This window comes from Streptomyces paradoxus (assembly GCF_014202475.1).
GTDB classification, from domain to species: domain Bacteria; phylum Actinomycetota; class Actinomycetes; order Streptomycetales; family Streptomycetaceae; genus Streptomyces; species Streptomyces paradoxus.
Window position 1 is genome coordinate 228,677 of sequence record NZ_JACHGV010000006.1, and the last position, 227,730, is coordinate 456,406.

Sequence of the window (227,730 nt, forward strand, 5' to 3'; positions counted from 1 at the left end):
CCAACCAGCGCTGGACCCTCACGCCGGCCCTCACCCCGCTCACCCGGGTCGGTACCTACACCGCCGGCCTGATGTCCAACGGCCCCTCCTTCACCAATCAGAGCATCCGCATGGTCGCCCACACCACCGTCGCAGGGTCCAAGCTCCGCGTCCGACTGAGCAACCGCTACGGCACCGCACCCCTGACCATCGACGCCGTCGACCTCGCCCAGGAAGGCAGCACCCCCGGCACCGCCGTCCCCCGCACCCACCACACCGTCACCTTCAACGGCAGCGCCTCCGTCACCATCCCCGCCGGGCAGGACGTCGCCAGCGATCCGATCCCGATGGACGTGGCCGCGAACACAGACCAGCTCGTGAGCCTCCATCTGCCGCGAACGCCCGCGGGCACCACCTGGCACGCAGAGGCACAGCAGGATGCTTGGGTCTCCACCGTCGGCAACCACGTCACCGACGACGGCCTCGGCAACTACCCGACCAGGAAATGGTCCTGGTTCTTCCTCGCAGGCCTGGACGTCATCTCCTCGACCGCCACCGGAACACTGGTGTGCGTCGGGGACTCCATCACCGACGGCGTCGGTTCCACTTGGGGCGCCAACCGCCGATGGCCCGACTACCTCGCCCAGCGCATGAACTCCGCTCCCGGCGGCCCCACCCTCGGCGTCGTGGACGCCGGCATCGGCTCCAACCGCGTACTGACAGACGTCAACGGCAACAACCCCAGCCTCCAGACCCGATTCGACCAGGACGTTCTCGGCCAGCCCAACGTCAAGAGCGTGATCCTGCTGGAGGGCGTCAACGACATCGGCGGCAACCTCGGTTCCAACGGATCGACCCCTCTGACCGCCGCGGACCTCCAGAACGGCATGCAGAAGGTGATCGACAAAGCCCACGCCGTCGGTGTGAAGATCATCGGCGGGACGATCCTGCCCTACGAGGGCGCCGGTTACTACACGCCTGACGGCGAGAAGGTCCGCCAAGCCGTCAACCAATGGATCCGCACCAGCGGCGCCTTCGACGGCGTCATCGACTTCGACAAGGCAATGCAGGACCCCGGCAACCCTCGGGCCCTCAACGACGCCTACGACAGCGGCGACAACCTGCACCCCAACGACGCCGGCTATCAGGCGATGGCCGACGCCGTGAACCTCGCCCTGCTCACCCCGTAGCACCGTGTCAGCCTTCCCTTCCCCTGGAGAGCCGCATGTCCCGTACCGCTGCACGTAGTTGGACCAGCCGCGTCATCGCCCAGGTGCTCGCCGCCGGACTCGCCGTCGCCGGCCTGGCGTCCCTCGACCGGCCGGAGACTTCGTCGCCCCTGACCGCCGAACCGGCTGCCGTGAGTACTCATCAGAACGATGTCACTCCGCCACCGATGGGCTGGGCGTCGTGGAACGGCTTCCTCAGCAGCATCGACCACAACGTGATCAAGCAGCAGGCCGATGCCCTGGCCTTCTCCGGGATGGCCGCCGCCGGATACAAATACGTCAACCTCGACGACGGCTGGTGGCAGGGCCAGCGTGACGCGAACGGCAACATCGTCGTAGACGAGAACCTGTGGCCGGGCGGCATGAAGGCGATCGCCGACTACATCCACGGCAAGGGCCTCAAGGCCGGCATCTACACCGACGCGGGCAAGAACGGCTGCGGCTACTACTACCCCACCACCCGGCCCGCCGCGCCCAACACCGGTATGGAGGGCCACTACCAGCAGGACCTGGAGACCTTCCAGCGCTGGGGCTTCGACTACGTGAAGATCGACTGGTGCGGCGGCAAGGAGGAAGGCCTGGACCAGGAGACCACGTACAAGCAGATCGCCGCCGCCAACGAGGCCGCCTCAGCGGTGACCGGCCGCAAGCTGGTGCTGTCGTTCTGCGAGTGGGGCACCGGACGGCCCTGGAACTGGGCCACGGGCTACGGCGACCTGTGGCGCACCAGCCACGACCTCCTCCAGCCCAAGGAGTCTCCGAGCCTGACGAAGATGTACCACAACTTCGACGAGGCTCTGCAGCCCGCGGCCCAGCACACCGGGTACTACAACGACCCCGACATGCTGACGGTCGGCGTCAACGGAATGACCGCCGCACGCAACCGGCTGCACATGAGCCTGTGGTCGATCGCCGGTGCCCCGCTGCTGGCCGGCAACAACCTGGCCACCATGAGCACGGAGACCCGTGACATCCTCACCAACCCCGAAGTCCTCGCCGTCAACCAGGACCAGCGCGGTCTGCAGGGCGTCAAGGTCGCCGAGGACACCCGGGACCTTCAGGTGTACGGCAAGGTGCTCGCCGGCACCGGCAAGCGCGCGGTGATGCTGTTCAACCGCACCGGCTCCGCCGCGAACATCACCGTCCGCTGGGCCGACCTCGGTCTGACGCCGGCGTCCGCTTCCGTGCGCAACGCCTGGACCCGCACCGACGCCGGTTCCTTCGGCACCGGCTACACCACGTCAGTCCCCGCGAACGACGCGGTCCTGCTGACCGTCTCCGGCACCGAGGCCTCCGGCTCGACCTACGAGGACACCACCACCGCCACCACCCCGACGTTCAGCAATGTCACCGCCTCCACAGCGGGCACCAAGCTCGTCGACATCACCTACGCCAACCGCGGCAGCACCGCCCGTAAGGCCACCATCCAGGTCAACGGCCAGTACAAGTACGTCGTGGCCTTCCCGCCGACCGGCTCGGCCACCACCTACCGGACGGTCTCCGTGCTCGCGCATCTGGCCAAGGGCGCGAACACCGTGAAGTTCGCCGCGATCTCCGGCAGCACCGCACCCGACATCGACGCCCTCCGCGTCCAGGGCATCCCCGGCGCCGACGGCCTGGCCCTCGTCGGCTCCGCGTCCGACCGCTGCCTGGACATCGAGAAGAACACCTACGTCAACTCCACCCAGGCACAACTCTGGGAGTGCTCCGGCGGACGCAACCAGACCTTCACCCACACCTCGCGCGGTGAACTCGTCGTCTACGGCAGCAAGTGCCTCGACGCCGACGCCAACGGCACCAAGGTCGTCATCGGGGACTGCACAGGAGGCACCAGCCAGAAGTGGACGGTCAACTCCGGCGGCACCATCACCAACAACCTCTCGGGCCTGTGCCTGGACGCCTCTGGCGCGGCTACCGCCAACGGCACCCGGCTGATCCTGTGGACCTGCAACGGCCAGAGCAACCAGAAATGGACCCCCACTTGACGGGACCAGTCGAAGTGACAGATGTACCCGGGACGACCGGGACGGAGGCTGAAGGCCCGATCAGAAAGGCAGGGCACTCCATGCCGGACGAGGTGTCCCCTCACCCCAGTCGCCGCACCGTGGTGGCCGGTGGGCTGACCGTCGGAGTCGCCGTCGCGGCCGGTACGTACCTGTCCGCGGCGGGTGCGGAGACCGCCTCAGCCGCCGACGCGACGAGATCACTCTCCCTCATCGTCAACGGCGAGCGCCTGAAGCTCGCCGTCGACCCGCGCAGCAGCCTCCTCGACACTCTGCGCGACGAAGTCGGCGTCACCGGCCCCAAGAAGGGGTGCAACCAGGGGGCGTGCGGAGCGTGCACCGTGCTGCTCGACGGACGGCGCGTCCTGTCGTGCCTCACCTTCGCGGTCCTGCACGACGGGCAGGAGGTCACCACCGTCGAAGGCCTCGCCGACGGCGACCGCCTGCATCCGGTGCAGCAGGCCTTCATGGACCACGACGCGTTCCAGTGCGGCTTCTGCACCTCCGGGCAGATCATGTCGGCTGTCGCGCTGCTCGAAGAGCAGCCGGGGATCACCGAGGACCGCATCCCCGAAGCCATGAGCGGCAACCTGTGCCGGTGCGCGGCCTACTGCAACATCAGGGACGCGATCGCGTCGGCCTCGGACACGATGGCGAAGGGGCGGTAGTCGTGGAGCCGTTCCAGTACGTCCACGCACGCAGCGTCGGCGAGGCGGTCGGTCTCCTGGCTCGTCACCCCGGGGCAGAGGTGATCGCTGGCGCCACCGATCTGACGACCCTGATGCGCGACGGCATCCGGCGGCCGAGCCACCTCATCGACGTCAACGGGCTCGCTCTCGACGAGATCTCCGCCCTGCCGGACGGTGGGCTGCGCATCGGCGCGCTGTGCCGCAATGCCACTGACGACCAGCGGATCGTGCGGGGCTTCCCCGCCCTCGTCGAGGCGCTGCGCTCGGGCGCGTCCCCGCAGATCCGCAACCGCGCCACGTTCGGCGGCAATCTCCTGCAGCGGGTGCGCTGCCCCTACTACCGGCAGCCCGAGTTCGCCTGCAACCGCCGCGATCCGGGCTCCGGCTGCGCGGCACTGGACGGTGACAGCAGCAGGCACGCCATCCTGGGCACCAGCGGCTCCTGCATCGCCGTCCATCCTTCCGACTGCGCCGTCGCGCTCCAGGCACTCGACGCCGAGGTCGTCGTCCGGGGACCCCGTGGGGAGCGCCGTATCCCGATCGACGCCTTCCACCGGCTGCCTGGCCGCACACCCGAGCGTGAAGTCATGCTGCGCGACGACGAGATCATCCTCGCCGTCGAGCTGCCGGGCCGTGCCTCCTCGGCGCACTCTCACTACGTCAAGTTCCGCGAGCGCGCCTCGTATGCCTTCGCGCTGGCGTCCGCCGCCGTCGCCGTGGAGGTGCGCGGCGGCACGGTCCGCTCGGCCCGGATCGCGCTGGGTGGCGTCGCACCCAAACCCTGGCGCGCGAGGGCGGCGGAGCACGCCCTGCTCGGCCGTCCCTTCGGCAAGGACGCCATCGACGCGGCCGCCCGCGCGGCGACCAAAGGCGCGGCCCCGCGCCCCGACAACACGTACAAGGTGAGCCTGGCCCAAGCGGTCGTGCAGCGGGCCCTCACCGAACTCGGAGGTGCGCGATGACGTCCAGGACCGAGGTTCCCGAATCCGGGATCGGCGCGCCGGTCAACCGCGTCGAGGCGCGTGACAAGGTCACGGGATCGGCCCGTTACACCGCGGACGTGCGCTTGCGGGACATGGCGCACGCCACCGTCGTCACGAGCACGATCTCCGCGGGCAGGGTGCGCCGTATCGACACCACCCGGGCCCTGGCCGCACCCGGCGTGCTCACCGTCATCACCCACCGCGACCGGATGCCGTGGCGGAGCACCCCCGCCGACACCGGCTACCTGGAGAATCGCTTCCCGCTCGCCGACGACAAGATCACCTACTACGGGCAGCACCTCGCGATCGTCGTCGCCAAGAACCTGGAGCAGTCCCTGCACGCGGCGTCGCTCGTGGACATCGACTACGAGGTGGACGCGTCCGTGCCCACACTCGACGAGGCAATGCCCGACGCCTACACCGCGAACGGACGCCTCATCCGCCCGCCATGGCCGCAGCACCTGGTGCTCCCGCCCGGCGCCGACCCGCAGGCGGCGCTGGCCGGCGCGGACGTGCGTACCGACTCCACCTATCGGGTGCCGCACTTCAGCCACGTGCCGCTGGAGCCGGGCGCCGTGGTCGCCGAATGGTCGGGCGGCACGCTCACGCTGCACGACTGCAGCCAGGACGTGCACGGCCACCGGGAGGTCGTGGCCGCCGTGTTCGGGCTGCCGCCGGAACGCGTCCGGGTGCTGTCCCCGCTGGTCGGCGGGGCATTCGGCAACAAGACCGACGTGTGGGGGCACTCCCTGCTCGCCGCGCACGCGGCCAGGGTGGTCCGACGCCCCGTCAAACTCGTGCTCAGCCGCAAGCAGGTGTTCACCTCGACGGGCCACCAGCCGCCGATCGTTCAGCGCATCCGGCTCGGTGCCGGCAGGGAGGGGAGGCTCGCCGTGATACTCCACGACACGGTGAACGCGACCGAGATGCGCGGTGACCGGCCCGAGCCCGCCATCATCTCCACCGCCTCCTCCTACGCCGCGCCGGTCCTGGCCGTGGACGCGAAGATCGCGAAGGTGAACATCGGCCCGTCCATCAGCCTCCGCTCCCCCGGTGACGCCCCCGGCTCCTTCGCCCTGGAGAGCGCCATGGACGAGCTGTCCTACCGCCTCGGCATGGATCCACTGGAGCTGCGCCGCCGCAACCACCTGAACACGGACCCGCTGACGGGCAAACCGTGGAGCGCCAAGCACCTCCTCCAGGCCTGCGAGTTGGGAGCCGAGCGCTTCGGATGGGCCCGGCGCACGGCCGAGCCCCGCTCGATGCGCGAGGGCGGCGAACTGGTCGGCTACGGCATGGCCACCGCCGTACGCGGGGAAATCCCCGACCGGGCCCGGGCCGAGGTCGAGATCCGCGCCGACGGGACGGCACAGGTGCGCACCGCCACCCAGGAGATCGGCACCGGGGCCCTCACGCTGGTCGCCCAGATCACGGCGGCGGGCACGGGGGTTCCCCTGGGCAGGGTGTCCGTCCGCGCAGGCGACACCAACCTGCCCAGGACCGCGGGCAACGCCGGCTCGCGCACCACGGGCTACACCGGCTCCGCCGTCCACCTCGCGGCGGAGAAGGCCCGCCGGGCCGCCGTGCGGATGGCCGTCACCGACCCGGACTCGCCCCTGTACGGGCTGGCGGACGGCGAGGTCGAGGCGGCCGACGGGCGGCTGTTCCACCGGGACGACACCAAGCGCGGGGAGACGTATCGTGCCCTGCTTGCCCGCCACGACGGCAAGCCGGTGGTGGCCGAGGCGAGTTACACCCCCCGGACCTCCCACGCCGTGGCCACGTTCGGCGCGCACTTCACCGAGGTGCGGATCGACCCGGACCTGCCGAGGGTCCGTGTCACCCGGCACGTGGCGGTCTTCGACGTCGGCAGGATCACCAACCACAAGGCGGCCAGGAACCAGGCCCAGGGCGGCATCGTGTTCGGTATGGGCTGGGCGCTGATGGAGAAGCTGACGCCCGATCCGGTCTCCGGCCGGTACGTCGACGCCGCGCTGACCGACTACCACATCCCGGTGAACGCCGATGTCCCCGACATCGAGGTGCTGTTCATCGACGAGCCCGACACCATCGCGCATCCGCACGGCAGCAAGGGCATGGGCGAGGTGGTCTCGGTCGGCGTCGCCGCGTCCATCGCCAACGCCGTCCATCACGCCACCGGCAGGCGGATCACCGACCTGCCCATCACCCCCGACAAGCTGGTGGGATGACGTCATGCGCGACATTCTTCCGCAGCTGGCGGGGTGGTGGGCCGAGTCCCGGCCGTTCGCCCTGGCCACCCTCGTCGACGCGGCCGGCAGCACACCCTTCCCCGTGGGCACGGCGATGGCCGTCGACGGCGCGGGCGCGGCGCTCGGCGCGATCAGCGGCGGCTGCGTCGACGCCGACGTCGCCGCGACGGCGCAGGAGGTGCTGCGCGACGGCCGCCCCGTGCTGCGCCGCTATGGCCCCGCCGGACCCGCCAGTGGACCGTTCGACGTCGGTCTGACCTGCGGAGGCACGGTCACGGTTTGGATCGAGCCGGTGCCGCCGGACAGCGCTTGGTGGCTGCCCGTCCTGGCCACGGCGGTCGAGGCCGGGCGCCCCGCCGCGCACGCCATACGGCTGCGCGGCGCCGGCTCCCGGCACCTGGTCGTGCTGCCCGACGGCGGCCGGGAGGGCAGCCTCGGCGCGGGCGAGGTGGACCGCGATGCCGAGGCGGCGGCGCGGAGCCTGCTGCCCGAGGGCGGCACCGCGGTTCTCGTCTCCGGTCCGCAACCGGACGTCTTCGTCGCCGCACATGCCTCCCCGCCGCGGCTGGCGATCGTCACGTGGACGCCGGTGGCCGGGCCCCTGGCCCGGATCGGCGGCGAACTCGGCTACCGGCCGATCGTCCTGGAGCACCGCCCGGTCTTCGCGGCGCAGGCACGGGACGCCGGTGTGGAGGTGCTTCCCGGACTGCCGCAGACGGGGCTGCATACCCTGCGCGGCGAAGGCGCGCTCGACGGCCGCTCCGCCGTCGTGGTGCTCACGCACGATGCGCGGGTCGACGTTCCGGCGCTGCTGGAAGCCACCGAGGCGGGCGTCGGGTACCTGGGCGCGATCGGCTCGGCGGCGACGGTCCGTGACCGGGACGCACGACTGCGCGACGCCGGACTCGGCGAGGCGGGGCGCGCCGCGATCCACTCGCCGATCGGCCTGCCCCTCGGTGGCCGCACCCCGGCCGAGGTGGCCACGGCGATCGCGGCCCAACTCGTCGCCGTACGGGTCAGCCAACCGCATCCAGGTCCGCGTCGCGCAGTTGGGAGCGGCTGCTGATGCCCAGCTTCGGGAACACCTTGTACAGGTGGTAGCCGACGGTCCGCGGGCTCAAGGAGAGCCGCGCGCCGATCTCCCGGTTGCTCAGCCCCTCCGCTGCCAGCCGGGCAACCTGCAGCTCCTGGACCGTCAGCCGAGCCGACGGATCGCCGCCGCGGCGCCGTGGCGCACCACCCGCCGCACGCAGCTGGGCGCGGGCGCGCTCCGCCTCGCCCCGCGCCCCGAGACCCTCCAGCGTGTCCAGCGCCGAGCGCAGCTGTGCTCTGGCCTCGCCCTCGTGCCGGTTCCGCCGCAGCCACTCCCCGTACAGCAACGCGGTGTGCCCCCGGGCAAGCGGAGCGTCCGCCGCGCCCGCGGCCGACAGGGCCGCCTGGAAGTGCTTGTCCGCGGCGTCGTCCTCCGCGAGCAGGGCGCGGATGCCGTGCCGGGCCAGCTCGGGCCAGACCAGAGTGGTCTGGCCCGCCCACTCCTCGAACGCCCGCGCCGACTGCTCGGCGGCTTCCCTGCGGTTCGCGCGCACGTGCGCCTCCACCACGTCGAGGGCGGCCTGCCGGGCCACCCGGCTGTGGGCGAACGGTGAGCCTGGCTCGCCGAGCGCCGCCAGCCGTTCACAGGCCTCCGCGTAGTCGCCGGCGGCGAGGGACAGCCGCCCCAGCGCCCACTGCGCGGTGCCCGCCGCCGACCTGTTGGCCTGCGGCACCGCGAGAGCTTGGGCGCGCTCGGCGTACCCGCGGCAATCCTCCGCCTCGCCGCGCCCGGCGGACAGCAGGGCCAGCACGGCGAGCAGATCCGCCTCCAGGACGGGCTGCCCGACGTCCCGGGCCATCCGCAAACCTTCCTGCGCGTGCGCCTCGCACTCGGGCCACAGCCCGGTCCGGTACTCCAGGTCCGCAAGCCACGACAGGAGCAGGCCGCGGACCGCCAGCATGCCGGACGTGGCGAAATGGTCGCAGGCTTCCACGATGAAGGACCGGGCGATCCGGGGGGAGGCCCCGAGGTGGCCCAGCGCGGCAGGCCACGTGTGGAGGTGCGCATCGTTGCGGCTGAGGCCCTCTGGCGCGGCCTGGAGGATCTGCCAGGGGGTCAACCTGTCCCGGGGACGGCCGACGACCGCGTCCGCCAGCCAGCTCCCGTACCGGGCATACCCGGGATCCTCAACGCCGGCGGCCTCGATGAGCCGCGCGGCCCGCAGGGCCTCGTCCGTCCGGTCGGCGCGCAGCGCCCCGTCCACCGCCATGAAGGCGAGAGTCACCGCCTTATCGGGGGACCGGCCGGCCAGCGTGGCGGCGCTGTCCAACAGCCGGGCCACCGCCGCCTGTTGATCGCCGCCCCAGAGCTCCATCATGCCCCGCAGCCGGTCGAGCTCCAGCTGAGTCCCGTCGTCCGCAGGCCGGGACAGTGCCTCCCTCAGCAGCGGGTGGGCGAGCTGCGGGCTGCCCGACTTCCAGGCGGCGTGGGCCGCGGCGGCGAGCCGCCTGGTGTGCATTTGCTCCGTGGGGCTCAGCAGCGCGGCCCGGTGCAGTACGGCCGCGGCCGCGGCGAGTCCGCCCCTGCGGCGCACCGTCTCCGCGCCGGCTTCCAGTGCTTCGGCGAGCCGCTCGTCGGGGCCGGTGGCCGCGAGCGCGCGGTGCCATACGGCCCGTTCGCGCTGCCCGCCCTCCGGGTGTTGTGTCGCCAGCTCGTCGGCGAGCGCGCGATGCGCGAGCGCACGTCGGCGAGCGGAGGCGTCGGCGTACACCGCGGCCCGTACGAGCGGATGCCGAAAGCGCAGCCGGGCACCCGGCACCTCCTCCAGGTACCCGGCGGCCTCCACGACGTCCAGTGCCTGCGCGTCGACCGCCAGCCGTCGGGCCGCGGCGAGCACGGTGCCGGTGTGGCCGCTGTCTTCCGCCGCCGCCACCAGCAGGAGGGTGCGGGCGGATTCCGGCAGTTCCCGGGTGCGTTGGGCGAAGACCTCGCGAAGGCGCAGGCTGAGCGGGGCGGTGCCGGTGAGCACGACCTTCTCCGCGACCTCCGCCGGACTGCCGAGCCGGACCAGTTCCTCCAGCGCCAGCGGGTTTCCTCCCACAGCGGCGACGACGGCACGCCTGGCCGGACCCGGCGTCCCCCACCCGTGCTCGTCGAGGAGGGCGGACGCGGCGTCCGGGGCGAGCCCGCGGAGCGTGAGCTGTGGCAGGTCCCCGGTGGCCTCCCCGACTTCACGGACAGCGGCGAGGAAGGCGATGGAACGGCCCTCGATGCGGCGGGCGGCGAAGAGCAGCACACCGGCGGTGGCCGGATCGAGCCAGTGCAGATCGTCCGCGACGAGCAGCAGGGGGGTGCGTGCAGCGGCCCGGTCCAGCAGGGACAACACGGCTGTGCGGACCAGCAGATCCGCAGCGGGTGCGGTGGACAGGCCCAACGCGCTGTGCAGCGCGGCGGCTTGATCGTCCGGCAGCTCCGGCAACCGGTCGAGCAGCGGCGTCAGCAACCGCTGCAGTCCACCGAAGGCCAGGGCGACTTCGGCCTGGACGCCCGAGCAGGTCAGTACACGCGTGCCGCTGCCGGCCGCGGCAACGGCACGCCGCAGCAGCGCCGTCTTCCCGACCCCGGCATCCCCCTCCACGATCAGCGCTCCGCCCCGGCCCGCACCGGCCTCGGCGACAAGCCGACTCAGTGCCTGGAGTTCCCTTTGCCGCCCGTAGAGCATGTGGGGAGGCTACCTCCGGCGGGCCGCGCTCTTGTCAATGGCGGATGAGTGAGGGACCTCTCAATCAGGTCGAATAGTGGCGCGAAAACCCCGGAGGAGCTACTGTCGAGAGGTAGAACGACCGGTCTTTCTGTGAAGGTGGCCTCTGGCTGCCTGGGCGGGTCTGCCTCCAGCCCGAGGACTCTCGCGGGGTCCCCGGTGCACGTCGAACAGGGATGACGAACTTCCATGAAACCAATCCGCTCCAGGGTCGAGGTGGGCCCCGTCAGTGAGCTCCTCGCCAGCCTGACGCCGCGCGCCCAGCCGGCTATCGCGAACCGGTACGCGATGCCGTGGTGACCGGTCTCGCGTGAGTCCCCGCTGGGGTCAGCTTCCCGATCGGATCCGTCGGAGCGCGTCCAGCAGGTCTTGTGAAAGGGGTGCGGATCCTGTTGCGGTGAGCCGCCCCCCAGGCAGCGGACCGGATGGGCCGCGTCCGAGAACCCGACGGCCCGCTCATGAACGACGATCCGCGAAAGCCGCGTTCGCGCGCGTGCTCGCCGATTGCCTCGAAGACGAGGTCGATCGCCTCGGCGGGCGGGTGCCCGGCGGCCGGCCGTTCGCCTGTCTCCCAGTGATGGCGGAGTACCGCCCCATGCTGCGGCGGGCGGTCGACCGGGGTGAGGTTCGTGCGGACACCCCGGCCATCAGGTTCACGATGCACATGATGAGCGGCGCCTTCGCCGCCCACACGCTGATCGACGCACAGCCGCCGACGCATTACTTCCTCCTTGCGTACATCGACGCCGTGGCCCTCCCCGCCCTCGGCGCGCCCACGGCCTGACAAACCCCGCATTCAGCACCTGACGTGACCGCTCACGTCGTCGGGCCGATCAACCTTGCCTCCCCGCCGGGCTGATCACCCCTGCCCTGAACACCCCACGACCTGACTGGGAGTACGCCCTCGTGGCCACGTTCCTCTACAGACTCGGCCGACTCGCCTTCAGGCGACGGCACTTCGTCGCCCTCATATGGGTGGCACTGCTGGCGCTCGCGGGCTTCGGCGCGGCCAGCGCCCCCTCGGCGGGCAACACGTCCTTCACCGTCCCCGGCACCGAGGCCCAGAAGGCCTTCGACCTGCTGGAACAGCGCTTCCCCGGGATGAGCGCCGACGGCGGCACCGCCCGGGTCGTCTTCAAGGCACCCGCCGGCGAGAAGATGACGGACGCCGCCAACAAGAACACCGTGCAGAAGACCGTCGACGCGCTGGCCGACGGCCCCGAGGTCGCCTCCGTCGCCGACCCCTACCAGGCCGACGCCGTCAGCAAGGACGGCACGATCGCCTACGCGTCGGTCAAGTACAAGGTCCCCGGCATGGAACTGGAGGACGGCACCCGGCAAGTCCTGGAGGAGACCGCGCAGGACGCGCGGGACGCCGGGCTGACCGTGGAGGTCGGCGGTGACGCACTCCTGGCGCAGCCCGAGACCGGCACGGGCGAGATCATCGGTATCGCGGTCGCCGCGGTGGTCCTGGTCATCACCTTCGGTTCACTGATCGCGGCCGGACTGCCGCTGCTGACGGCGGTCATCGGCGTCGGCATCGGAGTCTCGGCGATCACGGCCCTCGCCAGCACGCTCGAACTGGGCTCGACCACCTCGACGCTGGCCACGATGATCGGCCTGGCGGTCGGGATCGACTACGCACTGTTCGTCGTCTCCCGCTACCGGGCCGAACTGGCCGCGGGCCGCGAGCGTGAGGAGGCGGCCGGCCGGGCCGTCGGCACCGCGGGCTCGGCGGTGGTGTTCGCCGGCCTCACGGTCGTGATCGCGCTGGTGGGCCTGTCCGTGGTCAACATGCCGATGCTGACGAAGATGGGCGTCGCGGCCGCGGGCACGGTCGCGATCGCGGTACTCATCGCACTGACGATGATCCCCGCGCTGCTCGGTTACGCGGGCCGGAGGGTCAAGCCGGCGGGCGAGAAGAGCAAGTTCCTGGGCGGCGCCCGGGCCGCGCGGAAGGCCGCTTCGGCCAAGGCCAACATGGGCACGCGCTGGGCGAGGTTCGTCGTACGCCGTCCGATCGCCGTCCTGCTCCTCGGCGTCGTCGGCCTCGGGGCCGTCGCCGTCCCCGCCGTCTCCATGGAACTGGGCATCGGGGACGACAGCTCGCTGCCGACCTCGACGACGCAGCGCCGGGCGTACGACCTGCTGTCCGAGGGCTTCGGCCCCGGCTTCAACGGCCCCTTGGTGGTCGTCGTCGACGCGAGGGCGAGCGACGACCCGGATGCCGCGTTCACCGAGGTCACCGACCAGATCAAGGGCCTCAAGAACGTCGCGACCGTGATGCCGGCCGCCCCCAACAAGGAGGGCGACACAGCGACGATCACCGTGATCCCGGACTCCGAGCCGTCGTCGGTGACCACCGAGGAGCTGGTGCACGGCATCCGGGACGCGGGCGCGGGGATCAAGGCCGACACGGACGCGGACGTGCTGGTCACCGGCACCACAGCCATGAACATCGACGTCGCGCAGAGGCTGAACGACGCGCTGATCCCGTACCTGGCCCTGGTCGTGGGCCTGGCGTTCCTGCTGCTGATCGTGGTCTTCCGCTCCATCCTCGTCCCGCTGAAGGCGGCCCTCGGCTTCCTGCTGAGCGTGATGGCAGCTCTCGGCGCCGTGGTCGCGGTCTTCCAGTGGGGCTGGATGGCCGACCTCGTGGGCGTCGAGGAGACCCGCCCCATCGTGGCGATCATGCCGATCTTCATGATCGGTGTGGTCTTCGGCCTCGCGATGGACTACGAGGTGTTCCTCGTGACCCGGATGCGAGAGGCGTACATCCACGGCGAGAAGGCGAGCCAGGCCGTGGTGACCGGCTTCAACCACAGCGCGCGGGTCGTGACGGCCGCCGCGGTGATCATGATCGCGGTCTTCGGCGGCTTCATCGGCTCCAGCGAGGCGATGGTCAAGATGATCGGCTTCGGCCTGGCGGTCGCGGTCTTCTTCGACGCGTTCATCGTGCGGATGGCGATCGTCCCGGCCGTCCTGGCTCTGCTCGGCAGAAAGGCGTGGCGGCTGCCGAAGTGGCTGGACCGGGTGCTGCCGAACGTGGATGTCGAGGGGGAAGGGCTGCGGACGCAGGGCGACTCGGCCCGTTCGTCGGGCTCGTCCGGCTCGGGCGATTCGACGGGTGCGGATCCGGATGAGGAGCGGGAACTGGTGAAGTTCTGAGCGTCAGACCTCGGCGGCCCCCGGTCTGATGGTGTGCGGTGAGCACCTCATCAGACCCGGGTCCCCGCCGAGGTCGGCATCGGCAAGAGCGACGGGGGCTTCGGCATCATCGGCAAGATCTCCGCGGACATCCTGAACGTGGACGCCGCCACCGCCAAGGACCTGATCGAGAAGGCCCACCAGGTGTGTCCGCAGTCCAAGGCCACTCGCGGCAACATCACGGTCGAGCTCGCGGTCTGATCCGAACGGATCCGATCTCCACGCACCGGCCCTCTCGCGCGCCCGACTTCAGCGGGGCGGACGCCGCGCCGTGGCCCCACCAGGCGGTGTCGCGGGCCGCGAAGGCGGCGTTGACCTGCTTGGTCATGGCGGCGTGCGGGTGTCGACGGTGATGCCGTCAGATCACGGCTTCATAACGGGCCGGGACGGCACGCGCGCTGACCGCTCATCGCCTTCGACAAGCCCTCCCGTCTGTCGCCCCCCAGGATGACTATCATGCGCGACCGCACCTCCGTAGCCGCCGCTCCGGCAGCCGCCAGCGACGCTCACCTGACCGCCTTCATACGCAACGGCCCCCCGGACGCCGCCGACGCCGCGCTTGACGAGCTCTACCGGCGGCACCGCACTTCGGTCATCGCCTATGCCCGCACCTGCACACGAGACACGCACACGGCGGAAGACCTGACCTCGGAGGCGTTCGCCCGCGCGCTGCGCGCCGTGCGCGGAGGTGCCGGCCCCGAGGGGGCCTGGCGGCCGTATCTGCTGACCACGGTCCGCCGCACGGCCGCGTCGTGGGCCGCCACAGCCAACCGGATCGAGTTGTCCCCCGACTTCGGGACCTGGCTCTCCGAGGCGCCGAGCGGTGAGGAACAGGCGCTGCTGCGGGAGGACGCCGGTCTGGTGCAGCGCGCGTTCCGCAGTCTTCCCGAGCGCTGGCAGACCGTGCTGTGGCACTCGGCTGTGGAAGAAGAACCAGCGAAGCGGATCGCGCCACTGCTCGGTATCAGTCCGAGCGGCGTCGCGTCCCTCACCGCCCGGGCGCGTGAGGGTCTGCGTGAGGCGTACCTGACCGAGTACGCGGCGGACCCGACGATGCCCGACGAGTGCCGGCACTTCACGGGCGTGTTGGCCGCCTCGGTCCGCCGCGGCGGGCGGCACGGCGGGCACTCAGGTCTCGAGCGCCATCTTTCGGGATGCCGCCGGTGCCGCCGTGCGAACCACCAACTGTGGGAGCTGAACAACTCGCTCGAGGCCGTACTCCCGGCGGGTGTTCTGCTGTGGGTGGGTGCCTCGTACGGCACGAAGGCCGTGGGAGCGGCCGTGGTCGCAGGCTCCGCCGCCCCGGGGTCCGCGGCCGGGACGACCACGGCCACCCCAGGGGCCGGCACGACCGTCAAGGCCGCCGGCGTCGGCGCCGCCCTCCTCGCCGTAGCGATCGGCGGCTACGCGGCTCTGCCCGACGGCAACGACCCGCCGTCGCCGCGGCCCACCCTGGCGGCCACGCGACCCTCGCCCCCCTCGCCCCCCGCCCGGAGCGATCGGCACGACCCGAAGCCCCCCGCCCCCGCCCGGAGCGAACAGCGCGAGCCCTCAGCCCGTACACCGTCCGCACGCGCATCCAAGAAATCGACCCCTCCCGCTTGGCAGCCGGCCGCCGACGACCGCGTCCAGCTGCCGATCGTGTCCACCGGCCGCTGCATGGACATTTCCACGGCCGAGGGCGCCGAGCCGTACGAGGCCGAGTGCGACGGCAGCCGTACGCAGCAGTGGGAGCTGCTCATCGACCGTGCCGCGCAGGAGGCCCGTATCCGGAACTACGCGACCGGCATGTGTCTCACCCACAGCGGCACGTCGACGGACGGCGCCCCGGTCCGCCAGGAGCGCGCCTGCAACTCCACCGCGGTCACGGCCCTGTGGACCTACTTCTTCCAGGCTTCCGGCACGGTCAACTTCGCTCAGAAGGGGAACACCAGGTACTTCCTGGGCATCGATGAGTGGAACAAGGCCGACGGGCCTCACTCGCCTGTCATCGGCACGACGGCGAACTACTACAACACCGACTCCCTCCGGTTCCGCTACACAGGAGACGTCTTCAGCGGCTGACGAGGGCCACTCCTCGTGGGACGGCTGAGGTTTCAGGGCACCTCCCTCCCGCGAGAGGCGCCCAGAACCGGTTCAGGAAGCCGGAGTCAGCGTGCGTGGCGGGCCATGGCCGCCCGCTTGCGGCGGGACTTCAGCAGGAACGCGGCGCCGACCGTGAACAGCGCGGCGCCGCCCGCCGCCATGGGCAGGTAGTTGGTGGTGTCGGTGCCGGTCTCGGCGAGATCGGCACCATTCTGGCCACCGGCACCGCCGGTGCTTTCCGCGCTGTCCTCGTTCTGGGAAGCGACCGGCTCACTGCTGCCGGTCTGCGGCGCCGCGCCGTTGCCGGACTCGCCCTCGGCCTTCGCGGGGCTCGGCACGCCATTGAGGCTGACTGCCACCGTCGCCGCACCGTCACCGGACTGCTCCACCTTGATCTCAACCTTGTGTGCCTTGTCGGTGAAGACCGTGCCGGCCTTGAGAGCGTCGGCGTCACCAGGCGTGGTGTCGATCAGGTCGGCGTCCTTGCCGAAGTCGCCGTTCTTCACGCGGTAGGCGTGCACGCCCGTGAGGCGATCGTCGAGCGTGCCGGACGCGCCGCGCACCTCCACGATCAGGCTGTCCTGCCCGGCCGGGACGATCAGCGCGCGCACGCCGTCACCCGGTCCATACAGAGAACGCATCGTGTACGTACTGGACTTGGTGACCTTCACCGCTTCCGTCTCCGACAGCCACTTGGCGTGAATCAGCTCGGGCGCGGTCAGGCCCACCGCCACGCCGCCTCCCCCCATGGGGGTCTTGAAGCTGTTGTCCTCCGTGTCCCGGCAGCTCGCCAGGTCCGAGTCCTCGCAGCGAATCCGCATCTGGTGGCCGTAGCCGAGGTTGTGACCGAACTCGTGGGACAGCACTGTCTGGTCGGCTGTGCCGTCGCCGGTCGGAATCCAGGTCAGGCCGCCGCCCACAGAGCCGAGTCCCCCGAAGCCACAGCCCGCCTTCTCGCCGGGGAAGGCCATCGAGAGGTGATCAAAGTCGTCCCCCCACGTCAAGCCCTGTTCCTCCAGCGCCTTCTGCGTCAGCCAATAGATCTTGCGCGTGTCACAGCCGGCGGCCGGAATGTCGAGATTGATCGGGCCGATCACTCCGCCCTCACCCCCCGCGGCCGGCTTGAACGTGGTGGCTTCCCGGGTCACCTCGTTGTAGTACGAGGTCAGGGACCTGGTCTTGCCGAAGTAGCTGTTCTGCAGGTTGCTCCTGGCCTTCGTGGGGTCAGCGAAGGAGCTGTCGCTGAAGTTGATCATCGCAATCTGGATCCGCCGGGCGGGGCCGTCCACGGCAGCGGCGGTGGAAGGTGCCGTCGCGGCCAGTGCGACGGACGTGCAGGCGGCGGACATGAGCAGGGCGCCGCGAGGCACACGCATGGGAGGGGTCCTTCCGGTGGTTGAGCGGCTCGCGAAGTGCGAGCGAACTCCGAGCTTGCACGGGGCTCCTGAGCGACGCTCATCGCACGAGCGCCCCGAAGGATCTGTCACCCGTTGAGGAGCGCAGCCGCCTTCTACCGTCCTGGCGCGTTATCCACTCGTTATACGGGGGTGCGAGCAGCGGAAGTTACATGGGTCCGGCCCCGGATCGCTGGATCCCGGGCCAGGGCTCTTCCGGTGGACCAGGGCCTAAAGATCATTGGGGACCGGCCGCCTCGCAGCTGGGGCGTGATGTGGACGCCGGTCCACGGCGAGGCTGCCCGTCCCGCGCGGCGGACCGCCCGGCGCAACGGTCAAGCGGCGTGGGACAGCACCACGGGGTCGGCGGGTGCCGCGGAGCGGGCCGCGGTCGTGCGCACGGGACGGGTGGTGCGGACGGTGGCCGGGACCTGCGAGCGACTCCGCGCGAAGACAACGAGGCGCAGCACCGCGAACCGCGCGACACCGGCGAGCGCGGAGGCGGACAGGTAGACGACCTGCTCGAGCACCACACCGGGTGCCGCCACCAGTTGCTGCAGGACGAGCATCGCCACGGAGGTCACCGCGTACGCGGCCGCCGCGGACCCGGCCGACAGCGCATGCTGGCGCCTGGTCGCGCGCCCGCCCGCGCCGAAGGTGAAGCGGGCATGCAACTCGGTGGCGAAGAGCGTGGAAGCCGCGGTGATCAGAGCGTTGGCCAGGCCCCAGTAGATCCACGAGGCGAGGGCCGCCACGGCGAAGCTGGAGGCGAGCCCCACTCCGCCGCCGAAGAGTACGAAGCGGGCGAAGGAGGTGAAGGTGCCAGGTGCCGCCTGCTGCTGGCTCTGCGCTGTTTCCATGATCCGACTCGACCCCCTTGATCGCTCGTTCTTGTGTGCCGTGACCGTTTGACGGCATTCACCAAGGCCGTCCGACAGACGGCCCCTGATTCGATAGCTGACGGTGCGTCAACTCGTCACGTGGCGAGTCGCACGCGGATGCCCAGCGTCGTGTCCCCTCCCCGGCGCAGCCGGCTGTTGAGGATCATGAGGCGGCCGAGGATGCCGTACTTGCGGGCGATGAGGGTGCGGTAGCGGGCGCTGGTCGCCGCGTCGGTGATCTCGGCGGTGGCCGGGACCGGGTCGCCGGTCGGGTTGCCGCGCAGGTCGCAAGGGCCGACGAGGATGTCGCCGCGTGCCTGGATCCGCTTGACCTTCCAGGAATCGGCCTGGGTCTGCACGCCCAGCGTGTCTCCGTCGCGTACCACCCATACCGGTGTGGCGACCGGGGTGCCGTTCTTGCGGTAGCTGGTGATCAGCATGTACTTGCCGGCGCTGAGTCGCTCAAGCAGCGTGTCGTCCATGATGCGTTCGTGCTCCTTGCTCGTGCGTTCGAGGTCGTTGGCCACGTGGGCGGCGTAATGCGATGTCCGTTGGCGCATGGGGATGCCTTCTTCCGATGAGGGTGCGGGACGGCGCCGCGTGTGAGGTTGCGGGGTGGGATTGCGTACGGCCGCCTGGGGCTGGGGTGGTTCAGCTCAGGGGGACGTCGAGGACGGCCTTGCGGTGGCTGAACGTCTCGATGGAGTAGCGGCCGTGGTAGTTGCCCATGCCGCTTTCGCCGACGCCGCCGAAGGGAAGCGTCGGCACGGCGAGGTGGTGCATCGGCAGGCCGAAGTTGAGGCCGCCCGAGGAGGTCTCGGCGGCGAGGCGGCGCTTGGTGGTGTCGCTCTCGGTGAAGGCGTACAGGGCGAGGGGCTTGTCGCGGTCGTTGATGAACGCGATGGCCTCGTCGAGGTCCGCCACGGTGAGGATCGGGAGGACGGGGCCGAAGATCTCCTCCTGCATCACGGGCTCGTCGGGCCGGACGTCGGCCAGCACGGTCGGGGCGATGTACGTGTCCGCGCGGTCGGTCTGCCCGCCGGTGACGGTGCGGCCGGAGCCCAGCAGCGCGGTCAGCCGGTCGAAGTGCCGCTCGTTGATGATGCGTCCGTAGGCGTCGGAGGTCTGCGGGTCCGCACCGAACAGCCCCTTGATCGCGACGACCAGGGCGGCCTACAGTTCGGCCGCGGTATCGGGGTCGGTCAGGACGTAGTCGGGGGCGACGCAGGTCTGTCCGGCGTTGGCGAACTTCGTCTGCGCCAGGCGTTGCGCGACCGTGGCGATGTCGGCGTCCCGGTCCACGAACACCGGGGACTTGCCGCCGAGTTCGAGGACGACGGGGGTGAGGTTCTTCACGGCGGCGGTCATCACGATGCGGCCGACGGTGCCGTTGCCGGTGTAGAAGATGTGGTCGAAGTGCTGCTCCAGCAGCACAGTGGTCTCCGGCGCGCCGCCCTCGACGACCGCGGTCGCGTCGGTGTCGAGATACGCGGGCAGTAGTTCGGCCAGCAGTGCCGAGGTGTGGGCGGCGTAGTCGGCGGGCTTGATGACGACCGCGTTCCCGGCGGCGAGCGCGCCCGCGACGGGCACGAGCAGCAGATTGACCGGGTAGTTCCACGCCGCGATGACAAGGGCGACACCCAGGGGGTCGAGCACGGTACGGGCGGTGCTGCCGGGGACGCCGGGCACCGTCACGGGGGCGGGCTGCGGGGCGGTCCACTCCTCCAGGTGCTCCAGGTAGTCGTCGATCTCGGCGATCGTGGTTTCGATCTCCATGGCGTCGGCCTCGGCACGGTTCTTGCGCAGGTCGGCGTAGAGGGCGTCGGCTATCGCCGCGCGGTTGTCGGTGAGCAGGTCGCGCAGGCGGGTCAGCTGCCGTCGGCGCCAGGCCAGGGGCTTGGTTCGGCCGGTACGGAAGGCAGAGCGCAGTCGGTCCACCAGCGCGGTGGCTTCGGCGGAGGTGAAGGTGTCGTCGAGGGTGAAGGCTGCCTTGGTGTCAGTCACAGTCGTGTCCTGTTCGGTTTGGAGAGAAGGCCGGCCGGTCGGCATTTCGAGGGAAGGAAAGTCGCGGCCGTGGAGGTGGTGCGGTCAGACCGTGGCGGCCGTGCGTGCGGGCGTCGTTTCGCCGTCGCCCGACGCTGCGGGCGTGCCGGTGGCGGGCGAGGGGGACCTGCGGCGGACCGCCAGGCCGACCATGGCCACGCCGATGACCAGCACGAACGCCATGCCGGCGAGGGCGAAGCTCAGGGTGTACTGGCTCTCGGCGGGCAGCGCGGGAACCCCGGGGGGCAGGTTGTCGAGCGTCTGGGAGGCAAGCAGCGAGGTGATGACCGCGCTGCCGATCGCACTGCCGGCGGAGCGGGAGATGGAGTTGATGCCGTTGGCGATACCGGTCTGGTGGTGGGGGACGCCCGCCACGATCAGAGCGGGCATCGCGGCATAGCCGAAGCTGATGGCAACGCCGACGACCATGCCGGCCAGGATCACCGACGCGGTGGTGTCGTGAGCGAAGGTCAGCCAGGCGAAACCGACGACGCCGAAGACGGCGCCGGCGGCAAGCGTGAGACGCGCGCCGATGCGGCGGACCAGCATGCCTCCGAACTGCGCGGCGACGAGCGAGACGAGGGCGGAGGGCAGCAGGTAGACGACGGAGGCGCGCAGGACGGAGGCGCCGAAGCCGTAGCCGGCGATCTCAGAGGGCGTCTGCACGAGATAGGAGACGCCGATGAACTGGGAGAACATGGCGAAACCGACGAGAAGTCCGGCGATGTTGGTGAAGAGCACCGGGCGGTGGACGAACATCTTCATGTCCACGAGGGGGTCGCGGACCCTGCGTTCGACGAGGACCCAGATGACGGTCGTGACGGCCGCGGCGGCGAAGAGGGCGAGCGTGCGGGTCGAGGTCCAGCCCCAGGTGTGGCCCTGCGAGATGGGCAGCAGGAACAGGACGAGCAGCAGGGCGAGACCGGCGGCGCCGAGCCAGTCGGTGCGCCCGCCCGTCCGGGTGCGGGGCGCGGGTACGGCTATCGCAACGGCGATGAGCGCGGCGGTGGCGAGTGCGGCGGCCAGCCAGAAGACCTGGTGGTAGTCGGGGTGCGCGCCCTGGGTGAGGAGTCCGGCGCTCACCAGGGCGAGGCCGCTGCCGAACCCGAGCGTTCCGCTCACCAGAGCCATGGCGCCGGGCAGCCGTGCGGGCTCGACCTCTGAGCGCAGCACGGACAGCGCGAGCGGGAAGATCGCGGTGGCGGCGCCCTGCATCACGCGGGCCACGATGAGCCACAGCATGGAACTCGTGGTCGCGGCGAGCACGGATCCGGCGACCATCAGCACGAGCACACCGAGCAGGGTCGGCTTCGTGCCGTGCTGGTCGCCGAAGCGGCCCAGGAGCGGCGTGAAGACCGCGGCCGACAGCAGCGTGGCGGTGGTGACCCAGCTGACCTGCGCGGTGGAGGCGCCGAGGTCGTTCTGGATGATGCCGAGGATCGGGATGACCAGGGTCTGCATCATCGACACGACCATGGCGGCGAGGCCCAGCACCAGCACGAGGCTGAGGCTGCCGGTGCGGCGCTCCGGCGCGGTGGGGAGGGAGGACTTCACGGTCTTCTTTCCGGTGGAAGGTTGCCAAAGGGCGGACACATCGATGGGCGAGAACCAAAACCATCGAGGTACTCCATACTTGAAGACATCAAACAATATGAAGCTGGGGCATGTCAAAGGTTGAGAGATTCAAGCTTTTTGGGGTACCCTTCAGGCATGCCGCCCACCCCGTCCAAGGCCCAGCTCATGGAGCTGCTCGCCCACTCGGTCAGTACGCACTACGCCGACTTCACGACCGCCGCCGCCGACACGGGCCTTACCTCCAGTCAGGCAAAGACCCTCACGGTGCTGCGCCGCGCGCCCGCCTCGATGCGCTCGCTCGCGCACACCCTCGCCTGTGACGCGTCGAACATGACCGGAATCATCGACCGGCTCGAAAAGCGCGACCTGGTCCGCCGTGAGGTGAGCGCCACCGACCGCCGCGTGAAGAACGTCGCCCTCACCGAGGCGGGGCAGAAGCTGATCGACGCCATCCGCGAGCGGATGGAGCAGACGCAGACCGGCCTGGACCAACTGTCCGACGAGGAGCGCGCCGAACTCTTCCGCCTCCTGACGGTGGTCTTCCCGGCCCAGTAGCCCACCCCGCCTGACAAGGTCCGGGCTGGGCCGACTGCGGCAGAGCCTTGAGCGCGTTGATCGTCCTGTGAGCCCAGCGCCTTGAGGCCGGCAGGCAGGGAGGGCCTCGGTCAGGACCTCCGGAAGCCGAACCCCCGCCGCCGACCGCCAGGACCGGAGCCGGCCCGTCCTGGCGGGTGTGGCCGTACAGCAGGTTCACCCAGGGCGCCCGCCTCGTGGAAGCCGCCCTTGAGCGTGACCAGCTCCTTGATGCCGTCCGCACGTACGCCGACACGGCGAGTACGCGGGCTGGGCCTCTTCCGGGCGGACATTGAGGTGGATGCCGCCGACCCGCACACGCGCAGTCGACCTCTGCGAGGTCGCGGTCAAGAACGCGACGCGGTCGGCCTGTCACTGCTGGTCAGTGGTGATGAGTGAGGGACGCCTCAATCGGGTCGACGAGTGGTGCGAGGACCTCAGGAAAGCTATTGTCGGCGAGGTAGAACGACCGGTCTTTCTCTGAGAGTGGTTCTCTGGGCTGTCCGGGCGGGTCCGCCACCAGCCGGAGGACTCTCACGGTCCCTGGTCGGCAGACCGGCCACGGCCACGTCGTCCGAGAGGCGAAGTGCCCTGGAGGTGCGGCGTCTTGCACAGCAGATATCCGCTGAGGCCTTTGCGGCATCGCCCCCCAAGTCCTTCCGCCCCCAGCAGAACCGACCGCTCAGCCGCCGACGGGACCACAGCACGTTGCCCGTTCACGCCGACGCGATGGACCAACCGCACTCCCCGACAAGGGCATCGATATGACCACCAGCACCGCGGACCACACAGCCCGGCACTGCCCTCTTTGCAGGCGGCCCTTGCAGGAGCCGAACGACTACACCTTGTTCCTGCGGCAGTGGGTGCGCGCACCGGCCCGCATGGGGGCCATCGCCCCCAGCTCGCGGCACCTGGCCGCGGCGGTCTGCGCTCCGGTGCCCGAACGCGGCGAGCCCGTCGTGGTGGAACTGGGTGCCGGCACCGGACCCTTCACCGCCGAGATCCAGCGCCGGCTGGGCGGCCGCGGCCGCCACCTGGCTGTCGAGATCGATCCGCTCCTTGCCCAGCGCCTGCGCCACCGGCACCCGGGAGCGGAGGTCATCCAGCGCGACGCCGTACACCTGCGCCGCCTGCTGGATGAGCGCGGCATCGAGAAGGCCGACGTGGTGGTCAGCGGCCTGCCCTGGGCCCTCTTTCCCTCCGTCACCCAGCACCAGCTCATGGACGCGACAGCCGCGGTGCTCGCCCCGGCGGGTGCCTTCACCGCGTTCACCTACCTCCACGCCGTTCCCCTCTCCCCCGCCCGTCGATTCCGCGAACTGATGGCCAACCGCTTCGAAGAGGTCGTCCCCAGCCGCACCATATGGCGCAACACACCCCCGGCCTTCGTCCTCCACGCCCGCAGACCCCGCCCATGAGCCCGCGACCCCGGAACCCCGGTCACGGAGTCGACGCACGACGTCGGCGTACCGCCCGCCGGCGTCCTCGGGCCGGTCTCGCCGACCACGCTCCTTGGGCGGCTTTCGGCGCGCACGACAATCCTGCCGTCGGTTACGCGAACGACGGCAGGTCGCGTCATGCGGTGTCGGGGTTGACCAGGACGATCTTGCCGATGTGGTGGGCGTCCAGGATCCGGTGCGCTTCCGCGGCCTCGGTCATGGGCAGGGTCCGGTCGAGCAGTATCGGATCGAGCCCACAAGGCCGCCGTACATGCTGCGAATTGCGCGACGAAGGCGTTGGACACCTTCCGGGAGCGCGGGTAGGGGACGGGATCGCCGTCTGGATGTGCGCCAGTCCCTTCACAGGGCACATCCAGGGTGCGTAAGCCTGGGAAAGCGCGGGACCGGGACTGCAGGCATCGGCAGCATGAGGCGGGGAATCAGCCGCCTGCGTACGGAGGGGTACGGGAGCAGGTGCCGGTGCGAGGTCTCTGCTACGTCATGTCAGCTTCTTGAGCATCTCGGCCGCAGCCGGTCCAGCCGAGGCAGGGTTCTGGCCGGTGACCAGGTTGCGGTCGACGACCACGTTCGGGGCCCACGGCTCGCCCTCCTGGTAGTCGGCGCCGATCTCGACCAGGCGGTCCTGGAGCAGCCACTTGGCGCCCGTCGCAAGGCCGCCCTGGGTCTCCTCGGCGTTGCTGAAGCCGGTGAGCCGGTAGCCGGCGAAGGCGTTGCCGCCATCGGCCTTGGTGGCAGCCAGCAGGGCGGCCGGGGCGTGGCAGACCACGCCGAGCGGTCTGCCCGAGGCGAGGACGTCGATGAGGAGCTTGCCGGAGACGGCGTCGACGGCCAGGTCCTCCATCGGGCCGTGGCCACCGGGGTAGAAGACGGCGGCGTAGTCGTCGAGGTCGACGTCCTCCAGCTTGACGGGGTGCTGGATCTCGCTGATCGAGGCGAGGGCGTCCGCCACCTTCCTCGCGCCCTCCTCGCCGCCGTTGAACTGCGGCGCCAGACTTCCTTGGTCCAAGGGCGGCACGACTCCGCCCGGTGTGGCGACGACGATCTCGTGGCCGGCGGCCCTGAACGCCTGGTACGGGGTGACGGCCTCCTCGGCCCAGAAGCCGGTCGGGTGCTTGCTGCCGTCCGCCAGCGTCCAGTGGCCGGCGCCGGTCATCACGAAAAGGATCTTCGACATTGAGGAGTCTCCTGGAGGTGGGTTGGTCGGGAGGCGCCCTGCGGATGCCGGCCGCCCCACGGGTCTGTGCTTGTTACTCGGTCTCGGCCAAGGCACCGAGAATCAAGTCGCTGACGGCCTTGGTGGACACCGGGTTCTGGCCCGTGATCAGGCGGCCGTCGCGCACGGCGTGCGGCGTCATCGGGACGGTGGAGCGCACATACTTGGCTCCCTTCGCGCGCAGTTCGTCCTCCAGGAGGAACGGCACCCTGCTCTTCACACCGGCCAGTCTTTCCTCGATCGTCGCGAAGCCTGTGACGGTGCGGTTCTGTACGAGCGGGTTCCCGTCGGCGTCACGGAGGTTGATGAGGGCGCAGGCGCCGTGGCAGACCGAGGAGACGATGCCGCCTGCGGCGTAGACGGCGTCGCCTGTTCGCTGCACGTCAGCGCTGTCGGGAAAGTCCCACATGGTTCCGTGACCACCCGTGAAGAAGATCGTGGAGTAGTCGTCCGGATCCGCCTCGGCGACAGGACGGGTGGATTTCAGATCGTCCATGAAGGCCGGGTCGTCGAGATACGTGCGAACTGTTCTGTCGACGAACAACCGGCCGAGGCTTCGAGGGTCGAGAGGCACCTCGCCGCCCGCCGGGCTTACCACCTCCACGGTGTGGCCGGCCGTCACCGCCTTGTCGTAGAAATGGACGAGCTCACCCAGCCACAGGCCGGTCCGGTGCTCGCTCACCCCGTAGGTGCCCTGATTGGTCACCACCGCCAGAATCTTTTTCCGTCTCACCTTTCCCACGTCTCCTTGCCGGTTTAATGCACATTCCGGGCCGGGCCTGGCAGAAGGGCGCTGACGCAACCCGCTCCTGCACGCCCAGGCTGCGATCACGGTTACTGCCCTGCCCACCCGGGACCGGCGCCTCAGGCAGCGGCCGGCGCTCGTCCGGATCTGAGCGCAGTGGAATGTGCCCAGACGATGACGATCGCGAGCAGGAAATCCAGGAGGGCGGAGGCGAGGAAGACTCCCGCTGGGCTGGGAATGCCGTACTGGGAGAAGGAGACCAGCCGACCGATGCCCCCGAGGAAGATCGGGACTGCCAGGAAGTAGACGAGCACTCCCTGCCGACGGATCGTTGCCGCCGCCCAGAAGAACAGGGGAGCCCAGCCGATGTAGACGCCTGCCATGAAGCGGTGCAGGTTGTCCGCGTCCGCCGGGCCTCCCTGCGCCAATTGCTGCAGGCCGTCTCCGAGCGTGATGGCGGTGGCCAGCACCAGGCAGACACGGACGATGGTGTTGGCTGCTGCGACACGAGTGCCGACCGCCACCACGCCTCCTTACATGTCCGGGAATGGACTCAGGGCTCGGGCTCAGGCCTGCTCGGTGGGGCGTACGAGCAGTTCGGCGACAGCCACGTGCCGGGGACGGGTGACGATGTAGCCGACGGTGTCGGCGACGTCCTGGCTCTGCAGCCGCTCGACGTCGCCGAGACCGGCGTTGAGCAGTTGCTGGACGGCTTCCGAGTTGTGGGTGCGCAGTTCGGTGTCGACGCTGCCCGGCTCAATGACGGACACGCGGACGTGCTGCTTTGCCAGTTCCTGGCGCAGCGCCTCGCTGAAGCCGGTAACGCCGAACTTGGTGGCGGTGTACACGGCCATCATGGCGTAGGCATTGCGGCCGTTCAGCGAGCTGATGTTGACGATGTCGGCGACCTGGCGCGGCCCGTCGGCGGCGGCCTTGACCAGGTGAGGAACGGCCGCGTGGGTGGCGTGCAGCAGGCCCATGAGGTTGATGTCGACCATGCGCTGCCAGTCGTTCAGGTCGGCGCCGGGGGTGGGTCCGAGCAACATGAGGCCGGCGTTGTTGACCAGGGTGTCCAGGCGGCCAAGGCCTTCGACGGTCCGCTCGACCGCTGCCGCGGCGGCCTGGGCGTCGGTGATGTCGGCGGGCACGACCAGGGCCTGTCCGCCGGCGCTTGAGATCTCCGCGGCCAGGTCGGTGAGCCGGTCCTCACGCCGGCCGACCAGGGCCACGGACGCGCCCTCGCGGGCAAGCTCGAGGGCGGTGGCGTGGCCGATGCCGCTGGACGCGCCGGTGACCAGGGCGACGGTTCCTTCAAGACGACGAGTCATGGTTCAAGCCTTTCGATGCGCGGCCACGTTGCTAGGGCCGTACGGGATAGGGGGTGGCGGCCCTGGTAGACCGTCTGGGGGTGGGGGGCCACTCAGGGCCGGGCCACGGGCAGAATGGGGAAGTGAGTACTACTGGGCAGAAGACAACCAACCCCAAGCGTCAGGACAGCACGGTCGAAGGAGACCTGCCTCCTCGCGAACGCCTGGTCCGGGCCGCGTCGCGGCTGTTCTATTACGAGGGAGTACGCGCGATCGGCGTGGAGCGGCTGATCGCCGAGGCCGGGGTGACCAAGGCGACCTTCTACCGGCACTTCGCCTCCAAGGACGACCTGGTCGTGGCATACCTGCTGACCAAGGACGCCTACTACAAGCAGGTGGCCGAACCGCTGGCCGCCGGGCACCCGCCCGCCGAAGCGATCGACCTCATCTTCGAGGCGATCGCCGAGCACGCCCGTGAGCGCGGCTTTCGCGGATCGCCGTTCCTGAACGCGTCCGCCGAGTACCCGGACGCCGACCACCCGGTCCGCGACCTGGTGACGACCCACCGGAACTGGATCCGCACCCTCTTCCAGGACCTGCTCACCCGGCTCGGCCACGCCGACCCTGAGTCGGCCGCCGGTGCGCTGCTGATGCTGTACGACGGCGCGATGGCCGCCGGCTACCTGGACGACTCCACGGCCGCCTACGAGACCCTGCTGAACGCCGTCCGGCTGATCCGGTCGGGAAGCTGATCCCGTCGGAGCCGCATGAGGCAGCGGCTCTGTGCGGTGCCCCGGCTGGGCCGGGGCGCGGATTGCTTTCACGGAACCTTTTGATCTCTCTTCGACGTGCACCGGCGACCTACTGGGAGATCTCCGCCTGGAGGCAGCCCAGCCGGGAAGGTCGGTATAGACCCTTCCTCACGAGGGAGGAAGACCGGTCGTTCTACCAATCGACGATAACCCCCTCGCCGTCCGCGCGCCAACCGACCGACGCGCTTGTGGGATCGCTCACGGGTCGCCGCTGCCCCCGCAGGGCCTTTCCGGCTCGGCGGCCGAGCCCGCCGGCTCCTTGACCTTCTGGCGCTACCTTCGACCCGTCACAGCAACCGAACCTGTCGCGGCAACGCAGCGAAGACCGTGCCGCGCAGTGACGAAGCCCGATCCATTCGGGTTTATGTAGATTTTCTACACGCATTCTCAGCCACATGGCCAGGTGAAAGCGCCATGCGTTCCGGACCGATCGCGCCCGTGTCGACTTACGCATTTCGGCAGGCAGTGGATGTTTCCGGCCGGAACAGCGGCAAGAACCCTGCCCGGATCCACTCGGAGCGCGCCCGTTCTCTGCCTGCGTCTCCTGCTCTCTGCCCAGTACTCCCGCGCGGCCGGTACGCAACACCCGCCTAGCGACCCACGTCAACCGGCCCCGTCACCATGGCAGTTGGCAGTTGGTGCTGTTGCGCACGGCCGACGCACCGGTGGCGGCCAGGTCCGCGACGACTTCAGGAGTGATTGACGTTCCCAGTCCGGGCACTTGTCTCAGTGAAGTCCGGTCTGTGCCTGGACATGGACCTGGCCACCTCGAAGGTCCAGCTCTGGTCCTGCTGGGGCGGCGACAACCAGAAGTGGAAGACCAGCTAGAGGTTTTCCCCGCTGGACACACCCCGCAGGCCGGTCGCGGAGGCCAAGGACTGACCGGCCTGCCCGGGGCGCCCATGCGGCCATCCCCGCCTATCGGCTCCGCATACCCCTACCGTGCGGCACCCGGCCGCAGCGTGCACGATGCCGAGCGCACTGCCTTCCTGGAGTCTCACCTGGCAGCCTGCACGCGGGCCGGCCGCCGCGGCGGCCCGCTCGCTGGCTTGGCCTGGTCACAGTTCTCGGAATCCGCCGAGACCCTGGCCACGAGCGACGGGGAGGGGCCGTTGCGGCCGCCTGCTGATCGTGGTTTGCGGTCGCGTGGGGACCGGACGGACGCCTTAGCAGGAACCAATTTCTGTTATGGCACCCCCGGCCCAAGGTCTCCCCTTGTACCAGGACAAAAATTGAGCGCCGGAAAGGGATGTGGACAGGCGTGGCAGCAACTGGGGAACACGATCACGCAGTGGTCGAGGCGGCACGACGAGGCGACCTGTGGGCGCAGGACGAGCTGGTCAGCACGTATCTGCCGCTGGTGTACAACATCGTAGGCCGGGCGCTGAACGGGCATGCCGACGTCGACGACGTCGTACAGGAGACCATGCTCCGCGCGCTCGGCGGCCTCAGCTCGCTGCATAACCCGGCCAGCTTCCGGTCCTGGCTGGTGGCCATCACGATGAACCAGATCCGCACCCACCGGTACAAGCAGCTGATCGCACCGGCCGGTTCGGATCTGGAGGACGCCTACGACGTGGCCGACCCCGGCGCGGATTTCGTGGACCTGACGATCGTCCGTCTCGGTCTGGAAGGCCAGCGGCGTGAGGTGGCCGAGGCCACCCGTTGGCTGGAGACCGACGACCGTACGCTGCTGTCGCTGTGGTGGCTCGAGGCCGTGGGCGAGCTGAGCCGGGCCGAGGTGGCCGCCGCGCTGGAGCTGTCGGCGCAGCACACTGCCGTGCGCGTACAGCGGATGAAGGCGCAGTTGGAGGCCGCCCGTCTGGTCGTACGCGCGCTCTCCGCGTCCCCGCTGTGCACACGCCTCGACCAAGTGATCGGAAACTGGGACGGCCGCCCGTCGCCGCTTTGGCGCAAGCGCATCGCTCGGCACGCACGGGACTGCGCGAACTGCTCGGGCCACCAAGCCGGACTGGTGCCCGCAGAGGGGCTGTTGGTGGGACTCGGCCTCGTGCCCGTGGCTGCCGCGCTGACCGGTCTCGCAGGGCTGACCGCCCTCGGCGGTGCCGAAACACCCGCCGAGGCCGTGACCTTCGACGCATCCGGACACCAAAGCAGGGGTGATCTCGCGGCTACGGGAGACCACGCCCACGCAGGCTCCTCCCGCCCCAACATGGGCACGACGTCCGAACCGGGCGCCCCCACCACCGTACTTGCGCCGGTCCACGGCGTTCGCACGGATGGCCGGCGCAGCCGCCGCGCCCGCAGGCGAATACAGCGGCGTCGTATCACCGGCGTGGCCGCCGCGGCAGCCGTCCTGATCACCGGGGGCACGATCGCGAGCCTGACCGCGACGTCGGACGGGGAGGGGACCACGGTGCGGTCCGCGGCCGACTCACAGTCCGCGATCCCCACAGAGCCCAAGCCCTCTCCCCCGACCGCCTCGGCAATCCCGTCACCTTCGCCCAGCAAGTCCCGCTCGCCCAGGCCCACTCCCACCCGGACCAAGCCCACGCCGGCACCGTCGAAACCGAAGGCGGCGTCTCCCGAACCCAAGCCGACCCCCACTCCTCCTCCCGCCGCGGATCCCGTGAACACTCCGGCCGAGCAGGTCTTGGCGATCACCAACGCCGAGCGGGCCAAAGCCGGTTGCAGCCCCCTGAAGCTCGACGACCGCCTCGCACGCGCCGCCCAACTCCACAGCGAGGACATGTCGGCCAACGGCTACTTCGACCACACCAGCCTGGACGGCCGCAGTTTCGCGGACAGGGCCACCGCCCAGGGGCATCCGTCGCCCGGAGCAGAGAACATCGCCCAAGGGCAAAGCTCTCCCGAAGCCGTCATGAATGCGTGGATGAACTCGCCGGGCCACCGGGCCAACCTCCTCAACTGCTCCCTGACCACCATGGGCGTCGGCCTGGCCGACGACGATTGGACCTGGACCCAGGTGTTCGGCTTCTAGCTTGATCTTCAACCTGAGATCGAACGAGGCCCAGGCTCCCTTGGTCGCTCGCCCAGCCGGACCCCCGGCGTGAACGCTGCAACAGATCGCCGTGCAGGGCTGCTCCACGCTGGCGTGCGAGGCCGATGTGGATCTGCGCGCGGGTGCGTTCGGTGGCGGCCATGACCAGGACGTGCCGAGTGGGCCGACGGAGGACGGCACCGGACGGCCGACCGGTCCTAGTTCAGCGCCTTTCGCAGGGCGGTCAGGATGGCTTCGTCGCTGGCGCCCAGAGCGCGGGCGGCCGAAGTGAAGCCCCTTGCCAGCGTGGCGAGTTGGTCCGGATCGGGGTGTGTTGCATCGGACGGCGGCGCCGCGACCCGGGAGCCGGCGCCACGGCGGGTGCGGATCAGCTCAGCGGCCTCCAGCTCGCGGTATGCGCGGGCCACGGTCCCCGGCGCCAGGCCCAGGTCGGTGGCGAGCTGACGCACGGTCGGCAGGCGTTCACCCTCGGCCAGTTGGCTGGTGAGGATCAGGGCGGCGAGCTGGGTGCGGATCTGTTCGTACGGCGGCACCTGGCTGGTGGTGTCGATGCGGACGGCGAGCGCGGTCACCGTCGGGCCGCCCGGGGTGCCACCACGGTGAACAGGGACCAGGCCAGGGTGAGCAGGGCCAGCAGGCCAAGGGGGCAGATCGCCAAGGAGGCGACGGAGCCCATCATGCCCCCGCAGTCACTGTCCGCCAGATGGGTGGCGATCATCAGAGCGACGAGCAACAGCAGGCCCGAGACCAGCACCCCCCAGGCTGCGACGATCGCCCGCGAGCGGTCGCGGCGCTGCTGTTCGCCGCCCGGACGCCGGGCGATACGCCGCAGGGCCCAGGCGCAGGCGACTGTGCCGATGACGAGCGAGCCGAGGATCTGGCGGCTGGCCAGGATGCCGGGCCAGAGGATGACAGGTGGTTCGGTCCCGTCACAGCCGCCGTCAGACGCCATCGCCCCGATCACCCGGTCCGCGGCGCCTTGAGTGGCCATGGCATCCCCGATGCCCACCAGCGCGACGAGGAATACCGCCTGGAGGAGAAGGAGAAGGGTGATACGGGGCGGTACATGGTCCCGCACTCGGCGCGGGGTGAGACTGGCGGTGCGTACCGCCTCCCGGGGACGCGGAGTGAGGGCGTCGCCGAGCAGGACGCCGCCCACCGTGCACAGGCCGAAGGCGGTGACGAAGCTGACCAGGGGCACGCCGAAGTCGAAGCTGCTGTGGCCGGAATTGGTGATGTCCATGGTGGCCCACAGCGGTGCTGCGGCGACGCCCACGGCCGGACCGGCCCAGCGGGCGTAGTGATCAGCACGGGCACGGAGGCGGGACTCGGGCCGGTCGGTGTCGAGCATACGGAACCCCAATGAGTGGTGATGGCCGCATGGCTTGCGCCCAGCGGAAGCGGACGCTGCTTGCCGCAAGCCACGTTTGTATCGAGTGGTGAGTACAAGATGCCGTGGATGGAATCTTGTGTCAAACACTCGATACAAGGATCGGTTGGCGACGGCTCTCCACCCGATTGAACCGGCCGGTGCGGGCTGCCTCGGGGGTGTCGAGACGCCGCCTCTTTTCGGCGGTGTACAGGTCGTCGTACCTTCTTGGGCACGGATCTGAGAGCCGCTGACCAGGGGATCCATGAGCAGCGCCCGGAGCGTGCCGGGTGACAGCCGAGGTGCATCCGGAAGGCTGGGGAGGCACGCGCCGATGGAAGCAAGGTGCTGAAGCCTCACAAGGCGCGGAATGTTCTGAGGAATCAACCGCAGAGCGGCTGCCGACGCGGCAAGCAAGGGGCCGTCCACATCCTGCCAAAGGCGGCCGGTCAAGGGGGCAGCGGTCATGCGCGTCTCCCAGGGCCGGCGGACGATTCTTGATGCAGACGAAGAATTCACAGCGGCCAGTCCCCGGGCCTGTGGGCCGCCGCTCCGGGGCGGCGGCCCACGCAGGCGGGTCCTACCTCTGCTTGATCCTCAGGAACGTCACGGAGTTCGCCGGGAAGGTGTACGTGAACGTCGGGGCCACGCCCCGGAACGTGGACGTCACCGGCGTCACCGGCGTGTCCGTCTCGGTGTTCACGGCGTCCTCGTCGGCGGCCAGCGTGGTCACGCGGGCCGCGGAGGCGACCTTGGCACCACCGAGGTCGACGGTCGTACGGGCCTCCGCCGACTGTGCGTTGACGACCTTGACGATCAGGTCACCGGTCTTCGCGTCCTTGGTGACGACCTGGCGGAACGGCTCGGCCGGCTTGTCGTCCTTGAAGCCGCCCCACTCCTTGCCGTCGAGGAAGAGGGTGACCTGGCGGCCGCGGACCTTGATGTCGATGTCGTAGGCGCGGCCGGTCTCGATCGACCCGGGCTTCGTCATCAGGGTGCCCTTGCCGCCGTCCACGGCCTGCTCGATCGCGGACTGGGTGTTGTTCCAGCCGCCCAGGTTCCACCAGTAGTAGTTGCCGGTGTCCTTGACGCCGAAGGCTACGAGGAAGCCCTCCTTGCCGGACTTCTTGGTGGCCTTCACATGCAGGTCGTAGTCCTTCCAGGCCGGGTCGCCCGCCGTGACCATGGTGTTCTCGGCGGCGGTGTCGGTCTGGACGTACTGGCCGTCCTGGATGCTCCAGCTGCCGCGGCCGCTGCTCTGCCACTTGGAGGCGTCACCGGAGAAGTCGTCGGTCAGCAGGGCCGACCCGTCCGCCGAGGTGACCTTCACGTCGTCGTACGCGGCGCTGGTGGCCCACGTCGACAGGCCGACGGCGCCGGTGATGGGGCCGCTGACGTTCGGGGTCGTGGTGGCCTTCGACGGGACGACGCGGTCGCCGACGTTGGTCATGAACAGCTTCTGGACCTCGTAGTTGGCCGAGTTCCAGGAGGCCCGGTTGTTGAACCAGATCATGTCCGGGCGCCACTGCACGTAGTCCTCGTTGGCGAGCAGCGGGGCGTACGAGGCGAGCTTGACGACGTCCGCGTTGCGCTCCAGGCCGGTCATGAAGGCGGCTTCGGAGAGGCCGTTCTTCCAGGCGTTGCCCTGGGAGGCGTACTCGCCCAGGAAGACCTTGGGGCCGTTCCGGTCGTAGGAGTCGTAGCGGTCGTTGTTCTGCAGGAACCAGTTCGGGCTGTTGTAGTAGTGCTCGTCGACCATGTCGACCTTGCCCTCGCGGTTGAGCTGCCAGGCGGTGTCGAAGGTCGTGCCGGCGTCGTCCGGGCCCGAGTTGGAGATGACGGTGATGTCCGGGTACTTCGCCTTGATGGCCGTCCGGAACCGCTCGAAGCGGGCGAAGAACTCCTTCGGGAGGTTCTCCTCGTTGCCGACCCCGATGTGGGTCAGGTGGAAGGGCTTGGGGTGGCCCATCTGCGCGCGCACCTTGCCCCACGTGGAGGTCGCCGGCCCGTTGGCGAACTCGATGAGGTCGAGGGTGTCCTGGATGTGCCGCTTGAGCAGCGCCTCGTCGTCGGTGGCCCTGTTCTGGCCGCAGCCGGTCACCAGGGCCGGGACGACGGGCAGCGGCATGGCGCCGATGTCCTCGGAGAAGCGGAAGTACTCGTAGTAGCCGAGACCGTAGCTCTGGTTGTAGCCCCAGAAGTTGGCGTTGGTGGCGCGCTGCTCTACGGGTCCGATGGTGTCCTTCCACTGGTAGCTGCGCTTGCGCTGCCAGTTCGAGGCCTCGCTGTAGTCCTCCATGGAGCCGGTGTTGACCAGGCAGCCGCCGGGGAAGCGCACGAAGCCGGGCTTCAGGGCGGCGATCTTCTCGGCGAGGTCCTTGCGCAAGCCGTTCGGCTGGTTCTTGTACGTCTCGCGCGGGAACAGCGACACCTCGTCCAGCGCGGCGGCGTTCGACGAGGCGACGGCGAGCCGGCCGCGGTTGCTCGTACGGGTCGCCGTGAACGTGGCCTTGTACTTGGCCCAGCCGCCCTTCACGGCGACCTGCCGGGCGGTGGCGAGTGTGCCCGCGGTGTCCTTCAGCGAGACCGTGAGCGTGGTGCCGCTCGCGGCGCGGGCCCAGACGGAGAAGTCGTACCGCTTGCCCTTGTCGACCCGGATGCCGGTGTTGTAGCCGGCGTTCGTGACGGACGAGCCGGCGCCCAGGGACAGGTAGTTGCGGTTGCGCTCGTTGAGGCGGCCCGAGTCGTTCACGACCTCGGCCGTGCCGCCCGCCGTCCACGAGGTCAGGGGCGTGTAGGAGCCGTTGTCGGCGGTGGAGTACTCAAAGGATCGGTTCTGCACGAGCTCGGCGTACAGACCGCCGTCGGCGGCCCGGTTGATGTCCTCGAAGAAGACGCCGTACATCGTGTCGTCGATCGCGGCACCCTTGGCGGACGGGTCGACGGTGATCGCGTAGTCGGTGACGTCCTCGGCGTGCGCGGGCGCCGGTACGAGGGCTGCTGCCGTCAGGAGGGCGATGGCCGTGAGACCGACTCTCCATCGGGTACGGGCGGCGGTGCGTGGCATGGATACTCCGCGGCTCTCTGGTAGAGGAGTGTTCGAAATATCAGACATTGATCAGCACTTCGAACGGCAAGATAGGGAGGGGGCGGATGCGCGTCAATGGGTCGTGCAGTAACGCGTGGGACGGAGAGCGGTACCGGATGGGCGAGTTCTGGCCAGTGCCGGACGTGCTGACGTATCTGGCCGGGCGCTGGCGCGTCACGCGGTCGGTGCGGGATCTCGCGAGCGGCGCGGAGGGCGAGTTCACCGGCACCACCGAGTTCCGCGCGGCGGAGAGCGGCGGACTGCTGCACCACGAGTCCGGCACCTTCGTCTGGCAGGGCGTCGCCCGGCCCGCGGAGCGGACACTGCGGTTCCTGCCGGGCCCGGGCGGCACGGCCGACGTGCGGTTCGCCGACGGACGGCCGTTCCACGGCCTGGACCTGACGTCCGGCCGCCACACCGCCGACCATCCCTGCTCGGCGGACCTCTACCGCGGGGAGTTCACCGTCCTCGACGCGGACCACTGGCGGACCGTGTGGCACGTCCGCGGTCCAGCCAAGGACCTGGTACTGAGCACCGGCTACGCGCGCGAGGGCTGAGCGGACGCCCCGTCGAAGCGCAGGTTCCAGCGCCCCGCCCGGCCCGTCACGGAGGTCGTCGACAGCGGGCGGACGTCGATGTTCCAGTACGTCGAGGGCGGTGCCTTCAGGGCGTACACGAGAGCCGCCCGGATCACGGACGGCTCGGCCACCGCCACGACCCGGCAGCCGTCCTCGACGGGGCGGGTGTCGAGCCAGCCGCCGACCCGGGTGATGAAGTCGACCAGCGACTCACCGCCGTGCGGTGTGGCGCGCGGGTCGGCCAGCCAGGCGTCCACGGCATCCGGCTCCCGGGCCATCGCCTCGCCCAGGGTCAGCCCGCGCCACCGGCCCATGCCGCAGTCGCGCAGGCCGAGCTGCACCAGCGGCGCGTACCCGAGCCCCTCCCCCGTCGCCCGGCTGCGCGGAGTCGGCGAGCAGTAGCGCAGTTCGGCCGCGGCGAGCGGCAGCAGTTCCTGCGCGACGCGCTCCACCTCGGCCCAGCCGGCCTGGTCCAGCGGCCGCTCGTCCTCGAAACGCTCGGCGAGCACCGGGGTGCTGCGCGCGGCGGCGACAAAGGTGACCCGAAGTGGCATGCGGCGATCGTGGGCGCAGCAAGTGCGCAGGTCAAGAGGTGTTACCTACGAGTTACCGAGGGTGCACCGGCCCTCACGGGGCGAAGACCAGCGCCATCCAGTCCTCGGGGCGCTCCAGAGCCGCGAACCCGTGCCGCGCGTACACCCCGTGGGCGTCGTGGGTGGCGAGCAGCACCCGCCGCACCCCGTACGACCGCAGCTCGTCCCGTACGGCGGCCACGAGGGCGCCGCCGATGCCCTTGCCGCGCACCGACGGGTCGACGTACACGTCACACAGCCACCCGAAGGTCGCCCGGTCGGTGATCACCCGGGCGTAGGCGATCTGGTCTCCCGACACCGTGTCGTACACGCCGAAGTTGAGCGACCCCTCGATCGCCCGGTCCTGCTTCTCCCGGGGCCGCCCCAGCGCCCAGTACGCGTCGGTGGACAGCCAGTGGTGCACGCGCTCGCGGTCGACGCGGGCGGGGTCGGTGGAGATCTCGCAGCCCTCGGGCAGGCTCGGCATATCGGTCATGGCCGCGATGCTCGCAGGCGGCCCTCAGGCGCGTCGAGCGGTTATCCCAGCACCTCGTCACAGGCCGTGCGCAGCCGTCGTACGCCCTCGGCGATCTCCCCGGTCCCGGCGACCGCCGCGAAGCTCAGGCGGAGGTGCGCGGCCGGTGGTTCGGCGCTGAAGTACGGGCGGCCGGGTGTGAGGGCGACGCCGGCCCGCAGGGCCGCAGAGGTCAGGGCCGGTTCGTCCGTGCCGTCGGGCAGGCGGGGCCAGAGGTGGTAGCCGCCGGACGGGATGTGGGGCAGGGCCAGCTCCGGCAGGTGCAGGGCGAGTGCGCCGGTCATCGCGTCCCGGCGGGCCTTCAGCTCCGCGGAGACGGCCCGCAGATGACGCGGCCAGGCGGGCGAGCCGACGAGTTCCAGTGCGGCCTCCTGGAGCGGGCGCGGCACGAAGAACGTGTCGACGACCTGGATGGCCCGCAGCCGCTCCAGGACCGGCCCGCGCGCGGCCAGGGCGCTCACCCGGAAGCTGGGCGAGGTCGCCTTGGTGAGCGAGGAGACGTGGACGACGACACCGTCGGGGTCGTCGGCGGCCAGCGGGCGCGGCAGCGGCCCCGCGTCCTCGTGCACCAGGCGCCGGACGAAGTCGTCCTCGACGACGAACGCGCCCGCCTCCCGGGCGATGCGCAGCACCTCGGCGCGCCGCTCTGGCGCGAGGACCGCGCCGGTGGGGTTCTGGAAGAGCGGCTGGCAGACGAAGGCCGGGGCGCCGGTGGCGCGGAACGCGTCCGCGAGCAGCTCCGGCCGCACCCCGTCGGCGTCCACCGGGACGGGGACCGGGCGCAGGCCCGCCGCCCGGGCGATGGCGAGCATGCCGGGGTAGGTCGGCGACTCGACCAGGACGGGGGCGCCGGGCGGGGCGAGGGCGCGCAGGGCGGTGGTGAGCGCGGACTGCCCGCCCGCGGTGATCAGCACCTCGGCGGCCGTGACCGCGCCGCCGATGCTCCGCGCGAACCACTCGCGCAGTTCCGGCAGCCCCTCCATGGGCGGGCGTCCCCAGGCACCAGGACGGCGACCGGCCCGCGAGAGGGCGGCGGCCATCGCCCGCTCGGGCTGTAGCGACGGGTGCAGATAGCCGCCGTTGAACTCGATCACGCCGGGCGGCGGTGCGGCCAGCGACACCAGCACCCCGGAGGCGTCGACCGAGCGCGGCACGAGATCGGCGGCACCGTCGGCGCTGAGCGCGACTTCCTGCCAGGAGGTGTCGCCGGCGGGGGCCGGTGCCGTACGGGCCCGCGCGCGGAACGCGCCCGCTCCGGGCCGGGTCACCACCAGTCCCTCGGCGGCGAGCTGCGCCAGGGCCCGGGACACCGTCACCGGGCTCACCCGGAACCGCTCGACGAGCGCCCGGCTCGACGGCAGCTTTCCACCTGGTGAGTAGCGGTCGAGTTCCCGCCTCAGCTGTTCAGCCAGTTCTCCCACGCTGCTACGCTCTTGCATGAGAGCACAGAGTAGCGCTACTGCGGCATCCCCGATAGCAGTCGCCGCCCGGGGCCCGGAGCGCCCCGGCTTCGGCACCCTCCAGGCCGCGCTCGGCGTCGTCGCCTTCTCCCTCACGTTCCCGGCCACCGCCTGGGGGCTGGAGGGCTTCGGCCCCTGGTCGCTGGTCGCCGTGCGGAGCGTCCTGGCCGCGGTGATCGCGGGCACCGCGCTCCTGGTGCTGCGCGTGCCGCTGCCGGCCCGCCGGCACTGGTCGGGTCTCGCGGTCGTCGGGGCCGGTGTCGTCCTCGGGTTCCCTCTGCTGACCACGCTCGCGCTGGAGACCTCCACCACCGCGCATGCCGCCGTCGTGGTCGGGCTGCTGCCGCTGACGACCGCTCTCTTCTCCGCGCTGCGCGTGGGCACCCGCCCCTCACGCACCTTCTGGATCGCCGCCCTCGCGGGCGCGGCGGCGGTGCTGGCCTTCACCGTGCAGCAGAGCGGCGGTGCCCTGACCACCGCCGACCTCTACCTCTTCGCCGCGCTGCTGGTCTGCGCGGCCGGCTACACCGAGGGCGGCCGGCTGGCCCGGGTCATGCCGGGCTGGCAGGTGATCGGCTGGGCGCTGGTGCTGTGCCTGCCGCTGACCGTGCCCGTCGCCGCGCTCGCCCTGGCGCAGGAACCCGTGCGGCTGACCGCGCACAGCGTCACCGGACTGCTGTGGGTCGCGGCGGGCTCCCAGTTCGTCGGGCTGGTCGTCTGGTACCGCGGCATGGCGGCCATCGGCATCCCCAAGGCCAGCCAGTTGCAGCTCGCCCAGCCGCTGCTCACACTGGTGTGGTCGGTGCTGCTGCTGGGCGAGCACCTCACGGTCGCCGCCCCGCTGACGGCCGCGGCGGTGCTGGTCTGCATCGCCGTCACACAGCGATCACGCGGCTGAGCGGGACGGCGCACGGCCCCTGCCGGCAGGCGCCCCCCGCCGTAGACTCGGAGGCCACGGACCGCTGCTCCGCACACCGTGAGGAGGCCCCAGATGCGCGCAACCGTGGGCGACCAGCTTGTCCAGCACGGCAGGGTGGTCGGTCAGCACGACAAGGTCGGCGAGATCGTCGAGGTGCTCGGCCAGGAGGGCAGTCCCCCGTACCGCGTCCGGTTCGAGGACGGGCACGAGGGCGTGTGCTCACCGGGGCCCGACACGGAGATCCGGCACCGGGAGACCACCACCGGGCCATGACTCAGCGCGGGGGCGGCGCCGGCTGCCCGTAGTGGTCGGCGACGACCCGCGCCATGGCCCCGATCCGGTCGGCCGCCACGTCCCTGGCGGCGAAGTAGGCGTGTCCGCGCACCTGCGGGTACTCCGCGGCCAGCGTCAGGTGCCGGGAGAGTTCGGCCGTCTCCTGCCATGCCGCGGGCTGCGCCGGATCACCGGCCTTGTACAGCGCCTCCCCCACATAGAGCTGCGTCGGGCTGCCGCTCGCGACCTCCGCCCACCAGGGCACGAGCTTCGCGTAGTCGGCGGCGGCGAAGCCGATGTTCCAGTACAGCTGCGGGACGATGTAGTCGATCCAGCCCTCGCGCACCCACTTCCGGGTGTCCGCGTGCAGATCGTCGTACGTCTCCACGCCCGCCCGCGTGTCCGAGCCGAGCGGGTCGGTCGCGGCGTTGCGCCACACGCCGAAGGGGCTGATGCCGAAGCTCGCGCCCGGCCGGACCTCCTTGACGCGGTCCGCCGTCTCCCGCACCAGCCGGTCGATGTTGTCCCGCCGCCAGGCGGCCCGGTCTGGGCAGCCGCCGCCGTGCTCCTCGTAGGCCGCGTCGTCGTCGAAGCTCTGCCCCGCCACGGGGTACGGGTAGAAGTAGTCGTCGAAGTGGACGCCGTCCACGGGGTACTTCGCCACGGCGTCGAGCATCGCGTCCTCGACGAAGGCGCGGACCTCGGGCAGCCCCGGGTTGTAGAAGAGCTTCCCGCCGTACGTCACCACCCAGTCGGGGTTCTCACGGGCGGGGTGGGACGCGACGAGCCGGGCCGGGTCGGCGTGCGCGGCGACCCGGTAGGGGTTGAACCAGGCGTGCAGCCGGAGGCCCCGGGCGTGCGCCTCCTGGACCGCCGTGCCCAGCGGGTCCCAGCCGGGGTCCTTGCCCTGGGTGCCGGTGAGGTACTGGGACCACGGCTCGTACGGCGAGGGCCACAGGGCGTCCGCCGTGGGCCGGACCTGGAAGAACACGGTGTTGAGCCGGTTGCCGACCGCCGTGTCGAGGTGGGTGAGCAGCTCGTCGCGCTGCTGCGACGCGGTCAGCCCGGGCTTCGACGGCCAGTCGCGGTTGGCCATGGACGCGATCCAGACGCCCCGCATCGCGGGATCCGGCGCCCCGCCCCGGCTTCCGGTCGCGGCCGACGCCCGAGGCATCAACGTGAAGGCCGACAGCGCCGCCACCGCGAACGCCCTGCGTGACACTCGTCCCATCCGCATGCCCCAAAAAGCCGCGGATCCGCCCGGCCGCGGATCGCTCCGCGCCCAGCATGCCCGAAGCGGACCCGACCCCGGCGATCGATCATCGATACTTGGCGGTAACGTGCACGATCGGAGCAGACACCGGGACCCGGCGAGTCTGCCCGGACGTGGATCAGCAGCGAAAGGGACGATGTGACGGACATCCCAGCGGGAGACATTGCACGCGTCGGAGTCGTGGGCTGCGGTCAGATGGGCGCGGGGATCGCCGAGGTGTGCGCCCGGGCCGGCCTGGACGTCAAGGTCGCCGAGACCACCGGCGAAGCCCTGGAGATCGGCCGTACCCGGCTGTTCACCTCCCTGGCCAAGGCGGCCGAGCGCGGCAAGATCACCGAGGAGGAGCAGGAGGCCACGCTGGCCCGCCTGAGCTTCACCACGGACCTCGGCGAGTTCGCCGACCGTGACCTCGTGATCGAGGCCGTCGTCGAGAACGAGCAGGTCAAGACCGAGATCTTCCAGGTGCTCGACCAGGTCGTGACCCGGCCCGACGCGATCCTGGCGTCCAACACCTCCTCGATCCCGCTGGTGAAGCTGGCGGTGGCGACGTCGCGGCCCGACCAGGTCATCGGCATCCACTTCTTCAACCCGGCCCCGGTGCAGAAGCTCGTCGAGCTGATCCCCGCGCTGACCACGTCCGAGGCCACCATCGGCCGCGCCCAGCTGTTCACGGAGAAGCTGCTGGGCAAGCACGCGATCCGTGCCCAGGACCGCTCCGGCTTCGTGGTCAACGCGCTGCTGATCCCGTACCTGCTCTCCGCGATCCGGATGTTCGAGACGGGCATCGCCAGCCGCGAGGACATCGACAACGGCATGGAGATGGGCTGCGCCCACCCGATGGGCCCGCTGAAGCTGTCGGACCTGATCGGCCTGGACACGGTCGCCTCGGTCGCGCAGTCCATGTACGAGGAGTACAAGGAGCCCCTGTACGCCGCTCCCCCGCTGCTCCAGCGCATGGTCGACGCGGGCCGGCTGGGCCGCAAGTCCGGCTCGGGCTTCTACACGTACGCCTGACCGGCACTCTGCACCCCTTTCCCCCGAGGCTGATTACGGACGGTCAGATTTCGGCCAAACCGTGGGCCCGGCACCGTACTTGGTGCCGGGCCCACGGCATTCACACACCGTGTGCGCGCCGGGCTCGCATATGCCCTCCGCACACTCTCCCCAGGCGCCCACCAGGCGAGTTGACTCCTCATGCGCATGCAAGGGATGTGAAACGACTACGGAAAGGAGCGGAATCGTGACCGCCGATCCCGAGCATCCCGTCGTTCATGGAGAACTCGCAGAGTTACGACGCCGCCTCGATGTGGCCTACGCCCGCGTCGAGGGCGGACTGGCTCTGCTCAGCCACCGCACCGAGGAGACCGCCAAGGAGATCGAGGAGCTCAACACCCGGATCCACACGCTCGAACACGCGCGCTGGCCGCTGCCCGCGGTCGCCGCCCTCACCGCCGTGGGTGCCCTCGTCATGGCGATCTGGCAGGCGCTGGGCCGCTGACTCAGGGCAGCGTGTCCTGACCGAGCCTGAGATGGTGCAGCAGAAGTAACGCGGCCGCCATGTTGGCGGCCGGGACCTCGCCGCGGGCGACCATGTCGGGGACGAGCTTGAGGGGCACCCACTCCCGGCGGTCCGACTCGAAGTCGTCCACGGGGTGCCCGACGTAGTCGCCCTCGTCGGCCCAGTACACGTGGTGCCGGGCGTCGGTGAGCCCGTTGGACGGCTCCACGCTCATGAGGTGGCGCAGGGGTCCCGGCCGCCAGCCGGTCTCCTCCTCCAGTTCCCTGGCGGCCGCGAGGGCGATGTCCTCGCCGTCCTCGACGACCCCCGCCGCGAGTTCCCACCCCCAGCTGTCGGTGATGAAACGGTGCCGCCAGAGCAGCAGCACCTCGTTGGCCTCGTTGACGACCGTGGCCACCGCAACGGGCCGCAGCCGTATGAGGAAGTGGTCCAGGTGCCTGCCGTCCGGCAGTTCGACATCCGCGAGATTGACGCTGAACCAGCGGTTTGAGTACACAGTTTGCTCGTTGTGTTTCGTCCACTGCACGGTTCTGCCACCTTCCGTCGAGTAAGTGGCAATATCGCAGCAGGGACGGAGGGACAGCAGGCGCACGGGAAGCGCCTCGGAGCGACCCCGGGCACCACCGCCCGGATCTACAACGGTACGCGCAGGGCCCCGTCGATGAGTTCGGCGGCCTCGGCCGTGCCCGCGCAGCGACTGCGCACCAAGTGCTCCCGTACCGCGCGCAGCCGGTCGCGCAGCCGCTGGGACTCCATGCCCCGGGCCTGCTCGGCCATCTGCACGGCGATCACCACCGCCTTGTCGGCGTTGCCCTGCCGCAGCTCGATGGTGCTGAGCATGGCCAGCCGGTGCACCCTGCCGCGGTCGTGCGCCGGGTTGTCGACGGCGGCCGCGGCATGCTCCCCGGCGGCCGCGATCTCCCCGAGGCTCAGCAGCGCCTCCGCCACCTGGACGTTGACGAGGCCGGGCTGGACATAACCGGTCTCGTCGGGCTCGTAGCCGCGCCGGATGCGCTCGGCGGCCTGCTCGGCCCGCCGGATGCAGGACAGGGCGCTGCCGCCGTCGCCGAGATGCGCGTACGCCTTGGCCTGCATCGCGTAGAGGTCGGAGGCGAGCGCCGGGGTGATGTGCTTGCCGGCCGCCCGCAGCGCCGCCTCCGCGAAGGCGACGGACTGCCGGTACTCCCGCATGAACAGCGACTGGTTGACGAGCAGGGCGATCACATACGCTCCGAGACCCCGGTCCCCGCTGGCCTTGGCGAGCCGCAGGGCCTGGTGGAAGTAGCGCTGGGCGAGGCCGTGCGCGTCGGAGTCGTACGCGCAGATGCCGGCGACCGCCACCAACCCGCCCGTCGCCCGGTGCAGTTGACGTCCCGTCTCGTCGGTGTAGCTGCCGCGCAGCAGCGGCGCGGCCTCGGCGTTGAGGAAGCCGACGATCCGGGCCCGGGTCGCGATGCCCCCGGCCTTGCGGTACAGCTGCTCGTAGTGCGTGCGGGCGGCCCGCAGCATCTCCAGGTCGCCCGGGGTGACACGGTGTCTGCCGCCGCGGGAGACGTCCACGTCCTCGGGCGGGTTCTCCCACTCCCACACCGGCATCACGGCGGGCGTGCCGGTGAGCGCGGGCGCGCCCAGGATGTGCGGGCGCTGCTGCTGGTCGGAGCGCCACAGCGCGGTGGCCCGTTCGACGAACCCGGACAGGGAGCCGGTGTGCGGTGCGGACGGCTCGCCGGGCACGCCGAGGCCGATGTCGTCGAGGGTGACCTGCCGTTGCAGCCGGCCCGCGAGCACCTCGCAGATCAGGTCGGGCACCTGGCCCCGGGGCCGCTGCCCCTTCAACCACCGGGCGACGGCGGTGTGTTCGTACCTCAGGGACAGGCCACGCGCCCGTCCCGCCTGATTGACGTGTGCGGCCAGCCCCGCGTGCGAGATCCCCGCCTCGTCCAGGATCGCGTCGAGCAGAGTGTTGGGCTGCATGTGGGCCCCCCGGGTGGCTCGGTGCCGCCAGGTTAGTGGTTCCGCCTTCACACGGGGTGTGAACGGAGTGCCCGAATCCGCAGGGTGTGCGCGCTGTCGCTGAGAGTCGCCGGCCGGTTTGACTGAACTGCCTCGAAAGAGGCCGGCCGGGCCGCCGGCTCCCCCTCGTACAGTGCGGCGGCCCGCACCCGCCGTCCGCCCGGCCGCCTGCCCGACACTCCGTGGCGGGGCGGACGGCATCGCCGGCCGCCCCGAGGGGCGCGGGGGACTGCGCGACGAGCCACGACGATCCCGCAGCCGCCGCCGACGCGCAGTCCCGCGGGCGCTAACTCCGCAGCTCGGCTCCGACACGCTCGCCCGCGAGGGCGACCGCCGCGTCCCGGGCCGCAGAGGCCTCGTCCACGGTCAGGGTCCGGTCGGCCGCCCGGAACCGCAGCGCATAGGCGAGGGACTTCCGTCCGTCGCCCAGCTGCTCCGCGTTCTCGTAGACGTCGAACAGCCGGATCGACTCCAGCAGTTCGCCGGCTCCCGCACGCAGGGCCTCCTCGACCTCCGCCGCCGGGACGACGGCGTCGACGACCAGGGCGACGTCCTGCGTGGCGACGGGGAACGTGGAGATCCGCGGCGCCGCGGCCGTGGCGTCACCGGCGGCCTCCACCGCGTCCAGGTCGATCTCCATCGCGCAGCTGCGCGCGGGCAGCCCGAGGGCCTTCACGACCCGCGGGTGCAGCTCGCCCGCGTGCCCCACGACCCGCTCGGCACCGTCCACGGTGACCACGAGCTCGGCACACCGCCCGGGGTGCCACGGCCCGTACTGCCCCTTGCGGATGACGAGTTCGGCACCGGCCTCGCGGGCGACGGACCGGGCGGCCTCGACCGCGTCGGCCCAGTCGGCCGGACGGCCCTTGCCCCACCAGCCGGCCTGCTCGCGCGCACCGGCGAGAACGACGGCCACGTGCCGCGGCTGGTCGGGCAGCGCCGCGTCCAGCTCGGCGAGCTCCTCGTCGGTCGGGCGGCGGTCGACGGGCAGCACGGCCGCGGTCCGCCGCTCCTCGCGCGGCCGGAAGACCAGACCGGTTTCGAACAGCGCGAGGTCGTGCGAGCCCCGGCCGTCGTTGCGGCGCAGGGCGGCGAGCAGGCCCGGCAGCAGCGACGTGCGCAGCGCGGGCTCCTCGTCGCTCAGCGGGTTGCTGAGCTTCACGACGCGGCGGGCCGGGTCGTCCGCTTCCAGGCCGAGCTGGTCGAAGACCTGCTCACTGATGAACGGGTAGTTCAGCGCCTCGACGTACCCGGCACCGGCCAGCGCACGGCCCACGCGGCGGTGCAGCCGCTGCCGGCCGGTCAGGCCGAGGCCCGCCGGCGGCTTGGGCAGCGTGGAGGGCAGGTTCTCGTAGCCCTCCAGCCGGATGACCTCTTCGGCCAGGTCGTTCGGGTCGGTGAGGTCGGGCCGCCAGGACGGCACGGTGACGATCAGCTCGTCCTGCCCGTACACGTCGCAGCCGACCTCCTGGAGGCGGCGCACGACGGTCTCGCGGCCGTAGACGACGCCCGCGACCTTGTCCGGGTGGTCGGCCGGGAGGGTGATCGTGTGCGGCGCGGAGGGGGCCAGGATCTCGGTGACGCCGGCCTCGGCGGTGCCTCCGGCGAGCAGGACCAGCAGGTCGACCGTGCGCTGAGCGGCAGCGGCGGCGGCCTGCGGGTCGATGCCGCGCTCGAAGCGCCGGGACGCCTCCGAGGACAGCTTGTGGCGGCGGGCCGTGCGCGCGATCGACACCGCGTCGAAGTGCGCGGCCTCGATGACGACGTCCGCCGTCGTGTTCTCGGCGTTGTCGTGGTCGGCGATCTCCGTGTTGGCGCCGCCCATGACGCCGGCGAGCCCGATGGGGCCCCGGTCGTCGGTGATCACCAGGTCCTCGGCGTCCAGCGTGCGCTTGACACCGTCGAGGGTGGTGAGCTTCTCGCCCGCCTCGGCCCGGCGCACGCCGATCGTGCCCTGGACCAGGCCGCGGTCGTAGGCGTGCAGCGGCTGGCCGAGCTCCATCATCACGTAGTTCGTGACGTCGACGGCGAGGGAGACCGGGCGCATGCCGACCTTCTGCAGCCGGCGCTGGAGCCAGATCGGGGAGCGGGCCTCGGCGCTCAGGCCGGTCACCGTACGGGCGGTGAAGCGGTCGCAGCCGGCGGGGTCCGAGATCCGCACCGGGTAGCCGTAGGCGTTCGGGCCGGGCACGTCGATCAGGGCGGGGTCGCGCAGCGGCAGGCCGTAGGCGATGGCGGTCTCGCGGGCCACGCCGCGGATGGACAGGCAGTCGCCGCGGTTGGCGGTGACGGCGATGTCCAGGACCTCGTCGACGAGCTCCAGGAGCTCGATGGCGTCCTTGCCGACCTCGGTCTCCGGCGGCAGGACGATGATGCCCTTGGTGCCGTCGTCGCCCATGCCCAGCTCGTCGCCGGAGCAGATCATGCCGTGCGAGTTCCTGCCGTACGTCTTGCGCGCGGAGATCGTGAAACCGCCGGGCAGCGAGGCGCCGGGCAGGACCACGACGACCTTGTCGCCGACCGCGAAGTTACGGGCGCCGCAGACGATCTCCTGGGGCTCGCCGGTGCCGTTGGCCTGGCCGACGTCGACGGTGCAGAAGCGGATCGGCTTCTTGAAGCCCTCCAGCTCCTCGATGGTCAGCACCTGGCCGACGACCAGCGGCCCCTTGAGGTCGGCACCGAGCTGCTCGACGGTCTCGACCTCCAGACCGGCGGAAATGAGCTTGGCCTGGACGTCGCGGCCGGTCTCGGTGGCCGGCAGGTCGACGTACTCCCGCAGCCAAGAAAGCGGGACCCGCATCAGATCTCCATCCCGAACGGCCGGGTGAACCGGACGTCACCCTCGACCATGTCTCGCATGTCCTCGACGTTGTGGCGGAACATCAGCATCCGCTCGATGCCGAACCCGAAGGCGAAGCCGCTGTACTTCTCCGGGTCGACGCCGCAGGCGGTCAGCACCTTGGGGTTGACCATGCCGCAGCCGCCGAGCTCGATCCAGCCCTCGCTGGAGCAGGTGCGGCAAGGCCGGTCGGGGTTGCCGACGGACTCGCCGCGGCACACGTAGCACACCATGTCCATCTCGGCGGACGGCTCGGTGAAGGGGAAGAAGTTGGGCCGCAGCCGGGTCTTCATGCCCTCGCCGAACAGCGCCGTGACCATGTGGTCGAGGGTGCCCTTGAGGTCGGCCATGGTGAGGCCCTCGTCGACGGCGAGCAGCTCGACCTGGCGGAAGACGGGGGTGTGCGTGGCGTCCAGCTCGTCGGTGCGGTAGACGACACCGGGGCAGATCACGTAGACCGGCAGGTCGCGCTGCAGCAGCGAACGGATCTGCACGGGCGAGGTGTGGGTGCGCAGCACGACGCCGGAGTCGGAACCGCCGTCGGCGTTCTGCACGAAGAAGGTGTCCTGCTCGCCGCGGGCCGGGTGGTCCGGGCCGATGTTGAGGGCGTCGAAGTTGAACCACTCGGCCTCGACCTCGGGCCCCTCGGCGACCTCGTAGCCCATGGCCACGAACACGTCCTCGATGCGCTCCGACAGCGTGGTCAGCGGGTGCCGGGCACCGGCGGCGACGCGGTCGTAGGGCAGCGTGACGTCCACCGCCTCCTCGACGAGGACGCGCGCGTCCCGCTCGGCCTCCAGTTCCACCTGGCGGGCGGCGAGGGCCTTGTTCACGGCGCCGCGGGCCTGGCCGACACGCTTGCCAGCCTCGGCCTTGGCGTGCGGGGGCAGGGCGCCGATCTCGCGGTTGGCGAGGGCCAGCGGGGAGGCGGGGCCGGTCTGGGCGACCTTGGCCTCGTGGAGTGCGTCGAGGGAGTCCGCGGCGGCGAAGGCGGCGAGCGCCTCGTCCCGCATGCGCTCGATCTCTTCCGGTTTCAACGTCTCGACCTCGACAGGGTCGTACGACTTATTCGGTGCCGACATCTCTTCCCGTGCTTCCGATTGGCTGGCTGGAGGTCCCCGTCTCCGACTCGGACGGCCGCCTGAAGGGACACAAAGGTGCCAATGGCCGAGTCTAACGGGGTGGAGGTACGCGAATGCGCCCGCGGTGCTCAGGCGAGATAGGCCGGAGCGCTCACGGGCAACGTAAATCGGAACTCGGCGCCTGCGCCGGGGGCGCGGCCGACCGTGATGGTGCCGCCGTGGGCCTCGACGATGCCCTTGACGATGTAGAGCCCGAGGCCCGTCCCGCCGCGCTTGCTGCCCCGCCAGAAGCGGGTGAAGACGCGGTTCATGGACTCCTCCGGGATGCCGGGCCCCTCGTCGCTCACCGTGACCGACGTACCAGTGTCCTCGTCCTCGCGGGGGGACGCCGTGGCCGTGACGTCGATCGTGACAGTTCCCTCGCCGTGCCGCACGGCATTTTCGAGCAGGTTGCTGAGCACCTGGTCGATCTTGTCGGGGTCGGCCCACAGGTCGGGCAGCGGCTGCTGGACGCGCAGCAGGAACCGGTCGGCGGGCTGCCCGGCGGCGACGTAGGCCTGGATGTGCCGGCCGACGGCGGCGCCGATGTCGACGGGCTGGCGGCGCACCTCCAGGCGGCCGGAGTCGATCCGGGAGATGTCGAGCAGCTCGGCGATGAGCCGGGTGACCCGGTCGGCGTCGGCGTCGACGGTCTCCAGCATGAGCCGCTTCTGGTCGTCGGTGAAGCGTTCCCACTTGGCCAGCAGTGTGGCGGTGAAGCCCTTGACGGAGGTCAGCGGGGAGCGCAGTTCGTGGGCGACGGTGGCGATCAGCTCGGCGTGGCTGCGCTCGGTGCGGCGGCGGGCCTCGGTGTCGCGCAGGGTGACGACCAGGCGCCGGAGGGGCCCGGTGGGCCGGGTGCGTACGTAGCGCGCGGAGACCAGCACCTCACGGCCGCCGGGCAGGAGCAGATTGCGCTCGGGCTGTCCGACGCGGATGGCGAGGCCGCCGTACGGGTCGGTCAGCTGCCACCAGCGCCGGCCTTCCAGGTCCTCTAAGGGCAGGGCCTTCTCCAGCCGCTGCCCGAGGGCGTCCCGGGCGCGGACGGCGGTGATGCGCTCGGCGGCCGCGTTGAAGCAGATGACGTGGCCCTGCTCGTCGGCGACGACGAGCCCGTCGGGCAGGTGGTCGGGGTCGATGCCGAGGCCGGCGGGATCACCGGGTGGCCGGGACGCGGCGGGCGGGCTCCCGGCGTCCTGGGCTCCCGGTGCGCTGCTCGTGCCGACGCTCATCCCCGTACCCCACCTCCAAGGCTCCGCAGAGGGGTCCTGAGCTGGTCACCCTACTAGTTCCCGGTGACGGAGCGGCACCCTCCGGAGGCGCGCTGTGCACGCGCCGACGCATAGAGACATACGGCGGCGGCGGTGGCGAGGTTCAGGCTCTCGGCCTTCCCGTGGATCGGGACGCGGACGACGGCGTCGGTGAGGGCACGGGTCTCCTCCGGCAGGCCCCAGGCCTCGTTGCCGAAGACCCAGGCGGTGGGCCCGCCCATGGTGCCCTTGTCGAGCTCGTCGTCGAGGTCGCGGTCGCCCGCTCCGTCGGCGGCGAGGATCCGGACACCGGCCTCCCGCAGCCCCTCCACGGCCTGCTCCACGGGGACGCCGACGGCGACGGGCAGGTGGAACAGGGAGCCGACGGAGGCGCGGACGGCCTTGGGGTTGTACACGTCGACGGAGGCGTCGGTCAGGACGACCGCCTCGGCCCCGGCGGCGTCGGCGCAGCGCAGCACGGTCCCGGCGTTGCCCGGGTCGCGGACGTTGGCGAGGAGGGCGACGAGCCGGGGGCGGGCCGCGAGGACCTCCTCGAAGGGCGTGTCCAGGAACCGGCAGACGCCCACGAGGCCCTGCGGGGTGACGGTGGTGGAGATGTCGGCGATGACCTGCTCGGCCGCGAGGTGCACCCGGGCTCCGGCGTCCCGGGCGGCCCCGACGATGTCGGCGTGGCGCTCGGCGGCCTCCAGCGTCGTGAACAGCTCCACGAGCGTGGCCCCGGCCTCGGTGCGGTGCCCCGCGGCCTCCCGCACGGCCTGCGGCCCCTCCGCCAGGAACAGCCGGTCCTTCCCCCTGAAGTTCCGCTTCGCCAGCCGCCGCGCGGCCAGGACGCGGGGGGAGCGGGGGGAGACGAGCTCGGGGGTGGCAGGCGGCATCCTGTTCGCTTTCTCGGTAACTGCACAGCAGGACCCGCAGACCGACCGGCCTGCGGGTCCTTCAGTTCGCGTCGGCCTGGGCCGGCGTCACGCAGCCTTCGGCGCGTTCACGTCGCTCGGCAGCGCCTTCTGGGCGACCTCGACGAGGGCGGCGAACGCACCGGCGTCGTTGACGGCCAGCTCGGCCAGGATCTTGCGGTCGACCTCGACGTTCGCGGCCTTCAGACCCTGGATGAAGCGGTTGTAGGTCATGCCGTTGGCGCGGGCAGCGGCGTTGATGCGCTGGATCCACAGCTGACGGAAGTCGCCCTTGCGCTTTTTGCGGTCGTTGTAGTTGTAGACCAGCGAGTGGGTGACCTGCTCCTTGGCCTTGCGGTACAGGCGCGAGCGCTGACCGCGGTAGCCGGAGGCCTGCTCGAGGATCGCCCGGCGCTTCTTGTGGGCGTTGACTGCCCGCTTGACGCGTGCCACTTGTTAACTCCTTGTAGCGGGGTCGTGGGGGTGCTCACACGACCCGAAATCGATTGGGTCCCGGTCTGACGTACGTCCGGCGCTCACGCGCCCGGACGTCACTTGCCGAGAAGCTTCTTGATCTTCGCGGCGTCGCCCGGGGCCATCTCGGCGTTGCCGGTGAGGCGACGCGTCACGCGGGACGACTTGTGCTCGAGCAGGTGGCGCTTGCCGGCGCGCTCGCGCAGCACCTTGCCGGAGCCGGTGATCTTGAAGCGCTTGCTGGCACCGCTGTGCGACTTGTTCTTCGGCATAGCGCCGTTCTCTCCTCGTCGGTGGCGCTCCGGTGCCCGGTCGCGAAACCGGGCACGGTGGAGCGTCGTCTTGTATCGGTTACTTCCTGGGACTGGCGTCCCGGGGAGTCACGCCTCGGCGGGCTCCTCAGCCGGCGCCTCGGTCTCCGCGGCGTTCTGCGACTTGCCGGGGTTGGCCTTCGCTTCCGCCTTGCGGGCTTCCTGCGCCTGGCGAGCCTCGGCCATCGCCTCGGTCTTCTTCTTGTGCGGACCGAGAACCATGATCATGTTCCGGCCGTCCTGCTTCGGGTTCGACTCGACGAAACCGAGGTCCTGGACGTCCTCCGCGAGACGCTGCAGCAGTCGGTAGCCCAGCTCGGGACGGGACTGCTCGCGACCACGGAACATGATCGTGATCTTGACCTTGTCGCCCTGCTTGAGGAACCGGACGACGTGACCCTTCTTGGTGTCATAGTCGTGCGGGTCGATCTTCGGCCGGAGCTTCATCTCCTTGATGACCGTGTGCGCCTGGTTCTTGCGCGCCTCACGGGCCTTCATGGCCGACTCGTACTTGAACTTCCCGTAGTCCATGAGCTTGCACACGGGCGGACGGGCGTTCGCCGCGACCTCGACCAGGTCCAGGTCGTACTCCTGCGCAAGCTCCAGTGCCTTGGCCAGGGGGACGATGCCCACCTGCTCGCCACTGGGACCGACAAGTCGCACCTCGGGAACGCGAATCCGGTCGTTGATGCGGGGCTCGGCGCTGATGGATCCTCCTCGGTAGCACCACGCGACGGTCTGGCGGACGGCCGCGTAACGTCTTGTATCGATAGACCTAACCGCGCCGGTGCAACAAAAATGCCCCGGACGATCCCAGGCGGGGCTCCTCGAACTACCGGAGCACCGCCGCGGGGGGCCGCGGGGCGCGCTTTCGGACGGATCGCCGACACTGGGGACGGGACCGCCTGACCGGTGACCCGCCGCCCGGAGGGCGATCGGGTGGGAGTTCGAAAGCCTCCACTTGTGGGCCGGGCTCGCGGGCTGTGGGGCACACGTGTCCGACCGGTCGTTACACGAGGTTACCAGTAACGGCAGGCGACGGCCAATCGGGACGGACCGGGGTCACGTGGGGGGCGTCCGCTCGCTGCGCCTATCGTGTGGGGCATGAGTGAGACCCCTCCTGAGTCCCCCGACTTCGACGCCATGGCCCGCGACATCGCCGAGGTCCCGGCGGTCGAGGTGATCGTGACGGTCGCCGTCAACCTGATGAGCGCCGCGGCCGTGAAGCTCGGTCTGACCGAGGAGGGCGAGAAGCACAAGGACCTGGACGAGGCCCGCAAGCTGGTCCACGCCCTGGCCGGTCTGCTGGACGCCACGGCGACCGAGATCAGCTCCTTCCACGCGGCGCCCCTGCGCGACGGCCTGAAGTCGCTCCAGCTGGCGTTCCGCGAGGCCTCGCTCGTCCCGGACGAGCCGGGCCAGGGACCGGGCGAGAAGTACACGGGCCCGGTCTACGGCTAGCTCGTCCCCGTTCCCCGCACGTACAAGGGCTCGCCCGGCGGCGTCGCCCCGGCCGGCAGGACTGCCAGGTCGAGGCCGCGCACCAGGCGGGCCCTCAGCGTCTCGTCGGCGGCGAGGCGGCGCGCGACCGCGTGGACGCCGGCCTCGTGCGGCACGGCCGGCTCGAAGACCAGGGCGAGGGTGCCGTCGGCCCTGCCGGGGCCGAGGTAGGCCCGCACCACGGCGGACACACCGGCGACCACGGAGCGCACCGCGTCCACGACGGCCGGGTCGGCGAGCGGGTCCGTGGTGGTGCGGCCCTCGGCGAGCGACAGCAGCGTGGGGCCGGTCAGCTCGAACGGCACCGGTCCGGCCATGTCGAGCACGATCGTGTCCGCCTTCTCGTGCGCGGCGGCCTGCAGCGCCTGGTGCAGCGGCACGGCGACGGGGCGGGCCGCCGGGTCCCAGCGGGCGAGGGAGTCCGTGGAGGTGAAGGCGGGCAGCGCGGTGCGGTCGCCGGCCTTCAGGGTGGGGACGGCCATGTCGCTGGTCTTCTCGCGGCGCAGTCCCCGCTCGTCCTCCTCGACCTCACCGAGCACGGCCACGACGGGGACGAGCAGCCGGGCGCCCTGGAGAGCGGCGAGGACCGGGCCGACGGCGCCGCGGTCCGCGGACCAGGCGGTGAGGGCCGCGCTCAGCCGGGGGTCGGCGGAGCCGTCGTCGTCGGAGAAGCCGGAGTCCGGGATGTTCTTGTTCGCCACGCGTCGACCCTATCGGCCGGGCGGTGGGCTCCCGGCAGTGGCTCAGAAGTCCTCACGGCCGGTACGGCGGCCCCGCCACAGGACGACCGCCGCGACCAGCAGGACGCCGCCGGCACCGCCCGCGAGGGGGGCGGCCCAGTCGGCGGTGCCGTCGCCGGAGGCGTCGGCGTCCGGTCCGCTGCCGAAGTACTTCGCGCCGTAGGACGCCGACTGCAGGCCCTCCGGCTTGAGGCGGCCGGCGGCCTCGATGGCGGCGGCCGGGTCGACGAAGCCGAAGCCGCGGGAGTCGTCGCGGCCCCCGGCCGGGGCGTTGCGGGCGGTGTCCTCCAGCAGCGTCTTGATCTGGGCCGGGGCGAGACCGGGGTGGGCGGCCTTGACCAGGGCGGCGGCGCCGGAGACGAAGGCGGCGGCGGCGCTGGTGCCCCAGCCCTCGTAGTACTTGTGGTCGGGGTCGGCGATGACGACGTCGACGCCGGGGGCGCTGACCGTGGCGTACCAGCGGCGGGTGGAGAAGGAGGCACGGGTGCCGGCGCGGTCGACGGCCGTGGCGGCGATGACGCCCGGGTAGGCGGCCGGGTAGGAGATGTGGTCGCCCTTCTCGCCGCCGTTGCCTGCGGAGGCGACGACGACCACGCCCTTCTTCAGGGCGTACTGGATGGCCTGGTCCTCGCCGGGTTCGGGGTGCGCGGAGGCGGAGTCGTCGCCGAGGGAGAGGTTGATGACGTCGGCGCCGTGGTCGGCGGCCCAGCGGATGCCCTCGGCGAGGGCGTTGCCGCGGGTGCTGCGGGCCTTGGCGCGGGAGGGGTCGCCGTCCTCCAGGATCACGCGGACCGGGAGGATCTTCGCCTCGGGGGCGATGCCGAGGACGCCGTCGGCGTCGCCGGGGCCGTGTCCGTGGCCGGCGATGATGCCGGCCATGGCGGTGCCGTGCCGGGCCCAGGCGCGGTCGCCGGGTTCGGCCCCGAAGCGGATCAGGTCCTTGCCGGGCAGGACGTTGCCGGCCAGGTCGGGGTGGTCCTCCTCGACGCCGGTGTCCAGGACGGCGACGGTGACGCCGCGGCCCTTGGTGGTCTGCCAGGCCTCCTCGGTGTGCATGGCCTCAAGGGCCCACTGCTGGGCGCGGATGCCGTCGGCGTGCGCGGTGGCGGCGGGGAGGAGGACGAGACCGGCGGTGAGCAGGACGCCGAGGGCGGCAACCCTCTTGGACGGCCTGCGCGGGCGTTTCCCGGCCGGGGGGTGCACGACGGTCACGAGGGCTGCTCCGAGGCCGAGCGGACGTTTCTGCGGAAGTCGCGTTCGACGCGGTCGGCGAGGCCCTTCGCCTCATTGCCGAGGCCGGCCTGTGCGGCGGCGGTGGTGGCGTCCGCCTCCACGGCGTCCCTGGCGGGCTGCGGGTCGTCGACGGTACGGCCGTCGGCCCAGCCGGAGACGGCGTAGACGACGACCGGGGCCTCGGTGAGCACCGAGACGGTCCAGGAGGCGCGCTGGCGGGCGCCGAAGCCGGCCGCGAGCGTGCCCTTCGCGGCGTACGGCAGGGGCATCAGATCGCTGCGGCGGTCCAGGCGTTCCTTGCGGAAACGGTTCGCGAGGGCGGTCATGCCTGGGGCGTCGGCGGTGGTGAAGAGCAGGCCGACGGTGGTCACGTAGCTCTCGGTGGCGTCGGTGTAGGTGGCGCGCAGGAGGCGGTCGCAGCCGACGGGGGCGAGGGCCTTGCGCAGCAGCGGGTCGAACGCGTTCTTGCAGCCGCTGTCGGGGGCGACGGCGATGCGGGTCCAGGTGCGGTCGGCTCCGCCGGGTCCGGCGCCCCGGCCCTGCACGGTGGGCGGGAAGAGCTGGTCGACCGGGACGCTGTGCCAGAGGCTTCCGGCCGCGGCGAAGGTGCTGGGCGCGCCGTCCTCCCCGGAGCCGCCGACGAGCCAGCTGCCGGTGACCGCACCCGAGATGAGTCCCAGTCCGAGCACGAGGCAGACGGCGGCAGCGGCGGCCTGCGGCGCCCCGCGCCGGCCGAGCGGCCGGGGCCGGGCGTCACCGTCGTAGCCCTCGGGTTCACCGAACGACACCAGGGGGCGCGTGGCGCTCCAGGAGAGGGCCGGGTCGGGAGCGACCGGAGCGGAGGGGGCCTGCGGTTCGTGTGCGGGGCGCGGCGGGGTGGCGGGGCGGGCGAAGGGGGAGGCGGCCTCGTCCTTCGCCGGGTCGGCGGGGACCGGGCGAAGGCGGGCGGTCGTCTCGGACGTGTTCTCGCCGGGGGCGCCGGTACGGCGGGGCGTGGGGAGCCGGAACGGCCGTCCGGCCGTCTCCGACGGCGCTCCGGCCTGGGCGCCGGAACCGCCGGGGGCGGAGAGGCGGAAGGGCCGCGCGGGCGTCTCCTGCGGAGCCCCCGCCGTGGTGTCCGGGCGCCCCGTCCGCCCGGAGGAGCCCGGCGTGGGGAGGTGACGCGGCCGCGGAGGGGCGTCCGGTCCCGGGGAGGTGGCCGGCTTGTCCGGGCCGGGGCGGGTATCACGGCCGAGGCCGGGCGGCGTGTCCGAGCCGGGCCGGACCTCGCGCCCTGCGCGGGACGGCCCGTTGGAGCCGACGCGGGTATCGCGGCCGACGCCGGGCGGCGTGTCCGGGCCGGGGCGGGTCTCAGGGCCGGCACCGGACGGCCCGTTCGAGCCGGGGCTCGTCTCACGGCCGATGCCGGAGAGCCGGTCCGAGGCGGCGCGCGTCTCGCGGCCCACGCTGGGCGGCGCGTCGGGGAAGCGAGTGGACGCGCGGGGCGGCATGTTCGAGCCGGGGCGGGTCTCAGGGCCGACACCGGGCAGCCTCTTCGAGCTGAGGCGGGTCTCGCGGCCGACGCCGGTCGACGTGTCCGACCCGGGGCCGGTCTCACGGCCGGCACCGGACGGCCCGTTCGAGCCGGGGCTCGTCTCACCGCCGATGCCGGACAGCCGGTCCGAGCCGGCGCGCGGCTCGCGGCCGACGCTCGGCGGGGTGTCCGGGAAGCGGGTGGAGGCGCGGGGCGGGGGCGGGGCGGTGGGCTCGGTGCGTCCGGCGGAACCGGCGTTCCCGGCTCCGAGTACGGGGAAGCGGGGGCGGCCGTCCGGCCTGTCAGAGGAGTTCGGGGCGGCTGCCGGTCCCGTCGCGGGGCCGGACGCCCCGCCCGGGGTGTCCCGCTCGTCCGTCGCCGGGGCGCTCGGCGGGTGCGACGGACGCGGTGGCGTGGTGGGGCGCGGGGGGAAGGAGGCGCGCGGCGCTTCCGTGCTCATGCACCCCCCGTTTCCTCATGGCCGGGCCGCTCGTCTGACGCGGGCCGTCGCCGTCCTGCCCGAGGCCCGGTACGGAATCGTCCCGGGCACACATACCCGTACGGACGGAGCGTCATCCCGGCGCGGGTCCCCGGCCGGCGGCGTCCGTCGTACGTTCGCGTCACTCTACGACTTGTTCCTGGGCGAACGGGAACCAGTCCACGAGGCCGGGGCATCTGCCCGGAACGTCCCCCTACCCTGCGGTAATCCAGTCTGGCAGGCTGCGTTCATGACTGCGCGCGCCGCCGACCGGGCCCGTTACGACCGGGCCACCGCCCATCTCGACGCCCCTCTCGCGATCGTGGACCTGGAGGCTTTCGACGCCAACGCCGCCGACCTGGTCCGACGTGCCGGGGGCAAGCCGATCCGGGTCGCCAGCAAGTCCGTGCGCTGCCGGGCGCTGCTGGAGCGCGTCCTGGCCCGGGACGGCTTCGCGGGGATCATGTCGTTCACCCTGGCCGAGTCGCTGTGGCTGGCCCGCTCGGGGTTCGAGGACGTGCTGCTCGCCTATCCGTCCGCCGACCGTGCGGCGTACGCCGAACTGGCCGGTGATCCCAAGCTCGCCGCCGCCGTGACCGTCATGGTCGACGACGTCGCCCAGCTGGACCTGATCGACGCCTCCCGGGGCGGCGGGCGTGAAGTGGTGCGCGTGTGCCTGGAGTTGGACACGTCCCTGAAGCTGTTCGGCGGGCGGGTGCGGGTCGGAGCCCGGCGTTCGCCGCTGCACTCCCCCGCCCAGGTCGCCGACGTGGCCCGGGCGGTGGCCCGGCGTCCCGGCTTCGAGGTCGTGGGGATCATGGCCTACGAGGGGCATGTCGCCGGTGTCGGGGACTCGCTGGCGGGTCGTCCGCTGCGGTCCCGCGCGATCCGGCTGATGCAGGCCGCCGCCAAGCGTGAACTCGCCGAGCGGCGTGCGGCGGTGGTGCGCGCGGTGCGGGCGGTCGTGCCGGGTCTGGAGTTCGTCAACGGCGGCGGCACCGGCTCGGTGCAGCACACGGCGGCCGAGGACGCGGTCACCGAGATCGCCGCCGGTTCGGGGCTGTACGTGCCGCGCCTGTTCGACAACTACACCTCGTTCAGCGGCCGTCCGTCGGCCCTGTTCGCCCAGCCCGTGGTGCGGCGGCCGGGGGTCGGGGTCGTGACGGTCCTCGGCGGTGGCTATCCCGCCTCCGGTGCGGCGGGGCCCGACCGGTCGCCCGTGCCGTATCTGCCCGAGGGGCTGCGCTACGACCCGCAGGAGGGCGCCGGTGAGGTGCAGACGCCGCTGCTGGGCTCGCCCGCGGACGATCTGCTGATCGGTGACAAGGTGTGGTTCCGGCACGCGAAGGCCGGTGAGCTGTGCGAGCGGTTCGACCGGCTGCACCTGGTCGAGGGCGACGCGGTGACGGCGACCGTGCCCACCTACCGCGGCGAGGGCCACACGTTCCTGTAGCGACCGGCGCGCGTCAGTCCGCCGGGCCGATGCTGCTGCCGACGCCGCCGCCGGTGTCCGCGTCGCCGACCGGTCGGATGCCCTTGGTGATGCGGTCCATGTCGGCGAGCGGCGGTCCGTCCTCGCCGGCGTCGAAGACGTACCGGACGAGGACCGGTGACTCGGTGCCGACGCTGGAGGGGAAGGCGAGCGACTGCACGTAGCCGCCGGGGCCCTTGGCGGTCTTGACGCGCCAGCGCACGAGGTACCCGGCGCGGCCCGCCACCGCGACCGGCCCGGACCTGACGACCTGGTGCGACTCCAGGCCGCCGTAGAGCTCACGGCCCAGCCGGTCGCGGTCGTAGGCCTCGTCGGCGGCCTCGGAGATGTCGGCCTTGGCGAGGGCCTCGGGGGACTTCTCGTCGTTCTCGGTCACCGTGCGGGAGAAGACCATGCCGTGGCGGCACAGGCCGACGCCGGCGGGGCAGTCGTAGGTGCCGTCGGTCGTCATGACGACGTCGTCCTGGGCGACGTGCTGCGGGCGGACCCAGCCGTCGCGCAGCGGGAACGTGATGCCGTTGAGCTGGTCCTCGACGACCGCGGGGTCGTCGGCGGACGGTTGCGACGTGGACGCCTCGGGGGTCGGCTCCGAGGATCCGGGCGTGTACTCGGGCGCGGAGGTCGGGGCCGTGCCGGCCTGCGTGCCGTCGCCGTCGTCCCCGCCGAGGGCGACGGCTCCGGTGACGATCGCCGCGACCAGGACGGCGCCGGCGGCGGTCAGGGCGACCGCCCTCGTCCGGCCGGTGCCGCCGCCCGGTGGCGGGGCGGCGGGGGCCTCGGGCGCGCGGCGGTGGTCGGTCCAGGCCGTGCCGTCCCACCAGCGCTGCAGGTGCGGGGCGTGCGGGTCGGGATACCAGCCGGGCGGCGGCGTCATGCTCATCCCGGCACTGTAGGGCGCGCCCCGCACCGTCCGGGCACTCGCCTACAGGGGTGTGACGTACGCCCCGGCGATCCCGCCGTCGACCAGGAAGTCGGTGGCGTTGACGAAGGAGGAGTCGTCGCTGGCCAGGAAGGCCACGGCGGCGGCGATCTCCTCGGCCTCGGCGAACCGGCCCAGCGGGATGTGCACCAGGCGGCGCGCGGCCCGCTCCGGGTCCTTGGCGAACAGCTCCTGGAGGAGCGGGGTGTTGACCGGGCCCGGGCAGAGGGCGTTCACGCGGATGCCCTCGCGGGCGAATTGCACGCCGAGTTCACGGGACATGGCGAGGACGCCGCCCTTGGAGGCCGTGTACGAGATCTGCGAGGTCGCCGCGCCCATCCGGGCGACGAAGGACGCCGTGTTGATGATCGAGCCCCGGCCCTGGCGCTGCATGTAGGGGATGGCGGCCTTGCAGCACAGGTAGACGGAGGTGAGGTTGACCTCCTGGACGCGCTTCCAGGCCTCCAGGCCGGTCTCCAGGATGGAGTCGTCGTCGGGCGGGGAGATGCCGGCGTTGTTGAAGGCGATGTCGACGCTGCCGTAGGTGTCGTAGGCGGTCTTGAAGAGGGCCTCGACCTGCTCGGGGTCGGTCACGTCGACCTTCACGAAGGTGCCGCCGACCTCCTCGGCCGCGGCCTTGCCGCGGGCGTCGTCCACGTCTCCGCAGACGACGTGGGCCCCTTCGGAGGCGAGGCGGCGGGCGGCGGCGAGGCCGATGCCGCTGCCGGCTCCGGTGACGACGGCGGTACGGCCGACCAGGCGGCGGCAGATGTTTTCCTGGGCAGTCACTGTGCGGGGCCCTCCGTGCTGATGAAGACGTTCTTGGTTTCGGTGAAGGCGGCCAGGGCGTCGGGGCCGAGCTCGCGCCCGACACCGGACTGCTTGTAGCCGCCGAACGGCGTCCAGTAGCGGACGCTGGCGTGGGAGTTGACGGACAGGTTGCCGGCGCGGACGGCCTGGGAGACGCGCAGGGCGCGGCCGACGTCCCGGGTCCAGATGGAGCCGGACAGGCCGTAGGGGGTGTCGTTGGCCAGCCGGATCGCGTCCTGCTCGTCGGTGAACGGCAGGAGGACGGCGACGGGGCCGAAGATCTCCTCGCAGGCCGCGGCCGAGTCGGGGCTCTCCCCGGTGAGGACGGTCGGCGGGAACCAGAAGCCGGGGCCTTCGGGTGCGCTGCCGCGCAGGGCCGGGGCGCCGTCGGGCACGAAACCGCGGACGCGGTCGAGCTGCTGCCGGGAGATCAGCGGGCCCATCTGGGTCTTCTCGTCGGCCGGGTCGCCCACCACCACGGCGGCCAGCGCCTCGGCGAGCAGCTCGCGGACCTCGTCGTAGACGCTCTCCTGGACCAGGACGCGGGTGCGGGCACAGCAGTCCTGGCCTGAGTTGTCCAGGAAGGAGAAGGGGTCGACGGCCGTCTTCAGGTCGGCGTCGGCGAAGACGATGTTGGGGCTCTTGCCGCCCAGTTCGAGAGTGACGGGTTTGACCTGTTCGGCGCCGAGGGCCGCGACGCGCGTCCCGGTCCGGGTCGAGCCGGTGAAGACGATCTTGGCGACTCCGGGGTGCCGGACCAGTGCGTCGCCCGTGATGTCGCCGCGCCCCGGCAGCACCTGGAAGAGGTGCTCGGGGAGCCCGGCCTCCAGGGCGAGTTCGGCGAGGCGCAGCGCGGTGAGCGGGGTGGTCTCGGCGGGCTTGAGGATGACGGCGTTGCCGGCCGCGAGGGCGGGGGCGGTGCCCCAGGCGGCGATCGGCATGGGGAAGTTCCAGGGCGCGATCACGCCGACGACGCCGAGCGGTTCGAGGATCGTGACGTTCAGGCCGCCGGGCACCGGGATCTGCCGGCCGGTGAGCCGCTCCACTCCCCCGGCCGCGTAGTCCAGCAGGTCGCGGACGTTGCCGGCCTCCCAGCGGGCGTTGCCGATGAGGTGCCCGGCCTCGCGGACCTCCAGGCGGGCCAGTTCCTCCAGGTGCGTCTCGACGGTGGCCGCGAAGCGGCGCAGCAGCCGGGCGCGGTCGCCGGGTGGCAGGGCGGCCCAGATCCGCTGCGCCCTGGCGGCGTGGGTGACGGCCGCGTCGACGTCGGCCGGGCTCGCCCCGGCGATGGCGGCGACGACCTCCTCGGTCGCGGGGTTCAGTACTTCCAGAAGGTGCTCGGAGGACAAGAGGGGCCTCACAGACGTTCGAAGGAGCGGCGCAGCTCCCAGTCGGTCACCGCGGCGTCGTAGGCGTCCAGTTCGACGCGCGCCATGTTGCGGTAGTGCGCGACGACCTCGTCGCCGAAGGCGGCCCGGGCGACGGGGCTGTTCTCCCAGAGCTCGGCGGCCTCGCGCAGGGTGGTGGGGACGTGGTCCAGGTCGGCGGCGTAGGCGTTGCCGGGGCAGGGTTCGGGCAGCTCCAGCTTCTGTTCGATGCCGTGCAGTCCGGCCGCGACCAGTCCGGCGACGGCGAGGTAGGGGTTGACGTCGCCGCCGGGCAGGCGGTTCTCGAAGCGCAGGGAGCGGCCGTGGCCCACGACGCGCAGCGCGCAGGTGCGGTTGTCCTGGCCCCAGGCGACGGCGGTCGGGGCGAAGGAGCCGGGCTGGAAGCGCTTGTAGGAGTTGATGTTGGGGGCGTAGAGGAGGGAGAAGTCGCGCAGGGCCGCCAGCTGTCCGGCGAGGAAGTGGCGCATGACCTCGGACATGCCGCCTTCGAGGTCGCCGGCCATGGCGTTGTTGCCGTCCGCGTCCGCGAGCGAGAGGTGGATGTGGCAGGAGTTGCCCTCGCGCTCGTTGTACTTGGCCATGAAGGTGATCGACATGCCCTCCTGGGCGGCGATCTCCTTGGCGCCGGTCTTGTAGACGGAGTGCTGGTCGCAGGTGACGAGGGCCTCGTCGTAGCGGAAGGCGATCTCGTGCTGGCCGGGGTTGCACTCGCCCTTGGCGGACTCGACGGTGAGGCCGGCGCCGGCCATCTCGTTGCGGATGCGGCGCAGCAGGGGCTCGATACGGCCGGTGCCGAGGACCGAGTAGTCGATGTTGTACTGGTTGGCGGGGGTCAGGCCCTTGTAGCCGGCGTCCCAGGCCTGTTCGTAGGTGTCCTTGAAGACGATGAACTCCAGCTCGGTGCCGACCTGGGCGGTGTAGCCGAGTTCGGCGAGGCGCTCCAGCTGGCGGCGCAGGATCTGGCGGGGGGCGGCGACGACCGGCGAGCCGTCGTCCCAGGCGAGGTCGGCGTGGAGCATGGCCGTGCCGGCGTTCCAGGGGACGCGGCGCAGGGTGGTGAGGTCGGGGTGCATGGCGAAGTCGCCGTAGCCGCGGTCCCAGGAGGACATCGCGTAGCCGTCGACGGTGTTCATCTCGGTGTCGACGGCGAGCAGGTAGTTGCAGCCCTCGGTGCCGTGCCGGAGGACCTCGTCGAGGAAGAAGCGTGCGGCGAACCGCTTGCCCTGGAGTCGCCCTTGCATGTCGGGGAAGGCCAGGACGACAGTGTCGATCTCACCGCCGGCGACGAGGGTGTGCAGCTCCTCGACGCTCAGCGGGGGTGTGCGGTCTGCCACGGGAAGGCCTCCTAGGCTCCTTGGATCCGCTGCCTTGGATCCGCCGGGAGCCATAAGGTATTGCCGAGAACCATTGCTTGGGAAGGGGGTACGGCCACATGCCGGAGGAAGCGGACGGCGGCGAGGTGCGGCGCGACGGGCTGACGCCGGTGCTGCGGCCGGTGCGCGCGGGCAACGGCTTCGAGGAGGCGCTGGAGCAGATCCTGCAAGTCGTACGGCTGGGGCTGGTGCCGGGGGGCGAGCGGCTGCCGGCCGAACGGGAGCTGGCGGAGCGGCTGGGCATCAGCCGGGTGACGCTGCGCGAGGTGCTGAAGGTGCTCCAGGACCAGGGTCTGGTCGAGTCGCGGCGCGGCCGGTACGGCGGCACGTTCGTGCTGCCGCGCGCCGACGCCGTCGGGGAGGACGAGCTGCGGCGCCGGGTCGCCGAGGTCGACATAGAGGACGTGCTGCGGTTCCGGGAGGTGCTGGAGGTGGGCGCGGCCGGGCTGTGCGCGGCGCACGGGCTGGAGGAGAAGCAGGCGGACCGGCTCCGTGAGGCCCTGGCGCGCACGCACGACGCGCCGCTCTCCGAGTACCGCCGCCTGGACACGCTGCTGCACCTCACGCTCGCCGAGCTGTCCGGCTCCCCGACGCTCACCGCCCAGTACGCGGCCGTCCGCGCGACGGTCAACGACCTGCTCGACTGCATCCCGCTCCTGGTGCGCAACCTGGAGCACTCCCAGCGGCAGCACACCGCCCTGGTGGAGGCGGTGATCGAGGGCGAGGCCGACCAGGCGCGGGAGATCATGCGCGAGCACTGCGGGGGCACGGCGGCGCTGCTGCGGGGCTTCCTCGGCTGAGGGCGGCGCCGTCTCGGCGCGGTGAGGATTTACGGGCGATTAACGCAGGGGTATTGCCTTCCCGGGTCGGCACCGCAAAGGTATGGCTCCATTCCATTGAGTCGGAGCCCACTCGATCCCGTGACCGCCGCCGCCCCGTCGGGAGTCTGCCCATGCCCCAGGAACCCACTCTCACCCCCGCCGCCCCGGAGGGCGACGACTATCTGGAACGCAGAGCACTGCGGCGCGGCAGCGCCGGCTGGGTGCTGCTGACCGGCCTCGGCGTCGCCTACGTCGTCTCCGGCGACTACTCGGGCTGGAACTTCGGCCTGGCCGAAGGCGGCTTCGGAGGCCTGGCGATCGCCATGGTCCTCATGGGCGCCATGTACGCCTGCATGGTCTTCGCCCTCGCAGAGCTCTCCTCGATCCTGCCCACCGCGGGCGGCGGCTACGGCTTCGCCCGGCGGGCGCTCGGCCCGTGGGGCGGCTTCCTGACCGGCACGGCGATCCTGATCGAGTACGTCCTCGCGCCCGCCGCGATCGTCATCTTCATCGGCGACTACGTCGAGTCCCTCGGCCTGTTCGGCCTGGAGTCCGGCTGGCCGATGTACCTGGTCTGCTTCGCGATCTTCCTCGGCATCCACCTGTGGGGCGTCGGGGAGGCGCTGCGCTTCAGCTTCGTCGTCACCGGCATCGCCGTGGTCGCCCTGATCGTGTTCGCGTTGGCGGCGCTGCCCGACTTCTCCTTCGCGTCGCTGGACGACATCCCGGTCGACTCCTCCGCCGCGGGGTCGAACTCCTGGCTGCCGTTCGGCCTGCTCGGCATCTGGGCGGCGTTCCCGTTCGGCATGTGGTTCTTCCTCGGTGTCGAGGGCGTTCCGCTGGCGGCCGAGGAGACCAAGGACCCCGCCCGTACGCTGCCGAAGGCCATCCGCTGGTCCATGGGCATCCTGGTGGTGCTGGCGGTGGTCACCTTCTTCGCGGCGGCCGGGGCACGCGGTTCCGACGCGATCCAGGAGACGGGCAACCCGCTGGTCGAGGCGCTCCAGCCGAACGGCGAGGCCACGACGCTGAGCCGGATCGTGAACTACGCGGGCCTGGCCGGCCTGGTGGCGTCGTTCTTCTCCCTGATCTACGCGGGCTCGCGCCAGCTGTTCGCCCTGTCCCGGGCGGGCTACCTGCCCCGGTTCCTGTCGCTCACCAGCCGCCGCAAGGCGCCCTACCTGGGCCTGCTGGTGCCCGGCACGATCGGCTTCCTGCTGGCGGCGGTCTCCGGCAACGGCGCCCGGATGCTGAACATCGCGGTCTTCGGGGCGACCATCTCCTACGCGCTGATGTCCCTGTCGCACATCGTGCTGCGGCGCCGCGAGCCGGAGCTGCCGCGGCCGTACCGGACGCCCGGCGGGGTCCTGACCTCCTCGGTCGCCCTGGTGCTGGCCTGTGCGGCACTGGTGGCCACCTTCCTCGTGGACGTGACGGCGGCCCTGATCGCGCTCGTGGTCTACGCCGTGGCCGTCGGGTACTTCGGCCTGTACAGCCGCAAGCGGCTGGTGGCGAAGGCGCCGGAGGAGGAGTTCGCGGCACTGGCGGCGGCCGAGGCAGAGTTGGCACGGGACTAGGTGTTCGAGTGGTGAGGGAGTTGTCGTGGCCAGGCCGTTGATCGGGGTCAGCACCTATCTGGAGTCCGGGGCGCGCTGGGGCGTGTGGGAGCTGGAGGCCGCGCTGCTGCCGGTCGGCTACCCGCGGCTCGTGCAGCGAGCGGGCGGCCTGGCCGCGATGCTGCCGCCGGACGACCCGGAGCGGGCCGCCGACGCCGTGTCCCGGCTGGACGGGCTGGTCATCGCGGGCGGACCGGACGTGGAGCCGGTCCGCTACGGCGCGGAGCGCGAGGAGCGGACGGGGCCGCCGGCGCCGGAGCGGGACGCGTGGGAGCTGGCGCTGATCGACGCGGCGCTGGCGGCGGGCGTGCCGCTGCTGGGGATCTGCCGGGGCATGCAGCTGCTGAACGTCGCGCTCGGAGGCACGCTCGTGCAGCACATCGACGGGCACGCCGAGGTCGTGGGCGTCTTCGGGGGGCATGCCGTCAAGCCGGTGCCGGGGAGTCTGTACGCCGGCATCGTGCCGGAGGAGACGTTCGTCCCGACGTACCACCACCAGGCCGTCGACCGCCTGGGCGAGGGCCTGGTCCCCTCGGCGTACGCGGCGGACGGCACGGTGGAGGCGGTGGAGCTTCCCTCGTCCGACTGGGTGCTGGGCGTGCAGTGGCATCCGGAGATGGGGGACGACGTACGGGTGATGAGGGCGCTGGTGAAGGCGGCAACAGGGAGCTGAACCCAGGGGACTCCGCCCCCTGGACCCGGCCTATGCCCACCCGCCGCCCGAATCAGTCGGTCAAGAAGCCGGGCTCGACAACCTCAGCCCCTCGTCAGCGACAGCAGGTCCCGCGCCGGTCCCGTCGGCCGGTGCCCCGTCGGCCACACCGCCCTCAGGTCCCGCGCCAGGGCGACCCCGTCCACCGGCACCGGCACCAGCCGCCGCATCGCCAGCTCCTCCCCCACCGCCAGTTCACTGAGCACCGCCGGCCCCGCCCCGCTCACCGCCGCCGCCTTCACCGCCGTCGTGGACGACAGCTCGATCAGCGGCCGGGCCAGCCCGCCGAGCGCCGCGTCCAGCACCTGCCGCGTCCCCGACCCCTTCTCGCGGAGTATCAACGGCGTCGACGCCAGTTCCTCCGCGGCCAGCGACCGGCGCCGCCGGGCCCAGGCGTGCCCCGGCGCGGTCACCACTATCAGCCGGTCGTGGGCGATGACCGCCGAGTCGAGACCGGCCGGCACCGACAGCCCCTCCACGAACCCCAGATCCGCCTCGTCCGACAGCAGCCGCTCCGCCACCACCGTCGAGTTCCCGGCATGCAGCGACACCGCCGTGTCGGGCCGCTGCGCCCGCAGCGCGAGCAGCCAGCCCGGCAGCAGGTACTCGGCGATGGTCATGCTCGCGGCCACCCGCAGCCGGGAGTCGCGGCGCACGCGCAGCGCCTGCGCGCCCACGTCGAACGCCTCCGCCGCCTCCACGATCCGCCGCGCCCAGTCCGTCACCAGGGCCCCGGCGTCCGTGAGCCGGGACCCGCGCGGCGACCGGTCGACCAGCGCCACGCCGAGCTGCCGCTCCATCGACCGGATCCGGCTGCTGGCCGCGGGCTGGGTGATGCCGAGTTCCCGCGCCGCACCGCCGAGGCTGCCGAGCCGCGCCACCGCCAGCAACAGCTCCAGGGCGCCCAGATCCGGCACCCGGTGCGCCAGGGAGCCGGCGACGGCCGGCCCGGCCTGCTCATCCGCGTTGCTCATAAACCCAGCTTATGCCGCCATAGGGGCATGGTCCCTGGTGGTGGTCCGGTCCCGGGCCCACCGTGGAGTCATGGTCACCGCAGCCCAGCCCGTCGCGCACCCGCTCTCCGTCCGTCACCTCGGACCCAACTGGTACGCCACCGTGATGGGCACCGCCGTCGTCGCCACCGCCGGGGCCTCCCTCCCGCCGCACATCCCGGGGCTGCGCGGCGTACTCGTGGGCGTGTGGGCCCTCTCGCTCGTGCTGCTCCTGGTCCTGCTGGCGGGGCGGGCCGTGCACTGGAGCCGGCACCGGGACCAGGCCCGCGCCCATCTCCTCGACCCGGCGACGGCACCCTTCTACGGCTGCCTCGCCATGGCCCTGCTGGCCGTGGGCGGCGGTGCCCTCACCGTCGGCCGGGACGTGATCGGCCTGCGGGCGGCCGTGGCGCTCGACGCCGTGCTGTTCACCGCCGGTACGGCGACCGGTCTGGCCGCGGCCGTCGCCGTGCCGTATCTGATGGCCGTACGGCATCGGGTGGAGCCGGGGCAGGCCACGCCCGTGTGGCTGCTGCCGCTCGTCGCGCCCATGGTGTCCGCCGCCGTCGGGCCGCTGCTGGTGCCGCATCTGCCGCCCGGTCAGGCCCGGGAGACGCTGCTGCTCGTCTGTTTCGCGCTGTTCGGGCTGAGCCTGCTCGCGACCCTGGTCATGCTGCCGCTGGTCTTCGCCCGGTCGCTCACCGGCGGGCCGCTGCCTCTCGCCCTCACCCCGACGCTGTTCCTGGTGCTGGGCCCCCTCGGGCAGTCCACCACGGCCGTGGGCGTCTTCGCGGACGTCGCGCCCGGGGTCGTACCGGAGCCGTACAGCGAGGGTTTCGGTGCCCTCGCGGTGCTGTACGGCGTGCCCGTGATGGGGTTCGCGCTGCTGTGGTTCTGCCTGGCCGCCGCCCATGCGCTGCGCGCCCGGCGGCACGGGATGCGGTTCTCGATGACCTGGTGGTCGTTCACCTTCCCGGTCGGCACCTGTGTCACGGGCGCCGAGGCGCTGGCCCGGCACACCGGGCTCGTGGCCTACGCGGGCCCGGCCGTCGTGCTGTACGCGGTGCTGGTCGCGGCGTGGGTCACCGCCGTGGTGGGCACCGTGCGCGGGCTGCTCAGGGGCGAGCTGCTCGCAGGGCCCGGCCCAGCACCAGCGGTGCCTCGGCCAGTGACGGCCCGTACCACGTCAGGTGCCGTCCGCTGACGAGCGCGCAGGGCAGGCCGGGGAAGGCCTCCGGGCCGTCGTCCCCGGTGAAGCGGTAGGGCTCGTCCGGCAGGACCACCACGTCCGGGGCGCAGGCGCGCAGTTCCTCCAGCGGGACGCGGGGGTAGCGGTCGGGGTGCGTCGCGTACGCGTGGTCGACGCCGAGGCGGGCGAGGACGTCACCGGCGAAGGTGTCGCGGCCCAGGACCATCCAGGGGCGGCGCCAGATCGGAACGACCGCCGTGCGCCACGTCCCGGGCTCCGGCAGGGACGACCAGGTCTCCTCCGCCTCGTCCAGCCAGCGCGGGCGGGCCGCCACCCCGCAGGCGGCCAGCACCCGGGCCAGTTCCCGGAAGGCATGCGGCACGTCACGGATCTCCGTCACCAGGACCTCGACGCCCGCCGAGCGCAGGGCCGCGAGGTCGGGGGCGCGGTTCTCCTCCTCGTTGGCGATCACCAGATCGGGCGCGAGGGCGAGGATCCGGTCGGTCTTCGGGTTCTTGGTACCGCCCACGCGTACGACGTCCAGGCCGGGGGGATGCGTGCACCAGTCGGTGGCGCCGGCCAGGGTTGTGGGCGCGGACCGGACCACGGCCTCGGTCAGCGAGGGGACCAGCGAGACCACCCTCACCGGCGTGGCCGGTCCCGGACGGCCTCGATGTGCTCCGCCACGGCGACGACGATCACGCGGGTGTCCGACTCGGCCGCCCGCCAGCGATGCCGTACGCCGCCGGTCAGGTACAGCGTGTCGCCCCGGCCGAGGCGGTAGGCGCGGCCCTCCGCCTCGATCTCCACCGCGCCGTCGGCGACGTACATCAACTGGTCGTTGCGGTACTGGAATTCACGGCCGGCGTCATGGTCGCCGGTGAACTCGGAGGCGTGCATCTGATGGTGGCCGCGGACCAGGGAGCGGGACCGGGGCTGGGGCAGCGGCTCACTGCCGTCGCCGCGGACGACGTCCACGCTGCACGCCGGGTCGGCCGCGGCGAGGAGCTCCACCGCCGTGGTGCGCAGGGCGTCGGCGACCTTCTCCAGGGAGCTGGTGCTGGGCCGCGCCCGGTCGTTCTCGATCTGGCTCAGGAACGGGACCGACAGGCCGCTGCGCGCGGACACGACGGCGAGGGTGAGCTCCAGCGCGCGGCGCCGCCGGCGCACGGCCGCGCCCACCCGGAGGTGTTGCTCTTTGTGGTCGCCCATCGCTCCGGCTCCCTCCTTCGCCCGTCGGTCCGCTCCCCGTGCGGCGGTGTCCCGGCGCACTGCTTCTGTTGAGTTGTCTGCACCCTACGCATGTTCGGCAAACCGTTTCAGGCGCCCGTCACATCGCCGTCATACGGGACGGTGCACGACCTCACACTTCACGCCAGGCGATCCACCGCCGAAGGGGGCGGGGCAGGCCTTCCGGCTGCCGGAGGAACAGGCGGGGAGAGGGGGTTCTGGGGGTGGCGTAGCGCTCTGTGGTTGTCCGGATCCCGCTCGTGGGATCGGGGGGGGGCGGGGCAGGACGCGGCGTGTCGCGCGTCCCACCCCGGAACCCTACTGCGGAGTCATGCGCTGCACCATGTCCGGGTGCTGCTCGAGCCACTCGGCCACGGCCTCTTCCTCATGGCCCTGGCCGCGGTCCTTGATCTCGCTCTCCAGGCTGCCGAGCTCGTCCTCGCTCATCCTGAAGTTCTTGATCCACTTCGTGAGCTGCGGGTACTGCTCGGGGAACTTCTCGTTGGAGATGGTGCGGATCGTGTTGCCCTCGCCGAAGGCCTTCTTGGGGTCCTTCAGCTTGGTCAGCCCGTAGTCGCTGTACGCCCAGTGCGGCGACCAGAGCGTGACGGCGATCGGCTCCTTCTTGGCGTAGGCGCGCTTCAGCTCGGCCAGCATCGCCGGGGTGGAGCCGTCGACGACCTCGTACTCCTCGTCGAGGCCGTAGGCGGGCAGGACCTTGTTCTTCGCCAGGTCCATCTCACCGGTGCCCGGCTCGATGCCGATGATCTTGCCCTTGAAGGTCCCGGCCTTGCCCTGGAGGTCCGCCAGGGAGTCGACGCCCTTCACGTAGGACGGCACGGCGATCTCCAGGGAGGTCGGTTCGTACCAGGTGCCGAGGTCCTTGAGGCGGTCCTTGTTCTTGTCCCAGTAGTTCTTCTGGGCGTAGGGCAGCCAGGCGTCGAAGTTGAGGTCGAGATCGCCCGAGGCCAGACCCGTGTAGACCGGGCCGACGTCCATCTGCTTGAGGTTCAGCTTGTAGCCGCGCCGCTCCAGGACGTTCTTCCACAGGTAGGTGACGGCGATGTCCTCGTCCCAGGGGAACCAGGCCACGTCCAGGGGCCGCTGGGCCTCGGCGGGCGTGCCGCCCCCGGCGTTCTTCACCGGGGCCATCTTGTCGGCGAAGCCGGGGTTCTGCTTCAGCCAGGCACGGACGGCCTCCTGCTGGTTGCCCTTGCCCGCCTTGTTGATCTCCGCTTCGAGGCTGGTGAGCTCCTTCTCGCTCATCCTGAACTTCTTCAGCCACTCGGCGACCGTCGGGTCGTCCTGCGCGAAGCCCTTGCGGGACAGGGTGTGCACACCGTCGCCCTCGCCCCAGGCGCCCTTCGGGTCCTTGAGCTTCCTCAGGTCGTAGTCGTTGTACGCCCAGTGCGGCGACCAGAGGGTGACCACGATCGGCTTCTTCTGGGCGTAGGCGCGCTTCAGCTCGGCCAGCATCGCGGGCGTGGAGCTGTCGACGACCTCGTACTCCTTGTCCAGGCCGTACTCCTTGAGGACCTTGCTCTTCAGCAGGGCCATCTCGCCGGCGCCGGCCTCGATGCCGGTGATCTTGCCACCGAACCGCGACGCCTTGCCCTTGAGGTCCGCCAGGGAGTCGACGCCCTTCATGTAGGAGGGCACGGAGAGCTCCAGGGACGTCTTGTCGTACCAGGCGCCGAGGTCGTCGAGCTGCTTGCCGTGCTTCTTCCAGTACTGGGCATGGGTCGTGGGCAGCCAGGCGTCCGTCTGGAAGTCGACGTCGCCCTGGGCGAGGGAGGTGTACAGCGGGCCCGCGTCGAACTGCTTGGCCTCGACCTCGTAGCCGCGCTGCTCCAGGACCTCCTTCCACAGGAAGGTGGAGGCGACGCCCTCGTCCCACGGGATGTAGCCGATGCTGATCTTCTTGCCCTGGCCGACGTCCTTGCCGTTCGCCGCGGCCTCGGTGCCGGAGCTGCCGCCGAGGACGCCCATGCCGCCCGCGGTGAGCGCGAGGACGACCACGCCGATCACGGCGACGGCCGGACGGGGCCGGTAGGACCAGATCTTCAGCCCCTGGGCGGCGCGCAGCTTGGCGGCGGCGCGGCGGCCGAGCGGGGAGACCTGGGTGCCGAGGGCGCTGGTCATGCGGTCGAGGTAGATCGCGAGGATCACGATGGCCACACCGGCCTCGGAGCCGAGACCCACGTTGAGCTGGCCGATGGCCTCGTTGACGTCGCCGCCGAGGCCGCCGGTGCCGACCATGCCGGCGATCGCGGCCATGGACAGGCCCAGCATGATGACCTGGTTGACGCCGGCCATGACGGTGGGCAGGGCGAGCGGAAGCTGGACACGCAGCAGCGTGTTGCGGGGCGAGGTGCCGAACGCCTCGGCCGCCTCGACCAGTTCCTTGTCGACCTGCCGGATGCCCAGCTCGGTCATGCGCACGCCCGGGGCGAGGGCGAAGATCAGGGTGGCGACGATGCCGGCCGGGGCGCCGGTGCCGAAGAACAGGATCGCCGGGATGAGGTAGATCATCGCGGGCAGCGTCTGCATGAAGTCCAGCACGGGCCGGACCAGACCGCTGACGCGGTCGGAGCGGGCCGCCCAGATGCCCACAGGCAGGGCGATCACCAGCGCGATGACGGTCGCCACGAGGACGAGCGCCAGGGTGATCATCGCGTTCTCCCACAGTTCGAGGGAGTCGATGAAGGCGAATCCGGCGAACGTGAGGACACCGGCGAGGGTGCCGCGCAGCCAGAAGGCGATCACGGCGAAGATGCCGGCGAGGAGCAGCGGTTCGGGGGCCTGGAGGACGGCGTTGATGCCGTCGTAGAGGCCGAGGAAGACGGTCTTGCAGAAGTCGAACAGCCACGCCATGTGGGTGGTGAGCCAGTCGACCGCGTCGTTGACCCAGCTTCCGAGTTCGATCCTAGGCACGGGCGGTCACCTTCTCTCCGCCCTTGTCCCGCGGGGAGTCGCAGGTCTGCGGGGTGGCGTCCCGCTCGTCGCCGAGGAAGCCGACCAGGCGCTGCCGGGGGACGACGCCGAGCTGCTTGTTGTCCTCGTCGACGACCGCGACCGGGTGGGAGAGCCGGGCGCTGATGGCGCACAGCTCCGTGAAGGGGGTGCCGGGCGTGGCGGTCTCGCAGTGGCAGCCGGGGTCGTCGGCGGTGACCGAGGTGTCCATGAGCTCGCCCGCGGTCAGGACGCGGGAGCGGTCGACGTCCTGGGTGAAGGAGGCGACGTAGTCGTTCTCCGGCCGCAGCAGGATGTCCTGGGCGGTGCCGTTCTGGACGATGCGGCCGTCGCGCATGACGGCGATGCGGTCGCCCAGGCGCATGGCCTCGTTCAGGTCGTGGGTGATGAACACGATCGTCTTCTTGAGCTTCTGCTGGAGTTCCAGCAGCTGGTCCTGCATGTCGCGGCGGATCAGCGGGTCCAGGGCGCTGAAGGACTCGTCCATGAGCAGCAGATCGGCGTCGGTGGCGAGCGCGCGGGCGAGGCCGACGCGCTGCTGCATGCCGCCGGACAACTCGTCGGGCCAGGACTTCTCCCAGCCGGCCAGGCCGCACAGGGCGAGCGCCTCGTCGGCGCGGCGTGCGCGCTCGGCGCGGGGCACGCCCTGCACTTCCAGGCCGTAGGCGGCGTTCTCGCGCACGCTGCGGTGCGGGAAGAGCGCGAAGTGCTGGAACACCATGCTGATCTTCTTGGAGCGGACCTCGCGCAGTTCACGGTCGCCGAGCGTGGTCAGGTCCTGGCCGTCGAAGCGCACGTGCCCGGCGGTGGGTTCGAGCAGGCCGTTCAGCATGCGCAGCAGGGTGGACTTGCCGGAGCCGGAGAGGCCCATGACGACGAAGATCTGGCCGGGCTCCACGGTGAAGGACGCGTCGATCACGGCGGCGGTCGCGCCCTCGGCCCGCAGCTCGTCCCGGTCGGCTCCGCCGCGGAGCCGCTCGACCGCCCGGTCCGGTCTCCTGCCGAACACCTTGTACAGGCTCTCTGCCTCAAGCCTCGCTGACACGTGTTCCTCTATTTCGTTGGCAACAGAACAGAGCGAGGACAGGGCGCAAACAGTTGAAATGCGCAATCAGCCTCGCTCCGGGGCGGCGCCTCCCCGAGATCCCGGATCCCAAACGCGCAAGTGGGGCGCGTCACATTCGAGGCAGGTGTCTGTCGGTGGCGTACGGCATGATGCGTGGCGTGACCGGACGACTGATGCTCCTCGACACCGCTTCCCTGTACTTCCGCGCCTATTTCGGCGTCCCGGACTCGGTCAGGGCCCCGGACGGCACGCCGGTGAACGCCGTGCGCGGACTGCTCGACTTCATCGACCGCCTGGTCCGGGACCACCGGCCCGACCAGCTCGTGGCCTGCATGGACGCCGACTGGCGGCCGCAGTGGCGGGTGGAGCTGATCCCGTCCTACAAGGCGCACCGCGTCGCGGAGGAGCACGCGGTGGGCCCGGACGAGGAGGAGGTGCCCGACACGCTGTCGCCGCAGGTGCCGGTCATCGAGGCGGTGCTGGACGCGGTGGGCATCGCGCGGGTGGGCGTCGCCGGGTACGAGGCGGACGACGTGATCGGCACGTTCACCGCGCGGGCTGAGGGCCCGGTCGACATCGTCACGGGCGACCGCGACCTGTACCAGCTGGTGGACGACGCGCGCGGGGTGCGCGTGCTGTACCCGCTGAAAGGCGTGGGCACCCTGCAGCACACCGATGAGGCGGTGCTGCGTGAGAAGTATGGGGTCGGCGGCAGCGGGTACGCGGATCTGGCCCTGCTGCGTGGTGACCCCAGCGACGGCCTGCCGGGCGTGCCGGGTGTCGGAGAGAAGACGGCGGCCAAGCTGCTGGCCGAGTTCGGGGACCTGGCCGGGATCCTGGCAGCGGTCGAGGACCGGCGGTCGAAGCTGACACCGACGCAGCGCAGGCGGCTGGACGAGGCGCGTCCGTACCTCGCGGTCGCGCCGAAGGTGGTCCGGGTCGCGGACGACGTGCCCCTGCCGGACGTCTCCACGGCACTGCCGCGGGCGCCGCGCGACCCGGCGGCGCTGGAGGCACTGGCGGCCCGCTGGGGGCTGGGCGGGTCACTGGAGCGCCTGCTGACGACTCTGTCGAGCTGACCTTTTTCGTAAGAGAACGACGTGAGCTTGCCCCACAAGAGGTGTGACGGGGGGACGAGGTGCTAACTTAGGTAACCCTAACTATGCGAGACCGGGAGGTCCTCATGGCTGAGCGACCGGGACGACAGCCGCGCAGAGCGCATTCCGCTCAGGTCGTCCGCACCGAACGGCTGACCCCGCACATGCAGCGCGTGGTGCTCGGCGGCGAGGGCCTCGCCGATTTCGCGGCGGAAACGTGCACCGACCACTACGTGAAGCTGCTGTTCCCGCCCGCGGGCGTCACCTATCCGGAGCCCTTCGACCTGCAGCGCCTCCGGGAGGAGCTGCCGCGCGACCAGTGGCCGGTGACCCGGACCTACACGGTGCGCCAGTGGGACGCCGAGCACCGCGAGCTGACGCTGGACTTCGTCATCCACGGCGACGAGGGGCTGGCCGGTCCGTGGGCCGCGCGCGTCAGGCCGGGCGAGACCGTGCACTTCATGGGGCCGGGTGGGGCCTACGCGCCCGACCCGGGCGCCGACTGGCATCTGCTCGCCGGTGACGAGAGCGCGCTGCCCGCGATCGCCTGCGCCCTGGAGGCGCTGCCGCGCGGGGCCAGGGCGTATGCCTTCGTGGAGATCTCCGGCCCCGAGGAGGAGCAGAAGATCGACTCGGACGTGGAGGTCGTCTGGCTGCACCGTGGCGCCCGCCCGCTCGGTGAGGCGCTGGTCGAGGCCGTGACGAACCTGGAGTTCCCCGAGGGCCGCGTGCACGCCTTCGTCCACGGCGAGGCGCACTTCGTCAAGCAGCTGCGCCATCTGCTCCGCGTCGAGCGTCACGTCCCGCGCGAGTCCCTCTCGGTCTCCGGCTACTGGCGCCGGGGCCACAACGAGGACGGCTGGCAGGAATCCAAGCGCGAGTGGAACGCCCGGATCGAGGCGGAGCAGGAGAGCGTGCCGGCGGCCTGAGAACGCTTCTCATCACGAGGCAAGAGGTGTGCGGGCACCGACCCGCGCGTGCAGGTGCATGTCGTGCCATCCGTCCGGCTGCAGGGCCGCACTGCGCTTGGTGCCCTCCAGGGCGAAGCCCGTTCTGGCGGCGACGCGGCACGAGGCCTCGTTGCGCACGGCGTGCAGGAGTTCCAGCCGGTGGAAGCCGGCCTCGTCGAGGGCCCAGTGGGTGAGTGCGGTCGTGGCCCGGGCGGCGACACCCCGGCCCCGGGCCGCCGGGACGGTCCAGTACGCCACTTCCGCCGTCCCGTCGTAGAGCCGTAGCTCACGCAGGGCCACCCGGCCCAGCAGCGCGTCGGAGTCCGCGTCGGTCACGGCCCAGTGCGCCTCCCGCTCGCCGTCCCAGGCCCGGTGCCACTCGCGGATCCAGTCACCGGCCTCCTCCACGGAGGCGGCGGCACGGGCGTGCCACTGGTGCATCACGGGGTCCTGGAAGACCTCGTACACAGCGGAGGCGTCCCCGGCCCGCCAGGGGCGCAGCACGAGTCCGCCGTCGGCCAGAAGGGCGGGTTGGGGGCGGCTTGCGAGCGTCCCGGCGGTCAGGACCGGGCTGATGAGGAACGGCATGCCCGCATCCTGGCAAGGTCCGGCCGGGCGCTCCCACCGGTTTTCCGCCCCCGTACACCGGCCTCGTACGCTGGGCCGCGATGAGACGCAAGAGCCGCACTCCGCCCTCTCCCCTGCCGCAGCGCCACGGCGTTGACCCGGTGCGGGTGAGGCTGCCCGCAGCGGGGACCTGGGGGACGGTGCGCGAGCACCTCGTGGAGCGGCTCTCCGGGGCGGGCGCCGGGGTCGTCGACGGCATGTTCGACGCGGGCCGGATCGTCGGGGCGGACGGACGGCCCGTCGCCGGGGACGCCCCTTACGTACCCGGGCTGTTCGTGTGGTTCCACCGGGACCTGCCCGACGAGGTGCCGGTGCCCTTCCCGCTGGAGGTGGTGCACCGGGACGAGCACATCGTCGTCGCCGACAAACCGCACTTCCTCGCCACCACCCCCCGCGGCAGCCATGTCGCCGAGACCGCGCTGGCCCGGCTGCGCCGCGAGCTGGACCTCCCGGCGCTCACCGCCGCGCACCGCCTGGACCGGCTCACCGCGGGGCTGGTGCTGTTCACCGTGCGCCCCGAGGAGCGCGGCGCGTACCAGACGCTGTTCCGCGACCGCCTGGTCCGCAAGGAGTACGAGGCCGTCGCCCCGTACGATCCCGCCCTCCGCCTGCCCCGGACCGTGCGCAGCCGGATCGTGAAGGAGCGGGGGGTGCTCACCGCCCGGGAGGTCCCGGGCGAGGCCAACGCCGTGAGCCGTGTCGAGCTGATCGAACACCGCGACCGGCCCGGGGAGCCCGGCGGACTCGCCCGGTACCGCCTCACGCCCGCCACCGGCCAGACCCATCAGCTGCGCGTCCACATGGCCGCGCTGGGCCTGCCGATCCTCGGTGACCCGCTCTACCCGGAGGTGACCGCCCCCGTGCCGGCCGGTGACTTCCGCCGCCCGCTCCAACTGCTGGCGCGGTCGCTGGAGTTCACCGATCCGGTCACGGGCGAGGAGCACCGGTTCCGCAGCGGCCGGGTGCTCGCGGCCCGGGCGTCGTACGAGCGGTGGGCCGCCGGGACGTACGACGGCCCGTCAGACGCTCAGTAGCCGCGCCACCAGCTCAGGAACCGCTGCCAGACGCCCTTGCGGCGGGGCGGTTCCGCGACGGCGGGCGGCGGCGGAACCGGCACCGGCTGGGGCTGCACCGGGACCGGCTGCGGCTGCGCGGCGGCGGGCTGGGGCTGCGCGGCGGCCGGTGCGGCCTGCGGCTGCTGCGCGGTGCCGATCTGCCAGTCCGAGCGCTGCGCGGCGACCGGCTTGTGGTTCGGCACCTCCTGCACGTCCTGCGGCGGCTTGGGCGCGAACTGCACCGGCAGTTCCACCAGGTGCCGGGAGGCGATGGACTCCGTCCAGCGCAACTCCTCCTCGTCGCAGTCGAGTTCGACATCGGGCAGCCGCATCAGCAGTGCGTCGACGCCCACGTCGGCGATGGAGCGGCCGATGTCCTGCCCGGGGCACTCGTGCGGTCCGCCGCCGAAGGCGAGGTGAGAGCGGTTCCCCTGCATGCTGGCCTTCAGGTCCGGCCGCACCCGGGGGTCGACGTTGGCCGGGAGCGGCGCGAAGAGCAGCCCGTCGCCGCGGCGGATGCGCTGCCCGCCCAGCTCGGTCTCCTGCTTGGCGAAGTAGGCGAAGACCGTGCTGAACGGCGGCTCGTTCCACAGGGACTGCTCCACCGCCTCCGGCACCGTCATCTGGCCGCCGTTGAGCTGGGCCCGGAAGCGCGGGTCGATCAGCACCGTGAGCAGCACGTTGGACAGCAGGTTGGTGGTGGCCTCGTAGGCGGCGAAGAGCACCAGGCGCAGGTGCTCCCTGACCTCGTCGTCGCTGAGCCGGGCCGGGTGGGTGATCAGGTAGCTGGCGAGGTCCTCCTCCGGCCGGGCGCGGCGGGTGGCGGTGAGCCGGCTCAGGGCGTCCATGACGTAGGAGTGGCTGGCGAGGGAGGTCTCGGTGCCCTTGAGGGCGTCGCGGGCGGCCTCGACGAGCCGGTCGCTGTACTCCTCGGGCATGCCGAGGATCTCGCACATCACCGCCATCGGCAGGTGCTCGGTGAACTGGCCGACGAGGTCCGCCTCGCCCGCCTCGCAGAACCGGTTGACGATCGCCTGCGTACTGCGGTTGATGTAGCGGCGCAGGCTGCGGAAGTCGATGGTGGAGATGGCGCCCATGACCGCGCCGCGCAGCCGCTTGTGCTCGTCGCCCTCGGCGTGCGAGGCGATGGGCTGCCAGGCGATGTGGGGCATCAGCGGATGGTCGGGCTTGACGAGGCCCTCCCTGAGCGGGTTCCAGATACGGCTGTCCCGGCAGAACTGCGAGGGCGAGCGCACCATGTGCAGGTTCTCGGCGTGGCCGAGGACGATCCACATCGGCACGTCGTCGTGGAGCAGCACGGGCGCCACGGGACCGTGCTGGTCCCGCAGTTGCTCGTACAGCGCTCCCAGGTCCTCCGCCTCGTGCAGCCGGTGCAGCCCGCCGGGCCCGAGGCCGTGCGCGGGGCAGCCGGGGGGCGGGCCGGGCCGGAGTTCGTCCGTACCGGTCGGGGCGTGGGATTCAGGCGTCACAGTGATCGCTCCGAAACTGAGGTGGTTCCAGGGTCTGGGGGGAAAGTGGGGGCCGGGTGGTGCGGGTCAGGTGAGCGAGCCCGTCATGGCGAGCGAGTGCAGGAAGCGCATGAGGGTCATCAGGACGTCGCGGCTGGAGGCCCGCCGCCGCGCGTCGCACTCGATGATCGGGATGTCCGGCGTGAGGTCGAGGGCCGTGCGCAGCTCCTCGAGGTCGTAACGAGGGGCGTCGGGGAAGGAGTTGATGGCGACCACGAAGGGCACACCGCGCTCCTCCAGGCGCCCCATGACGTCGAAGCTGACCTCCAGCCGCCGGGTGTCGACCAGCACGACCGCGCCGAGCGCGCCCTCGAACAGGCCGTTCCACAGGAACCAGAAGCGCTGCTGGCCGGGCGTGCCGAAGAGGTACAGCACCAGTTGGTCGGTGATGCTGATCCGGCCGAAGTCCATGGCGACGGTGGTGGCCGTCTTGGACGCGGAGCCGAAGTTGTCGTCGACACCGATGCCGGCCTGCGTCATGGTCTCCTCGGTGGTCAGCGGTGTGATCTCGCTGACCGATCCGACCATGGTGGTCTTGCCGACGCCGAAGCCGCCCACGATCACGATCTTGGCCGCGGCCTGTGCCGTGTGGGGCAGCTGGTCCTCGGTCCGGGGGCCCGGGATGGTGTCAGAGCCGTTGAAGTCCATTCATCACCGCTTCGAGGAGGGAACGGTCGGAGCGCGCCTTGCGGACGATCGGGGCGCGTGCCTGCACCAGTTCCGCCGTCAGTAACTCGGTGAGCAGTACGCCCATCGCGCTGAACGGCAGGTGGAGGTAGGCCGACAGCTCGGCCACGGACAGGGGGGCGGCGCAGAGTCGGAGCAGCGCCGCCTGCTCGGGAGAGGCTGACGGCGGCGGATCCGTGGCACGCGCCACGATTAACGTCACGAGGTCGAGCTCGGCCCGTTCACCGTCCGGGCCGGCCACCACGTACATGCGCTCGGGATTCCCGGGCTTGTCCTCGCCGGCCTGGGGCGTGGGCGGTTCCGGGACGGCATCGCGCCTCTGGCGTTGCGGAGGCGTCATACGATCTGCCCGTTCCGCCGGGGCGGACTGGTGAGATGGCCGCCGATCCGGACGACCAGATCGCGCATCATCGCGCTCATCCGGCCGGGTTCGCACCGCACGTCGGACAGGACCGCGAGGAAGGCGTTGGCGCCCGCGTTCATCAGGTAGAAGTAGCCGCGGTCGATCTCGATCATGACGAGCTTCATCTCGCCGTCGCCGACGGTGAGTTCCTGGCAGATGCTGCCCGCGAGGGACTGCAGGCCGGCGCAGGCCGCGGCGACCCGGTCGGCCGCGTCGGGCTCGCCGCCGTAGCGGGCGATGCGCAGGCCGTCGGCGGAGAGCACCACGATCATCTCGATGCCCGGCACGCCGTCGGCGAGCTGCTTGAGCATCCAGTCGAAGTTGCCTCGCTGCTGGATCACTTGAGGTCCCCCTCGTCGTCGGCCTCAGTGGGAGCCGGGTCGTTGATCAGGTGCAGGTACTTGGTCGGGTTGCGGATGAAGTCGGTCGGGTGGGTGCCGGGCTCGATGCCCTGCTTGAGTCCCTCCCAGAAGGCCTCCAGGCCCTTGCCGGGGGCGTCGGGCGCCGACATGTCGCGCAGGGGCTTGGTCTCGGGCTCCTGCGCCGCCGCCCAGGGGTTGTACTCGCCGCGCTCGGCGGCCTCCCGGTCGGCCTTCTCGTTGGCGGCCTGCTGGGCGAGTCGCTCGGCGAGCGGCGTCTTCACCCGGCTGCGGCGCTGCGGCAGGCCGTTCGCCGTCCACTCGGTGACCTCGGGGACGTCGTCGTCCTCCAGGGAGACCGTGGCGGGGATCTTCGGGCTGGTGGGACGGCGCCTCTTGGGCGCGCGCTTCGGGCCCTCGGGGATGCCGACCGTCATGGGGATGCCGGTGGCGCCGATGCCGTGGGCGAGTCCGACACCGGGCTCGTGGGTGATCATCTCGCTCGGCACGATGAGGATGGCCCGGACGCCGCCGTACGCGGAGGCGCGCAGCGAGACCTGCATGTTGTACGCCGTGCACAGGCGGCCCACGACGGCGAGGCCGAGGCGCGGGTGCTCTCCGATGTCCTGGAGGTCGACGCCCGCCTTGGCGGCCTCCAGCATGCCCTCGATCCGGGCGCGTGCCTCCTCGTTGAGGTTGACACCGCCGTCCTCGATCTCGATGCAGACGCCGGTCTGCACCTCGGTGGCGGTGACGTGCACCTTGGTCTGGGGCGGCGAGTAGCGCGTGGCGTTGTCGAGGAGTTCGGCGGCGGCGTGGATGACGGGCTCGACGTAGATGCCCTTGACGCTGATCTTGGCGATGGAGGACAGCTGGATGCGCCGGTACTCCAGGATGCGGGACATGGCGCCGCGCAGGGTGCTGTAGAGGGACACCGGCTCGGGCCACTGCCGTCCTGGCCGGCCGCCGCCGAGGACGGAGACGGAGTCGGCGAGGCGGCCGATCAGGGCGTTGCCGTGGTCGATGCGCAGCAGGTCGTCGAAGACCTCCGGGTTGCGGCCGTGGTCCTCCTCCATCTCCCGGAGCTCCTCGGCCTGCTGGTGGATGATCGCCTGGACGCGGCGGGCGACACTGACGAAGGAGCGCGCGGCGGCATCACGCATGGTCACTTCGCGGTCGACGATCTTGAGGACCGTCAGCAGTGTCTCGGCCTGCGGAGCGGGGAGGTCGCGGAACGCGGGGTTGGCGAGGCCCAGCTTGCGGGTCACCTCCCTGGGGGATGCTCCGGTGCGCAGCAGATCGAGTGCGGCGGGCACGATCTCCCGGGAGAAGTGGACCAGTTCGTTCTCGTGGGCGGCGATCCGCTGTTCCAGGTGCGCGGTGTGCCGGGCGTGCTCCGCGCGCTGGTTGCGCAGCGCACGGCCGCGGCGCACCGCCTCGGCCGCCGTCGCGAGCACCAGCGCGGTGGCGATGCCGCCGCACCAGCCGACGGCGCCCCGGGCGGGCTCCGTCACCAGGGCGACGGCGGCTCCGGTCGCCGCGGCCATGACTATGGCCGGCAGCAACAGCACGCGCGCGTAGGGCAGTTCACGGCGACCGGGAGGGGATTGAACACTCACCATGTGGGCCTTCTGACAGGAGTCGACTGAGGTTCGAGAGGGCTTGCAGGGGGGTAGGTCATGAAGCTGTCGGGATCTTCCGCACAATGGGGAACAAGCGCACGAATTCATCTCAAGCCGGTGCGCTGCGGGCGAGCTTAGTCCGACCGGATCATCGCCGTGTCATATTCAGCAACTGCCGGAAACCGGGCGCGGAGGGATAGTATGCTCGGCCATTTGCACGCTGCGACACCGTTCGAATACGTTGCGTCACAGGGAACGGGCATACGAAAGCCCGCCACCGTGACGGGTGAACGGGCTTCGGTACAGCGCCGCTTCAGGGGCGCGGGGCTGTGTCAGTGTGCGGCTCCGCCGCGTGGGCGCGAGCAACCACACACAACGGTCACCCGCGCATCAAACGATCACCCCACCGACGAGTAGGCGACAACACCCCGCAGCAACAGATCCACGGCCTTACGGGCGTTCTTCACAACAGAGGACCCCTGCGGAGCCGCCGCCGCGATCTGCCCCAGCACATCGATGACCTGCTTGCACCACCGCACGAAGTCCCCCGCCGGCATCTCCGCCTCGCGCAGCACCTCGTCGAGCCCCTTCCCGGAAGCCCACTCGTACGCGGCCCAGGCGAAGCCGAGGTCGGGCTCCCGCTGCCCGACCCCCTCGGTCTGGGTGATCCGGAACTCCTCCTCCAGCGCGTCCAGCCGCCCCCAGATCCGCACCATCTCGCCCAGCGCGGCCTTGGCCTTGCCGGACGGCACCTTCGGGGCCATCGCGTCATCGGCGACACGCGACTCGTACACCAACGCCGAGACGCACGCGGCCAGTTCCGCGGGGCCGAGGCCCTCCCAGACACCCTCGCGCAGACACTCGCTGGCGAGCAGGTCCAGCTCGCCGTAGAGCCGCGCGAGCCGCTTGCCGTGCTCGGTGACCTCGTCGGCCCGCAGATAGTCCAGCTCGGTCAGCAGCGCCACGATGCGGTCGAACGTCCGGGCGATCGTGTTCGTACGGCCCTCGATCCGCCGCTCCAGCTGCGAGGTGTCGCGCAGCAGCCGGTGGTACCGCTCGGCCCAACGGGCGTGGTCCTCACGGTCGTTGCAGCCATGGCACGGGTGTGCGCGCAGCGCGGTCCGGAGCCGGGCGATCTCACGGTCGTCGGCCGCCTGGGAGCGCTGCTTGCGGTGCCGCTCGGCGGGGATGTGCCCGGCCTTGGTGCGCAGCGCCGACGCGAGGTCCCGACGGGACTGCGGGGAGCGGGGATTGAAGGACTTGGGGATCCGCATCCGCTCCAGCGGCTCGACGGGCACCGGGAAGTCCATGGACGCCAGCCGCTTCACCTGCCGCTCCGCGGTCAGCACCAGCGGGCGCGGCCCGTCGTGGTGCTCGAAGCCGCGGTGGCCGTTCGAACGGCCCGCCGGCAGGCCCGGGTCCAGCACCAGCGCCAGGCCCGCGTACTTGCCGGTGGGCACGTGGATGACGTCACCGGGCTTCAGCTTCTCCAGCGCGACGGCGGCCTCCGCGCGGCGCTGGGCCACGCCCTGCCGGGCGATCTCGTTCTCCCGGTCCTTCAGCTCGCGGCGCAGCCGCGCGTACTCCGTGAAGTCGCCGAGGTGGCAGGTCATGGAGGCCTTGTAGCCCTCCAGTCCCTCCTCGTTGCGCTGCACCTGCCGGGAGATACCGACGACCGACTTGTCCGCCTGGAACTGCGCGAACGACGTCTCCAGCAGCTCGCGCGAGCGGTGCCGCCCGAACTGCTCGACCAGGTTGACCGCCATGTTGTACGACGGCTTGAAGCTGGAGCGCAGCGGGTACGTGCGCGTGCCGGCCAGGCCCGCGAGGTGCTCGGGGCTCATGCCGCGCTGCCAGAGCACCACGGCGTGGCCCTCGACGTCGATGCCGCGCCGCCCGGCCCGGCCCGTCAGCTGGGTGAACTCGCCCGGGGTGATGTCCGCGTGCTGCTCGCCGTTCCACTTGACGAGCTTCTCCAGCACCACCGAGCGGGCGGGCATGTTGATGCCGAGGGCGAGGGTCTCGGTCGCGAACACGGCCTTGACCAGGCCGCGCACGAACAGCTCCTCGACGACCTCCTTGAAGGTCGGCAGCATGCCCGCGTGGTGAGCGGCGATGCCGCGCTCCAGGCCCTCCAGCCACTCGTAGTAGCCGAGGACGTGCAGGTCCTCCGTCGGGATGGACGCCGTGCGCTCCTCGACCAGGGCTCGGACACGCTCGCGCGCCTCGTCGTCGTTGAGCCTGAGCCCCGCGTACAGGCACTGCTGGACGGCGGCCTCGCAGGCGGCGCGGCTGAAGATGAAGGTGATGGCGGGCAGCAGCCCCTCGGCGTCGAGCCGCTCGATGACCTCGGGCCGGCTCGGCGTCCAGATCCGGGAGCGCTGGCGGCGCTCGCGCTCACGGTCGGCCTCGCGCATGGACCGGCCGCGCCGGCGGTCCTGGTACGACGGCCGGCTCGCCTCCATGCGCGCCATGCGCGTCAGGTCGGGATTGACGGCCTTCCTGTGGCCCTCGCCCTCCTCGAAGAGGTCGTACATCCGCCGCCCGGCCAGCACGTGCTGGAACAGCGGCACGGGCCGGTGCTCGGAGACGATCACCTCGGTGTCGCCGCGGACCGTGTCGAGCCAGTCGCCGAACTCCTCGGCGTTCGACACGGTCGCCGACAGGGAGACCAGGGTGACGGACTCGGGGAGGTGGATGATCACCTCTTCCCAGACGGCACCGCGGAACCGGTCGGAGAGGTAGTGCACCTCGTCCATGACCACGTAACCGAGGCCCAGGAGGGTCTGGGAACCGGCGTACAGCATGTTCCGCAGCACCTCGGTGGTCATCACGACCACCGGCGCTTCGGAGTTGACGCTGTTGTCGCCGGTCAGCAGGCCCACCTTGTCCGTGCCGTAGCGGCGGCACAGGTCGGCGTACTTCTGGTTCGACAGCGCCTTGATGGGTGTCGTGTAGAAGCACTTCTTGCCCTGCCGGAGGGCGAGGTGGACGGCGAACTCGCCGACGATCGTCTTGCCGGAGCCGGTGGGCGCGGCGACGAGCACGCCCTTCCCTTCCTCGAGCGCCTGGCAGGCCTCGATCTGGAAGGGGTCGAGACCGAAGTCGTACATCTCGCGGAAGCCCGCGAGCGCGGTGGCCTGCTCGGCTGCCCGCAGGCGGGCTGCCGCGTACCGCTCGGCCGGGGAGAGGTCCTCTGTCATCGTGCTTTCGAGCGTACCGGGCCGCACTGACAACAGGACGATCATTATCCGGATCCGTTCCTGTGAAACCCCGGATCCGCGCAGCTCAGGGGCCGACGACCCGCACGCCCCCGCGCACGCAGCGCGCGCTCAGCGGCAGCGGGCCGAGCGGCTCGCCGTCGGCGTAGCCGGTGACGCCCTCGGCAGCGATCTCGACCCGGGCCGCCCGCAGCACGGTCACCTTCGGATGGCCGACGTGCGTGCCCCGGTACACCCTCGGGAACACCCGCAGCAGCGTCGCCCGGCTGCAGTCCCCGACGACGGTGATGTCGAACAGCCCGTCGGTCAGGTCGGCGCCGGGGCAGATCCGCATGCCGCCGCCGTAGGAGGAGCCGTTGCCGACGGCCACGAGGGTCGCCTCGACCTCCCGGACCTCGCCGTCGTCGAGCCGTATCCGGTACGGGACGGGCCGGAACCCGGCGAGTTCGGCGATCATCGCCAGGTCGTACCTGAGGCGGCCGGTGGGCCATCGCATGCGGTTGCCGCGGTCGTTGACACGGGAATCGAAGCCCGAGGCGAGAACCGTGCCGAACCAGCGGTCGCCCACCTGCCCGAGGTCGATGTCGCGGATCCGGCCGCACTTGAGGGCGTCGGCGATCATGCGGCCGGCGGCCGCGGGCTCCCGCACGGGCAGGCCGAGGGCGCGGGCGAAGTCGTTGCCGGTGCCGACGGCGACCAGGCCGAGCGGGGTGCGGGTGCCCGCGACCGCCCGCAGCGCGAGGCCCGCCATCCCGTCGCCCCCGACGGCGATCAGCGCGCCCGTGCCGCTCTCGACGGCCGCACGCGCGCGTACGAGGGCGTCCGCGGCGTCCTGACCGAGGACCGTCCGGACCGAGAAGCCGGCCGCCCGCAACGCGGAAGCGGCCGGCTGCGCCGCGTGGGCGCCCCGGCCGCGTCCCGCGGTGGGGTTGACGAAGAGGGTGATCTCGCTGGTCACGCGACCGACCCTACGAGCTGGCCGCCGATCTTCAGGTCACGTCGTCATAACCGTTGACCCGGTCCGTGCGCTCCGAGCTCGCCTGCTCGGGCAGCGCCGCGCGGCTGGTCGTCACGGGCTCGATCTCGCCGATGTCGTCGGGGGTGAGATCCAGCTCGGAGGCCTCGTCGTCGGCGGGGCCGAGGGCCTCGCGGCGGGCCTTGCGGCGGTCGTTGACCAGGGAGAAGGCGACGGCCGCGAAGTACAGGATCCAGATGGGCGCCGCGAGCGCCAGCATCGTCAGCGGGTCCGTGCTGGGCGTGGCGATGGCCGCGAAGACCGTGATGCCCATGATCATGCCGCGCCACCAGCCGAGCATGCGCTTGCCGGTGAGCACCCCGGTGAGGTTGAGCATGACCAGCAGCAGCGGAAGCTCGAAGGAGAGGCCGAAGACGAGCACCATCCGCATGACCAGGTCGAGCAGGTCGTCCAGCGGAAGGAGGTTGGACGTGCCGCCCGGGGTGAACTCGAGGAGCACCTTCGCCGTGGTGGGCAGGACCGTGTACGCGAAATAGGCGCCGACGATGAACAGCGGGGCGCCGGTGCCGACGAAGGCGTAGGCGTACTTCTTCTCGTGCCGGTGCAGGCCCGGTGCGACGAAGGCCCACAGCTGGTACAGCCAGGCCGGCGAGGCCAGGACGACACCGGCCATCAGGGACACCTTCAGCGCCAGCGTGAAGGGGGTGAGCAGGCCGTTGATGGTGATTTGCGCACAGGGCTTGGTGCCGGCCTGCGACTGGGCGAGTTCCGCGAAGGTCTTGTCACAGCCGACCGAGTCGAGGATCGGCTTGGTGATCAAGTTGATGATGTCGTTGTAGAAGAAGGCTGCGACGACCGTGACGGCGACGATCGCCAGCATCGCCTTGGCGAGCCGGTTGCGGAGCTCGCGGAGGTGCTCCGCGAGGGGCATGCGCCCCTCGGGGTCCCTCTCCTGCTTGCGGGCAGACTTCAGCAACCCACGTTCCCATCTCGTGCGGCGGGCCGGAGGTCACCGGCCCTGCGTCAGCGCTTGGTCGTGTCCGTGGGCTCGTTGACCGGACGCGAGCTGGTCACGTCACCGGGCGCCGCCTGGATGGTGCGCTGCGAGGGCTCGTCGTTGTTGGGCGGGCCCGCCGGGGTCGTGGAGGACTTGTTCTCGTCCTTCATCGCCTTGGCCTCGCTCTTGAGGATGCGGGCCGACTTGCCGAGCGACCGAGCCATGTCCGGAAGCTTCTTCGCGCCGAACAGCAGGATGATGACGACGAGGATGAGAATGATCTCGGGGGCTCCGAGCCTTCCGAACATAAGTCTTTACCTTCTCACCGAGGCGGCTGTGTGGGGTGCTGTCCGACCGGTCGGACACTTGTCCGAACGATCGTGCTGGCAGCGATCGTAACGCTCAGGGGTGAACGTCAGGCAATCCCTCTGCATCCCCCGTGCGTACTCCCGTCGCGACCAGTGCCTCGTTAACCGGGCCGCGACCAGCAGCGTACCTGTACGAACCGCCGAGGTGACAGGGCGAAGTGTCCCAAAAGCAACTCATGGCCGACGCCTGCACGGCTCACAGAGCGTCCACGGACCGGGCCGCGGTCTCCGCCGCCCGCTCCAGGTCCTCGGCGGCCCGGTTGATACGGCGCGCCGAGTCCGTGACCTGCCTGCCCAGGCGCTGTGCCTCCACGAACACCCGCACGGCGAGCACCCCGAGCACGACGAGACCCACGAATCCCACGGCAACCGCGAACATCGGCCAGAACATGACGCCGAGCCTAGACCGTCGCGGGCGGGCGAGCGCCCTGCCCCCTAGACGGTGGAGTGCAGCCTGAGCGTCCGCACACCGCCGCCGGTGAGCAGCTCCACGATCCGCTCCCCCGCGGGCTTGCGGACGGACGCGCCGCACTCCGGGCAGGTGAAGGAGTAGAAGGTGGTGCGGCTCGTGGCGCCGATGGCCAGGCGCAGGGCGCCCGCGGCGAGTTCGAAGCACCCTCGGCAGTCGGGGCAGCCCGCCTTGAAGACGACCGGGGTCACGCTTCTCATCCCGGCGAACGCGGACTCCACCGTCATGCCCCGCACACCGGACGTCGCCGACTCGCTCAAGCCCTCGCTCCTCTTTCTGGGGTGGTTCGCCTCCGGGGCGCCACGGCCGGTGTCGCGCTCCGGCCGTGCCCGGCCGTGGACCCCGGTGGGCGCCTGTGGCTCACCCGGGTCCGTCGCCGGGCCCGTCCGGAACCGCGTGCACCGCCTGCGGACCGCGGGCGCCGGCCTCCGCGACGCGAGCCGTCCGCTCCGCCTCGATCCCGTCGTACGCCGCCAGCGCCTCCCGGGCCGCCTGCCGGGCGCTGTCGGCGAGCTCCGGCGGCGAGACGATCCGGCCGTCCCGGCCGAGCCGCAGGGCCAGGCGCCGGAGCGACGCCGGGTCAGGGGTCCGCAGGGTGATACGCAGCCCGCCGTCCGGCAGCTCATCCGCACTGTCGTGCGGGTAGTACTCCGCGACCCAGCGGCCGCCGGGCCCGACCTCGACCACGACCTCCGGGTCCTCGGCCGCGGGCTGCACCAGGGCCTCGGAGAGGTCCCGCAGCTCGATCTCGGGCGGCGCCGACGGCTCGTCCAGGATCTTGATCTCGGCCACTCGGTCGAGCCGGAAGGTGCGGCGCGCCTCCGAGCGGCGGCACCAGGCCTCGACGTAGGTGTGCCCGACGCTGACCAGGCGGATGGGGTCGATCTCCCGTTCGGTGACCTCGTCGCGCGCGGGCGAGTAGTAGCGGATCCACAGCCTGCGCCGCTCGGCGATCGCCCGGTCGACGTCCGCGAAGACACCGCCCTCGGACTCGAAGGTCACGGACAGGCGCGAACTGGCGCCCGCCGCCTCACCGGCCGCGGTCTCCACCTTCGCCGTCGCCCGCAGCAGCGCCTGCCGGTCGCTCTCGCGCAGCCCGGGGAGCGTGGAGACCGCCCGGGCGGCGACGAGCAGGGCGGTGGCCTCGTCGGCGGCGAGCCTGAGCGGCTCGGCGGCCTCCGCCGCGAGGGCGGCCGGGTTGTGCCACCAGATGCGCTCGCCGTCGGTGTCGATGTCGAGCAGGTCGCCGCCGCGGAAGCTGGTGCCGCACATGGGCAGCACGTCCAGGTCGGAGACCAGTTCGTCCTCGCTGATGCCGAAGGCGCGCGCGACGTCCTCGACCCGGGCTCCGGGGCGCTCCCTCAGATACGTCACCAGCGAGAGCATCCGCCGGGTCTGGTCGATGGCGTTCACGGGCCTGACCGGTTTGCCTGCCACTGTCTTTCCGCTCCCCCTCAGCCCTTGGCCACGGCCCGCAGCCGGTCCACCACGTCGGCCCGCAGCTCGGCGGGCTCCAGGACGACCACGTCCGGCCCGAACTCCACCAGCCAGGCGTCCAGCCCGTGGCCGTACGGAATCTCCAACTCGTCCCAGCCCTCGCCGAGTTCCCGCACGGAGGTGGCCTTCGCCCGAAGGGGGTACCCCGCGCCCGCGCGCAGCCGGATCCGTGCCGAGCGGTCGGCGATCTCCCCGGCCCAGCCGGCGACGGTCTCCCGGACGGTGACGACGTCCGGCACGGGTGCGGTGTACCGGCCGCCGCGCGAGCGGACCTTGCCGGTGATGCGGGACAGCCGGAAGACCCGCTCGGCGCCCCGGTCGCGGTCCCAGCCCGCCAGGTACCAGTGGCCCCGCCAGCACTCCAGCGCCCACGGCTCCACGTGCCGCTGCTCGGGACGGGCGGCGGTGGCCTTGCGGTAGTCGAAGGCGACGGGCCGGCGGTCCCGGCAGGCCAGCATCAGCGGCTCGAAGGCGGCCTCGTGCACGGGGATGCGCGGTTCCAGCGCGCCGTGCGACCCGTACGGGTCGACGTCCTCGGGGAGGCCGGCCGCGCGCAGCTTCTGCAGGGCACCGCTGGCCGCTCCGGCGAGCCGGGCCTGCTGCCACACCTTGGCGGCGAGCCCGAGGGCGGCGGCCTCCTCGGCGTCCAGGGTGATGGCCGGGAGGCGGTTGCTGTCGCGGCGGGCCAGGTAGCCGATCTCGCCGTCGAGGCTCTCGACGGTCTCGATGACCAGCCCGAGCTCGCGCAGGTCGTCCTTGTCGCGCTCGAACATGCGGTTGAAGGAATCATCGGAGCCGGTCGCGCCGTTGCCCGGCCCGAAGGCCTCGACGTAGGCCTCGATGGAGTCGCGCAGCTCACGCTTGCTGAGCGGCCGCCGGGTCCCGAGCAGACACAGCGCCAGATTCATCAGCCGCTCCGCCTTGGCAATGGCCATCGACGCGCTTCGCCTCCCTATGGTGCTTACGAGCGATGACCGTACCGCCACACGGTGGCACGGCAAAAGCCGAGGGCCCATGCCCGAACAGGCATGGGCCCCGCATGATCGAGTCTGTTCGGAGCTTGCTCAGACCCCGAGCAGGTCGACCACGAAGATCAGCGTCTCGCCCGGCTTGATCAGAGGGGTGGGGCTCTGGTTGCCGTAGGCGAGGTGGGCGGGGATGGTCAGCTGGCGGCGGCCGCCGACCTTCATGCCCTGCACGCCCTGGTCCCAGCCCTTGATGACCCGGCCGCCGCCCAGCGGGAAGCGGAAGGGCGTGCCGCGGTTCCAGCTGGCGTCGAACTCCTCGCCCGTGCTGAAGGAGACACCCACGTAGTGCACGGTGACGGTCTGGCCGGCCTGCGCGACCGGGCCGTCGCCCTCCCAGATGTCCTTGATCTCGAGGTCCGCCGGGGGCTCGCCGCCCGGGAAGTCGATCTCGGGCTTGTCGATGCTCACTTCATCTCTCCTTGTTACGTGACCTGCGTCGGGGACAGTCTCACAGACCGGCCGGGTCAGACCGTGCCGAGGATGTCCACCGTGAAGACCAGTGTGTTCTTGGCCAGCTCGCTCTGAGGGTTCGCGCCGTAGCCCAGCGAGGGCGGGATCACCAGCAGCACCCGGTCGCCCACGTGCTTGCCGACGAGGCCCTTGTCCCAGCCTGCCACCACGGAGCCGTTGCCGATCTGGAAGGCGGTGGCGCCGCCGTGGTCCCAGGAGGAGTCGAACTTCTTGCCGTCCTCCCACTTGACCCCGGTGTACTGGGCGATGAGCCCCTGGCCGGCCTCGACCTTCTTGCCGTCGCCCTTGATCAGCACCTGCTCCTTGAGGTCCTTGGGAGCCTTCTCACCCTTGGGGATGGTGATGACCGCGGCCTTCTGCGACGGGGACTTCACCTCGGGCATGCCCGGCTCGGAGGGCGCCTGCTCGCCCTTGGCCTCGGCCTTGGTGTCGACGCTCGCGGCACCGACCGGGTCGACCACCCAGATCAGCACGTCCTTGGCGGAGATACCGGAGGAGGTGTTCAGGCTCTGGCCGATCAGATCGCCCGCGGTGCCCTGCACCAGGATCCGGCTGCCGGGCTTCTTGCCCTTCACCGCGTCGAGGACCTTCTCGGGGAGCTGCTGGCTCGGCTTGCCGATCTGCTCGATGGACTGCCGACGGGGAGCCTTGTCACCCGTCGCCGGCGCGGCCCAGGTGCCGCCGAGCTCCTGGCCCCCGCCCCACTTCTCGACGGTCCAGTCCAGGCGGACGAAGTCCGAGCCCTTGATCGGGGTCCCGCTGCCCGCCGAGACCGTCTTGACCACGGTCTCGTCGGACGGCTTGCCGTCCTTGGGCACGGAGATCTCGGGCTTCGCCCCGACCTTCCCCTTGATCTCGGCGACGCCTCCCGCCGTGTCGCCGTTGTTCCCGTCGTCCGATCCGCACGCGGCGGTGAACAACAGGGCGGGAACGGCCAGCAACGCGGCCACGCGTCGTTTCGTGTTGTAGTTCATCAGTCCAACTGGGATCGGTGGTGTGGGGGCAATGCCCGCCACTCTACGGCGTACACGCTCCGCACCCCTCTCACCGCGCGACACGGCCCCGCCCGGGCCGCTCGGGAACGGCCGGATACGGGCGGGAAAAGGCCGATGCCCGGAGGTGTGAAAACCTCCGGGCATCGGCTTCATGGAGTGGGCGGAACCGGCTCACATTCCGGCGATCAGCTTCTCCACCCGGTCGTCCACGGAACGGAACGGGTCCTTGCACAGCACGGTCCGCTGGGCCTGGTCGTTGAGCTTGAGGTGAACCCAGTCGACCGTGAAGTCACGGCGCTGTTCCTGGGCCCGCCGGATGAAGTCGCCGCGCAGCCGGGCCCGAGTGGTCTGCGGGGGAACGGACTTGCCCTCGAAGATCTTCAAGTCGTTGCAGATGCGGGCCGCCTGGCCCTTCTTCTCGAGCAGGTAGTACAGGCCACGACGGCGGTGGATGTCGTGGTAGGCGAGGTCTATCTGCGCGACCCGCGGATGCGACATGGTCATGTTGTGCTTGGCGCGGTACCGCTCGATGAGCTTGTACTTCATGACCCAGTCGATCTCGGTGCCGATGCGGTCGAGGTCCTCGGACTCGATCGCGTCCAGTGTGCGGCCCCACAGCTCCAGGACCTGCTCGACGGTGCCGGTGCGGATGCCCCGGCGCTCGCAGAAGTCCAGGGCCTTCTCGTAGTACTCGCGCTGTACCTCCAGGGCGGAGGCCTCGCGTCCGCTCGCCAGGCGCACCTTGCGCCGGCCGGTGATGTCGTGGCTGACCTCGCGGATCGCCCGGATCGGGTTCTCCAGGGTGAGGTCCCGCATCACCGTGCCCGCCTCGATCATGCGCAGCACCAGGTCGGTGGCGCCGACCTTGAGCAGCATGGTCGTCTCGGACATGTTGGAGTCGCCCACGATGACGTGCAGGCGGCGGTAGCGCTCGGCGTCCGCGTGCGGCTCGTCACGCGTGTTGATGATGGGCCGGGAGCGGGTCGTCGCCGAGGAGACGCCCTCCCAGATGTGCTCGGCCCGCTGGCTGACGCAGTACACGGCGCCGCGCGGCGTCTGCAGCACCTTGCCGGCACCGCACAGCAGCTGCCGTGTGACCAGGAACGGAATGAGAATGTCCGCGAGCCGGGAGAACTCCCCGTGCCGGGCGACCAGATAGTTCTCGTGGCAGCCGTAGGAGTTGCCCGCCGAGTCGGTGTTGTTCTTGAAGAGGTAGACGTCGCCCGCGATTCCCTCCTCGTGCAGGCGTCGTTCGGCGTCCACCAGGAGTCCTTCGAGAATGCGCTCGCCCGCTTTGTCGTGGGTGACCAGTTCGGTCACGTTGTCGCATTCCGGTGTCGCGTATTCCGGATGCGATCCCACGTCGAGATAGAGGCGGGCGCCGTTTCGCAGAAAGACATTGCTGCTGCGGCCCCATGACACGACACGGCGGAAGAGGTACCGCGCCACCTCGTCAGGAGACAGGCGGCGCTGTCCCCTGAACGTGCACGTGACGCCGTACTCGTTCTCCAGCCCGAAAATGCGGCGGTCCATGAGGGAACATTACGCCCGATCCCCTGAACTGAAACGGGGTTCGACGGCACGGTTTGGATCATTTTCCGAACCGGCCGCAACGACCGCTCCCTGGCCGGGAGCTGCGACTACCCGTCCTGTGGCGGTCAAAACCAGCAGGGACACGCCACCGGCGACAGCCGGCACGGCGAAGCCCCACAGGGCCCCGCCCGTCTCGACAACGGGCCCGGCGACGCCCGTTCCGACCGAGTGGCCCACGGTGAACGTCGTCACCAGCCACGAGAACGCCTCGGTGACCGTGCCGCGCGGGGCGTGCCGGTCGACCAGGACGAACGCGCAGGCGATGGCGGGCGCGAGGAAGACTCCGGCCAGCGCGGTGAGCGCCACCATGGGCGCGGCGTCCGGCATCAGCATCAGCGGGAGGTAACACACCACCAGAAGGGCCACCAGCACCCGCAGTCGCCGCGCGGGCTCACCGGCCCACTGCCGGGCGCCGTAGACGGTGCCGCCGACCAGGGCCCCGAAGCCCAGGGCCGCCATCAGCCAGCCGTACACGGCGTCTCCGCCGTGGTCGTCCGCGTAGGGCACCGAGGCGACCGTGATGGATCCGAGCGCCATCCCGATGAACAGGAACGCCGCCAGCAGCGCGAGCAGTCCGGGCGAGCGCAGCGCGCCGAGCCAGTGCGCCTCGCGCGGCGCCGACCGCCAGGCACGCGAGGGCTCCGACACCACGACGGACAGCGCCCCCAGCACCCCGACCACGTTCAGCACGAGCAGCGCGGCCTGGGCCGACCACAGGGACACGCACAGTGTCACGAGCAGCGGCCCGACGGTGAACATCACCTCCTGGGCCACGGCGTCCATGGCGTACGCCGTGTGCACCTGGTCCTCCCTGCGCAACACGGACGGCCACAGCGCGCGCAGTCCGCCCTCCAGGGGCGGCGTGAAGAGCCCGGCACCGGCCACGGCGGCGTAGGCGAGCGGCAGCGACCCGATGCCCGAGAAGGCGAAGACGGCCATTGCCAGCCCGGACAGCACGGCCGCCGGCAGCTGCACACGCGGCTGCCCGCGCAGGTCGACGATCCTGCCCAGCACGGGCTGCCCCACGGCGTTGGCGACGCCGTAGACGGCCGCCAGCGCCCCCGCGAGGCTGTACGTCCCGCCCTCCGCCCGGACGAACAGCACGATCGCGATCGCGGCCGTGGCGTTGGGCAGCCGGCCGACCAGTGTGCCGACGAGCAGCCGGGCGGCGTGTCGCGCCCGAAGGATCTCCAGGTATCCCGTGGCCATGTCCCCGCCCTAGGTTTTACGTATAACGTCGGCTTCCATACGTACCATGTCCGCTGTTCACGAGTCCAGACGAAGGAGCAGCCCGACGGTGGCACGAGGCAGCACACGCCCCACGAGCCGGGACGTCGCCCAGGCCGCCGGCGTCTCCCAGGCGGCGGTCTCCCTGGTCCTGGGCGACAAGTGGCGCGGCCGCGTCGCGGAGGCGACGGCGGAGCGAGTCCGCGAGGCCGCCCGCGACCTGGGTTACCGCCCGAACCTGGCCGCCCGCAATCTGCGCCTGGGCCGCACCCGCACGGTCCTCCTGGTCGTCCCGGCCCTCACCACCGAGTTCTTCGCCGGCGTCTACACGGGCGCGGCCCGCGTCGCCGCCGAGCACGGCTTCGGCGTGGTCCTCTACCCCTCCCCCGAGGGCATCGGCCCCGCCCGCGACCCCTTCGCCTCCGCGCAGGCCGCACTGGACGGCGTGATCGCCTCCTCCATGGCCGCGGACGCCCTGACCGCGATCCGCGGCGAGGCGCTGCCGCTGGTCATGCTGGACAGCGACCCGGACGGCAGCCTGGGGGCCGCGACGGTGAACCTGGACATCGCCGACGGCGTCCGCCAGGCCGCGGAGCACCTGCTGTCCCTGGGTCACCGCTCCTTCCTCCACCTGGCCGCGGACGTCCCCTCCTGGACCTTCGAGATCCGCGCCCGGGAACTGGCCGCACGGCTGGACGAGGTGCCGGGCACATCACTGCGCACAGCCCGCTCCCCGATCTCCATCGTGGGAGCGGTGACGGCCGCCGAAGCCGCCCTCTCGGCTCCCGGCGCTCGCCCCACCGCCGTGATCTGCGACGACGACCAGCTCGCGGCCGGCACGTACAAGGCGGCCCGCCGCCTGGGGCTGCGCATCCCGGACGACCTGTCGGTCACCGGCGTCGACGACCTGGCCCTGGCCACGGCCATGGACCCGGAACTGACGACGGTCCACCTCAACGCCGAGCTCTTCGGCGAACGCGGCATGCGAGCCCTGCTGGCCGTCCTGGAGGACCGTACCCCCGAGGAGGGGGACATCCCCGTGCAACTGGTGCTACGAGGCTCCACAGCGCCCCCTCACCAGCCGTAGCGGGCATTGCCGCTGAGGCCGGGTGGGCCCGCAACCCTGCGGGCCGGGGCGCCCTGGGGGCACCTCCCAGGGCCTTAAGGCACTGGGGGGAGGCACGCATGCCCGCAGCCAGGCAGAGCGCACCCGCTCCCGCGTACGGCGAGCAGGTGCCGTGTCGGGGGTGTCCGCCCGCAGCGGTTGGCGCGTCGACGCCAGTCAGTCGGTAAGTGGCTCCATCGCGCCGTTCCGAGGACGGACACCCCCCGACACGGCACCGACCCACCACCCGGCGGAAGGCGCAAGCACCCGCACCCCCGCACACGGAGACGCGCCCCGGCCACAACACCGCCGGCCGGGGCGCGCCACACCACGTCAGAACTACTCGGCGTCCTCCGACGCCCCCTCCTCGTCACCGCCGGCGGCATCCGCACCGAGCAGCCGCGACAGCTGCCGCCCGCTGATCCGCTTGAACTTGCGCTTCTGCGGGCGCGTGCGGTCCAGCACCGCGACCTCCAGCCGCTCCGCGGGGATCTCCCGCTCGCTGCCGTTGGTGTCGCGGGACAGCGCCTGCACCGCCAGCTTCAGGGCCTCCGCGAGCGTCATGCCCTCCTGGTGGCGCTGGTCCAGGTAGCTGCTGATCTGCTCGGCGTTGCCGCCCACCGCGACCGAGCCGTGCTCGTCCACGATGGAGCCGTCGTGCGGCAGCCGGTAGATCTGGTCGCCCTCGGGCGTCTCCCCGACCTCGGCGACGACCAGCTCCACCTCGTACGGCTTCTCGGCGGCGCTGGAGAAGATCGTGCCCAGTGTCTGGGCGTAGACGTTCGCCAGGCCCCGGGCCGTCACGTCGTCGCGGTCGTAGGTGTAACCCCGCAGGTCGGCGTAGCGCACACCGCCGATCCGCAGGTTCTCGTACTCGTTGTACTTGCCGGCGGCCGCGAAGCCGATCCGGTCGTAGATCTCGCTGAACTTGTGCAGCGCACGGGACGGGTTCTCGCCGACGAACACGATGCCGTCGGCGAACTGCAGCACGACCAGGCTGCGACCACGGGCGATGCCCTTGCGGGCGTACTCCGCCCGGTCGGCCATGGCCTGCTGGGGTGAGACATAGAACGGCGTCGACACCGGTTATCCATCCCTCTCTTGAAGATTCCGTCGGTTCACTGGACCACCCTCACGAAGACGATCGCCGCTACAGCAGCGCGGCCCGCGGCCCGTCGGGCTGCTCCAGCCGCCGCTCGAGGATCGAGCGCGCGATCTCGGACGCCTCGTTCTCGGTGAGCCGGCGGAAGCCGTCGTCGGTGATCACGGTGATGATGGGATAGATCCGGCGGGCGACATCGGGACCGCCGGTCGCCGAGTCGTCGTCTGCCGCGTCGTAGAGCGCCTGGACCACCAGCGTCGTGGCCTCGGCCTCGCTGAGGTCTTCCCGGAAGAGCTTCTTCATGGCACCGCGGGCGAAGATCGACCCGGAGCCGGTGGCCGCGTAGTTGTGCTCCTCGGAGCGGCCGCCGGTGACGTCGTAGGAGAAGATGCGGCCCTTGTCGCGGTCCACGTCGTACCCGGCGAACAGCGGCACCACGGCCAGGCCCTGCATGGCCATGCCGAGGTTGGAGCGGATCATCGTCGACAGCCGGTTCGCCTTGCCCTCCAGGGACAGCTGCGCGCCCTCGACCTTCTCGAAGTGCTCCAGCTCCAGCTGGAACAGCTTCACCATCTCCACGGCCAGGCCCGCCGTGCCGGCGATGCCCACCGCCGAGTACTCGTCGGCCGGGAAGACCTTCTCGATGTCCCGCTGGGCGATGACGTTGCCCATGGTGGCCCGCCGGTCACCGGCGAGGACCACGCCGCCGGGGAACGTCACGGCGACGATCGTGGTCCCGTGCGGTGCCTCGATCACGCCCTGGGTGGGCGGCAGTTGCCGATTGCCGGGCAGGATCTCCGGCTGATGCTCGGACAGGAAGTCCATGAAGGAGGAAGACCCTGGCGTCAGGAAGGCAGCTGGTAGACGCCCGGTGCTACGAGTGTTGGGTTCCACGCGATTCCTTCCACGTAAGCGACAGCCCGCCCTGTGACGTCGGGCCGATCCTTGGAACAACCCCGGTCCGGTTGCCACCGGGGGCTCGGTATGCCTCGGACCCTACCCGTCCTTCGGCGGTGATCCACATGCCCTGCGGGACCAACTCCGCCGGAGCGGCGCCGCACTTGCCCGCCGCCCGCACCGGGCCGGCCGCCGGGCTCCGGAGGCCATGACGCCCGGAGCGCCGCACACGAGGGCATCACGTCATGCACTGCCCCCGCGCGCAGCGCTCCGCGCTCGGCTTGTCCGTCACCCACGCACCCCGTTCACCTTCGGAGTGAAGGCTCAGGCGCCTTACTGGCCACCCTTTTGAACGAAGGACCGCACAAAGTCCTCTGCATTCTCCTCAAGTACGTCGTCGATCTCGTCCAGAACCGAGTCCACGTCGTCGCTCAGCTTCTCCTGACGCTCCTTGAGGTCCTCCGAAGCCTGCGTCTCCGCCGCCTGCTCCTCGACCTCCTCGGTGGACCGGGTGGCCTTCTGCTGTCCGCCGCCGGTGTCCTTGGTCGCCATATCCCTCACCCCGCTCGGTTCGCCCGACACAGTTGCTCGGTCAAGATCAGACCCTACTCGCCGGGTCTGACAATGGCCCCGCAGTTGCTCCAACGTACGGGGACCACCTCGATGATTCCCGGACCAGGGACTTTCCACCCTGTCCGGCCGGTTACGGACGAGTACCCACTCACCGCGTTCACCCGCCCGACAGGACCCTGACCAGGTCTTCCGCGGTGCGGCAGCGGTCCAGGAGCTCCTTGACGTGATTACGCGTTCCGCGAAGCGGTTCCAGGGTTGGGACCCGCTGCAGCGAATCCCGGCCCGGCAGATCGAAGATCACCGAGTCCCAGGAGGCCGCCGCGACGTCGTCCGCGTACTGCTCCAGGCAGCGGCCGCGGAAGTACGCCCGGGTGTCCTCCGGCGGCACCGTACGGGCCCGCTCCACGTCCGCGTCGGTCAGCAGCCGCTTCATGCGGCCGCGGGCCACCAGACGGTTGTACAGGCCCTTCTCGGGCCGTACGTCGGCGTACTGGAGGTCGACCAGGTGCAGTCGTGCCGCGTCCCAGTCGAGGTTGTCCCGGCGCCGGTAGCCCTCCATGAGCTCCCGCTTGGCGACCCAGTCCAGCTCTCCGGCCAGGCTCATCGGGTCGTGCTCCAGACGGGTGAGGGTGTCCTCCCAGCGGGACAGGACGTCCTTGGTCTGGTCGTCGGCGTCGGCCCCGAACCGCTCCTCCACGTATTTGCGCGCCAGCTCGTAGTACTCCATCTGCAGCTGGACCGCCGTGAGCGTACGACCGCTGCGGAGCGTGACCAGGCGCTTCAGGGACGGGTCGTGCGAGACCTGGTGGAGCGTACGGACGGGCTGGTCGACGGCCAGATCGACAGCGATGAAACCGTCCTCGATCATCGACAGCACCAGCGAGGTCGTGCCCAGCTTGAGGTAGGTCGAGATCTCCGACAGGTTCGCGTCGCCGATGATCACGTGCAGGCGCCGGTACTTCTCGGCGTCCGCGTGCGGCTCGTCGCGGGTGTTGATGATCGGGCGCTTGAGCGTCGTCTCGAGGCCTACCTCGACCTCGAAGTAGTCGGCCCGCTGGCTGAGCTGGAAGCCGTGCTCGTGCCCGTCCTGGCCGATGCCGACGCGGCCCGCTCCGGCGAAGACCTGACGGGAGACGAAGAACGGCGTCAGATGGCGCACGATGTCCGAGAAGGGGGTCTCCCGCTTCATCAGGTAGTTCTCGTGCGTGCCGTAGGACGCGCCCTTGTTGTCGGTGTTGTTCTTGTACAGGTGGATCGGCTGGGCACCGGGCAGCTGGGCGGCCCGTTCCGCGGCCTCGGCCATGATCCGCTCGCCGGCCTTGTCCCAGAGGACGGCGTCCCGGGGATTGGTCACCTCGGGGGAGCTGTACTCGGGGTGTGCGTGGTCGACGTAGAGCCGTGCACCGTTGGTGAGGATCACGTTGGCCAGGCCGATGTCCTCGTCGGTGAGCTGGCTGGAGTCGGCGGCCTCGCGGGCGAGGTCGAAGCCTCGCGCGTCCCGCAGCGGGTTCTCCTCCTCGAAGTCCCATCGGGCCCGGCGGGCCCGGTGCATCGCCGCCGCGTAGGCGTTCACGATCTGGGACGAGGTGAGCATGGCATTGGCGTTGGGGTGGCCGGGGACGGAGATCCCGTACTCCGTCTCGATGCCCATTACTCGCCGTACGGTCATGCGGCCCTCCTTGCCCGGCGGCACCCTCGGTCGTGGGCGCCACTCAGATACCGCTGGCGCTCGGTTGCGTGTGCGGTGCCCGTCCCCGCACTGCGCGACTCGGCGGTACGCAAGAGCCTAGAACGCCTTTGCGCTGGTGGGGAGATCATTTGCGTCATTGCGTTGCTCCAGCCGTGGCCTGAAAAACAGTCGGCTGCGGGTACCCGCCGAGGGCACCCGCAGCCGCCCTGCCTTTTACAGGTACTGACCGGTGTTCGCCACCGTGTCGATGGAGCGTCCGGTGTCCGCGCCCTGCTTTCCGGTGATGAGGGTGCGGATGTACACGATCCGCTCGCCCTTCTTTCCGGAGATCCGGGCCCAGTCGTCCGGGTTGGTGGTGTTCGGCAGGTCCTCGTTCTCCTTGAACTCGTCCACGCAGGCCTGGAGGAGGTGGGAGACGCGGAGGCCCTTCTGGTTCTTCTCGAGGAAGTCCTTGATCGCCATCTTCTTGGCGCGGCCGACGATGTTCTCGATCATGGCGCCGGAGTTGAAGTCCTTGAAGTAGAGGACTTCCTTGTCACCGTTGGCGTAGGTGACCTCCAGGAAGCGGTTCTCCTCGGACTCGGTGTACATGTGTTCCACCGCCGTCTGGATCATGCTCTGGACGGTGGTCGCCTTGCTGCCGCCGTGCTCGCCGAGGTCGTCGGAGTGCAGCGGGAGGCGCTCGGTGAGGTACTTGCCGAAGATGTCCTTCGCCGCCTCGGCGTCGGGACGCTCGATCTTGATCTTCACGTCCAGACGGCCGGGCCGCAGGATGGCGGGGTCGATCATGTCCTCACGGTTGGAGGCACCGATCACGACCACGTTCTGCAGGCCCTCCACACCGTCGATCTCGGCGAGCAGCTGCGGGACGATGGTGTTCTCCACGTCCGAGCTGACACCGGAGCCGCGGGTGCGGAAGAGGGACTCCATCTCGTCGAAGAAGACGATGACGGGGGTGCCCTCGCTGGCCTTCTCCCGGGCGCGCTGGAAGACCAGGCGGATCTGCCGCTCGGTCTCGCCGACGTACTTGTTCAGGAGCTCGGGGCCCTTGATGTTGAGGAAGAAGCTCTTGCCGGCGGCCTGGCCGGTGACCTCGGCGACCTTCTTGGCCAGCGAGTTGGCGACGGCCTTGGCGATGAGCGTCTTGCCGCATCCGGGAGGCCCGTAGAGCAGGACGCCCTTGGGCGGGCGCAGCTCGTGCTCCTTGAACAGGTCCGGGTAGAGGTACGGCAGCTCGACCGCGTCGCGGATGGCCTCGATCTGGCCGCCGAGACCGCCGATCTGCTCGTAGCCGATGTCGGGGACCTCTTCGAGGACGAGTTCCTCGACCTCGCTCTTGGGGACGACCTCGTAGACGTAGCCGGAGCGGGGCTCCAGGAGCAGGGCGTCGCCGGGGCGGATGGTGACGTCCAGCAGCGGCTCGGCGAGCCGCACCACCCGCTCCTCGTCGGTGTGCCCGAGCACGAGGGCCCGCTCGCCGTCCTCGAGGATCTCCTTGAGGGTGACGATGTCACCGACACGCTCGAACTCCATGGCCTCGACCACGTTGAGCGCTTCGTTGAGCATCAGTTCCTGGCCGCGCCGGAGCTCTTCGAGTTCGACGCTGGGGCTGACGTTCACCCTGAGCTTGCGGCCGCCGGTGAAGATGTCGGCGGTGCCGTCCTCGTTGGCCGTCAGGAAGACGCCGAAGCCGGCCGGCGGCTGCGCGAGCCGGTCGACCTCCTCCTTGAGGGCCACGATCTGGTCGCGGGCCTCACGGAGCGTGTTGGCGAGTCGCTCGTTCTGCGCGGACACGCCGGCCAGATTGGTCTGCAGCTCGACGATCCGCTCTTCGAGAATCCTCGTGTGTCGCGGAGAGTCGGCGAGCTTGCGTCGCAGGACGGCGATCTCCTGCTCAAGGTAGGCAATCTGCCCGGCCGGGTCGTCGGACCCGCGTCCCGGGCGGATGCCGCGGTTCATGTCGTCGTCGTGGGCTGCCACGGTCCTCACCTCCTCCAAGGGGAGCTGGACGCTTCCAGACCCTACCTGGGCGGGTGTCGATTGAAACCCCTAGATCACAAAGACGGTCGGGGTGTGTCCGATCTTCACCCTTGCGCTCTCCCTCACGCCAGGGGAATACCCAGCGAACATGATTGGAACCCAGCCGGGGGTAGGGTCGAACTGTTCAACACCCGCCGGAGCTGGCCGGATTCCCGACGCGGCTCGGCGGAGAAACGGCAGGAGAGATGAGCGTGCAGCAGGCGGCCGGGGCGGACAGCGCGGAGCTGGAGGTCTGGATCGACCAGGACCTGTGTACCGGCGACGGCATCTGCGCCCAGTACGCGCCGGAGGTGTTCGAGCTGGACATCGACGGTCTGGCCTATGTGAAGAGCGCCGACGACGAGTTGCTCCAGGACAAGGGCGCGACAACGCCCGTTCCGCTGCCGCTTCTCACGGACGTGATCGACTCCGCGAAGGAGTGTCCGGGCGAATGCATCCACGTACGTCGGGTTTCGGACAGGGCAGAGGTTTACGGTCCGGACGCGGAGTGACCACTTCTCTACGTTCCGTTACTACTGTCTGATATCTCACACGCACCGTCGCAGGGGCCTCACACGCTGCGGGCGCCGGCCGGGGCCGAGCGGACGAACGAGCCGTTCTGCCAACGCCATTTCGCGTCGCTCTTCACGTCGGGGCAGCAACGCGGCACGTCGGCCGACGAGTAGCCGAGGAGCGTGGCCGTGACGGCGCCGTCGGAGACGGCGAAGTCGGTGACGGTGGTGCCGTCCTTGGGGTCCAGCAGGGTGGCGACCACGCGCGGCTTGCCGCCGTCGGCGCCGCGCGTGAGGACGTACACGCCGTCGGGCGGGGTGCCCATCGGGGAGTCGCAGTGGACGACGGCCACCGTCTCGGGCCGGCCGTCGCCGTCGAGGTCTCCGGAAGCCCTCTTCTTCACCACGGCCTTCACCGGGCCGCACTCGATCGGGAACGTCACCGCGGCCGGGTCGGGCGGAGTCGTGTGCGCCGGAGCGCTCTTGGTCTGAGGGGCGGCCGGCTGGGCCGCCGTCGCCGCGCCGGGCTGCAGGACCGAGGAGAAGGCCACGACGCCCGCGACGGCCGTCGCGGTGGCGAGCCAGTGGATGGGGCGGGTGTGGGTGTGGGCGAGCTCCGGGACGGCGGAAGACTGCACTAGGAGGGTCTCCTGAGGCTGTGCCGGTGGGGTGGCTGCATGGTGCCACACGTCACAGCGCGAGGGAACGGCGGGGTGTGCACATCTCCTGCCGGGGAAGTCAGAAGGGTTACGGTTCCTGCCGCTGTGTCAGCGGGCCGGTGGGGGTGGGCCTGCGCTGCGGCGGCTCCTGGCCGCTGCGGCCTTCGCGGCAGGTCAACGGCGTTCCGGTGGGGTAACTCGGGGCGGCAACGCAGTGGCGCCGTGGCGGAGTTCCGGTACGGGTCCGGGAACTCCGGCACGGCGCCGGTGCGTTGGATGCGGTGACGGGCTGTCTCAGCGGCCGGAGCCGCCGTCGGCGTTGGGGCCCGCGTAGTCCTCGCCGTAGGCGCCCTTGGCAGGGCGGCGGCGGCGCATGGGCGGTTCGACGCCGTCGGCGAGGCGGCGGGCGGTGAGCAGGAAGCCGGTGTGGCCGATCATCCGGTGGTCCGGGCGTACGGCCAGGCCCTCGATGTGCCAGTTGCGGATCATCGACTCCCAGGCGCTCGGCTCGTTGAAGCAGCCGATCTCGCGGATGGACTCCACGGTCCGGGCGAGCTGGGTGGTGGTGGCCACGTAGCAGCACAGGATGCCGCCGGGGACGAGCGCCTTGGAGACCGCCTCCAGGCACTCCCAGGGGGCGAGCATGTCGAGGATGACGCGGTCGACGTCGGCGTCGGACAGGTTGTCCTGGAGGTCGCCGACGGTGAGCTGCCAGGCGGGGTGCGGGCCGCCGAAGTAGCGCTCCACGTTCGCCTGGGCGATCTCGGCGAAGTCCGCCCGGCGCTCGTAGCTGTGCAGCATGCCCTGGTCGCCGATCGCCCGCAGCAGGAAGCTGCTGAGCGAGCCGGAGCCGACGCCCGCCTCCACGACGCGCGCGCCGGGGAAGATGTCGGCGAAGGCCAGGATCTGCCCCGCGTCCTTGGGGTAGACCACGGCGGCGCCGCGGGGCATGGACAGGACGTAGTCGGGGAGCAGGGGGCGCAGCGCGAGGTAGGCGACGTTCCCCGTGGTACGGACAACGCTTCCCTCGGGAGCACCGATCAGTTCGTCGTGGGGGAAGGAACCCTTGTGGGTGTGGAAGTTCTTCCCGGCCTCGAGCGTGAACGTGTAGTGGCGGCCCTTGGGGTCGGTCAGCTGAACCTGGTCCCCGACCTTGAAGGGCCCGCGCCTGCGGGCGGCACCGGTCGGTTCGGACATGTGACCAGCCTACCGGCCCCGGAGAGGCCCACCGACCACTCGGGCGGCAGACCCTAGGACGGCCTCGCCATGGCCTTGACGAAGGCGCGCTCGACGTCGGCCGCCGACAGGACGCCGTAGATCTCGCCGGTCTCCTCCACCACCAGGTACTCGGTGGCCGGGGTGGCGCGCAGGGCGTCCAGGAGTTCCTCGCCCGACAGTTCCGCGGAGACGCGCATGCCGTCGGTGAGGTCCTGGGCGAGGCCGCTGACGGCGACCCAGGGGCGGCGGTGCTCGGGCACGCCGACGATGGCGGCCTCGCGGACGAGGGAGAGGGGCTGGCCGTCGGCGTCGACGACGACCAGGGCGCGGGCTCCGGCCGCGTTGGCGCGGCGCAGGGCCTCAGAGAGCGGTGTGTCGGTCTCGACGGGGACCGCGCGGCGGGTGAGGGCCCGGGCGCGCAGCTCGGGGAGGTGCTCGCGCAGGCGCGCCATGCGCAGGCTGTTGCCCGCGCCGGTCCAGATGATCGCGGCGAGGATCGCGGCGAGCAGGGCGTCCAGGACGGTGTCCATGCCGACGTTGTCGGCGGCGTCGGTGCCGAGAGCGCCGGACTGGGTCAGCAGGGGCAGTCCGATGAGCACGGAGACGGCCAGGGCGCGGCCGACCCAGGCGGCGGCGATGGTGCCCTTCATCGGCTTGCCGGTGATCTTCCAGACGATGGCACGGAGCATGCGGCCGCCGTCGAGGGGCAGGCCCGGCAGGAGGTTGAACGCGGCCACGATGAGGTTGGAGATCATCAGGCCTGCGAGCAGGACGCCGGGGACGGTGCCGGGTTCCACGGTCTGCGCGGCGCCGTAGAAGAGGCCGGCGAGGACGAGGGAGAGCAGGGGCCCGACGAAGGCCAGGATGAATTCCCGGCCGGGGGTCTCGGCCTCCTTCTCGATCTCGGAGACGCCGCCGAAGAACTGGAGCTGGATGCGGCGGACGGGGAGTTTGAAGCGGAGGGCGGCCACCGTGTGGGCCAGTTCGTGGACGAGCACGGAGGCGTAGAAGGCGACCGCGAAGAAGAGGGAGACCAGGTAGCGGGCGGCACCGAGCTCGGGCAGCACGCGCTCCAGCTGGCCGCCGAACACCCAGGTGATCAGCGCGGCGACGAGGAACCAGCTCGGTGCGACGTACACGGGCACGCCGAAGGGCCGCCCCATGAGCAGCCCGCCCCGAGGCTCCGGCCGCTGGGGGGCTGGGCCCTTGCCGTCGGCGGAGTGGGCGAGGGGCCGGTCGCCGGGGGCGGGAGCGGAAGGGCCGGGGCGGTGGTTCGGGTGGCCGGCCGGGGCGGTGGGGGCGGGCTGCTGCCCGCGGTTCGCGTCACCGGGGCCCAGGGTGGGGGGCTGCTGTCGGCGGTGCGCATCGCCGGAGCCCGGGGCTTGGTCCGGGGCGGGGCCCTTGCGCAGCCGGTCCGCCTCGGGCCGACCGGCTGTGGGTGCCGCGTGCGGGTCGCCCGCGTAGGCACGCTCGGGGTGCGTGTCGGCCTCCGGCGAGCCGTCACCGTCGCCCTCGGCGGGGGCCGACGCCGCAGTCGCTGCGACTGCGCCGCCGGCTGCGGCGGGCAGACCGTCGGCACGGGCGGGGTCGGGGTGGGTGCCGCCTTCCGGCGAACCGTCACCCTCGCCCCCGGCCCGGGCGGGTACGGCATTCGGAGTCCGCGGGTCCGGTGAAGCGCCGGCGGCGGAGGGCCGGGGCGGCGCCGAGGCGTCCGGTGGGGTTGCCGGTGTGTCGGACGCCGGAACGTCGGCGGGCGCTACGTGGCCGGTCGGCTCCGGGCCCGGCGTGGGCTGCTCAGGAGCGGACCCGTGCTCGTCCGTGGGCGTGGGCTGTTCGTCGGCGGGGGCCGGGCCGGTGGCCCGGGGCGCAAGCCCCTCGTGGCGCTCGGCCGACTCGTCGTTGCCGGACCGCGGCTGCCCGCGCCCGCCGCTCTCGTCCACCGGTGTCCCCTCGTCGAAGCGTCTCCCGCGCCTGCCGGACGGGAGGGTCTCGAGTCGATGGTATGCGGCCGTCGGGGTGCGTTCGGCCCCGGCACCCCTGTGTTTCCCGTACGTCGGCCTCCCCTCCCGGCTTCTCCCACGAACGCGGCTGGGTCACTGTCAGTGGCGGGCCGTATGGTCTGGGGCATGGAGACGAGCAGCGAGGGCGCGGCGGAGCCCGCGCAGACGGCAGTGGACACGGCGGCAGAGGCACGGACGGTGGCGGAGGCGGCGGCCGAGACCGCCGCCGTCAGCGACCTCGTGACCGGCTCTGCCGCCATACCGCCCGCCTCGCTGTCCCCCTCACGTGCCAGTGACTTCATGCAGTGCCCGCTGCTCTACCGCTTCCGGGTCATCGACCGGCTGCCGGAGAAGCCGAGTGAGGCGGCGACCAGGGGCACGCTGGTGCACGCGGTCCTGGAGCGGCTCTTCGACGCCCCCGCCGCCGAGCGCACGCCGCCCCGGGCCAAGTCGCTGATCCCGGGCCAGTGGGACCGCCTGCGCGAGACGCGGCCGGAGGTCGTGGAGCTGTTCGCCGACGATCCGCAGGGCGAGCGCCTGGCGCGCTGGCTGGGCGAGGCGGAGCAGCTCGTCGAGCGCTGGTTCACCCTGGAGGACCCCAGCCGTCTGGAGCCGGCCGAGCGGGAGCTGTTCGTCGAGGCGGAGCTGGAGTCCGGGCTGCGGCTGCGCGGCATCATCGACCGGGTCGATGTGGCCCCCACGGGCGAGGTCCGGATCGTCGACTACAAGACGGGGAAGGCGCCCAGGCCGGAGTACTCCGAGGGTGCCCTGTTCCAGATGAAGTTCTACGCCCTGGTGGTGTGGCGGCTGAAGAACGTGGTCCCCCGGCGGCTCCAGCTGGTCTACCTCGGCAGCGGCCAGGTGCTGACGTACGACCCGGTCCTCGCCGACCTGGAGCGGGTCGAGCGCAAGCTACTGGCGCTGTGGGAGGCGATCCGGCTGGCGACCGAGACGGGCGACTGGCGGCCGCGCCCCACGAAGCTGTGCGGCTGGTGCGACCACCAGGCGCACTGCCCGGAGTTCGGCGGCACTCCCCCGCCGTACCCGCTGCCGGTGGGCGCGGCGGAGACGTCGGCGCAGCCCGTCGAGGGCGGCTGAGTCCGGCGGGCCCGTGCAGGGCAGAATGGGGCCGGACTAGCGAAGGAGACTCACGTGGCCATCCGCGTCCTACTGGTCGACGACCAGCCGCTGCTGCGTACCGGCTTCCGGATGATTCTGGAGGCGGAGCAGGACATCGCGGTCGTCGGGGAGGCCGGTGACGGACTGCAGGCACTCGACCAGGTGCGTGCGCTACAGCCCGATGTGGTTCTGATGGACATCCGCATGCCGCGGATGGACGGTGTGGAGGCGACCCGGCAGATCACCGGGCCCGGGCGGGACGGCCCGGCGAAGGTGCTGGTGCTGACCACCTTCGACCTCGACGAGTACGTGGTGGAGGCGCTGCGCGCCGGTGCCAGCGGGTTCCTGCTCAAGGACGCGCCGGCCAACGAGCTGGTGCAGGCCATCCGGGTCGTCGCCGCGGGCGAGGCCATGCTCGCGCCGAGCATCACCCGCCGCCTGCTCGACAAGTACGCCACGCACCTGCCGTCGGGGGACGAGCCGGTGCCGGACGTGCTGCACACGCTCACCGACCGGGAGGTCGAGGTGCTGAAGCTGGTGGCGCGCGGGCTGTCCAACGCGGAGATCGCCGCCGACCTCTTCGTCAGCGAGACCACGGTCAAGACGCACGTCGGGCATGTGCTGACCAAGCTGGGCCTGCGCGACCGCGTGCAGGCCGCGGTGTACGCGTACGAGAGCGGGCTGGTGCGCCCCGGCGCGCAGTAGCGGCAAGGAGCAGGTACGCGAGAAGGGCGCCCCCCGAGAGTGGGGGGCGCCCTTCTCGCGTTTTAGTGCGTCAGGCGTCCTTGCTGAGCTCCCAGAAGCGGAAGACCGTCGACGCGTCGAGGCAGTACTCCAGGCCGTAGACGCCGTCGCGGACGACCGCGTACTGCTTGGCCTGCCAGACCGGCAGGACCGGGAGTTCGTCGGCGACGATGTCCTGCAGTTCGCCGTACTCCTTGTCGGTGGCGGCCCGGTTGGTCAGGCCGGCGGTGCGCGGGATGAGCGAGCCGGTGATCGTGCCGTTGTCGTAGTTGTTGTTCAGCACGTTGCCCTTGCCGAAGAAGGGGGCCGTGAAGTTGTCGGCGTCCGGGTAGTCGGGCACCCAGCCCTTCACGTACACCCCGTACTTGCCGGCGGCGATGTCCTTCTCGTACTGGCCGAACGGGACGGACTTGACGCTCGCGTCGAACAGGCCGCTGGCGTTGAGCTGGCCGGCGATGGCGTTCAGCTCCTGGTCGGTGGCGGGACCGTAGCGGGAGGGGGTCGACCAGAGGGTCAGCTTCACCTTGCCGGTGATGCCGTCCTCGCGCAGCGCGGCCTGGGCCTTGGACCGGGAGGGGCGGGCGCCGTAGGTGTCGAAGAAGGCCGTGTTGTGGCCCGCGATACCGGCCGGGATGATCGAGTAGAGCGGGGTCGCGGTGCCCTGGTAGACGTCCTTGATGAGGGCTTCGCGGTCGAGCAGGTGGGCGATGGCCTTGCGGACGCCGAGCTTTCCGGCGACCGGGTCGTCCATGTTGAACACCAGGTGCTGGACCTCGGCGCTGCTGCCCTCGACGACCTCGGTGCCGGTGCCGTCGTCGGCCTTCTCCATGTCGGCGACGTCGCCCGCGGTGAGGCCGCGGTAGGCGATGTCGACCTCCTCGTTCTGGATGGCCTGCTTCAGGGCGGTCTGGTCGCCGTCGAAGAACTTCAGCGTCACGCCGGTGTTCTTCACCTTGGCGGTGCCCTCGTAGTTCTCGTTGACCGAGAAGACGGCCTGGCCGTCGTCGAACGAGTCGAGCTTGTACGGGCCGGAGCCGACGGCCTGGCCGTCCTTGCGGAGCTCGCCCGCGTCGTACTCGTTGTGGTCGACGATGGAGCCGGCGCCGGAGGCGATCTTGCTCGGGAAGGTGGCGTCGGCCGTGTTGAGGCGGAAGACGACCGTCTTCTCGTCCGGCGTCTCGACCTTGTCGAGCATGGGGAACATGATCGCGGGCCCGTCGGGGTCGTTGATCTTCAGCATGCGGTCGAAGGAGAACTTGACGTCCTCGGAGGTGAGCTCGTCACCGTTGCTGAACTTGAGTCCGTCCTTCAGCGTGCACTTGTAGACCGTGGTCTGCGTGTCGGTGAACGCGCAGCTCTCGGCCGCCTCGGGCTGCGGTTCCGTGGCGCCCTTGGGGAAGCTGAGCAGGGACTGGAAGACGTTGTTGAACAACAGCCAGGAGCCGGGGTCGTAGCCGGAGGCCGGGTCGGTGGCCAGGACGTCGTCGGACATCCCCACCACCACGTTGGAGCCGTCCCCCGCGGAGTCTCCGCTCTCCGTGCCACAGCCGGTCAGCAGTCCGGAGGCGAGGCCCGCCACGATGGGCAGGACCGGCCACTGGTTGCGTATCTTCACGTGTGTGCCTTGTCGTCGGTTCTCGAGAAGTCCCGGAGCATCGTCCTGGCTCCGGGGCACGGCTCCCCGGGGGCCGCGGTCACAGGCCCCCGGGGATCCAGCGGGTCCGTCAGTCGCTCACACCCCGCCCGAGCTCCCACAGCTGAAGCGTCGAGGCGGAGTTGAGCGCGTAGGCGGTACCCGTGATGTCGTCGCGCGCGGCAACGTACTGCTTGCCCTGCCACAGCGGCAGCACCGGCACGTCACCGGCGACGATGTCCTGAATGTTCGTCAGGCTGGAGGAGGCGGACAGCCGGTCCGCCTCACGGCGGGATTCCGGGATCAGGGTCTTGCGGATCTGGCTGTTGTCGTACGGCGAGCCGAGGGTGTTGTCGGCGTCGAGGAACGGCGCGAGGAAGTTGTCGGCGTCCGGGAAGTCCGGGAACCAGCCCATGCCGTAGACGTCGTACTCGCCCTTCTTCTCGGCCGGGCGGAACGTGTCCCAGGGGGTGCCCTTGATGCCGACGTCGAACAGGCCGCTGGAGTTCAGCTGGTCGCGCAGGACCTCGAACTCCTTCTTGGTGGCCGGGCCGTAGTGGTCGGTGGTGTAGTGCAGCGTGAGCTTCACCGGGGTGGTGATGTTCGCCTGGTTGAGCAGCGAACGGGCCTTGGTGACGTTCGGCTCGCCGTACTTGTTGAAGAACGAGTTGGAGTGGCCGGTGACGCTGGCCGGGACCAGCGAGTACAGCGGCTCGGCCTGGGAGCCGTAGACCTTGGAGACCAGCGCGCTGCGGTTGACGACCTGGGCCATCGCCTGGCGCACGGCCTTGGACTTCACCGTCGGGGCGTCGGTGTTGAAGCCCAGGTAGCGGATCTCCAGGCCGGGCATCTCGACGAGGTCGACGTCGGTGTCCGCGTCGCCGGAGAGTTCGCGGATCTGATCGGGCGACATCGTGCGGGTCATCAGGTCGATGTCGCCCTTGTCCAGGGCCTTGCCCATGGCGTCGGCGTCCTTGTAGGAGACCATGTCGACCTTGTCGTTGTTCACCTTGAGGGTCCCCTTGTAGTCGGGGTTCTTGGTGAACTCGGCCTTGACCAGCTCGCCGTCCTCGACGTCGGCCTTGAGGGTGTACGGGCCGGAGCCCTCCAGGTCGAAGCCGTCGCGCAGCTTGTTCTTCGGGTAGTCGTCGGGGTCGACGATGCCGGCGACCGGGGTCGACAGCTTGTACGGGAACGTCGCGTCGGCGGTCTTGAGGTGGAAGATGACCTCGCGGTCGCCCTGCGTCTCGACGGTGTCGATGGTGGACAGCAGTGCGAACACACCGCTGTCGGCCTTGAGCGAGCGGGCGCGGTCGATGGAGTACTTCACGTCGTCCGCCGTGACAGCGTTGCCGCCTGCGAACGTCAGGCCGTCGCGCAGGGTGCAGGCGTAGCGCTCGTTGCCGGTGTCGGTGAAGCCGCAGCGCTCGGCGGCCTCCGGTACCGGCTCGCCCTCGCCGCGCGGCTGGATCATCAGGGTCTGCACGGTCTGGCGCAGGATGTTCCAGGTGCCGACGTCGTAGGCGTACGCCGGGTCGAGGGGCGCGGGGGCGTCCTTCGAGGCGGTGAACCGGTCCGTGGTGCCGACGACGATCGCGCCGCTGTCGCCGCTCCCGCTGTCGGACCCGCCGCAGGCGGCGAGCACCGGCGCGAGCAGGCCGATCACGGCCGGCAGCACCAAAGTCTTGCGGTTCATGCTCGAGTTTCTCCAGAGCTGTCGACTCCGTGTACCCGGCATGCAGGGGTGGCGCAGCGGATCACGGAGGTGGGGCGATGTTCTCGCATCGAGATTAGTCCGGACCGGCAGGAGGGTTCGCAGCCACCGGAGTTGAGCACCCATCACGCTGCGGAACCGGGCGCGGACAGACCGAAAACCCGACAGTGGAAGCTTTGGTGCAGCGTTCCACCAATCGGGACACAAGGGCGCGCCGACGGCCCCCTGGAGGGGGTGCGCAGCACACGGCGGATCTGCTGTCGACCCCGGACCGCGTGGGGAACGTCACACGCGTAAACGGGTTCGGAGCACGGGAATTCGATCGCCCGGAGGGGTTCGAATTCACCTTCGGAATTCCCGCCCTAACGCCGCTGCACGCTGGGTGAACGCCTAGCGCATTTCCGTCATCAGCCCGTGCAGAAATGTCAGGTCGACCTCTTCGAGGGAGGTGACGACCGTGCGGCGCAGGGCCGGGGCGATGGGGGCCACGGAGGGCACGGCCACGACCTGGCAGCCGGCGGCCTCGGCGGCGGCGACCCCGGTCGCGGTGTCCTCGATGACGGCGCACCGGGCCGGGTCCGCGCCGAGTCCGGCGGCGGCGGCGAGGTACGGGTCGGGGTGGGGCTTGGTGCGCGGCACCTCGTCACCGGCCACCGTCAGGCTGAAATGGTGGGCGCCCAGCGAGGTCAGCACCCGGTCGATGATGCGCCGGTGCGAGGCGGAGACCAGGGCTGTGGGGATCTCGTACTCGTAGAGCTCGGCGAGCAGCCGGCCGGCGCCCGGCATCAGGGGCAGGGCGCGGCCGATGCGGTCCTCGAAGCCGTCGTTCAGGAGCACGGTGAGTTCGTCGAGGGGGATGTCGGCGCCGGTGGCCTCGATGAGGAACCCCGCGCTGCGGGTCATGGGGCCGCCGACCACGACATGCCGCCAGGACTCGTCGAGGGTGTGGCCGAGGGAGGCGAACACCTCGACCTCGACGTCCCACCAGAAGCCCTCCGTGTCCACCAGGGTGCCGTCCATGTCGAGGAGGACCGCCTGGAGAGCGGAGCCTTCGGCCGTGCGGGTTCCGAGCGCGGGGACCGTACTGGTCATCCACGTACCTCCTTGAGGGACGTTCAGGCCGGTTCCCCACGAGGGGAACCGGCCTGCGGTGGACCGACAAGTCTACGTCGTGCGCGGACGAATCGCTTCTTTTGGCCCCGTGTGCCTCTTACGGCCCGTGCGCCCGGGAGGGGCTCAGCGGGCGTTGAAGTACTTCGCCTCCGGGTGGTGGATCACGATGGCGTCCGTGGACTGCTCGGGGTGCAGCTGGAACTCCTCGGACAGCTGGACGCCGATGCGCTCCGGCTGGAGCAGGTCGGCGATCTTGGCGCGGTCCTCCAGGTCGGGGCAGGCGCCGTAGCCGAGGGAGAAGCGGGCGCCCCGGTACTTCAGCTCGAACATGCCCTGCATCTCGTCCGGGTCCTCGCCGGCGAAGCCGAGCTCGGAGCGCACGCGCGCGTGCCAGTACTCGGCGAGCGCCTCGGCCAGCTGCACGGACAGCCCGTGCAGTTCGAGGTAGTCGCGGTAGGCGTTGGCCTCGAAGAGGCGCGCGGTCTCCTCGCCGATGCGCGAGCCGACGGTGACGACCTGGAGGCCGACGACGTCGGTCTCGCCGGACTCCTCCGGGCGGAAGAAGTCGGCCAGGCACAGCCGGCGGCCCCGGCGCTGGCGCGGGAACGTGAAGCGGGTGCGCTCGTTGCCCTGCTCGTCGAGGATGATCAGGTCGTCGTCCTTGGAGACGCACGGGAAGTAGCCGTAGACCACGGCCGCCTCCAGCAGGTTCTCCGTCTGGAGGCGGTCCAGCAGGCCGCGCAGCCGGGGCCGGCCCTCGCTCTCGACGAGCTCCTCGTACGACGGGCCCTCACCGGTGCGGGCCTGCTTCAGGCCCCACTGGCCCTTGAACAGGGCGCCCTCGTCGAGCCAGCTCGCGTACTCCTTGAGCTGGATGCCCTTGATCACGCGGGTGCCGCGGAAGGGCGGGGTGGGCACGGGGTTGTCGGTGGCGACGTCGGAGCGGACGTGCCCCTCCTCGGGGCGCTCCTCCACGGCGGCCGGGGCGGTGGCCCGCACCCGGCGCTGCTTGAGCTCGGGCAGCTTGGCGCCGGGCACGCCCCGCTTGACGCCGATGAGGGCGTCCATCAGGCGCAGCCCCTCGAAGGCGTCGCGGGCGTAGCGGACCTCGCCCTCGTAGATCTCGTGCAGGTCCTGCTCGACGTAGGCGCGGGTGAGGGCGGCGCCGCCGAGGATGACCGGGTAGCCGGAGGCCAGGCCGCGCTGGTTCAGCTCCTCCAGGTTCTCCTTCATGATCACAGTGGACTTGACCAGGAGACCGGACATGCCGATGACGTCGGCCCGGTGCTCCTCGGCGGCTTCCAGGATCGCGGAGACCGGCTGCTTGATGCCGAGGTTGACGACGTTGTAGCCGTTGTTGGACAGGATGATGTCGACGAGGTTCTTGCCGATGTCGTGCACGTCGCCGCGGACGGTGGCGAGCACGATGGTGCCCTTGCCGGCCTCGTCGGTCTTCTCCATGTGCGGTTCGAGGTGGGCGACGGCCGTCTTCATGACCTCGGCGGACTGCAGGACGAACGGCAGCTGCATCTGGCCGGAGCCGAACAGCTCGCCGACGACCTTCATGCCGTCCAGCAGGGTCTCGTTGACGATGTCGAGCGCGGGCCGCTCCTGGAGGGCCTCGTCGAGGTCCGCTTCGAGGCCGTTGCGCTCGCCGTCGATGATGCGGCGCTTGAGGCGCTCGTCGAGCGGCAGGGCGGCCAGTTCCTCGGCCTTGCCGGCCTTGAGGGACTTGGCGGTGGCGCCCTCGAACAGCTGCATGAGCTTCTGCAGCGGGTCGTAGCCCTCGGCGCGGCGGTCGTGGATGAGGTCCAGGGCCGTCTGGACCTCCTCCTCGCTGAAGCGGGCGATCGGCAGGATCTTCGAGGCGTGCACGATCGCCGAGTCCAGGCCCGCCTTGACGCACTCGTCGAGGAAGACGGAGTTGAGCAGGATGCGGGCGGCCGGGTTGAGACCGAAGGAGATGTTGGACAGGCCGAGCGTGGTCTGCACCTTCGGGTGGCGCCGCTTGAGCTCTCGGATGCCCTCGATGGTGGCGATGCCGTCCTTGCGGGACTCCTCCTGGCCGGTGCAGATGGTGAAGGTCAGGCAGTCGACGAGGATGTCCTCCTCGTGGATGCCCCAGTTGCCGGTCAGGTCGTCGATGAGCCGTTCGGCGATCTCGACCTTCTTCTCGGCGGTGCGGGCCTGGCCCTCCTCGTCGATGGTGAGCGCGATGAGGGCGGCGCCGTGCTCCTGGGCGAGGGCGGTGACCTTGGCGAAGCGGGATTCGGGGCCGTCGCCGTCCTCGTAGTTCACCGAGTTGATCACCGCGCGGCCGCCGAGCTTCTCCAGGCCGGCCCGGATGACGTCGACCTCGGTGGAGTCCAGCACGATGGGCAGGGTGGAGGCGGTGGCGAAGCGGCCGGCCAGCTCCTCCATGTCGGCGACGCCGTCGCGGCCGACGTAGTCCACGCACAGGTCGAGCATGTGCGCGCCCTCGCGGATCTGGTCGCGGGCCATCTCCACGCAGTCGTCCCAGCGGCCGTCCAGCATGGCATCGCGGAACTTCTTCGAGCCGTTGGCGTTGGTGCGCTCGCCGATGGCCAGGTAGGAGGTGTCCTGCCGGAACGGCACCGACTGGTAGAGGGAGGCCGCGCCCGGCTCGGGCTGCGGGGCGCGCTCGGTGGGGGCGGTGTCCCGGACGCGCTCGACCAGCTGCCGCAGGTGCTCGGGGGTGGTGCCGCAGCAGCCGCCCACGAGGGAGAGGCCGTAGTCGCGGACGAAGGTGCCCTGCGCCTCGGCCAGCTCGGGCGCGGTCAGCGGGTAGTGGGCGCCGTCCTTGGTCAGCACGGGCAGGCCCGCGTTGGGCATGCAGGACAGCGGGATGCGGGAGTGCCGGGACAGGAAGCGCAGGTGCTCGCTCATCTCGGCCGGGCCCGTGGCGCAGTTCAGGCCGATCATGTCGATGCCGAGGGGCTCCAGCGCGGTCAGGGCCGCGCCGATCTCGGAGCCGAGCAGCATGGTCCCGGTCGTCTCGACGGTCACCGAGACGATCAGCGGTACGGAGTGGCCGGTGGCCTCCATGGCCCGGCGGGCGGCGATCACGGAGGCCTTGGTCTGGAGCAGGTCCTGCGTGGTCTCCACGAGCAGCGCGTCGGCGCCGCCGGCGAGCAGGCCCTCGGCGTTCTGCTGGTAGGCGTCCCGGATGGCGCCGAAGGTGGTGTGGCCGAGGGTGGGCAGCTTGGTGCCGGGTCCCATCGAGCCGAGCACCCAGCGCTGCTGCCCGGTGCTGCGGGTGAACTCGTCGGCCACCTCGCGGGCGATCCGGGCACCGGCCTCGGACAGCTCGGTGACGCGCTCGGGGATGTCGTACTCGCCGAGGGCGGTGAGGTTGGCGCCGAAGGTGTTGGTCTCCACGCAGTCCACACCGACGTCGAAGTACGCGGCGTGCACCGAACGGACGATGTCCGGGCGCGTCAGGTTGAGGATCTCGTTGCAGCCTTCGAGATTCTCGAAGTCCTCGAGCGTGGGGTCCTGCGCCTGGAGCATGGTGCCCATGGCTCCGTCGGCCACGACCACGCGGGTGGCCAGGGCTTCTCGGAGCGCGGACGCACGGGTCCGGCTGTCAGCGGAAGGGGTCGGCGGCAACGAGGCCATGAAAAGGGCTCCCTCGGATGCGACGGCTGTCGGCTTTGCGGCTTCCCGGACAGCCGGAAGGCATCCGGGATGGGCGCACCGCGCCAGCGTAACCGGGAGTGGGCTTGGATGGGCAGCACGTCCACGGGGCGGACTCCGGTGGTCCCGGATCGGCCGCCCGGGCGACGGATCGGCCACCGCTGGCTGAAAAATGGCGACCTGCCATTAGCGAGAGGTCGACATCGACCGGTAGTGTTCGACATTGCCGAACGAGGGCTGTTGTGCCGCTTGTCGGCGGTCGAAGGGGACGGAGGCAGTACGGCGATGGCACGGAACATCCAGTCGCTCGAACGGGCGGCCGCGATGCTGCGGCTGCTCGCGGGCGGCGAGCGGCGGCTCGGCCTGTCGGACATCGCCTCGTCGCTGGGCCTGGCCAAGGGCACCGCCCACGGCATCCTGCGCACCCTCCAGCAGGAGGGTTTCGTGGAGCAGGACGACGCCTCCGGGCGCTACCAGCTGGGCGCCGAGCTGCTCCGCCTGGGCACCACCTACCTCGACGTGCACGAACTGCGGGCACGCGCCCTGGTCTGGGCCGACGACCTGGCCCGCTCCAGCGGCGAGAGCGTCTATCTCGGCGTCCTGCACCAGCAGGGCGTACTGATCGTGCACCACGTCTTCCGGCCCGACGACAGCCGGCAGGTCCTGGAGATCGGGGCCATGCAGCCGCTGCACTCCACCGCCCTGGGCAAGGTGCTGTCGGCCTACGACCCGGTGGCGCACAGCGAGGCCCTGGAGGCCGACCGCAAGGCGTTCACCGACCGGACGGTGTGCGAGCCGGAGGACTTCGAGCACCTCCTGGACGTGACCCGCGCGCGCGGGTACGCGGCCGACGTGGAGGAGACCTGGGAGGGCGTCGCCTCCCTCGCCGCACCCATCCACGACCGGCGGCGCATGCCGGTCGGGGCGGTCGGCATCACCGGCGCCGTGGAGCGGCTGTGCCGGTCCGACGACGAGGGAGCCCTGCGCCCCGAGCTGATCGCGGCGGTCCGCGACTGCGCCCGCGCCGTGTCGCGGGATCTGGGCGCCGGGCGGTTCTGACGCACACGCCGGCATCCGCCGAGGACCGGGACGCCGTACGGCGTCCCGGTCCTCGGCATGTCCGCGCTCACCTGCGGAGAAGATCACCGGGACCGCGGCGATCAGTAACGATCAGATTTTCGAGTCCACAGCCCTTGACGTGCTCGTAACGCCGAAGCAAGACTCCCGTCCATCGGTCGACATTGTCGAACAGCTACCGGCAATACGCGCTAGAGTGTGACAACGCCAGGCCGGTATCGAACTTCCCTGGACGTATGACAAAGGAGTCGCGGGTGTCCAGCTCCGACATCTTCATCGGCGAGACCATCGGTACCGCCATACTCATCCTCCTCGGCGGCGGCGTCTGTGCCGCCGTCACGCTGAAGGCCTCCAAGGCACGCAACGCCGGCTGGCTCGCCATCACCTTCGGGTGGGGCTTCGCGGTGCTCACGGCGGTCTACACCTCGGCACCGCTGTCCGGTGCCCATCTGAATCCGGCCGTGACGCTGGCCATCGCCATCAAGGACGGCGACTGGAAGAACGTCCCGGTCTACTGGGCCGGACAGGTTCTCGGCGCCATGATCGGTGCCGCCCTGGTCTGGATCGCTTACTACGGTCAGTTCTCCGCTCACCTCACCGACCGCGAGATAGTCGGCGGTCCGGGTGCGCAGGACACCACGGCCAAGGCCGTCGAGGCCCAGGAGAAGGGCGCCGGCCCCGTGCTGGGCGTCTTCTCCACCGGCCCCGAGGTCCGGGTCGCCTGGCAGAACATCGCGACGGAGGTCATCGGCACCGTCGTGCTGGTGCTCGCCGTGCTCACCCAGGGCCTGAACGACAAGGGCAACGGCCTGGGCACCCTGGGCGCCCTGGTCACCGCGCTCGTCGTGGTCTCCATCGGCCTCTCCCTCGGCGGCCCGACGGGGTACGCGATCAACCCGGCCCGTGACCTCGGACCGCGCATCGTGCACGCCCTGCTGCCGCTGCCCAACAAGGGCGGCTCCGACTGGGGCTACGCCTGGGTCCCCGTGGTGGGTCCGCTGATCGGCGGCGCCATCGCGGCAGGCATCTACAACGTCGCATTCGCCTAGGAGCGATTCCCCGCTCCGGCGGGAAACTTCCAGCACGCGCCGTACGTAAAGCCCCATAAACCCGGAATTACCAGGAGCACACAGTGACCGACGCGCACACCGCCGGCCCCTTCATCGCCGCCATCGACCAGGGCACCACCTCCAGCCGGTGCATCGTGTTCGACCGGGACGGCCGGATCGTCTCCGTCGACCAGAAGGAGCACGAGCAGATCTTCCCGAAGCCGGGCTGGGTCGAGCACAACGCCACCGAGATCTGGACCAACGTCCAGGAGGTCGTCGCCGGGGCCATCGCGAAGGCCGGCATCACCCGTGACGACATCAAGGCCATCGGCATCACCAACCAGCGCGAGACGACCGTGCTGTGGGACAAGAACACCGGTGAGCCCGTCCACAACGCCATCGTCTGGCAGGACACCCGCACCGACGCCCTCTGCCGCGAGCTCGGCCGCAACGTCGGCCAGGACCGCTTCCGCCGCGAGACCGGTCTGCCGCTGGCCTCCTACTTCGCCGGCCCGAAGGCCCGCTGGCTGCTCGACAACGTCGACGGCCTGAAGGAGCGCGCCGAGGCGGGCGACATCCTCTTCGGCACCATGGACACCTGGGTCATCTGGAACCTGACCGGTGGTACCGACGGCGGCAAGCACGTCACCGACGTCACCAACGCCTCGCGCACGATGCTCATGAACCTGCACACCATGCAGTGGGACGAGAAGATCTGCGAGTCCATCGGCGTCCCGCAGCAGATCCTGCCCGAGATCCGCTCCTCCGCCGAGGTCTACGGCGAGATCACCGGCGGCAAGCTGGGCGACCTGCTCGGCGGCATCCCGGTCGCCTCCGCGCTCGGCGACCAGCAGGCCGCCCTGTTCGGCCAGACCTGTTTCGCCGAGGGCGAGACCAAGTCGACCTACGGCACCGGCACCTTCATGGTGATGAACACCGGTGACAAGATCATCAACTCCTACAGCGGCCTGCTGACCACCGTCGGCTACAAGATCGGCGACCAGGACACGGTCTACGCCCTGGAGGGCTCGATCGCCGTCACCGGTTCGCTGGTGCAGTGGATGCGCGACCAGATGGGCCTGATCTCCACCGCCGCGGAGATCGAGACCCTCGCCCTGTCGGTCGAGGACAACGGCGGCGCCTACTTCGTGCCGGCCTTCTCCGGCCTGTTCGCCCCGTACTGGCGCTCCGACGCCCGCGGTGTGATCGCCGGCCTGACCCGGTACGTCACCAAGGCGCACCTCGCGCGCGCCGTCCTGGAGGCCACCGCCTGGCAGACGCGGGAGATCGCCGACGCCATGACGAAGGACTCCGGCGTGGAGCTCACCGCCCTCAAGGTCGACGGCGGCATGACCTCCAACAACCTGCTGATGCAGACCCTCGCCGACTTCGTGGACGCCCCCGTGGTGCGCCCGATGGTCGCCGAGACCACCTGCCTCGGCGCCGCCTACGCCGCCGGTCTCGCCGTCGGCTTCTGGAACAGCACCGACGACCTGCGCGCCAACTGGCGCCGGGCCGCCGAGTGGACCCCCCGCATGGACGCGGAAACCCGCGCCCATGAGTACAAGAACTGGCTCAAGGCCGTCGAGCGGACCATGGGCTGGCTCGAGGACGAGGAGTAAGAAACAGCATGACCACCAAGTCCACCCTGCAGTCCGTGCCTGCCCTGGGGACGCACCCGGCCTCCGGCTCGAACCCGAGCCGAGCCGAGACCAGGGAGCAGCTTTCCAAGGCGTCGTACGACCTTCTCGTGATCGGCGGCGGCATCCTGGGCATCTCCACCGCCTGGCACGCCGCGCAGTCCGGCCTCAGGGTGGCTCTGGTGGACGCCGGCGACTTCGCCGGCGCCACGTCCTCCGCCTCCTCCAAGCTGCTCCACGGCGGTCTGCGCTACCTGCAGACCGGCGCGGTGAAGCTGGTGGCGGAGAACCACTTCGAGCGCCGTGCGGTGTCCCGTCAGGTGGCTCCCCACCTGGCGAACCCGCTCACGTTCTACCTCCCCGTGTACAAGGGCGGGCCGCACGGCGCGGCGAAGCTGGGCGCGGGCGTCTTCGCCTACTCCGCGCTCTCCGCGTTCGGTGACGGCGTCGGACACCTGCTCTCGCCGGCCAAGGCCGCGCAGGACGTGCCCGAGCTGCGCACCGAGAACCTCAAGGCCGTGGCCGTCTACGGCGACGACCAGATGAACGACGCCCGCATGGCGCTGATGACGGTCCGCGGAGCCGTCGAGGCGGGTGCGGTCGTCCTCAACCACGCCGAGGTGACGGGCCTGCGCTTCACCCAGGGCCGTGTCACCGGCGCCGAGCTGCGGGACCGCCTGTCCGGCGACGAGTTCGGCGTCAGCGCCCGGCTCGTGCTGAACGCGACCGGCCCGTGGGTCGACCACCTGCGCAAGATGGAGGACCCGAACGCGGCGCCGTCCATCCGCCTGTCGAAGGGCGCGCACCTGGTCCTCAAGCGCACCTCCCCCTGGAAGGCCGCGCTCGCCACCCCGATCGACAAGTACCGCATCACCTTCGCCCTCCCGTGGGAGGACATGCTGCTGCTCGGCACCACCGACGAGGAGTTCGAGGGCGACCCGGCGGACGTCTCGGTCACCGAGAAGGACATAGCCCAGATCCTCGACGAAGCCGCCTTCTCGGTCCGCGACCAGCAGCTGGACCGCGACCTCATCACCTACGCCTTCGCGGGCCTGCGGGTGCTGCCCGGCGGCCCCGGCGACACCTCCAAGGCCAAGCGCGAGACGGTCGTCACCGAGGGCAAGGGCGGCATGCTGTCCGTCGCGGGCGGCAAGTGGACCACCTTCCGCCACATCGGCCGGACGATCATGCAGAAGCTGGAGTCGCTGCCGGGCCACCCGCTGGGCGACGACTTCGAGCCGATCAGCGCGCTGCCGAAGAAGCTGCCGCTGCCCGGCATCGCCAACCCGCGGGCGGTCGCCCACCGGCTGCTCACCGACCGGCCGGCGCCCGGCCCGCGCATGGCGGCCGACACCGCCAAGCACCTGGCGACGCACTACGGCTCGCTGGCCTTCGACATAGCCCGGCTGGCCAACGAGAGCCCCGAGCTCGCCGAGCGCGTCCACCCCGACGCCCCGGAGATCTGGGCGCAGGTCGTCTGGGCCCGGGACCACGAGTGGGCCGAGACGCAGGACGACGTGCTGCGCCGCCGCACGACGCTGACGATCCGCGGCCTCGCCACGGACGACGTCCGCGCCAAGGTGCAGGACCTGCTCGACAAGAAGTAGACCCGGGTACGGGGACCGGGGGGGACCCCATCCCGGAAGGGGCGGCTCCACGCCGACGGAGCCGCCCCTTCCGCGTTCCCGCACCCGCATAATGACCTGATACGTCGGAGGTCTTGAGCGCACTGGGAGGCCAGGCATGGCAGTCACCGACGAGGCGATCGAGAAGATCAAGGGAATGATCGTCTCCGGCGCGCTGCGCCCGGGCGACCGGCTGCCCAAGGAGAGCGAACTCGCCGCCGGCCTCGGGCTGTCGCGCAACTCCCTGCGGGAGGCCGTGCGCGCGCTGTCGCTGATCAGGATCCTGGACGTACGGCAGGGCGACGGCACGTACGTCACCAGCCTCGACCCGCAACTCCTGCTGGAGGCGCTGAGCTTCGTCGTCGACTTCCACCGCGACGACACGGTCCTGGAGTTCCTCGCCGTGCGCCGCATCCTGGAGCCGGCCGCGACCGCGATGGCGGCCGTGCGGATCAGCGAGCAGCAACTGGACGCGCTGACGGCCCAGCTGGACAGGCTGGGCGAGTCCCCGTCCGTGGAGGATCTGGTCGCCTGCGACCTGGAGTTCCACCGGGGCATCGTGCACAGCTCCGGCAACTCCGTGCTGTGCTCGCTGCTCGACGGCCTTTCGGGTCCCACCACCCGGGCCCGCGTCTGGCGCGGCCTCACCCAGGAGGACGCCGTGGCCCGCACCCTGCGCGAGCACCGGGCGATCCTCGCCGCGCTGCGCGACCGGGACGCCGAGGCGGCGCGCTCGTGGGCGACCGTCCATATCGCGAGTGTGGAGCAGTGGCTGCGCTCCTCGCTGTGACCAGGCCCGCACGGACCGCCCGGACGGTTCCGGGGTGTTCGGGGGCGGATCGCGGGGCAGTGATGGGGTCACTCCCCCCCGCGAGGGGGCTGCGGGCGCCCCCGCGGCACGCCGTAAGGTTGGGTGGTCAAGCGAGGGCACGTCGGAAGGAGGCGCTGGGTGATCGAGCTCGAGGGGGTTCCCGAGCTGGTCGACCCGGTCATGGTGGCCGCGTTCGAGGGCTGGAACGATGCCGGCGACGCCGCCTCCACCGCGGTCGCGCATCTGGACAGGGAATGGAAGGGCGAGGTGTTCGCGGCGCTGGACGCCGAGGACTACTACGACTTCCAGGTCAACCGCCCCACGGTGTTCATGGAAGCGGGCGTCCGCAAGATCACTTGGCCGACGACAAGGTTGTCGGTGGTCCGGGTCGGCGGTGAGAAGCCGCGCGACCTGGTCCTCGTGCGGGGCATCGAACCGTCCATGCGGTGGCGTTCGTTCTGCAACGAACTGCTGGGCTTCGCACACGAACTGGGGGTGGAACTGGTGGTCGTCCTGGGCGCCCTGCTCGGCGACACCCCGCACACCCGTCCGGTTCCGATCAGCGGCACGACGTCCGACCCGGACCTGGCCCGCCGCATGGACCTGGAGGAGACCAAGTACGAGGGCCCGACAGGCATCGTCGGCGTCCTCCAGGAGGCGTGCACGCACGCGGGCGTCCCGGCCGTCTCGCTGTGGGCGGCGGTGCCGCACTACGTGTCGCAGCCGCCGAACCCGAAGGCCACGCTGGCCCTGCTGAACCGGCTGGAGGATCTGATCGACGTGCGCATCCCGCTGGGCGAGCTGCCCGAGGACGCGCGCGCCTGGCAGGTCGGTGTGGACCAGCTGGCCGCCGAGGACAGCGAGGTCGCCGAGTACGTCCAGTCGCTGGAGGAGGCGCGGGACACCGCCGAGCTGCCGGAGGCGTCCGGCGACGCCATCGCCCGGGAGTTCGAGCGCTATCTGCGCCGCCACGACGGCGGCGGACCGCCCGGCGCCGGCGGTCACGCCACGGCCGACGGCAGCGACAGCACGTCGTACCTGCGGGACAACCCCGGCGGCCGCACCCGCCCGCCGAAGCCGCCCAAGCCGGGCACGGACGAGGACGAGTCGTCGGAGGACTGAGGCACCGTACGAACGCCAGAGGGGCGTCTCCCGGCCGGGAGACGCCCCTCTGTCCGTTTCTCGGACTACAGGGCCACGCCGAGCAGCGCGTCGACCGCCCGGGAGACCACCCCGGGCGCACCGATGTCGGTGCCGCCGTCGCGCTCCTGGAGCGCGACCCAGCGGTCGACGGCGGTCAGGGCGGCAGGGGCGTTCAGGTCGTCGGCGAGGGCCTCGCGGATCTCGTCGACGAGCGCCTCGGCCGGCGGCCCGTCGGGCCGGGACACGGCTGCCCGCCAGCGGCCGAGCCGTGCGACGGCGTCCTGGAGGACCTGGTCGGTGTACTCCCAGTCGGCGCGGTAGTGGTGGGCGAGCAGCGCGAGCCGGATGGCGGCCGGGTCGACGCCGTCGTGCCGGAGCTTGGAGACGAAGACCAGGTTGCCCTTGGACTTGGACATCTTCTCGCCGTCCAGGGCGACCATGCCGGCGTGTACGTACGCCTTGGCCATGGGGAACTCACCGGTGAGGGCCTGGGCGTGCGAGGCGCCCATCTCGTGGTGCGGGAAGGCCAGGTCGGAGCCGCCGCCCTGGATGTCGAAGCCCATGCCGAGGTGGTCCAGGGCGATGGCCACGCACTCGATGTGCCAGCCGGGCCGTCCGCGCCCGAGCGATCCGCCGTCCCAGCTGGGCTCGCCCTCGCGGGCCGCCATCCACAGCATCGGGTCGAGGGGGTTCTTCTTGCCCGGGCGGTCCGGGTCGCCGCCGCGCTCGGCGGACAGCAGCCGCATCGCCGCGGCGTCGAGGTTGGAGACCTTGCCGAAGTGCGGGTCGGACTCGACGGAGAAGTAGACGTCGCCGTCCAGTTCGTAGGCCGCGCCGGCGTCCCGGAGCCGCTCGACGAGCGGGACGATCCCGGGTATGGCCTCGACGGCGCCTATGTACTGCCGCGGCGGCAGCATCCGCAGGGCCGTCATGTCCTCTCGGAAGAGGGCCGTCTCCTTCTCGGCGAGCGCGGCCCAGTCGATGCCGTCGCGCTGCGCCCGCTCCAGGAGGGGATCGTCGACGTCGGTGACGTTCTGGACGTAGTGAACCTGCCGCTTGGTGTCGAGCCACACGCGCTGCACGAGGTCGAACGCGTTGTAGGTCGCCGCGTGTCCCAGGTGCGTGGCGTCGTACGGGGTGATGCCACAGACGTAGATACGGGCGACGGGACCGGGGTCGAGGGTGACGAGGCCGCCGGTCGCGGTGTCGTGGATCCTCAGGTCGCGGCCCTGACCAGGCAGGGCGGGGACCTCGGAAGCGGGCCAGGCATGCATGCCATGAGCCTAACCGGACTGAAGTTCCATATACGAATGGGAGCGGGCCACACGGCCGAGAAGGCGCTCTTGCGGTGATCCGGCGACTGTGCTCCTACACGGGTGGCCAGGGAATCGCCGGCCACTCACCGCTCGGTTCCGGGTGGGTCCCCGAGGCGAGCAGGGCGCCGACGCGGGCGCGGGTGGCGTCGATCTCGGCGCCGGTGATCAGCGGTTCGAGCCGCGCGGTGAGCGGCCCGCCCTCGTCCAGGCCCTTCCTGAGGCCTTCGAGGACGTCTGCGGCCTCCTGGGTGAGGGGCTCCCCCGCCCAGCCCCACAGCAGGGTCCGCAGCTTGTTCTCGGCGTTGAAGGTGACCCCGTGGTCGATGCCGTACAGCCGTCCCTCACCGGTGGGCAGCAGGTGACCGCCCTTGCGGTCGGCGTTGTTGATGACCGCGTCGAGGACCGCGAGCCGCCTCAGCCGTTCGTCGTCGGCGTGCACGAGCAGCGCGGTGCGCCCCTCTCCGACCTCGGCGAAGCCGACCGCCTTCCAGCCCGGCCCGGGTTCCTCGCCGTCGACCAGGGCGAGCAGTTCCGCCTCGGGCGTCACCTCGACCCACAGCTGGCACATGCCCTCGCCGTAGGGGCCGTCGCGCAGCACGGTGGGCGGCACGAGACCCCAGCCGGTCGCCTCGGAGACCTCGTACGCGGCGACCTCGCGCTGGGCCAGCGTCCCGTCGGGGAAGTCCCACAGGGGCCGCTCCCCCGCGATCGGCTTGTAGATGCAGGCCGCGTCCTGGCCGTCGTAGGACACCGTGCAGTACAGGGCCGCGTTGGAGGCCTCACGGATGCGTCCGCGTACGGTCAGTTCGCCCCGGGCGAGCAGCTCGGCGGCGTTCACCGGAGGTGTCACGCTCCGCGGCGGTATCCGTTCTGGCGCGGACATACGTGTCCTTCCGGGTCGAGCGGGAGGCTGCACAGCGGGCACGGCGGCCGCCCGGCGTTGACGACGTCGAGAGCGCGCTTGGCGAAGGCCCTGGCCTGCGCGCCGGTGAGCCGGACCCGCAGCATCGGGGGCCCGTTCTCCTCGTCCTGGAGCAGCCGCTCCTCCGCCTCGGCGAGGTCCTCCTCGGATTCCGCGTCGAGCTCCACGAGTGCCTGCGCCTCGACGATCATGAGCTGCTCGTCGCCGTCCCAGGCGAGGGCCATGGTGCCGACCCGGAACTCCTCCTCGATGGGGGTGTCCAGCGGGGCGGTGTCGGTGTCCGAGGGGGCGACGGCGGGGACATGGGCGCTGCCGCCGCTACGGCGTACGACCTCGTCGAGCAGTTCGTCCATGCGCTCGGCGAGGGCGGCGACCTGGGTCTTCTCCAGGGCCACGCTGGTCACCCGGGAGCCGGCGGAGGCCTGGAGGAAGAACGAACGGCGCCCGGGCAGTCCGACCGTACCGGCCACGAAACGCTCCGGATGGTCGTAGAGGAACACCTGACGGGACACGTCCTGTCTCCATTGGAATCGTGGGAACCGTGTGACCACGGCACTGCTGCGACCGCTTCACCCTACTGCGGCGAACGATCACGGTGCGCCCGCACCACCCCCGACTTCGGCCTCACCGGCCGGCGGCTCCTCACGCGGCACGAGGGACGTGAAGTCGCCGGTGTCGCCGAGGCGGACGAGGAACGGCCGCAGTCGTGTGTAGCGGATCGCGGTGATGGAACACGGTTCAACAGAAATCCGCTGGAAGAGGTCCAGGTGAAGTCCGAGTGCGTCCGCGATGAGCGACTTGATGATGTCGCCGTGCGAGCACATGAGGTAGACGGCGTCGGCGCCGTGGTCGCGCTCCACGCGCGCGTTCCACTCGCGTACGGCCTCGGCGGCGCGGGTCTGCATGGCCCGCATGGACTCCCCGCCGGGGAACGCCGCGGCGGAGGGGTGCGCCTGCACGACCTCCATGAGGGGCTCGTCCTTGAGTTCGGCGAGCTTGCGTCCGGACCAGTCGCCGTAGTGGCACTCGCCGATGCGCTCGTCGGTGTGCGGGCTCAGTTCCGGCCGGGCGTCGAGCAGCGGCCGGATCGTTTCCCGGCAACGCTGGAGCGGACTGGTGACGATTTCGGCGAGGGGCAGTTCGGCCAGCCGCCCGGGGAGCGCGGCGGCCTGTGCGGCGCCGCGCTCGTCGAGGGCGACACCGGGCGTCCAGCCGGCGAGGAGTCCCTCGGTGTTGGCGGTGGAGCGTCCGTGCCTGACCAGGATCAGCGTGGGCATGCGCTCCAGCGTAGGCGCACGCGCGCGTGCGGTGTCGTTCGAGTGACGGGAGACTCGCTTCGTGATCGTCGACTGTGCCATCTACCGCGAAGGACAGCGGACGGAAGGGCCCGAGGACCTCTCCGACGCCCTGGGCGAGGCCCGCACGGCGGGCGGGTTCGTGTGGATCGGGCTGCACGAGCCGACGGAGGAGGAGTTCGACCATGTGACCCGGGAGTTCGCGCTGCACCCGCTGGCCGTCGAGGACGCCCTGAAGGCGCACCAGCGGCCCAAGCTGGAGGTGTACGACGACTCGCTCTTCGTGGTGCTCAAGCCGGTGGCGTACGAGCCGCAGAGCGACACCGTCTCCTCCGGCGAGATCATGATCTTCCTGGGCGACTCGTTCGTGGTGACCGTCCGGCACGGCGAGGGCTCCCCGCTCAAGGCCGTGCGCCGGCGGCTGGAGCAGGAGCCGGAGCTGCTGGGCAAAGGCCCCACGTCCGTGCTGTACGCGGTCGCCGACGCCACCGTCGACCACTACCTGGACGTGGCGACCGAGTTGCAGACCGACCTGGAGGGTCTGGAGGCGGAGGTGTTCTCGCCGGACGGCGGGGGGTCACGGAACACGGCGTCCCGGATCTACGACTTCAAGCGGCAGGTCCTGGAGTTCCGGCGGGCGACCGGGCCGCTGGCCCCGCCGATGAGCCGGCTGGCGGGCACGGCGTCGGCCGGCGTGGCCGTGCCGTTCGTGGACGACCGGGCCAGGCCGTTCTTCCGTGACGTCAACGACCACCTCACGCGCGTGAACGAGTCCGTGGAGAACCTGGACCGGCTGGTGTCGGACATCCTCTCGGCTCATCTGGCGCAGATGAGCGTCCGGCAGAACGACGACATGCGCAAGATCTCCGCGTGGGCGGCCATGGCCGCGATCCCCACGATGCTGGCGGGGATCTACGGCATGAACTTCGAGCACATGCCAGAGCTGCGCTGGGTCTGGTCCTATCCGGCACTGCTCGTTCTGATGGCCGTCCTGGAGGTGATGGTCTTCCGGCTGTTCAAGCGCCGCGGGTGGCTGTAGCCGGGCCGGTTCAGGCGAACTCGGGTTCCGGAGAGGCGGGGCCACCGAGGGCGTTGCGGCGCTCGGGCGTCGTCAGCGACACCATCCGGCGCCAGCCGCCGAGACGTTCGTAGGCGTACACCGCGTGGATGCCCGCCACGAGCACCGCCGACTTGGCCTTGGACCAGCCGAGGATGCGGCCCATGTGCGCCATCACGGCGAGGCTGACGTCGCGGTAGATCCGGATCTCCGCGAGCGCGCACTCGCGCAGGGTGCGCTGGATGGCCCGGCCGTGGCCCGCGTAGGCGAAGCGCAGCAGTTCCTCGTGGCAGTAGGCGAGGTGGTTGTCCTCGTCGTTGGAGATCTGCTTGACCGCGCGGCCGATGTCGGGGTGGTCGGCGAAGTGCTTGCGGAGCAGGTCCATCTGCTCGGAGGCGCGCTGCTCGGTGACCCGGCTGTGCGAGAGGTAGGTGACGACGTCCTGGACCGTGAGCCGCTCATCGCGGTTCAGCCGGGCGTGGGCGAGGCCGATGCCGTGCTTCTCCAGGAGCATGGTGTAGTCGGTCTCGGGCGGGACCGGGACGGGGTCGAGGCCGCGCTTCTTCAGCAGGGCGTTGAAGATCCGGCCGTGCTTGTCCTCGTCGGCGCCGTGCCGGCTGATCTTGGGGGCGAGTTCACGCTCCGCATGGGGCACGAGTGCGGCGATGCGGGCGTTCTCCCAGCCGCCCTGGGTCTCGCCGCTCGCGGCGATGGAGCAGAACAGGGCGAAGGACTCGTCGTTGTCGAGGATCTCCTGGAACAGGCTCTTGGCCGAAAGCATCGTGGGCACCTCTCCCGCGCGCGTGGGCGTTCTGCGGCGTTCCGCAGGTTTCCGCGAAGAACGAGTCAAGTGCGGGGTGGAAGGCACTGCAACAGGTGTGAGGGGCAACTCCGCCGAATGGGGGATGCGGGGGCAGGCGTGCCGGGCCCGGCGAGGGCGCGCCGCCGTAACCGGAGGCGGCCCGGCGCGTTGTTCTGCGTGACGGCCGTGGCGGGGAAGACCCCCGAGCCCCCACCACGGCCGCTGAAAAAGCTCCTGCCTGACCCCTAGGCGAGTCCGGCCCGCTCCAGGGCCTCCGTGCCGGCCCTCAGGGACGCGAGCCGCTCGTCGAGCGTGAAGCCCGCCGGCGCGAGGGACAGGGTGGTGACCCCGGCCGCGGCGTAGGCCTTCATCCGGTCCGCGATCCGGTCCACGGAACCGAGCAGGGTCGTCTTGTCGATCAGGTCGTGCGGCACGGCGGCCGCGGCGCCCTGCTTGTCGCCGGAGAGGTACTTGCCCTGGATCTCGGCGGCTTCCCGCTCGTAGCCCATGCGCTGGGCGAGCTGGTTGTAGAAGTTCTGCTTGGGGCTGCCCATGCCGCCGACGTACAGCGCGGTGTAGGGGCGGAAGGTGTCGGCCAGCGTGGCCACGTCCTTGTCGTCGCCGACGGCGAGCGGCAGGGTCGGGCAGACGTCGAACCCGTCGAGGGTCTTGCCGGCCTTCTCGCGCCCGGCGCGCAGGTGCTTGATCGTGGTGTCCTCCAGGTGCTCGGCGGACGGGAAGATCAGCAGGGCGCCGTCGGCGATCTCGCCGGTCTGTTCGAGGTTCTTCGGGCCGATCGCGGCGATGTACAGCGGGATGTGCTCGCGCTGCGGGTGCACGGTCAGCTTGATCGGCTTGCCGGGGCCGCCGGGCAGGGGCAGCGTCCAGTGCCGGCCCTCGTACGACAGGCGCTCGCGGGTCATGGCCTTGCGGACGATCTCGACGTACTCGCGCGTGCGTGCCAGCGGCTTGTCGAACTTGACGCCGTACCACCCCTCGGAGACCTGCGGGCCGGAGACGCCGAGGCCGAGGCGGAAGCGGCCGCCGGAGAGGGAGTCGAGGGTGGCGGCGGTCATGGCCGTCATCGCGGGCTGGCGGGCGGGGATCTGGAAGATGGCGGAGCCGACGTCGATGCGCTCGGTCTGGGCGGCGACCCAGCTCAGTACGGTGGCGGCGTCGGAGCCGTAGGCCTCGGCGGCCCAGCAGACGGCGTATCCGAGGCGGTCGGCCTCCTGGGCGACGGCCAGATTGTCCGCGTCCATTCCGGCACCCCAGTAGCCGAGGTTGATACCGAGCTGCATGCCGCATCCCCTTACTGATCAGTAACGTGCCTGGTGCGGAGACCTTAGCGCGGGGACCGGGGCGAGGTACACGGCCGCGACCGGCCTGTCGTTTAGATGCATGAACAGGAATCATGGACACGACCATTGACGCGTCCACGGCAAGTACCTACCTTCATCTGGAAAGCGCTTTCCATCACCCGTCTTCCGCAACCGAACGGAGAGGCAAGGATGAAGCGAGCACTCCCCCCGAGACTTCGCGCGGCCCTGGCCACGATGCTCCTCGCCGCAGGGACCGGCATGCTCGTGTCGGTGCCCGACGCCTCGGCGGCGACCGGCAACGCCACCGGCTACGCGACCCAGAACGGCGGGACCACCGGCGGCGCCGGTGGTCAGACGGTCCGGGCGACGACGGGGACGGCGATCCATCAGGCCCTCTGCGGCCGGGCGAGCACCAGCACCCCGATCACCATCGAGGTCACCGGGACCGTCAACCACGCGAACACCAAGAAGGTCTCCGGCGCCGGCTGCGACACCGCCGACGGCGTGATCGAGCTCAAGAAGGTCACCAACGTGACGCTCGTCGGGGTCGGCAGCGGCGCCGTCTTCGACCACGTGGGCATCCACATCCGCGAATCGAAGAACATCATCGTCCAGAACGTGACCGTCCGGAACGTCAAGAAGTCGGGCTCCCCCACATCCAACGGCGGGGACGCCATCGGCATCGAGCGCAACGTTCGCAACGTCTGGATCGACCACACCACCCTGGAGGCGTCGGGCGGCGAACCGGAGGGCTTCGACGGCCTGTTCGATCTCAAGGACAACACCCAGTACGTCACCCTGTCCTACAGCGTTCTGCGCAACTCCGGCCGGGGCGGCCTGGTCGGCAACAGCGAGAGCGACCGGTCGAACGGCTACATCACGTACCACCACAACCGCTACGAGAACATCGACTCCCGCGCCCCGCTGCTGCGCGGCGGCATCGCGCACCTGTACAACAACCACTACGTGCGCCTCAACGACTCCGGCATCAACTCCCGGGCCGGGGCCCGCGCCAAGGTGGACAACAACTACTTCGAGGACTCCAAGGACGTCCTGGGCACCTTCTACACCGACCAGGCCGGTTACTGGCAGGTCGGCGGCAACATCTTCGACAACGTCACCTGGTCCGCCCCGGGCAGCGAGAACCGCCCGGCCGGCCCCGACCCGAAATCGAACACCACCGTCGCCATCCCCTACTCCCACGCTCTCGACGCGGCAAGCTGCGTGCCGTCCGTCGTGAGCCGGACGGCGGGCGCGAACAAGGGGCTCCAGGTGTCGGACGGCAGGTGCTGACCGAGGACGACGGGCCGCGGCCGGCCCGGGCAACGGACCGGCCGCGCCCGGAAATCCGTCGTCCACAGGCACCCACAGCGCAGGTTCTGGCCAGTAATCTCGGCGTTCATGGAGCAGAGGCATCTCGGCCGCACCGGCCTTCGTGTGTCCCGGATCGGGCTCGGCACCCTGACCTGGGGGCGGGGCACCGACGAGCACGACGCCGCGGACCTGATGAAGACGTTCTGGGAAGCGGGCGGGACCCTCGTCGACACCGCGGACGTGTACGGCGACGGTGAGGCCGAGTACCTGCTCGGCAGGCTCATGGACGGCCTGGTGCCCCGCCGTGACCTGGTCATCTCGACCAAGGCCGGCAGTGTGCCGGACCCCGAGCGCCGCTTCGACGGCTCCCGCGGCCATCTGCTCTCCGCACTGGACGGTTCGCTCGCCCGGCTCGGCACCGACTACGTCGACCTGTGGAATGTGCACGCGTTCGACCCGGACACCCCGCTGGAGGAGACCCTCCAGGCTCTCGACCTCGCGGTCTCCAGCGGGCGGGCCCGCTACGCCGCCGTCTCCAACTTCTGCGGCTGGCAGCTGGCCGGCGCCGCGACCTGGCAGCTGGCCGCCCCCGGAACCCGGACCCGGCTGGCCGGTACGCAGCTGGAGTACTCCCTGCTGCAACGCGGTGTCGAGCGCGAGGTGCTGCCGGCCGCGATCCATCTGGGCATAGGCCTGCTCCCGTCCTCGCCGCTCGGGCGCGGGGTGCTGACGGGCAAGTACCGCGGCGACACGATGCCGCCGGACTCTCGCGGCGCCTCGGAGCACCTCGCGCCGTTCGTGGCGCCGTACCTCGACGACACGGCGAGCCGCATCGTGGACGCCGTGGCGACCGCGGCCGACGGGCTCGCGGTGACGCCGCTCCAGGTGGCCCTGGCGTGGGTCCGCGACCGGCCCGGGGTGGCCGCGCCGATCGTCGGCGCGCGCAACGCGCAGCAGCTCACGGCGGCGTTGTCAGTGGAGACCCTTAGTCTTCCTGACGAGATCTGCCGGGCGCTCGACGATGTGTCGGCGCCGGTGCACCGCTATCCCGATCACGACTGGAGCACGCTGTGAGCACGGAGCCCGAGACCACGGAGGACGCCGAGCCGGGGACGCCGGGCACCGGGAGTACACCTGCCGGTGGGGCCGGGGCCGGGGCCGGGAGTGGGGGTGGTGAGGCGGACGCGGGGAGCGCCGAGGCCGATACCGGGGAGGCGGCCTCGGCGGAGGGGGCCCAGGCCGGTGCCGGGGAGGGCGCCGACGGCGGTGACGCCGGGACCCCTCAGGTGTCCGAGGCCGAGGCCGAGTTGCGGGCCCAGCAGGTCGAGCGGGAGCGCATCGAGCAGCGCAAGGCCGAGAAGGCGCCGATCGCGAGCGGCACCAAGCTGAGTGGCAAGGCCGCCGATCTGCTGGCGGCCGTACGAGCCGTCGAAAGCGGCGAGAAGCCCGCGGCGACGGTGTTCGAAGAGCCGCCCCCCGCCCCCCGCCGCTCCGCCCCCGAGCCGGAGCGGCGACCGCGGCCGGTGGTGCCCGAGCCCGTCTCCGCGCCGGCGGGCCCCGCCCCGGAGGCGGTCGAGGCCGTGCGCCGGGTGCTCGGCGAGGGCGGTGCCCCGGAGGTGCTCGCGCCGCAGGCCGCCGCGGTGCTCGGCGAGGGCGCGGACGAACAGCTGCGCGCCGACCCCTGGCAGTTGCTGCGGATCGCCGGTGTGCGGCCCGAGCAGGCCGACGGGTTCGCCCGGGCCCTGCTCGGCGCCGAGTGCGGCCCGGACGACGAGCGGCGGGGCCGGGCCGTCACCGGCTGGCTCCTGGAGCAGGCGGCACTGGCCGGGCACACCGTCCTGGAGATGCCCGCACTCCTCGCGGCCCTGGCCCAGCGGGGCGTGCCGGAGCCCGACAGCGCCGTACAGGGCGCGATCGCGGAGGGTGAGGCCCTGGTCTTCCAGGACGCCCTGGAGGGCGAGGCCGGTGCTCCCGCCCCGGAGGACGAGGAGGGCGCGGAGGAGGACGAGGAGCGCCCGGTCCGTGTCCTGGTCGGGCTGGAGCGGTACGCGCTGGCGGAGGAGAGCCTGGCCGACGGGCTGGCCCGGCTGGTCAACTCGGCGCCCAAGCAGGACGGCTCGGCCGAGGAGTGGGAGCGGGCCGCCGCCGCGGCCCAGGGGTCGGCGGCGGACCTGATCCGCGCGGTCGCCGGTCAGGGCCTGGTGCTGCACACCGGCGGGGAGGCGTCCCTGGCCGAGCCCGCGGCCCTGCTGACCGCCGCGCGCTCGCTCGGCCTGCGGGTCTGGGCGGCCACGCACGGCCCGATCGGCCGCAACCGTTTCGCTGCCCTGCTGCGGCGGTCCGGCCAGGCGGCGGACGCCCCCGGGCAGGCCGGTGAGGCACCCGCCGACTCCCCTGTCGCCACCGTCTCCGGACTGCTCGCCGGCCTCGAAGGTCCCGGCCGGGACGCGGACGGGGCCCTCGATCTCGATCTGCTGGTCGTGCTCGACGCGCCCCAGCTGGATGTCGAGACGGCGGCTCTGCTGACGGAGTCGCTGCCGGACGGGGCGCGGCTGGTGCTGGCCGGCGATCCGGCGGTGCTGTGGTCCGCTGGGCCGGGGCGGGTGTTCGCGGATCTGCTCGCAGCGCGGATCTGCCCCCAGGTGGCCTCGCGGCGGCCGGATCCGGGGCCGCTGGGCGAGCTGGTCTCCGGCATCGGCGTCGGCGAGCTGAACCAGGTCGAGGCCCCCGGCAAGGAGGTCGTGATCGTGCCGGTGCGGGACGCGGGCGAGGCCGTGCACCGGACGGTGCAGCTCGTCGTGGACTCGGTGCCGCGCGCGATCGGGGTTCCGGCCGAGGAGACCCAGGTGATCACCCCTGGGCACGGCGGGGCCGTCGGAACGCGCGCGCTCAACGCGGCGCTGAAGGAACGGCTCAATCCGGGCCCGGGCCGCTTCGGCGGCTTCGACCCCGGTGACCGGATCGTCCACTCCCCCGCCCCGGGGCGCGCGCTGCCGGGCCGTGTGGTGACGGCGGACGCCGAGGGGCTGCATCTGTCGTGCGAGGGCGAGACCGTCGTCGTGCCGCGGGAGCGGGTGGAACACTCCGTGCGGCACGGGTGGGCGCTGACCGCGCACCAGGCCGTGGGCAGCCGGTGGCCCGCGGTGGTCGTGGTGCTGCCCGGCGACGCGGCGCAGGCTCTCAGCCGGCCCTGGGTGTACACGGCGTTCGGGCGGGCCGACCGGCACCTGTCCGTGGTGCACGGCGTGGAGCAGGCCCTTGCCCGGGCCGTCGCCGAGGTTCCGGCGAAGCCGCGGACGACGCGGCTGCCGGTGCTGCTCACGCCGCAGATCAGCGGCACGTGACGGGGGTGGTGGGGCTGGGGCCCGGGCCCAGACCCCCCCCCCCCGGGCCCGGGGGGGGGGCGCGCACCGGCGGGGGCCGCGGGGGGGGGGGGGGGGCCCCCCCCCCCCCCCCGGGGGGGGGGGGGGGGGGGGGGGGGGGGGGGCCCGCCCCCCCCCCCCCCACCCCCGTGGCCGTCGGCGTGCGCGCTCAGCGGCGGTCCGCGTCCAGCGGCTCCAGGTCCTCGTCCTCGTCGAGGTCGCCGTCGAGCTCGTCCTCCAGTTCGTCCGTGTCCTCGTCATCGTCGTCGACGTCGTCGATCTCGTCGTCGAAGACGGCGCTGACGTCGAAGCGGCAGACCACCTGCTGCGGGTCGACCTGCTCGAACGGTGCCTCCAGCCACTCGCCGGGCTCGGCCGGTTCGTCCGCCGCCGTCACCCAGAGCGTGGAGTCGCCCTCCTCCAGCCCGAACTCCTTGTGCCGGGAGGCGATCTCGTCGGGCTCGAACTCGCCGAAGAGCAGCCCGAGCGCGCCGTGCACCGTCCCGGAGGCGGGGGCGCCGTCCTCGTCCTCCGCCGCCTCGATCCGCTGTGCCTGCGCCAGCAGGCGCTGGGGTTCGGCGACGGCGTAGTCGCGGCGGATCAGTACGCTCAGCGCGTTCGGCTCTTCGGGACCCGCGTACGGGGGCAGCGCGTCCTCCGCACCGGGGATCTCGAAGGGCGTGACCTCGTCGTAGCGGTCGTAGAGCAGTTCGTCGTACACCTCTGCGGCCGCGGCGAGCTGGTTGAACGCCTCGTACACGGCCGGGTCGTCGTCTCCCGACCTGCGTTCGACCGCGGCCAGGTGGCGGTCGAGCGCGGTCTTGACCGCCTCGGCGGCGGCGCGTACCTCGGCAGCGGTGGACTGCGCAGCATCAGACATAGTGCAGACGCTATCCGTACCGGGCCCCAGCCCGCACAATAGATGCGATGCCGGAATACGAATTTGTCGACGTGTACGTACCTCGCGGGGTCTCTCGCAAGGACACGACGCGTCTGCTGACGGACCACGCGGAGTACGGACACTGGGAGTTGTACCGTCTGAGCCTGCTGCGCGACGGCAGCCGCAGGGTGCGGTTGCGCCGGCGGATCATCCGCCAGGCGCGGGCCACGTGGTGAGCTGGGACGGCGCACGGGAAGAAGACGCATGACGGAGCGGGTCCCGCATCAGGCGGGGCCCGCTCCGTTTGCGGGGTGTCAGGCGGAGGCGCGCGCCTTGCGGTAGAGGATCACGCCCGCGAGCAGCGCGCCCGCGCCGGCCGGGAGGGCGAGGCCGAGCGGGAGGTCGCTGCCGGTGCTGGCGAGCTCGGATTCGCCCTCGGGCTGGCTGACGAACTGGGCGCCGGGCTTGTTGCCGTGCGAGGAGCCGCCCGGGTTCTCGCCACCGGGGGAGGGCGGGGTGCCGGGGTGCCCGGGCTCACCGGGATCGCCGGGGTCACCAGGGTTGCCCGGGTTACCGGGCTCGCCAGGGTCACCAGGGTTGCCCGGGTTACCGGGCTCACCCGGATTGCCGGGGTTCCCCGGGTCGCCGGGATTGCCGGGGTTCCCCGGCTGGCCCGGCTCCTGGCCGCCGGGCGGGGTGCCGTGCTGTCCGCCGCCGTTGGAGCAGTCGTTGCCCGTGCTGGGGTTGCCGACGCCGATGACGTCGACACTGTTGCCGCAGACGTTCACCGGCACGTGGACCGGTGCCTGGACGTGGTTGCCCGAGCCGACGCCGGGCGAGTCGGTGGCGTGTCCGCCCGCGTGGGAGCCGCCCTTGCCGCCGTGTCCCCCCGACGACGATCCACCGCCCTGGTTGGCGCACGCGTTGCCCACCGACGGGTTGAGCAGACCGACGATGTTGACCGTGTTCCCGCACACGTTGACCGGTGCGTGCACCGGCGCCTGCACCGAGTTTCCGGACAGTACGCCGGGCGAGCCCGAAGCCGAGCCCTGGGCGCCCGAGTCGGCGTGCGCGGAGCCGCCCGCGGCGGCGATCACACCGGTCGCGGCCGCCACGGTCATCAGACCCTTGCGGGTAGCCTGTCGCATTTACTGAATACCTGCCTTCGACCCTGTCTCGAATTCTTCTCGAATTCCCCGAAAGAAGCGTTCGGTCCCGGAGTGCATGGCTCGCGCTCCGGGACCGATGGCTTTGGACGCCCCTCAGCGAGGGGAAAGCATCACTTGTTGATGCAGGTGTTGCCGAAGGCGGGGTTCAGCAGCCCGATCACGGAGACCGTGTTGCCGCAGACGTTCACCGGGACGTGAACGGGCACCTGGACAACGTTGCCGGACAGGACGCCCGGGGAGTGCGCGGCGACACCCTGAGCACCCGAGTCGGCGACGGCCACGCCCGCGCCCGCGAGAACCAGCCCACCGGTGGCAGCCGCAGCAGCGACGACCTTCTTGATCATTATTCCTCCTAGTTGGCAAAGCGACCCATCTTGCGATCGCATTACCTGTAACGAGGAGGGAGTAATGAGGCTACGAGCTTATGGTCGCATTCACTCTTCCCAGTCGATTCCGTACGCGCGACCGAATACCCCGTCCCGCAGGGGCGGTTTCAGGACGCGTCGATGAAGCGGTCGAGCACCCGCACGCCGAACTGCAGGCCCTCCACCGGCACCCGCTCGTCCACGCCGTGGAACATGCCGGCGAAGTCCAGCTCCGGCGGCAGCTTCAGCGGCACGAAGCCGAAGCCGCGGATGCCGAGGTCGTCGAAGGACTTGGCGTCCGTGCCGCCGGAGAGCATGTAGGGGATCGCCTTGGCGGTCGGGTCCTCGGCCAGCAGCGCGGTCTGCATCGCCCCCACGAGCGCCCCGTCGAAGGTGGTCTCGACGGCCTTGTCGGCGTGGACGTCCTCGCGCCGCACCTTCGGGCCGAGGATCCGGTCGAGGTCGGCGAGGAACTCCTCCTCGTGCCCGGGCAGGAACCGTCCGTCGACGTGGGCGGTCGCCTCGCCGGGGATGACGTTGACCTTGTAACCGGCACCGAGCTGCGTGGGGTTGGCGGTGTTGCTCAGGGTCGCGCCGATGAGCTTGGCGATGCCGCCGAGCTTGGCGAGGGTCGCCTCCATGTCCTCGGGGTCGAGCTCGGTGCCGAGCGCGTCACCGAGCTCGTCGAGGAAGGCGCGGGTGGTCTTGGTGACCCGCACCGGGAACTTGTGCCGCCCCAGCCGCGCGACGGCCTCCGACAGCTCGGTGATCGCGTTGTCCCGGTGGATCATCGACCCGTGCCCTGCCGTGCCGGCCACGGTGAGCTTCATCCAGTGCATGCCCTTCTCGGCCGTCTGGATGAGGTAGAGCCGCCGCTGCTCGCTCACGGTGAACGAGAACCCGCCCACCTCGCTGATCGCCTCGGTGACGCCCTCGAACAGCTCGGGGTGCTTGCACACGAGGTGCTTGGCGCCGTACGTGCCGCCGGCCTCCTCGTCGGCGAGGAACGCGAGCACGATGTCGCGCGGGGGCTTGCGCCCGCTGCGCAGCCGGTCGCGGACGACCGCGAGGGTCATCGCGTCCATGTCCTTCATGTCGACGGCCCCGCGGCCCCACACGCAGCCGTCGGCGACCTCGCCGGAGAACGGGTGGTGGGTCCAGTCGTCTGCGTTGGCCGGCACGACGTCGGTGTGGCCGTGGATGAGGAGCGCGGGCCGGGAGGGGTCCTCGCCCTCGATGCGGGCCACCGTGGAGGCGCGGCCCGGGTGGGACTCGAAGATCTGCGGTTCGAGCCCGACCTCGGCGAGCTTCTCGGCGACGTACTCGGCCGCCTTGCGCTCGCCGGGACCCGAGTGGTCGCCGTAGTTGCTGGTGTCGATCTGGATCAGCTCGCGGCAGAGGTCCACGACCTCGTCCTCGCCGGTGACGCTCCTGGCCGTGTCCGTCTCGCTCACGTGCTTCCTCCCGGTGTCACTGCTGGTGGGTCCCCCTCATCCTCCCTCTCCCCGGCCCGCACCCCAAGAGCGCTCCCGGCCCGTCACACGCCGTTCACGCCTCGCCGGGGTGCCGCCGGGGGGTGATCGGCCACCCCGGAAAGCCTGGTAATGTTTACGTCGTCGCCGCGGGGAGAACCCACGCGACAGACACCTTGTCCGGGTGGCGGAATGGCAGACGCGCTAGCTTGAGGTGCTAGTGCCCTTTATCGGGCGTGGGGGTTCAAGTCCCCCCTCGGACACATGAAGCTGAGGGCCGTGACCGCGAGGTCACGGCCCTCAGTCGTTTCCGCGAAAGGGTGACCATGACCAGGCGTTCCTGCCCGTGCGGGCTCCCCGAGCCCTACGAGTCCTGCTGTGGCCGCTACCACTCCGGGGCCGCCGCCGCGCCGACGGCCGAGGCGCTGATGCGGTCGCGGTACTGCGCTTTCGTGAAGGGGGACGCCGGGTATCTGCTGCGGACCTGGCATCCGCGGACGCGGCCCGGGACGCTGGAGCCGGATCCGGGGATGCGGTGGACGGGGCTGGAGATTCTGGGGGCGAGCGGCGGATCCGCGTTCCACTCCTCCGGGACCGTGGAGTTCCGGGCGTCGTACCGGGGTGGCTCGCTGCACGAGCGGAGCAGCTTCGAGCGGGTCGACGGGGCCTGGGTCTACGTCGACGGGGAGTTTCCGGCGTAGCGGGGCTACGGCGCCAGGATGTCGAGTTCCTGGAGGGCGCCGACCGTGATCTCGCGGGTCAGTTCCTCCGCGCGGGCGGCGTCGCCCGCGCGGACGGCCTCGGCGACCTGGACGTGCAGGGTGACGGCGGCCGGGTCGGGGTCCTCGAACATCACGTCGTGCTGCGTGCGGCCGGTCAGGACCTCGGCGACGACGTCCCCGAGGCGGGCGAACATCTCGTTGCCGGATGCCTCCAGGATGACGCGGTGGAAGGCGACGTCGTGGAGGAGGTACCCCTCCAGTTTGTGACCGCGTGAGTGGGCGACCATGCCGAGGGCGCACTCGGTGAGTTCGGCGCACTGCTCGGACGTGGCGTGCCGGGCGGCGAGGCCGGCCGCGACGGGTTCGATCGCCGAGCGCAGCACCGTGAGGGACCGCAGCTGCCGCGGGCGGTCGGCGCCGGCCAGGCGCCAGCGGATGACCTGCGGGTCGTAGACGTTCCACTCGGATTTCGGGCGGACCGTCACGCCGACGCGGCGGCGGGACTCGACCAGGTACATGGACTCCAGGACGCGGACCGCCTCACGCATCACGGAGCGTGACACATCGAAGCGCTGGGCGAGTTCGTCGGTGCGCAGGACGCTGCCCGGCGGGTACTCACCCGCCGTGATCTCGGGGCCGAGGGTGTCCAGTACATGGCCGTGCAGCCCCCGGCCCGGTGTGCTCATGCACTCAGCGTACGGGGTAGATCACGGTGACAAAAAGTCAGACTTATTCATCACGGCCTCTTGAATTCGTCGTACCTAATGGGTTTCAGTTGCGTCGACATCACGTGTCGACCTCGGACAGCAGACAGTGAGGCAGCGATGAACACCCCCCATGTCGTCGTGGTCATGGGCGTAGCGGGCACCGGCAAGACCACCATCGGTCCCCTGCTCGCGGCCCGGCTCGGCGTTCCGTACGCCGAGGGCGACGACTTCCACCCGCAGGCCAACATCGCCAAGATGTCGGCCGGCACCCCGCTCACCGACGAGGACCGCCTGCCCTGGCTCGACGCCATCGGCGAGTGGGCGCACGGGCGGGCCGGGCTCGGCGGGGTCGTCAGCTGCTCGGCGCTGAAGCGGTCGTACCGCGACCGGCTGCGGGCCGCCGCGCCCGGCGTGGTCTTCGTGCACCTCACGGGCGACCGCGCGCTGATCGAGGACCGGATGTCGCACCGGCAGGGGCACTTCATGCCCACGGCGCTGCTCGACTCCCAGTTCGCCACGCTCCAGCCCCTCGCGGCGGACGAGGCGGGGGTCGGGGTGGACGTCACGGGCGGCCCGGAGGAGATCACCGAGCGGGCGGCGCACGCCCTGCGGGAACTCCCCGAGCCCGTCCAGTAGCCCCTGGCGGTTTCCCCTCCCCCTTCTCCCCAACGCAAGGGAACCACCCACCGTGACCAGACCCAGCGTCGAGATGCTGGCAGCGGACGCACCCGAGCCGATCACCTCGGCCGGCCACGCTCAGCTGGGCATCGCCGTCCTGGCGGGCATCGCCGTCATCGTCCTGCTCATCACGAAGTTCAAGCTGCACGCCTTCCTGGCCCTGACCATCGGGTCACTGACGCTCGGCGCGATCGCCGGGGCCCCGCTGGACAAGGTGCTCACCAGCTTCAGCGCCGGCCTCGGCACCACGGTCGCCGGTGTCGGTGTGCTGATCGCCCTCGGGGCGATCCTCGGCAAGATGCTCGCCGACTCCGGCGGTGCCGACCAGATCGTCGACACCATCCTGGAGAAGGCCGGCGGGCGGTCGATGCCGTGGGCGATGGTGCTGATCGCCTCCGTGATCGGGCTGCCGCTCTTCTTCGAGGTCGGCATCGTGCTGCTGATCCCGGTCGTGCTGATGGTCGCCAAGCGCGGCAACTACTCGCTGATGCGCATCGGCATCCCGGCGCTCGCGGGCCTGTCCGTGATGCACGGCCTGGTGCCGCCGCACCCCGGTCCGCTGGTCGCGATCGACGCGGTGGGCGCCGACCTCGGCATCACCCTGGCGCTCGGTGTCCTCGTCGCCGTCCCCACCGTGATCATCGCGGGTCCGGTGTTCTCGAAGTACGCGGCCCGCTGGGTCGACGTGCCCGCCCCCGAGAAGATGATCCCGCAGCGCGCCTCCGAGGGGCTCGACAAGCGCCCCGGCTTCGGCGCCACGCTGTTCACGGTCCTGCTGCCGGTGATCCTCATGCTGGCCAAGGCGCTCGTCGACATCGTCATCGATGACCCGGAGAACCTCGTCCAGCGGGTCTTCGACGTGATCGGTGCCCCGATGATCGCGCTGCTCGCCTCGGTGCTGGTCGGCATCTTCACGCTGCTGCGGCCCGCCGGATTCTCCAAGGAGCGGATATCGCCGCTCGTCGAGAAGAGCCTCATGCCGATCGCGGGCATCCTGCTGATCGTCGGCGCGGGTGGCGGCTTCAAGCAGACGCTGATCGACACCGGCGTGGGTCAGATGGTGCTGGACATTTCCGAGGACTGGGCGATCCCGGCGCTGTTGCTGGCCTGGCTGATCGCGGTGGTGATCCGCCTCGCGACCGGTTCGGCGACGGTGGCCACGGTCTCGGCCGCCGGTCTGGTCGCCCCGCTCGCGGCCGACATGTCGAGCACGCACGCGGCACTCCTCGTCCTGGCCATCGGCGCCGGCTCGCTGTTCTTCAGCCACGTCAACGACGCCGGGTTCTGGATGGTGAAGGAGTACTTCGGGCTGAGCGTCGGCCAGAACATCAAGACCTGGTCCGTCATGGAGACGATCATCTCGGTGGTCGCCGGCGGCATCGTCCTGCTGTTGTCCCTCGTGATCTAGGAGTGCCGCGGCGATGACGGCTCATCCCCTCTTCGACGTCGGCGGCCGCAGGGCCCTGGTCACCGGCTCCAGCCGGGGCATCGGACTCGCCCTCGCTCGCGGTCTGGCGGAGGCCGGCTGCACGGTCGTCCTGAACGGGCGCGACGAGGACCGGCTCGCCGAGGCCGCCGCCGGGCTGCCGGGCGACCGGGTGCACACGGCCGCGTTCGACGTGACGGACGGTTCCTCGGTGGCCTCGGGGGTCGCCGAGGTCGAGGAGCGGGTGGGCCCGCTCGACATCCTCGTCAACAACGCGGGCATGCAACTGCGCGCCCCGCTGCTGGAATTCGGCGAGTCCGACTGGCACCGGATCCTGGACACCAATCTGACCAGTGCCTTCCTGGTCGGGCGTGAGGCCGCGCGCCGGATGACGGAACGCGGCCACGGGAAGATCATCAACATCTGCTCGCTGCAGAGCGAGGTGGTACGGCCCGGGATCGCGCCGTACGCCGCCACCAAGGGCGCGCTGAAGATGCTCACCAAGGGCATGTGCGCCGACTGGGGTCCGAGCGGGGTGCAGGTGAACGGGCTCGGCCCGGGCTATATCGAGACCGAGCTGACCCGGCCGCTGGTGGAGGACGAGGAGTTCAGCTCCTGGGTGCGGCGGCGTACGCCGGCCGGGCGCTGGGGCCGTACGCGGGACCTGGTGGGCGGGGTGCTGTTCCTCGCCTCCCCGGCGGCGGACTTCGTCAGCGGGCAGGTGCTGTATGTCGACGGCGGTATGACGAGCGTGCTGTGACCTGCCGGAGGCGGCTGTGATGCTGGGGTGTGTGATCCACGGTCAGGGCGACCTGCGGGTGGCGGAGCTGCCGGTGCCGGAGCCCGGGCCGGGGCAGGCGCTGGTCGCCGTGCGGTACGGCGGGGTGTGCGGGTCCGATCTGCACTACTGGCGGCACGGCGGGGTCGGTGACTTCCGGTTGCGGGAGCCGATGGTGCTCGGGCACGAGGTCGTCGGGACGGTTGTGGGGTACGGCCCCGGTGCCACGGGGCCGGCTCCCGGCACCGCTGCCGCCGTGCATCCGGCGACCCCGTGCGGGGTGTGCCCGGAGTGCGCGGGCGGGCGGCGGAACGTGTGCCGGGACACGCGCTACCTCGGCAGCGCGGCCCGCTTCCCGCACGTCCAGGGCGGTTTCGCCGCCCGAGTCGTCGTACCCGCCGAGCAGGTGCGGCCCCTGCCGCCCGGCCTCGGTCTGCGGCGGGCGGCACTCGCCGAACCGCTGTCGGTGGCGCTGCACGCGGTGCGGCGGGCCGGGGACGTCCGGGGGCGGCACGTTCTGGTCACCGGCGCCGGACCCATCGGGTGTCTCGTGGTCGCGGCGGCGAAGGCGGCGGGTGCCGCGGACGTGACGGTGACGGATCTCCTGCCCGAGGCATTGGAGTACGCCCGGGTCGCCGGTGCCGGGACGGTTGTTCGCGCCGACGATCCCGACGATGCCGGGTGGCCCGACGAGGTCGATGTGGCCATCGAGGCGTCCGGGGTGGCCGCGGGACTCGACGCGTGTCTGCGGCGGGTGCGGCGCTGCGGGGTCGTCGTGCAGTTGGGGATGTTGCCGCCAGGGCACAGTTCCTTCGCCGGGAACCTGGTGGTGAGCCGGGAGATCGAGCTGCGGGGGGCGTTCCGCTTCGACACGGAGTTCGACGAGGCGCTGGCGTTGCTGGCGGTGGAGCCGGCGTTCGACGGGCTTGTCGGTGCGGTGGTTCCCGTGGGGGACGCCGAGTCGGCTTTCGCCCTGGCGGCTGACCGGAGCCGGTCCTGCAAGGTGCTGCTGGATTTCGAGCAGACGCCATAGGGCTTCTCATCGTGGGGCGGCCGCGGGTGGGTTGTGGTTGGTCGCGCAGTTCCCCGCGCCCCTGAGACAGCTACTCGCGCCACAGAGAGTGCTCTCGGGATGCCCACTCCCGGCTCACCGACCCGGTGCGCATGCCCCTTCTCGATTCCGGGTCCGCCAGTGCCATGCCGATGTGGCCCGCCAGGACGATGCCCATGGTGAGGGCCAGCCAGTCGTGGACGAAGGTGGCGCTGGTGCGCCAGAGCAGGGGGGTGAGGTGGGTGAACCACATCATCAGGCCCGTGGCGAGCATGACCAGCGTGGCGCCGGCGATCCAGGAGGCGTAGAGCTTCTGCCCGGCGTTGAACTTGGCGGCGGGGCGGGACGCGTGGCGTTTGTCGCGGCGCAGGGCGGCGCGCAGCCAGGTGCGGTCGTGCGGGCCGAAGCGGTTGAGGCGGCCGAGGTCGGCGCGGAAGGCCCGGGAGGCGAGGCCGGCCAGGACGGGGACGGGCAGGGCGAGACCCGACCACTGGTGCAGGGTGACGACCAGGGCGCGGCGGCCCACGAGTTCGGCGAGCTGGGGGACGTAGAGGCAGGCCGCGGTGATGACGCAGATGCCCATCAGCGCGGCCGTGGTGCGGTGGGTCCAGCGCTGCAGCGTGGTGAAGCGGCGCACGTCGGCCGTGACCGGCGGTGTGTCAGCTCGTGGGGTCATCGTCCCGTCCGTTCGAGCGGCCCACCCAGGCGTCGATGTCGTAGCCGCGCTCCTCCCAGTAGCCCGGCCGGACCTCGTCGGTGACGGTGATGCCGGAGAGCCACTTGGCGGACTTGTAGAAGTACATGGGCGCCACGTAGAGGCGGACCGGGCCGCCGTGGGAGTGGCCGAGGTCCTTGTCCTGCATGCGCAGCGCGACCAGGACGTCCGCGCGGCGGGCCTGGTCGAGGGTGAGGCTCTCGGTGTACGTGCCGTCGAAGCAGGTGAAGCGGACGGCCTTGGCCGTGGGGCGGACCCGGGCGGCGTCCAGGATCCGGGACAGGCGTACGCCCTCGAAGGGCGTGTCGGGGACGCGCCAGCCCGTGACGCACTGGACGTCGCGGACCAGCCGGGTCTGGGGCAGCGCCTTGAGGGCGTCGAGGGTGTAGGTCGTGGGGCGGGCGACCAGGCCGTCCACGGTGAGGCGGTAGCTGCCGGCGTTCTTGCGCGGGACGGACGAGGCGACCGAGTAGTAGCGGAAGCCGCCGCCGTTGGGCAGCAGGCCGGTCAGGCCCGTGGGGTCCTTGTCGGCCGCGCCGCCGAGGAATGCCTCCAGGCCGCGTTGCAGCGGGGGCGCGGCGACGACGCCCGCGGCGCCCAGGGCGAGGGTGCCGAGGAAGACGCGGCGGCCGATCGGGGTGCCCCGCTCCTCGGGGTGTTCGTCGTTCACACCCTGATGTACGTCCTCGTTCACGTTCTCATTCGAACACCCGCGGCCCCGGCAGGACAGGGATCGCGGGTGCTCGTCAGATTTCCGTAACCACTTCTTACGCGGGCGGACTCAGGAGGAGGCCGCCTTGTCCAGCTGGAACGCCTCGTTGCCGAGGCCGATCCGCGCGTGCTTCTCGGGGGCGCGGGCGCGCAGCACCAGGCCGAGGACCACCCCGGCGAGCGCGGCGAGGCCGATGATGCCGGGCAGCACCCAGCTCAGCGACGAGTCGGGGCCGGCGCCGACCAGCACCTCGAAGTCCTTCACCGTGTAGCCGGCGATCACCAGCAGGGCGATGCCCGCCAGCGCGGACGTGACCAGCCGCCAGGCCTGGGCGCCGGCGGCGCCGCGGCGGACGAAGAAGACGAGTACGGACAGGGACGCCGCCGCCATCAGCACGATCACGCCGAGGGCGCCGATGTTGCCGAACCAGGTGAACAGCTGCAGGACGGGCGCGGTCGGGTCGCCGGCCGGCTTGTCGTCGGCGATCGCGAAGGCGGCCACGACCACCACGGCCACGACGGTCTGGAGCAGCGAGCCGGTGCCGGGGGCGCCGCTGCTGCCGCTGGTGCGGCCGAAGGCGGCTGGCAGCAGGCCTTCGCGGCCCATGGCGAAGGCGTAGCGGGCGACGACGTTGTGGAAGCTGAGCAGCGCGGCGAACATGCCGGTGACGAACAGGACGTGCAGGACGTCCGTGAAGGTGCCGCCGAGGCGGGACTCGGTGAGGAAGAACAGCAGCCCGGCGCTCTGCTTCTGGGACGTGCCGACGATGGCGGCGGGGCCGGTGGCCACGGTGAGGGCCCAGCTGCTCAGCGCGAAGAAGACGGCGACCCCGCCGACGGCGAGGAACATCACGCGCGGCACCAGGACGTGCGGGCGGCTGGTCTCCTCGGCGTACACCGGGGCCTGCTCGAATCCGAGGAAGGCGGCGATGCAGAAGCACAGCGCGGTGCCGACGCCCGCGCCGGTGAGGGTGTCGGGGTTGAAGGCGTGCAGGGACAGGCCCTCCTTGCCGGGGTCGGCGATCGCGGCGATGTCGAAGATCACGACGAGGAGCACCTCGATGACCAGCAGCACGCCGAGCACGCGGGCGTTGACGTCGATCTTGAGCCAGCCCAGCAGCCCGACGGCGAGCGCCGCCACGAGCGCCGGTATCCACCAGGCGATCTGCACGTCGGCGTAGGTGGCGAGGAGCCCGGAGACCTCGAAGCCGAAGATGCCGTAGATGCCGACCTGGAGCGCGTTGTAGGCGACGAGGGCCACCAGGGCGGCGCCCGCGCCGGCGGTGCCCCCGAGGCCCCGGGAGATGTAGGCGTAGAAGGCGCCCGCGTTGTGGACGTGGCGGCTCATCTCGGCGTAGCCGATGCTGAACAGGATCAGGACGACGCCGAGGACGACGAAGAGCAGCGGCTGGCCGACGATGCCCATCACCGCGAATGTAGTGGGCATGACACCCGCGACCACCATGAGCGGAGCGGTCGCGGCGAGGACGGAGAGCAGCAGGCCCCCGGTGCCGAGCCGGTCGGCGCGCAGGGCGCGCTCCTCCCCCTTGAACGTACTGATGCCGCCGGAGGCGGTCGGGCTCGTTCTCGAACTGTCCGTGGTCATCGGGGGAGCGTCCTCACTCTTCGGGTCGTGGGTGTCAGGCCGTGCCGAGCGCGCCGGCGCGGGCGGCGGCGAAGGCGGTGTGCGGGTCGCGGTCCGGGTACGACCAGGGCGCCGGGGTGGCGTGGCGGCCGATCCGGTGGAACAGGGCGGCGGCCTCGGCGCCCCGCCCCTCGCAGAACTTGGCGTGGGCGAGGAAGTTCAGGTCGATCAGCCGCCGCGGGTGCCCCTCCAGCTCCCACTCCAGCCACCAGTCGAAGGCGGCCTTCATGACCTGGCGGGCGCGGCGGCCCGTCCAGTGACCGGAGGCGGCCGGGTCGGCGGGTTCGTGCCCGGCGGCGGCCAGCACGCGGTAGCGCTCGGCGTGCGCGATGACCGGCAGGATCGCGAGCGGTGAGTCGGCGGGCGCCTGCTCGGCGGACCAGTTGGCGAAGTCGTAGACCTCGTGCAGCGGGTCCGGGCCGGCCTCGGCGCGGCGGCCGGCGAGCCGGGCGACCATCAGGTGGTGGGCGTGGTGGTGGTCGGCGTACCGGCCGCGGACCGCCTCGAAGGTGCGGACCACGTCCTGGTCGCCGCCGACCGCGCACTCCAGCATGAGCAGGCCGAGCCAGGGGGTGGGGTCGGCGGGGGCACGGGCCGCGGCCGCCTGGCAGGCCTCGCGGGCGTGGACCGGCTTGGCCTTGCCGTGCAGGGCGCGCCGGACCTGGGCGAGGGCGAGCAGCACGGCGGCGTCGGCGGACTCGGGTTCGGCGAGCAGCCACTCCCGGGCCCACGCGGCGCAGGAGGACTCCCGCGCGAGGACGGTGACGCGGTGGCCGCGCCGGTCCCAGTCGTCCCCGGTGTGCACCAGCAGGGACCGGGCGTTCTGCCAGCGGCCCTGCACGAGTGCGGTGCGCGCGGCCATGAGGTCGGCGTCGTCGAGGGCCTCGTCGAAGGCCTGCGCGGCACGTCTGCGGCCACGGCCGAGGGGAGGCGGGGGTGGGGACACCGCGGGACTTCCTCACGCGCTCTTCTGGTGTTTCGGCTCACGGCGGCAGAGGGAGCGCGGATGTGCGCATTGCCATGAACTGATCACACACAGCCAACCCCCCGCCCATGGTCGTCGTCAAGGGTGGTCAGGGCGTTACACGCGTCAACTCCCGCCACTTGTGAGGATTTTGTGATCCAAGAGGCAGGAGCGACTCGTGTGAGCGGCATCCGATTTTTCCGTTTCGCCCTTTGTGACGTACGTCATAGCGTGAGCTGCCGCCGCCCCCGACGATGGCATGACGTACGGGCGCGCCGGGCGGAGCCGGCCGGTACAGTCGGCCCCTACGCAACCGTGACCCGACCTGACGATCGAGGTACACCGCGTGTCGGTTCTAGTACTGGCGCTCGCCCTGGGCGCCGCCTGCTGTCTGGGCTTCGGCTTCGTCCTCCAGCAGAACGCAGCTCAGCGTGCCCCGCTGAGCGACTTCCTCTCCTTCCGTCTGCTGATCGACCTCGTGAAGGTGCCGCGCTGGCTCGGCGGCATCGCGCTGATGGTGGTCGGCATGGGGCTCGGCGCCGCCGCGCTGGGGCAGGGCGAGCTCTCGCTGGTGGAGCCGCTGCTGGCGACGAACCTGCTCTTCGCGCTCGCGCTCTCCCGCAGGCAGACCCGGCAGCCCCTGGGCCGCCAGGGCTGGGCGGGCCTCCTCCTGCTGGCCGGTGGAGTCACGGCGTTCATCGTGGCGGGCCGGCCGGAGGGCGGTGCCGCGACAGCCGATCCGGTGCGGCAGTGGGTGATCATCGGCGTCATGATCGGGCTCGCCCTGCTGCTCACCGCGCACGGCAAGCGGTCCCGGCTCAGCTCGGGCCCGGTCCTGCTGGCGCTGGCCGCCGGACTGCTCTACGGCGTGCAGGACGCGCTGACCCGGGTCAGCGGGCAGAAGGTCTCCGAAGGCGGCTTCGCCGAGCTGCTCACCGGCTGGGAGCCGTACGCGGTGCTCGCACTGGGCGTCACGGGCCTGGTGCTCGTGCAGAGCGCGTTCGAGACCGCGTCCCTGCGCAAATCGCTGCCCGCCCTGACCGCGGCGCAGCCGCTGGCCGGCATCGTCTGCGGCGTCGGCTTCCTGGGCGACCGGCTGCGCACCGACGCGATGGCCCTGGGCTGGGAGGCCGGTGGTCTGCTGGCCGTGGTCGCCGGGATCGTGCTGCTGGGCCTGCACCCCGCGATGCCGCAGGGGGCGCCGGAGCGGGCCAGGGTGGCCGCACCCGCGGTGAGCCCGGCCTCCCCCTGACGGGCCCCGCTCGGCCGGGGGCGCGCACCCTGCTTGGATGAGGGCATGAGCGCCGCCGACGAGATCCTCGACATCGTGGACGAGCACGACCAGGTCATCGGGCAGTCCCCCCGAGGCGAGGTCTACGCCCGGGGACTGCGCCACCGCTGCGTGTTCATCCAGGCCCGGGACGCCGAGGACCGCATCTTCGTGCACCGGCGCACCCCCACCAAGCTGGTCTTCCCCTCCCTCTACGACATGTTCGTCGGCGGGGTCGTCGGCGCGGGCGAGTCCTACGCGAGCGCGGCCCTGCGCGAGGCCGAGGAGGAACTGGGCGTGAGCGGCCTGCCGCAGCCCCGGCACCTCTTCACGTTCCTCTACGACGACGGCTCCGGCCGGAGCTGGTGGTCGGCGGTCCACGAGGTGCGCTGCGAGCTGCCCGTGCGGCCGCAGGCCGAGGAGGTGGCCTGGTACGACTTCCTGCCCGAGGCCGAGGTCGACCGGCGCCTCGGCGCGTGGGAGTGGGTGCCGGACGGGCTGGCGGCGTACCAGCGGCTCAAGGCGTTCCGGCCGGGCGGCCCGGCCGGAGCAGGACGGGCCGCCGGGTAGGGTCGCGCACGTGATCGAGTTCGTACGGAACGTCCGGTTGTGGTTCGTGCCGGCGGAGGTCCGGGAGGACGGCGAGACGCCCGACTACCGGTTCTCGCTGGCCAACGAACGCACCTTCCTGGCCTGGCTGCGCACCGCGCTCGCTCTGATCGGCGGCGGCTTCGCCGTGGACCAGTTCCTGCCGGACCTGCGCTGGGCCTGGCGGGTCGGGCTGGCACTCGCGCTGCTGGGCGCGGGCGTGCTGTGCTCGCTGCGGGCCGTCAACCACTGGGTGCGCTGCGAGCGTGCCATGCGCCGGGGCGAGGACCTGCCGGTGTCCCGGTTCCCGGCGCTGCTGAGTCTCGTCGTCGCGGTCGTGGCCGTCGCCATGGTCCTGGTCGTGCTCGTGGGGTGGGAGGCGTGAGCACGCCGGCCGCCCGGCGGCAGGCCCCCGACCGGGACCCCGGGCTGCAGCCCGAGCGGACCCGGCTCGCGTGGCGGCGTACGACCCTGTCGGGCACCGTCGTCGCCGTGCTCGCGGTGAAGACCGTGCTGCACGGCGGAGCGTCGGCGGCCGGGGTCGTCGCGGGCGCGCTCTGCTGCGTGCTCTGGCTGGGCTTCCTGAGCGTCGCCCACCGGCGCATCCGCACCCTCGCGGCCACCCCGAGCCCCGCGTCCTTCGCGCCCCGGCACGCGGCGGCCGCGGTGCTGTGCACGGTGGCGATGGCGGCGTGCGGGGCCGCCCTCGTGCTGTAGGGGCCGCTCCTCACTCGCCCTCGGTCTCCCAGTCCACCGTCACGACGATCTTGCCGCGGGTGCGGCCCGCCTGGTTCAGCCGGTGCGCGTCCGCCGCCCGCTCCAGGGGGAACGTCTCGTCGATGTGCACGCTCACCACGCCCTGCTCCGCCAGGTCGGCCAGGCGCTGGAGGTCCTGCGCGTCGGGGCGGACGAAGTAGTAGCGGCCGCCGTAGTTCACGACGTCGTTGTCGGCGATCGACACCAGGCGGCCCTCGGGGGCCAGCAGGTTCGCCGACACCTTCAGCGCGTCCCCGCCGACGGTGTCGAACACGGCGTCCACGCCCTCCGGGGCCAGTCCGCGCACCCGCTCGCCCAGGCCCTCGCCGTACACCACCGGCTCCCCGCCGAGGCCCCGCACGAAGTCGTGGTTGGACTCGCTCGCCGTACCGATCACCCGGGCACCGAGGTGGACACCGAGCTGCACGGCGATCGAGCCGACGCCCCCGGCCGCGGCGTGCACCAGGACGGTCTCGCCCCGCTTCACCTGGAGCACCTTGATCAGCACCTGGTAGGCGGTGAGCCCGACCAGCGGCAGCCCTGCCGCCTCCTCGAAGGAGAGGTTGCGCGGCTTGCGCGCCAGGGTGCGCAGGGGTGCGGCCACGTACTCGGCGAAGGTGCCCCGGGAGAGGAAGTCCTCGCGCACGTACCCGATGACCTCGTCCCCGACGTCGAACTCCGAGACGGCCACGCCCGGCCGCACCACGACGCCCGAGACGTCCCAGCCGGGCACCACGGGGAAGACCGGGGCGAAAATCCCGTCGAGGTAGCCCTCGCGGGCCTTCCAGTCGACGGGGTTCACGGCCGCCGCCCGCACCTTCACCAGCACCGCGTCCGGGCCGACCTTCGGATCGCGGACCTCCCCGAACGCCAGCACCTCGGGTCCGCCGTACCGTGAGTAGCTGATCGCCTTCATGGCTCCGACCTTCCGGGCTCGTCGCACCGCACGCAAGCCGGATGGCCTGAACGAACCGGCCGAAACCTCCCCGGCGCCTCGCGGAGGACGTCGTCGGCCTATCGTGGCTCCGATCACGTTTCGGTCCCGCTCTGGACGACATACCGACCGGTCGGCATCATGAGTCGGGAACTGTCCACCCCGCCCGTAGGAGCGACGCATGAGCCCCGACCATCCGCCCGGACTGGATCTCGACCGGTTGCGCGGCCTGCTCGACCGCGAGCGGCCGGGCCTGGTGAACGGCCCGCTGTCCGGCCGGCTGATCGAGGGCGGACGGTCCAACCTCACCTACGCGGTCTCCGACGGCACCTCCCGCTGGGTCGTGCGCCGGCCCCCGCTCGGCCACGTCCTGGCCACCGCGCACGACATGAAGCGCGAGCACCGGGTGATCAGCGCGCTGCACCCGACCGCAGTGCCGGTCCCGGAGCCGGTGCTCCTGTGCGAGGACGAGGAGGTGCTCGGGTCGCCGTTCTACGTCATGAAGTTCGTCGAGGGCACCCCCTACCGCACCGCCGACCAGCTCGCCCCGCTCGGTCCGGAGCGGACCCGGGGCGCGGTGCTGAACCTCGTCGACACGCTGGTGGAGCTGCACGCGGTCGACCCGGGCGAGGTGGGTCTCGCCGACTTCGGCCGGCCCGAGGGTTTCCTGGACCGGCAGCTGCGGCGCTGGGGCAAGCAGCTGGACGCCTCCCGCAACCGCGACCTGGACGGCATCGACGAGCTGCACGCCGCCCTCGGGCGCGAGCTGCCCCGCTCCCCCGCCCCGGCCGTCGTGCACGGCGACTACCGGCTCGACAACGTGCTGATCGGCGAGGACGACTCGATCCGGGCGATCCTCGACTGGGAGATGTCGACGCTGGGCGACCCGCTCACCGACCTCGGCCTGCTGGTGATGTACAGCATGCCGCTCGGCATGCCCGAGTCCCCCGTCTCCACGACCGCCGAGGCCCCCGGGCATCCGGCGCCGTCGGAGCTCATCGAGCGGTACGCCGCGCGCTCCGGCCGCGACGTCTCCGCGGTCTCCTGGTACACGGCGTTCGCCTGGTTCAAGCTCGCCGTGATCCTCGAAGGCATCCACTACCGCTACACGCTGGGCCAGACGGTCGGGCGCGGCTTCGACCGCATCGGCGACCTCGTGCCCGTCTTCGTCCGGCACGGACTGACCACGCTCCACGAAGGCCTTCAGGAGGGCTGATCCAGATGGACTTCGCTTTCGACGCGCGCACCGAAGAGCTGCGCGCCAAGCTCCTCGCCTTCATGGACGAGTACGTCTACCCCGCCGAGGCGGTCGCGCACGAGCAGCGCGACCGGCTGGCCTCGCCGTGGGAGAACGTGCCCGTGGTCGAGGAGCTCAAGGCCGAGGCCCGCAGGCAGGGCCTGTGGAACCTGTTCCTGCCGGACTCCGAGTACGGGGCCGGGCTGACCAATCTCCAGTACGCGCCGCTCGCCGAGATCATGGGCCGCTCCCCGCAGCTCGCGCCGACGGTGACGAACTGCGCGGCGCCCGACACCGGCAACATGGAGGTGCTCACCCAGTTCGGCGACGAGCAGCAGCAGAAGCAGTGGCTGGAGCCGCTGCTGGCCGGCGAGATCCGCTCGGCGTTCGCGATGACCGAGCCGGATGTGGCCTCCTCGGACGCCACCAACATCACCACGCACATCGAGCGGGACGGCGACGAGTACGTCATCACCGGCCGCAAGTGGTACATCTCCGGGGCGATGCACCCCGACTGCAAGATCTTCATCGTGATGGGCAAGACCGACCCGGACGGGGAGGACGTCCGCCGCCAGCAGTCGATGGTGCTGGTGCCGCGCGACACCCCGGGCGTCGCCATCGAGCGCGCCATGCAGGTGTTCGGATACGAGGACCACTACCACGGCGGTCACGCCGAGGTGATCTTCGACCACGCGCGCGTGCCGGTGTCGAACCTGGTCGGCGAGGAGGGCGGCGGTTTCGCCATCGCGCAGGCGCGGCTCGGCCCCGGCCGGATCCACCACTGCATGCGGCTGATCGGCATGGCCGAGCGGGCGATCGAGCTGATGTGCCGCCGAGCGGTGTCCCGGCACGCGTTCGGGAAGGCGCTGGCGCAGCAGGGCGTGGTGCACAACTGGATCGCGGACGCGCGCGTGACGGTGGAGCAGCTGCGGCTGCTGGTGCTGAAGACCGCGTGGCTGATGGACACGGTGGGCAACCGCGGAGCGCACACCGAGATCCAGTCCATCAAGATCGCCACGCCCCGGGCGGTGGTGGACATCCTCGACCGGGCGATCCAGCTGCACGGCGCCGGCGGGGTGAGCCAGGACTTCCCGCTGGCGGAGCTGTACGCCGGGGCGCGGACGCTGATGATCGCGGACGGGCCGGACGAGGTGCACCAGCGGTCGCTGGCGCGGCGGGAGCTGAAGCAGTACCTGTGAGGTGATGCGGGCGGCGGGGGTGTCACCCCCGCCGCTCCGTGCGTCCCGGCGGGCGGAGCGGGCCGCCCCGGGTTGTGGACGGGATGTGAAACTTCGCACGGACTCGTGACCGGCCGTCGGGGTAGGGAGCCGTTTTCGGCGGGTGACCGGCCCCGGGATCGTCCTTCGCCGCACCCCGGGCGCGTCCGGTGGTTGCACCGCACACCCGGTCTGCGGGACCGTGCATCGAGAACAGTCCGGTCTTCGCAAAGTGAGGTGTGGGTCACGCGTAGGGACCCCGTACATGACTTCTTCCCCGGCCAGGCCCCGCACCGGTGCGGTGAGCACGGTGAGCGTCGCCTCCGCCCCCTGCCCGGTGGTGGTCCTGGACGCGGACGGAAACATCGCGGAGCTCAACGACGCGGCCGGTGCCCTGCTGCCGGCCGCCCGCGTCGGGCAGCCGCTGTCCTTCCCCGCCTGGCTCGCCGCCGGCCGGACCCGGCCCGTCCCCGTCAGCGGGGAGGTGGGCGACCGCTCGTTCTCGGCGCAGCCGTCCGTCCTGGCGGACGGCCGCACCGTCTGGTGGCTGCTGGACGAGACCGCCCACCGTTCCGCGGTGGCGGAGCTGGCGGCCGAGCGCGGACGCACCCGGTTCCTCGCCGAGGCCTCGGCCGCCCTGCTGGCCTCGCTCAACCTCGACCGGTGCATGGAGGTCACGGCGCGCCTCGCCACGGAGCATCTGGCGGATGCCGCGCTGGTCATCTCGCCCACCGCTGGGAGAAGCCTGCCGGTGGTCGCCTGCGACCACCGGCGTGAGCTCCGCCGCAGCACCGTGTCCGAGGCACCGGAGTCCGTGCCGGGACTCGCCGAGGCGCTGCGGGGCTTCCCGCCGGTGCCCTCGCGGTGGATCGACCCCGCGACGGCCCCGGACTGGCTGATCCCTGCGGGGTTCGGCGAGGTCGGGTCGCTGGTGATCACACCGCTTCCGGGTCTCGGCGTACCGGCCGGGGCGCTGGTCCTGCTGCGCCGGGCGCAGCAGGACGCGTTCACCGAGGCGGAGGAGTCGCTGGCCGGGCTGTTCGCCGCCCGGGCCGGCGCGGCGATGTCGGCCGCCCGCCTCTACGCGGAACAGAACTCGATCTCCGAAACGCTCATGCGGGAACTCCTGCCGCCCACCCTGCGGCAGGTGGAGGGCGTGGAGTTCGCCGGCGGCTACCGGGCCAGCAGGGACACCGAGCGCATCGGCGGTGACTTCTACGACGTCCACCCGCCCGCCGAGGACTCCCCCGAGACCCTCGTCGTGCTCGGGGACGTGGCCGGCAAGGGGCTGGAGGCGGCGGTGCTCACGGGCAAGATCCGCAACACGCTGCACGCCCTGCTGCCGATGGCCGACGACCACGCCAGGATGCTGCGCCTGGTGAACAACGCCATGCGCACCAGCCACCACACCCGTTTCGCCACGCTCGTGATGGCCTCGGTCCGCCGGGAGGAGCGCGAGGTGGCGCTGAGGCTCACGTCCGCCGGGCATCCCGCGCCGCTGATCATCCGGCGGGACGGGACCGTGGTGGAGGCCGACACGGGCGGCACCCTGATCGGCGTGCTGCCGGCCATCACCTCCCGCACCGCACAGGTCCGGCTGGCGCCGGGGGAAACCTGCCTGCTGTTCACCGACGGCGTCACCGAGGCCAGGGGCGGTCCGCTGGGCGACACCATGTTCGGCGACCAGCGCCTCAAGCGCGCGGCGGCCGAGTGCGCCGGCATGCCCGCGCAGGCGGTCGTGGAGCGCATCCAGATGGTCACCTCGCAGTGGATAGGCGGCGGACGCCACGACGACATCGCCGTGCTGGCCATCACCGCGCCCCGCGGCGCCCACCTCAGCGCGGTGGACGGCGCGACCCGGGGCAGGTACACGGCATGACCGGACGCATCACCGACATCGACGACGCACCGGGCCGCCACAGGGTCGGCGCCCGTCTCTCCGCACCGCACGACGAGGGCACGTCCGGGCCGTGGGCGGACAAACTGTGGGCCGCCGTCCGGGCCGGGGACGAGTACGCGGCGGTCGACGTCGTCACCGACGCCCTGGCCGCGGGGCTGGAGCCCGAGGCGGTGCTGCTGGACGTGATCGGCGCCGTGCAGCACAAGGTCGGCATCGAGTGGGCGGCCAACCGTATGAGCGTGGCCGACGAGCACGCCGCCACCGCCATCAACGACCGCGTCATCGCCGTCCTGCCGACGAGGCGTCCGGTGTCCGGCCGGGGCCGGATCACGGTCGCCTGCGTGGACCAGGAGTGGCACGCCCTGCCCGCGCGCCTGGTGTCCGAGACGCTGCGGCTGCGCGGCTGGCAGGTGGACTACCTCGGCGCGCAGGTCCCCACCGCCCACCTGATCAGCCACGTCCACCGCACCGGGCCGGACGCGGTGTGCCTGTCGAGCTCGCTGCCCACCCGGCTGCCCCTGGCGCACAGCGCGATCACCGCCGTCCAGGCGGCCGGCACCCCGGTCATGGCCGGTGGTCTCGCCTTCGGTACCGACGGCCGCTACGCCCGCCTGCTGGGTGCCGACGCGTGGGCGCCGGACGCACGCGCGGCCGGGGACCGGCTCGCGGCCGGTCCGCTGACCCGGCCGACCCTCGCCCACCAGGCGATCGACGATCTGCCGCATCTGGGCGACCAGGAGTACACGCTGGTCGCCAGGTCCTCCACCCGGCTGGTGCGTGACACCTTCCAGCGCCTGGAACAGCAACTTCCCGCGATGCGGGACTACAGCGACGAGCAGCGTGAGCGCACCGCCGAGGACATCGCCCACATCGTGGGCTTCCTGACGGCCGCCCTGTACGTCGACGCCGACGAGGTCTTCACCGGCTTCCTCGCGTGGACCGCCGAGGTGCTCACCGCCCGCCGGGTACCGGCGCGCTCGCTGCTGCCGTGCCTGGACCTGCTGGAGGAGCAGCTGCACGACTTCCCGCGGGCCCGCCGGATCCTCGACGCCGGGCGCACCGAGCTCGCCTCCCGTCCCTGACCCCGAGACGCTGGACGAACCCGTGACCACCTCCTTCGGCACCGGCTTGCACGCCGTGCGCCTGGCCCTCACCGGCGACCTGGACTACGACACCTGCGGGGAACTGCTCCAGCGGGTACGGACGGCCCTCGACGACCGCGCGGGCGCCGATGAACTGCGCCTGGACTGCGCGGAGCTGGGGACGGTCGACTCCATGGGGCTGTCGACCCTGCTCCAGATCCACCGCTCCGCGTGCCGGGACGGCATCGCCTTCCATCTGGACGACATCGGCCCGGCCCTGCGGCGCCTGCTCGAACTCACCGGCACCTACGAGTACCTGACGGCTCCCCGGCAGTGCGAGCCGCCCGGGACCCAGGAGGGGGCGGCCGCTACGGGCGCAGGGCGCGCAGCAGCAGATCGGCCAGGTGGTCCGCGACCTGCTGGGGCGTGAGGGGGCCGTCGGGGCGGTACCACGTCGACAGGTGGTGGACGGAGCCGAAGTGGTAGTCGACCACGAGGTCCGCCGGGGTCGTCCCGGAGAAGACGCCCGACTCCTGGCCCTCCTCCACGAGCGCGCGGAAGCGTTCGTGGTAGCGGCGGCGTTCGGCGCGCACCTGCTTGTCCTTCTCGGGGCTGAGGTGGTGCATCGACCGCCAGAAGATCATGGCGTCGTCGAGGTTCTCGATGGTCGTCACCACGACGTCCGCGGCGGCGTGCCGCAGCCGCTTCTCGACCGGCTCGTCGGCACCGGCCACGGCGTCCAGCCGCTCCTGCTGGATGCGCAGCACGCGCGCGTACACCTCGTGCAGCAGGTCGTCCTTGGAACCGAAGTAGTGGTACAGCGCTCCCTTGGTGACGCCGGCCGCCTCGACGATCTCCTGCACCGAGGTGCGGTCGTAGCCCTGCTCGGCGAAGAGCCGGGTGGCGGCGGCGAGGAGCCGCTGAGGCACGGGCGTGCCGTCCGAGTCCGTGGTCCTGGGCACTGCCGCCACCTGCCTTTCCGTTCTGTTGATCAGTCGCCTTGCGTACGGGAACGCAGTTCCCGACGGAGGATCTTCCCACTGGCCGTTTTCGGCAAGTCCGGCAGGATCTCCACCTGGCGCGGATATTTGTAGGCGGCCAGTCTCTCCTTGCAGTAGGCGGCGAGTGCATCCGGGTCCGTGTCGGCGTCCGGACGCAGGCTGATGTAGGCCTTGACCGTCTCCCCGCGATACCCGTCGGGCACCCCCACGACGGCGGCCTCGCGCACCGCCGGGTGCGTGTAGAGGACGTCCTCGACCTCGCGCGGCCACACTTTGAAGCCGGACGCGTTGATCATGTCCTTCTTTCGGTCGACGACATAGAGCCAGCCCTGCTCGTCAATGAAGCCGATGTCGCCGGTGCGCAGTTCTGCGCCGGGGAACGTGGCGGCGGTGTCGTCGGGGCGGCGCCAGTAACCGGGCACGACCTGCGGCCCGGCGACGACGATCTCGCCCTGCTCGCCGAAGGGCACCTCCTCGCCGGAGTCGTCGACGATCCGGACGACGGTGTCGGGGCCGGGCAGTCCCACGGCGAGGGTCCCGGACGCGGGGTCGACCGGCGCCTCCAGGTGGGGCGGCACCGAGGCGCAGGGCGCGGTGCACTCGGTCAGGCCGTAGCCGTTGCGAATGTACGGCCCGAATCCGGCCCGGAACTTCTCCACGAGCGCGGGCGGCAGCGGGGCGCCGCCCGAGGAGATCACCCGGAAGGAGGAGAAGTGGTCACGGGTGACGGAGGGGTGAGCCGCCAGCGCCATGAAGGCCGTGGACGGCCCGACGGTGTAGTGCGGGCGGTGTTCGGCGAACGCGTCCAGCACCACGCCCGGCTCGAAGCGGTAGGCCAGCACGAGCGTGCCCGCGCTGTTCAGGCAGGCTCCGAGCTGGCAGACCATGCCGGTGATGTGGAACAGCGGCGCCAGCGCGAAGTACACCGGCCGCTCGGGCAGCCCGAGCCCGGTCCGCTGCCGCTCGGCGTTGTACATGATGTTGCCGTGCGTGTTGGTGGCGCCCTTGGGCGTGCCGCTCGTGCCCGAGGTGTAGCTGATCAGCGCGATGTCGGAGGCGCCCCGGTCCCGGTCCTCGGGCGCCTTGTTCCCGGCCCGCGCCACGGCCGTCAGGTCGTCGGCGTCCGGGGCCTGCGGCAGGCGTTCGAAGGTGAGCACGCGCGCGTCGCCGCGGCTCTGGAAGTCCAGCTCGCACCCGGTGAGCACGATCCGCACGGGCGAGTCCGCCGCCGTCTCGCGCAGGTACGACTCCCAGGCCCGGTCCGAGCAGATGAGCGCGGTGACCTCGCCGTCGCGCAGGACGTGGGATACCTCGCCCGACTTGTACATGGGGTTGACGGGCACGACGACCGCGCCCGCCTTCCACGCGCCCAGCAGGGCGAGCACGAAGTGCGGGGAGTTCTGCAGCAGCACCGCGACCCGGTCGCCGCGCCGAAGTCCGCGCGCCGCGAGGTGCCCGGCGACGGAATCGCTGAGCTCGTCGGCCTCCCGGTAGGTCAGCCGGCCGTCGAAGTAGGCCAGGAAGTCGCCGTCGGGCGCCTCGGCCACGGCCCGGCGCAGGGCGTGCACCAAGGAGGCGGCGGGGCTGATCGCGCCCTTCTGGGCCTCGTCGAGCAGGGCGAGCCAGGGCTTGGCCGCGTAACGGGACTCGGTCACCGGCTCTCCTCCCACTGCTGCTGGATGCGGTTCATGCCGGACAGCCACCGGTCGGGGTCACCGGCCCGGGCCTGGTGGTAGGCGGCGACCTCGGGGTGCGGCAGGATCAGGAAGCGGTCCTCCTCGATGCCCTGGAGCAGGGCGTCCGCGACGGCCTCGGGCTCGATGGCGGTGGGCCGGAGCACCAGGTCGCCCGCGCTGCCGGTGGCGGCCAGCATGTCGGTGCGCACGCCCTGCGGGCAGATGGCGTGGACCTTCACGCCCCGGTGCCGGTAGGTCAGCGACAGCCACTCGGCGAAGGCGAGCGCGCCGTGCTTGGTGACGGCGTAGGGCGCCGCGCCGATCATGGTGAGCAGTCCGGCGGCGGAGACGGTGGAGACGAACCGCCCGCTGCCGCGCTCCAGCCAGCCGGGCAGCAGCTCCTGTGCGGCGCGTACATGAGCCATGACGTTCACGTCCCAGGACTGGGCCCACGCCTTCTCGTCCAGCGGCTGCCCGGGATCGATGCCGTCGGCGGCGATACCGGCGTTGGCACAGTAGACGTCGACGGTCCCGCCGAGTGCGTCGCGGGCGTCGCCGACGATCGCGGAGGCGTCGCCGGGCAGGGCGATGCCGCCGATGTCGCCGGCGACCTGCTTGGCCCGCTCGGCGTCGAGGTCGTTGACGACGACCTGGGCCCCTTCGGCGGCGAACCGCCGGGCGAGCGCGGCCCCGATTCCGCCTCCGGCCCCCGTGACAACGACTCCGGCCCCTTGAAAGGCTCCCACCATCGGTCTCCTCAGTCGCGGATCGGCTACGGCGCCAGACTAACCGGTCGGTATGTTTCAAGGAAGGGGCAACCGCAACAGGCCTTAGGGGCGCGGGGAACTGCGCGATCGGCCACAACGAAGCGGCACACACCGGATCACGGAGGCCACTCCATGCGCCCTTCCAGACGGACCTTACTCACAGCGACCACTGCGGCAGCCGTATCGCTCACCCCCACCACGGCCGAAGCCCGGCGTCACCGGCGAACCGGCTTCGAGAACCTCGCCGCGTCCGGGTACGAAGCCCTGCGCGGGCAGCGCGTCGGCATCGTCACCAACCCCACCGGCATCACCCGCGACGCCCGCCACATCGTCGACGTCATGCACGCGGACGCCCGGGTGGATCTCAGGGCCGTCTTCGGCCCCGAGCACGGCTTCCGCGGCACCGCCCAGGCCGGCGGCTCCGAGGGCCGTTACGACGACCCGGCGACCGGCCTGCCCGTCTACGACACGTACCTCAAGAGCGGCCGGCCGCTCGCCGACATCTTCACCGCGTCCGGCGTCGACACGGTCGTCTTCGACATCCAGGACGTCGGCGCCCGCTTCTACACGTACATCTGGACGCTGTACGACTGCATGGAGGCCGCACAGCTCGCCGGCAAGCGGTTCGTGGTCCTGGACCGGCCCAACCCGGTGACCGGCCGGGCGGCCCTCGGCCCGGTCCTGCACAAGGAGTTCGCCACCTTCGTCGGACGGCAGCCCATCGCCCAGGCTCACGGGATGACCGTCGCCGAGCTGGCGCGGCTGTTCAACGGGGAGTTCCTGACCGAGCCCGTGCCGCTGGAGACCGTGCCGATGTCGGGCTGGAGACGGTCGGACTTCTACGACGCCTCCGGCCTGCCGTGGGTGCCGCCGAGTCCCAACATGCCGACGCCGGAGACGGCCCTGGTGTACTCGGGGACGTGCCTGTTCGAGGGCACGAACCTGTCGGAGGGGCGCGGCACGACCCGGCCGTTCGAGCTGCTGGGCGCGGAGGGCGTCGACCGGCGCTGGGCGGCCGCCGCGAACGAACTCGCCCTGCCCGGGGTGCGGTTCAGGGAGGCGTACTTCGCGCCCACGTTCTCGAAGTTCCAGGGGAAGACGATCGGCGGTGTGCAGGTCCATGTGCACGACCGGGCCGCCTTCGATCCGGTCCGCACGGGGATCGCCCTGCTCGTGACTGCGAAGACGGTCTGGAGCGGTTTCGCCTGGCGCCCGGACAACTGGATCGACAAACTCACCGGCTCCGCACGCGTGCGCACGATGATCGACGCGGGGGCGGGCACCGACGAGGTGGTGGCCGGGTGGCAGGAGGACCTGGCGGCGTTCCGGAGGATGCGGCGGAAGTACCTCCACTACCGCTGAGCCGAATGCGCCCGTGACGTATGGCCAAGCTCCCCCGTTGGCAGGACGATGCGCCCACATCGTGGCGTCACCCAGGGGACAGGGGGCCTGTCATGGCGGATCCGGCGATGAGCGTGACTCCCTACTGGGAGGTGGCCTTCGACGCGGACGGGGACCCGGAGGGCCGCCGGCGCGACCGGCTGCTCGCCGGGGTGCGCGAGCGGGGCGTGCGCGACCTGATCGTCTTCGCGCACGGCTGGAACACCGACCGCTCGGGCGCGACCCGCCTCTACGACCGCTTCTTCGCGCCCGTGCCGCGGCTGGCCCCGGCGGCCCGGATCGGCTACGTCGGTGTGCTGTGGCCGGCGATGCGGTTCTCCGACGAGCCGATCCCGGACTTCCCCAGGGCCGTGGCGGCCGAGCCGCCGAGGCGCCCGGTGCTGGACAAGGACACGCGTCACGCCCTGCTGGACACCTTCCCGGGCCGGGCGATCCTGGTCGACCAGATCGCCCGGCTGCTGGAGCAGCAGCCGCCGGAGGAGGCCGAACTGGAGGAGTTCGGACGGTTGGTGCGGACACTGGTGGAGGTGGTCCCACCCGGGCCGCAGGCGCTGTTCGCCGCGGACACGGTGGCGGAGGGCGTGCCGCAGAGCGAGCCGGAGATGTTCGCCGGGTCGTCGGCGGCGGCCTGCGAGGAGTTCGCGCGGGCGCTGGCGGAGCTGGAGGCGTCCGGGGCGTCCCAGGGGTTCCGGATCCCCAACCCCTGGGACGGCGCGCACGAACTGCTGCGGCAGGCGACGTACTACGCGATGAAGCGGCGCGCGGGGACCGTCGGGGAGCGGGGGCTCGGCCGGGTCGTCGGGCAGCTCGCGAAGGCGGCCCCGGGCGTGCGGGTGCACCTGGTCGGGCACAGCTTCGGCGCGCGGCTGGTGTCGTTCGCGCTGCGGGGCCTGCCCGAGGGCGTGCGCACGGTGAAGTCGGTGACGCTGCTCCAAGGGGCGTTCTCGCACTACGCGTTCGCGGCCCGGCTGCCGCACGACGCCCGGGCGGGAGGGGTGCTCCAGGGACAGCAGAACCGCGTCGACGGACCCCTGGTGTGCTGCCACTCCCGGCACGACGCGGCCCTGGGCACGATGTATCCGCTGGCCTCGCGGATGGCGGGCGACAGCCGGTCGGCCGCGGAGCCGCTCATGGGGCGGGTCCTGGGCGCCAAGTGGGGCGCGATGGGCCACGACGGGGTGCAGGCGGTGCCGGGCACGCGCGCGTACACCCTCGCAGAGGCCCTGGCGGCGAAGCTGCCCGCCTCGGGGTGCGTGAACGTCGACGCGGCCGCGGTGGTCAGGCGCGGCGGGCCGCCGGCCGGTGCGCACAGCGACATCCTGCACGCGGAACTGGCCCGGCTGGTCCTGGCGGCGGGCCGGGTTCGCTGACCCGCCGCCAGGCAGGGCGTCACCGGTGCGAGGTGAACTCCACGACCTGCTGGTAGGTCGGCCGGTTCTGCCAGCTGATCTTGCCGTGTTTGATGCCGCCGAGGGTGCGGTGGTTGATCGAGTCGGCGCACCACTGGTCGCCCGCCGCGCACACGTCGTCACCGGGGTAGACCTGGGCCGCGGTCTTGCCGGCCGCCGCCTTCAGGGTGCTGACGAGGGTGTCCCGGCAGGCGGCGAGGCTGCCGTCGCCGCAGTAGGTGCGGGCCAGCGGCCCCTTCACCTGCTCGCCGAGGACCGCGCGGATGTCCTTGTCGACGTAGCTCCACCAGCCGTACTGGAAGGAGCTTCCCGCGTGCGAGCCGGTCGGGCCGTGCGCGGCCGACGGGGACTCGTCGACGGGGAGGTTGGCGGTCATGGCCGTGTAGAGCCCGCTGCCGAGGCCGGGTTCGAACTCGGCCTTGACCAGCAGGGGCCACCAGGCGTCCAGGATGCGGATCGCGTCGGCGTCGGCGTACTTCTTCGAGCCGGCGGCGGTCTCGGTGCGCTTGCCTCCCGCGGCGGCCCAGGCCTGGAGTCTGCTCACGGCGGCCGCGACGGCGGGGTCGGTGACGGGCGAGCTGTTGACGACCTTCAGGAGCTTCGGCAGGACGTTCTCGGCCCGGAGGTCCGCCAGCCCGGCGTCGGCCATGGCCTTCACCAGGGCGGCCCGGGTCACCCCGCCCTGCTGGACGAGCTTCCTCACCCGGTCCTCCAGGAGGTTGCCGCGGTGCACCGGGCCGTTGCCCCAGGGGGCGGTCGTGTAGTCCCTGGCCTGCTTGTTGTTCCAGGAGACGTAGTAGTCCTGGTCGATGGAGTTCGGGTGGGCGGAGGGCGGGGTGTAGTCGGCCGTGTTGGTCGCCGGGTCCCAGCCGCGCCACTCGTACGCCTGCCGGGCCCACGCCGGGAACTCGGAGTCGACGCCGGCCGCGCGCACCGGGTTGTCGCCGCTGTTGTAGTACGCGGTGTGCTCGGAGTCGGCGTAGAACCAGTTGAAGGTGTAGTTGATGTGCTGCACGGCCTTCTGGAAGGAGTCCGGGCCCTTGACGTGGTCCGGGTCGTTCAGCATCTGGAAGCCGATGATGGAGTCGGCCTCGTGCAGGAAGGACGAGCGCAGGGTGGTGTAGGCGACCTTCTTGCCGCCGACCGTGGCGCGGTACTCGACGGGTCCGTACTTCGTGCGCCAGACGCGCATGGTGTACGAACCGGCGGCGGTGCCGTCGGCGGTCGTGGGCTTCCAGGCGTTCTTCTGCTCGACCTTCTCCATCGGCGTGCAGGTGCCGCGGTACAGGTAGTGGTGGTCGTCCTGGCACAGTTCGACGGCGTAGGAGTCGATGATGTCCTGGCCGGAGGTCGTGGCGCTCCACGCGTAGTCCTGGCCGCGGCCGAGCTCGACGTACATGCTCAAGCCCGCGAAGGAGGCGCCGCGGGCGCTGATGCCCGGGCCCTGGATCTCCTGGAGCAGCAGCAGCTGGGGGGCGAAGTAGCCGGTCTGCGGGCCGAACACGGCGACGGGGTGGCCGCTCGCGGTGTGCTTGCCGCTGACGACGAGGGCGTTGGACATGCCGCGCTTGGCGGACGACGTGGCGGTCTTCGCGGCTTCGCCGGACGCGTCGGTCGCACCGGCCGTGGCGGCGCTGCCGGTGCGGTCGTACACGAGCGGCTCCGGCTTCACCGAGCCCGCGTCGGGCAGGGCCGTGCCCTGCGGGTCGGCGGGCTTGGTCCCGTACGGGAGGCTGCCGTCGTGCTGGGTGAGGACGGCCTCGGGGTCGTTGCGCATCCGGAAGGACTCCCAGACCTTGGTGCCCTCGGCGACGCCGTACTTCTCCTGGGCGGCCATCAGCGAGAGGGCGTTGTTCACCTCGCCGCCTCCGCCCGAGCCGAACAGCGCACCGATGACGGAGGCCAGCGCGACCAGGTCGGTGATCTTGAAGTGCTCGATCGTGCCGGCGTTGGTGACTGAGTCCTTGTGGCCGGTGAGTACGTATTCACCGGGGAAGGTACGCCCCTTGTCGGAGGCGTCGATGTAGGCGTTGATGCCGTCGAGGTAGGCCTTGACGTCGGCGAGGGCCTGCTTCCCGCGCTCGCCGTTGGTGGCGACGGCGTTGTCGATCTGCGCCTGCAGGTCGGCCTCGCTGTACGGGGCGTGCCGCCAGAACTGCTGTTCCAGGCCCTGGTTGGAGGGCGCTCCGCCCGCGAAGGAGGTCAGCTGTCCGCGTCCGACGTGCCGGAAGACGTCCATCAGCCACAGCCGGTCCTGGGCTGCCGCGTAGCCGGCGCCGAACTCCGTGCCGTATCTGGTGGTGCCGGTGATGTGCGGCACACCGGTCTTCTTGTCCCGGACGATCGTCACGTCACCGCGTCCGGCGGGCTTGAGGCTGGAGGCGACCTGGTCGGCGGGGACCCCGAAGGACGCGTCGTTGAAGAAGGTGTTGATCTTGTCGTTGGTGAGGCCGGGGTAGCCCTTGGCGAGGCCCGCGTAGGGCCCGAGCTGGTCCTCGGCGTGCTCGGGCTGGGTACCGAAGGCCTGGTTGAGGAGGATCTGGGCGAGGGTGGCGTTGCCGTTCTGGCCGGGCGGGAGGATGTCCGAACACTGGTTGCCGCAATGGTCGTTCGCCGCGGCCGTGGCCTGCGCGTCCGCTGTTTCCGAGGCGGCAGCCGGGGCAAGCGGCGACAAGAGACCTGCGATCAGGGCGCATACCGATGCTGTCTTCAGGAACCCGGGGATTCCGCTGGGAGTTCTCATTCTGTCGAGAACGGTGCGTGGGGCACGCCGTGGCATGGGGGCTCCTCCCGACGGGGGTGGGCCGGATGTTACCGCCGGTATCCCCCGGCTTGAAGATGAACAAGCGTCACTTTTTGAAGTCGGCACAACAGACACACGGACCACGGCAGTCGACTCGCGAGCCTCTCGGGGCCGCTTATGGAGGCCATTTGAAATCGGATGGAGCCGATTCGCTTGTCGATACGTCTATTCGGCGACGTCCGTTCGACGACGCCGAAGTGACCGGATTACAGGTGCAGGTGTGACGGAGGTGCAGGACGATGGCCGGTTTCCGGAGTCTGGCGAGACAGGTCCGCGATCCGCGGTGCGATCTGGCCTTGCGGCGCTATTCGCTGCGTAAGTGCCTTGAGAGGTTCGCTCCTTACGGACACAGGGCGACCTGGGACCATCTGTGCTCCCGGGCAGGGTTCGGTCCCGAGGACCGCTCCCCCGATCCGGTGCGGCTCGTGGCCGCACTGGACGAACTGGAGGAGGCGCGGGCGGTCTGGCTGGCCTATGAGGTCGAGTTCGCCGAGCGCCGCAGGAAGGAGAAGCACGACGGGCTGCGCAGGCCGGGCAGTGTGGACGACTGGCACCGGCTGACCTGGGGCGGTTTCGGCGTGGCGTGGTGCGACGATCCGGCGGTCCATCCCCGTGAACCGCTGGCCGAGGTGCTGCGCCGGCTGATCGCCGCGCTGGAGCGCGAGCCGGGCTCGGCCTGCCCGGTGTGCGGCGGGGAGCAGCTCATGTGGAGGTACGACCTGGACCACGAACCCTCGTCGGGTCCGGTCTGCACGGACTGCGGAATCCTGGTGCCGCGTCCCGTGCTCACGCCCGAGTCCCTGGCGTATGCCCGGCGGGCGAGGCTGCTGGTGTCGGCTTGACGGATGCGGGTGCGCGGGGGGTGCGCCGGGGATGCCGCACCCCCGACTGTCGGTGGTGACCGGCACCATCGACGCCATGATGCAGGTGTGCCTGAACGGTTCGCGGACGGCCGCCGACGGTGTGGCCGTGCCGCTGACACCCGAGTCGATGGCCGACTCGGCCGCCGGGGCCGTGGCCGCCGGGGCGAGGGACGTGCACGTCCACCCCAAGACGCCGTGCGGGCGGGACACCTTGTCGCCGCGGGTGCTCGCGGAGACGCTGTCGGCGATCCGGGCGCGGGTGCCGGTGCCCGTCGGCGTGACCACGGGCGCCTGGGCCGAGCCCGGCCCCGCCGCCCGGCTGGAGCGGATACGCGCGTGGACGGTGCTGCCCGACCACGCCTCGGTCAACTGGCACGAGCCGGGGGCGGAGGAGACGGCCGCGCTGCTCATGGAGCGCGGCGTGGGCGTGGAGGCCGGTATCTGGTCCGGGACGGACGGCGCGGAGCGGTTCGCCGCCTCGCCGCTCGGGCCGAAGGTGCTGCGGGTGCTGGCGGAGGTGACGGACACGGACCCGCAGGGCGCAGTCTCCTGCGCGCACGCGCTGCTGTCCGGCATGGGGACCGCCCACGGACGCCCGGTCCTGCTGCACGGCGAGGACGGGGGCGCCTGGCCGGTGCTGCGGCTCGCGGGCCGGCTGGGCCTCGCCACCCGGGTCGGCCTTGAGGACGTTCTGGTGCTGCCGGGCGGGGAGCGGGCGGGATCCAACGGGGAACTGGTCGCGGCCGGGCTGGCGGAGTACGCGGCGAGCCGGGCAGGAACCGAGGCGTGCCGGCCCGGCACATGAGCACGGTCTCCATGACGCCTCCGGGCCCGCCTGCGGCCCGACGGAGTACGGGGGAGCCGGGCAGCGGCTACCCGCGACCACCCCGGTCCACCATCAGGCGGGAACCCGTGAGGCGTTCGCCGAAGACGTCGTCCGGGTTGGACAGGACGCAGTTGTCCAGGGACAGGCAGCCGCAGCCGATGCAGTCGGCGAGGTGATCCCGGAGGCGGTTCAACTGCTTGATGCGTTCTTCCAGTTCGGTGCGCCAGACCTCGGAGAGGTGCGCCCAGTCCTCGCGGGTGGGCGTGCGCTCCTCGGGGAGTTCCGCGAGTGCGTCGCGGATCGTCGCCAGGGGGATGCCGACCCGCTGCGCGGCCCGGATGAAGGCGACCCGGCGGAGTGTGTCGCGGGAGTAGCGGCGCTGGTTGCCCGCGGTCCGGCGACTGCTGATCAGGCCCTTGGACTCGTAGAAGTGCAGGGCGGAAACGGCGGCGCCGCTGCGCGCCGCGAGCTGGCCGACCGTGAGCTCATGGATCTTCTCTGGGATCTGGGGCACCCCTCGAACCCTACCGAGTCCGTTGACACGGCCCGCACGGCCGACCATGCTAAGCAGTCGCTTAGACATTGAGCGCGCAGACCCCCTGCACACGAGAGGCCTGGAAGACATGGCAGAGCCGAGGATCTTCACGTCCGTCGACGACCTGAAGTCGGCGGTGGGCGAGCAACTGGGGTACACCGACTGGCTCGACATCGACCAGAAGCGGATCGACCTCTTCGCGGAGGCCACCGGTGACCACCAGTGGATCCACGTCGACCCGGAGAAGGCCGCCGCCGGCCCCTTCGGCACCACCATCGCGCACGGCTACCTGACCCTGTCGCTGCTGCCCCTCTTCGGGCCGCAGCTCATCGCCGTGGAGGGCGTGAAGATGGGCGTCAACTACGGCACGAACAAGGTGCGTTTCCCCGCCCCGGTCCCCGTCGGCTCCCGGCTGCGCGCCACCGCGGCGATCAGTGCCGTCGAGGAGGTGCCGGGCGGCGTCCAGGTGGCCGTCGCCTTCAGCGTGGAGCGCGAGGGCGGTGACAAGCCGGTCTGCGTCGCCGAGTCCGTGGCGCGCTACTACCTCTGAGCCGGGGGCTCCCCGGCCTCAGCCGCCGCCGGGCCCTGGGCCCCGACCATGCGCAGCACGAGGTCGGCGTACAGCTCGCCGACCTGCTCCGGCGTCCGGGGCCCGTCGACGTTGAACCACCGTGCCACGTCGATGCAGAGCGACAGCACGGCCAGCGTCGTGCCGTGCACGTCGACGACCTCGAACTCGCCCGAGCGCGCGCCCTCCTCGATGATCCCGCGCACCTCGCCGTCGACCTGGCGGCGCAGCGCGAGGATCTCGGCGCGGGCGTCGGGCCCGAGCGATTCGAGTTCGTACTGCACGACCCGCGCGGTGGTACGCCCGCCCGCGTGCCAGCGGACGAAGGAGCTCACCGCGTCGGCGAGCCGCTCGGTGGCGCTGCCCTCGCGACGGGACGCCGTCCGCAGGATCTCCAGGGCCTTCTCGTGCCCGATCCTGCTGATGCGGTGCAGCAGCTCTTCCTTGGTCTTGTAGTGGATGTAGAGCGCGGCCGGGCTCATTCCGGCGCGGCCCGCGATGTCGCGGGTCGTCGTGGCGTGGTAGCCGCGCTCGGCGAAGGCCTCCACCGCGGCGATCAGCAGCCGCCGCGCCGCGTCGGGCGTGACCTCGCCCCACGCCTGCGCCTCGCCGCCGGCCGTCTCCTCCGCCGTACTCATCGCTCGCCCCTCTCCACTGTCAGGAGGAACACCATACCGCCGAAGGTGAGCGAGCGCTTAGTGCGGCCGCTCAGGGCTTCCCGGGGCTCAGCGCTTCTCGAAGGGGGCGTAGGAGGGGGCAGCGCCGTCCTGCCGGTCCCGGATCACCTTGGCCAGGGTGAAGGAGGACGTGACCAGGTAGAGGACGGCGATGGCCAGGAAGGCCCGCACCCAGGCGTCGGCGCTCAGCTGGTAGATGCCGATCGCGGTGGCCGCCATGGCGACGGCGAAGGAGGCGACGGCCTGGCCGTAGAAGGCGGCCGTGTTCTGCTGCTTGCCCGGTGTGTCACTCATGGGAGAAAGCATCGGCTGACGTGGCCCGCGCCACATCCGCCGAAGTACTCAGACGCGTACTCAGAAGGCCGAAACCCCCGTCAGCGCCCGGCCGATGACCAGCTTCTGGATCTGGCTCGTGCCCTCGTAGAGGGTCATGACGCGGGCGTCCCGCAGCAGCTTGCCCGCCGGGTACTCGTCGATGTAGCCGTAGCCGCCGAAGACCTGGAGCGCGTTGTTGGCGGCGCGGACGGCGGCCTCCGAGGCGAAGAGCTTGGCCTTGGACGACTCGACGGCGAACGGCTGCCCCCGGTCGACCAGGTCGGCGACCCGCCAGGTCAGCAGGCGGGCGGCGTCGACGTCCAGGGCGATGTCGCTGAGCAGCTCCTGCACCAGCTGGTGGTGGGCGATGGTCCTGCCGAACTGTTCGCGCTCCCCCGCGTAGCGCACGGCCGCGTCCAGGGCGGCCTGGGCGATGCCGACACAGCCCGCGGCGACCGACATCCGGCCCTTGGCGAGAGCCGACATGGCGATGGAGAAGCCCTTGCCCTCCTCCCCGAGCAGCGCGGAGGCCGGTACGCGCACGCCCTCCAGGACGAGTTCGGCGGTGGCCTGGCCGCGCAGCCCGAGCTTGCCGTGGATGGTGCGGCGGGTCAGGCCGGGCGTGTCGGCCGGGACGAGGAAGGCGGAGACGCCCTTGTGGCCGGGGGCGTCCGTGGAGCGGGCGAAGAGCAGGACGACGTCGGCCCAGGTGCCGTTGGTGATGAAGGTCTTGGTGCCGTCGATGACATAGTCGTCGCCGTCCCGTACGGCCCGGGTCGCCAGGTTGCCCGCGTCCGAGCCCGTGCCCGGCTCGGTCAGGCCGAAGCAGCCGACCGACGCGCCGGAGGTCAGCCCGGGCAGCCAGCGCCGCTTCTGCTCCTCGCTCCCCCAGGCGGCGACGGTCTTGGCGACCAGCCCGAGGGAGACGGAGACGATGCCGCGCACGGACGAGTCACCCCGGCCGAGCTCCTCCGTGACCAGGCAGTACGCGAGGTGGTCGCCGCCGGAGCCGCCGTACTCCTCGTCGATCGTCAGACCCAGGAAGCCGACCTCGCCGAGCTTCTTCACGATCGCCCGGTCGACCTCCTCCGCGCGGTCCCAGGCGACGACGTGCGGGGTGATCTCTCGCTCCACGAAGTCCCGGGCGAGCCGCCGGACCGCGCTCTGCTCCTCGCTGAGCCCCAGATTCACCACAGGTCACCCCATTGAAAGCCGGACATTTAAATTAGCACTGCTAGTTTACAGCGCAGCCCTACTATGTGCGCCATGGCCCGACCGCGCAAGCCCTTGCTCAGCACCGACCGGATCGTCGAGACGGCCCGCGCGCTCGTGGACGCGGAGGGTCTGGCCGCCGTCTCGACCCGGCGGCTCGCCGCCGAACTCGGGGTCAGCGGGCCCTCGTTGTACAACCACTTCCGCACCAAGGACGAGATCCTGGAGGCGGTCGCCGACTCGGTGAGCGGCCAGGTGGACCTGTCGATGTTCCAGGACGGCCGGGACTGGCGGACCGCGCTGCACGACTGGGCCGTCTCCTACCGGGCGGCGCTGCGCGACCACCCGAACATCGTCCCGGTGCTCGCCCGCGGCCCGGGCCGCCGCCCGGCCGGGCTGCGCCTCGCGGACGCCGTCTACGGCGCGATGGTCGCCGCGGGCTGGCCGCCCGCGCAGGCCACGTCCATCGGCGCGCTGATGCGGTACTTCGTGATGGGCTCCGCCCTCGGCTCCTTCGCCGGGGGGTTCGTGGACGACGCGAGCGCCTACGACCCCGCCGACTACCCCCATCTCCAGCAGGCCCACCTCCTCTCCGAGCAGCAGGAGAAGATCGACGAGCGCGCCTTCGAGACCGGCCTCGCGGCCCTGCTGGACGGGCTGGCGCGGCAGTACGAGCAGGTGCGGCGCCCGGCGTAGCGACGCTTCGGCGACCGCCGAAGCGTCCGTGTCCCATGCTGGGGGCATGACGACGAGGGACCCCCGGGCCACCGGCCTGGCCCGGTTCGCCGCGCTGTTCGCGGACGAGACCCGGGCCGCGTGCCTGCTGGCGCTGCTGGACGGCCGGGCCTGGACAGCGGGCGAGCTGGCACGGCACGCGGGCGTTGCCGCATCGACGCTGAGCGAGCACCTGGGCCGGCTCGTCGCGGGCGGGCTGCTCGCCGAGGAGCGGCAGGGCAGGCACCGCTACGTCCGGCTGGCCGACGCCCGGATCGCCCAGCTGGTGGAGGATCTGGCCGCCCAGGTCCCGCCGGGCCCGGCCGCCCGGCCGCGGAACCTGCGGGAGTCCAACGCCGGCTCGGCGATGGCAAGGGGCCGCACGTGTTACGACCATCTCGCCGGGCGGCTCGGCATCGCGGTCACCGACGCGCTGACGGCCCGTGGGCTGCTGCAGCAGGAGACGGGGTTCGCGCTCACCGGCGCGGGGATGGAGTGGTTCGTCTCGGCCGGTATCGCCCTCGACCGGCGCGGCCGCCGGCCGCTCGCCCGGGCCTGTCTCGACTGGACCGAACGCCGGCCCCATCTCGCGGGCGTCGCGGGCGCGGCGCTGTGCCGGCACGCCCTGGAGACGGGCTGGTGCGTGCGCATCGGCTCGGAGCGGGCCGTGAAGGTGACGGCGGCCGGCGAACGCGCCCTGCACGACCTGCTGGGGGTGGAGTCGGCGGCACTGCGGTAGCCGCGCCGTCCGAAAACCGCGAGCTTCCGGGTCCCGACCCCACCTAGCCTCTGGAGCATGATGTCGAACACCTCCCCGTCCCGTCCCGCCCGCCGGGCGGAACTGCTCGCCGCCGGTGCGGCGGCGGTCACCGTCGTGCTGTGGGCGTCCGCCTTCGTCTCGATCCGCAGCGCCGGTGACGCCTACTCACCGGGCGCGCTGGCGCTCGGGCGGCTGCTGGCCGGGGCGCTGACGCTGGGGGTGATCTGCCTGCTGCGGCGGGAGGGGGTGCCGCCGCGCTCGGCCTGGCGCGGGATCGCGATATCGGGGCTGCTGTGGTTCGGCTTCTACATGGTCGCCCTCAACTGGGGTGAGCAGCAGGTCGACGCGGGTACGGCCGCCCTGGTCGTGAACACCGGGCCGATCCTGATCGCGCTGCTCGGTGCCCGGCTGCTCGGCGACCCGATGCCGCCGCGACTGCTGGCGGGGATGGCCGTGTCGTTCGCCGGCGCCGTGACGGTGGGCCTCTCGATGTCGGGCGAGGGCGGATCGTCGGTGCTCGGGGTGGTGCTGTGCCTGCTGGCGGCGATCGCGTACGCCGGTGGTGTCGTGGCGCAGAAGCCTGCGCTGGGCTCGGCGAGCCCGTTGCAGGTGACGACGTTCGGGTGCCTGGTCGGCGCCGTGCTGTGCCTGCCGTTCGCCGGGCAGCTCGTGCGGGAGGCCGGTGACGCGCCGGCCTCCGCGACACTCAACATGCTCTACCTGGGCGTCTTCCCCACCGCCCTCGCCTTCACGACGTGGGCGTACGCCCTGTCCCGCACGACCGCGAGCCGAATGGGCGCGACGACGTACGCGGCGCCCGCCCTGGTCGTCTGATGTCGTGGCTGTTCCTTGGCGAGGTGCCGGGGCTGCTCACGCTGCTGGGCGGGGTGCTGTGCCTGGCGGGTGTGGCGGTGTCGCGGTCGAGGTCGCGGGCGGCGGCGCGGGCCGTGACTCCGGGAGCGGTTCCGGAGCCACGGCCCGAGCAGGCACGGGACTCAGCTCGCTGACCCGGCCTCCGCCTCCGGCCCGGCCTGCGCCTGTGCCGCGTGGGCCCGGTCCGCGAGGATCTTGATCGACACCAGTGCGATCACCGAGAGCACGATGATGTACCCGGACACGGCCATCGACGTGCCCGTCGCCTCCAGGAGCAGCACCATCATGAAGGGCGCGAGCCCGCCGCCCGCGACGGCCGCGATCTGGTAGCCGAGCGAGGCGCCGGTGTAGCGCATCTCGGGCGTGAACAGCTCGGCGAACAGGGCGGCCTGGGGGCCGTACATGATGCTCAGGAAGCAGCTGGCGACGAACGTGCCGACCGCGAGCCACAGCAGCGAGCCGGTGTCGATCAGCAGGAAGAGCGGAACGGCCCACAACGCGATGCCCACAGCGCCGAGGGCGTAGATCCGGATGCGGCCGACGCGGTCGGAGAGCGCGGCGGAGGCCGGGATCAGCACGAGCTGGGTGAGGCTGACGCAGAGCGAGACGGTGAGCACCGCGCTCTTCTTCATGTCCAGCTCGCGGGTCGTGTAGTCGAGGACGCCGGTGATGAGGATGTAGAAGGTGGCGGTGTTCACGGCGAAGGAGCCGCCGGCCAGGAGCACCGTGCCCAGGTGGCCACGCAGGATCGTGCGCAGCGGCGAGTTCTGCTCGGACTTCTCCTTCTCGGCGAGCGCCCGTTCGGCCTCCCGGAACGCCGGGGTCTCCTCGACGCGCGTGTGGATGTACCAGGCGAGGCCGAGGACCAGCAGGCCGACCAGGAACGGCACGCGCCAGCCCCAGGACGCGAACGCCGAGTCGGTGGTGAGGGCGCCGGCCAGCAGGAAGACGGTGTTGGCGGTGACCACGCCGATGGGGACGCCGAGCTGGACGACGCTGCCGTAGACACCGCGCTTGCCCTCCGGGGCGTACTCGGTGGCCAGGAGCATCGCGCCGCCCCACTGGGCGCCGACGGCGACGCCCTGGGCGACGCGCAGCAGCACGAGCAGGATCGGGGCGGCCACTCCGATCGTGTCGTACGTGGGGAGCAGGCCGATGCCGGTGGTGGCCACGCCCATCAGCGTGAGCGCGAGGACGAGCATCGGCTTGCGGCCGCGCTTGTCGCCGAGGTGTCCGGCGACGATGCCGCCGATGGGCCGGGCGAGGAAGCCGACGGCGAAGGTGGCGAACGAGGCGAGGACGCCTGCCGTGGTGCTGCCGGCGGGGAAGTAGAGGTCGCCGAGCACGAGGGCGGCGGCGATGCCGAAGACGAAGTAGTCGTACCACTCGACGGCCGAGGCGAGCGCCGCCGCGGTGGCCACCCGGCGGCGGCTGCCGGCGGCGGGCGTGGTCGTGGCGGGCTGAGCGGAAGGTGCCGTGTCCATGTGGTGCACGCTCCGGGGGGTGCGGGGGACGGAACGGGGGGTGGCTCGAGTTCCGGGGAACGTACTGACCGGACGGTATGGACGTCAACGGGTCGCGCACCAGCACTTTTACCTGTACTTGGCACCCACCGCGGGCCCGGGCATGCCAAAGGCCCCGGCCTCGTGGGAGGCCGGGGTACCGGACGTTTCGGGCCTAGAAGACGACCAGGGCCCGGCCGCCCTTGCCCGCCAGCATGTTCTCGAAGGCCGCCGGAATGCCGTCCAGGGAGATGTGTTCCGTCACCAGCGCGCTCAGGTCGAGGCGGCCCGCCCGGATGTGCTCGGCCAGGACGGGGAGGTCCCGGGCCGGGTCCGAGTTGCCGTAGACGCAGCCGGAGAGGGTGCGGCCCCAGTGGAAGATCTCCAGGGCGTTGAAGGTGACCTGCTGGTCCTTGCCGCCGATACCGACGACCGTGGTGCGGCCGCCGCGGCGGGTGGAGTCCCAGGCCGTGCGGATGGTGACCGCGCGGCCGGCGCACTCCACGGCGACGTCGACGCCCTGCTTGCCGGTCAGGCCGCGGATCTGGCGGGCGGTGGTGTCGGAGGCGACGACGTAGTCGGTGGCGCCGGCCGCCCTGGCCAGTTCCTCCTTCTCGGCGGACACGTCCACCGCGACGATCTTCGAGGCGCCCGCGATCCGGGCGGCCTGGAGGGCGGCCAAGCCCACTCCCCCGACGCCGAACACCGCGACCGTCTCGCCCTGCCGGACCCGGGCCGAGTGGTGGACGGCGCCGTAGCCCGTGAGGACGGCGCAGCCGAGCAGGGCCGCGTCGGTGAGCGGGACGCCGTCGGGGACGGGCAGCACGCAGGAGGCGGAGACGACCGTCTCCTCGGCGAACGCGGCGACGTTCAGGCCGGGGTGGAGGTCGGTGCCGTCGGTGGTGCGGGCGTAGACGGCGGCGGCGCCGGTGAGAGCGTCGGCGCACAGCCACACCTCGCCGAGCGAGCAGGCGTGGCAGGCGCCGCAGGAGGGGGCCCAGTTGAGGACGACCCCGTCGCCGGGTGAGACGTGGGTGACGCCCTCGCCGACGGCGACCACCGTGCCGGCGCCCTCGTGCCCGAGGACGGCCGGGACCGGCACGCGCATGGTGCCGTCGGACAGGGACAGGTCGGAGTGGCAGACCCCGGCGGCGGCGAGCCGGACCCGGACCTGGCCGGGCCCGGCGTCGGGCAGGTCGATGCCGGTGATCTCCAGCGGGGAGCCGATGGCGGGCAGGACGGCGGCGCGGACAGCCATGACGGAAGGGACTCCCCTGACTAGAACTGGAGGGACTTGGTCTGGAGGTACTCGGCCAGGCCGTGCACGCCGAGTTCGCGGCCCACACCCGACTGCTTGTAGCCGCCGAAGGGGGCGAGGGGGTTGAAGCGGCCGCCGTTGATGTCGACCTGGCCGGTCTCCATGCGACGCGCGAAGGCCACCGCCTCGGCCTCGTCGCCCGCCCAGACGGCACCGGCCAGGCCGTACACCGTGCCGTTGGCGATGCGCAGGGCGTCCTCCTCGTCCTCGTACCGCAGGATCGACAGGACCGGGCCGAAGATCTCCTCCTGCGCGATGGTCATGTCCTCGGTGACGTCGGCGAACACGGTCGGGCTGACGAAATAGCCCTGCTCGCGCGGGGCTTCGGGTCCGCCGGCGACCAGGCGGGCGCCCTCGGCGACGCCCTTCTCGATGTAGCCGCGCACCCGGTCCTGCTGCTTGGCGCTGACGACCGGGCCGATGCGGTCGCCGTACTTGGCGGCTGCGGCGGCGGCGAGCTCGACCGCCTCGTCGTACTGGTCGCGGTGGACCAGCATTCGCGTCCAGGCGCTGCACGTCTGGCCGGAGTTGGACATGACGTTGGCGACGCCGACGTTGACCGCCTTGGCCAGGTCGGCGCTCGGGAGGATGACGTTGGCGGACTTGCCTCCGAGTTCGAGGGCGACCTTCTTGATCTGCCCGGCGGCGATCGCGGCGATCTGCCGGCCGACGGCGGTGGAGCCGGTGAAGGAGACCAGGTCGACGCCGGGGTGCTCGGCGAGGGCCTGCCCCGCGACCGGGCCGAGACCGGTGACCAGGTTGAACACACCCGCCGGGAGCCCCGCCTCGTGCACGGCGCCGGCGAAGAGGCGGGCGACAAGCGGGGTGTCCTCGGCGGGCTTCACCACGACCGTGCAGCCGGCCGCGAGGGCCGGGGCGACCTTGGCGACGATCTGGTGCAGCGGGTAGTTCCAGGGCGTGATCGCGGCCACGACACCGACGGGCTCCTCGTGCACGACCGAGTTGCCGGTCTTCTCCTCGAAGGCGTACGTCGCCGCCAGCTCGGCGTAGGAGCCCGCCACCGCGATCGGCACGCCCGCGTGGACGGCCTGCGAGAACTTCAGCGGCGATCCGAGTTCGGCCGTGACGGTCTCGGCGATCTCGTCCGCGCGGGCGGTGAGCACGTCCCGCAGGGCGGCCAGGCGCGCCGCGCGCTCCGCCGGCGGGGTCGCGGCCCACTCCGGCAGGGCTGCGCGGGCGGCCCGTACGGCGTTGTCGACGTCCGCGGCGGTGCCCGCCGGGACCGTGCCGATGACCTGCTCGTCGACCGGGTTCACGACCTCGATCACGTCCTGGCCGGCGGCGGGGCGCCAGGCGCCCCCGATGTACATGCCGTCGTGTGCCTTCATCGCGCTTCCTCCGGGGCGGGGCGTCGTCGTCCGACACATAAACTAGCGACGATAGTTTTCCGGCGCCAGACACCACCGGTCATCAGAGCACGCGGACGCCCATGTCCGGCTGTGCCGCTCCTCACTCCCCCAGGTCGGGCAGGCGGTCCGGGTGCGGACAGATCCGGTCGCCGTGCTGGTCGAAGACGAAGAGGTGGGCGAGGTCCACGAGGAGCGGCACCTGCATGCCGTGGCGCAGGGCCAGGTCCGGGGTGGTGCGGACGATGAGGTCACCGGGCAGGCGGGCGTCGGCGGTCGCGGTGCTCCGTGTCTCCTCGGGGTGGTCGAGGGCGACGACGGGTCCGGCCCGCCCGGCTCCGGACCGCTCCCGCAGCCTCGTGAGGGCCGAGCCGTCGCGGCGGCGGCGCCGGGCGGGGCGGCCGGGCCGGGGGCGCGGGGCTTCCAGGTCGGGGACGACGGCGGGGCTGGAGCCGGTGTCGAAGTGGACCAGGATCTCGTGCCCCTGGAACTCCACGTGCTCGACCAGGCCGGTGATCGGCACCTCGCCGGGGCGGGCCGCGCTGTGCTTGGCGATCCTGACGGCCTCCGAGCGCAGGCCCACGATGACCTCACGTCCCTGCTGGACGCGCAGCAGCTGGTGGTCCAGGCAGAGCGGCTCGGGCAGGCGGAGGAACTGCTTGCCCAGGCTGATGGTCATCGCCCCGTCGAGCGGGGCCCGCACCAGGCCGCGCAAGAGGTTGATGCGGGGCGTGCCGATGAAGGCCGCGACGAAGACGTTGCGGGGCAGCGCGTAGACCGCGCGGGGGCTGTCGACCTGCTGGAGGACACCGCCGCGCAGCACGGCGACCCGGTCGCCGAGCGACATGGCCTCGGCCTGGTCGTGGGTGACGTAGATCGTGGTGACGCCCAGTTCCCGGGTGAGCCGGGAGATCTCGGCCCGCAGATGGGTGCGGAGTTTGGCGTCGAGGTTGGACAGCGGCTCGTCCATCAGGAAGGCGGAGGGATGGCGGGCGATGGCCCGGCCCATGGCCACGCGCTGGCGTTCGCCGCCGGAGAGCTGGCCGGGCAGGCGGTCGAGGAGGTCCTCGATGCCGAGCATGCGGGCGGTGGCGTCGACGCGGGGGCGGGGGTCCGTGCCCGGGGCCTCGATGCGCAGCGGGAAGCCGATGTTGGCGCGGCTGGTCATGTTCGGGTAGAGGGCGAAGTTCTGGAAGACCATCGCCATGTCCCGGCCGGACGGCGGCAGGTCGTTGGCGTACTCGCCGTCGAGCAGCAGCTGCCCCTCGTCGATCTCCTCCAGCCCGGCGATCATTCTGAGCACGGTCGACTTGCCGCAGCCGGACGGGCCGAGCAGCACGAGGAACTCGCCGGGCGAGACGTCCAGCGACAGCCGTTCCACCACGCGGGGGCCGCGCGGGTAGGCCTTGCTCACGTCGTGCAGGGAGATGGCGCGTGTCATGAGGTGCCCCCGAGGGGTCATCAGGGCGCTGGTGCTCCGCGGTCGGAAGCCCCGTGCGGGTCGTACGGGGCTGTGGGTCACGGAAGTTAACGGAATGTGCGCGGCCGGGGGAAGACACCGGACGAGATCGGGGAGTTTGGTCCATCTGGTGAGAAGGCGGACGGCCCGGTTCAGCGGATGCCGGTGAGATGGGCGAAGTCGACCACGTTGGCGGAGCAGCCCTTCCCGCGGTCGTGACTGCCGCCGCAGGGGATCAGACGCAGCTCGGGGCGACCCGACGCCGAGAAGGGCGCAGCACCGCCCTGCGACGCGTCAGATATCGCTCTTCCGGCGCAGCGGCACCCGGCACCGGAAGCCCCTTCGCCCCCCACGGACCTCCCCATCAGCCTCCCGCTTCGGCTCCGGTTCACCGGGCTCTTCCGGCTCCTCCTCCGGCTCCCGCCGCGACCGTACGGCGACCCCTGACGACAGCAGCAACAGCACTCCCAGCATCACGAACGGCGCCGCCACGCCCGCGACTCCGGCGATCAGCCCGGCCGCGGCGGGCGCGGCGACCTGGCCGAGCCGGTTGCCGGTCAGGCGCAGGGCCAGGGCCGTGGAGCGGGCGTCGTCGGGGGCGGCCTGGACGACCGTCGTCATGGACAGCGGCTGGCCGACCCCGAGGCAGAAGCCCAGCGCGACCAGCAGCAGTCCGAGCGCCCACACCGGCACCGGCAGGGCGATGCCCGCGCAGAGCAGGGCCGCCAGCAGACAGGTGACCGTCAGCAGCAGGGTCCGCCCGAGCAGCCGCAGCAGGGGCGTCAGCACCAGGCGGCAGGCGATCGTGGCCGCCGCGCGCAGACTGAGCAGGATGCCGATCACGGACGGGGCGATGCCCCGGTGCTCGCCGACCACCGGGAGGTAGGCGGTCAGGATGTCGGTCGCGGACAGCACGGCGAGGCTGATGAAGATGCCGGCCGGTACCCCCCGGGTGCGCAGGATGCCCCGGACGGGGACCCGGTCGCCCTTGTCCGGACGGGACGGGGACACCGTGCGGCGGTCCTCGATGCGCCACAGCGAGGTGAACGCCACCGCCGCGGTGGCGCCCGCCACGATCAGGGCGAGCGCGCTGCTGCCGGCCATGTCCTCGCCGCCGATCAGCGCGCCCGCGGCGATGGGTCCGACCAGCTGGCCGAGGGCGGCGCCGATGGTGAAGTGACCGAAGTTGCGGTCCTGTTCGTGCGGCGCGGACTGGCGGGCGACGAGGGACTGGGAGCCGATGACGAAGCACAGGTGACCGAGCCCCATCACCCCGCTCCACAGGGCCATCGTCCACAGGGAACCGGCGACTCCGCTGAGGGCGCAGCCGCCGGATATGAGGACCACGCCGACCGGCAGCAGGGGCGCGCAGCGGCCGTGGTCGGTGCGGCGGCCGAGGGGCACGGCCGCGAAGAGGGGCAACAGGGCGTACACACCGGCGATGACACCGATCGCGCGCTCGTCCGCGCCCAGCGCGAGGGCCCGGTAGGAGACGGCGGGCCGGGCCATCGACACCGCCCCCTGCGCGAAGCCGAAGGCGATGACGAGGCGGAGCAGCCAGCCGCGGTTCCCACCGGGCCTCACGATGACGTCCTCCATGGAGTGGTTCAGATGATCCCGAACAGCATGCCCGCGCCGAGGATGACCAGGCAGGTGAGGGCGGCCCACTTCACGACGAACCTGGTGTGGTCGCCGAACTCGACCTTGGCCATGCCGACCAGGACGTAGACGGCCGGGACGAGCGGGCTGGACATGTGCAGCGGCTGGCCGACCAGGGAGGCGCGGGCCATCTCCAGCGGGCTGACCCCGTGGGCGGCTCCCGCCTCGGCGAGGACGGGCAGGACACCGAAGTAGAAGCCGTCGTTCGACATGAAGTAGGTGAGCGGCAGGCTCAGCAGGCCGGTGACGAGCGCCATGTGCGGGCCCATGCTGCCGGGGATGACGTCCACCATCCACTTGGCCATCTGGTCCACCATGCCGGTGCCCTGGAGGACGCCGGTGAAGACGGCGGCGGCGAAGACCATGCCGGAGACGTTCAGGACATTGTCGGCGTGGGCGGCCAGACGGGCCTTCTGGTCCGGGATGTTCGGGAAGTTCACGGAGAGGACGAGCGCGGCACCGATCAGGAACAGCACCGGGATCGGCAGCCACTCCATGATCATGGCGGTGAGCAGGCCGACCGTGAGCAGCGCGTTGAACCAGTAGAGCTTGGGGCGCAGGGTGGGCCGGTTCGGGTCGAGACCCTGGAAGCCGTCGTCGGTGGAGGCCCCGGAGCCGGCGGTGTCCTCGGGGGCGTCCGTGCCGGAGCCGGAGCCGCCCGGGGCGGCCTTGCGCATCGAGACCTTGCCTTCGCCGGAACCGCCGGAACCGCCGGAGCCGACGAGGACCGTCTCGGTCTCCTGCTCCTCCTCCAGCACCTCGTCCAGGGTCAGCACGCCCAGCCGCCGGCGCTCGCGCACACCCAGCACGTAGGACAGGACGAAGACGAAGAGCAGACCGACCAGGAGCGCGGGGATCATCGGGACGAAGATGTCGCTCGCGTCCAGCTTCAGCGCGGTCGCGGCGCGGGCCGTCGGGCCGCCCCACGGGAGGGTGTTCATCACGCCGTTGGCCATGGCGGCGACACCGGTCATCACGACCAGGCTCATCTTCAGGCGCTTGTACAGCGGGTACATCGCCGAGACGGTGATCATGAAGGTGGTCGAGCCGTCGCCGTCCAGCGACACGATCGCGGCGAGCAGGGCGGTGCCCACGACGATCCGCATCGGGTCGGCTTTGCAGAATTTGAGAATGCCGCGGACGATCGGGTCGAAGAGACCGACATCGATCATCACGCCGAAGTAGACGATCGCGAACATGAGCATCGCCGCGGTGGGGGCGAGGTCGGTCACGCCGTCGAGGACGTAGTCGCCGAGCTTGGCGCCCTTACCGACGAACACGCAGAACAGCGCGGGAATCAGTACGAGCGCCGCGATCGGCGACATCTTCTTCATCATGATCAGGACCAGGAAGGTCGCGATCATGGCGAAGCCGAGGATGGTCAGCATGAGTTGATACCTAACGTTCGCCCTTGAACATCCCACCAGGGCCGGCGGTGTCCGAGACGTTAGGTGCGTTCAAGCAGCGTTAACAAGACGTTGACGTGCGAGCAATAAGCGCAAAACTGCTGGTCACAGCTTTGCTCAGGTCAGGGCGGTGAGCTTTTCGGTCACGGAGGACGCTTCCGGGCCCGTCGCGGGGGCCACCTCGACCGGCACTCCGTTGAGGACCGCGTTGCCGGACAGCGGGTCGAGCAGACGGCCGTCGAGGAGCTGGTTGACGTTGACGCCGGGGTCCGCGGAGGCGTGGCTGAGGCGGGTGCCGGGGCGGTTGTGGCCCCAGCCGTGCGGCAGGCTCACCACGCCCCGGCGGATCGCGTCGGTGACCTCCGCGGGTGCGGTGACCTCTCCCCCGGCGCCCTTGACGCGCACGGCGGCCCCGTCCTCGACGCCCAGCCGTTCGGCGTCCTCGGGGTGGATGTGCAGGGTGCAGCGGTTGGAGCCGCCGGTGAGGGCGGGCACGTTGTGCATCCAGCTGTTGTTGGAGCGCAGATGACGGCGGCCGACCAGGACGAGTCCCTCGGGGCGTTCGGCCAGGGCCGCGCGCAGGCGGGGCAGGTCGTCCGCGATCGGGCCGGGCAGCAGCTCGACCTGGCCGCTGCGGGTCTTCAGGGGCTGCGGCAGGCGGGGTTCGAGCGGGCCGAGGTCGATGCCGTGCGGGTGTGCGAGCAGCTTGTCCAGGCTGAGGCCGTCCGGCCGTACGCCGAAGCCGTCGCCGTAGGGGCCGAGGCGCAGCATCATGTCGAGCCGCCGCTCGGGGCCGGTGTCGCCGGTGAGCCGGCCGGCGAGCTCGCGCGGATCGCCGCCGTGGACAGGAGAGTGGGGTTCCTTGACCGCCTTGCCGAGGGTCTGGTCGATGACCATCTGGTCGACGGCCGCCGGATCGGCCCCGTGCATGCCGGTGACGGCCAGGATCAGCCGCGCCAGGATCTCCGTCTCCGCCATGCGGCCCGGCTCCAGCGGGACGGCCGGGCGGGTGTAGCGGACCTGGTTGCGTACGGCGAGGGTGTTGAAGGCGAAGTCGTGGTGCGGGCTCTGGGAGGGCGGGGGCGGGGGCAGGACCACGTCGGCGTGGCGCGAGGTCTCGTTGAGATACGGGTCGACGCTGACCATGAAGTCGAGCGAGTCGAGCGCCTTGTCGAGCCGGTCGCCGTCGGGCGCGGACAGCACGGGGTTGGCGGCGACGGCGATCAGCGCGCGCACCGGTTCGCCCTCCTCGGTGGCGGTGTCGATCTCCTCCGCGAGGGCGGACAGGGGCAGTTCGCCCTTCGCCTCGGGGTGCCGGCTCACCCGGGAGTGCCAGCGTCCGAGGGCGAAGCCCCGGCCCGGTCCGGCGGGACGCGGGGTCTTGTCGGTGGCGGCCTGCGGGAAGAGCGCGCCGCCGGGCCGGTCGAGGTTGCCGGTGAGGATGTTGAGGACGTCGACGAGCCAGCTGGCCAGGGTGCCGTGCGGGACGGTGCAGCTGCCGATCCGGCCGTAGACGGCGGCGGCCGGGGCGGCGGCCAGGCCGCGGGCGAGGTCCCGGATGACACCGGCCTCGACGTCGCAGGCCCCGGCGACCGCTTCCGGGGTGAACTCCCGCAGGGCCGCGGCCAGTTCCTCGACGCCCTGGACGTGCGGGGCGGGCGCCGTCAGCCCCTCCTCGAAGAGCACCTGAGCCATCGCCGCCAGCAGCAGCGCGTCGGTGCCGGGCCGGACGGCGATGTGCTGGTCGGCGAGCTTGGCGGTGCGGGTGCGCCGCGGATCGATCACGACGAGGGTGCCGCCGCGGGCCTTGAGGGCCTTCAGTTTGCCGGGGAAGTCGGGGGCGGTGCACAGACTGCCGTTGGACTCCAGCGGGTTGGCGCCGATCAGGAGCAGATGGCCGGTGCGGTCGAGGTCGGGCACGGGAATGGCGTTGGCGTCGCCGAAGAGGAGGCCGCTGGAGACGTGCTTGGGCATCTGGTCGACCGTGGAGGCGGTGAAGACGCTGCGGGTGCCGAGCCCGGCGAGCAGGACGGGCGGGTAGAGGGCGCCGGCCATGGTGTGCACGTTGGGGTTGCCGAGGACGACGCCGACGGAGTTCGGGCCGTGGCGCTCCACGACGGGCCGGATGCCGGCGGCGACCGCGTCGAAGGCCTCCTCCCAGGTGGCCTCGCGCAGCTCGCCGTCCCGCCGCACGAGCGGCGTGCGCAGCCGGTCGGGGTCGGAGTCGACGGCCCCGAAGGAGGCACCCTTGGGGCAGATGAACCCCTGGCTGAACACGTCGTCGCGGTCACCTCGGGCGTGGGTGACGCGCGTTCCCTCGATGGTGAGGGTCAGGCCGCAGGTGGCCTCGCACAGGGGACAGATACGCAGGGCGGTGCGGGACACGGGTCCTCCCGGGACGGCGGCTACGGTGACGCGCTGACGCGCCCGAGCATACCGACCGGTATGCATCTCCGGGAGGGCCTGACGTAACCGAGGGCGGAGCGAGGGGCGGAACCGAGGTCAGTCGAGGGGGCGGAACCGAGGTCAGTCGAGGGCGCGGGCCAGATAGGCGCGCAGCAATTCCCGGGCCTCGCCGATGATCCGCTCGTCCCCCTCCGGTGCCACCCGGAAGGCCAGGTGCACGAGGGTGTCGGCGGTCTCGACGGCTATGAGGAAGACCCGGCGCAGATCCTCGTCGGGTTCGCGGTCGAGGTAGCCGGAGAGGAGCTCGGTGAGGCGGTCGGCGACACGGTGGTTGGGTTCGCTGTGGCGGGCACCGACCGGGATCTGGTTGCCGAAGTCGACGAGCGAGAAGCCGGGCGCGGTGCGCTTCATGTCCAGGTACTCGTCGAGCACGGCGTCCATGGCCGTGCGCCAGCCCCCGTCCCCACCGGCCTGCCGCAGGCGCTGGGTGACGCGCTCGGAGTACCGCTCCAGGTTGCGCTGCGCCAGCGCGTCGGCCATCTCGCGCTTGTTGCCGAAGAAGCGGTAGACGGAGCCGATCGGGACCGAGGCCCGCTGGGCGACGGCACGGGTGCTCAGGGCGTCGTAACCGACCTCGTCGAGGAGGTCGGCGCACGCGTCGAGGATCCTGGTCAGGCGTTCGGCGCTGCGCCGCTGCACGGGCGCACGACGGAGCGATGTCGCGTGGGGCACGGGCTTCATGATGCCCCTTGAACGCGGTCCGGTGAACCTCGCCCCCCGCCGTCCGCGCCCTGCGTGCGGGCCTTGCGCCGGGAGGCCGCGTCCGGCGACATCCCCGGCCCGGGCTCCGACGCGGTGACGTCGGCCGTGCTCTCCACGGGCTTGCCGTCCACGGCCCACACGGTGCCGTCGTCTGCGTAGAGGCGGGCCGTGACACGGTGCGTGCCGCGCGGGACGAGGCGGCTGTCCAGCCGGTGGGCGGGAGCGCGGAGCCGGGCGACGGGACGGCCGTCGACGTAGAGGCGCGCGACACCCCTCCCGGCCACCGCACGGGCCGGCGCGCCGGCCGGTGAGAAGCGGAAATTGCGCAGGGTCAGGCGTACGTCCCAGCCGCCGGCGGCGTCGGGCTGCACCTCGATGCCGACACCGGGGGCGCCCTCCTGCCCGACCTCGCGCAAGGGCCGTCCCTCCTGGTCCCGGTCCTCCAGGATCTTGCCCACCGGGGCGGGCGACGCACCGCCCTGACGGGCGTCGTCGGTGCCACAGCCCGCGGATCCGGCCAGAAGGAGGACACAGACCGCGAGCGCGGCGCGAGATCTCCGTGTCCACGACATGTCCGGGAGCCTAGAACACACGTCCGGCCCGGCGGATCGTTCTCAAGTCGGGTTCATGTCATCCCCCGAGAGGAGGGGCGCGCCCCTCTTGCGTCGGGGAAATCGCAATCCTACGGTACTCCATAGGAATCGGACGCAAGGGAGCAGCGATCATGGGCGATGGGGGAACCACCCGCGCGGGCACGTTCGAGCGTGGGGAAGCGCAAAAGACCGCGGAAGGGCTGACCTACCTCTCCGGCTTCGGCAACGAGCACAGCTCGGAAGCCGTCCCGGGCGCGCTGCCCGAGGGCCGCAACTCGCCCCAGCGTGCCCCGCTGGGGCTGTACGCGGAGCAGCTGAGCGGTTCGGCGTTCACCGAGCCGCGGGCACACAACCGCCGCTCGTGGCTGTACCGGATCCGCCCGTCGGCCGCGCACCCGGCGTTCACCCGGACCCACAACGGCTCGGTCCGCACCGCCCCCTTCACCCAGACCGTGCCCGATCCCAACCGCCTGCGCTGGAACCCGCTGCCCGACCCGGCGCCCGAGACCGACTTCCTGGCGGGCCTGTGGACCCTGGGCGGCAACGGCGACGCCACCCAGCGCACCGGCATCGCCGTCCACCTCTACGCGGCCAACGCCTCGATGGACCGGGTGTTCAGCGACGCCGACGGGGAGCTGCTGATCGTCCCCGAGCGCGGCGGGCTGCTGCTGCGCACCGAGTTCGGCCTGCTGCATGTGGAGCCGGGACATGTGGGACTGATCCCGCGTGGTGTCCGCTTCCGTGTGGAGCTGCTCGACGAGTCCGCCCGCGGCTATGTGTGCGAGAACTACGGCGCGCCCTTCCGCCTCCCCGACCTGGGCCCGATCGGCGCCAACGGGCTCGCCAACCCCCGGGACTTCCGCGCACCCGTCGCCGCGTACGAGGACGCCGAGGGGCCGGTGGAGGTGGTGAACAAGTTCTGCGGCAACCTGTGGACGGCCACCTACGACCACTCGCCCCTCGACGTGGTGGCCTGGCACGGCAACCATGTGCCGTACGTCTACGACCTGCGCCGCTTCAATGTGCTCGGCACCATCTCCTACGACCACCCGGACCCCTCGATCTTCACGGTGCTGACCTCCCCGTCGGACACCCCGGGGCTGGCGGGTGTCGACTTCGTGGTGTTCGCGCCGCGCTGGCTGGTGGGCGAGGACACGTTCCGGCCGCCGTACTTCCACCGGAACGTGATGACCGAGTACATGGGCCTGATCGAGGGCGCGTACGACGCGAAGGCGGAAGGCTTCGTGCCGGGCGGCGGTTCGCTGCACAACATGATGTCGGCGCACGGCCCGGACCGGGAGACGTTCGACCGGGCGAGCGCCGCCGAGCTGAAGCCGCAGAAGATCGACGACGGCCTGGCGTTCATGTTCGAGACCCGCTGGCCGCTCACCCTGACCCCGCACGCGGCCCGCGCGGAACACCTCCAGCAGCGCTACGACGACGTCTGGCAGGGCATGGAGAGGCACTTCCGCCCCTTGCACTGATCATTTCCTACCGGTACGGATGGCCCGTGACCTCCTTCGCCCCGGACTCCATCGTCCTGAACCGCAAGCTGCCGCTCTGGTATCAGGTGTCGCAGTCGCTGCGCGCCTCGATCCTCGGCCGCTCGCCCCAGGACCCGCTGCGGCTGCCCACGGAGGAGCAGCTGGCGGGGCACTACGGAGTGAGCGTGCTGACGATGCGGCAGGCGCTGAAGGAGCTGGAGGACGAGGGCCTGATCACGCGCCACCGGCGGCGGGGCACGTTCATCGAGCCGCACGCCCGCCGGGGCTCGCCGGTGCGCCTGCTCGGCTCGGTGGACGCCATCGTGGCCCAGCAGTCCGGTATGACGACCGAACTGCTGGACCACGGCAGCACACCCGTGCCGACGGCACTCGCCGAGTTCTTCCCGGACGTGCCGGAGGTCGCGACGTACCACCGGCTGCGGAGCGACGAGAAGACCGGTGAGCCGACGAATCACGCCCGCAACTACGTGCGGCCCGAACTGGCCGAGCGGATCGACCTGGACGACCTCGTCCGGTGGCCCATGACCAAGGTGCTGCGGGACGTGGTGGGCGCGGACATCAGCCGCATCACGGACACGGTGGAGGCGCGGCTGGCCGACCCGGAGACCTCGAAACTGCTCCAAGTCCCCCTGCTGAGCCCGATCCTGCACTACACGGGCGTGACCTACGACGCCGCGGGACGGGTCCTCGACGCGGCGGTCATCCACTACCGGGGCGACCGGTTCTCCTTCACGGTGACCCTGGAAGCCACCTGACCCGCGCGCGGTCGTCAGGTCGTACGATGCCCAGCGTGACGCACGACGACGCTCCGCTGCTGGCGGACCTCATGCCGTGGTCCGTCGCACCGCCCCGGCTCGGCCGGGGCTGGCCGGCGGCGCCCGACGCGGCGTCCCTCAAGGCCCGCTGGGACGCCTTGGTGAAGGCCGAGGGGCCCGACCGCGAGACCCTGTTCGAGCCGACCCGCTCCCGCACGCTGCACACGGCGGTCGGGCAGCTGCCCGGCCGGACCGGCAGCGGCACGGAGAAGCTCGTGCGCGCCTCGGGGGTCTGCCCGGAACCTGAGCGCGTCCTGCTCGCGCCCTACGACGAGCAGTGGCTGATCCCCGACCAGCGGCTCATCGACACGGCCCGCCCGGAGCTGTGGCGGGTGGCGGACGAACGGCAGGTCTTCGTGGTGGAGGCGCCCGAGGCCACCCCGCCCCTGCTCGTCACCTCGCTGCTCCCACTGCTCCGCCCCGGACGCGTCCGCCCGCTGTTCCGGCGCCCGGGCGGCCGCGAGCCGAACCTGGCCCCGGGCCTGCTCCAGCACCTCGGAGCCCGCCTGGGCGCCACCCCGGCCCCGCTGGACGTACTGGCCTGGATCACGGCCACGGCCCGCCCGGACCTCACCGTCCCGCTCACCGGGGACACCGGCGAGTGGGAGCGGGGCCTGGAGCTGGGCCACCGGATGCTCTGGCTGATGCGCCGCGACGGCGAGCGCCCGAAGCTCCCCGGCGGCCGCCGCCCCTACGTCCGCGCTCCGCTGCCCTCCCGGCCCGTGACACTGCACTACGACCGGGACGAGGAAGCCCTGTTCCTGGACGAGGGCCGCATCTCCCCGGTGCCGCCGGAGGCCTGGGACTTCGAGGTGGGCGGCGTCCGCGTCCTCCAGCAGTGGTTCGCGGCCCGCGTCGCCGCCCCGGAGCCGGGCACGCTGGCGGCGATCCGCCCCGCGACCTGGCCCCAGACCTGGACGTCGGAGCTGCTGGAGCTGATCACCGTCCTCGCGCTCCTCGCGGAGCTGCGCCCCTTGGAAGAGCCGGACATCGCCGACCCGGTCACGGCCGCGGACCTGCGCACGGCGGGCGTCCTCCCGGTACCGAGCACGGCCCGCCGCCCCGCATCGGTACTGGAGGGTCCCGAGGAGGGCCCGGAGGGTCAGCTGGCGCTGCTCTAGCGCAGCTCGGGGTCGAAGGCGTCCAGGACGCGTTCGAGCGCCCGTCTGAACACGGCTTCCAGGTCGACCGGCCCGCTCTGCTCCGTGAAGGCCGCGGTCAGCCGCGGATAGGCGCCGGTGGCGATCTGGCTGCCCAGATAGGCCATGCGGACCGCGTTCTCCTCCTCCGCCGTCCACGGCATGGAGCGGGTGCGTTCGGCGGTCGCGATGTCATTGCCGGTGTACGTCGTCACGACGCCGTTGAGCAGCGCGACCAGCTCCGTCTTCGTGCCGGCCGGCACGTCGAGCGGTTCGAGGCAGGCCAGGCAGTGCTCCAGGTAGCGCAGGGTGTTGGGGCTGAAGCCGAACACCCCGGGCATCAGGCGCGGCACCCAGGTGTGGCGGTACATGATGGCGCGCGTCTCCTCCGCGTTGCGGAGCATGTCGGCGCGCCAGTCGCCCGAGGGCTCGAACATCTCGTGCTCGGCACCGATGGCGTCGATCATCAGCTCGTACAGGTCCTCCTTGCGGGGGACGTAGTTGTACAGCGACATCGTGCCGCAGCCCAGCTCAGCGGCGACCTGCCGCATGGTGACCCCGTCCAGCCCCGACGCGTCGGCGATCCGCACCGCCGCCGCCGCGATGTCGGCGCGGGTGAACGCCGGTTTCGGCCCACGGCCGGTGCGCTCGGGGCGCGCCCAGATCACTTCGGGTACGGCCGCTCGGTCCGCCATCGATCATCACCTCGGCCACCATCCTAGTTACGTACAGCGTACGTAGTGCGCTATGGTCATGCCATGACTTCTACGTACGCTGTACTTAGTGAAGGTCTGGAGAAGCGGTTCGGGCAGGTCCACGCCCTGCGGGGGCTGGACCTCGCGGTCGCCGAGGGGACCGTCTGCGGGGTCCTCGGGCCGAACGGGGCGGGCAAGACGACGGCCGTGGGACTGCTGACCACGCTGCTGCGGCCGGACGCGGGCTCCGCCCGGGTCGCGGGGCACGACCTCGTCCGCGAGGCCGCGGCCGTCCGCGGCCGGATCGCCGTCACCGGGCAGGACACCTCGATCGACGGAGACCTCACCGGCCGCCAGAACCTCCGGCTCTTCGGCCGGCTGCACCGGGTGCGCGGTCCGGCCGGCCGGACCGCGGAACTCCTCGACCGCTTCGGCCTGACCGAGGCCGCCGACCGCCCCGCGTCCACCTGGTCCGGCGGCATGCGCCGCCGTCTGGACCTCGCGGCGAGCCTGGTCCGCCGCCCCGACGTGCTGTTCCTGGACGAGCCGACGACCGGCCTCGACCCGGTGAGCCGGACCCTCATCTGGGACGTGGTGCGCGGCCTGACCGCCGAGGGCACGACCGTGCTGCTCACCACGCAGTACCTGGAGGAGGCCGACCAGCTGGCCGACGACATCGCCCTGGTGGACCGGGGCCGGGTCACGCACACCGGGTCTCCGGCGCAGCTCAAGTCGCTCGTCGGGGCACACGCCGAGGTCGTCGTGCCGGAGGCGGACGTCCTCGCCGAGGCGGCGGCCGTGCTGGACCGGCTGACGGGCGCGCAGCCGTCGTTCGACCACGAGCGCAACGCCGTCGCCGCGGTCAGCAAGGACCCGACCCTCACGATCCCGCTCCTGGTGCGCGCCCTGGACACGGCCGGCGTGCCGCTGCTCGACGTGAGCCTGCGCCCGCCGACCCTCGACGACGTGTTCCTGCGCCTGACGGAGACGGCGCCCGAGCCCACCGGTACGACCGACGAGAAGGAGCGTGCCGCATGAGCATGCTGGCGCACGACGGAACCGCGATGCTGGGCCGCCAGCTGCTGCGGCTGCGCAACAACCCGGGTCTGCTGATCCTCACCCAGACGATGCCGATCAGCATGCTGCTGTTCTTCGGCTATGTCTTCGGCAGCGCACTGGCCGTGCCGGGCGAGGCCTACCGGGCCTTCCTCGTGCCGGGCCTGCTGGTGGCGACCGCCTCGGGCGGGATCATGGCCGGCATGTTCCAGGCGGCCCAGGACACACACCGGGGCGTGACGAACCGCTTCCGCACGCTGCCGGTCAGCCGGGCGGCCGTACCGCTGGGGCAGGCGGTGGCGGATCTGGTGGCCACGGCCGTCGGGACGGTGCCGTTCCTGCTGGTGGGGCTGGCGGTGGGCTGGCGGGTCGAGGGAAGCCCGCTCGAAGCGGCGGGGGCGTTCGCGCTGCTGATGCTGTTCCGCTTCGCGTGCACCTGGGTCGGGATCCACCTCGGCCTGCTCACCCGCAACGAGGAGGCGGCCGGCCAGCTGGGCGGGGCGACGTTCCTGCTGCCGCTGCTGTCCAGCGCGTACATCCCGACGAGCGGGCTGCCGGGCTGGCTGCGGACGGTCGCCGAGTGGAATCCGATCAGCGCGGTGGCGACGGCCCTGCGGGACCTCCTCGGCAACGCGCCGGTGCCGGACGGGGCTGCCTGGCCGGTGGCCCACCCCGTGGCGGGGTCGCTCCTGTGGTGCGCCGTGCTGCTCGGGGTGTTCGTGCCGCTGGCCGTGCGCCAGTACGCGCACGGGGAGCGGTGAACGGACGGCCGCGGACTGCGCCCCCGGTCACTGCCGGGCGGGGATGAGGCACCGACAGGGGGCGTGCCGCGCTCGGGATCACACCTGGCGCCGCTGCGTGCCGCGGGGATGACGGACGACGAGTGTCGCAGCGTTACGCCAGGGGCGGTGTGACCGCCCGAGCGCGGGCCCCTACCTGCCGCCGAAGAGCGAGCGGCGCAGCCGGCGCAGCGGCGCGAAGAGCGAGACGCGACGCACGCGCGCGCCCCTGCCACTGCGGTCGTGCGGCTGACGCGCGGTCAGTTCCCGCATCAGCGAGGTCGCCTCGACCGTCTCCCGCTGGGGGACGGCGGGGCCGCCCAGCACCGAGAGATGGCGGTCGAGGCGCGAACTGGTCGCGCTGCTCCCGCAGGTGATCGCAGGGACCCTGGCCCTGCTGCGCACTGTTATCTGTTCCATGTCACTCCCCACCCGTACGAGTCCACCCGGCCCGGGCAGGTTAACCCTATCGCCCCGTCCGGGCACGCGTGTATCGCGGTCACAGGATTCACCTTCCCCATAAGGGGGTTGACGATGTATCTCCGATTACTCTCCGAATCCAACAGATTTCAGGGCGAGTTGGACGATCGGCTGGGTAGTGGGCTGCGCCGATCCCCCGGCGGGCTCGACGGTCACGGCCAGTGATGTCGCGGAGGTGCCCAGACCCGTTGCGACCAGGGGCGTGTCGCGCTCGAAGAGCCCGAGGGAGCGTGGTTGCGCGCCCGGGCGCATGAGCCACAACTGGTGCACGCGGCCGCCCGCCGGGGCGCCGTATCCGCCGAGGGTGACCACGGCACTCCCCTCCGTGGCGGAAGCGATCACTCCGATGGTGCGGCCCCGCCCGTCCCGGCCACTGCCCGCACGGGCGTCCGGAGCCGCCAGAACGTGGGCGATCTCACGTGACCGATCTTGCTCGGCGGTCAGCCGGTCCTGGGCCCGGTTCGCCTGCACGGCGAAGAGCGACGCGACGACGAGGGCCGCGGCGGCGGTGGCCGTCGCGAAGGGCACGAACAGCGGGATCCGGCGCCGCTGCCGCTGGCGCGGCGGCGGCTGGGCGCCCCACACGTGCGGCGGCAGCTGCGTGGCGCGCGCCCGTGCCGGCGCGTGCGAGACCCCTTGGGGTGCCGGGTCCTGCGGAGTCGTCCGTACGGCGAGCATGACCCGGTCGCGCAGGGCGGCCGGGGGCGGGGCCGCCGTGGACCAGGCGAGCCGGACCGCGTCCTCGGTCAGGTCGCGCACCTCGGCGGCACAGCGGTCGCAGCCCCCGAGGTGCCTCTCGAAGCGGACGCGCTCCGGGGGTTCCAGGGCATCCAGCGCGTAGGGGGCGGCGAGCGAGTGCGGATCCTCGCGGCGGAAGAGGCTCATGCCACACCTCCCAGGCACTCGCGCATACGGGTCAGGCCGTCCCGCATCCGGGTCTTGACGGTGCCCAGCGGCAGGGAGAGCTGCTCGGCCACCTCACGGTACGTGTAGCCCTCGTAGTAGGCGAGGGTGACCGACTGGCGCTGCAGGACCGAGAGCCGGTCCAGGCAGCGGCGCACCCACTCGCGCTCCAGGCCGGCCTCGACCTCCTCGGTGACCTGGTCGAAGGCGGGCTGGTTCGCGCGCAGTGCCTCGCGCTGCTCACGCTCCCCGGCCGCCCGGGCGCTGCGGACCCGGTCGACGGCCCGGCGGTGGGCGAGGGTGAGGATCCAGGCCATCGCGCTGCCCCGTCCCGGGTCGAACCTCGCCGCGGACCGCCACAGTTCGAGCAGCACCTCCTGAGCCACCTCCTCCGACTGGGCGGGGTCGCGCACCACACGCCGTACGAGACCGAACACCGGCCCGGACACCAGTCCGTACAACTCCTCGAAGGCCTTCTGGTCCCCGCCTGCCACGAGCAGCAGCAGCTCGTCCGCCTCCACTCGTTCCCCCTCTCCGAGGCCACACCGGGCCTGTCCCCTCGCACGAGGCATTCGCAACGCACACACCTCCGGAGGGTGTTACGGATCAGCGCGCCGAAAACGCGGGTCCCCGAAGGTGAAACAACTTTCCCGCCTCCCCGTAAGAACGTTTGAGATTCGACCAATCCGCTTCGCCGACCGCTCCGAATGGCGTGTGTCAGGCAAGTTGGCACGGAGGACGGACGGCATGACACCTATCTCCAGGACCGGTGCGGGACGCACGAGCATCGCGACCGTGATCTGCGGCGCACTGGCCGCCGGCGGGCTCACGGCCGCCGGTGTGACCGCGCTGCAACCTGAGGCGGCATCCGCCTCCAGCCACCGCGAGGCCCCGCTGATCTCGGGGACCCCGCAGTACGACAACACCGACGTGTACGCGTTCGTCAGCCCGGACAAGCCGGACACGACGACCATCGTCGCGAACTGGATCCCCTTCGAGGAACCGGCAGGCGGCCCCAACTTCTTCACGTTCGCCGAGGACGCCCAGTACGACCTGCGCATCGACAGCAACGGTGACGCGAAGGAAGACCTGCTCTTCCGGTACACGTTCAAGACGCACACGAAGAACGACAAGACGTTCCTGTACAACACGGGCCCGGTCGAGAGCCTCGACGACCCCGACCTGAACATCACGCAGACGTACGACCTCGAACTGATCAAGCTGCGGAACCTGAAGGCGGTGTCGAAGACCAAGGTCGCCGACGACGTGCCGGTGGCGCCGTCGAACGTCGGCAAGGCGTCGATGCCGGACTACGGCGCCCTGCGCAAGCAGGCGGTGCACAAGCTCGCCGGGGGCGCCCAGACGTTCGCCGGGCAGGCCGACGACCCGTTCTTCCTGGACCTGCGCGTCTTCGACCTGCTCTACGGCGGGAACCTCTCCGAGGTCGGCAACGACACCCTCAAGGGCTACAACGTCAACTCGATCGCCCTGCAGGTCCCCAACAGCTTCATAGCCGAGTCGCACGAGCAGCCGGTCGTCGGCATCTGGTCGACGACCCAGCGCAAGAACGCCCGGGGGTACTTCGCGCAGGTCTCGCGCCTCGGCAACCCGCTGGTCAACGAGGTCGTCAACCCGCTGAAGGACAAGGACAAGTTCAACGCGTCCACGCCGCGGGACGACGGCGCGTTCCTGAAGAACGTCACCAACCCGGAGCTGCCCAAGCTCATCGAGGCGATCTACAAGATCCCGGCGCCGGACGAGCCGCGCAACGACCTGGTCGACGTCTTCCTCAAGGGCGTCAAGGACCTCAACCAGCCCCCGCACGTGACGCCTTCGGAGCAGCTGCGGCTCAACACCTCGATCAAGCCGGCCGCGAAGCCCAAGCGGCTGGGTGTCCTCGACGGTGACAACGCCGGCTTCCCCAACGGCCGTCGCCTCACCGACGACGTGATCGACGCCTCGCTCCAGGTCGTCGAGGGCGAGCTGCTCGGCGCGAAGAACGACCTCGGTGACGCGGTCGACAAGAACGACAAGAAGTTCGAGAAGTCCTTCCCGTACGTCGCCCTGCCGACGGAGGGTTCGCGCGGCCCGCTCGCCAAGGGTGTCGACGGCGGCAACGACGTGCGCAGCCAGCTGGGCGACGCCCTCCAGCCGGCCGGCGCGCAGGAATCGGACGACATGCGCCTGATCGCCGCGTCCGCGGGGGCCGGGGCGGGCGGCATCGTCCTGATCGGCGCGGCCCTGATGTGGTGGCGCCGCATGCGGAACCGGGCGTACTGACCCGCTCCGCACCACCGACCGGCGCGGCCCGTTCCCCGTCCCCCACGGCGCGGGCCGCGTCGCCGAACTCACGCACAGCACATCCGACCGAGGAGAGGTCATGCCTCCGCGTACGACCGACAGCACACCGGAGAGGCGCGACGACGACCGAGCGCCGTCGACGGACCCGGAGCCCGAGACCACCGGGGCGCGGGAGGGCGACGCGGCTGCCGGGACGGACGCGACCGGGTCACGGGGTGAGGCGGCCGAGGCCGGCCAGGACCAGCCACCCCAAGCGGGTCCGGAAGCCGGCGAAGCCGGGACCCGGGCGGACACCGCCCGCGCGGCGGCCGGAGAAGCCGGTGACCCGGCCGACTCCCGCAGCGGGGACCGGCCCGGCCTCTCGGCGCTCGCCGGCGACGGCAGCGGCGGCACGGCCGACGAGGACGACGCCGGTCAGCGGGTCGCCGCGATGCGGCGGGCCGCCGACGGGGGGCGGCGGTGGCGTGCCCTGCACCTGGCCGGGTGTGCCGTGCTGCTGGCGGTCGCGGTGACGGGTGGGGCCGTCGCGGTCGGCGGCGGGCAGGACGGCGGGACCGGCGTCGACGCCGTGTCGGCGGCCGGGGCGCTGTCGCCCGGCGATCTCGCCCGGGGGGACCTCGATGCGGGGATCGCGTCGCTGCAGAAGCACCTGCGCGCCCAGCCGAGGGACTTCGGCAGTTGGTCCACCCTCGGCGTGGCCTACGTCGAGCAGGCCCGCACGAAGGGCGACCCCTCCCGGTATCCGCAGGCCGAGCGCGCCCTGCGGCGGTCCCTGGAACTGGAACCCGGCAACGACCAGGCCCTGGCCGGGCAGGCCGCCCTGGCCGCGGCCCGGCACGACTTCCCCGGCGCCCTGGACCACGCCGACCGGGCCCTGAAGCAGAACCCCTACAACGAACGCGCCCTGTGCACCCGTATCGACGCCCTCGTCGAACTCGGCCGGTACGACGACGCGGCGAAGGCCGCCGACACCGCCGACGACAGGCGCCCGGGCGTGCCCGTCTTCACGCGCTACGCGTACGTGCGCGAGCTGCGCGGCGACGTCCGTACGGCCCGTGCCGTGCTGGAGCGCGCCCTGGGCTCCGCGAGCGCCCCCGCCGATGTCGCGTACGTCGCCACGGCCCTGGGGCAACTGGCCTGGAATCAGGGCGAGTACAAGACTGCCCTCGGGCACTACGCCCGTGCCCTCGCCGCCGACGACGCGTACCTGCCCGCCCTGGAGGGCCGCGCCCGCGCCCAGGCGGCGAGCGGTGACCGGGCCGCCGCCGTGGCCGGTCTCGAGCAGGTCGTCGCCCGGTTCCCGCTGCCCGGTCCGCTCGTCGCCCTCGGCGAGCTGTACGAGGACCGCGGTGCCGACGGCGACCGGGCGAAGGCCGGCGACCAGTACGCCCTCGTCGACGCCTGGACGGCCCTCGCCCGCGCCGGAGGCGTCAACGCCGACCTCGACTCGGCCATGGCCGCGGCCGACCACGGCGACAAGAAGGAGGCCCTGCGCTCCGCCCGCGCCGAGTGGGACCGCCGCCACAGCGTGCACACCGCCGACGCCCTCGCCTGGGCCCTGCACGTCAACGGCCGCGACGAGGAAGCCCTGCCGTACGCCCGCCGGGCGACCGCGACCGGCTACCGCAACGCCGTCTTCCTCTACCACCGCGGCGTCATCGAGCGCGCCACGGGCGACGAACGCGCGGCCCGCACGTATCTGAAGGACGCGCTGGACCTGAACCCCGGCTTCTCGCCCCTCGGCGCGCGCGAGGCCCGTACCGCACTCAAGGACCTGGAGGGGAACCGGTGAACCTGCGCCGGCTGTTCGCGTCCGGCGCCGCCGTCCTCACGGCCGCCTGCGCGCTCACCCTGCTGCCCGCCGCCACGGCGAGCGCCCACCCGCTGGGCAACTTCACCGTCAACCGCTACGACGGCCTGGTCGCCGCCCCCGGAGAGCTGCGGGTCCACCACGTCGAGGACCTCGCCGAGATCCCCGCGACCCAGGCGGGGCCGGACATCGAGCGGCTGGGCATGACCCTGTGGGCCCGCGAGCGGTGCGCCACGGCCGCCGAGGACAGCAGGGCGACCGTCGACGGACGCGAGGTCGCCCTGTCCGCCGAGCGCAGCCGTGCGCGGGTGCGGCCCGGGCAGGCGGGGCTCGACACCCTGCGTGTGGAGTGCGAGCTGACCGCTCCTCTCCCGGCGGGCGAGAAGACCGTGTCCCTCGGCTTCCGCGGTGCGGGGGCCTCCGGCGGCCCGGGCTGGCGGGAGATCACGGCGCGCGGCGACCGTATGACGCTGACCGCCTCGGACGTGCCGGAGAAGTCCATATCGGACGAACTCACCAGCTACCCGGAGGAGTTGCTGTCCTCCCCGGCCGACACCGCGTCGGCCGCCCTGCGAGTGCGCCCCGGCGGCACCGCCCTGGCCGAGGAGGAGCCGGACGCCCCCGCGGCCTCCGTGCTCCCGCGCGGCGCGGACCGCTGGACCCGGGCCCTGGACGACCTGGTGGCCCGGCAGGACCTCAGCGCCGGCTTCGCCGCGCTGGCCCTCCTCATCGCCGTCGTCCTGGGTGCGATGCACGCGCTCGCCCCGGGCCACGGCAAGACCATCATGGCCGCCACGGCGGCGGCCCGGGGCGGGCAGGCCCGGATGAAGGACGTCCTGCCCATGGCGGCCTCGGTGACCGTCACGCACACCCTGGGCGTGGTCGCCCTGGGCCTGCTGGTCACGGCCGGCTCGGCGGCGGCGCCCTCGGTGATCGCCTGGCTCGGCGTCGCCAGCGGCATCCTGGTGACCCTGGCGGGCGCGAGCCTGGTCCGCCGCGCCCTGCGCAACCGCGCGCACACCCACCCGCACGGCCATCAACACGGCCACGGGAGCCACACCCACGACCACGACGGCCACCACCACGGTCACGCGCATGACCACAGGGATCACCACCACCATCACGACCACGACCACCCGCACGATCACCCCCACCCCCACGCTCACCCCCACACGATCGAGCACACCCACGGCGGTTTCACCCACAGCCACCCCGTCGCTCCCACCCTGCGCGGCACGATCCTCATGGGCTTCGCGGGCGGGCTCGTGCCCAGCCCGTCCGCCGTGGTGGTGCTGGTCGGCGCCGCAGCCCTCGGGCAGGCCTGGTTCGGGCTGCTGCTCGTCGTCGCGTACGGCGTCGGGCTGGCGCTCACCCTCACGGCCGCCGGATACGCCGTCGTGAAGGCGGGCAGCGGCATGACCCGGCTCCTGGACCGCAGGCCCCGCTGGACGGTGGGCCCGATGGCGGCCCTGGTCCGCCGGACCGCTCCGCTCGGCTCGGCCTTCGCCGTGGTGGTTCTCGGTGCCGGACTGGTGTTCAAGGGGGCGGCATCCGCACTCGGCTGAGTTACGTTCGTGATGCGTCGGACGTCAGGAGAAAAGCGGACGTCGTGAGGAAATCCGACCTCGTGGGGAAAACACACCCCATGGAGATTTCGCCCGGCTGCGAATGGGGGCGCCGTGTTCGAAGAACCGGGCCATGAGCGTGTGATCGCGGGCCGCTACCGGCTGCTGGCACCGCTCGGCGAGGGCGGCATGGGAACGGTGTGGCGCGCCCGCGACGAGGTGCTGCACCGCGAGGTCGCCGTCAAGGAGGTGCGCGCCCCGGCCGGACTGGCGGGCGACGACGTGCAGCGGATGTACGCCCGGCTGGAGCGTGAGGCGTGGGCCGCCGCCCGGGTCGCCAACCACAACGTGGTGACGGTGTACGACGTGGCGACGGACGACGGCCGGCCGTGGATCGTCATGGAACTGGTCCGCGGACTCTCCCTGGCGGAGGTCCTGGACGCCGAGGGCCCGATGCCACCCCAGCGTGCCGCGCACATCGGCGCCGAGGTGCTGGCCGCGCTGCGGGCGGCGCACGAGGCCGGGGTGCTGCACCGCGATGTGAAACCGGCCAACGTGCTGATCTCGAACGACGGCCGGATCGTGCTCACCGACTTCGGCATCGCCATGGTCGAGGGCAGCTCTGCGCTGACCATGACCGGGGAGGTCATCGGCTCTCCGGAGTTCCTCGCCCCGGAGCGGGCCCTCGGCCGTACGCCGGGCCCGGAGTCGGACCTGTGGTCGCTCGGCGTGCTGCTGTACGCGGCGGTCGAGGGCCACTCCCCCTTCCGTCACGACACCCCGCTGAGCACACTGCGGGCGATCGTCGACGAGGAGCTGCCGCCGCCGTACCGGGCGGGTCCGCTCACCCCGGTGATCGAGGGGCTGCTGCGCAAGGACCCCGAGCAGCGGCTGCCGCCCGAGCGGGCCGAGCAGGATCTGCGGGCCGTCGCGGCGGGCGGCTCGCCGGGCCCGGACATGACCCGGGCGGTGGCGTTCCCGCCGACCGTCGCGGGCCACCCCGAGCCGGCTCCCACGCCCCCGATGCCGTTCCCCGGCCCGCCGGGGGACTCCGGGCCGGCCACCACCACGGCTGCCACCGGCCCGGACCGGGACCGCAGGGCGGGGCGGGTGCTGGTCGCCGGCGTGATCGCGCTGGCCCTCGCGGTGGGCGGTCTGACGTACGCGCTGCTCAACAACGGGGACGGCTCCGACGGCAACGACCAGGGGGCCGGGGACACCACGCCCACGGCGACCAGGAAACCCCCGGAGAACAGCGCGAGCGAGAAGTCCAGCCCGTCGCCGACCCCGAGCGAGAGCAAGGAGAGCAGTCCGCCGCCGCAGTCGGTGCGGGTCTCCCTGGAGGGCCGGCGCACGGACTACGCGGGCACCTGTCCGCCGCCGAACGCCCAGGCGCCGGAGTTCACGGCGACGCTCACGGTGGGGCGGCTGCCGGCCGAGGTGAGCTACCGCTGGGTGACGCGGGACGGCCAGGTGCTGGACGGAGGCTGGAAGACGCTGTCGTTCGCGGAGGGCGGCGGCCGTTCGAAGCAGGACACGGTGCGGGTGACGACCGAGGCGGAGACCGGGACGTTCGAGAACGAGATCAGCGTGGAGGTACGGGAGCCGGTGCGGACGACGTCCGACTCGGTGCCGTTCTCCGTGACCTGCGAGACGGAGACCCCGACAGGCGGGGCCTCCCCTTCTCCTTCCGGCACGGACCCGGACTCGGGCCCGGACTCAGGCCCGGATGCGGACTCGGACTCCGGCTCCGGTTCCGGCTCCGGTTCCGGCTCCGGCTCCGGCTGAGCGGTCAGTCGTTGCTGTTGAGCACCGGCAGGTAGCCGCCCGACTGGCCCGGTGCCTTCGGGTGGTAGGACTCACCGATGTTGAGCCAGCTGACGCTGTGCAGCCAGGAGTCGCCGGAGCAGATCTCGTGACCGGTGAAGGTGGTGCGGACGTCGCCGAAGACGAAGCCATGGTTGGCGGCGCGCTTGGCGATGGCGGTGTTCAGGTAGTCGGAGGCGTCGTTGATGGCCTTGCGCTTGGTCTCGGACAGGCCGAGGCAGGTGGCGCCGAGCTTGTAGAAGCGGGGGTAGCCGAGGACCACGACCCGGGCGGCGGGGGCCTTGGAGCGGATGGCCGAGTACACGCCGTCGAGCTTGCCGGGGAGCGTGGAGTCGACGTACGCCCGGGCGGTGTTGATGCGGGAGACGCAGGCGCTGTCGGACTGGGTGACACAGGTCGTCATGACGTCGGCGAATCCGGCGTCGTTGCCGCCGACGCTGATCGAGACGAGGGCGGTGGAGGCGCTGAGCGGAGTGAGCTGATTCGCGAGAACATCACCCGTTCGGGCGCCCGAACAGGCGGTGAAGGCGAAGGCCGAGGGTGAGTTGGCGGCGGCCCAGAGGTAGGGATAGGCCTTCGTGCTGCGCTTGCAGTCGCCGCTGGAACTGATGTAGCTGCCCGCTCCGACTCCGGAGGAGTAGGAGTCACCGAGCGCCACGTAGCCGCCAGTTGCGGCGAGTGAGGACGCCTGCGCCGTCGCCGCCCCGGAGAGGGCGGTGCCGACGGCGAGGAGGAGCGAGCTCACGAGGACGACAAGTCGGGAACGTCTCATGGAACCTCCCTTTAGCAGGATCTCTGCCATAACCGTGGTAGCAGCTACGCGTGTTGACAGGAAGTGTCCATGCCAAGTCTTTTCGGTCCATCCGCGGATACTCGGCACGTTCCCCACACCTCGTGTTACACGTCGGGCCTCTCTTGTTGCGTGCCCATGACAGATTTGTTGATTGATGCTCAACTCCTTGTTCTACGCCGGTAGTTGGTCGAGGCTTTACTCCGGCCGAGAGCGGAACGCGACGCTCCCGGGCCGTGTGCGCGAGCACGCGCACATCCCCCACACGACGCGCGCCCCACCCAGGCGCGCGCCGCCTAGAGGAGGACTCCCTCGTAATGGCACAACTGCGCAGCAAGAGACTCGGGTTCGCCGCACTCACCTCGCTGGCGACCGCCGCCCTCGTGGGCGGGCTCACCGCCCTCCCCGCCCAGGCCGCACCCGCCGAGGGCCGGGTGCTCGCCGCGGACTCGCCGACCGCGATCAAGGACAGCTACCTCGTCACGCTCAAGAAGAGCGCCGGCCTGAAGGCCTCCTCGGCCGCGGGCAAGGGGCTGGTCGAGGAGTACGGCGGCTCGGTCGACAAGACGTTCGGCAAGGCGCTGAACGGCTACTCCGCCACCCTCTCCGCCACCGAGGCCCGGCGGCTCGCCGCCGACCCGGCGGTCGCCTCCGTCGAGCAGAACCAGCGCGTCAGCCTCGCCGCCACCCAGACCAACGCCCCCTGGGGTCTGGACCGCATCGACCAGACCTCGCTCCCGCTGTCCGGCACCTACACCTACCCGGACAGCGCCGGCAGCGGCGTGACGGTCTACGTCATCGACACCGGCGTGCGCATCACCCACCAGCAGATCAGCGGCCGTGCCGCACACGGCTACGACGCGGTCGACGGCGACAACAACGCCTCCGACGGCAACGGCCACGGCACCCATGTGGCCACCACGATCGCGGGCTCGACCTACGGCGTCGCCAAGAAGGCGAAGATCGTGGGCGTGCGGGTGCTGAACAACAGCGGCTCCGGCACCACGGCCGGTGTGATCGCCGGCATCGACTGGGTGACGAACAACCACTCCGGCCCCTCGGTGGCCAACATGTCGCTCGGCGGCGGCGCCTCCGCCACCCTGGACACGGCGGTCCGCAACTCCATAGCCAGCGGCGTCACGTACGCCGTCGCGGCGGGCAACAGCAGCACCACCGCCTCCTCGTCCTCGCCGGCCCGGGTCGCCGAGGCGATCACGGTCGGGGCCACCACCAACACCGACGCCAAGGCGAGCTACTCCAACTACGGCTCCGTGCTGGACATCTTCGCGCCCGGCTCCTCCATCACGGCCGGCTGGCACACCGGCGACACCGCGACCAACACCATTTCCGGCACCTCGATGGCGACCCCGCACGTCGCGGGCGCGGCGGCGGTCTACCTGGCGGGCCACACCACGTCCACCCCGGCCCAGGTCGCCACGGCCCTGGTGAACGGCGCCGTCACCGGCAAGGTCACCAGCGCGGGTTCGGGCTCGCCGAACCGGCTGCTGCAGATCGTGCAGTGACCGCGGATCGCACCGGCACCTGAACACGCGTTCCCCGGAGGCCCTGATCGCCTCCGGGGAACGCATGTTTATGCGAAGGGAACGTGCAACTTGCGTCGCACAAGGCGCCTGCCGCAACGAACAAACCAACAAAAACGTGAGGGGCCGTTCCAGGTCTTGCCATACGGGTTCAATCGTCAATACCGTCATACATCTCACCCGCATCGGTCCGTCAGTACGCGGCTCTAGGGGAGGGCTCAAGGACCGCGACGAACCGGCGCGGGGCGCGGTAGGGGGGTGCCGTGCTCGGTGATCGCAACTGTCTCCGGGCCGTGCCGCGCGGTCGGCTGCCGTTTTTCGCCGCCGGCCAGCTTTGCCAGCTCACCCGGCGTGCCGGAGCTTCACCCCGGCATGCCTCGCCATCTCGGCGTGCCCGGGTGAGAACCCCCCTTTCGAACCGGACTGGATCCGGACTGCCCTGGGGGGGCGGTCCACCGGACGAGAGGGACCAGACTCATGAGCTCAGTTCTGCAGCCGGCCGCGACGGAGCAGCGTCCGCCGACCGCCTCCAAGTACCGACCCGTCTCCTCTCACCTGGCCATCGCGCCGCCGGTGAGCGTGGTGATCCCGGCCATGAACGAGGCGGAGAACCTGCCCTACGTCTTCAAGACCCTGCCCGACTGGATACATGAAGTGGTCCTGGTCGACGGCAACTCCACCGACAACACCGTCGAGGTGGCCCGCGAGCTGTGGCCCGAGGTCAAGGTCGTCGAGCAGCGCGGCAAGGGCAAGGGCGACGCTCTGATCACCGGGTTCCAGGCCTGCACCGGCGACATCATCGTGATGGTCGACGCCGACGGCTCGGCGGACGGAGGTGAGATCCTCAGCTACGTCTCCGCCCTGGTCTCCGGCGCGGACTTCGCCAAGGGCTCCCGCTTCGCCAACGGCGGCGGCACCGACGACATGACCTTCATCCGCAAGATGGGCAACTGGGCGCTGTGCACGGTCGTCAACCGCAAGTTCGGCGCCCGCTACACCGACCTCTGCTACGGCTACAACGCGTTCTGGCGGCACTGCCTCGACAAGATCGACCTGGACTGCACCGGCTTCGAGGTCGAGACCCTGATGAACATCCGGGTCGTCAAGGCCGGGCTCAAGGTGCAGGAGATCCCGAGCCACGAGTACCTGCGCATCCACGGCGTGAGCAATCTGCGGGCGGTGCGGGACGGGCTGCGCGTGCTCAGGGTGATCCTCCAGGAGCGCTCCAACCGCCGTGCCCTGCGCCGCCGTTCGCCCCGGTCGTCGATGCCGGCCGCGATGCGGGGAGAGGTGTCTTGAGCGGTCCCGGCATCTCCGTCGTGATCTGCGCGTACACCGAGGACCGCTGGGAGGACATCCTCGCGGCGGTCTCGTCGGTCCGCGCGCAGTCGCGGCCGGCCCTGGAGACGCTGCTGGTCGTCGATCACAACGAGACGCTCCGGGAGCGGCTCGCCAAGGAGTACAAGGAGTCCTCCGGGGACGCCGTGGTGCGGGTGCTCGCCAACGCGGGCCCCCGCGGCCTGTCCGCCGGCCGCAACACCGGCATCGCCGCCGCGCGCGGTGAGGTCGTGGCCTTCCTCGACGACGACGCCGTGGCCGAGCGCGACTGGCTGCGGCACTTCGCCGAGGCGTACGGCGACCCGCGGGTGATGGCGGTCGGCGGGCGCACGGTGCCGGTCTGGGCGTCGGGGCGGCGGCCGGACTGGTTCCCGGAGGAGTTCGACTGGGTGGTGGGCTGCACCTACCGGGGTCTGCCGCGCGGCCGGGTCCGGGTGCGCAACGTGCTCGGCGGCAACGCCTCGTTCCGCCGCAGTGCCTTCGACGCGGCGGGGGGCTTCGCCACCGGCATCGGCCGGGACGGCGACAAACGCCCGCTGGGCTGCGAGGAGACGGAACTGTGCATCCGCCTCAGCCGCGCCCGGCCCGACGCGGTACTGCTGATCGACGACCGGGCGGTGATCCACCACCGGGTGCCCGAGATCCGCGAGCACTTCCGCTACTTCCGCACCCGCACCTACGCCGAGGGCCTGTCCAAGGCCCTGGTGGCCCGGAGCGTCGGCGCCGAGAAGGGCCTGGAGTCGGAGCGCCGTTACGCCACGCGCGTCCTGCCGGCCGGGGTGGCGCGGGGGCTGCGGGACGCCCTGCTGGCCCGGCCGGGCGGGGCGGGGCGGGCCGGCGCGATCGTGGCCGGGGTGCTGACGGCGGCGGGCGGTTACGTCGTCGGCAGCGTCCGTGCCCGCCGGGGCGGCACCACGTTCCGGGTACCCGCGGTGGAGGTGGCGGCCCGTGAGTGACACCCGCGTACCGATCCTCATGTACCACGCGGTCGCGGCCGACCCGAACGACGCGACCCGTGCCCTGTCGGTGACCCCGGAGGCCTTCGCCGAGCAGATGGCGGTGCTCGCCGGCCGGGGGCTCACGCCGGTCACCACGGCCGGACTGGCCGCGTGCTGGCGCTCCGGCCGGCCGCTGCCCGACCGGCCGGTCCTCATCACCTTCGACGACGGCTACGAGGGTGTGCACCGGCACGCCCTCCCCGCGCTCGCCAAGCACGGCTTCCCCGCCACCCTGTTCGTCTCGACGGGGTGGCTCAGGGGGCCGTACGACACCGGGGGCGGCCTGGACACCATGCTGGACTGGGACCAGGTCCGCGAACTCGCGGCGCAGGGTGTGGAGATCGGCGGGCACAGCCACAGCCACCCGCAGCTCGACCAGGTCTCCGACGCCACGCTGCGGTTCGAGCTGATCCACTGCAAGGAGATCGTCTCGGATCAGCTGGGCACCGTACCGGCCTCGTTCGCCTATCCCTACGGCTACTCCAGCCGCCGGGTCCGGCAGGCGGTGCGCGAGACGGGCTACGCCCAGGCCCTCGCCGTCGGCAACGGTCTCGCGCGGCGGGCGCAGGGGCCGTACGCGCTGCGGCGGCTGACGGTGCGCCGCAGCACGGGCATCGAGGAGTTCGAGCGCGTGATCGAGGGGCGCGGGATCACCCGTACGTTCGCCGGGGACCGCGCCCTGACCAAGGGGTACGCCATGGTCCGCAGGGCCCGGCAGGCACGTCGGCTGGTCGCCCGCTCCTGGGGCTGACCTGCACGGGGGCGACATGCCGCGTGCACCGGGAAACCGGGTGCACGCGGCCTCCCCGTGCCGGATCATGGCGGCATGTCTGGAAACCCGCACGAGGCGCTGCCGATCCGGCTCAACGTCGACGACTCCGACTCCCCGTCCGACGTCGTCGACGCGCTGTTCCTCGGCCGCTTCGCGACGGGCGAGCAGCCGTACTCCCACGCGGTGAACATCGACCGCGTGCGGTCCGGGGCGACGCTGATGCCGTCCGGCGCCCGGGTGCTGCGCGTCGCCCGGGACGACGACCGCAGCGCGACGCTCGCCGAGGGCGACGGCTGGACGCTGCTGGTCTCCCGCTGGAACCGGGGCGCCGACGTCACGGTGACGGCCACCAGCGAGGAGCTCGCGAAGAAGGTTCTCGACCAGGCCACGGACGGCGCGGCGGACGAGCCCGAACCGCAGCCGGAGAACGTCACGATGGGCTTCTGGTACGTCTCCCCGCGCCGCGGCCCGCACCGCACCACCCGCCAGATCGCGGCGGGCACCTGGGAGGAGGTCCGGCCCAACTACACCGCGCCGGTGGCGGACGCCATGGACCGCCTGATGAAGACGACCCCGGAGGACATCGCGGGCCGTCTCCTGCTGCTGCACGGCCCGCCGGGCACCGGCAAGACGTCGGCGCTGCGGACACTGGCCCGTTCCTGGCGCGACTGGTGCCAGGTGGACTGCGTCCTGGACCCCGAGCGGCTCTTCTCCGACGTCGGCTACCTCATGGACATCGCCATCGGCGAGGAGGACGCGACGGGCAAGGGCCGCTGGCGGCTGCTGCTCCTGGAGGACTGCGACGAGCTGATCCGCGGCGAGGCCAAGCACACGGCGGGCCAGGCGCTGTCGAGGTTGCTGAACCTGACGGACGGACTGCTCGGCCAGGGCCGCAACGTCCTGGTCGGGGTCACGACCAACGAGGACCTGGAGCGCCTGCACCCCGCCGTGGTCCGTCCCGGCCGCTGCCTCGCCCGGATCGAGGTCGGTCCGCTGACCCGCCCCGAGGCGGTGAGCTGGCTGGGCCGGGAAGACGGCGTCGGCCGCGAGGGCGCGACGCTCGCGGAGCTGTACGCGCTGCGCCGCGGCACCTCCCCGACCGCCCTTCCGGAGCCGCGCGGGGGCGTCGACGCGGGGCTGTATCTGTAGCGGGGCCACCCGAAGGGGCTCAGTGGCGAGGCCTTGCCGGGTTCGCTCACAACCGCTTCTCACCTCCCTGTTACCCGGGCGTGCCACGGTGTGCCGGGGAGCGACGCCGCGCTCCGCATGGACCAGGGAGGCCTTTGATGGCGCACACGGCGCCCACCGTGTTCAGCGAATCCGCCCACCGCGCCGCACGGTGGGTCCTGCCCGTCGTGCTCGGTGCCGTCTACGGCAACTGGGTCGCGGTGAACCGGCGTCACGGCGGCCCGATCACCGGGTCGGACGTGGCGTCGGGGGTGTGGAGCGCGCTCGCCTTCATGGTGCTCTGCATCGCCGTGGTCCAGGTGCTCCGCCGCCTCAGGCGCGATCTGCACGCCCTGCACGCCCTGGTCCGGGCCGCCTTCGCCGGTGTCGCACTGGGCTTCCTCTACAGCCAGACCGGCGACGACATCCGGCCCGTGGTCATCACGACGGTGCTGGTCACGGCAGCCGTCTTCCTGCTGCTGTTCTACCGCTTCCACACCCGCGCCGACGCGTAGCGGGCCGGGCGGGACCAGGACGCCACCACCGCCACGGCAGCCCTCCCGGGCACGCGGTGCTTTCATAGGGATATGACCCTGTTCGTCGGCACGTCCGGGTGGCAGTACAAGGACTGGCGGGACGTCCTGTACCCGTCCGGGCTGCCGATGCGGCTCTGGCTGGAGGAGTACGCGGGGCACTTCGCCACCGTCGAGATCAACAACGCCTTCTACCGGCTGCCGGCCCGGGAGACCTTCGAGGACTGGCGGGGGCGGGTGCCCGGGGACTTCGTCGTCGCGGTCAAGGCGAGCCGCTACCTGACCCACATCAAGCGGCTCAAGGACCCCGAGGAGCCGGTGCACCGCCTGATGAGCCACGCGGCGGGCCTCGGCGACCGCCTCGGCCCGGTGCTGCTCCAGCTCCCGCCCACCCTGCGCGCCGACCCGGGTCTGCTGGACGCGTGCCTGGCCTGCTTCCCGGCCCGGACCCGGGTCGCGGTCGAGCCGCGCCACGACTCCTGGTGGACCCCGCAGGTCCGCCGCGTCCTGGAGTCCCGGTACGCCGCCCTGTGCTGGGCGGACATCCTGGCCCGCCCGGCGACACCCCTGTGGCGCACGGCCGACTGGGGCTACGTCCGCTTCCACCAGGGCCGTGCCCGGCCCTGGCCCCGCTACGGCCGCCGCTCGCTGGCCACCTGGCTCGACCGCATCGCCACGACCTGGCCCGGCGGCGAGGACGTCTACGCGTACTTCAACAACGACCCGGGCGGCGCGGCGGTGGAGGACGCGATGGTGTTCGCACGGACCGGGAGGTCGGCGGGGCTGGACATCACGCGCACGCCGGAGCGCCTGGCGCAGCCGTCCGGTTAGGGCTCGCCTACTCCCCGTACGCCGCCCGCAGGGCGTCCCGTACCGCGGCGAGCGCGACGTCCTCGCCCAGCCCGAGCCTCCTGGCCCGCTCCACGTAGGCCTGTGCGGCCGATGCCAGTTCGCGGTCCGCCGCCGCGCCGGCGGCGGCGACGAACGTGCCGTTGCGGCCCCGCGTCTCGATCACCCCGTCCGCCTCCAGCGCCCGGTACGCCTTGGCGACCGTGTTCGCGGCGAGTCCCAGCGACTCGGCCAGTCCCCGCACGGTCGGCAGCCGGTATCCCACCGGCAGCGCACCCGACCGGGCCTGCTCGGAGATCCGCGCCCGCACCTGTTCGTACGGCGGGGCGCTGTCGTCGATGTCGATCTTCAAGGTCACAGCCCGATTGTCGCGCACCCGGCGGAAAATGAGAGGCACCCCGGACGGGTCCCCGCGTAGCGTGCGTCCCCATGACCGTGATCGTGCGCGACCTGCGCCCCGACGTCCGAGCCGACGCCGAGGGGTTCTCCACCACCCGCCGCCTCGCCCTTCCGTACATGCTCTCCACCCCCGAGTCCGTGGTGCACACCCTGACGCACGCCCACCCGGACGCCCACTTCGGGCAGCTCGTCGCCGAGGACGACGGCGAGATCATCGGCACGGCCCAGATCAGCGTCGCCCACGACAGCCCGGAGCCCGGCCAGGGGTCCGCCAACATCTACGTGCGCCCCGGACACACGGGGCGCGGCGCCGGGTCGCTCCTGCTGCGCACCGCCGAGGAGCGCCTGGGACGCCTGGGTGTCACCAAGCTGTTCACCTGGGTGCTGGACGAGCCGGACAACCGCGCCTTCGCCGAGCGGCACGGCTTCCGGGCCAGCCGTTCCGCCTGGTTCCTGCGCCTGGCTCTGGCGGACGGCACCCTGCCGGCCCGCCAGGACCTGCCGGCGGGCGTCGAGCTGCGCACGGCCGCCGACTTCGCGGACGACCCGCGTCCCGTGTTCGAACTGGACGCGGAGGCCTCGTCGGACGAACCGAGCGACATCGACGTGGAGTTCACGGACTACGAGGCCTGGATCGAGGAGACCTGGAAGCAGCCGCTCCTGGACCACGAGCTGACCACGATCGCGGTCGTCGACGGACGCCTCGCCGCCTTCACCGCGGCCTACACCGACGGCGGCTCCCGTTACGCCACCGCCATGACCGGCACCGCCCGCGCGTTCCGGGGCCGGGGCCTGGCCAAGCTCGCCAAGAACGACTCCCTGCACCGCGCCCGCGCCGCGGGGTACACGGAGGCGTTCACCGGCAACGACACCGGCAACGAGCCGATGATCGCCATCAACAAGTGGTTCGGCTACGAGACCTGCGCGAAGGAAATACGGTATGTCCGCGAACTCGGCTGACCGGCTCCCGCAACTGGACGTCGTGCTAGTCAAGGCGGGCCGCACGAAGATCCGTTACACCGGCGAGCTGCTGGCGGACGACGGCACGCGCCTGGCGGTCCGCGCCCCGTGGGCGGGCTCCGGCGTCCGCGACTTCGGGTTCGTCCGCTTCGAACCCGGGGACGTCTTCACGGAGTACTACTGGCGCGACCGCTGGTACGCCGTGAAGGAGGTCCGCTCCGGCACGGGCGCCCTGAAGGGCTGGTACTGCGACGTCACCCGCCCCGCGCTGCGCACCGGTTCGGAGCTGGTCGTGGAGGATCTCGACCTGGACCTGTGGCGCTCGGCGGACGGCTCGGACGTACGCCGCCTGGACGAGGACGAGTTCGCCGAGAGCGGCCTCGGCGATTCGGACCCGCAGGCGGCGTCCGCCGCGCTGGCCGCGCTCGACGAGCTGGAGTCACTGGCCCGCGGCGGCGGCTTCACCGCGCTCCTGGCCTGAGGGGTCCATCGCGACCACCGCGTACCGCTCGTCCGTGACCTGCCCGCCCCACAGCAGCGGATCGTCCGAGAGCCGCTCCACGGACACCCGCCCGGTGATCGGGGCGAGCAGGCCGGTGAGCCGCTCGGCGGAGATGCCGACCGGCTCGGCGCTCCCCCACACGCCCTCGACCAGGACGAGCCGACCGTCCGGCCGCAGCAGGCCGCGCCAGTGCCTGAGGGCGCGGCCGGGATCCGGCAGTGCCCACAGGACGTGCCGGACGAGCACGGCGTCGAAGCGCTGCTCCCCGACCGGTGGTGCCGCGGCGTCACCGACTAGGAACACCGCGTCACGCCCGGCGAGTTTCTCGCGGGCGAGTGTCACCATCGCCGGGGAGAGGTCCACGCCCGTCACCCGGTGCCCCTGCTCGGACGCGAGGAGCGACAGGCTGCCGGTGCCGCACCCGAGGTCGAGGACGTCTCCCTCCCGGGCGGGCAGCCAGCCGCGCAATCGCCCGGCCCAGGCACGGCGCACCTCGGGGTCGCGCAGGCCGTGGTCCGGCTCCTCGTCGAAGGAGGCGGCCTCGGCGTCCCAGTCCACATTCGTCATGGGCCCAAGAGTGACACCCGCCACTGACACTCGAATCGTGACTGCCGCCACTGACAGACCAGGAGCGATGAGTAACTCTCCCCCGAAAGGTCTACCTCCGTGAGAACGCGGAACCCGGTAGACCCTTTAAGGAGGCAGCCATGCGCCGTGTGACCGTGCAGAAGCCCCTGAAGAAGACGGATGTCCGCCGGGTCCGCGAAGAGGCCGACGAATGCCCCGCGGGGCGGCCCGAGGTCCGCAAGGACATCGTCCGCACCTGGTGGCCGGACGCCTGAGCGGCCGGTACCGACCATGAGACGCACGCCTCAGAGCAGCCGCTTGCTGTAGTGCATGCGGTCGTAGGGCCCGCTCACGCGGCGTTCCACCAGTTCGTAGCCGTATCTCGGATAGATCTTCTGGTTCTCCCACATGAGCGCGTTCGTGTAGAGCCTGACCTCGGGCAGGCCCAGCGCACGCCCGTGTGCGTCCACGAAGCGGAGCAGCCGCCGCCCGACTCCCCCGCCGTGCGCGGTGGGGTGGACGGCGATGGTGTCGAGGAAGAGATGGTCCGTGAACGCCTCGACCACGACGAGCCCGGTCACGGGATCGCCCGTCACGAACACCTTGCCCGCGGCCACGTTCGCCGCGTGGTCCTCCTCCATGGGCTGCGGCACGCGCCCGATGCGCTCGATGTAGGGGCGGAAGGCCGCGTCGATCACGTCCGCGACGGCCGGTACGTCGGCGGCCCCGGCCGGCCGGATCTCCTCGTCTGCCATGTCGCGACGGTACCTACCTGATGCCAGTCCGAACACTCCCTTAAGCGGGCCATAAGGATCTCCTCCACCCGCCCTCAGCAGGCGATTTCACGGTTTTCAGGGGCTAGCTTCGGGAGCACCCCACGGGATCCGGCCCACCCGGGCCCGGACCTGTCCCCTGCGCCGCTTCGAGGAGTTCCCGCATGCCCGCACGCCGCACAGCAGCCACCGTCGCCGCTCTCGGCAGCGTCCCGCTCGCCCTGACCGCGCTGACCGCCGCGCCGGCTGCCGCGCACGGTTCGATGGGCGGCCCGGTCAGCCGCGTCTCGCAGTGCTACGCCGAGGGCCCCGAGAGCCCGAGGTCGGCCGCGTGCAAGGCGGCGGTCGCGGCGGGCGGCACCCAGGCCCTCTACGACTGGAACGGCATACGCATCGGCGACGCGGGCGGCCGGCACCAGCGGCTCATCCCGGACGGCAAGCTGTGCAGCGCGAACAATGCGCAGTTCAAGGGGCTCGACCTCCCCCGCGCCGACTGGCCGGCGACGAGCGTGAGAAGCGGCTCGCACACCTTCAAGTACCGCGTGACGGCCCCTCACAAGGGCACCTTCAAGGTCTACATCACCAAGCCCGGCTACAACCCGGCCAAGCCGCTCGCCTGGAAGGACCTGGATCTCGCCAAGCCGGTCGCGACGTCCACCGACCCGGCCGCCACCGGCGGCTTCTACACCTTCTCCGGCACCCTGCCCCAGCGCTCCGGCAAGCACCTGCTGTACGCGGTGTGGCAGCGGTCGGACAGCCCCGAGGCGTTCTACTCCTGCTCCGACGTCAGCTTCGGCGGCGCGGCGGGAGGTGCGGCCCCGGCCCCGACCGCCTCCGCTCCGACGAAGGAGCAGATCAAGGAGGGCAACGCCAAGTCCACGATCGAGCACCACGGGTACGGCGACGACGACCCCAGCACCTCGGCGGCGCCTGCCGCGGCCCCGCGGAAGAGCACGGCGGACCGGCCGAAGGCCGCCGCACCCGCGCCCAACCAGCCGAAGGCGGCCGGTGCCACCGAGAACCTCGCCGAGACCGGCGGCGACAGCAGCACCACGTACCTCGCGATCGGCGGCGCGGCCACCCTGGCGCTCGGCTCGTCGGCCCTGTTCCTGTCGGCCCGGCGCCGGACGGTGAGCGGCGGGCGGCACGGCGGCTGATCCCCACCGCCCCATGACCCGGGGCCTGTCCGGCGGCTCAGGCCGGACAGGCCCCGAAACGTTTCCCTGACACGTGTCAACTGATGACACGTGTCATTCGAACGCCGAAGCACAGGTGGTGGGCCTCGCCCGCGCCGGATCCAGGGCGTTGGCCACCTCGTGGAAGGCGACCCGGTCGAGCAGCCCGATGGCCACGTGCTCGGACAGGTCGACGGGGCACAGGTCCTGGAGCAGGACGTTGCGCACGTCGGGCCCGGTCAGGTACTGGCTGCGCCACGGCGTGACGACCTCGTCGTATCGCGTGGCGATGACGGTGTAGCGCACGCCGGGCACGGTGTCGCCGCCGGCGTTGAGCTTGGTGAGGAAGGCGGAGCCGGTGACCTGGTCGGCGAGGGCGGGGGTGTTCTTCGCCAACAGGTCGGCGGCGCCCGGGAAGTACGGCAGCAGGTGGGTGAAACCGCTCAGGGTGGTGCCGTGGTTGCTGGGTGCGATGCCGACCAGGGCGTTCACCTTGGCGGCTCCGCCGAGGAACTTCAGGTAGTAGCGGGGCATCATGCCGCCCTGCGAGTGTCCGACGACGTCGGTCTCGGCGGCGCCGGTGGCCGCGAGCACCTTGTCGACGAAGCCCTTCAGCTCTCCGGCGGACTTCTCGACGGGTCCGAGGCCGTGGAAGAAGGGGACCCCTTCGAGCCGGCCGTAGTCGAGGGAGAAGACGCAGTAGCCGCGGACCTTCAGGTAGGGGGCGAGGCCCAGCCAGTTGTCGACGGAGTTCCCGAGGGTGCCGTGGACCAGGACGACGGGGCGGGGGTGGGCGGCGGACGGCTTGCAGGAGTAGTCGTTCCAGCCGGAGCCCGGGGCGCCGGAGGCCTGGGCGGTGGTGGCGGGGACGGTGATGGCCGCGGCAGTCAGCAGCAGGGCGGCCAGGGGTCTGAGCACTCGTTTCCAGGGCAGCATCGGGTGATCTCCTTGCGGCTCAAGGGAGGTGCGACGGCACTAGGCCCTGTGATCCGGATCACGAGGATGCTGTTCACTCGTCAAGTTACGGGCGAGTAGTCAAAGTGGGAAGTTACGCGTCAGTAAAAACTTGCAGCGGTAACCGGCATCTCGGTCCCCGGCTGACGCCCCTTCACCAGGCAGGGCGAATGGGCCCATGAGGGGCGATCCGCAGCAACCGCTCCCCCAGCGACCGCACTTCCGGCTCACCCAGCATCTCCACCCACTCCCGCACCGCTTCCGCGGCCGCCTCCTCCGCCGCCCGCGTGCAGTCCCGGCCCCGGCCCGTCAGCACGATCAGCCGTGCCCGCGCGTCCCCGGGATGCGGCCGCCGCTCGACGTACCCCTTGCGCACCAGCTCGTCGACGAGCTGGCTCGCGGCCTGCTTGGTCACCCCGAGATGGGCGGCGAGGTCGGTGACCGTCGCGCCGTCCGGGGCCAGCCGGGCGAAGGCGAAGCCGTGCGCGGGCCGCAGCCCTTCGAAACCGCGGGCGATCACACCCTCGTGGATGCGCTGCGTGAGCCCGCCGGCGACGGCGAGCAGGGCGGAGGACAGGGCCATGGCCTCGGAGTTCTGCACCCGTGCATTGAAACACCCTTGACGGGGTGGTCAAGTAGCTTGACTATATAGTCAAGCTACTTGACCACTTGGAGGCCTCATGCCCATCGTCCGCGCGTCCGAAGCCGTCACCCACGAGATCCACGGCGCCCGATTCGTTTCGTACGCCACCCCGAACAGCGGCAGCAAGGAGCTGTGCGCCTGGCGCGGCGAGATCCCGGCCGGCCTCAAGGCGCCCGCGCACACGGTCAGCCGGGAGGAGATCTTCCATCTGCTCGACGGCGAACTGCTGATCACCCTCGACGGCCGCACCGAGCGGATCGCCGCGGGCGACACGGTGATCATCAACCCTGGCGCCACCCTGACCGTCGAGAACCCGACCGACCGGACCGCGTACTCCTGGGTCACCACCTCGATCGGCCTGGAGGCACGGCTGGCCGACGGCACCCGCATCGCGCCGCCGTGGGCCAACTGACGTCAGGCGGAGGGCTCTACGCCGCCGCCCCGCCCAACCCCCCGGGCATCACCGCCCGCGGCCCGAACCTCGCTCGCGCGCGGTCCGCGACCTCCTCGATGCGGCGGACCTTCTCGTCCACCGGGTCGAAGGTCAGCTGGTGGGAGGCCTGGTCGGCGGGGTCGAGCCCCTCGGCGCGCAGGGCGATCGCGCGGACCCGGGCGCGTTGCAGGCCGAGCCCCTCGTACATGCCGTACGCGGTCCGGGTCAGCGCCGGGGAGTGTGCGGTCGGCTCGGTCAGGGTGCGGCTGCGGGTGGTGGCGGACCGGTCGGCGTAGCGCACGGTCAGGGTGAGTGTGCGGCAGACCTTCTCCAGAGCGCGCAGCCGGGCACCGAGCTCCTCGGCGGCCGACAGCAGCGCCCGGCGGTGCCGGTCCGGGTCCAGCTCGTCGCGCCCGAAGGGGCGTTCCGCCGCGAGGGACCGGGAGACGGCGTTCGGTACGACCCGGCCGCGGTCGATGCCGTTCGCCTTCTCGCGCAGCTCGCGGCCGGTCTTCGCGCCGATCAGCCGCTGGAGCGTGGACAGCGGTGCGGCGGCGACCCGGCCGAGGGTGTCGAGGCCGTAGTCGCCCAGCGTGCGGGCGGTCGCGGTGCCCACACCGGGCAGCGCGGCGACGGGCTTGTCCGCGAGGAATTCCGCGATGGCGTCCGGTTCGCCGGGCACCGCACGCGTCACCCCGGGCGCCGCGTCGTCCAGCGCCATCCGGGCCAGCATCGGCCCGGGCCCGGCCCCGATCACACAGTCGACGCCGTGGAGCGCGAGCGAGCGCACCCGGATCACCGAGGCCAGTTCGACGGCGTCCCGCCCGAAGTACCGCTCGGCGCCGCGCAGGTCGGCCAGTGCCCCGTCCGGTGGCAGGGCCTGCACGACAGGGGTGAACTCCTCCAGCATCCCGAGCAGCTGGGGCAGATCCGCCTCGCTCGTCGTAGGCAGCTGGAAACGTACGCAGAGGATGGTCATCCCGCACTCCCCGGACTCTGGTGCCACAACTTTCTTCCGACCGCCGCGGGCCCTTCCCCCGCGGGACGCAGATCGGCCCAGGGGTGCATCTCGTACCCCGTGGCCATGCGGATCTTCCGCTGTTCCATCGGGTCCTGGGCCGCGGAACCCGTCGGTGCGGGCGCCCCTTCCGAGCCGGCGAGCCGCCGGCGCGCGGCCCCGTCACCGTCGTCGCCGGAATCACCGGGATCACCGCCACCGGCCAGCCGGGCCGCGACTCCCTCCAGCCCCTCCTCCCGGCGCACGTCCAGCAGGTCCGCGAGGTTCCAGGCGACGGCGCCCACCACGCTGAGGCTGCGCGGGCCGCGGCGCTGCACCACCCCGCGCACCAGCAGCAGCCAGGAGTGGAAGACGGTGTGGGCGCAGGCGTCGTGGGAGTCGTCGAAGAAGGCGAGGTCGACCAGGCCCGTGCCGTCGTCCAGGGTGGAGAAGATGACGCGCTTGCCGGACCGGATCGGCGGTGTCTGGGTGGCCGCCTTGGCGCCCGCGACCAGCACCGTCTCCCCGTGCCGGGCCTCGCGCAGCCGCCGCGCCGACACCACGCCGAGCTCGTCGAGGAACGCCCGGTGATCGTCCATCAGGTTCCGCGAGGCGTCCATGGACAGCACGCCCAGCTCGGCACTGAGCCGCTCCGAGGAGGTGAGGTCGGGCAGTCCGGCCGGTGCGGTCTCGCGTCCCCCGGCCAGGGGGAGCTGGCCGCCGCCCCCGCCCCGGGCGCCCCGGTGCAGCTCGGTCAGATGCAGTTGCAGATCGCGGCGGTTGGCGCCGAACGCGTCCAGTGCCCCCACCTGCGCGAGCCGCTGGGCCAGCGGACGGCTGGGCCGGCCCCGCTCCCAGAAGTCGACCAGCGAGGCGTACGGCTGCCCCTCGGCGATCCGCGCCGCCTCGGCCTCGCTGATGCCGTGCACATCGGAGAGGGCCAACCGCAGACCCCACTTACCGGACACCAGTTCGATACGGTGTGCGACCCCCGACGCGTTCACGTCCAGCGGCAGCACGGGCACTCCGCGCCGCCGCGCGTCCGCCAGCAGCAGCCGCTTCGGGTACATGCCGGGGTCGTGCGTGAGCAACCCGGCGTAGAAGGCGGCCGGGTGATGCGTTTTCAGCCACGCCGACTGGTACGTCGGCACCGCGAAGGCGACCGCGTGCGCCTTGCAGAAGCCGTACGACCCGAAGGCCTCGACGATCTCCCAGGTCCGCTGAATCGTTTCCGCGTCGTAGCCGTTCACCGCCGCGTGCTGCGCGAACCACACCTTGATCCGCTGCTGCGACTCCGGATCCGACAGCCCGCGCCGCACCCGGTCGGCCTCGCCGCGCCCGCAGCCGGTCATGATGTCGACGATGTCGATGATCTGCTCGTGGAAGACGACCACCCCGTAGGTCTCCTTCAGCGGCCCCTCCAGGTCGGGGTGCGGATACCGGATCGGCGCCCGCCCGTGCCGTGCCTCGATGAACGGCCGCACCATGTCGGCGGCGACCGGACCGGGCCGGAACAGCGAGATGTCGACCACGAGGTCGTGGAACGTGGCCGGCTGGAGCCGCCCGACCAGATCCCGCTGCCCGGGCGACTCGATCTGGAAGCACCCGAGCGTCTCGGTGGACTGGATCAACCGGTACGTCTCCGGATCCCCCGGCGCCAGCCCGTCCAGATCCACCCGGACACCCGACACCCGCCGTACTTCCTCCACCGCGTGCGCCATGGCCGACTGCATCCGCACGCCCAGCACGTCGAGCTTCAGCAGCCCGAGGTCCTCGACGTCGTCCTTGTCGAACTGCGACATCGGAAAGCCCTCGCCGCTGGTCGGCATGACCGGCGTACGCGCCAGCAGGGAGGCGTCGGACAGCAGCACCCCGCACGGGTGCATGGCCACGCCGCGCGGCAGGGCGTCCAGCCCCTCGACCAGCTCCCACAGCTTCCCGTACTTCTCCTTCTCCCCCGCCAGCGCGCGCAGCTCGGGCAGCTCCTCCAGCGCCGCGCGGGCGTCCCGCGCCCGGATGTGGGGAAAGGACTTGGCGACCCGGTCGATCTCGGCCGGATCCATGGACAGGGCGGCCCCCACGTCACGGATGGCGTGCCGTACGCGGTACGTCTCCGGCATCGCGACCGTCGCGACCCGCTCGGTGCCGAACCGGTCGATGATCGCGCGGTAGACCTCCAGCCGCCGCGCGGACTCCACGTCGATGTCGATGTCGGGCAGCACGACCCGCTCCTTCGACAGGAACCGCTCCATCAGCAGCCGGTGCTCGATCGGATCGGCATGCGCGATACCGAGCAGATGGTTGACGAGCGACCCGGCCCCGGACCCCCGGGCGGCGACCCGGACGCCCATCTTCCGTACGTCCTCCACCACCTGGGAGACGGTCAGGAAGTAGGAGGCGAAGCCGTGGTGGGCGATGATGTCCAGCTCGTGGTGCATCCGCTCCCAGTACTCCCGCCGCCGGTCGTATCCGCGCAGCACCATGCCGGCCGCCGCCCGCGAGGCCAGCGTCCGCTGGGCGGTCCGGCGCCCGGCGCCGACCAGATGCGGCTCGGGGAAGTGGACGGTGCCGATCCCGAGATCGTCCTCGGGATCGACCAGGCACGCGGCGGCCGTGGCCTGCGTCTGCTCCACCAGCCGGTGAGCGGTCTCCCGCCGGAACCCCGCGGCCTCCACGATCCGCTCCGCCACAGCGACCATGTCGCCGGTTCCCTTGAGCCAGGCCTCACCGGAGTCCAGCCCCTTGGCCGGGTCGATGGGCACCAGCCGCCGGGCGGCGTCCAGAACGTCGGCGACCGGCCCGAGCCCCGGGTCGGCGTACCGCACCGCGTTGCTGAGCACGGGCCGGATCCGCTGCTCGGCGGCGAAGCCGACGGTCCGGGCGGCCAGCCGCAGCGACCCGGGCCCCGTCCCTTTCCGGCCGTGCCAGACGGCTTCCAGCCGCAAGGCGTCGCCGTAGACGTCACGCCAGGGCGCGAGCAGTCGCGCCGCACGGTCGGGCCGCCCCGCGGCCAGGGCGCGCCCGACGTCCGATCCGGGACCGAGCAGCACGGTCAGCCCCTCGGCGTGATTGCGCTCCCAGGGCAGCAGGGGTGTCCCCTCCCCCTCATGGGCAGCGGAGACGAGCCGGCACAGCTCTCCCCATCCCCGGGCGCCGTCCCGGGCGAGAAAGGTCACCCGGGGAGCCGACTCGTCGACAAAGGCACCACCCCGCACCGGGGTCCGGCGCCGCCCCCGCCGCTCGGCTCCGTCCCCGGGCTCCGCACCCGCCACCGCCAGATCGGCACCGAACAGCGGCCGGACCCCCGCCTTCCCGCAGGCCTTCGCGAACCGGACGGCGCCGGCGAGCGTGTCGCGATCGGTCAGCGCCAAGGCGTCCATGCCCCGCTCGGAGGCACGCTCGGCCAGCCGCTCCGGGTGCGAGGCTCCATAGCGCAACGAGAATCCGGAGACGGTGTGCAGATGCGTGAACCCCGGCACACGCACCTCCCGCACTCGTGAGCCACACCAGCTCTCGAACATCTGTTCCCAGCTACCTCACCCCCACCATACCCTCATTCCCGAACGTATGTGCGACAGCCGTTCGGCCCCGCCCCACCTGCGGAAACGCCCCGCTGCCCCCGACCGTGGAGGCATGCCGCACCGCTCGTTCCGCGCCGAGGTGAGAGACGCCGTCACCCCGCGGGCCACCCTGCTCATCGTCGGCGTGGTCGCGCTCCAGCTGCTGTTCATCGCCTCGTACGTGGGAGCCCTGCACGACCCGAAACCCAAGGACGTGCCCTTCGGCGTGGTCGCCCCGCAGGCCGCGGCCGGCCAGGCGCTCACCCGGCTGGAACGGCTGCCCGGCTCCCCCCTGGACCCCCGTGCCCTGCCCGACGAGGCCACGGCACGGGCCCAGCTCACGCACCGGGACATCGACGCGGCCCTGATCATCGACCCCAGGGGCAGCACCGACACCCTCCTGGTCGCCTCCGGGGGCGGCAGGGTCCTCTCCACCACGCTGACCACCCTGGTCACCGCCCTGGAGAAGTCCGAGCGGCGCACCATCCGGACGGTCGACGTGATCCCGTCCGCGCCCCACGACCCCAACGGGCTCTCGTCCTTCTACCTGGTGATCGGCTGGTGCGTGGGCGGCTACCTGGGCGCCGCGGCCCTGGCCATCAGCGCCGGGGCGAAACCCTCCAACCCCTCCCGCGCCGCGATCCGGCTGGCGGTCATGGCCCTGGTCGCCCTCACCGGCGGTCTCGGCGGAGCCCTCATCGCCGGCCCGGCCCTGGACGCCCTGCCGGGCAGCACCGCAGCCCTGTGGGGCCTGGGCACCCTGATCATCTTCGCCGTGGGCGCGGCCACCCTGGCGCTGCAGGGCCTCTTCGGCACGATCGGCATCGGCCTGGTCATCCTGCTGGTGGTCATCCTCGGCAACCCCAGCGCGGGCGGCGCCCTGCCCCCACCCCTCCTCCCGCCCTTCTGGAAGGCGATCGGCCCGGCCCTGCCCCCGGGCGCCGGCACCTGGTCGACCCGCTCCATCGCCTACTTCGACAACAACGCGATGACGACGTCACTCCTGGTCCTGGCGGCGTGGGCGGTGGCGGGAGCCGCGATCACCATGGCGGCAGCCGCAGCACGAAAGCGCGCGAACGCGACACCGTGACCACAGCCGGCCCGCACGCGCGTACGGCGAGAAGGGGCCGTGTCGGGGGGTGTCCGCTCGCAGCGGTTGGCGCGTCAACGGACAGTCAGTCGGTACGCAACCCCATCGCACCGTTCCGAGGACGGACACCCCCCGGCGCGGCCCCGACCCACACCCCACGCCAAGGCGCAGGCGCGCACCCCCACCCGGCGCCACCCGAAGCGCACGCGCACCCCCACAGCCCGCCCCACACAGCGGAAAGCCCCACCCCTCACAAGGGGCGGGGCTCCACAAACTCCGAGCGTCAGCCGATCTCGGTCCCGGTCGCCGACAGCGCCTCGGTCACCGGCTGGAAGAACGTCTCCCCGCCCGAGGTGCAGTCACCGCTGCCGCCGGACGTGAGCCCGACCGCCTTGTCGCCCGAGAACAGCGACCCGCCGCTGTCACCCGGCTCCGCGCACACGTCGGTCTGGATCAGCCCGTTCACGATGTCGCCGTTGCCGTAGTTCACCGTGGCGTCCAGCCCGGTGACCTTGCCCTCGTGCACCTGCGTGGTCGACCCGCTCCGGGTGACCGCCATGCCGACGGTCGCGTCCGCGGCGCCCGAGATCTTCTGGGTGGAGCCGTTGTAGAGGTTCACCTCACTCGGGTGGGCCACCTCCGCGGTGTACTTGACCAGCCCGTAGTCGTTGTCCGGGAAGCTGGAGTCCGCGTTGGTGCCGAGCTCCTTGCCGCTGGAGTCGGACCACGTGGAGATGCCCTCGGTGCAGTGACCGGCGGTCAGGAAGAACGGCTCGCCGCCCTTGACCACGTTGAAGCCCAGCGAGCAGCGCCCGCTGCCGCCGGTGATCGCGTCACCACCGGCGATGAAGGGCTTGTACTCCCCCTTCGACCGCTTGAGTTCGACCTTCGCGCCGAGCCCGTCCACGACCTTCGTCAGGGTCGCCCACTCGGCCTTGGAGACCGTGCGGTCGGCGGTCACGACGACCTTGTTCGTCGTCGGGTCGGTCACCCAGGCGGTACCCGGGATCGTCGCGTCCTTCTTCAGCGTGCTGCGGGCGCTCTTGAGTTCGGCGAGGGAGTTCGCCACGACTCTCGCCTTGGCTCCGGCCTTCTCGACGGCCTGCGCGGCGGCCTCGTCGAGCACGTTCACCACGAGGCTCTTGCTCTTGGTGTCGTAGTACGTCCCGGCCGCGTCGCCGCCCAGGTCCTCGGCCAGCGTCGAGGCGAGCTTTCCGGCCGCGGTGACCGACAGGGTCCGGGGTGCGGACGCCTCAGGGGTCTCACTGGCGTTCGCGGTCTGGAACGTCACTCCCGCGGCCACGAGCGCGGCGATGCCCGCGCCTGCCACGGCTGCACGCCGCTTGGGTATGCGTCGGTGCTTCAACTGCTGTCCTCCTGTGGGGGGTCGGCACGAGAGGTTGTGGGGACCTCACGAGCCGGAAGGCCTCGTTGACGAGCGCCCACTATTCCGAGGACAACGGGGGGCACACAAGGGTGAGTTCGAGACGCGCGTAGACAGCGCTTCGCACGCCCCCTCATTTTGACCGTCCACGATCAAATCGGACCCAACTCCCGTGCGTTCACACTGCAAACATTACGCGTGAGTAATGTGTGCCCACTCTGTGAGGTCTACCCATGGCTGAATTTCGCCCCTCCGATGCCTGGTTCAGGATGGCGGGCCGCACAGAGCGCGAAGCCCCCGCACGCGGTGCGTGCGGGGGCCGTGAAGTGCCGCGAACTGCCGCCGGGGGCCTAGTAGACGCTGACGCCGTAGGCGCTCAGGGCCTCCGTGACGGGCTGGAAGAACGTCGTGCCGCCGGAGGAGCAGTTGCCGCTGCCGCCGGAGGTGAGACCGTAGGCGACACCGTTGCTGCCGTAGAGCGAACCGCCGGAGTCACCGGGCTCGGCGCAGACGGTGGTCTGGATCAGGCCGGAGACGATGTCGCCGCCGCCGTAGTTGACGGTGGCGTTGAGGGCGGTGACACGGCCGCTGTGCGTACCGGTCGTGGAGCCGTCGCGGATGACGGTGGTGCCCACGCTCGGGGTGGCCGCACGCGTGATGTCCACGCCGTTGGCGGTGCCGGGGCGGCTGACGGACCCGCTGTAGCGCACGAGACCGTAGTCGTTGCCCGGGAAACTGGAGCCGGCGGTCGAGCCGATGACCGTGGTGCGGCCGGAGTTGGAGTACCAGGTGCCCGCGCCGTCGGTGCAGTGACCGGCGGTCAGGAAGTATTCGGTGCCGTTGCTGGCACGGACGTTGAAGCCGAGGGAGCAGCGCCAGCTACTCGCATAGATGGCGTCGCCGCCCTGGATGAGCTTGTTGAACTTGCCCGGGGTGCGTTTGATCGTGAGCGCGTCGGCGTTGCCGCCGGCCTGCTGCTTGATCTTCGCCAGCTCGGCCTGGGTGACCGTGCTGTCCACGGTCAGGAGCACGCGGTTGGTCTTGCTGTCGACGGCCCAGGCCGTGCCCGGGATGTCGGCCTTCAGCAGCGAGCCGCTGGCGCTCTTGAGCTCGGCGGCGCTGAAGGTGGTGGGGGCGTCGGATGCGTTCGCGCTGGGGATCGCGATCGCTGCGGCGGCAACGAGGCCGGTGGAAACGGCGATCAGCCGGGTCCGTCTCGAAATGCCACTGCGGGGGGTGGTGCGCTTGATCCTCACTTTTCGTTCCTCCACAAAGGAAGTAGGGGGCCCTCGTGGGGTTTCGGGCCCGTGAGGCGCAGTCCGGGACCGGGCGTTCGGATTCCGAACACGCCGTGCCCCTGACAAGCGCTGGGGGGAGTATTCGGCCGAACGGCCGGTCGGCGCAAGAGTGCCTTTCGGACTTCAGCCTTTGAGGGATCTTTACGCAGCCGCCCCGCGGCGGGATTTCCGGGCTCTGACCAGCGCCTGGAGCGTCGTCCGGGTCGTACGGCGTGGTTGGTCAGCCGTCGCAGGGGCAGCAGCAGTCGCACCCGTCGCAGTCGCAGTCCCGGCAGACACCCTCGCGCTTCTTACGGGACCACGGCCCCTCGTACTCCTTGGCGCAGCACAGCTTGCAGGTGCAGCACAGGAGCCAGAACATCCCGCAGCCGGCCCAGAACCCCCGCCGACGGGGCGGCTGGGGCACCGGCGCGCCACCGCCGAACCCGCCACCGCCGAACCCGCCTCCCCCACCGGCGTACGGATGCCCGCCACCACCCGCGTACGGGTGGTGCGGGGAGCCGTAGGGCCCCTGCGGCGGCTGCCCGTGGGGTCCCTGCTGCCCGTAGGGCCCGGCGCCCTGGTGGGAGGCGCACACCGGCACCGTGCCGAACGCCCGGTCCACCGAGCGCCGCAGTTCGTGCACGAGCAGCAGATGGACGAGCCGGGCGTCGGCGAACTCGGCGTCGCGCAGCGCCAGCCGCACCCCGTGCACGGCGTCGTCGGCGAGCCGCCGGACCTCCATCAGGGAGGTGCCGGTCGCCGCGATCGGGTTCCAGGCGCCTGACGCGGCGTCAGCGTGCAGGTCCTCCACGGCGTCCAGCAGGTGCGCGAGGCGCCCGAAGAGCCGTCCGGCCTCGGCGAGGGGCACGGTGTTGTGCGGCCGGCCGGCGAGGACCGCCGTGTGCGCGAAGGCCGCGGCGGTCGCGGTCTCGGTCGGTTCGGTGACCGCCAGGAGCGGCGTCCCGGGCCCGGCCAGCGCCTCGATGCCGGCCTGCCGGTCCACGGCGTCGACCAGGAGCGCGGTGTCGAATCCCACAGCGGTGCCGGTCCGGGCGCCCGCCGTGTCCCAGCTCGCGGCGACCCGGCGCGCCGCCCGCGCCACCGGCTTGCGGGCCAGCAGCCCGTCACCGTCCGTGACGTGGTCGCGGACCTTGGCCGAGGCCAGCACCAGGGAGACGGCCGCCGCGAGCCGGGCCCCCTCGCCGTGCGCGACGGAGGCGGTGCGCATGCCGCGCAGCGGGCACGGACCGGCCGTACGCCGGCCGGACCCCTCGCTCTGCGACTGAGCCTCCGTCAAGACCGATACCAGTAGCCCGTCATAATTGGTGACTATCCGGGCGAACTGCCCGTGGTCACCCCGTAGGGCGAGGCAGAGCCCGCACAAATGCGCCATCCACTGGCTTGCGAGCTTCTCCCCGAGCCGGTGCCTACAGGGCCTGACGATTCCGAACACAACGCTCCCCCGAGCTCCGTGACGACTTGAGCTGCGGCATCGTATCGGTCCCGGCATTCACCCGTACGCTCCGACGTCACCCGTACGCCGAGAAGAATCATATTTCACTCACAGTCAGCAGCCGTTTGGGAAACGGCCCTTGGGACACACGGACTCTCGACGGATTCGCTGTGCACCAGTACCGTCACAAACCCCCCGTGCGGCGTCTATCCACTTGGCGCGCCATCCGCATCATGGACGACCATAGGGATGCGGAAAGCAGAAAGACCGCTGTGAGAGGAGGCGTCCATGGGATCGGTACGCAAGGCAAGTGCCTGGCTTGGCCTCGTCGACGACAACGAAGACGAGCGTTACTACGACGACGACGACTACTCCGACGGGAACGAGCCCGGGGAGGCCTGGGTCACCGATCCGCGCGTCAAGGTGGCCTCGGACGTCGCCGAGGAGAAGGGCCGCCGCATCGGCACGGTGACCCCGGACAGCTTCCGGGACGCGCGCGCCATCGGCGAGCTGTTCCGCGAGGGCGTGCCGGTCATCATGAACCTCACGGCCATGGAGGCGTCCGACGCCAAGCGCGTCGTCGACTTCGCGGCCGGGCTGATCTTCGGCCTGCGCGGTTCGATCGAGAGAGTGTCGACCCGCGTGTTCCTGCTGACCCCGGCCAACACGGAGATCGTCAACGGCGACCCGGCCGGGCACCGCACGGACGGGTTCTTCAACCAGAGCTGAGGCAGGGCCGCTCACCGGCCCTGCCCCGCGCAGGGTTACCGGACCGGCTACCGGAAGGCATCGAGTCCGGTGAGCGCCTTGCCCAGCACGAGCTGGTGCATCTCGACGGTGCCCTCGTAGGTGAGCACCGACTCGAGGTTGGTCGCGTGCCGCATCACGGGGTATTCGAGCGAGATGCCGTTGGCGCCGAGAATGGTCCGGGCCGTGCGGCAGATCTCGATCGCCTCCCGGACGTTGTTGAGCTTGCCGAAGCTGACCTGCTCGGGGCGCAGACGGCCGGCGTCCATACGCCGCCCCAGGTGATGGGCGAGCAGAATTCCCTTGTGCAGTTCGACCGCCATGTCGGCGAGTTTGGCCTGGGTGAGCTGGAAGCCGCCGATGGGCCGACCGAACTGCTCCCGTGACTTCGCGTAGTCGACCGCGGCCTCGAAACTGGCGCGGGCCGCGCCCATGGCGCCCCAGACGATTCCGTACCGGGCGTGGGACAGGCAGCTGAGGGGCCCGCGCAGGCCGGTGACCTCCGGGAGGACGGCGTCGGCGGGCAGCCGTACGTCGTCGAGGACGAGCTCGCTGGTGACCGAGGCCCTGAGGGACCACTTGTGCTTGATCTCGGGAGCGGAGAACCCGCGGCTTTCGGTGGGCACCGCGAACCCGCGGATCCCGTCCTCGGTCTGCGCCCACACGACGGCGACGCCGGCGACCGAGCCGTTGGTGATCCACATCTTGCGGCCGTTGAGGATCCAGTCGGAACCGTCGCGTCGGGCGTGCGTCCGCATGGCGGCGGGGTCGGAGCCGTGGTCGGGTTCGGTGAGCCCGAAGCAGCCGATGACCTCGCCGGCGGCCATCCGCGGCAGCCACCGCTGCTTCTGCTCCTCGCTGCCGAAGCGGTGGATGGCGTACATGGCGAGGGAGCCCTGCACGGAGACGAGGGAACGGATGCCGGAGTCGGCGGCCTCCAGCTCCAGACAGGCCAGCCCGTACTGCACGGCGGACGCACCGGCACACCCGTACCCGTCGAGCGACATGCCGAGGGCGCCGATGGCGCCGAGCTCCTTGGCCAGCTCCCGGATCCCCGGCAGCTCCCCCTTCTCGTACCACTCCGCGACGTGGGGCAGCACCCGGTCCGCGGCCCAGGCCCGCACGGTGTCCCTGATCCCGAGGTCCTCCGGCTCCAGCAGGTCGTCCAGCCCGAGGGGATCGACGGGATCGAAGGGAGGCAGCTTGGATGAACCGGACATGATCGACACCCTCCGAAGCTCTTTAACTAGCAGCGCTAGTCAGACGCTACGGCTTCGACCCACCCACGCACCACCCGTACCTGCCAACCGAGAGCCCCGAGGCCGCCGCGGGCCCGCCCCCGGACGACCATCGCCCACCCGCGCACCGCCCGTAGCTGTGGGGCGAGAGGTGGGAGTCATCAGCCGGACGC

At 71.6% G+C, this 227,730-nt stretch carries 200 protein-coding genes, 1 tRNA gene and 7 pseudogenes (1 of these 208 running past the window's edge); 90 read left to right on the plus strand and 118 right to left on the minus strand.

The genetic code is table 11. The annotated features are described in order from the left end of the window. The 6 genes from HNR57_RS21420 to HNR57_RS21445 all read left to right on the plus strand — a co-directional run. On the plus strand, nt 1-1,169 hold the 3' portion of the coding sequence (locus tag HNR57_RS21420; RefSeq protein WP_184561765.1) for an RICIN domain-containing protein. It extends 496 nt beyond the left edge of the window; 1,169 of the gene's 1,665 nt are visible here — the last part of the coding sequence; its start codon lies off the left edge, out of view; its stop codon occupies nt 1,167-1,169. Between the two features lie 35 nt (nt 1,170-1,204). Continuing rightward, nucleotides 1,205-3,193: a ricin-type beta-trefoil lectin domain protein gene (locus HNR57_RS21425; RefSeq protein ID WP_184561767.1), complete on the plus strand. Its 1,989-nt coding sequence runs from the start codon at nt 1,205-1,207 to the stop codon at nt 3,191-3,193. 80 nt (nt 3,194-3,273) lie between these two features. Next, nucleotides 3,274-3,879, plus strand: a complete 606-nt coding sequence (locus HNR57_RS21430) for a (2Fe-2S)-binding protein (protein ID WP_184561769.1) — start codon at nt 3,274-3,276, stop codon at nt 3,877-3,879. Between the two features lie 2 nt (nt 3,880-3,881). Then, nucleotides 3,882-4,862: an FAD binding domain-containing protein gene (locus HNR57_RS21435; RefSeq protein ID WP_184561771.1), complete on the plus strand. Its 981-nt coding sequence runs from the start codon at nt 3,882-3,884 to the stop codon at nt 4,860-4,862. Continuing rightward, complete coding sequence (locus tag HNR57_RS21440) at nt 4,859-7,093, plus strand: xanthine dehydrogenase family protein molybdopterin-binding subunit (RefSeq protein WP_184561773.1); 2,235 nt, start codon at nt 4,859-4,861, stop codon at nt 7,091-7,093. Before HNR57_RS21435 ends, HNR57_RS21440 begins: the two co-directional genes overlap by 4 nt. 4 nt (nt 7,094-7,097) lie before the next feature. After that, complete coding sequence (locus tag HNR57_RS21445; protein WP_184561775.1) at nt 7,098-8,180, plus strand: XdhC family protein; 1,083 nt, start codon at nt 7,098-7,100, stop codon at nt 8,178-8,180. Here HNR57_RS21445 and HNR57_RS21450 read toward each other — a convergent pair. Continuing rightward, nucleotides 8,131-10,869 (minus strand): AAA family ATPase, encoded by a 2,739-nt coding sequence (locus HNR57_RS21450; RefSeq protein WP_184561777.1) that lies wholly within the window; start codon nt 10,867-10,869, stop codon nt 8,131-8,133. The genes HNR57_RS21445 and HNR57_RS21450 overlap by 50 nt on opposite strands. 610 nt (nt 10,870-11,479) lie before the next feature. Here HNR57_RS21450 and HNR57_RS21455 point away from each other — a divergent pair. The 4 genes and pseudogenes from HNR57_RS21455 to HNR57_RS21470 all read left to right on the plus strand — a co-directional run. Continuing rightward, nucleotides 11,480-11,692 (plus strand): annotated as a pseudogene (locus HNR57_RS21455) (TetR/AcrR family transcriptional regulator C-terminal ligand-binding domain-containing protein); the annotation flags it as partial. Nucleotides 11,693-11,814: 122 nt separating this feature from the next. Continuing rightward, nucleotides 11,815-14,076: an MMPL family transporter gene (locus HNR57_RS21460; RefSeq protein ID WP_184561781.1), complete on the plus strand. Its 2,262-nt coding sequence runs from the start codon at nt 11,815-11,817 to the stop codon at nt 14,074-14,076. Between the two features lie 60 nt (nt 14,077-14,136). Then, a pseudogene (locus HNR57_RS21465) lies at nt 14,137-14,316 on the plus strand (OsmC family protein); the annotation flags it as partial. Nucleotides 14,317-14,571: 255 nt separating this feature from the next. Further along, nucleotides 14,572-16,179, plus strand: a complete 1,608-nt coding sequence (locus HNR57_RS21470; protein WP_184561783.1) for a sigma-70 family RNA polymerase sigma factor — start codon at nt 14,572-14,574, stop codon at nt 16,177-16,179. A gap of 86 nt (nt 16,180-16,265) precedes the next feature. Here HNR57_RS21470 and HNR57_RS40610 read toward each other — a convergent pair whose 3' ends face one another. The 5 genes and pseudogenes from HNR57_RS40610 to HNR57_RS21495 all read right to left on the minus strand — a co-directional run bounded on the left by HNR57_RS40610 (nt 16,266) and on the right by HNR57_RS21495 (nt 22,072). Beyond that, nucleotides 16,266-17,489, minus strand: coding sequence for an LPXTG cell wall anchor domain-containing protein (locus tag HNR57_RS40610; protein WP_184561785.1), 1,224 nt, complete (start codon nt 17,487-17,489; stop codon nt 16,266-16,268). A 440-nt stretch (nt 17,490-17,929) separates the two neighbouring features. Beyond that, nucleotides 17,930-18,454: a GtrA domain-containing protein gene (locus tag HNR57_RS21480; protein ID WP_184561787.1), complete on the minus strand. Its 525-nt coding sequence runs from the start codon at nt 18,452-18,454 to the stop codon at nt 17,930-17,932. Between the two features lie 116 nt (nt 18,455-18,570). Next, on the minus strand, nt 18,571-18,957 hold the full coding sequence (locus tag HNR57_RS21485; RefSeq protein ID WP_184562198.1) for a PPOX class F420-dependent oxidoreductase: 387 nt from the start codon (nt 18,955-18,957) through the stop codon (nt 18,571-18,573). A 169-nt stretch (nt 18,958-19,126) separates the two neighbouring features. Then, nucleotides 19,127-20,524 (minus strand): annotated as a pseudogene (locus HNR57_RS21490) (aldehyde dehydrogenase family protein). Between the two features lie 39 nt (nt 20,525-20,563). Further along, the gene (locus tag HNR57_RS21495) at nt 20,564-22,072 is read right to left on the minus strand and encodes an MFS transporter (RefSeq protein ID WP_313674293.1); all 1,509 of its coding nucleotides are present in this window, start codon (nt 22,070-22,072) and stop codon (nt 20,564-20,566) included. 156 nt (nt 22,073-22,228) lie between these two features. Here HNR57_RS21495 and HNR57_RS21500 point away from each other — a divergent pair, with 156 nt between their 5' ends. Together HNR57_RS21500 and HNR57_RS21505 are read left to right on the plus strand one after the other, a co-directional pair. After that, complete coding sequence (locus HNR57_RS21500) at nt 22,229-22,648, plus strand: MarR family winged helix-turn-helix transcriptional regulator (RefSeq protein ID WP_246554815.1); 420 nt, start codon at nt 22,229-22,231, stop codon at nt 22,646-22,648. Between the two features lie 782 nt (nt 22,649-23,430). After that, nucleotides 23,431-24,084 carry a class I SAM-dependent methyltransferase gene (locus HNR57_RS21505; protein WP_184561789.1) on the plus strand — a complete coding sequence of 218 codons (654 nt, stop codon included), beginning with the start codon at nt 23,431-23,433 and terminating at the stop codon, nt 24,082-24,084. Nucleotides 24,085-24,604: 520 nt separating this feature from the next. Here the strand turns inward: HNR57_RS21505 and HNR57_RS21510 are convergent. The 4 genes from HNR57_RS21510 to HNR57_RS21525 form a co-directional block, all read right to left on the minus strand. Further along, a complete protein-coding gene (locus HNR57_RS21510; RefSeq protein ID WP_184561791.1) occupies nt 24,605-25,300 on the minus strand; it encodes a type 1 glutamine amidotransferase domain-containing protein in 696 nt (231 codons plus the stop codon). A gap of 73 nt (nt 25,301-25,373) precedes the next feature. Continuing rightward, nucleotides 25,374-26,081, minus strand: coding sequence for a type 1 glutamine amidotransferase domain-containing protein (locus tag HNR57_RS21515; protein ID WP_184561793.1), 708 nt, complete (start codon nt 26,079-26,081; stop codon nt 25,374-25,376). Nucleotides 26,082-26,203: 122 nt separating this feature from the next. Then, on the minus strand, nt 26,204-26,608 hold the full coding sequence (locus tag HNR57_RS21520; protein WP_184561795.1) for a DUF4345 family protein: 405 nt from the start codon (nt 26,606-26,608) through the stop codon (nt 26,204-26,206). A 42-nt stretch (nt 26,609-26,650) separates the two neighbouring features. Next, a complete protein-coding gene (locus HNR57_RS21525) occupies nt 26,651-27,412 on the minus strand; it encodes an SDR family NAD(P)-dependent oxidoreductase (RefSeq protein ID WP_184561797.1) in 762 nt (253 codons plus the stop codon). A gap of 122 nt (nt 27,413-27,534) precedes the next feature. Between HNR57_RS21525 and HNR57_RS21530 the strand changes: the two genes are divergently transcribed. From HNR57_RS21530 to HNR57_RS21540, 3 genes are all read left to right on the plus strand, one after another. Further along, nucleotides 27,535-28,143, plus strand: a complete 609-nt coding sequence (locus HNR57_RS21530) for a TetR/AcrR family transcriptional regulator (RefSeq protein ID WP_313674297.1) — start codon at nt 27,535-27,537, stop codon at nt 28,141-28,143. A gap of 789 nt (nt 28,144-28,932) precedes the next feature. Beyond that, entirely contained in the window at nt 28,933-29,031 is a 99-nt protein-coding gene (locus HNR57_RS40320) for a ricin-type beta-trefoil lectin domain protein (RefSeq protein ID WP_313674299.1), read from the plus strand. A gap of 421 nt (nt 29,032-29,452) precedes the next feature. Next, on the plus strand, nt 29,453-31,165 hold the full coding sequence (locus HNR57_RS21540) for a sigma-70 family RNA polymerase sigma factor (RefSeq protein ID WP_184561801.1): 1,713 nt from the start codon (nt 29,453-29,455) through the stop codon (nt 31,163-31,165). 218 nt (nt 31,166-31,383) lie between these two features. Here the strand turns inward: HNR57_RS21540 and HNR57_RS21545 are convergent, their stop codons facing one another. The 3 genes from HNR57_RS21545 to HNR57_RS21555 form a co-directional block, all read right to left on the minus strand. After that, nucleotides 31,384-31,758, minus strand: a complete 375-nt coding sequence (locus HNR57_RS21545) for a GntR family transcriptional regulator (RefSeq protein ID WP_184561803.1) — start codon at nt 31,756-31,758, stop codon at nt 31,384-31,386. Then, nucleotides 31,755-32,537: a hypothetical protein gene (locus tag HNR57_RS21550; protein ID WP_184561805.1), complete on the minus strand. Its 783-nt coding sequence runs from the start codon at nt 32,535-32,537 to the stop codon at nt 31,755-31,757. The genes HNR57_RS21545 and HNR57_RS21550 overlap by 4 nt, the downstream gene beginning before the upstream one ends. A 598-nt stretch (nt 32,538-33,135) precedes the next feature. Then, nucleotides 33,136-35,622, minus strand: a complete 2,487-nt coding sequence (locus tag HNR57_RS21555; protein WP_184561807.1) for an alpha-L-arabinofuranosidase family protein — start codon at nt 35,620-35,622, stop codon at nt 33,136-33,138. Nucleotides 35,623-35,759: 137 nt separating this feature from the next. Here HNR57_RS21555 and HNR57_RS21560 point away from each other — a divergent pair, with 137 nt between their 5' ends. Next, nucleotides 35,760-36,200, plus strand: coding sequence for a DUF6314 family protein (locus HNR57_RS21560; protein ID WP_184561809.1), 441 nt, complete (start codon nt 35,760-35,762; stop codon nt 36,198-36,200). Here HNR57_RS21560 and HNR57_RS21565 read toward each other — a convergent pair. The 3 genes from HNR57_RS21565 to HNR57_RS21575 all read right to left on the minus strand — a co-directional run bounded on the left by HNR57_RS21565 (nt 36,182) and on the right by HNR57_RS21575 (nt 38,767). Further along, nucleotides 36,182-36,775, minus strand: coding sequence for a histidine phosphatase family protein (locus tag HNR57_RS21565; RefSeq protein ID WP_184561811.1), 594 nt, complete (start codon nt 36,773-36,775; stop codon nt 36,182-36,184). The two genes, HNR57_RS21560 and HNR57_RS21565, sit on opposite strands and share 19 nt — an antisense overlap. A gap of 73 nt (nt 36,776-36,848) precedes the next feature. Then, complete coding sequence (locus HNR57_RS21570) at nt 36,849-37,289, minus strand: GNAT family N-acetyltransferase (protein ID WP_184561813.1); 441 nt, start codon at nt 37,287-37,289, stop codon at nt 36,849-36,851. 41 nt (nt 37,290-37,330) lie between these two features. Continuing rightward, nucleotides 37,331-38,767 (minus strand): aminotransferase-like domain-containing protein, encoded by a 1,437-nt coding sequence (locus HNR57_RS21575; RefSeq protein ID WP_184561815.1) that lies wholly within the window; start codon nt 38,765-38,767, stop codon nt 37,331-37,333. Between HNR57_RS21575 and HNR57_RS21580 the strand changes: the two genes are divergently transcribed. Together HNR57_RS21580 and HNR57_RS21585 are read left to right on the plus strand one after the other, a co-directional pair. Next, nucleotides 38,766-39,686 carry a DMT family transporter gene (locus HNR57_RS21580; protein ID WP_184561817.1) on the plus strand — a complete coding sequence of 307 codons (921 nt, stop codon included), beginning with the start codon at nt 38,766-38,768 and terminating at the stop codon, nt 39,684-39,686. The two genes, HNR57_RS21575 and HNR57_RS21580, sit on opposite strands and share 2 nt — an antisense overlap. A gap of 93 nt (nt 39,687-39,779) precedes the next feature. Beyond that, nucleotides 39,780-39,980: a DUF1918 domain-containing protein gene (locus HNR57_RS21585; protein ID WP_059422898.1), complete on the plus strand. Its 201-nt coding sequence runs from the start codon at nt 39,780-39,782 to the stop codon at nt 39,978-39,980. Nucleotide 39,981: 1 nt separating this feature from the next. Here HNR57_RS21585 and HNR57_RS21590 read toward each other — a convergent pair whose 3' ends face one another. Then, a complete protein-coding gene (locus tag HNR57_RS21590) occupies nt 39,982-41,211 on the minus strand; it encodes a glycoside hydrolase family 10-like protein (protein ID WP_446696903.1) in 1,230 nt (409 codons plus the stop codon). Nucleotides 41,212-41,391: 180 nt separating this feature from the next. On the opposite strand from HNR57_RS21590, the gene HNR57_RS21595 reads away from it, so the two are divergent. Together HNR57_RS21595 and HNR57_RS21600 are read left to right on the plus strand one after the other, a co-directional pair. After that, nucleotides 41,392-42,267 (plus strand): 3-hydroxybutyryl-CoA dehydrogenase, encoded by an 876-nt coding sequence (locus tag HNR57_RS21595; protein ID WP_184561821.1) that lies wholly within the window; start codon nt 41,392-41,394, stop codon nt 42,265-42,267. Between the two features lie 226 nt (nt 42,268-42,493). Next, nucleotides 42,494-42,751, plus strand: a complete 258-nt coding sequence (locus HNR57_RS21600; RefSeq protein WP_030243880.1) for a hypothetical protein — start codon at nt 42,494-42,496, stop codon at nt 42,749-42,751. 1 nt (nt 42,752) lies between these two features. Here HNR57_RS21600 and HNR57_RS21605 read toward each other — a convergent pair whose 3' ends face one another. From HNR57_RS21605 to infC, 9 genes are all read right to left on the minus strand, one after another. After that, nucleotides 42,753-43,298 (minus strand): NUDIX hydrolase, encoded by a 546-nt coding sequence (locus HNR57_RS21605; RefSeq protein ID WP_184561823.1) that lies wholly within the window; start codon nt 43,296-43,298, stop codon nt 42,753-42,755. Between the two features lie 107 nt (nt 43,299-43,405). After that, nucleotides 43,406-44,746: an NsdA family TPR-like regulatory protein gene (locus tag HNR57_RS21610; RefSeq protein ID WP_184561825.1), complete on the minus strand. Its 1,341-nt coding sequence runs from the start codon at nt 44,744-44,746 to the stop codon at nt 43,406-43,408. 325 nt (nt 44,747-45,071) lie between these two features. Next, on the minus strand, nt 45,072-47,585 hold the full coding sequence (pheT, locus tag HNR57_RS21615; RefSeq protein ID WP_184561827.1) for a phenylalanine--tRNA ligase subunit beta: 2,514 nt from the start codon (nt 47,583-47,585) through the stop codon (nt 45,072-45,074). Next, the gene (gene pheS / locus HNR57_RS21620; protein ID WP_184561829.1) at nt 47,585-48,706 is read right to left on the minus strand and encodes a phenylalanine--tRNA ligase subunit alpha; all 1,122 of its coding nucleotides are present in this window, start codon (nt 48,704-48,706) and stop codon (nt 47,585-47,587) included. Before pheS ends, pheT begins: the two co-directional genes overlap by 1 nt. 128 nt (nt 48,707-48,834) lie before the next feature. Next, on the minus strand, nt 48,835-49,977 hold the full coding sequence (locus HNR57_RS21625; RefSeq protein ID WP_184561831.1) for a sensor histidine kinase: 1,143 nt from the start codon (nt 49,975-49,977) through the stop codon (nt 48,835-48,837). Between the two features lie 53 nt (nt 49,978-50,030). After that, nucleotides 50,031-50,891 (minus strand): TrmH family RNA methyltransferase, encoded by an 861-nt coding sequence (locus tag HNR57_RS21630; protein ID WP_184561833.1) that lies wholly within the window; start codon nt 50,889-50,891, stop codon nt 50,031-50,033. An 87-nt stretch (nt 50,892-50,978) separates the two neighbouring features. Further along, entirely contained in the window at nt 50,979-51,362 is a 384-nt protein-coding gene (gene rplT / locus HNR57_RS21635) for a 50S ribosomal protein L20 (RefSeq protein WP_003989074.1), read from the minus strand. Between the two features lie 98 nt (nt 51,363-51,460). Then, the gene (rpmI, locus tag HNR57_RS21640; protein WP_003977225.1) at nt 51,461-51,655 is read right to left on the minus strand and encodes a 50S ribosomal protein L35; all 195 of its coding nucleotides are present in this window, start codon (nt 51,653-51,655) and stop codon (nt 51,461-51,463) included. A 108-nt stretch (nt 51,656-51,763) separates the two neighbouring features. Then, entirely contained in the window at nt 51,764-52,402 is a 639-nt protein-coding gene (infC, locus tag HNR57_RS21645) for a translation initiation factor IF-3 (protein WP_078955787.1), read from the minus strand. A gap of 396 nt (nt 52,403-52,798) precedes the next feature. Here infC and HNR57_RS21650 point away from each other — a divergent pair, with 396 nt between their 5' ends. Then, the gene (locus HNR57_RS21650) at nt 52,799-53,155 is read left to right on the plus strand and encodes a DUF1844 domain-containing protein (protein WP_062925865.1); all 357 of its coding nucleotides are present in this window, start codon (nt 52,799-52,801) and stop codon (nt 53,153-53,155) included. On the opposite strand, the gene HNR57_RS21655 is transcribed toward HNR57_RS21650, so the two are convergent. Genes HNR57_RS21655 through HNR57_RS39635 form a run of 3 tightly spaced genes read right to left on the minus strand, consistent with a single transcriptional unit; the run spans nt 53,152 to nt 57,140 of the window. Next, on the minus strand, nt 53,152-53,895 hold the full coding sequence (locus tag HNR57_RS21655; RefSeq protein ID WP_184561834.1) for an SseB family protein: 744 nt from the start codon (nt 53,893-53,895) through the stop codon (nt 53,152-53,154). The genes HNR57_RS21650 and HNR57_RS21655 overlap by 4 nt on opposite strands. A 42-nt stretch (nt 53,896-53,937) precedes the next feature. Further along, nucleotides 53,938-55,137, minus strand: coding sequence for a type VII secretion-associated serine protease mycosin (gene mycP, locus HNR57_RS21660; protein ID WP_184562206.1), 1,200 nt, complete (start codon nt 55,135-55,137; stop codon nt 53,938-53,940). 5 nt (nt 55,138-55,142) lie between these two features. Next, nucleotides 55,143-57,140, minus strand: coding sequence for a hypothetical protein (locus HNR57_RS39635; RefSeq protein WP_246554817.1), 1,998 nt, complete (start codon nt 57,138-57,140; stop codon nt 55,143-55,145). A gap of 268 nt (nt 57,141-57,408) precedes the next feature. Between HNR57_RS39635 and HNR57_RS21670 the strand changes: the two genes are divergently transcribed. Next, the gene (locus HNR57_RS21670; protein WP_184561836.1) at nt 57,409-58,611 is read left to right on the plus strand and encodes an amino acid deaminase/aldolase; all 1,203 of its coding nucleotides are present in this window, start codon (nt 57,409-57,411) and stop codon (nt 58,609-58,611) included. A 13-nt stretch (nt 58,612-58,624) separates the two neighbouring features. Here the strand turns inward: HNR57_RS21670 and HNR57_RS21675 are convergent, their stop codons facing one another. From HNR57_RS21675 to HNR57_RS21690, 4 genes are read right to left on the minus strand one after another with little or no spacing between them, the layout of a single operon-like run. After that, nucleotides 58,625-59,524, minus strand: a complete 900-nt coding sequence (locus HNR57_RS21675) for a DUF2510 domain-containing protein (protein ID WP_184562210.1) — start codon at nt 59,522-59,524, stop codon at nt 58,625-58,627. 48 nt (nt 59,525-59,572) lie between these two features. Continuing rightward, complete coding sequence (locus HNR57_RS21680; protein ID WP_184561838.1) at nt 59,573-60,358, minus strand: 3-oxoacyl-ACP reductase; 786 nt, start codon at nt 60,356-60,358, stop codon at nt 59,573-59,575. Continuing rightward, nucleotides 60,355-61,728 (minus strand): aldehyde dehydrogenase family protein, encoded by a 1,374-nt coding sequence (locus HNR57_RS21685; protein WP_184561840.1) that lies wholly within the window; start codon nt 61,726-61,728, stop codon nt 60,355-60,357. The genes HNR57_RS21680 and HNR57_RS21685 overlap by 4 nt, the downstream gene beginning before the upstream one ends. A gap of 8 nt (nt 61,729-61,736) precedes the next feature. Further along, nucleotides 61,737-63,101, minus strand: a complete 1,365-nt coding sequence (locus tag HNR57_RS21690) for a glutamine synthetase family protein (protein WP_184561842.1) — start codon at nt 63,099-63,101, stop codon at nt 61,737-61,739. Nucleotides 63,102-63,199: 98 nt separating this feature from the next. On the opposite strand from HNR57_RS21690, the gene HNR57_RS21695 reads away from it, so the two are divergent. From HNR57_RS21695 to HNR57_RS21705, 3 genes are all read left to right on the plus strand, one after another. Continuing rightward, on the plus strand, nt 63,200-63,940 hold the full coding sequence (locus HNR57_RS21695; RefSeq protein ID WP_184561844.1) for a FadR/GntR family transcriptional regulator: 741 nt from the start codon (nt 63,200-63,202) through the stop codon (nt 63,938-63,940). A 152-nt stretch (nt 63,941-64,092) separates the two neighbouring features. Then, entirely contained in the window at nt 64,093-65,538 is a 1,446-nt protein-coding gene (gene eat, locus HNR57_RS21700) for an ethanolamine permease (protein WP_184561846.1), read from the plus strand. Between the two features lie 37 nt (nt 65,539-65,575). Beyond that, entirely contained in the window at nt 65,576-66,250 is a 675-nt protein-coding gene (locus HNR57_RS21705) for a gamma-glutamyl-gamma-aminobutyrate hydrolase family protein (RefSeq protein WP_184562212.1), read from the plus strand. Between the two features lie 83 nt (nt 66,251-66,333). Here the strand turns inward: HNR57_RS21705 and HNR57_RS21710 are convergent, their stop codons facing one another. Beyond that, a complete protein-coding gene (locus HNR57_RS21710) occupies nt 66,334-67,263 on the minus strand; it encodes a LysR family transcriptional regulator (protein WP_184561848.1) in 930 nt (309 codons plus the stop codon). Between the two features lie 70 nt (nt 67,264-67,333). Here HNR57_RS21710 and HNR57_RS21715 point away from each other — a divergent pair, with 70 nt between their 5' ends. After that, on the plus strand, nt 67,334-68,485 hold the full coding sequence (locus HNR57_RS21715) for a TDT family transporter (protein ID WP_184561850.1): 1,152 nt from the start codon (nt 67,334-67,336) through the stop codon (nt 68,483-68,485). Here the strand turns inward: HNR57_RS21715 and HNR57_RS21720 are convergent. From HNR57_RS21720 to HNR57_RS21735, 4 genes are all read right to left on the minus strand, one after another. Then, nucleotides 68,397-69,116 (minus strand): helical backbone metal receptor, encoded by a 720-nt coding sequence (locus HNR57_RS21720; protein ID WP_184561852.1) that lies wholly within the window; start codon nt 69,114-69,116, stop codon nt 68,397-68,399. The genes HNR57_RS21715 and HNR57_RS21720 overlap by 89 nt on opposite strands. Then, entirely contained in the window at nt 69,113-69,682 is a 570-nt protein-coding gene (locus HNR57_RS21725) for a helix-turn-helix domain-containing protein (protein WP_184561854.1), read from the minus strand. Before HNR57_RS21725 ends, HNR57_RS21720 begins: the two co-directional genes overlap by 4 nt. 336 nt (nt 69,683-70,018) lie before the next feature. Beyond that, on the minus strand, nt 70,019-72,634 hold the full coding sequence (locus tag HNR57_RS21730) for an ABC transporter permease/substrate binding protein (protein ID WP_184561856.1): 2,616 nt from the start codon (nt 72,632-72,634) through the stop codon (nt 70,019-70,021). Then, nucleotides 72,627-73,718 (minus strand): quaternary amine ABC transporter ATP-binding protein, encoded by a 1,092-nt coding sequence (locus HNR57_RS21735; protein WP_184561857.1) that lies wholly within the window; start codon nt 73,716-73,718, stop codon nt 72,627-72,629. Before HNR57_RS21735 ends, HNR57_RS21730 begins: the two co-directional genes overlap by 8 nt. 170 nt (nt 73,719-73,888) lie before the next feature. On the opposite strand from HNR57_RS21735, the gene HNR57_RS21740 reads away from it, so the two are divergent. Both HNR57_RS21740 and HNR57_RS21745 read left to right on the plus strand, forming a co-directional pair. Beyond that, the gene (locus tag HNR57_RS21740) at nt 73,889-74,818 is read left to right on the plus strand and encodes a 5'-3' exonuclease (RefSeq protein WP_246554842.1); all 930 of its coding nucleotides are present in this window, start codon (nt 73,889-73,891) and stop codon (nt 74,816-74,818) included. 104 nt (nt 74,819-74,922) lie between these two features. Next, a complete protein-coding gene (locus tag HNR57_RS21745) occupies nt 74,923-75,765 on the plus strand; it encodes a siderophore-interacting protein (RefSeq protein WP_184561859.1) in 843 nt (280 codons plus the stop codon). Between the two features lie 12 nt (nt 75,766-75,777). On the opposite strand, the gene HNR57_RS21750 is transcribed toward HNR57_RS21745, so the two are convergent. Continuing rightward, complete coding sequence (locus tag HNR57_RS21750; RefSeq protein ID WP_184561861.1) at nt 75,778-76,374, minus strand: GNAT family N-acetyltransferase; 597 nt, start codon at nt 76,372-76,374, stop codon at nt 75,778-75,780. A gap of 80 nt (nt 76,375-76,454) precedes the next feature. Between HNR57_RS21750 and HNR57_RS21755 the strand changes: the two genes are divergently transcribed. Next, complete coding sequence (locus tag HNR57_RS21755; protein WP_184561863.1) at nt 76,455-77,447, plus strand: RluA family pseudouridine synthase; 993 nt, start codon at nt 76,455-76,457, stop codon at nt 77,445-77,447. Here HNR57_RS21755 and HNR57_RS21760 read toward each other — a convergent pair. From HNR57_RS21760 to HNR57_RS21840, 17 genes are all read right to left on the minus strand, one after another. Continuing rightward, entirely contained in the window at nt 77,441-78,958 is a 1,518-nt protein-coding gene (locus HNR57_RS21760) for a cytochrome P450 (RefSeq protein WP_184561865.1), read from the minus strand. The two genes, HNR57_RS21755 and HNR57_RS21760, sit on opposite strands and share 7 nt — an antisense overlap. A gap of 66 nt (nt 78,959-79,024) precedes the next feature. Next, entirely contained in the window at nt 79,025-79,645 is a 621-nt protein-coding gene (locus tag HNR57_RS21765) for a GTP-binding protein (protein ID WP_184561867.1), read from the minus strand. Next, nucleotides 79,626-80,024 carry a DUF742 domain-containing protein gene (locus HNR57_RS21770; protein WP_184561869.1) on the minus strand — a complete coding sequence of 133 codons (399 nt, stop codon included), beginning with the start codon at nt 80,022-80,024 and terminating at the stop codon, nt 79,626-79,628. The genes HNR57_RS21765 and HNR57_RS21770 overlap by 20 nt, the downstream gene beginning before the upstream one ends. Then, nucleotides 80,021-80,428, minus strand: a complete 408-nt coding sequence (locus HNR57_RS21775; protein ID WP_184561871.1) for a roadblock/LC7 domain-containing protein — start codon at nt 80,426-80,428, stop codon at nt 80,021-80,023. Before HNR57_RS21775 ends, HNR57_RS21770 begins: the two co-directional genes overlap by 4 nt. Further along, the gene (locus tag HNR57_RS21780) at nt 80,425-82,068 is read right to left on the minus strand and encodes a sensor histidine kinase (RefSeq protein WP_184561873.1); all 1,644 of its coding nucleotides are present in this window, start codon (nt 82,066-82,068) and stop codon (nt 80,425-80,427) included. Before HNR57_RS21780 ends, HNR57_RS21775 begins: the two co-directional genes overlap by 4 nt. A 398-nt stretch (nt 82,069-82,466) precedes the next feature. Continuing rightward, nucleotides 82,467-85,316 carry a DEAD/DEAH box helicase gene (locus tag HNR57_RS21785; RefSeq protein ID WP_184561875.1) on the minus strand — a complete coding sequence of 950 codons (2,850 nt, stop codon included), beginning with the start codon at nt 85,314-85,316 and terminating at the stop codon, nt 82,467-82,469. A gap of 40 nt (nt 85,317-85,356) precedes the next feature. After that, entirely contained in the window at nt 85,357-86,247 is an 891-nt protein-coding gene (locus HNR57_RS21790; protein ID WP_184561877.1) for a diacylglycerol kinase, read from the minus strand. Nucleotides 86,248-86,278: 31 nt separating this feature from the next. Further along, on the minus strand, nt 86,279-87,241 hold the full coding sequence (gene tatC / locus HNR57_RS21795) for a twin-arginine translocase subunit TatC (protein ID WP_184561879.1): 963 nt from the start codon (nt 87,239-87,241) through the stop codon (nt 86,279-86,281). 47 nt (nt 87,242-87,288) lie between these two features. Continuing rightward, nucleotides 87,289-87,570 carry a Sec-independent protein translocase subunit TatA gene (tatA, locus tag HNR57_RS21800; protein WP_033311911.1) on the minus strand — a complete coding sequence of 94 codons (282 nt, stop codon included), beginning with the start codon at nt 87,568-87,570 and terminating at the stop codon, nt 87,289-87,291. Between the two features lie 256 nt (nt 87,571-87,826). Then, nucleotides 87,827-88,021 (minus strand): G protein-coupled receptor family protein, encoded by a 195-nt coding sequence (locus tag HNR57_RS21805; protein ID WP_097215657.1) that lies wholly within the window; start codon nt 88,019-88,021, stop codon nt 87,827-87,829. Nucleotides 88,022-88,065: 44 nt separating this feature from the next. After that, a complete protein-coding gene (locus HNR57_RS21810) occupies nt 88,066-88,359 on the minus strand; it encodes a hypothetical protein (RefSeq protein WP_107458206.1) in 294 nt (97 codons plus the stop codon). A gap of 100 nt (nt 88,360-88,459) precedes the next feature. Then, a complete protein-coding gene (locus tag HNR57_RS21815) occupies nt 88,460-89,536 on the minus strand; it encodes a helix-turn-helix transcriptional regulator (protein WP_184561881.1) in 1,077 nt (358 codons plus the stop codon). A gap of 17 nt (nt 89,537-89,553) precedes the next feature. Beyond that, the gene (locus tag HNR57_RS21820; RefSeq protein ID WP_184561883.1) at nt 89,554-90,531 is read right to left on the minus strand and encodes a helix-turn-helix transcriptional regulator; all 978 of its coding nucleotides are present in this window, start codon (nt 90,529-90,531) and stop codon (nt 89,554-89,556) included. Nucleotides 90,532-90,660: 129 nt separating this feature from the next. After that, a complete protein-coding gene (locus tag HNR57_RS21825) occupies nt 90,661-91,032 on the minus strand; it encodes an FKBP-type peptidyl-prolyl cis-trans isomerase (protein WP_102910350.1) in 372 nt (123 codons plus the stop codon). A gap of 56 nt (nt 91,033-91,088) precedes the next feature. Then, on the minus strand, nt 91,089-92,069 hold the full coding sequence (locus HNR57_RS21830) for an FKBP-type peptidyl-prolyl cis-trans isomerase (RefSeq protein ID WP_184561885.1): 981 nt from the start codon (nt 92,067-92,069) through the stop codon (nt 91,089-91,091). Nucleotides 92,070-92,261: 192 nt separating this feature from the next. Beyond that, nucleotides 92,262-93,623, minus strand: a complete 1,362-nt coding sequence (gene pafA, locus HNR57_RS21835) for a Pup--protein ligase (RefSeq protein WP_104778656.1) — start codon at nt 93,621-93,623, stop codon at nt 92,262-92,264. Between the two features lie 9 nt (nt 93,624-93,632). Further along, on the minus strand, nt 93,633-94,892 hold the full coding sequence (locus HNR57_RS21840; protein WP_184561887.1) for an MFS transporter: 1,260 nt from the start codon (nt 94,890-94,892) through the stop codon (nt 93,633-93,635). 46 nt (nt 94,893-94,938) lie between these two features. Here HNR57_RS21840 and HNR57_RS21845 point away from each other — a divergent pair, with 46 nt between their 5' ends. Beyond that, nucleotides 94,939-95,997: a LacI family DNA-binding transcriptional regulator gene (locus tag HNR57_RS21845; protein ID WP_184561889.1), complete on the plus strand. Its 1,059-nt coding sequence runs from the start codon at nt 94,939-94,941 to the stop codon at nt 95,995-95,997. 357 nt (nt 95,998-96,354) lie between these two features. On the opposite strand, the gene prcA is transcribed toward HNR57_RS21845, so the two are convergent. The 5 genes from prcA to arc all read right to left on the minus strand — a co-directional run bounded on the left by prcA (nt 96,355) and on the right by arc (nt 102,257). Continuing rightward, entirely contained in the window at nt 96,355-97,098 is a 744-nt protein-coding gene (gene prcA / locus HNR57_RS21850) for a proteasome subunit alpha (RefSeq protein WP_184561891.1), read from the minus strand. A 67-nt stretch (nt 97,099-97,165) separates the two neighbouring features. Then, the gene (gene prcB, locus HNR57_RS21855) at nt 97,166-98,011 is read right to left on the minus strand and encodes a proteasome subunit beta (protein WP_184561893.1); all 846 of its coding nucleotides are present in this window, start codon (nt 98,009-98,011) and stop codon (nt 97,166-97,168) included. Between the two features lie 336 nt (nt 98,012-98,347). Then, nucleotides 98,348-98,566 (minus strand): ubiquitin-like protein Pup, encoded by a 219-nt coding sequence (locus HNR57_RS21860; protein ID WP_019757212.1) that lies wholly within the window; start codon nt 98,564-98,566, stop codon nt 98,348-98,350. A 178-nt stretch (nt 98,567-98,744) separates the two neighbouring features. Next, nucleotides 98,745-100,256, minus strand: a complete 1,512-nt coding sequence (gene dop / locus HNR57_RS21865) for a depupylase/deamidase Dop (RefSeq protein WP_344517937.1) — start codon at nt 100,254-100,256, stop codon at nt 98,745-98,747. A 234-nt stretch (nt 100,257-100,490) separates the two neighbouring features. Next, nucleotides 100,491-102,257: a proteasome ATPase gene (gene arc, locus HNR57_RS21870; protein WP_062925901.1), complete on the minus strand. Its 1,767-nt coding sequence runs from the start codon at nt 102,255-102,257 to the stop codon at nt 100,491-100,493. A gap of 245 nt (nt 102,258-102,502) precedes the next feature. On the opposite strand from arc, the gene HNR57_RS21875 reads away from it, so the two are divergent. Continuing rightward, nucleotides 102,503-102,808, plus strand: coding sequence for a ferredoxin (locus tag HNR57_RS21875; protein ID WP_184561895.1), 306 nt, complete (start codon nt 102,503-102,505; stop codon nt 102,806-102,808). Between the two features lie 59 nt (nt 102,809-102,867). Here HNR57_RS21875 and HNR57_RS21880 read toward each other — a convergent pair whose 3' ends face one another. The 3 genes from HNR57_RS21880 to HNR57_RS21890 all read right to left on the minus strand — a co-directional run bounded on the left by HNR57_RS21880 (nt 102,868) and on the right by HNR57_RS21890 (nt 106,625). Beyond that, nucleotides 102,868-103,446, minus strand: coding sequence for a hypothetical protein (locus HNR57_RS21880; RefSeq protein ID WP_184561897.1), 579 nt, complete (start codon nt 103,444-103,446; stop codon nt 102,868-102,870). A gap of 315 nt (nt 103,447-103,761) precedes the next feature. Continuing rightward, nucleotides 103,762-104,664, minus strand: a complete 903-nt coding sequence (locus HNR57_RS21885) for a tRNA (adenine-N1)-methyltransferase (protein WP_033311897.1) — start codon at nt 104,662-104,664, stop codon at nt 103,762-103,764. Between the two features lie 53 nt (nt 104,665-104,717). After that, on the minus strand, nt 104,718-106,625 hold the full coding sequence (locus tag HNR57_RS21890; RefSeq protein WP_184561899.1) for a site-2 protease family protein: 1,908 nt from the start codon (nt 106,623-106,625) through the stop codon (nt 104,718-104,720). Nucleotides 106,626-106,811: 186 nt separating this feature from the next. Between HNR57_RS21890 and HNR57_RS21895 the strand changes: the two are divergent. Then, nucleotides 106,812-107,823, plus strand: a pseudogene (locus tag HNR57_RS21895) (RecB family exonuclease). 14 nt (nt 107,824-107,837) lie between these two features. After that, a complete protein-coding gene (locus HNR57_RS21900; protein WP_184561903.1) occupies nt 107,838-108,509 on the plus strand; it encodes a response regulator in 672 nt (223 codons plus the stop codon). Between the two features lie 70 nt (nt 108,510-108,579). Here the strand turns inward: HNR57_RS21900 and HNR57_RS21905 are convergent, their stop codons facing one another. The 4 genes from HNR57_RS21905 to metH form a co-directional block, all read right to left on the minus strand. Next, nucleotides 108,580-110,163, minus strand: coding sequence for an ABC transporter substrate-binding protein (locus HNR57_RS21905; protein ID WP_184561905.1), 1,584 nt, complete (start codon nt 110,161-110,163; stop codon nt 108,580-108,582). A gap of 109 nt (nt 110,164-110,272) precedes the next feature. Beyond that, nucleotides 110,273-111,877: an ABC transporter substrate-binding protein gene (locus HNR57_RS21910; RefSeq protein WP_184561907.1), complete on the minus strand. Its 1,605-nt coding sequence runs from the start codon at nt 111,875-111,877 to the stop codon at nt 110,273-110,275. 408 nt (nt 111,878-112,285) lie between these two features. After that, nucleotides 112,286-112,987 (minus strand): HAD family hydrolase, encoded by a 702-nt coding sequence (locus tag HNR57_RS21915; protein ID WP_184561909.1) that lies wholly within the window; start codon nt 112,985-112,987, stop codon nt 112,286-112,288. Nucleotides 112,988-113,131: 144 nt separating this feature from the next. Beyond that, nucleotides 113,132-116,647 (minus strand): methionine synthase, encoded by a 3,516-nt coding sequence (gene metH, locus HNR57_RS21920; protein ID WP_184561911.1) that lies wholly within the window; start codon nt 116,645-116,647, stop codon nt 113,132-113,134. 303 nt (nt 116,648-116,950) lie between these two features. Between metH and HNR57_RS21925 the strand changes: the two genes are divergently transcribed. The 6 genes from HNR57_RS21925 to HNR57_RS21950 all read left to right on the plus strand — a co-directional run bounded on the left by HNR57_RS21925 (nt 116,951) and on the right by HNR57_RS21950 (nt 123,989). Then, nucleotides 116,951-117,724, plus strand: a complete 774-nt coding sequence (locus HNR57_RS21925) for an IclR family transcriptional regulator (RefSeq protein ID WP_184561913.1) — start codon at nt 116,951-116,953, stop codon at nt 117,722-117,724. Nucleotides 117,725-117,996: 272 nt separating this feature from the next. Then, on the plus strand, nt 117,997-118,791 hold the full coding sequence (locus HNR57_RS21930; RefSeq protein WP_184561915.1) for an MIP/aquaporin family protein: 795 nt from the start codon (nt 117,997-117,999) through the stop codon (nt 118,789-118,791). Nucleotides 118,792-118,874: 83 nt separating this feature from the next. Continuing rightward, nucleotides 118,875-120,413 (plus strand): glycerol kinase GlpK, encoded by a 1,539-nt coding sequence (gene glpK / locus HNR57_RS21935; RefSeq protein WP_184561917.1) that lies wholly within the window; start codon nt 118,875-118,877, stop codon nt 120,411-120,413. Between the two features lie 8 nt (nt 120,414-120,421). Further along, the gene (locus HNR57_RS21940) at nt 120,422-122,038 is read left to right on the plus strand and encodes a glycerol-3-phosphate dehydrogenase/oxidase (protein WP_184561919.1); all 1,617 of its coding nucleotides are present in this window, start codon (nt 120,422-120,424) and stop codon (nt 122,036-122,038) included. A 136-nt stretch (nt 122,039-122,174) separates the two neighbouring features. Next, nucleotides 122,175-122,846, plus strand: coding sequence for a FadR/GntR family transcriptional regulator (locus HNR57_RS21945; RefSeq protein ID WP_184561921.1), 672 nt, complete (start codon nt 122,175-122,177; stop codon nt 122,844-122,846). Nucleotides 122,847-123,005: 159 nt separating this feature from the next. Beyond that, entirely contained in the window at nt 123,006-123,989 is a 984-nt protein-coding gene (locus HNR57_RS21950; RefSeq protein ID WP_184561923.1) for a PAC2 family protein, read from the plus strand. 65 nt (nt 123,990-124,054) lie between these two features. On the opposite strand, the gene mshC is transcribed toward HNR57_RS21950, so the two are convergent. The 4 genes from mshC to HNR57_RS21970 all read right to left on the minus strand — a co-directional run bounded on the left by mshC (nt 124,055) and on the right by HNR57_RS21970 (nt 127,525). Next, nucleotides 124,055-125,284: a cysteine--1-D-myo-inosityl 2-amino-2-deoxy-alpha-D-glucopyranoside ligase gene (gene mshC, locus HNR57_RS21955; RefSeq protein ID WP_184561925.1), complete on the minus strand. Its 1,230-nt coding sequence runs from the start codon at nt 125,282-125,284 to the stop codon at nt 124,055-124,057. 94 nt (nt 125,285-125,378) lie between these two features. Further along, complete coding sequence (locus tag HNR57_RS21960) at nt 125,379-126,209, minus strand: Rv2133c family protein (RefSeq protein WP_184561927.1); 831 nt, start codon at nt 126,207-126,209, stop codon at nt 125,379-125,381. Then, nucleotides 126,173-126,760, minus strand: a complete 588-nt coding sequence (locus tag HNR57_RS21965; RefSeq protein ID WP_033311881.1) for an Rv2134c family protein — start codon at nt 126,758-126,760, stop codon at nt 126,173-126,175. Before HNR57_RS21965 ends, HNR57_RS21960 begins: the two co-directional genes overlap by 37 nt. A 78-nt stretch (nt 126,761-126,838) precedes the next feature. Next, nucleotides 126,839-127,525: a histidine phosphatase family protein gene (locus tag HNR57_RS21970; protein WP_184561930.1), complete on the minus strand. Its 687-nt coding sequence runs from the start codon at nt 127,523-127,525 to the stop codon at nt 126,839-126,841. A 61-nt stretch (nt 127,526-127,586) separates the two neighbouring features. Between HNR57_RS21970 and corA the strand changes: the two genes are divergently transcribed. Beyond that, complete coding sequence (gene corA, locus HNR57_RS21975; RefSeq protein ID WP_184561932.1) at nt 127,587-128,582, plus strand: magnesium/cobalt transporter CorA; 996 nt, start codon at nt 127,587-127,589, stop codon at nt 128,580-128,582. 10 nt (nt 128,583-128,592) lie between these two features. On the opposite strand, the gene HNR57_RS21980 is transcribed toward corA, so the two are convergent. Next, the gene (locus tag HNR57_RS21980; protein ID WP_184561934.1) at nt 128,593-129,381 is read right to left on the minus strand and encodes a ferritin-like domain-containing protein; all 789 of its coding nucleotides are present in this window, start codon (nt 129,379-129,381) and stop codon (nt 128,593-128,595) included. Nucleotides 129,382-129,647: 266 nt separating this feature from the next. After that, complete coding sequence (locus HNR57_RS21985; RefSeq protein WP_184561936.1) at nt 129,648-130,703, minus strand: LLM class F420-dependent oxidoreductase; 1,056 nt, start codon at nt 130,701-130,703, stop codon at nt 129,648-129,650. A gap of 210 nt (nt 130,704-130,913) precedes the next feature. Between HNR57_RS21985 and HNR57_RS21990 the strand changes: the two are divergent. The 3 genes and pseudogenes from HNR57_RS21990 to HNR57_RS22000 all read left to right on the plus strand — a co-directional run. Next, nucleotides 130,914-132,014 (plus strand): annotated as a pseudogene (locus HNR57_RS21990) (pectate lyase family protein); the annotation flags it as partial. A gap of 111 nt (nt 132,015-132,125) precedes the next feature. Next, on the plus strand, nt 132,126-133,112 hold the full coding sequence (locus HNR57_RS21995; RefSeq protein ID WP_184561940.1) for an aldo/keto reductase: 987 nt from the start codon (nt 132,126-132,128) through the stop codon (nt 133,110-133,112). Beyond that, nucleotides 133,109-135,382, plus strand: a complete 2,274-nt coding sequence (locus HNR57_RS22000) for a helix-hairpin-helix domain-containing protein (protein ID WP_184561942.1) — start codon at nt 133,109-133,111, stop codon at nt 135,380-135,382. Before HNR57_RS21995 ends, HNR57_RS22000 begins: the two co-directional genes overlap by 4 nt. A 187-nt stretch (nt 135,383-135,569) precedes the next feature. On the opposite strand, the gene HNR57_RS22005 is transcribed toward HNR57_RS22000, so the two are convergent. Beyond that, complete coding sequence (locus HNR57_RS22005; protein ID WP_184561944.1) at nt 135,570-136,280, minus strand: hypothetical protein; 711 nt, start codon at nt 136,278-136,280, stop codon at nt 135,570-135,572. A 47-nt stretch (nt 136,281-136,327) separates the two neighbouring features. Here HNR57_RS22005 and HNR57_RS22010 point away from each other — a divergent pair, with 47 nt between their 5' ends. Then, complete coding sequence (locus HNR57_RS22010) at nt 136,328-136,516, plus strand: DUF5703 family protein (RefSeq protein WP_184561946.1); 189 nt, start codon at nt 136,328-136,330, stop codon at nt 136,514-136,516. Between the two features lie 78 nt (nt 136,517-136,594). On the opposite strand, the gene HNR57_RS22015 is transcribed toward HNR57_RS22010, so the two are convergent. From HNR57_RS22015 to HNR57_RS22025, 3 genes are all read right to left on the minus strand, one after another. After that, nucleotides 136,595-137,428, minus strand: a complete 834-nt coding sequence (locus tag HNR57_RS22015) for a chaplin family protein (protein WP_184561948.1) — start codon at nt 137,426-137,428, stop codon at nt 136,595-136,597. 131 nt (nt 137,429-137,559) lie between these two features. Then, entirely contained in the window at nt 137,560-137,793 is a 234-nt protein-coding gene (chpH, locus tag HNR57_RS22020; protein ID WP_184561949.1) for a chaplin ChpH, read from the minus strand. 149 nt (nt 137,794-137,942) lie between these two features. Next, nucleotides 137,943-139,268 (minus strand): M20/M25/M40 family metallo-hydrolase, encoded by a 1,326-nt coding sequence (locus HNR57_RS22025; protein ID WP_184561951.1) that lies wholly within the window; start codon nt 139,266-139,268, stop codon nt 137,943-137,945. Between the two features lie 196 nt (nt 139,269-139,464). Between HNR57_RS22025 and HNR57_RS22030 the strand changes: the two genes are divergently transcribed. Beyond that, a tRNA-Leu gene (locus HNR57_RS22030) sits at nt 139,465-139,549 on the plus strand. A 63-nt stretch (nt 139,550-139,612) separates the two neighbouring features. Beyond that, nucleotides 139,613-139,987: a YchJ family protein gene (locus tag HNR57_RS22035; RefSeq protein WP_184561953.1), complete on the plus strand. Its 375-nt coding sequence runs from the start codon at nt 139,613-139,615 to the stop codon at nt 139,985-139,987. A gap of 5 nt (nt 139,988-139,992) precedes the next feature. Here the strand turns inward: HNR57_RS22035 and HNR57_RS22040 are convergent, their stop codons facing one another. Continuing rightward, nucleotides 139,993-140,694 (minus strand): FadR/GntR family transcriptional regulator, encoded by a 702-nt coding sequence (locus HNR57_RS22040; protein WP_184561955.1) that lies wholly within the window; start codon nt 140,692-140,694, stop codon nt 139,993-139,995. Between the two features lie 138 nt (nt 140,695-140,832). On the opposite strand from HNR57_RS22040, the gene HNR57_RS22045 reads away from it, so the two are divergent. The 4 genes from HNR57_RS22045 to HNR57_RS22060 are packed head-to-tail and all read left to right on the plus strand — an operon-like array spanning nt 140,833 to nt 144,630. After that, nucleotides 140,833-141,351: a gluconokinase gene (locus HNR57_RS22045; RefSeq protein ID WP_184561957.1), complete on the plus strand. Its 519-nt coding sequence runs from the start codon at nt 140,833-140,835 to the stop codon at nt 141,349-141,351. A 52-nt stretch (nt 141,352-141,403) separates the two neighbouring features. Then, nucleotides 141,404-142,801: a GntP family permease gene (locus HNR57_RS22050; protein WP_184561959.1), complete on the plus strand. Its 1,398-nt coding sequence runs from the start codon at nt 141,404-141,406 to the stop codon at nt 142,799-142,801. Nucleotides 142,802-142,814: 13 nt separating this feature from the next. After that, a complete protein-coding gene (locus tag HNR57_RS22055; RefSeq protein WP_184561961.1) occupies nt 142,815-143,579 on the plus strand; it encodes an SDR family oxidoreductase in 765 nt (254 codons plus the stop codon). A gap of 19 nt (nt 143,580-143,598) precedes the next feature. Then, the gene (locus tag HNR57_RS22060) at nt 143,599-144,630 is read left to right on the plus strand and encodes an L-idonate 5-dehydrogenase (RefSeq protein ID WP_184561963.1); all 1,032 of its coding nucleotides are present in this window, start codon (nt 143,599-143,601) and stop codon (nt 144,628-144,630) included. Nucleotides 144,631-144,700: 70 nt separating this feature from the next. On the opposite strand, the gene HNR57_RS22065 is transcribed toward HNR57_RS22060, so the two are convergent. From HNR57_RS22065 to HNR57_RS22080, 4 genes are all read right to left on the minus strand, one after another. Then, entirely contained in the window at nt 144,701-145,324 is a 624-nt protein-coding gene (locus HNR57_RS22065; protein WP_184561965.1) for a cytochrome b/b6 domain-containing protein, read from the minus strand. Then, the gene (locus HNR57_RS22070; protein ID WP_184562216.1) at nt 145,308-146,033 is read right to left on the minus strand and encodes a molybdopterin-dependent oxidoreductase; all 726 of its coding nucleotides are present in this window, start codon (nt 146,031-146,033) and stop codon (nt 145,308-145,310) included. The genes HNR57_RS22065 and HNR57_RS22070 overlap by 17 nt, the downstream gene beginning before the upstream one ends. A gap of 111 nt (nt 146,034-146,144) precedes the next feature. Beyond that, the gene (locus tag HNR57_RS22075; RefSeq protein ID WP_184561968.1) at nt 146,145-147,680 is read right to left on the minus strand and encodes an APC family permease; all 1,536 of its coding nucleotides are present in this window, start codon (nt 147,678-147,680) and stop codon (nt 146,145-146,147) included. A gap of 34 nt (nt 147,681-147,714) precedes the next feature. Beyond that, nucleotides 147,715-148,665, minus strand: coding sequence for a hypothetical protein (locus HNR57_RS22080; RefSeq protein WP_184561970.1), 951 nt, complete (start codon nt 148,663-148,665; stop codon nt 147,715-147,717). Between the two features lie 364 nt (nt 148,666-149,029). Between HNR57_RS22080 and HNR57_RS22085 the strand changes: the two genes are divergently transcribed. From HNR57_RS22085 to HNR57_RS22100, 4 genes are read left to right on the plus strand one after another with little or no spacing between them, the layout of a single operon-like run. Then, nucleotides 149,030-149,935: a DMT family transporter gene (locus HNR57_RS22085; protein ID WP_184561972.1), complete on the plus strand. Its 906-nt coding sequence runs from the start codon at nt 149,030-149,032 to the stop codon at nt 149,933-149,935. Nucleotides 149,936-149,980: 45 nt separating this feature from the next. Next, nucleotides 149,981-150,523, plus strand: coding sequence for an NUDIX hydrolase (locus HNR57_RS22090; RefSeq protein WP_184561974.1), 543 nt, complete (start codon nt 149,981-149,983; stop codon nt 150,521-150,523). A gap of 10 nt (nt 150,524-150,533) precedes the next feature. Continuing rightward, a complete protein-coding gene (locus HNR57_RS22095; protein WP_184561976.1) occupies nt 150,534-150,926 on the plus strand; it encodes a YidH family protein in 393 nt (130 codons plus the stop codon). After that, nucleotides 150,923-151,258: a DUF202 domain-containing protein gene (locus HNR57_RS22100; protein WP_184561979.1), complete on the plus strand. Its 336-nt coding sequence runs from the start codon at nt 150,923-150,925 to the stop codon at nt 151,256-151,258. Before HNR57_RS22095 ends, HNR57_RS22100 begins: the two co-directional genes overlap by 4 nt. A gap of 10 nt (nt 151,259-151,268) precedes the next feature. On the opposite strand, the gene HNR57_RS22105 is transcribed toward HNR57_RS22100, so the two are convergent. Then, nucleotides 151,269-152,213 carry an NADP-dependent oxidoreductase gene (locus tag HNR57_RS22105; protein ID WP_184561981.1) on the minus strand — a complete coding sequence of 315 codons (945 nt, stop codon included), beginning with the start codon at nt 152,211-152,213 and terminating at the stop codon, nt 151,269-151,271. Nucleotides 152,214-152,412: 199 nt separating this feature from the next. On the opposite strand from HNR57_RS22105, the gene HNR57_RS22110 reads away from it, so the two are divergent. The 5 genes from HNR57_RS22110 (at nt 152,413) to HNR57_RS22130 (ending at nt 158,097) form a co-directional block, all read left to right on the plus strand. Then, entirely contained in the window at nt 152,413-153,447 is a 1,035-nt protein-coding gene (locus tag HNR57_RS22110; protein WP_184561983.1) for a phosphotransferase family protein, read from the plus strand. A gap of 5 nt (nt 153,448-153,452) precedes the next feature. Next, entirely contained in the window at nt 153,453-154,667 is a 1,215-nt protein-coding gene (locus HNR57_RS22115; RefSeq protein ID WP_184561985.1) for an acyl-CoA dehydrogenase family protein, read from the plus strand. A gap of 283 nt (nt 154,668-154,950) precedes the next feature. Then, entirely contained in the window at nt 154,951-156,564 is a 1,614-nt protein-coding gene (locus tag HNR57_RS22120; protein WP_184561987.1) for a PP2C family protein-serine/threonine phosphatase, read from the plus strand. Continuing rightward, nucleotides 156,561-157,667, plus strand: coding sequence for a cobalamin-dependent protein (locus HNR57_RS22125; RefSeq protein ID WP_184561989.1), 1,107 nt, complete (start codon nt 156,561-156,563; stop codon nt 157,665-157,667). The genes HNR57_RS22120 and HNR57_RS22125 overlap by 4 nt, the downstream gene beginning before the upstream one ends. A 22-nt stretch (nt 157,668-157,689) precedes the next feature. Continuing rightward, nucleotides 157,690-158,097 (plus strand): STAS domain-containing protein, encoded by a 408-nt coding sequence (locus HNR57_RS22130; protein WP_313674354.1) that lies wholly within the window; start codon nt 157,690-157,692, stop codon nt 158,095-158,097. On the opposite strand, the gene HNR57_RS22135 is transcribed toward HNR57_RS22130, so the two are convergent. The 3 genes from HNR57_RS22135 to HNR57_RS22145 are packed head-to-tail and all read right to left on the minus strand — an operon-like array spanning nt 158,036 to nt 161,093. Further along, the gene (locus HNR57_RS22135) at nt 158,036-158,629 is read right to left on the minus strand and encodes a TetR/AcrR family transcriptional regulator (RefSeq protein ID WP_184561991.1); all 594 of its coding nucleotides are present in this window, start codon (nt 158,627-158,629) and stop codon (nt 158,036-158,038) included. The two genes, HNR57_RS22130 and HNR57_RS22135, sit on opposite strands and share 62 nt — an antisense overlap. A 29-nt stretch (nt 158,630-158,658) precedes the next feature. Further along, nucleotides 158,659-160,323, minus strand: a complete 1,665-nt coding sequence (locus tag HNR57_RS22140) for a class I adenylate-forming enzyme family protein (protein ID WP_184561993.1) — start codon at nt 160,321-160,323, stop codon at nt 158,659-158,661. Continuing rightward, nucleotides 160,320-161,093 carry an SDR family oxidoreductase gene (locus tag HNR57_RS22145; protein WP_184561995.1) on the minus strand — a complete coding sequence of 258 codons (774 nt, stop codon included), beginning with the start codon at nt 161,091-161,093 and terminating at the stop codon, nt 160,320-160,322. Before HNR57_RS22145 ends, HNR57_RS22140 begins: the two co-directional genes overlap by 4 nt. Before the next feature lie 150 nt (nt 161,094-161,243). On the opposite strand from HNR57_RS22145, the gene HNR57_RS22150 reads away from it, so the two are divergent. Then, a complete protein-coding gene (locus HNR57_RS22150; RefSeq protein ID WP_184561997.1) occupies nt 161,244-162,473 on the plus strand; it encodes an exo-beta-N-acetylmuramidase NamZ family protein in 1,230 nt (409 codons plus the stop codon). Between the two features lie 92 nt (nt 162,474-162,565). After that, complete coding sequence (locus tag HNR57_RS22155; protein WP_184561999.1) at nt 162,566-163,882, plus strand: serine-threonine protein kinase; 1,317 nt, start codon at nt 162,566-162,568, stop codon at nt 163,880-163,882. 19 nt (nt 163,883-163,901) lie between these two features. Here the strand turns inward: HNR57_RS22155 and HNR57_RS22160 are convergent, their stop codons facing one another. After that, nucleotides 163,902-166,700, minus strand: coding sequence for a penicillin acylase family protein (locus HNR57_RS22160; RefSeq protein ID WP_184562001.1), 2,799 nt, complete (start codon nt 166,698-166,700; stop codon nt 163,902-163,904). A 263-nt stretch (nt 166,701-166,963) separates the two neighbouring features. Here HNR57_RS22160 and HNR57_RS22165 point away from each other — a divergent pair, with 263 nt between their 5' ends. Both HNR57_RS22165 and HNR57_RS22170 read left to right on the plus strand, forming a co-directional pair. After that, nucleotides 166,964-167,566: a hypothetical protein gene (locus HNR57_RS22165; protein WP_184562003.1), complete on the plus strand. Its 603-nt coding sequence runs from the start codon at nt 166,964-166,966 to the stop codon at nt 167,564-167,566. Nucleotides 167,567-167,642: 76 nt separating this feature from the next. Continuing rightward, a complete protein-coding gene (locus HNR57_RS22170) occupies nt 167,643-168,392 on the plus strand; it encodes a 3-keto-5-aminohexanoate cleavage protein (protein ID WP_184562228.1) in 750 nt (249 codons plus the stop codon). 67 nt (nt 168,393-168,459) lie between these two features. Here the strand turns inward: HNR57_RS22170 and soxR are convergent, their stop codons facing one another. Then, nucleotides 168,460-168,927: a redox-sensitive transcriptional activator SoxR gene (soxR, locus tag HNR57_RS22175; RefSeq protein WP_184562005.1), complete on the minus strand. Its 468-nt coding sequence runs from the start codon at nt 168,925-168,927 to the stop codon at nt 168,460-168,462. 109 nt (nt 168,928-169,036) lie between these two features. Between soxR and HNR57_RS22180 the strand changes: the two genes are divergently transcribed. Then, nucleotides 169,037-169,498 (plus strand): MaoC family dehydratase, encoded by a 462-nt coding sequence (locus tag HNR57_RS22180; protein WP_033311842.1) that lies wholly within the window; start codon nt 169,037-169,039, stop codon nt 169,496-169,498. Here HNR57_RS22180 and HNR57_RS22185 read toward each other — a convergent pair. The 3 genes from HNR57_RS22185 to HNR57_RS22195 all read right to left on the minus strand — a co-directional run bounded on the left by HNR57_RS22185 (nt 169,489) and on the right by HNR57_RS22195 (nt 171,699). Beyond that, the gene (locus tag HNR57_RS22185) at nt 169,489-170,154 is read right to left on the minus strand and encodes a TetR/AcrR family transcriptional regulator (RefSeq protein ID WP_184562007.1); all 666 of its coding nucleotides are present in this window, start codon (nt 170,152-170,154) and stop codon (nt 169,489-169,491) included. The genes HNR57_RS22180 and HNR57_RS22185 overlap by 10 nt on opposite strands. 87 nt (nt 170,155-170,241) lie before the next feature. Beyond that, a complete protein-coding gene (locus tag HNR57_RS22190) occupies nt 170,242-170,487 on the minus strand; it encodes a YiaA/YiaB family inner membrane protein (protein ID WP_062925953.1) in 246 nt (81 codons plus the stop codon). A 60-nt stretch (nt 170,488-170,547) separates the two neighbouring features. Continuing rightward, nucleotides 170,548-171,699, minus strand: coding sequence for an acyl-CoA dehydrogenase family protein (locus tag HNR57_RS22195; protein WP_184562009.1), 1,152 nt, complete (start codon nt 171,697-171,699; stop codon nt 170,548-170,550). A 75-nt stretch (nt 171,700-171,774) separates the two neighbouring features. Between HNR57_RS22195 and HNR57_RS22200 the strand changes: the two genes are divergently transcribed. The 3 genes and pseudogenes from HNR57_RS22200 (at nt 171,775) to HNR57_RS22210 (ending at nt 174,201) form a co-directional block, all read left to right on the plus strand. Further along, nucleotides 171,775-172,416 carry a TetR/AcrR family transcriptional regulator gene (locus tag HNR57_RS22200; RefSeq protein WP_184562011.1) on the plus strand — a complete coding sequence of 214 codons (642 nt, stop codon included), beginning with the start codon at nt 171,775-171,777 and terminating at the stop codon, nt 172,414-172,416. Between the two features lie 46 nt (nt 172,417-172,462). Then, entirely contained in the window at nt 172,463-173,173 is a 711-nt protein-coding gene (locus HNR57_RS22205; protein WP_184562013.1) for an ArsR/SmtB family transcription factor, read from the plus strand. A gap of 60 nt (nt 173,174-173,233) precedes the next feature. Next, a pseudogene (locus tag HNR57_RS22210) lies at nt 173,234-174,201 on the plus strand (DMT family transporter). Here HNR57_RS22210 and HNR57_RS22215 read toward each other — a convergent pair. The 10 genes and pseudogenes from HNR57_RS22215 to HNR57_RS22255 form a co-directional block, all read right to left on the minus strand. Next, nucleotides 174,190-175,551 carry an MFS transporter gene (locus HNR57_RS22215; protein ID WP_184562015.1) on the minus strand — a complete coding sequence of 454 codons (1,362 nt, stop codon included), beginning with the start codon at nt 175,549-175,551 and terminating at the stop codon, nt 174,190-174,192. The pseudogene HNR57_RS22210 and the gene HNR57_RS22215 overlap by 12 nt on opposite strands. Before the next feature lie 193 nt (nt 175,552-175,744). Next, the gene (locus HNR57_RS22220) at nt 175,745-176,827 is read right to left on the minus strand and encodes a Zn-dependent alcohol dehydrogenase (RefSeq protein WP_184562017.1); all 1,083 of its coding nucleotides are present in this window, start codon (nt 176,825-176,827) and stop codon (nt 175,745-175,747) included. 20 nt (nt 176,828-176,847) lie between these two features. After that, nucleotides 176,848-178,236, minus strand: coding sequence for an aldehyde dehydrogenase family protein (locus HNR57_RS22225; RefSeq protein ID WP_184562019.1), 1,389 nt, complete (start codon nt 178,234-178,236; stop codon nt 176,848-176,850). Nucleotides 178,237-178,357: 121 nt separating this feature from the next. Then, complete coding sequence (locus HNR57_RS22230) at nt 178,358-179,695, minus strand: ABC transporter ATP-binding protein (RefSeq protein ID WP_184562021.1); 1,338 nt, start codon at nt 179,693-179,695, stop codon at nt 178,358-178,360. A 170-nt stretch (nt 179,696-179,865) separates the two neighbouring features. Further along, nucleotides 179,866-179,970, minus strand: a pseudogene (locus tag HNR57_RS41130) (class F sortase); the annotation flags it as partial. Between the two features lie 37 nt (nt 179,971-180,007). Further along, entirely contained in the window at nt 180,008-181,297 is a 1,290-nt protein-coding gene (locus HNR57_RS22235) for an MFS transporter (protein ID WP_184562023.1), read from the minus strand. Between the two features lie 23 nt (nt 181,298-181,320). Next, nucleotides 181,321-182,760 carry a CitMHS family transporter gene (locus tag HNR57_RS22240; RefSeq protein ID WP_184562025.1) on the minus strand — a complete coding sequence of 480 codons (1,440 nt, stop codon included), beginning with the start codon at nt 182,758-182,760 and terminating at the stop codon, nt 181,321-181,323. 135 nt (nt 182,761-182,895) lie between these two features. Further along, on the minus strand, nt 182,896-185,163 hold the full coding sequence (locus HNR57_RS22245; RefSeq protein ID WP_184562027.1) for a molybdopterin oxidoreductase family protein: 2,268 nt from the start codon (nt 185,161-185,163) through the stop codon (nt 182,896-182,898). Nucleotides 185,164-185,304: 141 nt separating this feature from the next. Further along, nucleotides 185,305-185,925, minus strand: a complete 621-nt coding sequence (locus HNR57_RS22250) for a TetR/AcrR family transcriptional regulator (protein WP_184562029.1) — start codon at nt 185,923-185,925, stop codon at nt 185,305-185,307. Beyond that, the gene (locus tag HNR57_RS22255; protein ID WP_184562031.1) at nt 185,922-186,518 is read right to left on the minus strand and encodes a hypothetical protein; all 597 of its coding nucleotides are present in this window, start codon (nt 186,516-186,518) and stop codon (nt 185,922-185,924) included. Before HNR57_RS22255 ends, HNR57_RS22250 begins: the two co-directional genes overlap by 4 nt. Nucleotides 186,519-186,670: 152 nt before the next feature. Between HNR57_RS22255 and hmgA the strand changes: the two genes are divergently transcribed. The 3 genes from hmgA to HNR57_RS22270 are packed head-to-tail and all read left to right on the plus strand — an operon-like array spanning nt 186,671 to nt 189,980. Beyond that, nucleotides 186,671-188,023 carry a homogentisate 1,2-dioxygenase gene (gene hmgA, locus HNR57_RS22260; RefSeq protein WP_184562033.1) on the plus strand — a complete coding sequence of 451 codons (1,353 nt, stop codon included), beginning with the start codon at nt 186,671-186,673 and terminating at the stop codon, nt 188,021-188,023. Nucleotides 188,024-188,049: 26 nt separating this feature from the next. After that, the gene (locus HNR57_RS22265) at nt 188,050-188,799 is read left to right on the plus strand and encodes a GntR family transcriptional regulator (RefSeq protein WP_184562035.1); all 750 of its coding nucleotides are present in this window, start codon (nt 188,050-188,052) and stop codon (nt 188,797-188,799) included. Nucleotides 188,800-188,825: 26 nt separating this feature from the next. Continuing rightward, complete coding sequence (locus HNR57_RS22270) at nt 188,826-189,980, plus strand: type ISP restriction/modification enzyme (RefSeq protein ID WP_184562037.1); 1,155 nt, start codon at nt 188,826-188,828, stop codon at nt 189,978-189,980. Here the strand turns inward: HNR57_RS22270 and HNR57_RS22275 are convergent. Continuing rightward, nucleotides 189,977-190,693, minus strand: coding sequence for a TetR/AcrR family transcriptional regulator (locus HNR57_RS22275; protein ID WP_184562039.1), 717 nt, complete (start codon nt 190,691-190,693; stop codon nt 189,977-189,979). The two genes, HNR57_RS22270 and HNR57_RS22275, sit on opposite strands and share 4 nt — an antisense overlap. A gap of 63 nt (nt 190,694-190,756) precedes the next feature. On the opposite strand from HNR57_RS22275, the gene HNR57_RS22280 reads away from it, so the two are divergent. Both HNR57_RS22280 and HNR57_RS22285 read left to right on the plus strand, forming a co-directional pair. Then, the gene (locus tag HNR57_RS22280; RefSeq protein ID WP_184562041.1) at nt 190,757-191,731 is read left to right on the plus strand and encodes an efflux ABC transporter ATPase subunit, DrrA-related; all 975 of its coding nucleotides are present in this window, start codon (nt 190,757-190,759) and stop codon (nt 191,729-191,731) included. Continuing rightward, entirely contained in the window at nt 191,728-192,510 is a 783-nt protein-coding gene (locus tag HNR57_RS22285; protein ID WP_184562043.1) for an ABC transporter permease, read from the plus strand. Before HNR57_RS22280 ends, HNR57_RS22285 begins: the two co-directional genes overlap by 4 nt. Before the next feature lie 171 nt (nt 192,511-192,681). On the opposite strand, the gene HNR57_RS22290 is transcribed toward HNR57_RS22285, so the two are convergent. The 3 genes from HNR57_RS22290 to HNR57_RS22300 form a co-directional block, all read right to left on the minus strand. Beyond that, a complete protein-coding gene (locus HNR57_RS22290; RefSeq protein WP_184562045.1) occupies nt 192,682-192,948 on the minus strand; it encodes a hypothetical protein in 267 nt (88 codons plus the stop codon). Nucleotides 192,949-193,074: 126 nt separating this feature from the next. Then, nucleotides 193,075-193,893 (minus strand): anti-sigma factor, encoded by an 819-nt coding sequence (locus tag HNR57_RS22295; RefSeq protein WP_184562047.1) that lies wholly within the window; start codon nt 193,891-193,893, stop codon nt 193,075-193,077. Next, nucleotides 193,890-194,432, minus strand: coding sequence for a sigma-70 family RNA polymerase sigma factor (locus HNR57_RS22300; RefSeq protein ID WP_184562049.1), 543 nt, complete (start codon nt 194,430-194,432; stop codon nt 193,890-193,892). The genes HNR57_RS22295 and HNR57_RS22300 overlap by 4 nt, the downstream gene beginning before the upstream one ends. A 226-nt stretch (nt 194,433-194,658) precedes the next feature. Between HNR57_RS22300 and HNR57_RS22305 the strand changes: the two genes are divergently transcribed. The 4 genes from HNR57_RS22305 (at nt 194,659) to HNR57_RS22320 (ending at nt 201,375) form a co-directional block, all read left to right on the plus strand. Continuing rightward, nucleotides 194,659-196,191, plus strand: coding sequence for a DUF4331 domain-containing protein (locus HNR57_RS22305; protein WP_184562051.1), 1,533 nt, complete (start codon nt 194,659-194,661; stop codon nt 196,189-196,191). A gap of 100 nt (nt 196,192-196,291) precedes the next feature. Beyond that, a complete protein-coding gene (locus HNR57_RS22310; RefSeq protein ID WP_184562053.1) occupies nt 196,292-198,004 on the plus strand; it encodes a tetratricopeptide repeat protein in 1,713 nt (570 codons plus the stop codon). Continuing rightward, nucleotides 198,001-199,587, plus strand: a complete 1,587-nt coding sequence (locus HNR57_RS22315; protein WP_184562055.1) for a HoxN/HupN/NixA family nickel/cobalt transporter — start codon at nt 198,001-198,003, stop codon at nt 199,585-199,587. The genes HNR57_RS22310 and HNR57_RS22315 overlap by 4 nt, the downstream gene beginning before the upstream one ends. Nucleotides 199,588-199,701: 114 nt before the next feature. Next, on the plus strand, nt 199,702-201,375 hold the full coding sequence (locus HNR57_RS22320) for a serine/threonine-protein kinase (RefSeq protein ID WP_313674371.1): 1,674 nt from the start codon (nt 199,702-199,704) through the stop codon (nt 201,373-201,375). A gap of 4 nt (nt 201,376-201,379) precedes the next feature. Here the strand turns inward: HNR57_RS22320 and HNR57_RS22325 are convergent, their stop codons facing one another. Then, the gene (locus HNR57_RS22325; protein ID WP_184562057.1) at nt 201,380-202,186 is read right to left on the minus strand and encodes an SGNH/GDSL hydrolase family protein; all 807 of its coding nucleotides are present in this window, start codon (nt 202,184-202,186) and stop codon (nt 201,380-201,382) included. A 335-nt stretch (nt 202,187-202,521) separates the two neighbouring features. On the opposite strand from HNR57_RS22325, the gene HNR57_RS22330 reads away from it, so the two are divergent. The 7 genes from HNR57_RS22330 to HNR57_RS22360 all read left to right on the plus strand — a co-directional run bounded on the left by HNR57_RS22330 (nt 202,522) and on the right by HNR57_RS22360 (nt 209,384). Continuing rightward, on the plus strand, nt 202,522-203,727 hold the full coding sequence (locus HNR57_RS22330; protein ID WP_184562059.1) for a S8 family peptidase: 1,206 nt from the start codon (nt 202,522-202,524) through the stop codon (nt 203,725-203,727). Nucleotides 203,728-204,222: 495 nt separating this feature from the next. Continuing rightward, a complete protein-coding gene (locus HNR57_RS22335) occupies nt 204,223-205,044 on the plus strand; it encodes a glycosyltransferase family 2 protein (protein WP_184562061.1) in 822 nt (273 codons plus the stop codon). Then, complete coding sequence (locus tag HNR57_RS22340; RefSeq protein WP_184562063.1) at nt 205,041-206,039, plus strand: glycosyltransferase family 2 protein; 999 nt, start codon at nt 205,041-205,043, stop codon at nt 206,037-206,039. The genes HNR57_RS22335 and HNR57_RS22340 overlap by 4 nt, the downstream gene beginning before the upstream one ends. Further along, entirely contained in the window at nt 206,032-206,832 is an 801-nt protein-coding gene (locus tag HNR57_RS22345; protein ID WP_184562065.1) for a polysaccharide deacetylase family protein, read from the plus strand. The genes HNR57_RS22340 and HNR57_RS22345 overlap by 8 nt, the downstream gene beginning before the upstream one ends. A gap of 75 nt (nt 206,833-206,907) precedes the next feature. Continuing rightward, nucleotides 206,908-208,002, plus strand: coding sequence for a DUF5925 domain-containing protein (locus HNR57_RS22350; protein WP_184562067.1), 1,095 nt, complete (start codon nt 206,908-206,910; stop codon nt 208,000-208,002). Between the two features lie 137 nt (nt 208,003-208,139). Beyond that, a complete protein-coding gene (locus HNR57_RS22355) occupies nt 208,140-208,535 on the plus strand; it encodes a hypothetical protein (RefSeq protein WP_184562069.1) in 396 nt (131 codons plus the stop codon). A 72-nt stretch (nt 208,536-208,607) separates the two neighbouring features. After that, complete coding sequence (locus tag HNR57_RS22360; RefSeq protein ID WP_184562071.1) at nt 208,608-209,384, plus strand: DUF72 domain-containing protein; 777 nt, start codon at nt 208,608-208,610, stop codon at nt 209,382-209,384. 7 nt (nt 209,385-209,391) lie between these two features. Here HNR57_RS22360 and HNR57_RS22365 read toward each other — a convergent pair whose 3' ends face one another. Beyond that, nucleotides 209,392-209,760 carry a GntR family transcriptional regulator gene (locus HNR57_RS22365; RefSeq protein ID WP_184562073.1) on the minus strand — a complete coding sequence of 123 codons (369 nt, stop codon included), beginning with the start codon at nt 209,758-209,760 and terminating at the stop codon, nt 209,392-209,394. A gap of 71 nt (nt 209,761-209,831) precedes the next feature. Between HNR57_RS22365 and HNR57_RS22370 the strand changes: the two genes are divergently transcribed. Together HNR57_RS22370 and HNR57_RS22375 are read left to right on the plus strand one after the other, a co-directional pair. After that, on the plus strand, nt 209,832-210,761 hold the full coding sequence (locus tag HNR57_RS22370; RefSeq protein ID WP_184562075.1) for a GNAT family N-acetyltransferase: 930 nt from the start codon (nt 209,832-209,834) through the stop codon (nt 210,759-210,761). Beyond that, nucleotides 210,742-211,242, plus strand: coding sequence for a ribonuclease FAU-1 family protein (locus tag HNR57_RS22375; protein WP_184562077.1), 501 nt, complete (start codon nt 210,742-210,744; stop codon nt 211,240-211,242). Before HNR57_RS22370 ends, HNR57_RS22375 begins: the two co-directional genes overlap by 20 nt. Here the strand turns inward: HNR57_RS22375 and HNR57_RS22380 are convergent. Next, nucleotides 211,201-211,830 (minus strand): class I SAM-dependent methyltransferase, encoded by a 630-nt coding sequence (locus HNR57_RS22380; RefSeq protein ID WP_184562079.1) that lies wholly within the window; start codon nt 211,828-211,830, stop codon nt 211,201-211,203. The genes HNR57_RS22375 and HNR57_RS22380 overlap by 42 nt on opposite strands. 140 nt (nt 211,831-211,970) lie before the next feature. Between HNR57_RS22380 and HNR57_RS40325 the strand changes: the two genes are divergently transcribed. After that, complete coding sequence (locus HNR57_RS40325) at nt 211,971-212,105, plus strand: hypothetical protein (protein ID WP_281403901.1); 135 nt, start codon at nt 211,971-211,973, stop codon at nt 212,103-212,105. A 30-nt stretch (nt 212,106-212,135) separates the two neighbouring features. On the opposite strand, the gene HNR57_RS22385 is transcribed toward HNR57_RS40325, so the two are convergent. After that, complete coding sequence (locus tag HNR57_RS22385) at nt 212,136-212,585, minus strand: GNAT family N-acetyltransferase (RefSeq protein WP_184562081.1); 450 nt, start codon at nt 212,583-212,585, stop codon at nt 212,136-212,138. A 182-nt stretch (nt 212,586-212,767) separates the two neighbouring features. Here HNR57_RS22385 and HNR57_RS22390 point away from each other — a divergent pair, with 182 nt between their 5' ends. Then, complete coding sequence (locus HNR57_RS22390; RefSeq protein WP_184562083.1) at nt 212,768-213,760, plus strand: lytic polysaccharide monooxygenase auxiliary activity family 9 protein; 993 nt, start codon at nt 212,768-212,770, stop codon at nt 213,758-213,760. 93 nt (nt 213,761-213,853) lie between these two features. On the opposite strand, the gene HNR57_RS22395 is transcribed toward HNR57_RS22390, so the two are convergent. After that, entirely contained in the window at nt 213,854-214,714 is an 861-nt protein-coding gene (locus tag HNR57_RS22395) for an esterase/lipase family protein (RefSeq protein ID WP_184562085.1), read from the minus strand. A gap of 172 nt (nt 214,715-214,886) precedes the next feature. Next, nucleotides 214,887-215,333: a MarR family winged helix-turn-helix transcriptional regulator gene (locus tag HNR57_RS22400; RefSeq protein WP_184562087.1), complete on the minus strand. Its 447-nt coding sequence runs from the start codon at nt 215,331-215,333 to the stop codon at nt 214,887-214,889. Between the two features lie 79 nt (nt 215,334-215,412). On the opposite strand from HNR57_RS22400, the gene HNR57_RS22405 reads away from it, so the two are divergent. Continuing rightward, nucleotides 215,413-215,787, plus strand: a complete 375-nt coding sequence (locus tag HNR57_RS22405; protein WP_184562089.1) for a cupin domain-containing protein — start codon at nt 215,413-215,415, stop codon at nt 215,785-215,787. Between the two features lie 16 nt (nt 215,788-215,803). Here the strand turns inward: HNR57_RS22405 and HNR57_RS22410 are convergent, their stop codons facing one another. Together HNR57_RS22410 and HNR57_RS22415 are read right to left on the minus strand one after the other, a co-directional pair. Beyond that, entirely contained in the window at nt 215,804-216,787 is a 984-nt protein-coding gene (locus tag HNR57_RS22410) for a DNA polymerase Y family protein (protein ID WP_184562091.1), read from the minus strand. Next, nucleotides 216,784-220,284, minus strand: coding sequence for a DNA polymerase III subunit alpha (locus HNR57_RS22415; protein WP_184562093.1), 3,501 nt, complete (start codon nt 220,282-220,284; stop codon nt 216,784-216,786). Before HNR57_RS22415 ends, HNR57_RS22410 begins: the two co-directional genes overlap by 4 nt. A gap of 154 nt (nt 220,285-220,438) precedes the next feature. On the opposite strand from HNR57_RS22415, the gene HNR57_RS22420 reads away from it, so the two are divergent. Then, nucleotides 220,439-221,455, plus strand: coding sequence for a DUF3533 domain-containing protein (locus HNR57_RS22420; protein ID WP_184562095.1), 1,017 nt, complete (start codon nt 220,439-220,441; stop codon nt 221,453-221,455). 283 nt (nt 221,456-221,738) lie between these two features. On the opposite strand, the gene HNR57_RS22425 is transcribed toward HNR57_RS22420, so the two are convergent. The 3 genes from HNR57_RS22425 to HNR57_RS22435 form a co-directional block, all read right to left on the minus strand. Then, complete coding sequence (locus tag HNR57_RS22425) at nt 221,739-222,821, minus strand: S1 family peptidase (RefSeq protein WP_184562097.1); 1,083 nt, start codon at nt 222,819-222,821, stop codon at nt 221,739-221,741. A gap of 368 nt (nt 222,822-223,189) precedes the next feature. Beyond that, nucleotides 223,190-224,095: a S1 family peptidase gene (locus tag HNR57_RS22430; RefSeq protein WP_184562099.1), complete on the minus strand. Its 906-nt coding sequence runs from the start codon at nt 224,093-224,095 to the stop codon at nt 223,190-223,192. A 262-nt stretch (nt 224,096-224,357) separates the two neighbouring features. After that, on the minus strand, nt 224,358-225,572 hold the full coding sequence (locus HNR57_RS22435) for a DUF5685 family protein (protein ID WP_184562101.1): 1,215 nt from the start codon (nt 225,570-225,572) through the stop codon (nt 224,358-224,360). 288 nt (nt 225,573-225,860) lie between these two features. On the opposite strand from HNR57_RS22435, the gene HNR57_RS22440 reads away from it, so the two are divergent. Continuing rightward, nucleotides 225,861-226,301: a cell division protein SepF gene (locus HNR57_RS22440; RefSeq protein ID WP_030850887.1), complete on the plus strand. Its 441-nt coding sequence runs from the start codon at nt 225,861-225,863 to the stop codon at nt 226,299-226,301. 47 nt (nt 226,302-226,348) lie between these two features. On the opposite strand, the gene HNR57_RS22445 is transcribed toward HNR57_RS22440, so the two are convergent. Beyond that, a complete protein-coding gene (locus tag HNR57_RS22445) occupies nt 226,349-227,539 on the minus strand; it encodes an acyl-CoA dehydrogenase family protein (protein WP_184562103.1) in 1,191 nt (396 codons plus the stop codon). Nucleotides 227,540-227,730 lie beyond the last annotated feature (191 nt).

Excerpts from the sequence above, each read along its gene's own strand:
- HNR57_RS21540 (WP_184561801.1), top strand. The coding sequence starts at position 29,453 with ATGTGGACAGGCGTGGCAGCAACTGGGGAACACGATCACGCAGTGGTC.
- HNR57_RS21590 (WP_446696903.1), bottom strand. The coding sequence starts at position 41,211 with ATGGGACGAGTGTCACGCAGGGCGTTCGCGGTGGCGGCGCTGTCGGCC.
- HNR57_RS21675 (WP_184562210.1), bottom strand. The coding sequence starts at position 59,524 with ATGACGCCGCCGCCCGGCTGGTATCCCGACCCGCACGCCCCGCACCTG.
- HNR57_RS22060 (WP_184561963.1), top strand. The coding sequence starts at position 143,599 with ATGCTGGGGTGTGTGATCCACGGTCAGGGCGACCTGCGGGTGGCGGAG.
- HNR57_RS21780 (WP_184561873.1), bottom strand. The coding sequence starts at position 82,068 with ATGGTGAGTGTTCAATCCCCTCCCGGTCGCCGTGAACTGCCCTACGCG.
- HNR57_RS22285 (WP_184562043.1), top strand. The coding sequence starts at position 191,728 with ATGAGCATGCTGGCGCACGACGGAACCGCGATGCTGGGCCGCCAGCTG.
- chpH (WP_184561949.1), bottom strand. The coding sequence starts at position 137,793 with ATGATCAAGAAGGTCGTCGCTGCTGCGGCTGCCACCGGTGGGCTGGTT.
- HNR57_RS22395 (WP_184562085.1), bottom strand. The coding sequence starts at position 214,714 with ATGCTGCCCTGGAAACGAGTGCTCAGACCCCTGGCCGCCCTGCTGCTG.
- HNR57_RS22190 (WP_062925953.1), bottom strand. The coding sequence starts at position 170,487 with ATGAGTGACACACCGGGCAAGCAGCAGAACACGGCCGCCTTCTACGGC.
- HNR57_RS22375 (WP_184562077.1), top strand. The coding sequence starts at position 210,742 with ATGTCCGCGAACTCGGCTGACCGGCTCCCGCAACTGGACGTCGTGCTA.
- HNR57_RS21445 (WP_184561775.1), top strand. The coding sequence starts at position 7,098 with ATGCGCGACATTCTTCCGCAGCTGGCGGGGTGGTGGGCCGAGTCCCGG.
- HNR57_RS22110 (WP_184561983.1), top strand. The coding sequence starts at position 152,413 with ATGAGCCCCGACCATCCGCCCGGACTGGATCTCGACCGGTTGCGCGGC.
- HNR57_RS22165 (WP_184562003.1), top strand. The coding sequence starts at position 166,964 with ATGGCCGGTTTCCGGAGTCTGGCGAGACAGGTCCGCGATCCGCGGTGC.
- HNR57_RS21770 (WP_184561869.1), bottom strand. The coding sequence starts at position 80,024 with ATGACGCCTCCGCAACGCCAGAGGCGCGATGCCGTCCCGGAACCGCCC.
- HNR57_RS21485 (WP_184562198.1), bottom strand. The coding sequence starts at position 18,957 with ATGGACGACACGCTGCTTGAGCGACTCAGCGCCGGCAAGTACATGCTG.
- HNR57_RS21785 (WP_184561875.1), bottom strand. The coding sequence starts at position 85,316 with ATGATCGTCCTGTTGTCAGTGCGGCCCGGTACGCTCGAAAGCACGATG.
- HNR57_RS21805 (WP_097215657.1), bottom strand. The coding sequence starts at position 88,021 with ATGTTCTGGCCGATGTTCGCGGTTGCCGTGGGATTCGTGGGTCTCGTC.
- HNR57_RS22385 (WP_184562081.1), bottom strand. The coding sequence starts at position 212,585 with ATGGCAGACGAGGAGATCCGGCCGGCCGGGGCCGCCGACGTACCGGCC.
- HNR57_RS22170 (WP_184562228.1), top strand. The coding sequence starts at position 167,643 with ATGATGCAGGTGTGCCTGAACGGTTCGCGGACGGCCGCCGACGGTGTG.
- HNR57_RS21425 (WP_184561767.1), top strand. The coding sequence starts at position 1,205 with ATGTCCCGTACCGCTGCACGTAGTTGGACCAGCCGCGTCATCGCCCAG.
- HNR57_RS21580 (WP_184561817.1), top strand. The coding sequence starts at position 38,766 with ATGAGAGCACAGAGTAGCGCTACTGCGGCATCCCCGATAGCAGTCGCC.
- HNR57_RS22295 (WP_184562047.1), bottom strand. The coding sequence starts at position 193,893 with ATGAGCCTCTTCCGCCGCGAGGATCCGCACTCGCTCGCCGCCCCCTAC.
- eat (WP_184561846.1), top strand. The coding sequence starts at position 64,093 with ATGCCCCAGGAACCCACTCTCACCCCCGCCGCCCCGGAGGGCGACGAC.
- HNR57_RS21970 (WP_184561930.1), bottom strand. The coding sequence starts at position 127,525 with ATGCCCACGCTGATCCTGGTCAGGCACGGACGCTCCACCGCCAACACC.
- HNR57_RS21995 (WP_184561940.1), top strand. The coding sequence starts at position 132,126 with ATGGAGCAGAGGCATCTCGGCCGCACCGGCCTTCGTGTGTCCCGGATC.
- HNR57_RS21555 (WP_184561807.1), bottom strand. The coding sequence starts at position 35,622 with ATGCCACGCACCGCCGCCCGTACCCGATGGAGAGTCGGTCTCACGGCC.
- HNR57_RS21570 (WP_184561813.1), bottom strand. The coding sequence starts at position 37,289 with ATGACCGATATGCCGAGCCTGCCCGAGGGCTGCGAGATCTCCACCGAC.
- pheT (WP_184561827.1), bottom strand. The coding sequence starts at position 47,585 with ATGCGGGTCCCGCTTTCTTGGCTGCGGGAGTACGTCGACCTGCCGGCC.
- HNR57_RS22440 (WP_030850887.1), top strand. The coding sequence starts at position 225,861 with ATGGGATCGGTACGCAAGGCAAGTGCCTGGCTTGGCCTCGTCGACGAC.
- HNR57_RS21650 (WP_062925865.1), top strand. The coding sequence starts at position 52,799 with ATGAGTGAGACCCCTCCTGAGTCCCCCGACTTCGACGCCATGGCCCGC.
- mshC (WP_184561925.1), bottom strand. The coding sequence starts at position 125,284 with ATGCATGCCTGGCCCGCTTCCGAGGTCCCCGCCCTGCCTGGTCAGGGC.
- HNR57_RS21470 (WP_184561783.1), top strand. The coding sequence starts at position 14,572 with ATGCGCGACCGCACCTCCGTAGCCGCCGCTCCGGCAGCCGCCAGCGAC.
- HNR57_RS22240 (WP_184562025.1), bottom strand. The coding sequence starts at position 182,760 with ATGCTGACCATCCTCGGCTTCGCCATGATCGCGACCTTCCTGGTCCTG.
- HNR57_RS22390 (WP_184562083.1), top strand. The coding sequence starts at position 212,768 with ATGCCCGCACGCCGCACAGCAGCCACCGTCGCCGCTCTCGGCAGCGTC.
- HNR57_RS22330 (WP_184562059.1), top strand. The coding sequence starts at position 202,522 with ATGGCACAACTGCGCAGCAAGAGACTCGGGTTCGCCGCACTCACCTCG.
- HNR57_RS21480 (WP_184561787.1), bottom strand. The coding sequence starts at position 18,454 with ATGGAAACAGCGCAGAGCCAGCAGCAGGCGGCACCTGGCACCTTCACC.
- HNR57_RS22310 (WP_184562053.1), top strand. The coding sequence starts at position 196,292 with ATGCCTCCGCGTACGACCGACAGCACACCGGAGAGGCGCGACGACGAC.
- HNR57_RS21940 (WP_184561919.1), top strand. The coding sequence starts at position 120,422 with ATGACCACCAAGTCCACCCTGCAGTCCGTGCCTGCCCTGGGGACGCAC.
- HNR57_RS22380 (WP_184562079.1), bottom strand. The coding sequence starts at position 211,830 with ATGACGAATGTGGACTGGGACGCCGAGGCCGCCTCCTTCGACGAGGAG.
- HNR57_RS21670 (WP_184561836.1), top strand. The coding sequence starts at position 57,409 with ATGACTGCGCGCGCCGCCGACCGGGCCCGTTACGACCGGGCCACCGCC.
- HNR57_RS22010 (WP_184561946.1), top strand. The coding sequence starts at position 136,328 with ATGCCGGAATACGAATTTGTCGACGTGTACGTACCTCGCGGGGTCTCT.
- HNR57_RS22185 (WP_184562007.1), bottom strand. The coding sequence starts at position 170,154 with ATGAGTACGGCGGAGGAGACGGCCGGCGGCGAGGCGCAGGCGTGGGGC.
- HNR57_RS22180 (WP_033311842.1), top strand. The coding sequence starts at position 169,037 with ATGGCAGAGCCGAGGATCTTCACGTCCGTCGACGACCTGAAGTCGGCG.
- HNR57_RS39635 (WP_246554817.1), bottom strand. The coding sequence starts at position 57,140 with ATGAGCACGGAAGCGCCGCGCGCCTCCTTCCCCCCGCGCCCCACCACG.
- HNR57_RS22045 (WP_184561957.1), top strand. The coding sequence starts at position 140,833 with ATGAACACCCCCCATGTCGTCGTGGTCATGGGCGTAGCGGGCACCGGC.
- HNR57_RS22115 (WP_184561985.1), top strand. The coding sequence starts at position 153,453 with ATGGACTTCGCTTTCGACGCGCGCACCGAAGAGCTGCGCGCCAAGCTC.
- HNR57_RS21725 (WP_184561854.1), bottom strand. The coding sequence starts at position 69,682 with ATGGGCGACCACAAAGAGCAACACCTCCGGGTGGGCGCGGCCGTGCGC.
- dop (WP_344517937.1), bottom strand. The coding sequence starts at position 100,256 with ATGACCGTACGGCGAGTAATGGGCATCGAGACGGAGTACGGGATCTCC.
- HNR57_RS22125 (WP_184561989.1), top strand. The coding sequence starts at position 156,561 with ATGACCGGACGCATCACCGACATCGACGACGCACCGGGCCGCCACAGG.
- HNR57_RS22035 (WP_184561953.1), top strand. The coding sequence starts at position 139,613 with ATGACCAGGCGTTCCTGCCCGTGCGGGCTCCCCGAGCCCTACGAGTCC.
- HNR57_RS21885 (WP_033311897.1), bottom strand. The coding sequence starts at position 104,664 with ATGTCCGAACCGACCGGTGCCGCCCGCAGGCGCGGGCCCTTCAAGGTC.
- HNR57_RS21745 (WP_184561859.1), top strand. The coding sequence starts at position 74,923 with ATGGCTGAGCGACCGGGACGACAGCCGCGCAGAGCGCATTCCGCTCAG.
- HNR57_RS22120 (WP_184561987.1), top strand. The coding sequence starts at position 154,951 with ATGACTTCTTCCCCGGCCAGGCCCCGCACCGGTGCGGTGAGCACGGTG.
- HNR57_RS22075 (WP_184561968.1), bottom strand. The coding sequence starts at position 147,680 with ATGACCACGGACAGTTCGAGAACGAGCCCGACCGCCTCCGGCGGCATC.
- HNR57_RS22360 (WP_184562071.1), top strand. The coding sequence starts at position 208,608 with ATGACCCTGTTCGTCGGCACGTCCGGGTGGCAGTACAAGGACTGGCGG.
- HNR57_RS22445 (WP_184562103.1), bottom strand. The coding sequence starts at position 227,539 with ATGTCCGGTTCATCCAAGCTGCCTCCCTTCGATCCCGTCGATCCCCTC.
- pafA (WP_104778656.1), bottom strand. The coding sequence starts at position 93,623 with ATGGACCGCCGCATTTTCGGGCTGGAGAACGAGTACGGCGTCACGTGC.
- HNR57_RS22275 (WP_184562039.1), bottom strand. The coding sequence starts at position 190,693 with ATGGCGGACCGAGCGGCCGTACCCGAAGTGATCTGGGCGCGCCCCGAG.
- HNR57_RS21565 (WP_184561811.1), bottom strand. The coding sequence starts at position 36,775 with ATGCCACTTCGGGTCACCTTTGTCGCCGCCGCGCGCAGCACCCCGGTG.
- HNR57_RS21840 (WP_184561887.1), bottom strand. The coding sequence starts at position 94,892 with ATGGCCACGGGATACCTGGAGATCCTTCGGGCGCGACACGCCGCCCGG.
- HNR57_RS22220 (WP_184562017.1), bottom strand. The coding sequence starts at position 176,827 with ATGGCTGTCCGCGCCGCCGTCCTGCCCGCCATCGGCTCCCCGCTGGAG.
- metH (WP_184561911.1), bottom strand. The coding sequence starts at position 116,647 with ATGGCCTCGTTGCCGCCGACCCCTTCCGCTGACAGCCGGACCCGTGCG.
- HNR57_RS22155 (WP_184561999.1), top strand. The coding sequence starts at position 162,566 with ATGGCGGATCCGGCGATGAGCGTGACTCCCTACTGGGAGGTGGCCTTC.
- HNR57_RS21980 (WP_184561934.1), bottom strand. The coding sequence starts at position 129,381 with ATGCTTTCGGCCAAGAGCCTGTTCCAGGAGATCCTCGACAACGACGAG.
- HNR57_RS21710 (WP_184561848.1), bottom strand. The coding sequence starts at position 67,263 with ATGAGCAACGCGGATGAGCAGGCCGGGCCGGCCGTCGCCGGCTCCCTG.
- HNR57_RS22270 (WP_184562037.1), top strand. The coding sequence starts at position 188,826 with ATGCCCAGCGTGACGCACGACGACGCTCCGCTGCTGGCGGACCTCATG.
- HNR57_RS21505 (WP_184561789.1), top strand. The coding sequence starts at position 23,431 with ATGACCACCAGCACCGCGGACCACACAGCCCGGCACTGCCCTCTTTGC.
- HNR57_RS21715 (WP_184561850.1), top strand. The coding sequence starts at position 67,334 with ATGGTCACCGCAGCCCAGCCCGTCGCGCACCCGCTCTCCGTCCGTCAC.
- HNR57_RS22370 (WP_184562075.1), top strand. The coding sequence starts at position 209,832 with ATGACCGTGATCGTGCGCGACCTGCGCCCCGACGTCCGAGCCGACGCC.
- pheS (WP_184561829.1), bottom strand. The coding sequence starts at position 48,706 with ATGTCGGCACCGAATAAGTCGTACGACCCTGTCGAGGTCGAGACGTTG.
- HNR57_RS22150 (WP_184561997.1), top strand. The coding sequence starts at position 161,244 with ATGCGCCCTTCCAGACGGACCTTACTCACAGCGACCACTGCGGCAGCC.
- HNR57_RS21765 (WP_184561867.1), bottom strand. The coding sequence starts at position 79,645 with ATGGACTTCAACGGCTCTGACACCATCCCGGGCCCCCGGACCGAGGAC.
- HNR57_RS21500 (WP_246554815.1), top strand. The coding sequence starts at position 22,229 with ATGCCGCCCACCCCGTCCAAGGCCCAGCTCATGGAGCTGCTCGCCCAC.
- HNR57_RS21860 (WP_019757212.1), bottom strand. The coding sequence starts at position 98,566 with ATGGCGACCAAGGACACCGGCGGCGGACAGCAGAAGGCCACCCGGTCC.
- HNR57_RS21740 (WP_246554842.1), top strand. The coding sequence starts at position 73,889 with ATGCGTGGCGTGACCGGACGACTGATGCTCCTCGACACCGCTTCCCTG.
- HNR57_RS21750 (WP_184561861.1), bottom strand. The coding sequence starts at position 76,374 with ATGCCGTTCCTCATCAGCCCGGTCCTGACCGCCGGGACGCTCGCAAGC.
- HNR57_RS22250 (WP_184562029.1), bottom strand. The coding sequence starts at position 185,925 with ATGAAGCCCGTGCCCCACGCGACATCGCTCCGTCGTGCGCCCGTGCAG.
- HNR57_RS22230 (WP_184562021.1), bottom strand. The coding sequence starts at position 179,695 with ATGACACGCGCCATCTCCCTGCACGACGTGAGCAAGGCCTACCCGCGC.
- rpmI (WP_003977225.1), bottom strand. The coding sequence starts at position 51,655 with ATGCCGAAGAACAAGTCGCACAGCGGTGCCAGCAAGCGCTTCAAGATC.
- hmgA (WP_184562033.1), top strand. The coding sequence starts at position 186,671 with ATGGGCGATGGGGGAACCACCCGCGCGGGCACGTTCGAGCGTGGGGAA.
- HNR57_RS22225 (WP_184562019.1), bottom strand. The coding sequence starts at position 178,236 with ATGAAGGCACACGACGGCATGTACATCGGGGGCGCCTGGCGCCCCGCC.
- HNR57_RS22160 (WP_184562001.1), bottom strand. The coding sequence starts at position 166,700 with ATGCCACGGCGTGCCCCACGCACCGTTCTCGACAGAATGAGAACTCCC.
- HNR57_RS21525 (WP_184561797.1), bottom strand. The coding sequence starts at position 27,412 with ATGACTCGTCGTCTTGAAGGAACCGTCGCCCTGGTCACCGGCGCGTCC.
- HNR57_RS22410 (WP_184562091.1), bottom strand. The coding sequence starts at position 216,787 with ATGACCATCCTCTGCGTACGTTTCCAGCTGCCTACGACGAGCGAGGCG.
- HNR57_RS21550 (WP_184561805.1), bottom strand. The coding sequence starts at position 32,537 with ATGCTCGACACCGACCGGCCCGAGTCCCGCCTCCGTGCCCGTGCTGAT.
- HNR57_RS22350 (WP_184562067.1), top strand. The coding sequence starts at position 206,908 with ATGTCTGGAAACCCGCACGAGGCGCTGCCGATCCGGCTCAACGTCGAC.
- HNR57_RS22280 (WP_184562041.1), top strand. The coding sequence starts at position 190,757 with ATGACTTCTACGTACGCTGTACTTAGTGAAGGTCTGGAGAAGCGGTTC.
- HNR57_RS22005 (WP_184561944.1), bottom strand. The coding sequence starts at position 136,280 with ATGTCTGATGCTGCGCAGTCCACCGCTGCCGAGGTACGCGCCGCCGCC.
- HNR57_RS21585 (WP_059422898.1), top strand. The coding sequence starts at position 39,780 with ATGCGCGCAACCGTGGGCGACCAGCTTGTCCAGCACGGCAGGGTGGTC.
- HNR57_RS22335 (WP_184562061.1), top strand. The coding sequence starts at position 204,223 with ATGAGCTCAGTTCTGCAGCCGGCCGCGACGGAGCAGCGTCCGCCGACC.
- HNR57_RS21910 (WP_184561907.1), bottom strand. The coding sequence starts at position 111,877 with ATGAACCGCAAGACTTTGGTGCTGCCGGCCGTGATCGGCCTGCTCGCG.
- HNR57_RS21575 (WP_184561815.1), bottom strand. The coding sequence starts at position 38,767 with ATGCAAGAGCGTAGCAGCGTGGGAGAACTGGCTGAACAGCTGAGGCGG.
- HNR57_RS21695 (WP_184561844.1), top strand. The coding sequence starts at position 63,200 with ATGCCGGAGGAAGCGGACGGCGGCGAGGTGCGGCGCGACGGGCTGACG.
- HNR57_RS22090 (WP_184561974.1), top strand. The coding sequence starts at position 149,981 with ATGAGCGCCGCCGACGAGATCCTCGACATCGTGGACGAGCACGACCAG.
- HNR57_RS21845 (WP_184561889.1), top strand. The coding sequence starts at position 94,939 with ATGTCCGCTGTTCACGAGTCCAGACGAAGGAGCAGCCCGACGGTGGCA.
- HNR57_RS21875 (WP_184561895.1), top strand. The coding sequence starts at position 102,503 with ATGAGCGTGCAGCAGGCGGCCGGGGCGGACAGCGCGGAGCTGGAGGTC.
- HNR57_RS40325 (WP_281403901.1), top strand. The coding sequence starts at position 211,971 with ATGCGCCGTGTGACCGTGCAGAAGCCCCTGAAGAAGACGGATGTCCGC.
- HNR57_RS21820 (WP_184561883.1), bottom strand. The coding sequence starts at position 90,531 with ATGGCCATTGCCAAGGCGGAGCGGCTGATGAATCTGGCGCTGTGTCTG.
- HNR57_RS21755 (WP_184561863.1), top strand. The coding sequence starts at position 76,455 with ATGAGACGCAAGAGCCGCACTCCGCCCTCTCCCCTGCCGCAGCGCCAC.
- HNR57_RS22105 (WP_184561981.1), bottom strand. The coding sequence starts at position 152,213 with ATGAAGGCGATCAGCTACTCACGGTACGGCGGACCCGAGGTGCTGGCG.
- HNR57_RS22200 (WP_184562011.1), top strand. The coding sequence starts at position 171,775 with ATGGCCCGACCGCGCAAGCCCTTGCTCAGCACCGACCGGATCGTCGAG.
- HNR57_RS21450 (WP_184561777.1), bottom strand. The coding sequence starts at position 10,869 with ATGCTCTACGGGCGGCAAAGGGAACTCCAGGCACTGAGTCGGCTTGTC.
- HNR57_RS21960 (WP_184561927.1), bottom strand. The coding sequence starts at position 126,209 with ATGTCCGCGCCAGAACGGATACCGCCGCGGAGCGTGACACCTCCGGTG.
- HNR57_RS21830 (WP_184561885.1), bottom strand. The coding sequence starts at position 92,069 with ATGAACTACAACACGAAACGACGCGTGGCCGCGTTGCTGGCCGTTCCC.
- HNR57_RS21610 (WP_184561825.1), bottom strand. The coding sequence starts at position 44,746 with ATGCAGCCCAACACTCTGCTCGACGCGATCCTGGACGAGGCGGGGATC.
- HNR57_RS21630 (WP_184561833.1), bottom strand. The coding sequence starts at position 50,891 with ATGCCGCCTGCCACCCCCGAGCTCGTCTCCCCCCGCTCCCCCCGCGTC.
- HNR57_RS22420 (WP_184562095.1), top strand. The coding sequence starts at position 220,439 with ATGCCGCACCGCTCGTTCCGCGCCGAGGTGAGAGACGCCGTCACCCCG.
- HNR57_RS22215 (WP_184562015.1), bottom strand. The coding sequence starts at position 175,551 with ATGGACACGGCACCTTCCGCTCAGCCCGCCACGACCACGCCCGCCGCC.
- HNR57_RS22040 (WP_184561955.1), bottom strand. The coding sequence starts at position 140,694 with ATGAGCACACCGGGCCGGGGGCTGCACGGCCATGTACTGGACACCCTC.
- HNR57_RS21625 (WP_184561831.1), bottom strand. The coding sequence starts at position 49,977 with ATGAGCGTCGGCACGAGCAGCGCACCGGGAGCCCAGGACGCCGGGAGC.
- HNR57_RS22355 (WP_184562069.1), top strand. The coding sequence starts at position 208,140 with ATGGCGCACACGGCGCCCACCGTGTTCAGCGAATCCGCCCACCGCGCC.
- HNR57_RS22290 (WP_184562045.1), bottom strand. The coding sequence starts at position 192,948 with ATGGAACAGATAACAGTGCGCAGCAGGGCCAGGGTCCCTGCGATCACC.
- HNR57_RS21560 (WP_184561809.1), top strand. The coding sequence starts at position 35,760 with ATGGGCGAGTTCTGGCCAGTGCCGGACGTGCTGACGTATCTGGCCGGG.
- HNR57_RS22255 (WP_184562031.1), bottom strand. The coding sequence starts at position 186,518 with ATGTCGTGGACACGGAGATCTCGCGCCGCGCTCGCGGTCTGTGTCCTC.
- HNR57_RS21945 (WP_184561921.1), top strand. The coding sequence starts at position 122,175 with ATGGCAGTCACCGACGAGGCGATCGAGAAGATCAAGGGAATGATCGTC.
- HNR57_RS22055 (WP_184561961.1), top strand. The coding sequence starts at position 142,815 with ATGACGGCTCATCCCCTCTTCGACGTCGGCGGCCGCAGGGCCCTGGTC.
- HNR57_RS22145 (WP_184561995.1), bottom strand. The coding sequence starts at position 161,093 with ATGGTGGGAGCCTTTCAAGGGGCCGGAGTCGTTGTCACGGGGGCCGGA.
- HNR57_RS22015 (WP_184561948.1), bottom strand. The coding sequence starts at position 137,428 with ATGCGACAGGCTACCCGCAAGGGTCTGATGACCGTGGCGGCCGCGACC.
- HNR57_RS21510 (WP_184561791.1), bottom strand. The coding sequence starts at position 25,300 with ATGTCGAAGATCCTTTTCGTGATGACCGGCGCCGGCCACTGGACGCTG.
- HNR57_RS21440 (WP_184561773.1), top strand. The coding sequence starts at position 4,859 with ATGACGTCCAGGACCGAGGTTCCCGAATCCGGGATCGGCGCGCCGGTC.
- HNR57_RS22405 (WP_184562089.1), top strand. The coding sequence starts at position 215,413 with ATGCCCATCGTCCGCGCGTCCGAAGCCGTCACCCACGAGATCCACGGC.
- HNR57_RS22325 (WP_184562057.1), bottom strand. The coding sequence starts at position 202,186 with ATGAGACGTTCCCGACTTGTCGTCCTCGTGAGCTCGCTCCTCCTCGCC.
- HNR57_RS22305 (WP_184562051.1), top strand. The coding sequence starts at position 194,659 with ATGACACCTATCTCCAGGACCGGTGCGGGACGCACGAGCATCGCGACC.
- HNR57_RS21430 (WP_184561769.1), top strand. The coding sequence starts at position 3,274 with ATGCCGGACGAGGTGTCCCCTCACCCCAGTCGCCGCACCGTGGTGGCC.
- HNR57_RS22205 (WP_184562013.1), top strand. The coding sequence starts at position 172,463 with ATGACGACGAGGGACCCCCGGGCCACCGGCCTGGCCCGGTTCGCCGCG.
- HNR57_RS21985 (WP_184561936.1), bottom strand. The coding sequence starts at position 130,703 with ATGCAGCTCGGTATCAACCTCGGCTACTGGGGTGCCGGAATGGACGCG.
- tatA (WP_033311911.1), bottom strand. The coding sequence starts at position 87,570 with ATGTTCGGAAGGCTCGGAGCCCCCGAGATCATTCTCATCCTCGTCGTC.
- HNR57_RS22065 (WP_184561965.1), bottom strand. The coding sequence starts at position 145,324 with ATGACCCCACGAGCTGACACACCGCCGGTCACGGCCGACGTGCGCCGC.
- HNR57_RS21915 (WP_184561909.1), bottom strand. The coding sequence starts at position 112,987 with ATGACCAGTACGGTCCCCGCGCTCGGAACCCGCACGGCCGAAGGCTCC.
- HNR57_RS21925 (WP_184561913.1), top strand. The coding sequence starts at position 116,951 with ATGGCACGGAACATCCAGTCGCTCGAACGGGCGGCCGCGATGCTGCGG.